The organism is Dyadobacter luteus (assembly GCF_003383615.1).
Taxonomy (GTDB): Bacteria; Bacteroidota; Bacteroidia; order Cytophagales; family Spirosomataceae; genus Dyadobacter; species Dyadobacter luteus.
On sequence record NZ_QNUL01000003.1, the window covers coordinates 173,015 to 403,700 of the forward strand.

The window sequence follows — 230,686 nt, forward strand, 5'->3', positions numbered from 1 at the left end:
TGCCGGAACGACTGCTGACGAGAATATGAGATTCCAAACGAAGAGCGTTTCCATTTTCTCTGAAAACCGGGCTGGCTTGTAAACACTGCAGATGCATGTCCGGCAAGATTGAATTTACCCTTTGAAGTGTTGTTAATATCACCAATGTAGTCGGTCTTACTATTAACAGAAGTATAAACGGGAGTAATTGCAACTTCCGAGCGATTGTAAAAACCTAAACCTGCGGGATTTCCGAAAATTGAACTTGCGTCTCCGCCAATTGCAGCATGGTTACCACCAAGGCTCTGAAACCTTGCAGTACCATTCTGATTGATCTCAGAGTATCTGAATGCGTCACCTGCATACTGCGAAAAAGCGTTAAAACCGCTTAACAAACCTACTATACAACCACTTATGGCTATCGATGTTCTCATGGCGTCTGTAAAAACCCGGTAAAATTTAAAAGTTACTTTTAAAACGAAAACCCTGCAAAATTATGACATTTTGCAGGGTCCGATATGCTGATAAATAAATATCAGTTCAGTTAATTATCTCGGCCCTCTCGATGATGAGCGGGAAGCACCTCCTCCACCACCACCTGATGGTGCGCTATAGCTTCTTGAAGGAGCGCTATAGTTTTGAGATGGTGCGCTGTACGTTCTTGCCGGAGGACTGTAAGACTCTCTCGGAGTATTGTACGTTCTGGCTGGCGCACTGTTGTAATTCGACTGGCTGCGTGTAGGAGCTGAGTAAGATCCGCTGCTACGTGTAGCACGTGGTGCACTGTAACCTTCCGAAGAAGATGTACGTCCAGAAGAATAGTTGCTTTCAGTTGAACGTGGTCTTGAATAATAAACGTTATTACCTTCAGAGCCATTTCTTGAATAGGTACGGGCGTTAGACTCTACGCCTGTTCTACCAGTGCTGCTACCTCTTTCATACGATCTTGAAGATGAGGCCCTTGGAGCGCTGTAATACGTTCCTCCGTCAGAACTTGTTCTTCCTGCAGTCCTTGCATTACTTCCTGCAGATGAACGGCTGCCGGAAGATGTCCTGCCACTGCTCACATATCCGTTGTTGTAACGCTCAGTTCCTCTTGATGCATTTACACGAGGACCGTAAGTTCTGCTTGTTCCTCTGCCCTCACCGTTATTGATCACGATAACCGGACGATTGAATGCCCAGGGGTTGTAACCGTAACCTCCGTAAAAGCTATTGTAAAGACCCATGCCTCCCATGTAGCCAAGCCCGCCCATATAACCAAACGGGCTGTAACCAAATCCACCATAGCCATATGGATCAAACATGAATGGGTCATATCCATATGCCATCATTCTGTTGAATCCAAATGGCGAATATCCCATTCCCATCATGGATCCCATCCCGAATCCCATATATGGACTCATTCCATACATACCGCCCATTCCGAAACCGATATTCATACCGATTCTTCCTGGCCAGAAAGATCCGAATCCGTTGTTGAAATTATTAAAACGGCTTGCCTCATTATAACCATCAGCAAAACCCGCATTGTATCCAACCTGATTACCCGACAAAGATCTTGTCGCCACTTTGGATGACAGATACGATTCATCGTAGTAATCTGCTGTACCCTCCGTTTCCGGTTGAGTACTTGCATAATAGTCAGGATTATCCGATCTTGAAAGATCTTCCTGCGTATTTCTGTATGTCCTGTCGTTTGCAACGATGCCCGTACCTGCCCCGGAGCCATAAAGATCATCATACCCACCACCCGATTTTGAAACATATTGGTTGGTAGTACATCCCCAAGCTCCCAACAGCACCAGCAAAGACAAATATTTTGCTCTATTTATCATAATCATGGCTTAAAAGGGTTAAACTTATACTGATGCTAAAATACATATAAAATCTATTCCACACAATCAATAAACATCTATGCGGTTACATTAATTCCAAAATTAACATAAAAAACTATCTTTGCAATGCTGAAAATGCAAGCGATGTATATTGTCATACTCCTTTAAATTTACCAAATAATACAACGAATGAGTAAAGCCCTACCAACACGTAGTGAAAACTACTCCGAATGGTATAACGAATTAGTTAAAAGAGCAGATTTGGCTGAGAACTCTGCAGTGAGAGGATGTATGGTGATAAAACCATACGGCTATTCCATCTGGGAAAAAATGCAGCGTGCCCTTGACGACATGTTTAAGGAAACCGGTCACACGAATGCCTATTTTCCTTTATTTATACCTAAGTCTTACCTGAGCAAAGAAGCATCACATGTAGAAGGCTTTGCAAAGGAATGTGCTGTAGTGACGCACTATCGCCTGAAAAATGACCCCGACGGGAAAGGTGTAATTGTGGATCCCGATGCAAAACTGGAAGAGGAGCTCATCGTTCGTCCCACATCAGAAACGGTAATATGGAGTACATATAAAAACTGGATACAGTCTTACCGCGACCTGCCATTGCTGATCAATCAGTGGGCAAACGTAGTACGCTGGGAAATGAGAACGAGATTGTTCCTTCGTACTGCTGAATTTTTGTGGCAGGAAGGCCATACGGCTCACTCCACATCTGCCGAAGCTATTGCAGAAACTAAACAAATGCTGGAAGTATATGCTGAATTTGCAGAGCAATGGATGGCACTTCCGGTGGTAAAAGGTATCAAAACTGCCAATGAACGTTTTGCAGGTGCTGAAGATACTTACTGTATAGAGGCATTGATGCAGGATGGTAAGGCGCTTCAGGCCGGTACATCACACTTCCTTGGTCAGAACTTTGCAAAAGCATTTGATGTAAAATTCCAGGATAAAGAAGGTAAACTTGAACACGTATGGGGTACTTCCTGGGGGGTAAGTACGCGTTTGATGGGCGCTCTGATCATGGCACACTCTGATGACAGTGGATTGGTTTTACCACCAAAACTAGCTCCGATTCAGGTAGTAATTGTCCCTATTTACAAAAATGAAGAACAACTGGCTGCTATTACTGAAAAAGTAAATGAAATTCGTAAGGAGCTCAAAACACTGGGAATAAGCGTGAAGTTTGACGACAGCGACGCTTACAAACCTGGTTATAAATTTGCAGAATACGAATTGAAAGGTGTTCCTGTTCGTTTGGCGATCGGTGCGCGGGATCTTGAAAATGGTACGGTAGAAGTAGCGCGCAGAGATACCAAAACCAAAGAGACTGTTGCGCTGGAAGGCATCGCCGGTTTTGTAAGAGATCTGCTCGACAATATTCAGCAGGCTATCTACGACAAAGCTTTTGCATTCCGTGAAGAGAATACAACCAAAGTTGATTCATTCGAAGAGTTCAATAAAGTGCTTGATAGCAAAGGAGGATTCATTCTTGCGCATTGGGATGGAACATCTGAAACCGAAGAAAAAATTAAAGAAGAGACCAAAGCTACAATACGCTGTGTTCCTTTGAACGCAACCGAAGAAAGTGGTGTTTGCATCTATTCAGGTAAGCCGTCCACAAAAAGGGTGGTTTTCGCAAGAGCATACTAGTATTTTGCCGGTGCAGTTTCTGGCTGTCCGGCTAATTTTTAAACCAAACATGAATAATTGCAATGAAGCAGGCACAAGCAGGAGATAACGTACAGGTACATTACAAAGGAACTCTTCCGGATGGTCAGTTATTTGACTCTTCAGAAGGACGCGAGCCTCTCGCATTTCAATTGGGGAGCGGCATGGTCATCAAAGGTTTTGATGACGGTGTAACAGGTATGGAAATCGGAGATAAAAAAACGGTTCATATTCCTAATGCAGAAGCTTACGGTCCGGTAAATGAGGATATGATTGTTAATTTTGACCGTGCTCAAATCCCGGCCGATATTCCTTTGGAAATTGGAAGCACACTGAACATGCACCAGGATGGTGGTCAGGTAATACCTGTAGTGATTCGTGAAGTAACTGAGCAGCACGTTTTATTGGATGCGAACCATCCTCTTGCTGGCCAGGATCTGATTTTCGAACTTGAACTTGTTGGTATTAACTAACAGACTGGCTATAAATGCGTAACTGGCTGGTACGGACTCGTTCTGTACCAGCCGTTTTTATTCTGCCCATTTCAAGCTGAACGTTTCTGGCTTTGCCTTGTGAATTTTAAGTAAAATTTGTTTTCCTGCCAGGTCGTTCAACATTCTCTCCGCACGCTTTTCAGAAATATTGATGATTCGGGAAAAAGCCCTTGCTGTAACCGTATCCGTGGACTTCAGATAACTGATCAGAGATTTAACATGCCGCGTGGCCAGCAGCTTTTCTGTGTCCGCATCACCCTCTCCCTGAATCAGCAGCTTAGGAATAGGTACACTTTTATCTTTTATTCTGATATAAATAATACGCTGATTTTTCTCATTAAGCGCATAGTGAGGTTTTTCCGGACTTTCTTCAATCTCAACGCGAAGCAGCTTCCTGCCATCGAGTAATTCTGCAGAAAATGTCAGATGCAGCGAAGGTTCTATAAGCGAGCTGGCTGCCCGTTCCAGTTTTTGTAATTCGTGCAGCTCAGAAGAAACGCCTAAAATTGAACTGTCATTAGCAACTCCGATCAGCAGAACCCCACCCGAGGTGTTGGCAAAAGATGAAATCGTTTTGGCTATTTTGTACGGACTATCTATGATCCGCTTAAATTCGATACTCAGCCCTTCTCCTTGTTTGATAATTTCAATGGTGCTTCTTCGCTCCTGCATAGACCGCTGAATTGTTACAATATCTAATCTTAAAATATGCCCTTATTCAATTAACACAATTTGCTTTACAAAAGGCTTATCTCAAATCATTTTTTTATGTTTTACATTAAACTATACTTCTTCCCGGGCATAGAGCGGATCATTCCCTGAAATTCGAGATTCAAAAGCAATGCAGCCAGTTTGTTCAGGTTCATTCCGCTCTGCCACGATAGCTCATCTATCTGCATGGTTCCTTTCTGTTTTAAAAGACTCAAAACCTGCCCTTCGTCCTGTGTGAAACCATCAAATGAAATTTGTAGATCGTGCTTAGGAGATGTTCCTATTTTAGCATTTTGATCTGCAGTACCCCAGCCAAGTGCTGCCGTCATGTCTTCAACTGATGTGAATATAGCAGCTTTATTGTCTCTGATGAGTTGGTTACACCCTTCCGACTGCGGACTTTCAATCCTGCCCGGTACAGCGAATACATCTCTGTGATAATTTCCGGCAAACTCTGCCGTGATCAGACTCCCACCCTTCTTTGCCGATTCGACCACAATTGTAACATCGCTTAGTCCGGCTATGATCCGGTTACGGGCGGGAAAGCGCATGAAGTCCGGCTTTGTAGCCAATGCATTTTCGGTCACTAATCCACCATTTTGCTGCATCTCTTTTGCGGTACGAAGATGAGCCGCAGGATAAACTACATCCAGTCCGCTGGCCATTACACCCAATGTAGAAAGCTGGTGTTTAATGCAGGCACGGTGTGCAACAATGTCGACACCATAAGCAAGTCCGCTGACAATCAGAGGTGCAAATGGAGCCAAATCCCTGATGATCATCTCAGTCACCATTTTACCATATTCGCTTATTTGCCTTGTGCCCACTATACCCACTGAGCGGTAGGTATTGAAATCAAAATTTCCACGGGAATAAAGCACGATTGGCGCATCATACAGCGGCTTCAACCTTGCCGGATAGGTCGGATCTGTAAAGAAATGAAGTGCTGTATCTGTAGCATTACAGCGTTGAAATTCCTGCTCTGCAAAGGACAAGCCACTTCCGCTAAGAATAGATCGTGCTACTTTCTCCCCGACTCCGGGAATTTTGATGAGTTTCTTATAATCAGATTTAAAAACCTTCTCAGCACCTCCGCAATAACTAATGAGCTGCCGGACTGTAACAGCCCCTACGGAAGGTGTGTGTACAAGCGCAAGTGTGCTGATTTTTTCAGCTTCGGACAAAGATATCATGTATAGTGTGTTTGTGATGCCATTCTGCCCGACAAGCCTGTTAAGGGTCGGTATACGTTCTGGCATAACATTTGCCTTTCATCGTAGCAGAACAATATCAAAAATAACATTTTTTCACAAACTATAAATATGGACAGCACCGATATTAATGAACCTGAAATTTTACAGCATTTTGAAGGAATGGGAGCAATTTGTTACCCCGAAGGAGTATTTTTTCGTGTATGGGCACCTCACGCCGAAAGCGTATCTGTGGTAGGTAATTTTAATGACTGGCAGGATGACAAAAACCCGCTTCAAAAAGAAGAAAATGGATATTGGGGAGGACTTGCTGAAAGTGCAAAGGAAGGTGACGAGTATAAATTTTCCTTGAAAACTCCATCCGGAGATTTCCTGAGAAATGACCCTTACGCTCTGAAAATGACCAATTCTGCCGGTAACGGGATTATATATCGTCATGAATCTTTTGACTGGGAAGACGATCATTTCCAAATCCCCTCCTGGCACGAACTGGTCATTTATGAACTACATATAGGTACATTCAATTCTCCCGGGCCGGATCAGGTGGGAAATCTGTACACTGCGATCGAAAAACTGGGCTACCTGAAGGACATGGGCTTTAATGCAGTAGAACTTATGCCATGCTCTGAATTTCCCGGATCCCGCTCATGGGGCTATAATCCCGCTTCGCCCTTTGCTGTGGAATCGGATTACGGCGGACCGGAAGGACTAAAAACATTTATTAAAGCAGCGCACCAGGCCGGAATAGCAGTGATCATGGATGTCGTGTATAACCATTTCGGACCTTCAGATATGGATCTTTGGCAATTTGATGGATGGTCGGAGAATGACGGCGGTGGTATCTATTTCTATAACGACTGGCGCTCTGAGACACCGTGGGGAAATACAAGACCCGACTATGGACGCGGCGAAGTGAGACAATACATCTACGATAATGCCATGATGTGGCTGAGCGAATACCACGCCGACGGGCTGAGAATGGACATGGTACCTTACATCCGGAATGTAAAAGCAGACGGAAATCCCGGAAATGATATTCCCGAGGGTATATCACTGATGCAATGGATCAATAAAGATATCCGTGAAAAATTCCCGAATCGCATTACGATTGCAGAAGATATGCACTCTCTGGACTTTATAACCAGCTCTGTTGACAAAGGAGGATTAGGTTACGGGTCTCAGTGGGATGCGGATTTTGTACACTCGGTGCGCGATGCAATCATTACGGCCAACGATCAGGACAGAAGCATCGACAGCGTGGTGAAAGCTGTTACCAATATGTATAATGCCGATTCATTTCAGCGTATCGTTTACACAGAATCCCATGATGAAGTCGCCAACGGACAGGCCAGAGTTGCTGAAGAGATTGCGGATGGTGATGTAAACAACTGGTATTCCAAAAAACGTGCTGCTCTTGGAGTAGCTCTTGTACTCACCTCCCCCGGTATTCCGATGATTTTCCAGGGACAACCTTTGCTGGAAGACAAATGGTTCTCAGACAGCGATCCAATAGATTGGAAAAGACTGGAAGAGTTTCATGGATTTGCCATGTTACACCGCGATATGATTCACCTCAGACGCAACTGGTTTGGAGTGACAGGCGGTTTGCAGGGACAGAATGTAGGTATCATTCGTGCAGACGAAGACAAGAAAGTACTGGTGATGCACCGCTGGTCGGGAGGCGGCCCCAAGGACGATGTAGTGGTAGTACTTAATTTTTCTACCGAAACTTTCGATGATTACAAAGTAGGATTTCCGCGTGCGGGCAAGTGGCATCTGCGGTTCAACAGTGATAAAGAAGAGTACGATCCGGAATTCTCCAATATCGCAGTGCATGATATTGATACCCACGAAGGCGAATTCGATAAATGCTCCGTGTACGCATCATTGCAGATTCCTCCCTATTCCGCCCTGATTTTCTCTCAGGAAGAATAAAAAACGATTCAAATTCTTAAAAAACTGCAGCCCGGAAAATACTCCAGGCTGCAGTTTTTTACTTTATAACCCTGAATAAACGATCCCACCGTATTTTATTCAACATACTAACAGGATCGGGATCAATAGACATCCAGACAAAAACTGCCTTTCCTACAATATGGTCTTTCGGTACAAATCCCCAGTAGCGCGAATCTGCGGAATTGTGCCGGTTATCGCCCATCATGAAATAATAATCCTGCTTAAAAGTATATTTCTCCAGAGGCTTCTGGTGGTCAAGCAGTACTCCATCTTTCAATAAGAAGTTTTCATTATCCTCGTAACTAATTATCGCGTCGGCATACAACGCAGCATTTTCGTGGGTCAGCGTAATGGTCGTTCCTTTGCGTGGAATCACAATGGGCCCATATTGATCCTTATTCCACGAAATAATTTCTGAATCGGGAAACAAAAACGGCTCCTTAAGATGCTCCGGCATAAGCACAGGCTCTACACGTTTGACAAAATCGTACGTTTTAAGTTTCTCAGCCATCGCATTGGTGGCTTTGATAATATAGCCAGGCTCATCATTCAAAGGGATGCTGTCACCGAATGTCTCTGTATACTGCGTGTAATCTACAACCCCATTTTTTTTGAAAATATTCAGTTCATTCACGGGCCCACCAGTAGAAATAAAATATTCATCCTGCAATCTGGCAGGTCTTTCCTGTTGTTTTCCATTCACTAAAACCTGCCCGTTAATGATGCGCATTGTGTCTCCTGGTGTTGCCACACATCGCTTGATATAATTGGTTCTTAAATCAGCAGGATGAGGTTTAAGACCCGGCAATACATTTGAGAATTTCTGGTAGAGATCCGGATGTTCAACCGGCAGGTTAAACACAACCACATCACCTTTTTTAACATCCGAGAATCCTGGCAGACGATAAGAAGGTAACTTAATCCAATCCAGATAGGATGGAATTTCAGTACCCCAAATTGTCTGATGCGTTAATGGAACCTGAAGTGGTGTCACAGGTGTGGTTGTGCCATAATGCAGACGACTCACAAACAGATAATCACCAACCAAAAGGCTATTTTCCATCGACGGGGTGGGAATCACAAAAGCACTAAAAAACAGCCACCTGATTAAAGTGGCTGCAGTAACAGCAAACAGCACAGACTCCAGCCATTCTCTCAGGCCGGATTTTTCCTTCTTCTCAATCTTCTTTTCTTTAGTTTCAACTTCCATGGCTAAAATTGATTTTCGCCAAGTTATAGTTTTCAATATAAAATATCAATTTTTATATAAAATTTTTATTTATATGTAACATGCCACAAAAAAAGAGCTACCGGATTGGCAGCTCTTCTTGTTCAGAATATCAATTATCTTAGTTGATCACGCGGAATAAACGGCTCCAGCGAATCTTACTTAGCAGACTTGTAGGATTAGGATCGATTGACATCCAAACGAATACTGCTTTACCTACGATATGATCCTTCGGCACAAATCCCCAATAACGGGAATCAGCAGAATTGTGGCGGTTATCTCCCATCATGAAATAATAGTCCTGCTTGAAAGTATAACTTGTAACAGCCTTACCAGAAATTTTAAGTGATTTGTCATCAAATTCCACACCTTCATTTCCTTCATAACTTTTGATCACGTTTCCGTACAAAGCTATATTTTCCGGTGTCAGATTAACAGTTACACCTTCTTTCGGAACAGAAACCGGTCCATAGTTATCACGATTCCATTTGAAGAGCTGAGAGTTAGGGAACAGCATTGGTTCACTGATTTCCTTTGGCGACTTCACAACAGTTACCCCTTTGACAAAATCATAACTTTTCAACTTCTCAGCGATTTCACTTGTAGTAAAAACGATGTATCCGTTTTGGTCATTTGCAGGGATCGTATCGTTGAATGTCTCTGTGTAGGAATTATACTCGGATATGCCATTCTCTTTAAATACTTTCTCTTCGTTAACCGCTGTGCTCGTTGCCACGAAATATTCATCTTCCATTCTCGGAGGATTTTCCATTGCTACACCATTGGCATATACCTGCAAATCGCGCACTTCAATCTTATCTCCCGGCAAACCAACGCAGCGTTTGATGTAATTGGTTTTCAAATCGACCGGATGCTGAAGTTCCGGCGGATAGTTAAACACAACCACATCTCCTCTTTTCACTTCACTGAATCCTGGCAGCCTGTACTGGGGCAATTGAATCGCATCTGTGTAAGAAGGAATGTTAGTTCCCCAGATTGTCTGGTGGGTCAGCGGCACCTGCAAAGGCGTTTTAGGCGTACGTGTGCCGTAATGTAACTTGCTTACAAAAAGAAAATCTCCAACCAGTAAGCTGTTTTCCATCGAAGGCGTTGGAATGGTAAAAGCTTCAAAAAACAGCCAGCGGATCAACGTGGCGGCAACAACTGCAAAAAGTACCGAATCAAACCATTCTCTGGCGGCAGATTTTTTATTTTTTTGTGACACAGGATTAGAGGTAAGTTCTTTATTAATAGACATGCAATATTTAATTGAACGTTAACGGTTAATCAAGATTACTCAAAAGATCATCCATACCGAAGACTCCTTTTTTACCCACCAACCATTCGGCAGATACAACAGCGCCGGATGCAAACCCTTGTCTGTTGTGTGCAGTGTGCGAGATTTCGATACTATCTACATGTGAATCGTATCTGATAATATGCGTACCCGGCACTTCACCCTGGCGTTCTGCGGTGATAGAGACAAAGCCTTCACTTTCCTGCGGTGCAAGTTTCCAGCCTTTAATAGCATCCGCTTCAGCACTAATTCCTTCGGCAAGCGTTATCGCAGTACCGCTTGGGGCATCCAGTTTATGGATATGGTGAATCTCTGTCATGGACGCAGTGTAACCTTGTCCATTCATCAATTTGGCCAACTGGCGATTGAGACGGAAGAAAAGATTAACGCCAATGCTATAGTTCGAAGCGTAAAAGAAAGCTCCGCCTTTTTCCTGGCACAATGCTTCAATTTCTGAGCGATGTTCCAGCCATCCGGTTGTGCCGCATACGATCGGCCAACCTTTTTCAAGACAGTACTTTATGTTTGTATATGCCGACTCAGGCGAACTGAATTCTATGGCAACATCCACGTCACCTGCAGTAAGTTTGTCCATATCCGTTCTATTCTGAACGTCAATTCTTCCTACAATTGTATGTCCTTTATCCAATGCAATCTTTTCGATTGTCTTGCCCATTTTGCCGTAGCCAAGCAGTAATATCTTCATTTTCTGATCTGAACCGCAGCCTGTTTGCCTTGGCACTATTTACTTTATTAAAAAATCGTATACTTCCTATTTAATACTGAATACAAGTCTCAACCCGGGAGTTGGCTCCCTCATCAAAGGTTGACTGATTTTGGGCTCTACCCTTAATGAAAGATCGTCGGATAAATCAAACGTTTTTAAGTGAGCAGCCACATTTGCTTCAATAATGGTTAGCGAATAAATAAGCCCGGCTACAATGATAGACAGGTTCTTGTTTCTTCGCCAGTAATTTTTTTGTCTTTCAATCTGATCCTTGGTGGCAGTACGTATTTCACTTTCTGTGTTAAACAGGTTTCGTACTTTCACTTCATTGGTTGTCATTCCCGGTCTTAGCGTTCCATAAGCAGAATCCTGTTTGGAGACATTTAAAACATAGAATCCAAGATAAGCCGAAAGAAAATCATTGTATTTCAACCTGTTTAAATTCCACGCATATACCCCGCCACCAATTGAAAGGTAAATAATAGGCAATTTCCAGTAATCTCTATTGTAGGCTTGCCCTCCTCCGGGAATCAACGCAAGTCGTGTAGCGATTTTAGGATTAGGCATAAACTTCTTTTTGCCATTTTTCCCTAATAGTGAATCTACAACCGCCACAACTGCACTGTCCGAAACAACTGCCGTTCGGGGAACGGTCTTAACAGTGTCTTTTGCTGTTTTTTGACTCATCCCTACCAAAGGTCCTAACAACACTGCCATTAACAAAAACCACTTTTTCAAGCTTTCCCCTCAAATTTTAGTGTTTGCAATATTTTCTCCAGCTCTTCCTTCGATTCAAAAGGGATCTTAATTTCACCCTTATTATCACTATCGCTTTTCACCGAAACTTTGGCGCCGAAAAACGAGGATAACTGAAACTGTAGCGTCTTAAATTCATGCTTAACCGGAACTACTTTCTTAGGCTCTTCCGTGATAGCACTAAGCATGCCCAGTTTCCGTACTTCTTCCTCTACTTTCCTTACAGACCAGCCTTCTTCAATGATTTTGTTAAAGATTTTCAGCTGACTCATATCGCTGTTGATCGTAATAATCGCCCTGGCATGTCCCATGCTGATCTGATTGTCACGCAGCGCCGCCTGAATTACCGGTGGAAGTTTAAGCAGGCGGATATAATTATTAACCGTAGTCCTGTTTTTTCCTACACGTATACCAAGCTCCTCCTGCTTCAGATTACATTCCAGGATCAAACGCTGGTAGCTCAATGCAATCTCTATCGAGTTGAGGTTTTCGCGTTGAATATTCTCGATCAATGCCATTTCAAGCATTTGCTGATCGTCGGCAGTCCGGACATAAGCTGGAATACTTGACAGTCCAATGGAGCGGGATGCCTGAAGACGTCGTTCACCTGATATAAGCTGATACGAATCGTCACCGGTTTTACGCACCGTAATAGGCTGAATGATACCCTGAATACGGATAGAATCAGCAAGCTCCTGTAACGCTTCCTGATCAAAGCGAGTACGTGGCTGATAAGGATTCGCCTCTATTAAAGTGATGTCCAGATCACTCATTGAGCCAACCACATCTGTAACTGCCAGCCTGGTAGGAGTAGCACGCGGCGGATTTACCTTTTCCGAATCCTGTAAAAGCGCACCTAATCCGCGGCCTAGGCCTGTCATTCTTTTATTTTTATTTGTTGCATCCATGTATGCTATCCGCTAACCTGTTCCCTATCAATTAACTCCTAACTGCCTGTCAGAAGATAGCAATCCGTTTTTAGAAAGAATTTCCCTTGCCAAGTTCAGATAACTTACCGCACCCTTACTGTCAGCATCCTGCGCCATAACCGGAATTCCGAAACTCGGAGCTTCGCTAATTCTGACGTTGCGTGGAATAATGGTATTGAAAACCAAAGATTCAAAGTGGCTTGTTACCTCATTAACGACCTGATTAGACAAACGAAGACGTAAATCGTACATGGTCAGCAGGATTCCTTCAATCACCAGCCCTGTATTCAATCGTGATTGTATAATTGTAATCGTATTAAGCAACTTACCGAGTCCCTCCAATGCAAAGTATTCGCATTGTACAGGTATCACTACCGAATCGGCTGCTGTAAGACTGTTTATTGTGATTAGCCCGAGAGATGGTGAGCAATCAATGATTATAAAGTCGTAGTTATCTCTTACCTCAGCTATCGCATCCTTCATGCGAAGTTCACGATTTTTAAGGTTGATCATTTCAATTTCTGCTCCGACAAGATCTATGTGTGAGGGCAAAAGATGCAGATTTGGAAAATCTGTTTCAAGAACGATGTCTGCTGTTTTTGCCTGCTCTACCATACATTCGTAGATACTGTTTTCCATTTCCTGTGGATTAAATCCAAGACCGGATGTAGAATTGGCCTGAGGATCTGCATCAATCAGCAGTGTCCGGAATTCAAGTGCCGCCAAACTGGCAGCCAGATTAATAGCAGTGGTGGTTTTGCCAACTCCACCCTTTTGATTTGCGATTGCAATTACTTTGCCCATGTATTCATGTGAGTTACCCGATTCAAATTTCCACTATTCAGGGCAAACCACCAAAAAATGTTCCACGGACTTTCAATAAAATGATTTAAACAATTAAAAATCAGATCATTGACAAATATTATTATTTAGTTAAAAATTCTTAACAGAAAAAAACAGGGGGTGTTTCACGCCCAAACCTCGGTTCCTTCCGTACAGTTTTTGCACATTTCAATCTCTGAACGGGAACGTATCAGGGATGCACGAAAATCAGTATACTTTTTACCTTTCCATAATTGGGTGAAGGTTTCCCGCTTCATATCGCCGAGCTTGTATTCTGCATCTTTATCAAAGCAGCACGGAACCACAGCTCCATCCCAGGTGATGACACATGAATGCCACATTTTCCAACAATGATCTACAAACTTGTTTTTGATAGAAAAACCTCCTGCATCATTCTTCTTGTAGCGCGAATATTTGTCGACTGTCGGTATCAGGTCCGAGCCTTCTTCATAATCATAAATCTGTGCGGTTTTTAATCCAACCTCATCCACACCCATATCCAGAGCGAGCTTCTTCACATCCTCAATCTGATGTTCGTTGGGCTTCACCACCAGAAACTGAAAAATAACGTGTGGCGTGCTGGATTTAAGCTCTTTCTTCCATTTGATGATATTTCGGGTTCCTTCCAGCACCTTTTCCAGATTCCCTCCGATACGGTATTGCTCATATACATCCTGCGTGGTTCCGTCAATCGAAATAATGATTCTGTCCAGACCCGACTCAACTGTTTTCTTTGCCTTCTCGTCTGTGAGGTAATGCGCGTTGGTAGATGTAGCAGTATAAATACCTTTCTTGTGCGCGTAATTGACCAGTTCGAAGAATTTGGGATGCAGATAGGGTTCACCCTGAAAATAGAAAATAAGGTAAAGCAACCTGTCCGCTAATTCATCAATCGTTTTTTTATACAGTTTCTCCTCCATCATTCCGGTAGGCCGGGTAAAGGACCGAAGCCCGCTGGGACATTCCGGGCAGCGTAAATTGCAGGATGTAGTAGGCTCGAAAGAGATAGCGATGGGCATACCCCAGTGAACGGGCTGCCCTGTTGCCTTTGAATAAAAATAACTACCCAAAATCTGAAGCGCATTCCACGCCCTCTTAGGCGTAACTTTTGACATCAGATTTAACCCATCCTTAAAATTTTTATTCATCAATGATAGCTTTTAGCTGTTGGTCATGGGCCAATAGCTGTGTTTTCAATCAGGATTTAGTTAAGAGCGGTTGTTCGGTCGATTTAGCCCTATCACTTTTCAAACTCTCTCAGGTTTAAATCATTATCCTTCATCACCTACCCAACTGGTATACCAGTTGTGTGTTTGATCTCCGATATAACGAAGTAACTACTGATATGTAACACACTACTCAGGGCAGAAAGTTTAAGTTGATAGAATTGATTATAATCCTCGGAATCAGAAACGACTACTTTTAGCATATAATCAAAGTTACCCGACACCACCGAACATTCCAGCACCTCAGGCATTCCCGCAATAGCCTTATTGAACTCTTCAAAACTCTCTTTCCTTTGTTTGTCCAGCGTAACATGGCAGTAAACCAGAAGAGATTTGCCCAGCTTTCGTCTGTTAAGCAGACATACATATTTTTCAATAAACCCCTCCCGTTCCATTTTGCGGATTCGTTCATGAACCGGCGTAACAGACAGATTAATTCTGCTGGCGATCTCTTTGATCGTCATGTGTGCATTTTCCTGCAACAATTCCAATATTTTTTTATCGGTGGCGTCCGGTTGCATAAAGTATTTTTTATTGTATGACTTCCTCAGCAGTCAGCCTGGGAGATTATTTTTCCACAAAAGTCAGAAAAAATAGTTTTGTTTTCTATTCAACGTTCATTTTGAAGGATCATTTTCCGCAATCAAGTAATTTTGGGATAAATAAAACTCTATTTCAAGCCTAAAACTTCTTACCAATGATAATTGGCGTTCCCAAGGAAATTAAAAATAACGAAAACCGTGTAGCAGTGACTCCTGCTGGTGTAACTGAGTTTGTTAAAAACGGACATACTATTTATGTTCAGAGCGAAGCGGGTAAAGGAAGCGGGTTCTCTGATGCGCAATATGCGGATGCAGGAGCGGTCATTTTGCCAACCATTGAAGAAGTTTATGCAATCGCTGAAATGATTGTGAAGGTAAAAGAGCCTATCGCAAGCGAATACCCCCTTATCAAGGAAAACCAACTCCTTTTCACCTACTTCCACTTTGCATCGTCTGAGCCTCTTACAAAGGCTATGATCGAACGCAAAGCAATTTGTCTTGCCTACGAAACAGTAGAAAAAACAGACAGAAGTTTGCCTTTACTTGTACCTATGAGTGAAGTAGCGGGCCGCATGGCAATTCAGGAAGGCGCCAAATACCTCGAAAAACCAATGGGTGGCTTCGGTATTCTTCTTGGAGGTGTAGCCGGTGTGAAGCCAGCAAACGTATTGGTACTTGGTGGTGGAATCGTAGGAACACAGTCTGCAAAAATGGCTGCAGGTTTGGGAGCTAATGTAACCATTATGGATATCAGCCTTCCAAGATTGAGATACCTGGAAGACATTATGCCTGCAAACGTTGACACGGTGATGTCCAACGAATATAATATCCGCGAATTGATTCAGAGTACAAATCTGATCATCGGTGGCGTGTTGATACCAGGTGCAAAAGCGCCTTCTCTGATTACCCGCGATATGCTGAAATTGATGAAGCCGGGAACTGTTATGGTGGATGTTGCGATCGATCAGGGAGGTTGCTTTGAAACATCACATGCAACTACGCATGAAGATCCGATCTACGAAGTGGATGGCGTTGTACATTACTGCGTAGCCAATATGCCGGGAGCAGTTCCTTATACGTCTACATTGGCTCTTACTAATGCCACCTTGCCCTATGCTATTCAATTGGCTAATAAAGGCTGGAAAGCAGCATGCACGAGCAACGAAGAATTGAAAAAAGGACTTAACGTTGTAGGTGGTAAGATCGTTTTCAAAGGCGTTTCTGATGCATGGAACCTGCCTTATTCTGATGTAAGCGAAGTACTTTAAGCGTGCCTAATAAATATTATCACGAATCAATTTGTAAGCGTATTTTGCCATCAGCTTTCGGCGGCTGGCGATCGGCTAAAAAGTGGTTTCCGGGATAGGTTTGATAGCCGATAGCTGACAGCCGATAGCAAAAATTCTATTCGTGATAATGTCTAATAATACAAAAGCCGCCTTCTGCATATCGTAGAGGCGGCTTTTGTATTTATTATCAAATCCTACAAGCCAAAGTTTTTGGATATACCGAAACCTGCGCCACTGCCAAAATGAAGGCCAAAGTCTGAGCTTCCTGATGACGCACCTTTTACCTTACTTGTACTGAGTGCCAGGCTTCCGAAGTTAAAATTCAACGCAAATCCATTTTTCAGGTTGACGCCGATTGCAGGGAATAATTCCCCCTGAAATCCATTGGATTTAATACCTGCAGTTTTTCCTGAAACCATGCTAGCATTGAATTGCCCGTAGACTGCAAATATATCGGACAGAGGATAAGCGTAACGTATAAAAGGACCTGCTCCGAAGGTACTGCTTTTCACCGACGGACTTCCCTGTTTCCAGCTTTCAGTTCTCAGATTTACCCCGGCCGTCCAGTTATCATTGAACTGATAACCAACCCCTGGTGTGAGTTTAAAACTCGTTGTTTTTACATCGGCAGCGGACTTACCGGAAGTAATACCCAAGTCTCCGTAAACCAATAATGTGTTTTTCTGTGCTTGTGCTACCAATCCCGCTGTGGCCAATAGCGCAGTGAAGATGATTTTTTTCATGATATAGTTGTGTATTAAAAAGTGCTTTCCCGAAATAAGAAAATCGGTCTTAATACGACTGCTGCCATAGAAAGTAACGTATTGTTAACATTAGCCGCAGAAATGGCACTGAAAAACATTTATTGTAACTCTTAGCGACCGCTCGGTTTCTAAAAATATTACAATTTTATTTTCTCTAATATTGCATATCCGAATATTATCCTTACTTTTGCATAAAATTTGAACGAACATCCGTTCGCTTCTCTGCTTCATATATGGTTTTGGTGCGAAAAATGCACTGCCAGCATTAAACCGTCCTGCTGGTCATTACCGTTCGTCATGCAGAGCCCCACGGATTGTTTGTGGTTGGTGGGCTTTTGCGCAATCCCCTTTAATAAAAGATAACTGGTCGTATTTCTGTAGGCTGGCATTGAGTTTGTAATAACTTACTGCTGCTTATCCGAAGACATGCCTTGCATATTGCGTCTTACAAATTCAGACTACTCACTCAAATTTTTAGATTTAACAATCTATAAGTCACTGTATTTACATAAGAATTTAATAACAATTAAGATAGAATGACAACTGAAACAATTGAAACTTTTGAGACCTTCGCTGATCTTGGGCTCTCAGAAAACACCCTTAAGGCCTTAAATGAAATGGGTTTCGAAAAACCCTCTCCTATCCAGGCGCAAGGTATTCCAGCTGTAATGAGTGGTGCTGACATGATTGGTCAGGCTCAAACAGGAACTGGAAAAACTGCCGCGTTTGGTATTCCTGTACTTGAAAGAATTGATACTGCTAACAATGCCGTTCAGGCACTTATACTTTGCCCTACACGTGAACTTGCGGTGCAGGTTTCTGAAGAACTTGGACGTCTTGCAAAACACCACAGAGGTGTAAGAATCGAAGCTATTTACGGTGGAGATTCAATAGACCGCCAGATTCGCTCTCTGAAAAGAGGTGTTCATATCGTGGTAGGAACTCCTGGTCGTGTAATGGATCACATGGAACGTCGTACTTTGAAATTTGACGAAGTTCGTATGATGGTTCTTGACGAAGCGGATGAAATGTTGGACATGGGTTTCCGTGAAGACATCGAAAGCATTCTTGCTGAAATGCCGGAAGACCGTCAGACTATTTTGTTCTCGGCTACAATGTCGAAACCGATCATGTCTATCACGAAACGTTTCCTTCATGACCCTGTTTTGATTAAAGTAGTTCGTAATGAACTTACTAACGTCAACATTGAGCAGGTATGCTTTGAAGTAAAACCGCAGGCGAAAGTGGAGGTAATGACTCGTCTTATCGATATGTACCACCTGAAATCACTTCTTGTGTTCTGTAACACAAAACGCAAGGTGGATGAGATCGTTGAAGATCTTCAGCTTCGTGGTTACGCATCAGAAGGTATCCACGGTGATTTGCGTCAGCAGCAAAGAAGCAACGTAATGAGCAAATTCAAGGCGGGTGTTACTACCATTCTTGTTGCAACAGACGTAGCAGCGCGCGGTATCGATGTGAGCGGATTGGATGGCGTAATTAACTACGATATTCCATTGGATGAAGAGTATTACGTACACCGTATCGGTCGTACAGGCCGCGCCGGAATGTCAGGAAAAGCTTTTTCTCTGGTAGCACGTGATGAAAAATTCCGTCTTAAAACTATCGAAAACTATACAAAGGTAAAAATCGAAAAAGGAGTAATTCCTTCTTTTGAAGATATCGTTGGTGTTCGTAAAGCCCGTTTTGTTGAAAAAATTGCAGCAACTATTCAGGAAAGCAGCGATGCTGACTTGTACGGTGATGTTCTTGAAATGCTTCATCACAGCGGTTTCTCTACTGAGCAAGTCGTAGGTGCAATGGCTAAGCAGATCATGGGTGTTCAGAAAAACGAGTACTCTGACAGCAACCTGGCATGGGAAGAAAGACGTGGCGGTGAACGCCCTGAACGTGGTGGTGATCGCCGTGGCGGTGATCGCGACAGCCGTGGTGGCAGTCGTTTTGAAAGAGGCGGAAGAGATGACCGTCGCGGAGGAAGAGAAGATCGTTTCGCTCCTCGTTCTGACTCACGCAGAGAAGGCGGAAGAGAAGAAAGACGTACAGGATCGGCTACGCCTGAAGCCGGTATGACCCGTTTGTTCCTGAGCCTTGGCCGTAAGGATCACATCATGCCAAAAGACATCGTTGGTGCCATTGCCGGAGAAGCTAACATTCCCGGAAAGACAATCGGAGCGATTGATATTTATGACAAATTTACTTTTGTAGACGTTCCTGAGCGTGATGCCCGTGCTGTGTTACGTGCTATGGATGGCAATACAATCAAAGGAAAACCTGTTCAGATTGACATCGCGAAATAAGCGGTTGTAACAACTGATTGATATAAAAGGAACTCTTCACGGAGTTCCTTTTTTTGTCTTTATACGAACAAAATTCCGTTATTATTGGTACAGTTATAAGCACTGCCTACAAATCAACATTAACTACACTAGAGTCTGTACATATGCAAAATCAACCCAAAGCGGAAGTATGGCTAAGAGGACCACTTCCCGAAATTCCCGCATTATTACAACCAGCCGCCCATGCATTGTTGCAGGCTCTGGAAGAATTACAGGCAATTACTCTACCTCCACATTTATTATGGGAGAAACCTTCGGGAGTTGCCTCTGTTGGCTTTCACCTACAGCACCTTGCGGGTGTACTGGACCGGCTCTTCACCTATGCCAGAGAAGAGCAACTATCAGAGGAACAGCTGCTCTATCTGCGAAGTGAGGAAACTTCACCCATAGAAAATTGCACATACGAATATTTACTGGGGCTATTCGAAAAACAGATTAACTCCGCAATTGAACAGATTAAAAATACCGATGCCAGTTCGCTTACGGATGTGAGATTGGTTGGCAGGGCAAAAATACCCTCCACACATCTGGGACTTTTGTTCCATGCGGCAGAGCACACGCAAAGGCATGTAGGACAACTGCTCGTTACAGCACGAATTCTTAATTCACAATTAGAGTAGATCATAATCGCAAAAGAACTTTTGAAATGAAATCACTAATTGTTCAAAACATGAAACTCTTTAAGTTTACTATTTTGTCTTGCTGTGTGGCATTGCTCAGCCTTTCAGCAATGGCTCAAAAGAACCCTGAAGATAAAGCAGGCTGGAAATTGGGTGCGCAATCTTATACATTCAGGTTGTTTACTTTTGCTGAAGCACTACAAAAAATAGATAGCTGCGGTTTAAAATACGTTGAAGCCTATCCCGGACAAACCATTGGCGGAGGAATTGAGGGCAAAATGGATTTTAAAATGGATGCAGCTAAGCGCAAACAAGTGAAAGACCTGCTTAAAAAACATGGCATTACAATTACTGCTTATGGAGTAGTGAAAGGTAAAGACGAAGCCGAATGGAAACAACTTTTTGAATTTGCCAAAGACATGGGTGTACTCAATATTGATACTGAGCCAGATCCGAATCAATTCGCCTATATTATCCCGATGGCTGAGAAATACAAAGTCAATCTGGCATTACATAATCACCCTAAGCCATCGCGCTACTGGCATCCCGATTCAGTTCTTAAATATGCTGCAGGCAGCAAGTTTGTGGGTTCCTGTTCAGACATAGGCCACTGGGTTCGTTCAGGTCTGGATCCTGTTGAATGCCTCAAACAACTGGAAGGTCACGTTCTTGGAATGCACTTTAAAGATGTGGTAAAAGATACACCCGATGGCAAATACCACGATGTGGTTTGGGGCAATGGTGACAGTAAGGTAAATGAAGTGATGGCGGAAATGAAGCGCCAGAAATTCAAAGGACCGATCTCTGTCGAATACGAATATCACTGGGAAAACAACGGACCTGAGGTAGCCAAAAGCGTGCAATACTTCAGGGAAACTTATGTGAAGCTGAAATAGCGGATTAGTTATCACTCTCCGGCCTTACTTTCAGAAGCCGCTGTAACCAACTTTGTTGCTCAGCGGCTTCTTCATTTTGCACTTGGGGTGATAGGCTTTCCGAGAGAAGACTTTTCAGGTCAGGTTGCCCGGCATTCACCCAGCAGGTATACCACATGTCTCCTACCATCGCCACCGAAGCTTTCATCCTCCGCTCCACCTGTCCGCTTAGCATGGCGTCAAAACGCTCTGAAAATTCTCTGGAATAAGTACGGGTCAAAATGTTGTTGCGTAGCTCATAGGTGTATTTTTTATCAGGGTCAAAGGAAGTTGTCAATTGCTTTTCAAACAGAAATACAGAATCGCTGGCGGCATGTGATTCTTCAACAACCCGCCAAACCTCTTTGCTCACATGATTAATGTACCTTACCTCTCCTATCCAGAGCTGGTAATTTTCTGCAAACAATTCGGGGAGTCGTGATTCCCAAAAACCATGAATTCCTTCCTGGCCGGTGAGCTGACCGTTGTAATTTCGGGTGGTATGCAAAGGAACGTGAGCATCGGCAATGTAATGGCCCAGATCTGCGCTTAATCTCAGAATCCGCCCTGCATTCTTTTGTTTGAATGCTTCGGTTAACTGATACGAAGCAATTTGCAGATGCCAGGGTACAATGCCGTGTTTGCGAAGGCTGTCTTCTCCCATTTTAGCAACGGCATCATTCCAGAACAGGGGTAAAACTGACAAGGCACTGTCACCATATACATCCAGATCAATAAAATGCCGCTCTGCCTCTCCCACGACGGCGTATCTTCGCTTATCGGGATTCACTGCATTTTCTGTCAGGTAGTCAATATTGTTTTTGTAGAAATACTGCATTTCAGCCGGGAGCCGAAAGACAGCAAGACGGTTGATTCTTTTGTGCGCCCAGAAACCCCATTCAGGTTCGCCTTTCCCATACACAGACTTTTGAGCCAGGCAAAAGAACAGCGCCAGACTAAGAATCGCAGTTTTTTGAAGAAAATTTTTTGACGACGCCAAAATCGCTTCCAGTATAATATTTTGAACTGATATTTAAACCGTTAAACGACGTTTATACCCATTTTGCAATAAAAAGTCACCGATGAGTATTTCGAGAAACCCAATTCCTCAAAATACATAAAAAATAGCAGAAACATACCCTGATTTAACCAGCCAAATAAGAGGGTTTGCAAATTAGGACACCAGAACGAAGCCAAATAATATATCGCCATAGTGACAATCAGAGCAATATAATTTTAAAATGACCCCAATTTTCAATATATATTATATTTTTTATAAAAATAGTACAATTAAATTTTTATACCTACTTTTGTCCTGTTAAAAATCAAATTCAATAATACAGATATAAAATACGAATGAAACCTCGTAATAAAACATTAGGATACCTTATACCAGTTTTCGCTCTGTGCGTATTTATGCTGGTCATTTACGGAGCATACGTTCCACATAAACCTGCCGAAATTCAGCGTGTCGTTTGCATTAAATTCAAACCCGGAACAAGCGGTGAGACAATTGAAAAGCACATGCGTGATTTTGCTACATTGAAAAACAATGTGAAAGACGTGGTTGCTTATTCAGCAGGCAAAGTGGAAAAAAGCAAGGCTGACGGCGAGCAGTTTGACGTAGTGCATTACCTCACTTTCCGCACCAAGGAAGGAGCTGATGAATATGTGGCCGACTCAGATCGTCTGGATTTTGTAAAAGCAAATGAAGCCAATTGGGATAAAGTACTGGAACTGAATTCCAATATTCAAAAATAAATAGTAATAGGAGTGAAAATTAGAAAAAGAGCCGGGCTTCCCGACTCTTTTTTTTGTTACCATTCGATGGGCTTAAGGTCATGTTCCTCCAGATATTGGTTAGTTCTGCTGAAATGATGATTACCAAACCAGCCTCCGGCATTGGCCGACATAGGTGAAGGGTGACGCGATTTGAGCACAAAATGTTTGCTCTGATCAATCACAGCGCCTTTATCCTGGGCGTATTTTCCCCACAGCAGAAATACGACATTTTGTTTTTCCTCCGAAATACATTTGATTACTGCATCCGTAAATTTCTCCCAACCCTTATTCTGATGAGACCCCGCAGCAGCACTTTGAACAGTAAGCGTAGCATTTAATAGCAATACACCTTGTGAAGCCCACCTTTCAAGATTTCCTGTAGAGGGAATAGGCTTACCCAAATCCTGTTGAATTTCCTTAAAAATATTGACCAATGACGGTGGAATTCTGATACCGTCATTCACTGAAAAACACAATCCATTAGCTTGCCCAAACCCGTGGTAAGGATCCTGACCCAAAATAACAACACGGCAATTATCGAATGAACAATGATTAAATGCATTGAATATTTGTTTGGCCGGAGGGAAAATTTGCCGGGTAGCATATTCCTCCTTCACGAAAGTGACTAACGATTGAAAATAGGGTTTATCAAATTCCGATGACAATCTTTCTTTCCACGACTCCTCTATTTTTACATCCATCCCATTGAGTTTAAATTAAAAACCAAATTAATATCTTTTTGATTTGCTTTTGTCAGCAAATGATGACTATTTTCGTTTGGTACGAGTATTTATAATTCAAAATTAATACTTTAATCAAAGTACAAACCCAACACCTGAGTCTTATGGTTTCAAAAGTTACAGAAGGTGTAAAAGTCACCGTACTCACAGAATATCAACCTGACTACTCCAACCCGGGTCAGGAACATTATGTGTTTACCTACAAAATCATGATTGAAAACCGTAGTGAACACACAGTCAAGCTACTACGCCGACACTGGCTTATCTACGACGCAAATGCTTCTGTACGCGAGGTGGAAGGAGAAGGTGTGGTAGGTCTTCAGCCTGTATTAGAGCCTGGAGATGTACACGATTATGTTTCAGGCTGTAACCTCAGAACTGATATTGGCAAAATGGCAGGAACCTATCTGATGGAACGCGTCATTGACGGCAAACAATTCAGAGTGATCATCCCTGCTTTTTCCCTTGTTGTACCTTACAGATTGAACTGATCCGCAAGCCGGATTTCACATTGCTATAAATTAAGACGAATTGATTGCTGCTTACATTAAATACCTGATTCGTTCCGGTAACGAACATGCCATACATTCCCCGTTTTTGTTTGAACTTTACAACAACGTCATTGCGCTCAAAAACGACAAAAATCCGGATTATACAAGCCTTCAGGCATTAAGGAAAAAGCTACTCCGTTCGGAGCAGGAGATTGAAATTCTGGATCTTGGAGCTGGTTCCCGCGTCAATAAGTCCAATCGCCGCAAGCTGAAAACCATTGCCAAAAATGCCGAAAAGCCTGAAAAATTCGGCAGACTATTTTACAGACTTATCGAACGCTTAAAACCAGGCAGTATACTTGAATTAGGCACGTCTCTCGGCCTTACCACCCTTTATATGGCAAAAGCCAGTCCTGAAACCAGGATTGTTACATTTGAGGGTTGTCCGCAAACTGCTCAGATCGCCAGTGAAAACTTCGAAAGTGAGGGAATGAGTAATATCGAGATAGTCGTCGGCAATATTGACCAAACACTGCCTGAAACGTTGAAAAGTTTCTCTGATGGTATCGATTATGCCTACTTTGATGCCAATCACCGTTTTGAACCGACAGTGAGATATTTCGAGCAATGCCTCCCATATGCCAACAATAACAGCCTGTTTATATTCGATGATATTTACTGGTCCGAAGAGATGACACAAGCGTGGAACCATATCAAAGCGCACCCGCAAGTTACCCTCACTGTGGATCTGTTCTGGATTGGCCTGGTTTTTTTCAGGAAAGAACAAGTCAAAGAAGATTTCACACTACGGTTTTAACAAGAAGTACTTTATGCACGAAAGGGTAATATCTTTACAGGATGTCCACATACAACAGCGGGAGCATGAGCAGTAACGATATACTTGATCAACTTCGTAGTAAACAGATTATCTCTGACCAGCATTCAGAAACGATATCTGACTTTCTTGACTCACGCCCATTCTCGTTGTACCATGAGCTACGCAGTATACTTTATCTGGGCATATTGCTTTTCACCTCGGGAGTTGGCGTTATTGTGTACGACAACATTGATAGTATCGGACATCAGGTAATCATCAGTATACTTGCTATTTTATGCATTTTACTTTTAGGTCATTCTGTAAAACACCGCTCACCTTTTTCGTGGTTAAAAACTATTCCGCAAAGCAAACTCGCAGACTATAGTTTACTGCTTGGCTGTAGCCTTTTTCTGATTCTGGAAGGCTACCTCCAATATCAGTATGAGTTATTCGGAACCAGATTTGGATTGGCTGTTGCTATTCCAACTTTACTATTTTTCCTCCTGGCCTATCGTTTCGACCACATAGGTGTGCTGTCAATGGCGCTGACAGGGCTGGCTTCCTGGCTAGGACTCACCATAGCTCCCACCTCAGTTGTACGGGGAAATGATTTCACCAGCGAAAGTTTATTGATTACAGCTATTGTGCTTGGCTTAGCGCTCGCAGTTGCCGGAAAGGTATCCGAAATAAAACAACTGAAAAGTCGTTTCAGCTTTACCTACCTACTATTCGGAGCGAATCTTGCTTCGGCAGCAGCTTTAGCAGGCTTGTTCAACCACACTGTCTGGTTTGTATACTTCATTATCTCTATCGCGCTTTCGTATTATCTGATACAAACAGCACGAAAAGAACAGTCTGCTGTTTTTTTGGTAATGGGTGTTATCTATGGCTATGTAGCCATCAGCTATGCACTTTTCTATCTTACTCCGGATATCATGGTCGGCTTGCTGGGTATTTTCTATATGCTCGCTTCCAGTGCCGGAACTCTGATCTTTCTTTTAAACTTCAGGAAAATTTTAGGGACTAAAAGATGAACCGAGCTTATCAGGAAACCTGGGTAAAAAACCTGTATCTGCAAAATAAATGCAGAAAATGGATGTCAAAAAAACTGCTTACAGAAGCGCAGTTTGAGCGTATATGCTCCCAATTCCCTCATCAGTTCTATCTTCCTAACCTATTTGTTCGTATCGGATTGTTTCTGTTTGCCAGTGTTTCCGGTTCATTTTTTGTCAGTTTTATCGCATTGCTTTTTGGAATGGAATCGGGAAATTCCTTTATCATTCCAAGTATTATTTCGGGAATAGGCTTTTTTGTGAGTCTGGAATTTATGATCAGAGAAAAGAAGCTGTATCACTCCGGTGCAGACAATGCGCTGCTTTATGCAGGATTGGTTTCATTTTTTGTTCCTTTGGTAATTCTATTTGAAAACCGGCTGGAAGTATGGCAGTACTGTCTGGCTGCCCTGATTTTACTCATTCCGGCATGCTATCGCTACGCAGATTCATTCCTGGCTCTGTGCTTATTAGCTGTTTGGTACACATTGGTGATGAGCCTGATGATGAAATCAGTAACGGGACGTATGTTACTTCCGTTTGCCATGGTGGGGATGTCGGCCGCTCTCTACCTGCTGGTCAGCAAGATCTGTGACATTTATTACAGGCAAAGTCGGATTCTATTGGAATTTATTTTATTACTGCTGATTTATCTGAGCGGCAATTATTATGTTGTTCGTGAGGCGAATGCACTAATTAATGATATTGGCGGATCTGAGAGTCCTCAGATTGATTTCGCAATTGTGTTTTACGCATTTACATTAATTATTCCCGCTCTTTACATTTTTCTGGGTTTAAAACAGAAAAACAGAATTCTCCTTATAGCCGGGCTGCTTGCTTTGGCATTCAGTGGATTTACATTCTACTATTATACTGATTTCCTTTCTGCCTCGCAGGCCACAGCCTTGTCAGGCGTTCTGATGATCGGTATTTCTGCACTTTGCATACACTATTTGAAACAACCCAGATACGGCATTGCCGATCATCCCGAAGAGGACTCATCTGCCTACTTACATATACAAACAATCCTTGCTTCTGAAGTTTTGAGCGACGTACCAGCTCATGATAACTTCCGGTTCGGCGGAAGCGGTGAATTCAGTGGAGGCGGGTCAGCAGGTGAGTACTAAACCAATTAACCTATTATTTATTTAATTCAAAAAATGAAAAATTGTATTGCCGCAGCTATTGCTCTCCTAAGCCTTCAACCTGCATTGGCACAAAAAGAAAAGAAAGAAACATCCGGCAACCCCATTTTCCCGGGCTGGTACGCTGATCCGGAAGCAATTGTATTCGGCAAAGAATATTGGGTATACCCTACCTTTTCGGCTCCTTACAATAAGCAGGTTCATTTTGACGCATTTTCATCTACGGATCTGGTCAATTGGAAAAAACATTCATCTATTCTCGATACTTCTGCAGTCAAATGGGCAAAACGCGCCATGTGGGCACCGTCTATCATCAAAAAAGACAACAAGTACTTTTTCTTTTTCGGAGCAAATGATATTCAGAATGATCAGGAAAAAGGAGGCATCGGTGTAGCTGTAGCTGACAAACCAGAAGGCCCCTATAAGGATCATTTGGGCAAGCCGCTTATTGATAAGTTTCACAATGGAGCTCAGCCTATTGATCAGTTCGTTTTCAGAGACAAAGATGGACAGCATTATCTCTATTATGGAGGCTGGAAACACTGCAACGTAGCCAAACTAAATGACGACTTCACGGGCTTTGTACCTTTTGAAGACGGTACTATATTCAAAGAAGTGACTCCGGAGGGATACGTAGAGGGGCCATTCATGTTTATCCGTGACGGGAAATATTATTTTATGTGGTCGGAAGGAGGCTGGACAGGGCCTAACTATTCTGTAGCTTACGCCATCGCCGATTCGCCATTCGGACCTTTCAAAAGAATTGACAGAATCCTGCAACAGGATCCCGAAGTGGCGAGAGGTGCAGGTCACCATTCGATTATACAGGGACCGGGAAAAGATCAATATTACATCGTGTATCACCGCCGGCCTCTTACCGAAACGGATGGGAATCACCGTGAAACATGTATTGAAGTGATGACCTTTAATGAAAACGGCCTGATCAATCCTGTGAAAATCACAACGACGGGTGTCAAAAAACAGAAACTTAAGTAGTTCATGCAGTCATTTAAGCTTTCCCTGGAAATTTTCTCGGGTTTCATTATTTTGTTTTCCCTGATGCCTCTAATCAGAAATGATTACTGGACCTTCAGAGTTTTTGATTATCCACGACTTCAGAAGCTGTTTCTGAATTTGGTAACGATTATTCTTTATGCGTTTTATTTTCAGGTTGACGAGCCATTTGAAGTATTTGTTTTCGTCGCTCTGATCCTTAACTGCGCTTACCTGATTTATCAGATTTACCCCTTTTCCTTTTTTGCAAAAAAAGCTTTGCAAAAAAGATCTTTCACAGACAAAAGGAACGAAATAAGTATCGTTTCTTCCAATGTATATCAGGATAACAGAAATACAATTGGCTGTCTGAGTGTAATAGGGAGGCAGGATCCTGATATCGTTCTGTTGCTGGAAACAGACCAGTACTGGTACAAAGGGACAGAAAAGTTGAAGGAAAAATATCCTCACCAGGTATTGGTTCCGTTGGAAAATACCTATGGAATGCTACTCTATTCAAAATTCAAACTGGTGAATCCTGAGGTACGGTATCTGGTCGACGATGAAATTCCTTCAATCACGACAAAAGTGGAACTTCCATCGGGAAAGCTGATTACGTTGCACTGCGTACACCCCACCCCACCGGTGCCCGGAGAAAATCTCTACGCGACTGAAAGGGATAAGGAACTGTTGCTCGTAGCCAAAGAGGTGAAAGAAAATCCTACCCCGACAATTGTTGTCGGGGATCTTAATGATGTGGCCTGGTCGCATACTACAAAGTTGTTTACAAAAATAAGCGGAACACTGGATCCAAGAATAGGACGGGGATTTTTCAATACTTTTCATGCTAAATACCCGTTCCTGCGCTTTCCATTAGACCACGTTTTCTGCACCACAGATTTCAAACTGGTCACCATGCGCAGACTTGAAAATTTTAATTCCGACCATTTTCCGATTTTTATCGCATTGCAATTCGAAGAACAGGCAGATGAGCACCAGGAGGAGCCCGAAGCAGATCATGAAGAGATTGCTGAAGCTGAGGAAAAAATAAATAAGGACGTACCCGAATAACAAACACAAATACATGCACTGATTACATTTCTAACACTTTTATTCAGACCATCATTATCAAATGAAAATTAAGTTTTCAGAAGTATGGAATCAGAGTATTTTTCTGTTTACTGCGCTCTTCTTTATCCATCTTTATAATGATGCAAGTGCCGAAAAAATTCAGTTCATAAATTTTAATAAACTGCCCCAGGATTACCAGTTATATCCTCGTGACGAAAAAAATGAGGCAAATATACCTGTATCAGGTTTTGTTGAAAGATCAGGGTACAGTTATGTGTCTGTGATCGTGTATCGAAATGAAACACTGGTACAATATCTGCGTTCTCCGATTAACTATACTGAGCGTGGAAGCTTTGGCACCAGCGCAAAGATCAAGGCTGAACTTGCTGACTATCGATTCAAGGTTTATGTCTGCAAAACAGGCGACTCAACACTAATCGCCGACCGCCAGAATGTGGTGAGCGGAGATGCTTATTTGCTTACAGGGCAATCCAACTCCACTGGTTTTTTTACCGAGAAGCAAACTAACAAGTATTGCAGATCCTTCGGAAAAATAACAGGTAATTTAAATACGGATACGTATAACCCGGCTGATACCCTCTGGGCATTATCGAATCAGGAAAATTCGGGAGCCCTCGTCGGAACCATGGGACTGGAAATGCAGAGGCAGTTGGTAGAAATTTCCGGAGTTCCTAATTGCCTCATCAATGGTGGATTTCACTGGTCATCCGCAGAATCACATTCCCGGCGAACAGAAGGCAACCCTGCTGATATGAACAATGGTTACGGACGAATGCTGTACAGAGCGCAAAAAGCCGGACTGACCAGAGCTGTACGCGGACTTGTTTTCAGGCAAGGAGAAACGGAAGCTTATCACGAAGGTTCAAATTGGGAAGGTTACTTTGATCTGTTCAGAAAAAATCTTTATATCGATTATCCGAACCTGCAAAAACTATATGTTTTTCAAATTGATATCATTTATTACAATTCCCCGATAGGTGCTATTGTAAGAGACTATCAGCGCAGACTACCGCAAATTTACCCCGATGTAAGCTCAATCGCGAGTGTGGGAACTACCGGATATGACGGGCTTCATTATTCACGGGAAGGCAACATACAGAGTGGACAGGAAGTGGCCCGTCTTATGGCCAGGGATTTCTATCAGCGTAAGGACACGCTCAATATCAACTCCCCGAATGTTCAGAAAGCATTTTACAGCAGTAATGAAAACAACAGACTGATTATCACATTTGATGAAAATCAGGAATTATTGTATCCTGAAGCCTACAAGCCAGAATATGCGGATGGGATACTACAGATGAAAGATTTCTTTTATCTTGGCGGCGGTACGGGAGCCGTACTGTCGGGAACAGCTGAAGGTAACCGCATCATTCTTGAACTGAATGGCAAGCAGTCGGCCCGGGAATTTAACTATCTCCCTAATTATATAGAAGCAGCTGCACCCTATTTCAGATACACCGGCCCCTACCTGAAAAACAAACTGGGTATGAGAGCATTTTCCTTTTTTCAAATGCCCATTGGTGATGCCCTGAGCAGCCCTGCTCTCGAAGCTCGCCCCGGTACCGACCACGACGTGATACTGACCTGGAGTGGCGTCCCCGGCGCCAATAGCTATGTACTGGAACGGAGGACAAATCCTGAATCCACTTATAAAAGCGTTGCAATACTGCCATCCCCTACAAGGACCTATCGGGACAATATCGTTCCAGGCGGTCAAAGGTTACAATACCGTATCAAAGCAGTAAACACCACGGCGGAGTCGGCTGAATTTGGAAATGCAGAAATCATGACTGATATCATACTTGGTACGCAAAAGGAAGTAAACCAGCTGTTTTTCGTATATCCCAATCCTTCTCACAGCCGGGAAGGAGTGATGGTACACTTCGCACGCCCATCCAGCGGAAAAATCAGCATACTAAGCCAATCAGGTAATTTATTGGGTGTTGAAACAATTAATCAACAAACCACTGTAAAGCTAAAAACAACCATTCCCGGCCAGGGCTTTTATCTCATTAGATATGAGTCAGGAACACAAAGCTACGTGTCCGGAATTATTGTAAAATAGTTGATATTCCCCATGTGATTTTAAGCGCTGCAACACTTCCCACAGCCAACACGTAATCATGTTTGTAAGAAGAATGTTACTCCAGACTAAAAATCCAAATGACACCAACAACAAGCATTTTCGTAACCTCCGCACCCGTGTGGCGTAAGGCCTCGCTTTTGAGCACAGCTTTCTTAGCGGGTATTTTGCTGGCCTCCTGCTCCAAAGAAGACGACGTAGTAACCGAACAGGAGGCCAGCAGTACTGCCGTAACGATCGACAGTACCATCATCTCCTCAGCCACACCGGAAGGTAATACAGGCAATGCCGAAAACGCCGATGATCTGCTCGCCAACTCTACTTTTTCATCAGTAGTTTCGATCAATTTTGGTACAACAGTATCCACTACCAATCCACTGGCTGGCGCAGGCGTAACCGTAACGGAGACAAACGGAGATGTGATCATCAACGCTACCGTGGCTGAGGTAGCTTATGAACTATCCGGAACAACCACTAACGGATCAGTTAAGATTTACAGTGATAAAAAATTCAAATTGACACTCAATGGTGTGAATATCACCAATAGCGATGGACCAGCCATTAATATACAATCCGGTAAAAGGGCTTTTGTGGTACTCAACGATAATACCACAAACAGCCTGACCGACGGCACCACGTATACAGCAAGCGGAACAGAAGATATGAAGGGCACCTTTTTCAGTGAAGGTCAGCTCATTTTCTCAGGAAACGGAAGTCTCAGCCTGAAGTCCAACAACAAACACGCCATTTGCAGCGACGATTATGTACGTATCATCAGCGGGAAAATTACTGTAACAGGCGCAGCTTCAGATGGTATCCATACTAACGATGCCTTTATCGTCGATGGAGGAGAAATCAATATCACCGCCACTGATGATGGAATCCAATGTGAGGAAGGCTACATCGTGATCAATAACGGCGTGTTCAAAATCAACGTGGTAGATAAAGGGATCACGGCAAGCTGGGATACTGACGCTACGATTGATCCATACGTAACTATTAATAATGGCACTATTGACATTACCTCCAGCGCTGGCGAAGGTATTGAATCGAAAAGTGTTCTGACTATTAACAATGGAACCATTGTGGTCAAAACCGCAGACGATGCTCTGAATGCCGGGACATTTATTTACATCAATGGTGGTACTACTTATGCGTTTAGTAGCTCTAACGATGGAATCGACTCAAATGGAAAAATCACTGTAACAGGAGGAAAAACAGTAGCAGTAGGTGCAGGATCACCTGAGCAGGGATTTGACTGCGATAACAGTACATTCAAAATTGTGGGTGGATTTATCGTTGGCATCGGAGGCGGAACCAGCACCCCTACCGCAACAGTATCTACGCAACCATCTGTGATTCTGGGTTCAGGAACGGCTAATGATATCATCCACATACAATCCAATGAAGGTGTGGAAGTTCTGACCTTCGAAATACCCAAATCCTATTCGACGATGCTGTTTTCAAATCCAAAAGTAAAAACCGGCCAAACCTACAAAGTATACAACGGCGGAACCGTTACCAATGGAAAGAGTGTAAACGGACTCTATGTAAGTGGCACCTACAACCCTGGGACACTTTCATCTACGACTTTCACCACGAGCACCATGGTTACACGGGCGGGAGGCAGTACCGGCCCCGGAGGGAGATAATCTTTAAATCAAAAAGTGGAGGCTTTAACGACCTCCACTTTTTTAACTTATCTGATATCGTCGAAACGCCCCTGATTTAAATCTCCTGTATCAAAGCCTTTTTTAAACCAGTACATACGTTGCTCGGAGGTACCGTGGGTGAAGGCATCGGGGACTACATAGCCCTGCGATTGCTTTTGAAGTTTATCGTCACCAATTGCATTCGCCGCAGCCAAGGCAGCTTCCAGGTCACCCGGTTCAAGTATATTCTGCATTTTATTGGCACGGTTGGCCCATACACCCGCCAAAAAATCAGCCTGTAACTCCAATTTTACCGACAATTTGTTATACTCTGCTTCGCTCAATCTCCTGCGCTGCTGTTGAACCTGTGAAGAGATTCCCATCAGGTTCTGGACATGATGTCCCACTTCGTGAGCAATTACATAGGCGACAGCAAAGTCTCCGGGTGCCTTGAATTTGGTACGCAGCTCATCGCAAAAGGACAAATCAATGTACACCTGCTGATCCGCAGGACAATAGAAAGGACCCATTGCAGCTGACGCACCACCACAAGCTCCCTGGGTAGCGTTTTCAAAAATCTGTAATGTAGGCTGCTGATACTGTGCGTTATTCTCAGCATATATTTTATCCCATACATCCTCCGTGCTTCCCAAGACTGTTGTGACAAGGTCGGCTGTACGGTCATCGGGCCGCGGGCCGGGTGGTCTCGTACCAGTTTGCTCGGTAGTCTGCGCGCCCTGCAAATTCTCCATAATCTGCCCCGGATCCTGTCCTGTAAGCAAACCTAATACGACTACAATAATTACTCCCACGCCTCCCAGTGCAACCTTTCCGCCACCGGACATTCCACGACGGTCATCTACATTACTGCTTCTGCGTAAATCCTGCCAACGCATAATTTTAGTGTTTTTAGTGCTAAGTGATTTTGCCTGCTATATTACAAAATTGATTTCTCTGCATCGATATATCCGGCTCCACCCTATTTACTTTTTTATAAATACAATGGTTAATCCCTTGGCATTACATCCATTAATCTCTACTTTGCGACGTACCATTTTGAACCGACATTGAAATATTTTATTCTCGGAGCATTGCTCCTTCTTTCCGGCGTTACTTATTCACAAGATGGGAAACTCTTGCTCGACGCCAACAAAAAAGCCACTTATACGGATCAGGCATCAACACAAAAAAGTAAGGATGAATGCTTTAAAATCGCGCAGAAATGGATTTCTGATACCTTCGGGAATTATGAAAACGCAGTCGTTAAGCAGGATGCAGCAACCGGACTTCTTGTAATTAACACCTACACGCCCGTACAAACATCCCTTTATGACTATGTCCGTTTTGATCTGACACTTACATTACGTGATCAGGGATATCAGGTAAAAATCACTAACCTGGATGGTACTTCCCAGCTTCGTTCACCTGCCAGACTTGGAATCAACGAAAACAATCTGGTAACAGAAAAAGAGATGCTGGTTAAAACAGAAACGAACAAGAAAAAACGATCTGACGTACAGCAACAACTGGATCAGGCAAAGGCAGACAACGACCATGTCAATGAGGCCATGTTCAAAGTACTGGCCAGCCTGAAAGAGTATATAGCCTCACATTGATTCATTATTTCAGCTTTTCTGCCAGATTCAGATAAGCTGCAGGTAAATGATGTTGCCAGATATTTGGATTTTCGGGATCGTTGTTGAACAATTTGAAATAGTCCTCATTGGCAAATAGCGCCACTGTAGACCCTGTCCGCACGTAATAATTACTATTGAAATACTTAGGGGCTTCAAATTCGGGAAATTGCTTTTTGACGGTTTGAGACACCATTTTCCCCAGATATTTCTGGTAATTTTTGCGCGCTTTGTAACTTGGCTTACTCATCTGATTATAAGCGTATTTTAAAGCCAGATTCTTCGGAAATTTTTGTTTTTTAATCTGCGCCTTTGCCCCATGAAAAGGATTGACAGCTGTAAAGTCATCTACAGTCTGAACAGTGAAAGGCACATCCGGAACCCAATCGGCTGTGTTGACGACATTGATCGCCCAGCCATCCCTGTTCAGATTTTCATACTCATAGGCATAAAACAGGTTACCCGGCTTGGGACCTGCACTACAGTAAGTTTTAAAGACAACATCAGCTGGAAGCTTTCCCGTCTTCTTTAGGTTTTCCAGATGACTTTTCAACAGAAAAACAATTCCTCCACCCTGGCTGTGCCCGGTTAGAATAAACTCCTTCATACCTGTTTTGTAACAGGAATCCACTTTTGATACAATATCTCCGGATAAATATGCCATAGAAACAAGCCAGCCCACATGTACTGCTGCATTGGGATGATCAGCCAGATGATAGTCAAAAGTAAAATCTTTACTTAATTTCAATGTACCCTTGGCAGGAACCATCGCAGCATAGAAATTGGCAAGAAAACTGACCCCTGTCTGTGTTGTACCCCTCACGGCTATCATTCCCAGACGATCGTTTTTTTTCCACAAATCCCACAAATTATCAAATCCTACACTTTTTGATCTGTAGACCTGTCTGAAATGCTCCGGTTCAGGAACCGTTTTGACATCCTGCCATTTATCAACATCAATGTGTACCTTATGATTTACTTTAAGCGTTTCAATATACTCCGATTTATCAAAGTAAGGCTTCAGGGGTTGAGCATGTAAGATTGCCGAATGTAACAGCAATCCCAATAATACCGCAAACTTCTGTCTGGCTTTCATAATAGTAAGTTGTAAGCATGTGTGTAAATATAACCAATAACTGTTTATCTCAGTCTCTTCCACTTTGCTTCCAGCATGTCTGCAATAATTCTGTAGCCCTCGTCCGAAGGATGTAAACCATCGTAAGTCATATAGATGGATTCCTCCGGATATGGATACGCATCTTTTTCAGGATCAAAAGGGACGTTGGTGTAATCCGGATATTTGAAATCAGTGTATGTGTCTGTACCAGGTTCACGCAACTTTTTGAAGTGAACCATTTTTTCAAGTGTCATACCGCTGTTATGATACAAATCTACGACCGGCATTTTGTCTTCCTTCCCTATCTCTACAATAGCATTGGCAAACTGTTCCAGCGATTGCTCATTTTTCAATTTATACGAGCCAAATGCATTGTTTTTCGAATTGTTGATGTATACAAAATCACCTCTTTGCATAGGAGTGATCAGGATGATCTTTGCCTTTTTGTTCAATGATCTCAGTTTGTTTGTGATCACTCTGAAAGCGCCGTACACTGTTCCTGAACCGGTATCGTCCTTATAGTTTGTATAAGTTCCCAGCGGTTTGCCCTGCCACCAGTCATTAGTACCAAGGAATATCGTATATACATCAGCCGGGGTCAGTTCCAAAGTTTCAATCTTATCAGCGATATTCACCGAAGTCCAGCCATTATATCCTTTATTAATGTAGCTCACTTGCGGATGTCTTTCTGTGATCAAGGTCAGATAACCTTTGGTAACCCTATTGCCTGTCTGTTCCTGATGATCATTCAGATACGTGATGGAATCTCCAATAGCAACCCAGGTAATTTTGCGGGGAGCAGTGCCGAGGCAAACAACAATCAGAACAGACAGTAATAATATTTTTTTCATATATACAGGATTTGAAAGGATTGCGAATTAGAATTAAAGCAATAAAGTAAAATTGCATCTTTGGCTACCTTTGTTATATAATTTTTTATTCAAACAGGCCAGCTCCCCGACAGTATGAATCAATTCAAGGAAATCAATACCCCTGTTGGCAGATTAAAGCTGATCGCTACACAGAATGGCCTGGCTGCTATATTGTGGGAGCACGACAAGCCCGGAAGGGTAAAAGTGGAGCCGGGCGAGTGCAACGAACAGCATCCTGTTCTTCTTGAAACAGAAAAACAGTTAGATGAATATTTTTCAAAAAAACGAACTACTTTCAATTTGCAACTGGATTTTATCGGTACTGATTTCCAAAAAAGTGTTTGGGCAGAATTGCTGAAAATTCCATTCGGCGAAACCCGGACTTATGGTGCCATAGCCAAAGAATTGGGAGATAGCAAAGCAGTACGTGCTGTGGGGGCAGCCAACGGGAAAAACCCTATTTCTATCATCGCCCCCTGCCACCGTGTTATTGGTGCCTCAGGAAAACTTACAGGTTTTGCAGGAGGGTTACATAATAAGGATTTCCTGCTCAGACTGGAACGCGCTGGCAAAACGCCAACACTTTTTGATTAATCACAATGCCATCTTAAAACGGAACTTATGAAAACCATCTGTACCCTCCTGCTCTCAGCAATGGCGCTGGCGTCATGTCAGCAAAAAACCAATTCAACAGACACTTCCGACAACCAACTAATAGGAACATGGAAATTAGTTTCCAGCAAAGTCATTACCAAAGGGGATACTTCCGAAACCTTCCCGGTACCCAATCGAGAGATGATCAAAATGTTCACAGATAAGGAATTCGCTTTTTTCAATCATAATATCCGGGCAACGTCCAAAGACTCAACGGTGTTTTCGGCCGGAAGCGGAACCTATGAGCTTAAAGGTGAAGAATATACCGAGCACCTGACCTATTGCAATTACCGGGAATGGGAAAACCATGATTTTCATTTCAAATTAAAACTCAAAAATGACACACTTATCCAGACAGGAGTCGAGAAAATTGACAGTCTGGGCATTGATCAGGAGATTATTGAAATATATGTAAAGAAATAAACTGCTGCATTTCACACTACTTCCATCGGGCTTCAGCAATATCCGATTTCAGGATTTCATTGATTGATACTTTAGCACTTTCCAGCATATAAATGCTGGTACCCACCTCACGTGCATATTTCGACTCAATCTTACCTGTCCGTCTGATCGTACGAAAGAGCGGTTTCTCCTTGTTTCGATCCGGATCGTCATCATCTGCATTTTGAACAAGAATAACATTAACGATTTCCTCATCCAGCGGAAACCAATTGATATAATCCGCATTAACCGTCACCGCACCAATATCCTTAAATGCTGAATAATAATTAATTGCTCCCGCCTGCCCATAGTTGTCGCATAAAACAACAGTGTGTTTTTTATCTTTCAATTTCGCGTATTCACTGTCAACCTTCGCTGCAAGCTCTTTCCAGCCGAGCATATCTGCAAAATCCTGAGGCAAGGTATGATCCTTTCCGTCTTCCCACCGCAACAAACCCAGCGGTTGGAAGGATTCCGGATGAGACGCAATTTCCTCAGGGCTTTGTAAAGGAAAAGCTATTTTTACAATTGGCAGGAATGCCGCAACAATGAGCATAATCGCAGCAACACGAAGCCACATCCATCTTTCCCGAATCGCATTCTCAAGGTATACAGATCCGAAAGCCAGTAAAATAGGATACAACCCAATGGCATAATAGCCTTTGGCCCGTGCTCCAACAAAAATGCCTAATGAGAAAAGAAAAGACCAAAGGAAAACGCGGTACTTCCTGAATGGCTGATAAGTAGAAAAACTAACCAAAGCTGCGATCATCACAAATGCTGAACTGGAAAAATACAGTAGCTGCTCTTTCAGAAAATCCCCTCTATTTACATTCACAAGCTGGGTTTTTGAAAGCAATTTCATATGATGAACCACGGGCCAGTTGTTTTGATACTGCCATATCAGATTGGGGGTAATCAAAAGCACCGCCAGCAACGCCGCGAGATAAAGATGCCTGTTTGTAAACAGTCGATACTGGCCAGCCACTAAGAGCGCAGGAGCCAATCCAGCCAGCAGAAATACAATATTATACTTATTCAAAAAAGCCAGTGCCGCTACCATTGTAGCCCTGTAAAGCCAATTAGATTGCTCTGTTTTCAGATATTGGAGGATTGTGTAATACATCGCCGTCCATGCCAATACATCCAAAGAGTTGGGCTGATACAGCATATTGATCCGCAGCAAAACAGAAAAGGTGACAGCCGTTGCTGCCAGAATCTGCGCGAAGAGTTTACCCCCCAGTACCTCTGTTGCCTTCCAGACCACAACCATCGTCAGCATACCGTACAGAGCCGGAAAAAATTTTACACAAAATTCAGAACCACCCAAAGCCAGAATCAGCCATGAGCTCCAAGATGTTAATGGAGGCACAGACAAGTATCCCCAGGCCAGATGTTTACCCTGATCAATATGCAGGTATTCGTCACGGTGAAGATCATATTCAGGAGAAATGATTAAACAATGTATTCCGAATTTCAGGATGATAAAAAACCAAAGAACCAGTGTATTGCGGGAAAGGGTCATTATATAGTTTGGCGGTTGATTCGTGAAGGATCGTTCGAACCACTAATATAACCGACAAAATTGCTTTTGCATCACTTGCGAGCAGTTTCACACTACAAAAGAAAGCCGCTTATCCCGAAAGACAAACGGCTCCGTTAATAGATTTCTTTCATTCAACTGGTTTGTTTCACAAAGGAACCCGGAGATAAACCAAACTGCTTTTTAAACGCAAATGAAAAATGGGACAAGTCTTCAAAACCAAGATCCAGATAAATCTCTACCGGCTTCCTGGCTTGGTCGGAGATCAGGAAATAAGCCTCATCCAACCGTTTTTTGGTAAGCCACTGTCCGGGTGTGAGTCGAAATATTGTCTGAAAATCGCGCTTGAAAGAGGAAAGACTACGTCCTGTAAGAAATGCAAAACGTTCAAGACTTATGTTAAACCGGAAGTTGCGGTTCATGAATTCTTCCAGATCAATTTTTTCAGGTGTACCAAAATTGAAGAATACACTCGCCAGGTCAGCATTGATTTTTAGCAAAATCAACAGTAGCTCCTCTCTCTTTACATCCGCAAATATCTCGTCGATCTGCTCTCCACCGTGATAATAAGGTTCGAGCGACTGTATAAAATTCCGGATCAGCTTATCTTCCGGTAGAGACAAAAATGCTCCATCAACTACCTTTCCATTAGGTTCCATTGGATGTCTCTCCAGAAATTTTTTAAGGAATACTGCATCCAGGGTAATAATTATCTTTTCAAACTGCTCACCATTTTTATACTTGGTGTAGCGAACCAGATGATTTTTCCTCAGAATACAATAATCTCCCTCCTGCATTTGATAGTGCCTGTGACCATCGTAACCCACCATCGACCCTTTCAAAAGAAAAAGGAAAAAATGTTCAGGCACAAACTGCTCCGGCGATATTTCAGGACCCAGGTGACAGGAATGAATATTGTTAAATTTCACGATTCAGCTTTCTGGTTTGACTATAAATGTAATTAATTGCCAAGAGAATCAATACTTGCCAGAATCGCTTCTTCTTTGCTCCGCACTGTCCAGCCCAGTATTTCTTTTGCTTTTCTGTTTGAGATCGACACGTAATATTGCGGCGCTGTCGCATTGGTAATCGCAACATGTTGAGCAAGGTGCGGTCTTTCGGTTTTCATGAGTTGCGCTACATCATAAAAGCTCATGGCACTACCATCGGAAGTAGCAATAAAACGCTGATTATTAGCATCGGGGTGCTTCATTGCTATGATATGCAAATCGGCTACATCGCGAACGTCCACTACACCCATGGTAAAGTCAGGACTTTCGCTTACTGTTCCCGACAAAATACCCTGAATGACTACCTCCACCGAAGCAGAAAAATTGCCTGCCGTAAACGGGCCGAATATACCCACGGGATTAATCACCGTCAGTTCCAGAACTCCCCCTTCTTCTGCAATAAAATTCCACGCAGCTTTTTCTGCCACAGTTTTTGATTTGATGTACGCAGCTATCGGTGCTGATGTATCAGTCCAATCCTCTTCCGTAAAAACATGATTTTGAATACTTCTGCTATAACCGACAGCGGCAAATGAAGATGTGAGCACAACTCTTTTTACGCTGGCTTCACGTGCAGCCCGCAGTACACGCAATGCCCCGTCACGTGCAGGAATGATCAGCTCATTCTCATCTTTGGGATTGCCAGCAGGAAACGGAGATGCTACATGCAATACATAGTCGCAGTCTTTCACAGCCTCATCCCAGCCTTCATCAAAAGTCAGATCGGCCTTCACAAACGATACATGACTATAATCTTCAATATTGGAAGCTTCAAGAGCCTGCAATACAGTCTTTTGCTTATCCTCTGTTCTCACAGTAGTTTTAATCCGATACCCTTGACGGAGTAGTTGCGTAATACATTCTATTGCCAGATAACCCGAACCTCCTGTTACCAGCACAGTTTCTTGTGAATCTTTCATTATTTCATTTTAGTTTGTTGATCTGATTTTTAATCCTGTAGCTTGTTCTGCAAATTCCCACAGTCTTTCCGCTTGCAGTGAGTCTGTCATGGCAGTGGTGATGTAAGATGATAGTGCCGGATAGCCTGAGTATTCATTTTCGCCATCAGGTCCGTAGAAATCGCCACCTTGGACATCAGGATGCGTGGCTGCGTAAAGAGTCGGTAATGCTCCCTGCCATGCTTCAGAAACCTGGCTGAATTGTGCGAATGCAGTCTCCAGAATGTCCCCCGGAATAAATCGTTGAAGATCTGTATAAACTACGCCCGGATGAACGGCGACCGAAACGCTGCTGCTTCCGGAATTTCTTAACCTATGGTCGAGTTCAAAGGCAAACTGAAGATTGGCCAGTTTGCTGATCGCATAGGAATATTGGGCATCATAAGGCTTTTCCAATCTCAGATTACTGAAGTCAATATGATCGACTTGCCTGGCCGCACCGCTACTCACCGTGATAATACGGGAATTTTCAGTTGCCAAAATTAGCGGGAGCAAATGAGCGGTAAGTGCAAAATGACCCAGAAAGTTGACACCAAATTGCAGTTCAAAGCCACCCGGCGTGCATGTTGCAGGAGGGAGCATCACTCCTGCATTATTGATCAGCAGATCAAGTTTGCTGTACTTACTCCTGAAGTGAGCTGCGAATTCTGCCACATGATTCAGATCAGCAAGATCTAACCTGGCGATGCTCAGTTGCCCGGTTCCTTCACTCTCGCGCATTTGTGTAACAGCATTTCCAGCCTTTTCTAAATCCCTGCATGCAAGTACCACATGTGCTCCGGCTTCGTACAAGGCAAGTGCAGTCTCATATCCGATACCGGTGTTAGCTCCGGTAATGATCACTATTTTTCCCGACTGATCCGGGATGTCTTTCTTTGTCCACATACTCAATTGATTTATGATAGACAAAGGTCCGGCATCCCGGGGCATCTCACTTTGTTTAAAAGTTCAATATTAGTTTGTTCAGAAGTTCATAACAAGGCGCTTCATTTAGAAATCAACTGCGTTTGCCGGAACATCCACAGGTTTCATCGTCCCAAACTCAGCCAGATTTGTATGCCAGCTAAATGCCTTTTCCAGTACGTGCGGCGTATGCCCTCCTCTTTCGCAGGCTTCTTCAAAATAAATAGTCAGGGCTTGTCTGAAATCCGGATGCGCGCAGTTTTCAATGATGGCTTTGGCACGTTGCCTTGGTGCCAGCCCTCTCAAATCCGCTAATCCCTGCTCTGTAACTATAATATCTACATCGTGTTCGGTATGGTCCACATGGGTAACCATGGGTACAATTCTGGATAAAGTATTGCCTTTGCCGGCAGACTGTGTTACAAAAACACTCAGATAGCTATTGCGGGCAAAGTCGCCCGAGCCTCCGATACCGTTCATCATGTTGCTTCCGCCAATGTGTGAAGAATTGACATTCCCATAGATATCGCATTCAATGGCTGTATTGATCGCAATGATGCCCAGCCGGCGGATCACCTCAGCGGCATTGGTAACGTCCTGCGGTCTGATCCTGATTTTGTCCTTGTATCTATCAAAGTCGGCAAAAATCCGTTCGTAGTATTCTCCTGAAACCGTGATGGAAGAACCGGAAGCGAAAAGCAATTTTCCCGAATCGAAAAGATCAAAGGTACTGTCCTGTAACACCTCCGAATACATAGTCAGTGCTTCAAAATCACTTTCAATAAAACCATGCAACACTGCATTGGCTACTTTCCCGATTCCCGCCTGCAACGGCAAAAGCGATTGTGTAAGCCTGCCCGCTTCAACTTCCTGATTGAAAAATGTCAGCAAATGAGCGGCGATGGCTTTTGTTGATGCGTCAGGTAGCGCTATTTCCGCCGGACTATCTACAATATCTGTAATCACTATACCTGCGATTTTTTCGGGATCTATAGCAATGGACGTTGAGCCTATTCGCATTTCAGGAGAAGTTACCGGAATAATGGCATGAGAACGATAACTGCCTGTCATGAAAATGTCGTGTACACCTGCCAGCGCCAAAGGTACCCTGGTATTGATCTCAATAATCACTTTCCCGGCCAACTGCGCGAATACAGCAGAGTTACCTACGGAAGTGGTGGGAACAATACTTCCATCTTGCTCTATCAGCGTTGCTTCGATTATCGCAATATCTATCTTAGGAAAATGTCCGTTTTTCAGAAGCTCCGCTGTTTCACCAAGGTGTTGATCAATAAAAAAAACATCTCCTTTATTGATGCTTTCCCGCAAAAGACTATCCACTTGAAACGGAAAACGAAGCGAAAGCGCTCCCGATTTGGCAAGAAGCCCATCCGTACCATGCCCGAGGGAAGCACCTGTAACAAGCGTAATTTGCATGGGTTCCTCCTGAACACGATGTGCAAATGCATTCAGTACTGCTTTGCTGTCTCCTGCTTTTGTAAAACCGCTGGAGGCGACCACCATGTTATCCGTGAACATGGCTGCTGCCTGCTCTGCTGATATCACTTTATCATGTAATGAAGTGTTATGAATTCTTGAAACGGCTGTCATAGTGAATAAAGAAAAAGTGAACAAATAAGCCGGTCAACTCATCAATCCTTTGAAGGATACAATTTATTATAAGTTGATTTATGACAAATTTGCCACCTTTCTGATTGGCATAAATATCTGTTTTAGCCAAATAGATATTCATTTCAGCCACAAGTAAGAAAATACCACTATCAGTTGAGAGCAATCCAATGTGGATAGTATCAGCACTTGTCTATCCACCCAACACACCTGTTTTCAGCTTCACATAGTCGGAAGGACGCATCCCTACAATTTTATAGAAAGTGGTACTGAAAGTCGGTACGCTGTTATAACCCACAAGTGCCGCCACTTCCTTTACAGACATGCCATCTTCCAGTAAAAGCCTTAAAGCCAGCATCATACGCAGCAAGGTAAGATACTGGATAAAGGACATACCTAAATCGCTGTGAAACAACCGGGAAAGGCTGCGTTCACTGAATCCAAACTGGTGCGCAAGCTCAGGAAAGATGATCAACTCCTGTAGGTTTGTGCTCATAAACCGGATGATTTCATTTAGGCGCTTATGTTTTGCATAGGGTAAAGCCAAAGGTAGATTGTAAATGCTTACTTCGGGGAGAATATGCTTGAAGGCAAGAGCGAACAAGTGGGCACTTTTATCATCCCTGTTCAAGTCCCCGCTCCATCGGTTACTAAAAATGACCATCTGCAGAAGTAAATCGTTGACAGGATAAATGCCGGTTACTTCATAAAATGGCTTATCATCTTTTTCAACCGGGAAATAGAGATTGCGCATGATTACATCTGCAGACCCCGGATGAATACTATGCAATATGCCCGGAGGTATCCACATGTAGTGCCGCGCAGGAAGAAAGTAGGTTTTCTGAGGCGTTTCCACATGCACAATACCTCCCTCCGTATAAAGAAACTGACCTTTGTGATGCGCATGTATAGAAATATCGTTTTCTCCCATGGCATCGTGCATGCAGTATATACTTTCCGGATATTTATCTACTTCGGTGAGATAATATTTATCATCTGTGGCAGACATGGCGTAAATGGATAAATATTTGACTTTTTAAGATATTCAGAGAATGGGCAAAGATCGCACCTTTGTGCAGTATTTACAAATCACCCATAAGTCCAAAAAGATGACACCATTAAGTACTCTGAGATCAAAAGAGCTCAGTAAAGTACAATTTAATCAGAAAGAGAAAAAGGCTTCTTTTCTCATTTACCACAAGGGTTTACACCAATCATTAACGCATTTTATCATCTCGACGCTAACATTCGTCTGGCTCTTTCCCACAACTGCCGAAGCTCAAAAAATCAACATTACATTGTCGGAGGCCATCCGTATTGCCTCTCAAAACAACAAAAGCATACAGCATGCCAGAATCCACAAACAGATTGCGAATGAAAACATATTGGAAAAACGGGAACTGTTGCTACCTGAAGTTGATGTTCACGCTTCTTATGCACGCATCACCGACCTGACAGAATACCGCCACGGCTTAGGTGACAAATTTATAACCCATACGATCCCAGTTATTGCAGACTTCACCGGTTCAGTAAAAACACCCCTATATACCGGAGGCCGGATCAAATACACGATTGAGAAAGCCATACAAGAGGACGAAATCGCGCAGATTCATTTGGAGAAAGTCAGAAACGATATTCAGATCGAAGTGACTGATTTATTCCTCAGAATATTCAAAATGAAAGAGTTGGAAAAACTTCTGACAGAGAATATCAGAGAAGAACAGGATAGACTCAAAGAGGTCAGGGTATTTAAGGCGCATGGAACTGTGACAAAAAATGAAGTACTCAGGGCTGAACTACAGTTATCAAACAGGCAGCTGTCACTTGCTACCAATCACCGACAAATTGACGTTGCGCTGCATGATTTACAAACGTTGCTGGAACTCCCTGAAAACGAACACCTGGATATAGACACCTCACAGGTTCTCAACATGCCTGTATCTTCTCCCGATCACGAACAATATTTGCGGGCAACTCTTTCCAGAGACGAGCTTCGTATTGCTCAGAAGCAAGAGGAGGCGTTAATCCGTGACATCAAAATTACTAAAGCAAACTACTATCCCTCGGTGCATTTTTTTGCTTCCTACGGTTTCAATTATCCCAACTATATGTTCTTCCCACCTAATCCTTACCTGTATACCCTAGGGAAAATTGGCGTGGAGGCAACGTACAATCTTTCAGGTTTATACAAAAACAGAACCAGAATCCACATAGCGCATAAGCGGCTGCAATCTCAGCAAGTATATACGAATATAGTCCGCGACAAGCTTTCTGACCAGGTTCACAGAGACTATTCCGAACTGCAGGATTTATTGGAAACCATTCCAGTACGACAAAAAGCACTGCTACAGGCTCAGGAAAACTACCGTATCGTAAAAGTGAAATACCTCAATCAGCTTGCTCTGATCACCGAAATGATCGATGCTGACAACGTGTTGTTACAGGCGCGATTCGACCTCACCGCCGCCCGGGTGGACACTGTCTCCAAATACCAGCAACTGCTGTATACATCCGGCCTTCTTCAATAAAATATTATCTCCTGTTCAAAACTGACATACTATGAAAGTTCAGAAAACGCCTGCTCATCAGGCAGCATTTCACAAAATATTTACCCTCATTGCTGGCATCATTGCCACATCCGGCATTGTTATGGGCATTTGGTTTTTGGTTTTTCACAATACACACGAAGAGACAAATGATGCTCAGATTGACCAATATGTCACACCTGTCATGACCAGAATTACGGGATACGTGCAGGAAGTACGGTATGACGAAAATGAGTACGTACATAAGGGAGATACCTTAATTGTGATCGACAACCGGGAATACGATGCGTACCTGGAGATGGCCAAAGCAGAAACGGAAAATGCTGAAAGAGCCGTCACGGTTGCGCTTCATCATGTAAAAACAACAGACAGCAGAACCAACGTAGAGCTTGCTCAGCTCGAAGCTGCCAAAGCGCACGTATGGCAAACAGAACAGGAATACAACCGCTATGTGGCCCTCGTACGGGAGGAAGCCGCCACCGAACAGCAACTCGAAAAGATAAAAACGGAATACGAATCGGCAAAAGCAAATTTTACAGAGGCCAGCCAACTGATCAGATCCACTGCATTGAATACCAATGAAGCAGCAGCCAGAGTTCCTGTGACCCGCACTGCCATCCAGCTCAAAGCAGCCGCACTCGACAAAGCCAAACTATACTTATCCTACACGGTAATTACTGCCCCATATGATGGCTGGGTAGGCAAAAAGACAATACAGCCCGGACAACTCGTCAAAGAAGGACAGACACTCGTGTCGGTGGTAAGCAAAGAAAAATGGATCACTGCCAACTTTAAAGAAACCCAGATCGCACACATTACACCCGGACAAGAAATTACCTTCACTGCAGATGCGAGCGGCAGCAGAACTTTTCAGGGTTTTGTACAATCTTTTTCTCCTGCGAGCGGAGCACGTTTCTCGGTACTTCCACCAGATAACGCCACGGGCAACTTTGTCAAAATTGAGCAACGCATTCCGGTTCGCATCCGGATAGCAGATGATAACAGCACTGCTTTTCTAAGAGCAGGAATGAACGTGACAGTCGTTGCCGACCACCAACCTGCTGAATGATGGAAGCCCACAACATTTTCAAATCCTGGGTTCCCGATTGGCTGATCAAGAGCGTCCTGTTGGTCTGTATGCTGCATTCCATGGTATTACTTGGGCTATATTCAAGCAACGTTTCCTATTCAGTCAGCTTTCTTGATATTGATCCTGAAGACCTCCAGTACAGCATGAGTATCACCTATGGGACATTTTTGGCAACCATCCTGATAGAAGGCCGTATGTTCAGGTATTTCCCCACACGCAACTACTTCATCGCAATCTACCTGCTGGCTGCGCTCACTTTCATTATCTCTGCCTACACGCATCACTTTATGGTATTTCTGATGCTTCGTATTGTCGAGGGATTCCTGATGGCACTTCCATGGATACCGCTCAGAATACTGTTACTGACAAGATTTAAATCCCGAAATGCAACGATTATCGTTTTTTCCTTTACTTACGGAATGCTGCTGATGGCATCCCCTTTTATTACGAACATTGCAGTATGGTTGCTCGAAAACTACGACTGGAACTATATGGCTTACGGATCAGCATTTTTTCAGCTCACCTGTGCGATGCTGGTCCTGATCGTGTTCAACGGAAGTCATTTTCATCGTAAAATACCGCTATTCCAGGTCGACTGGGCCAGCTTTGTGATGATCCTGACTGCAATATTATGTGGTGCATTTGTTTTGGTGTATGGAGAAAAGAAGTATTGGCTGCAATCATCCGAAATTGTATTGGCTATTATGATAACAGCGATCACCTCTTCGCTGTTTATTATCCGGCAATTATCTGTAACTCGCCCATCTTTTGACTTTGAAGTATTCCGATTTTCTAACTTACGAACCGGGCTATTGCTATTTCTGCTGCTGTACATTTCCCGGTCTACATTGAACATTTGTCACAATACAATGGCAAGCGTATGGAATTGGGAAGTAATCAGAATTGCCCATGTTCAATATCTGAATGTTGCAGGCAACTTCGTCGGTATGCTGATTGCAGGCTTTCTGCTGTCACGCTCCGTGGCGCCCCGCTACTTATTTATCACTGCGTTCGCCATCCTGTCGGTACATCATTTGTGGTTCACGTTTTTGTTTGTACCTGATGTTTCGCTGAATGATATAGCAATTCCCTATTTACTTCAGGGTGTTGGCGTGGGTATAATATTTGTCCCTCTTGTGCTTTTTACTGTATCATCCGTACCAGCCAGACTGGCTCCGTTTGCAGGCACAGTTGGTGTTATAGGACGTTTCTGGGGAAATACACTTGGATTTTGTGTTTTACAAAATGCCCAATTCTTTCTTTACCAGAAACATGAAAACAAGCTTAAACAATTCATAACACAGGAAAGCACTGAAACTCAATTGCGAATTACCAATGCCACTGTAAAGTGGATAGATAAGGGGTTTACCGGAGAGGAATCCCGGCTACTTTCAATCAGGCACCTTGCTGAAAGTACTCATAAACAAGCCATTCTGCTTTCGAATATGGAAATCTATACCTTTATGGGCTACGGATTGGTATTCATTGTTATCATGCTGATACTTAATCAACACTTAAAACAGACATTTGATATTTTCAAAAACCGGATTTGGGGTACCTGAGTTGAGGGCTTTTTCTTAGCGTATTTTCAACACGCTAAGAAAAAATCCTTATCAAATATTTTCTATTTACTCACAACCTCTATGTGCCAAATAGAATTTATTTGACTATCTAATACCACGACGGATACTATCCAAAGCCCCGCGACCATCCACATCGTCATGTTCCTGAATTCGCTTGGTACGATCCAGATCTGCATACCGATTGAGCGCACGAAAGTCTTCTCTTGACATCTTATTCCATCCGGAATAGGTTTTATTGGCAGTATTTACTCTTTTAACTCTTGATTTCTGGTACCCAAATCCATAAGTAAGACAGAACATTAAAAATACAAGGGTTGCAACAACTGATAGTTTTGACCTCCCGGAAGAGATCTTTTTGAGGTTTTTCATTAACAGGGAGAGTAGGTTATGTGCCCACTAAAATACAAAAACGTAGAACTATATTCCCATTATTCTATAAAAATCATGGAAAACCATGATAAATAATTTTGATATAAACTTCGCCCCCATAAAGAAAACTCTATTTCTTACAGCTATCTGATAATCCTATCATTGCAATATTTAAGTCTATATGATACACACAACACTGAACAAAGAAGTTATAAGCTGTATTTTTATACAAAATTGCCCACATACGAATCAGGGCTAAATATTAAAAAAATATCCAGCCCTGATTCGTTGTTATGCAATACTTAAAAGAGGTACTATTTACGATAATCCAACGGCGGTTTGCGGTCGCCTGCCAATGATTTATAAGTAAATTCTTTTCCTCCACGTGCCTTGTACAACTCAGCTTTCGCCTGCTGAATAATTTCCGGTTGTTTAAAAAGATCAATTGCCGACAAAGAGATTGTTTTGGCGGCCATCATCATCCCTTTGTACCCTATCGACATTCCATTGCATGCTACCGCCTGCCAGCTATGCGCGGGTACCCCAGGCACCCATGTAGCGGTAGATAATCCCGTAGTCGGAATCACCCAGCTCACATCGCCTACATCCGTAGATGCAGCCCATACACCATTCAACGCATAAGGCTCTACAGCAGTAGCCCTGTTCAGTGGAGGAAGATTATCGGAAGCGATAGTTTTACGAATCTGGTTTGCAAATTCACTCTCGGACGAAGTATACTGCATCCCTCCTACCTGCTCCAGATTTTTCTGCATCACTTTAGCGAGGGTTTCATTAGGTAACAAATTATACAATCCCGCCAGTACCTCGTAAGTCATCGTTGTTTCCGTACCCAATGCTGCCGCCTGAGCCGTTTTCATCAACCTTGCCCAAACCTCCTCCAGACCTTTTGCCGTCGGGTGACGAATCGTATATTCAACCTCCGCATAGTCCGGAACAATGTTAGAAGTAAGTCCGCCTTTTTTAATTACATAATGAATACGCGTAGAAGATGTAACATGCTCACGCATCATGTTCACCATGTAATTCATGGCCTCTACGGCATCCAGTGCCGAACGTCCTTTTTCAGGTGCTGCCGCTGCATGCGCCGCCACGCCGGTAAACTGAAAGTTGGCAACGCGATAAGCCAATGAAGAAGAAGGACTGGCGCTGTTGTTGTCTCCCGGGTGCCAGTGTAAGGTCGCATCTACGTTGTTGAACAGTCCGGCTTTTACAAGATAGGTTTTGCCACCACCCGCTCCCTCCTCAGCCGGAGTCCCGATCAACTGTATAGTGCCCGACTTACCGGATTGTTGCAGATAGTTCTTGGCAGCGATAGCAGCAGCTACCGACCCTACCCCAAACAAATTATGTCCGCACCCATGTCCATAGGCATTAGGCACCAGCGGTTTTCTGAGCGGAACCGAATCCTGAGACAGGCCCGGGAGTGCATCCATTTCAGCCAAAATACTGACAACCGGAGCTCCCTTACCAAAGCTCGCGACAAAAGCAGTGGGCATCTCAGCCACACCGGTTGAGATACTGAATCCATTATCTCTGAGCTCCTTTTGCAGAAGACTGCTCGTTTCGGTTTCCAGATAACCGGGTTCAGCCAATTTCCAGATACGCTCAGCCAGCGCTGCATAATGCGGATAATCTTTATCCAGCTGCGAAACTACTTTTGTTTTCTCCGGCTGGCTATGAACCTGAACAACAAAACAAAACGTTATAATTAAAGAAAGTAAAGATTTAAAATAAACCATAAAAGATAATTTATTGATACAATATTTTGCAAAAATTAAAATATACAAAATATTATCTACACAAGAAAATATTTACAGTTTACCCGAAACAATACCTTCCTCCTTTTCGGCATCATATCAGCGCTGTTACTCCCCCTGCATCATAGCAAGCATTTGGTCAATCGCATCAACCGAATGTAACATCTCAGTACTTTGAAGTGTGATTCTGGTAACTTCAGCTGTTCTTTCCAGCATGTTCTTTTCATAACAGGCTATTGCAGCAGAAAAATTATCAAAACGATCACTAGTGAGGCATTCTGCCAATTCCAACGCATCCAGCATTGCCATGTTCACGCCTTCTCCCGCATACGGCGGCATACGATGTGCTGCATCACCAAGCATCGTCAGGTTAGGGAGAGCTGTCCAGCTTTGATCAAGCGGATAATGGTATTGAGGACGCGCCATACACCACACTTCTTCACCCGAAAACAACTCCTGCCAGCTGCTATCCCAGGATCGAAACGCAGCCTCAAACCATTGATGCACTTGTTTCTGATCTGTAAACTCAATACCACTTTTCAGAGACCAATCCTCCGGAACCTTGCAGCCTGTGTAAAAGGACAAACTTCCATCCCCTTTGGCACTGAGTATCAGCGATTGCTCATCACCAAAAGCGAAAACTTTTCCACCTTTCACCATTTCATAAAGCCCGGGTGCATTTTGGCTGGCATTATATACATTGCCTTCAACAATTGTCACTCCTGAATAAACCGGAGTAATGTCTGTTATTTGTTTGCGGATTCTGGAATTGGCACCGTCTGCTGCAACCACGATATCTGCATAAGCCCAAGTCTCATTTTTGAAAAACAGCCTCCAGCCCTCTCCCTCCGCTTCTATAGATAAGAAATTACAATCCCAAACTACGGTTTCCGGCTGAAGCGATTCCAACAGAATTTTACGCAACGGCCCCCGATCAATCTCAGGACGCTGATCGGCATAACCATTCTTCAAAGCATGATCATCCAGATAGATGGTTTTATCCATGCCAGCAACCCGCATTTTACCGGCATCGGGGCGATAGTTTGCATAAAAAGCATCTGTTAAACCAGCCTCACGCAATGCAGCCAGGCCGGATTCCTCGTGCAAGTCTAACGTTGCTCCCTGTACCCGCACATCCTTATTCGCATCCCGCTCATAAACGTGTACCTGTACTCCTCTCTGCTGAAGAAGTTTTGCCAATGTAAGCCCTCCCGGACCACCTCCAACGATGGCTATTTTTTTATTTTCAAGTATCATTTCCGTCTTCGTTTTTAATTCAACGGAACAAAGCTACCTGACGGGAATCGTGGAAAATTGTATAAATCGGTCGTTTTGATTTATCCTGAGCTCTTTGGGCAGAACACCTGAAAGCTTTTTGATTTCACGTATAAAATGAGACTGGTCAGTAAAATTCTCTTCCGGAGACAATTTACCATTTTTAATATGCGGAAAGGAGGCTCGGAAACGAAGTATACCGCAGTAGGATTTTAATGGTAAGCCGAAATGCTGATCGAAATAGCGGTTGATCTGCCGGCTCGTCCAGCAGACCTCTTCTGATAGCTTTTGAACTGAAAATGAACCATTTGATCCATAAATCAAATCAAAAAGTTTAAGTTTTCTATCATCTGTGCTCAGAGGAAACGATGACAACATTCTTGCTGTCATCGTTTGACAAAACTGTTCAAAATCGTTCAGGACATGCTGTTCAACATCCCAAAAATTTTCCGGCAACAGGAGTGCCGTATCAATTATACCAGCTATGCTATGTTTTAGGATATACTCCACGCCGGGCAGGCGAAAGCTGATTGCAAAGGTTATTGTATCAGGAGCAATTTCGGCTTGTTCAGGCTGTGTTCCTATACCTGACAAAGAAATATGAAACGTTTCTTCCGTTGAGCGGGAAAAGAACAGGTCCACGCGGCCGTCAGGCAGAATCACAACCTTCTTTGCTTCCTTGGAATGATTACGAAGCATCCAGAAGCTTTCAACGAAGATCTGTAATCTCTGTTCCGGAACGACGTATTTGTATTCAAAGTCCTTGTCCATAGCTTAGCAGCCTACTCGGTGGCAGATAGATATGAACGGTTGACAAAAGATTTGAAAGATGTAGTCATTGCCTGCTGTTAATTTTGCATTCAAGATACATCAGGATTTTTTTTAATGCTACAACTGCCATTTAAACAGCCGCCAGACCTCTATTTCGGCGAACCTCTTTTTATTTCCTTCGGCACCTTTCCATAGGTCTTCCTGAATTCTCTGCTAAAATATTTACTATCCTCATACCCGACGGCATTAGCTACCTCGTTCACATGATATGTACCTACTTCCAGTAGTTGCAGTGCCCTTTTCATACGAATGTCTTTCACAAAGTCATTGACCGTGCCTCCCGTCAGCAACCGGAGTTTCCTGTACAAAACTGACACGCTGATTCCGATGTGAAATGCCATCTGGTGAACGCCAAAATCAGGATCGGACAAATTCTCCTGAACGATCCCTGTCAATTTTTCAAGGAACCCACCAGTCACTTCACTAAGTTTCGGTTGACTGCTGATCACCATTTCCTGATCCGACAATGTGCTTTTAATGCGCATCAGTTTTTTTATTCTTAATTCGAAAAGCTGATTGTCACAAGGCAATACCAGATAGTCGTCAGCTCCTGCCCGCAACCCTTCAATCTCGCTTGCAACAGAAGCTTCATTGGATAGCAGAATAATCGGTAGCCTGCTCGTGTTAAAATCAGATTTCAATATACGGCATAAATCATAACCGTTTATTAAAGGAGAAGTAACATCACAGAGAATCAAATCCGGGTTTATTTTGCGCGCTAATAGCTGCCCCTGATTGCCATCACTTGCTTTCACGATATTAAAATTTTCCCAGAGTATCTCGCTGACAAAAGCGCCGAGCCCTATATTATTTTCAACGATTAAAATAACTCCCTTATCGTCAGAAATCATCATATTTAAACGAGTAAATATTCTCAATATATCAGAAACAAAAAAACTTTTCATTTTCCTAAAAAAAATGAATATTATACCTGTAAAGTAATAATTGCAAGGAGAGCTAAAATAGGCAGTTACTTACTTAACCATTGCACCAATCAGATAAATAAAAATGTATCCTTAACAGATTATTTCTTCAAAACACAATACGGCGCTGATCATAAAAATACTATCCACGAGCATAGATAATATCCTGACCATCCAGACAAAATAAATATCCTCTTGTAAACATAGCGTACCGAAATATTTCTATCAACTGGTTCCTATGACAATTGTCATAGAAATACGAAATTCCTACCAAATAGATAAGATTTTCTACTCTATTACCTGGCTTATCTACCATAAAACGACAAAATTTTCTCACATTCTGTCATTTCCGACTCACAGCGCAGAGCAATCAGGTTAATTTTATACCGATGTCGGAAACCCTCACAAACGACTTAAAACAAGCATATTGGGCAAAAGGCAGTTTTTCCAGACCTACTCCAGGCGCCTGTACCGACTGTTTGTTCGTCCTGAGCTAACTGCAAGGAACCGGAGAAGCACACAAAATCGAAATATTTTACAAGTAGACCAGATAACACACCATTGAGACAATAATATCACCTGTCCAATCTAAAAAAATTGGAGATATTGCACAAAAAATTAATCAACAAACATTGAACATTTACATTGTAAAAAAATAAAATCTATATGTTATGGAAGAGTTATATCGAAGGAGCAAAATTGTACTTATTGACAATCGCCCCATGTTCACACAAGGAATAAAAAGTTCCATTAAAACGATCGACAGCAGCCTGGATGTATTTGAATACAAATCCATTGAAGAGATTATAAACGACAAACTTGAATGGGAATTTTTTACATTTTTTCTACGTGTAGGAAATACTTATGATCATGTAATTTTGAGCAACATAAGAAAATTGCGAAATACGTACGGATCCTGTAAAATAATACTATACGATTATCAGGAATCAATTGACTATATCATTACGCTTTTTAAAGAAAATATTGATGCATATCTTCCTGATAATTTTGACGAAGGAGATCTGAAGGAATGTTTCCTTTCCGTGGAATCCAATAAGCTTTATCTGAATACGCAAATCGCGCTTCAGCTGCTGACTTTCAAACCGAACAAGCGTACGGAGAGAAAAATCCAGTTTACTCCTACGGAGGTAAAAGTGGCACGGTTACTCGTCAGAGGGATGCGAACTTCGCTGATTGCCAAAGAGATGGGCAAGAAAATATCTACAATCAGCACCATTAAGTCTAACATTTTTAAGAAGGCAAAAGTCTCTAATATCATCGACCTTGCGAGTAGTATGGACAATATGCAAATTGCATAATACGCGTACTCTGTCGATATTCATTCTATAGAATCAACACATTCCCGGGTTTACACAAACACACCGTTCCTCGTCACGCTGATTAATCTTACAATCAGAAACTTTTTCAAACACTTCCCCATATTTCAGTCGATACGCAATGCCTTGCTTTATGTTTAAAGTGAGGCATTTTACTTATCAGAAACATCAGAATATGCCAACCCGGCAAAGAAAAAGCCGGAAGATTGATTAACAATCTATCCGGCCTTTCGACTTACCTTACTCTTACTCTTTGTTACTTCACTACGAAGGACTTGTTATGCGTCTCTCCGTTTGGATACGTAACTTTCATGACATACATACCAGTGGCAAGCTTGCTTACATCCACAGTGGTTTCTGACTGTTTCAGTTTTTGCACTTCTACACCGGATATATTATAGATGCTCAGCGTAAACTCACCCGACTGCGGCAGACTTAACGTCAATCTTCCGTTAACAACCGGATTAGGGTATACGAACAGCGATCCTTTACCATCTTCGAAACGAAGTGAAACAATCGAGCTCAGCATATAAGATCCATCCGCATCGATCTGTTTCAGACGATAGTAGTTGATACCTTTCAGCGGCGTTGCATCTGTAAACCTGTAAGTAAGTGTTCCTTTGCTGTTTCCTCCCTCTGTCTGATTTTCAACAAATCCGATCGCATTCCAGTCACGCGCATTTGCACTTCTCTGGATTTCGAAACCTGTGTTGTTCGACTCCTCTGTAGTTCTCCAGTTCAGGTTCGCTACATCTGCTTCTTTGGTTGCGTTGAAATACGTCAGTTTAACAGGAAGTGCTGAAGATTCTGTAGTCGACAGATAGATGAAAGACGAGAATGAAGTGATATTGTGGAACTCCACGTAGTTTACACCGTCTTCTACACCAGTCGCATTTGGAGTAAGCTGAGTCGCTTTAGTAGCATCCAATACACCACTTGCATATACATTTGCTATTACATCATCTGCATTTCCTTCGTACTTATACCATCCATGAGCCTGCTGACCTGCTACGGTCGTCGCAGTCTGCTCAGGCACGCTGTAATAAATCCGCACTTTACCACCTGATGGGAATGTTGAGGCTGCAGCGTCTGTAATCGTAGTGATGCGTGCCATTAAGTTGGTCTTACGTGTGCCGTCATCGTAGCTCGCTCCTACCGGTGTAATTGTTACCGACAGGTTAGACAGATCTGCGTATCCTGTAATTCCCAGTAGTTTCTGTGAATTGTCTGTTGTCTGGCGGAAGTATTTCCAGGCACCTACATCACAGGTATTAGAAGAAACGTTGGTAGTCTCTGTAACAGGCGTCAGGTATACTGTACCTTGGTTGAACGGAATTACTTTTCCATAGGTAAAATAGCTTGCTCCGTTCGGGAAAGTATGCGCGATGTCGTAATCCGTTCCGTTTACTGTGAGTCCCTGTACCGATACATTGGTAGTGAATGCTGCATCGTCTGCAAAGATGATCACATAATCAGCACATGCATCCGTTGCCCCGAATGATGTGGTACCTACAGAAGCCATAGGGAAACGTACCAACACTTCATTTGACACATTGTTTGTATTCTGAACTTTCCAGATACGGTTCATGCGGCGTCCGTTGCTAGGACTTCCCTCCCATGTAAATGGCGAATAGGCTGCTGCCAGACTCTGAACGTTACCGTTATCACCCCAAACAAGAAACTGGCCGTCATTTAATGTATTGACGTTGGCAGCATTGGTTTCAGCAATTTCACCTAAACCAATAGTCACCTGGTTGTTGGTATTTGCATGCTGGCTTCGGCTTTGTTTCTGATGCAAAGCTGATACAAAGTCATTACCAACACCAGCTACGTTATTGTAATAACCAGTGTTTGCTGCTGCATTCCATACCACCACATTTTGAGAAGTAGTATAGTTGTTGGTATTCGCCAATGTCAGCCCGTACTTGACCGCCAGATACGATTCTACTTTGTTACGCTCAGCAGCCGAGTTGTTTCCGTTTCCATAAACAATCACCTCTCCAATGTTTCCTATAAATCCTGCATTATCACTACTGTTACCTGAGAAAACTGTCGATCCAATCGCATGTCCTCCGGTCATCTGTCCATTAGCGGCATAAGTGGCGGTAGTTCCATTCGCGGCACCATTCAATCCTTTAGCAACACTCACATCTGTAAAGGTGTTATACATGATGCTAGGAGAACCTGTCGCATACGCGATGTTACCAGGATTAGCGAAATAGGTTTGTCCCCGTGCTGTGTTAACACGTTCGATTGTTGCGTTCTGGTTCAGACCAATTCCATCCCAGTGTCTGATTCCTCCGGTTGTCGTTATGTTGTCAACGAGCGAACTAAAGACACGTGCATTACCACCACCTGAAGCCAATCCTTCTTTCGTCAGTGTATAAATGTCAAAGTTCAGCGCAGAAACTGTTTGAACACTTGTATTACCCAGTGTCTGTGCGCCAGCCGTGTAGTTAAGTCCCGGGTTGAAGTTGAAGTACGTGGAATTACCGTTCTTAAATTTAGGAAGAGCGTTTTCACCCAACTGCGAAATCGTAGTACCAGAAGTAAAGTCTGTCCAGTCGGCAACATCCGAGTCTTCTACATTTGAGCTCACCAATTTGTCAGCTCTATACCAGTAGCTCAGGTTGTTAGTAACCCCACCAGGCCCCTGTATGAAGGCTGCAAAAGTAAAGTAGCTTCCGTTTGCTAAAGTAACATCGGCATAAGCATATTCTACACCATTGATAGTCTGCGTTGCGATCATATCCGTAATCACATCCGATGCATTGATGTCCTCATCTGCACTCTGAATCAGTTTCAGATTAGTAAAACCTGCCGGCCAGGCTACACGGACTGTTCCAACAGAACCGGTATTTTGCGCTTTCCAAATCGAAGCAAAACGATAGTTGACATTGGCAATACCGCTAATAGCTACTGATGGCGACTTGGCCAAGCCGTTGTCACCCCAAATCAGGAACTGACCGTTTTCTAATACCCCTGTATTCGCAGCATTTGTATTCTGCAGGCCGGTAGTACTAATCAGGACTTCTTTCGTGGTATTGGTGCTCCAAGACTGACGTTGATACAACGATCCCTGATCATCCCGTGCTATACCTGCGATGTTGAAATGATAGCCATTATTGGTACCATTTGCCCACACAGTAGCAGAAGATGAGTTTACATAATCTTTTGTACCTGCTGCGTAAGTTGTACCATATTTGATCGCCATATAGGTCTCAACCCGGTTCATTTCATCCTCACTTAGCCGCTGTTCAAACACAACCACTTCATTCAACTGCCCATTCAATGCGCCATGGTTGTCATCCTGACCAATCTGAAAATCCCTGGATGCATTATTGATCACCGCATTTTGAATCTGGTTAGTACCAGAGAAAACGGTGCGGTTACCATTTAGTGACACGGTTGCGCCCGCATAGGCAGATGTACTACCCTCTCCATTCTGCCATCCGGATCCTATAGTAAAGTAATTTTTATTCACAAAACTATTGGTCGTCAAACCCTGATAACCAGGACCTCCCGTAAAGAACAAGAGATTATAGTTACCACCAGAAGGATAAGTGTGTAAACCGGGATAGTCCATGGAAGAATGAAAACCGGCAAAGCCAACATTCTTTAAACTGTTAAGATATCCTGCCGCGAAAATCGATCCGTTTGCCCGGTCTATTACATTCACTCCTGTTGGTGCAGTATAGCGCATCCACTGGCTGCCTGGGAACGTAACTGTTGGGTTAAAATTGGCCAACTTTGTGGTGTTAGAAAAAGTAGGTCTGTTTCCTGAACTCGCCTGCACCAGATTGTAACCAGTGCCTTTGTACTCATTCCACTGTTGCAGCGTCTGTCCATCTGTTGCCTCCGTTGTGCCTGCATCAGAAAACTGCTGACCTGCAGCATCTGCCCTATACCATGCCGCCGAAGCTACATTACCCGGTCCGGATACAAATCCTGCGAAAGTGAAGAATTGACCATTACTCAGGGCAACATCTGCATAGTTGTAAGAAACACCGTTTACAGTTACCGAATTGGCAGTCATATCTGTTCTTGTATCCGAAGCATCAATAGTAGCATCGGCACTTTGAATAAGCGTAAGACTTGGAATTCCCGAAGGCCATGCCACACGTACCGTTCCAACAGATCCTGTATTTTGCACTTTCCAGATCGCTGCAAAACGCAGGTTCAAAGTGGGTACACTTGGAAAATTGAATGATGCGGAAAGCGATTTCGATAGTCCGTTGTCACCCCAGATCAAATATTGTCCATCAGATGAAAGTGAAGTTCCGTTACCAGCATTGGTATGGGTCAAGCCTGTAGTTGAAACAATAACCTGCTGCCCTTTATTTACGCTGATACTCTGTTTTTGATTTAAATAGGAATCCTCATCATTGGCTATACCGGCTACGTTGTTATGGTAAGCACTGTTAGCAGTCGCATCCCAGGCAACGGTTCCATTGGAGTTTACATAATTTACACCCGCCGGCAATGTGATACCATATTTAATTGCAAGATAAGTGTCTACTCTGTTTCTTTCAGCCGCAGTCAAATTGCCGCCTCCATAAATAATAACTTCTCCAATATGACCTGTGAAGCCCCAGTCATCACCACCGGGAGGATTTGTGCCTCCGTTAGAACCAAAAATATGTCCGCCAGTCATCTGCCCTCTTGCCGAAACATTATATTGTGTACCCACGCCTGCACCGTTCACACCCTTCCTGATAGATGTATTGGTGAAAGTATGGTACATGATACTTGGTGTAGCAGTAGAAAAAGCAATGTTACCTGGATTTGTAATGCCCAATCCGCCACCACTGCTATTTCTGGTAGCCACGTTTCCACTGGCATATAATCCGGGTTGATCCCAGTTGGCACCGCCAAATGAGGTATTATTCATCCCTATGTTAAAATACCGCGTTCCGCTCATACCCTCTTTGGTTAGGGTGAAAATATCGAAGGAAGTATTTTCTAAGGTCTGGGTTGTGATGTTACCCAACATTTGCTGGATTGCTGTAAAATTAACCCCTGGGTTAAAGTTAAAGTAATTAGTAGCTCCTTGTTTGAATACTGGTACGGGTGCTGTCGCAATTTTACCGGAAACAGTACCTCTTGTAAAATCTGTCCAGGTCGTAACATTGGTGCCATCCCCTCCAACTGCAACCAAGCCTTCATCAGCACGATACCACTGCGTTAAACCTGATGCCACACCGCCGGGAGCACGCACCTTGGCGGCAAATGTAAAGAACTGACCATCAGCCAGCGTTACATCAACATAGTTATACACAATGCCGTTAATCGGAGCTGTTTCAGCAGACATAGCCGTAACCACATCGCTTCCGTCTATTACCGCATCGCTACTCTGAACCAATTTAAGGTTATCCAACCCCTTAGGCCATGCAACGCGTACAGTTCCCGTACCGACATTTTGCACCTTCCAAATCGATGCAAAACGGGCATTCACATCTGCACTCAGATTAGTGGCTGTAACGGAAGGGGTTTTGGACAAACCATTATCACCCCACACCAGAAACTGACCATCAGTAAGTCCCGTCGTATTTAGTGCGTTGGTATTGGCCAAACCAGCAGTACCAATCAGCACCTGCTTGCCGTCGTTAATACTACTTGATTGTTTTTGATGCAATGCACCGTTATTATCCCGTGCAATCCCAGCAATGTTATTGTTGTAGCCGGTATTGGTTGCCTGATTCCAAATGATGGTACTTCCATTGCTGGCAATATAGTTATGTGGCAAAGTAATGCCATACTTGATTGCAGTATAGGTTCTTACACGCTGCTTCTCCGCCTCGGAAAGATCTCTTTCATAGGCAATTACCTCACCTATTAAACCATTTCTAACTTCCGGTTGCGATCCCAATACACTTCCGTCGGCATGTTTCGAATAAACCGCAGCAAAAGTTTGCGTATTTGATCCCGTTGTCCCGTTCTGACCATACTTAATCCCGGCAGTGCCTACGGTAAATGATACATCATTGATATATAGCTTATTTACCTGGACAGCTGGTAAAGCAGGATTGGAATCCGTGTAAGGATAATTGACTACGTTCGCTCCCAATCTGGTAAATACAGGAGTGTTGGCATTGATCAGGCTGGCTGAAGTAGTAGTTGCCCCAAACCCAATAATATCTCCGTATCCTCCGACAGCTCTATCCAGATTTACTGTAAAAACAGAACTACTGGTTCCATTAGCGGAATAAGGCTTACCCGCAGGAACAACCATAAAGCGGGCATTACTACCCGAAGTTCCGAAATCAACTACCGGATTGAAATTATAATATGTCGCAGCAACAAAAGGTTGACGGCTTGCATTAGTCTGCGTATAATGGTTGGCATTTCCCGATCCGTCCGTCCAGGAGGAGGGAGTGAAACCATTGTCAGAACGTAACCATACCCGCAAATTAGCCGAAACCCCACCCGGGGATTGGGCCTGCGAAAAGGTACTGCCCAGCGTTGCTGCGGCCAGTAAAAGTTTAGTTAACGGACTCCTCACCCGTCTGCGAATAAGCTCACGTCCCATTTGGGCGGATGTGTAAAGTTGGTTCATATTCATGAAATCCAGGTTTGAATTTTACTAAAAATTAACTAACGATTTGGGTATCAAAAATTCAATACGAATTGATAAAGTGTTGCATTGTTTACAGCTGGTGTCGTTTCCGCGTCGTAGTATAATGGACTGTTAGGTCGGTACCATACTACTAGCGAACCCCTCTCAAACTCTGCGTTTTTGCCCCCAGGCTTACGAGTATTGCCGAAGCAAGCATGTCAGCGGCGACTCGTAAATTTCGTTTCATAGAAAGTTTTCAATTTTTTGGATAAAGATTTTCACTTCGTTCTTTCGTTTTTTCAAATAGTCATGTGCGGTGTTTTAAGTTGAACAAAATTTACAATCACGAAAAAGTGGGAGGGTTTTACATATCTGTTCTGCTAATGTTGATACCAAGGGTACATCTTAAAAAGGGTATCAATCGGGTAAGGCATTTTCCTGAAGAATGGGCATGACCACAAATGTGCTGTAGACAAGATTTTGCAACTTGTGTAGTTATCACTTCCATATGTAATAATCTCATAGTGTGGCATAGTGTATATATGTATAAAACAAAATCGAATGAATTCGAATTATATCTTATGCTGTGATGAAGTTGCAGTTACAAATGTCTCAACTTACGTTGATGAGGATAGGTGAAAATCCTATCTATTTGGTGTGAAATTCTTACTACATCCATCCAAAACACTAATTTCTTTGTTATCATACATAGAAATTATCCCCAAATACGTCGTAAATACTTTGATAGACAGAAGCTAAAACCATATTCTATACTTATAAAAATTTCTATATATTATTACACAAAACTCGCATATTGAGGTATTTACGTTTATATAGAAGTTGTTATGAGAATATGAAAGGCAGAGTGACACCAGAGGAACCCTTAAGTACATATTACTTTTTCAAGCACTACTGGTTAATAAATTACATGCTCAACAAAACTATTTTTCAGTAAGACTGAAAAATCTCATCACTTATCAAATTCAAATGCATGAAAAAAGCCTCGGCGAACCGGGGCTTTTCGAAAATTCTTCTTCAGCAGAGAGCTGCTCGACTACAACCAATGTTCTATCTTTTTAACAAATGCCGCGATATTGATTTCCCGTTGGAGGATTGAAGAACAATAAGATATTTACCTTTGCCCTGAATATTATACACCCAAATCCGCTCGGTTCCTGTTAACCCCTTCACACGCGCAGATTGAGTAGCCGGGTTGGGATATACAACGATTTCAGCGCCGAAGTCTGCGTCGGGGATATAACTGATTCTGCTATAAGTACCCTTTGCATCCCAGTCGGTCTGTCTTAGCCTGTAGTAGCTGTTGCCTTGCAACGGCACCTCGTCAGTAAACTGATACTCCAATTTACCTGCACTGTTACCATCTGCATTTTTCCCCTGAACAAAACCTATTGCGGACCAAACCTTACTATCCTCACTCCTTTCAACATCAAATCCCTTATTGTTGACCTCTGCCGCCGTAGCCCATTCCAGTTTCAGCACACTTCCCGCTCGTTTACCGCCAAAGGACATGATTGTCATAACGTATCCGTAAACTCAGTACTTCACACAACAGATACCGGCGGAACCTTATAGGAGAAATTCGATTGCAAGATTCCATATTTTATCGAAATGAGGGAGTAAAAAACAATCAAACTTGTGCGATTATTTTGTCCGCACAAAAAAATATATCCTGAAAATCAACTATTCCCAGGTGTATTTTTGAAAACCAATTCCCACAGTCAAAATCCTTGCTTACAACTCTAAGTATACAAAGGGATGGTTTGTACTAAAAGGATCCGGTCAAAGGCGTCCTGTTACTTGTCTTATTCAAACTGAGCCGCCCCTTTCTCTTTTCGATAGGGCTTTTTGAAAAAATCCTCCACTACACTGTTGAATACATCTTTATATACAACCAGCGTTGAATGTCCTGCATCAGGCAAAATCCACAGATAGGATTTGGGCAGAGCCTCGGCGATCAGCATGGTATGTCGCGGAAGGATAACGTCGTTGTCTCCACCGATTACCAGCGTCGGACATATGACACTCTTCAAATCAGCAATGGAGATATTGGGATTAAACGCCATCAGATTCAGCAGCTTTTTCTGAGCTTTTACCTCCTGGCTTTGATTAACACTATTTAAACTATCAATGCCTGAGCCAATCCACTTCACCAGAAACGGCTCTAAAGCAGTGGTATCCGGCCAAAGGTTGGCTCCCGTTATAGCAAGTTTTTTAACCTTCTTCGGATTTCGCTTTGCCAAAAGTAGTCCATTAATTCCGCCGTCACTCCATCCTATTACATGGCAGGAATCGACATGAAGCTCAGTTAATAAAGCATTGTAATCATCAGCCATCATTTCATAGGAAAGGGAATCGCTAACGTCCACCGATTTCCCCTGCGCTCTGCTGTCAGCAACGATGACCTTATAATTCTTCGAAAAGTACCCGATCTGATTTCTAAAATCGCTGATAGAACCGCCGTTCCCATGAATCATCAGCACCGGACTACCCTTACCATATACTTCATAGTACATTTTGAATCCTCTGATATTGGCATACTTTCCCACTTTTCCATTGCTTCCATATGCCGGCATCAGGGATTTCCCTGTCTTAGCTTGTCCAAAAACTGGATTCATCACAGAAAAGAGTAACAACGTAATCAGCAATTGATTGAACATAAGGATAATATCGGTTGACAACAAGATTGTAAATGTAACTTATTGCAGATAATTGCTGGAACATACACCACCAACAAAGTTTACTTCTTGCAAAAGAAAGATATTGAAGCAAGTTTTTCACCAATAATTGACAAGAAAATGCCAGTTCTGTTCTCCCGAAAGTGACGAATTTGCCCCCGCATTATTTCTGCCGGCAGGGATTACCTGCACGTCCGGAATAGCGGGTCACCTCGCTGCCAATGCAATTATATACGTTATGAAACTCTCTCATTATTGGTTTTGAAATCAGGCTGTACGCTATAGTCAGGCTATATTGCTATCTCCCGATTTTTTAACTCAATCCTCGTTTTTCTTTCAGCGATAGCCCGACTATCCTGAAGCTATACACACCCCGAATGGGTCACTGAGCAATCACTTAACACTGATGTGCTCCAGCTGGCCTGTTCAGTGCTTTTACGTAAAACAATTTTCCATTTTTTAATCTCAATAAACTAAACAGTAATCATGAGCTCAAAAAGTAGTGTAGCAGGTAAAGTAATTCTTATCGCAGGTGGTGGTAAAAATCTTGGTGGTTTGTTAAGTCGTGACTTTGCGGCACAGGGAGCGAAGCTGGCGATTCACTATAACAGCGACAGTTCAGAAACCGAGGCATTGGAAACACTTTCTGATGTGCTGGCAGCGGGAGCTGAAGGTTTCTTATTTAAAGGTGACCTTACGCAAATCAGCAACATCACAAAATTCTTCGATCAGACTATCAGAAAATTCGGAGGGATTGATATCGCCATCAACACGGTAGGTAAAGTTTTGAAAAAGCCATTTTCAGAAACCACAGAAGCCGAATACGACAGCATGAGTGATATCAATTCAAAAATCGCTTATTTCTTTATGCAGGAAGCCGGTAAAAAACTGAACGACGGTGGAAAAATCTGTACGATCGTCACTTCTCTGCTGGCGGCATACACCGGACTTTACTCCACCTATGCGGGCATGAAGGCGCCTGTTGAGCACTTCACACGTTCGGCATCCAAAGAATTCGGAGCGCGAGGTATTTCGGTAACCGCAGTAGCTCCCGGACCAATGGATACACCATTCTTCTACGGACAGGAAAGTGATGATGCTGTAGCTTATCACAAATCCGCGTCGGCTTTGAGCGGACTGACAGACATCAAAGACATCGCTCCTTTGGTGGAGTTTTTGGTAACGGATGGCTGGTGGATTACCGGACAAACCATTTTCGCAAACGGAGGATATACAACCCGCTAATCAGGAACCTGATACTACGCACCCCGAAAGTCCGGAAGAGCAACAAATTCTCTACTTCCGGACTTTCTTATTTATTCTACAATCTATTTATGCGTACTCATCATTCCGGAACATAATCCTCCAGCTCCTCGCACTCAAAACCTTCCCTTAACAATAGACCAACAATAGACTCCACTTTTTCAACTGACGTTTCTACCCTGAGAATATGATCACAATCTTCCAGATCGAAACTCCATTGCCCGACGGCAATCAATTGGTTGAAACAGGGCGCGAGAGCTGCAACTTCAGATTTGTTTTCAACATTCGTTTTAAAAACGTAAATCATTTGCTTGTTTTTAGAGCGTCTATCTCTTTTTGCAAATCCGTCATTGCTCCTCCGTTCAGAACATGTAAGAATCCTCTTTCTTTCAGGATACTTTCCGCTTTCGCACTTCTGAGCCCGTGTGAACAATAGGTTATGTAAGTTTTCGCTGAATCAAGCTCTTTAAATTTTTCGCGAAGTGATCCCAAAGATACATTTACAGAGCCCGCGATGTGCCCTACTTCGTATTCCTTTGGTGTTCTTACGTCGAGCAATATAGCCCCATTTTGCAATGCATTCTCCAATCCGGCGGATAAGGCGACATCGCGATACAGCCTGTAGGAGGCATAAACTACTAATACAGCTCCCAAAAGTAATCCTATCGTTTTCATACGTTTATGTCTGATTACACCTGAATATCATTACAGATTTTTAATATAATCCCTGATTAATTTCACTCCTTCATCATCCAATACAGTAACACCCGACTTGGGCATGTGGTACTCACCCATTTCACTCATCCTTATCAGTATATTTTCTTTGTTGAACTGAATACCTGTTTTCTCAAATGAAGTAGTATAGTTCAGATTCAGTGATGTACCGGAAGCTGTTCCCTGCTCCTGATGACAATGGGCACAATTCATCTCCAGATATGCCCGTGCGCGTGTTGCCAAAGAGAGTGTTGAATCCCTGTAATCCGGTAAAGAGGTTACTTTTGAAATATTGGCTTGATCCAGAATACCTTTCTTAATCAGATATTTAAACTGATTCTGCTGTGTGCCATTCACAGATATATTGATGTTCAGATTACGTATTTTAGGTCCGAGCGGAACCAATTCATTTCCCGATCTGTGGCAGCTACTGCAATCTTTCTGCGGTGGAATTTTGTATTCTACCCTACGGTGTCTGCCCTGTAAGTCCTGAAACGAAACCGGTACAAGTGCACCATCAGCAAGCAAGTCGGCATCATTTTGCGCGGTATTCCATTGATACGTAGCGGCATTCCACCCCCCTTCTGCCAGGATCAGCAATCTGGTTTCAATGATCCTTTTACCCTTTTCAGTACTCGAATAATAGAATGTTTTGGCAATGATTGTTCCATCAGGAAACACCGGCAGGCTATCTCCTTTGATAGTCATCTTTGTACCGACAGGCAATTTAATCAGTCTCTGTTTTTCAGCATAATCCGTAAACAAAGGTGAAGCAATTTCAATGGGCATCACCCCATTTGCAGGAATCAGTTCCGACATATTTGATCCGAACAACTCATATTCCGACAATTTATTTTTGAAAGTGATTTGGTTACTGATAGTTCCGGAATTATTGTTGCAGGAAAACGCAAGCACCATCGTCGTCAACAATAGACAGACGATGAGTTTAGAGTCACAGCGCATACCTCTTCTTTTAGGCAATGTTATCTGAATTCTCCAAACGGCTTAGTATATACTTATCTATATAAAATGTTCCGAATGGAATGATACAGCCTAGAAGAACTTTCCATGAAATTTCGGAAAACTTCCATCGATAAGTGATACTGACACTGATGGTCGTAAACACAAACCAGGTAAAAATCAATCCGTGAACAGGACCCATCATTTTGACCAGCCCCGGTTGATTCCATCCATACTTAAGCGGAACAGCTACAAATACCAGCACGAGCAATGAAATCCCTTCCAGAAAACCGATTAAACGCAGGCGACCTACGGGAGTTTTAAATAATTGTAACATAAATAACGGATTTAAAATGAACGTAAATAAGGGCGATTGGCCAATGGTGAAAACGGCCAGGGAATGGCAATCAGAATAAGCAGAAGTCCTGCCAAAAACCAGATGAACATGGTCCTGAACTTGGTTTTATCTGCATCCGCACGTTTCGCTTTGGCTGATCCTATGGTAATTACAACCACAGCAACCGCCATCAATGCTATATGTATAAGTTTAAAGAACACATGTTCACTCACCAGATTTGAACCTTGTAGCTCCGCAACTTTGAATTTCACTACCGGACTGATCATATAGAGATACAAGCCAAGCAACAACTGTATATGCGCGATGGTCGCAGTGACATGCCGGAGTGTATTGTTTGCATTGGTAAAAGTGATGCCATTTCGAAAGCCTTTCCAGCTTGTATAAATGGCGTACAAAAGACTGGCTAATACCAGCCATCTGTTGAGAGAATGTAATGTGAGAAGTGTCTGATGCATTGCTGTATTCGTTACAATGCAAAGGTATTTCAAAAAACATACTAATTAGTATGTTTTTTGAAAAAAGTTAAAAATTAAAATCATCTATTTGATTTTCAAATAAATACAAAATCATCTTAATACTGACCAACAAAAGGAACGGGCAGGGAAATATGAAATTCCTGCCCGTTCTTATTTGCGAGATGAATGACTACTTCGTTAAGTCAATCGGTAATGTATAAATGCGTTTACCAATAGCAGCGTAGATTGCATTACACAACGCTGGTGTGAAGGGCGGCACGGGCGGCTCTCCTACTCCGGTTGGTTTTGCGTCGCTATCGATAATATGAACATGGATATTTTGTGGAGATTCAGACATTCTGATAATCTGGTAACCATCAAAATTATTCTGTTCTACCTGACCATTTTTTACGGTAATGGCACTTTTCAATGCTAAACTAGTCGAGAACTGCGCACCACCTTCAAACTGGGATTTCACCCTGTCGGTATTCACAGCTACCCCACAATCCACGGCATAATGCACTTCCGGAATGGTTACATTGTTGTTCTCATCAATACTTACCTGTATGATACAGGCAACATACGTAAGGAAACTCTTATGTGCAGCAAAACCGAAGCCTGAACGAGCAGGTAGTTTTTTACCCCAGCCCGCCTCTTTTGCTACACGGTTGATCACCGCTTTCATTCTCGCCGTTTCCCATGGGTAAACGGCAATATCTTCCCCGTAATTTGGATAGGCTTCCTTCCCGGTTTCCTGACTGAATGTAATATTACGATCCGCACCCAGCAATTCAAGCGCGTTGGCCACCGGATCCATGCCTCTTGCCTCTGCAATTTCGTCAAGCATCGTTCCGATCGCAAAAACCTGAGGTATATTCCGTACCGACCTCAGCCATCCTACACGAATCTGCGCACGCGCATCATGGGTTTCGATTTGAATGGCAGGCACATCATAAGGAAAATCTGTTGCGCCAAGTCCCAGTTCGCCATCCGCCGGCTGCAATACGGACGGGTCTTCTGTGGCAGAGATAGACGGATAGGCAATATGGTGATTCCAGCCGCTTAACTTGTTATCTTTATCAATAGTTGCAACCACGCGTTGCACACTCAGTGAATGAAAATAGTCGTGATGGATATCGTCTTCCCTTGTCCATTGTACCTTCACCGGCATACCTGACTCTTTGGCAAGAACAGCCGCTTCAACTACAAAATCGGGTTTAGATTTCCTGCCAAATCCACCCCCAATGAGCGTCACATTCATTTTTACTTTGTCTTCAGCAAATCCCAGTGCATCGGCAACAGCCTTGATCGCCCCCTGCGGATTCTGCGTACATGCCCACACTTCGCATTTTCCGTCTTTCACCTGTGCCAGAGCCGCAGGAGGTTCCAGTGTTGCGTGAGCAAGGTGCGGGGCAATGTAGGTATGTTCAATTACCTTTTTAGCGCCTGCTTTGGCTGCTGCAAAATTTCCTCTTTTTCTTCTTACCCGACCATTTTTAGCTACTTCTTTTGTCAATTGCTGAATCTGCTTCTCAGAATCATAATCGGCGTTCGGTCCCAACTCCCACTCCACTTCCAGTAAATCTCTTGCCTTGATGGCAGCCCATGTATTATCAGCAATTACAGCAACACCTGCCAGAGGTTTGCTCAATGTAGCCGGAATACCAGCACCTTTGATTGTAATCACTTTATGAACACCGGGTACTGCCAAAGCTTTCTTATCGTTCACAGATTTTACCGCTCCGCCCACCACGGGACTCCGCTTGATCACAGCGATTTTCATTCCGTCCAGCACAACATCCGCTCCGAAAACAGCCTTTCCTGTTGTGATATCTTTCAAATCTACAATAGGCGTAGGTTTGCCAATCATATTAAAGCCGGAACGTTCCTTCAGCATCACCGCAGATACAGTTGGCACAGGCAAAGCACTTGCTTCTTCCACCAACTCACCAAACTCCAGCTTTTTGTCCGTACCAGTCAGAATTACGTGGTTGTTTGCAGTGTCGCACTTATCAACCGTAACGTCCCATTTTTTTGCAGCTACCTGCATCAGCAATAACTTGGCTGTGGCTCCCGCCTCACGCATCGGTTTATAGAACATGCGTACCGAAAAGGAACCGTCGGTATTCTGGTTGCCATACTTCGCTTCATTACCCTCAGCCTGAACAATTTTCACTTTGCTCCAGTCTGCCCCTAACTCATCGGCCACGATCAAAGGCAAAGAAGTTCTGATCCCCTGTCCCATTTCCGAGCGGTGCGCAACAAGGGTAACCTCTCCGAGATTGTCAATCGACAGATATACATTCGGAGCAAATGATACCGTTTTATTTCCTTTTTTATCACATCCCCAAAAGCTAACGCCAAGCATGAAACTGCCGGAGATCAGTCCGCCCATTTTCAGAAAGTCGCGCCGGGATGCTCTGAACACTTCGGATGTAACCTGATCGGCCCCATCCTGATGATTTGATAGATTCTTCATGTCATCAAAATTTAAAAGCTTTTTCATGTTACATTACGCAGATGCTGCGCTGAGAATAGCCGCCTTGATACGATTGTAAGTTCCGCAGCGGCAAAGATTTCCTTCCATAGCCTGTTCAATGGCTTCTTCGGAAGGCTTCGGATTACTTTTCAGCAGAGCAGCTGCATTCATGATCTGCCCGGTCTGGCAATAGCCGCATTGCGGAACAATGTGCTCCTCCCAGGCTTTTTGCAGCGGATGATCGCCATGCTCGGAAAGCCCCTCAATCGTCGTAATTTTTGATGACCCGACAGATGCTATCGGAAAGCTGCAGGAGCGGATCGCTTCATTGTCAAGATGGACAGTGCAGGCACCGCACAAAGCTTTGCCACAACCAAACTTCGTCCCTTTCAGACCAACAATGTCACGTAAAACCCACAACAACGGCATATCCTCCAAAGCATCCACTTCGTGGTTTTGCCCATTAATTGTAATTGAAAATTTCGCCATGGTGAATGTTGTTTATTGAATGAACTCATTCCGGAAAGGAAAAAGTTTACTAACAGGGTATAATTTACCCTTATCCGGCGAAATCTCAAAACGGAAAGGGTCATTCACATTCTGGCTAAGGTGCTCAGAATGAAGAATGACCCTTATCCATAAACGGCAGCTGTTATATCCGGTTTTTGTTAAAAGCCTAAATCAGCATACTATTCAGCCTTAAACAAATGGCTGCAATCTGAATCAACGGAGATATCAGAAAAGGTTGTGACCTGAAGAACTTTATTTTTCCGGTTTTCCATTTGCATTTTAGAAGGTAGGAATGTATTTGCATCGATGGTAACTTCATATGTCACTGTTCCGTCTCTTTCAAGTTGTCGAATCCCACCAAGCCTGTCCAAAACTGACCTTTTCATACTAAAGGAGATCAAATAGAAATCCCCCATTTTACTTACAGAAATGGTCTTTGCTATTTCCTTATCATTGAGTATCATCGGCAGATTACTTTTAATGGCAGGTATTGAATTATAAATAAAAGTGAGGCCAGAAAAATTAGATTTTACAGGTTTCTCAGTAACCGCATTTTTACCCGTTTTAGTGTCTAAGCTGTAAATTTTCTGACCATCATAAATGGTTGTGTAATCCCTGGTTGCAGTGTAGAATTTAAAACCAACAGGCTCTACGGCTGGAAGAAATTCAATGTATATATCATTTTCGACATGATCCGATCTATTTTCTTTTTCTGATTTTTGATCAAAAACCTGATGGTACCTGATGGTTTTAATTTTATTGAGCTGTCCTATTGTCCTTTCGATTATTACATGATTTCCCAAAACATAATCGTTCGTACTATGACTCGATTGGATACTACCGAAAACTTCTGGAGTAAGAAACAAAATGGTTTGGAGTACGAATAAGTTAAACATAGAAGAGTTGGAGATAAGTGGTTACAAAACAAGTACGAAGCACATACAGATATATTGTATTCCAAATACCTGAGAACTGTTCCTACCCATCCTGATCACGAGTTATTCAGAAACCGTCAGCAGTTAATCTGCCAACGGTTTCCTTCTTTCATCAATGCGCGTGCTCCCCTCCTGCATTATTCATTTTGGCAAGAACAAAAAATGCTCCCTTCACAACTACTCTGGCGTTCTGAGGAATGGGTTTCAAGAGAGTGATTTCGGTATAACCTATATCGGTGGTACCTTTCGCTACAGGAATTTTTTCAAAAATAACATCGGCACCATTTGCCGGTTTTTCAGACTCCCCGTGTTCGTGCCCATCTTCGTGATCATGAGCGCCTTCCTCGTGTGAATGTCCTTCTTTGAGATGTTCTTTCTCTCCATGGGCATCAGAAACTATAAAAATATAATCGAGTCCCTGGTGATTTACAATCGCCTCGGTAGGTACAGCAGGAACCGTTGCTTTTTCCAAACTTACCGCTGCCGTAATATTCATTCCATCTATCAGCCCCGATTTATTGCCCATCACCTTGGCATGCACCGACACCGCCTTGCTCTCTCCTTCGAAGGACGAACCCAGGGAGAAAATTCGGGCATCGTACTCTTTTCCAGGTGCATTTGTGAGCGTGAAATGGATGATCTGGTTGTTGCGCAGCTTGGGAAGATCCTTTTCATATACATACAGATCCAGGTGTAACTGACTGTTGTCCACAATTTCAGCAATCGGAGTAGTCAGATCTGCGAAGCTACCAATCTGCGCCACAACATTACTCACCACACCAGCAATCGGACTTTTTACAGACAAGGTGGAAACAAGCTTACCACTGCTGATCCGTGTCGGGTCAATACCCATCAGCTGGATTTGCTGGCTCAATGTATTCCGGCGTGTCCTGAGTGTTTTTAGCTCCGTTTCGGCTGTCTGAAAGTTCCGAAGTGCTCCTGCGTTACCCGCCGAAAGTTCCTTCTGCCTGTTATATTCAATTTCGGCCAGTGTAATACGGTCATTTACGGACACAAATTCTTCCTGCGACCGCATAAAATCAGGATTCGCCAACGTGGCAATGACCTGGCCTTTCTTCACGGCATCTCCGGGCTGAACAAGTATGGTCTGTATAACACCGCTATACAATGTGTTTACGGTTGCCCGGTTCTGGTTGGGGACTTTGAGTGTACCATTCGCCTTCAAAGCAGCTGTGAGCTCCTTCTCCTCAATGACGCCCATCTCCACGCCTATACTTTTAATTTGTGCAGCAGTCAGACTGGCCGTATTCGGACTTTCATGTTCTTCATGTCCCTCCTCCTCGCCATGCTGCTCAGTTTTCTCACTTTCTTTCTGCTGAGTACCGTTCTCTCCCTTACACGAGGAAAACAGATATACTGACATAAGCAAACTGGTTATTACTAATATCTTTTTCATTTTTTATCTATTCAGAAAATAATTGAACCGGATCACGGACTGGTTATAAGCATTCAGACTATCAAGGTAGTTGCGCCGGATATCGATCGCCTGGGTTAAAAACTGCGACAGTTCTGCAAAACTGATTTCCCCCTGACGGTAAGCCAACGTGGACGACCTGATGATTACAGCTGCCTGAGAGAGCCCGGTAGTTTCGTAGTATTGGAGCAATGTTTTGTTTTTCTCCACTTCCCGGTATGTCTGCTCGCTTTGTGATAGATACAGTTGCTCATTGTAAACCAACTGTTTCTCTTGCAGGTCTACTTCGGCCTTTGCCGCATTGACCCGATTTTTATAAGCGTTTATTCCCAATAATGGAAAGGCCGCACTTACGGAAAAACCTGTAAACGGATCGCTCAAACCATACAACCGCTGAGAAAAAAAACGGCCGGAAAAATCAGGTTTGTTTTCATTTTTTGCCACTGAAACTCCTGCACCGGCAATGGCAATGTTTTGCTTCTGCAAGTCCAGTAACGGGTGAGCAACCGCATTGTTCTGCTCAGGCTCAGGCAACTTTGCAAGCGCGCTATCGGCAGCAAGATACGCAACCGTCGTATTCAGTAATTGCATCAACAACCGCTGCTGTATCTGTATTTCATTGATATTCTGTGCGATAAAGGCTTTCAGCTCACGTGCTCTGGCACTGGAGGCTACACTATCCAATCCCGGAGCATCTCCTGTATGCACCCTAAGAATGGTAGCCTGGTTTAAGGCAGCATAAATACTATCCAGACTCTGGAACAATTTCCCTTTGTCCTGCAGGTACCAAAGCTCATAATATACCGATCGCACCTCTCTTTTCAGATTTGCACCAATCACCGTGCCGTTAATCTTCGTAGCTTCAAGTTGCTTTTGATATACATTTTTCTGGGCTTTATACAAACCAGGCCATGGCAGGGTCTGCGATACACCGATTTTCAGAATACCTTTGCTATCAGTCGGCCTTAAATCCTCATTCTCAGCGAATATTCCTGTTTTAGGAATCAATCCTGCAGATTTCACCTGGTATTCACCCTGTCTGACAGCCTGCCGGTTTACCTCCAGTTCTAGGTTACCGCTACTTGCATTAATCAGCTGATCTATATGAACTCTTTCGCCGATACTATTCCTATCCTGAGCACTGGCATTTCCGGCGGTCAATAATAGCATGATCACGGCAATCACTGCCGCGGAAGATCCTGATATTTTACCTTTGGACTTGTTAAAAAGTATATAGAGCAAAGGTAGCACGACCAGTGTCAGAAAAGTGGCCGAAACCAATCCGCCGATAACTACCGTGGCAAGTGGCTTCTGCACTTCCCCACCCGCTCCGGCAGAAAATGCCATAGGTAAAAATCCGAATGATGCTACCGTGGCCGTCATCAAAACCGGTCTGAGCCTCATCTTCGTGCCTTCTATCACACGCGGAATAAGCTGATCAAAACCTGATTTTTCCAACTGATTGAAAGTACTGATCAGCACAATGCCGTTCAACACCGCTACACCAAACAATGCGATGAAGCCAACGCCAGCCGAAATACTGAACGGCATATCCCTAAGCAAAAGCGCAAACACTCCTCCGATCGCACTCATAGGGATTGCAGTGTAGATCAGCAATGATTCTTTAAAAGAACCAAAAGTAAAGTACAGCAACAGGAAAATCAGTGCGAGAGCGATCGGAACGGCGATCATCAAACGTGCAGATGCCTTTTGAAGATTTTCAAAAGTTCCGCCATAGGTAATAAAATAACCTGTCGGCAGTAGATTCGTGTCGGAAAGTTTAGTCTGAATATCTTCCACCACGCTTTGAACATCACGGCCACGGACGTTGAACCCAATTACGATCCTGCGCTTTCCGTCCTCCCGGCTGATCTGCGCCGGACCTTCCTTAAAGGACACAGAAGCCACTTGTGACAACGGGATTTGTGTGCCATCGGCCATGGCAACGAACAAGTCACTTACGTCCTCAATTGAAGAGCGGTTGGCGCTATCGAGCCGGACAACAAGATCAAATTTTCGTTCATTTTCAAACACCACACCCGCAGCTTCACCGGCAAATGCAGTACGAACAGTACGATTGATATCTTCAATATTCATCCCGTAACCAGCAATTTTGGCGCGGTCATATTGAATGGTAATCTGCGGCAAACCGGTTGTACGTTCCACCTGCGGGCTTGTTGCTCCCTCTACCGACTGTATAACACGCGCAATTTCAGGCGCAATAGCAGCCAGTGTATCTATATTTTCACCGAATACCTTAATCGCAACATCCTGCCGTACACCGGTCATCAACTCATTAAAACGCATTTGAATCGGCTGATTCGCTTCAAAAAACACACCGGGAATTTCTTGCAGTTTCTCTTCCATCCTACCGGCCAGTTCAGTGTAACTTTTGGTAGTGGTCCATTCACCTTTGGGCTTTAACAAGATAATCAGATCGGTCGCTTCCGGAGGCATCGGATCTGTCGGTACTTCGGCACTGCCTGTTTTCCCGACAACCATTTTCACCTCAGGAAATGACCTGATAATCCGGCTGGCCTGCATGGAGGTTTCTACACTTTGTGAAAGCGAAGTGCCTTGTGGCAGGATACAGTGAAATGCAAAATCACCCTCTTCCAACTGCGGAATAAACTCTCCGCCCATTCTTGAAAAAAGGAAAATAGCCAACGCAAACACGGCCACAGTCGTAGAAACAACTGCGATGCGAAAACGGATTGCCCAGGTAAGCAGGGGTTGATAAGAAGCCTGTATGCGATCCATCATCTTGTCGGAAAGTGTCTTTTTATCTGACAGAGTTTTAGGCAGAACAAGGGCAGACATCATCGGGATATAAGTAAGTGAAAGAATCAAAGCGCCGAGAATTGCGAACGAAACGGTCTGCGCCATGGGTCCAAACATCTTACCTTCAATACCCACCAAAGCAAGGATCGGAATATAGACAATCATGATAATGATCTCCCCGAAGGCTGCGCTACTGCGGATTTTAGATGCCGAATCGTACACTTCCTGATCCATTTCATCCTGAGTCAACCGCCGGGTGGTTTTCCTCAGCGCCAAATGATGAAGCACAGCTTCTACGATAATCACCGCCCCGTCCACAATCAAGCCAAAGTCAATTGCCCCGAGACTCATCAGGTTGGCAGAAACACCAAATGTATTCATCATACCAAGGGCAAAAAGCATCGAAAGCGGAATAGCGGAAGCTACAATCAGACCAGCACGCAGGTTCCCCAAAAACAAGACAAGCACGAGCACTACAATGAGCGCCCCCTCTATCAGGTTGGTTTTTACGGTATTGACGGCCCTGTCCACAAGATCGGTTCTGTCCAGATATGCCTCAATTACTACATCAGCAGGCAACGACTTTTGAATGGTCAGCATTTTCTCTTTCACGCGTTCCACCACGGCTGCACTGTTAGCACCTTTGAGCATCATGACAATCCCACCTACAACCTCTTTTTCTCCGTTATAAGTCACTGACCCATACCGAACGGCATGCCCTAAACGTACCTCTGCCACATCGCGCACAAGCACAGGAATCCCATTCACATTTTTAACTACAATGGACCTGATATCATCCAGCGAAGAAACCAACCCAATGCCGCGGATAAAATAAGCATTGGGCTTTTTATCAATATAGGCACCGCCGGTATTCTCATTATTCTTAGCCAATGCTGTGAACACATCCGTAATCGCCACGTTCATACCTTTCAGCTTCTGAGGATTGACCGCTACTTCATATTGTTTCAGAAGTCCACCGAAACTGTTCACTTCCGCTACTCCCTTGGTACCATACAGCTGGCGTGCTACGATCCAGTCCTGCATGGTGCGCAGGTCCATGGCGGAATATTTGTTTTCAGAACCCTTTTTGGGGTGAATGACGTATTGATACACTTCCCCCAACCCGGTACTTACAGGTGCCAGTTCGGGTGTACCGATCCCCTTCGGGATTTTTTCTTCTGCCTCTTTGAGTTTTTCATTGATGAGCTGACGGGCAAAATAAATGTCGATATCATCCTCAAAAACAACTGTAATGACAGAAAGCCCGAAACGTGAAATGGATCGCATTTCAACAAGGTCGGGCAGATTGGCCAGGCTTTGCTCAATGGGGTAAGTAACCAGCTGCTCGGTTTCCTGAGCTGCCAGCGTAGGTGTCAGCGTAATGATCTGCACCTGGTTATTGGTAATATCGGGCACTGCATCCACCGGCAGGTTGGACGCACTCCAAAGCCCCCACACAACAAGCCCCAGGGTAAAAATACCCACGACGAGCTTATTGCGGATCGAAAAATATATGATTCTATCCAGCATTTTAATTTAACATGAAAAGTGTACAGATGTAGCATGCCAGTGGCTCACATGTAGCCATCAGGACAAACCAAACTGAAAACGAAACAGGTTAAACCAGACGCGGAGGTTGCCAGATTAGCCCGGCATTGGGCTGATCAAATGAAGCTTTGTATTGAAAAGATTTCTCCGGAGTAACAGGTAAAGACGCAGGCAGCGAAAACCCGAAAAGCATCGGAGGCATCGTTACCGTAGCACAGCAGGAGCAAATGCATAAGGGAGAACAGTAATCACCACCATGTTCCGGGTGCTCCGGCTCGTTGTGGGTTGCCTCTAAAGAAACACCCTTTTCATAAGGCAAATGAACGGCACCGTCCTGGCAGGGAAAGCAAGACAGGATTCCGATGTACAAAGCCAATATGATCAGCGATAATTTCATGGGGCAAAGATATAGCGAACCCACATGCAACAGGTAGGCAAAAAGAAAAATTAAAAATCTTATGCGTACACGCATTGTTTGGGAAAAGAAACCGTAGCTATCTTTGCAGCCAATACGATGCGAGGTACTCTGCTTTATATATGGCTTATTTCAACGCTCCTGCCGACGCTCAGTCAGTGGGGCACCATCGCTTACTACCAGATCAATAAAGAATATATCACCAGAGTGCTCTGCGAAAACCGCGACAAACCTGAGCTGCATTGTAACGGACATTGTGACCTGGCTAAAAGACTCAAAGCGCAGCAGGAAAAACAGGACCAGCAAACCAGCGACAAGGTTCAAAATTTACCTATCGTTCAGCTTTTTGCATCTCCTGTTATTTCTTTTCAATTTTCACAAAGCGCTTTTTGCCGGAATCCTGAGCTTAGCTTTGCCTATAAACTGACGGCCTATCAGGCGCACTTGTCAGTCACTGTTCCTCCTCCCTGTCTGGCTTAAGCCACTATCATTTTCGGAATTTACAGAACTATTCTCTTCAGATTTTTTGGGTTTTCAATAGGACCGATCTGTTTGCCTGTGGCTGTACGTAAGCTTTTTCCCTGTAGCAATTGTATTTCAGATTTTGCATGGATAAAGCAGTGATGTGTTCAATAAGCCACGTCCTGAAGAGAACCGTCCTCACCTGACCAATATTGTCAGCAAGCAGGATCGTTCTGTATTGTCCAACTTTACTTTTTATTCATCCGGCTGCAAATCAGGTTGTTTGTGGCTGGCTTTTACCCGCGTTATTTCCAATGAAACTAAGATATATTTTCCTTTTTCTGTTCGTAATATTGAACAAACAACTCGCAAACGCCCAGTCGGAACAGGGCACAGTAAGCGGACGAATTGTCAATATAGACCAACTCCCTGTATCGGGTGCGTCGGTCACTTTTCGAAACACCACTTTGGGTACATCCACAAACGAAGATGGTGAATTTACCCTTTCCGGAATCACGCCTGGCTCCTACGTTTTGACAGTATCCAATATTGGCTACACGGCTCATACGCAAAGCCTCCGTATTACAAAAGGCAAAAATGCATATCTCAGCCTGCAGCTCTCCGAGAGCAAACAGGAACTCAAAGAAGTGGTAATCACAACCAGCAAGAACCGCTACCAGGTATTGGCATCGGGTACATCAACACGCCTTAATACACCTCTGCTATCGACACCGCAATCGGTGCAGGTACTTGGCTCCCAAGTTCTGAAAGACCGGCAGGCATTTACACTGAATGAAATTGCAGGCACATTCACCGGCATGAAAGCCAATAATGGTAACGGGTCGTTTCAAATGCGTGGCTTTACAGCTTACTCTCCTAATGACGCCAGTTTTTTGCTTTACAATGGAATCCGTGGCAACCTCTTCTTATGGAGTCAGCAGCCTTTGCTTTACAATGTGGAGTCGGTAGAATTGCTTCGCGGACCGTCTGGTGCATTGTTCAGTGAAGGTTCCCCGGGTGGTGTTGTCAATTTTATTACCAAACAGCCTTTGCCAGAGAAGAGAGCAAGCATTGATTTGTCTCTGGGAAGCTGGGCTTTCAGACGCGCGTCGGTCGATTTCACCGGCCCCCTTACTCAAAATAAAAAACTGCTATACCGTGCCATCGTAGGCTACGACCGTTCCAAAAGTTTCCGGGACGATCAGGATAAACAGAATTTGTTCATTGCTCCGTCTCTGACCTATCTGGTCAACGGCAATACTTCCCTGAATCTGGAGGTAAACTACGCTTATCAGAAAGCAGTACATCAATATGACAATGGAAGTTACATCTATTCCAGACCTGATGGCACTTTTGATTTCAATTATTATCCTAATCACCTGACGATCCAAAGCCCGACAGATTATGGTAAAACGCATAATGCGTCTGCCACGCTGAGTTTCAATCATCAGGTGAGTCAGAACCTGAAACTTGCCGTTGTGCAACGTGCCGTAAGAAATACACTTGACTATACCGACCATATTCCGGTTGGCAGAATCCGCAACGATTCGATCAGTCGCGGATATCAGGACTGGGAAACAGACAGATTCAGTTTGCAAACAACAGCTTATGCTACTTATACAGCAAAAACAGGTCTTCTGGGTCATCAGATTGTTGCAGGGATTGATTACAATCGGTATGGCTGGACTAAAAATGACTATCAATACAAAGGCTCTACAAGGATTTCGATTCTCAATCCGGATTATACAGGAAGCATACCGGATGCATCTATACCTGCTGATGAATCGGATGACAACAAGCGGATTACCAATCTAATCGGAGGCTATATTCAGGATCAGGTGAGTGTGGGTGAGAAATTGAAAGTGCTTTTGTCACTTCGTTATGACTCATACAGCGGAAAGGAAACACCATTGTCGGATAGAGACGGAAAACAAGGCGATGAACTGGAAGCGTCCGGCTGGATTCCCAGAGTCGGTGTGGTGTACCTTCCTGTAAAAAATGTATCTGTTTACGGTTCTTATCTGAAATCATTTAACCCTCAGACTTCGAATAATATACTTTCGGGAGGCCCGTTCCCTACAAGACAGTCGACCCAATATGAAATCGGCTCCAAAGCGGATTTAATAGACAACCGGCTATCCGCAAGTTTATCTTTGTATCAGATCAACTACGCCAATATTCTAACCGCGGCACCAACCGAAGAAAACTCACACCGCCAGGCCGCCATTGACGGCACCCGCAGCAGAGGAACAGAGTTTTCTCTGACAGGAAATCTGAAGGGACTAAACCTCATTGCCGGTTACGCCTTCAATGAGCACGTCTTGGTAAGTACAAGCTCCTATGGAAAAAAAGGTGACCGGTTCGCCAACGCGCCAAAACATCAGGTCAATTTCTGGGGAAAATATACATTGACTTCAGGAATACTGAAAGGCTTGGGAGCAGCAGCAGGAATGCGCTATGTAAGCAATCAGGTGGGCTTACTGAGCAACCAGAATTTTATTTTTCCTGAGTACACTGTTTTTGATGCGGCCCTCTCCTACCACCGCAACAGGTACGTGATTCAGGTGAACGCCTATAATCTTACCAATAAACATTATTTCACCGGAAGCCGCTCGGGTATGACCACAGCCGGACTTGGTGATCCTTTTAATGTAAGAATTGGTATCAGCTATCAAATCTGGTAAAGTCGAAAATCAGGGCATCAAATGCCCTGATTTTTAATATCGTATTCCAAACCATGAACCTGAAAAATAATATTACCGAACTGAATTATGGGTAAAACATCAATTAAAAGAGCTCTGTTCAAGCTGCATAGCTGGTTTGGATTGGTGACGGGGATATTCCTGATTTTGTTGGGATTGAGCGGCTCCATTCTTGTTTTCAGAACAGAACTGGATGCATTTCTGAACAAGGATTTACTCCGTGTGTCGTCTCTGAATCAGAAACCTGATCAGGCACTCTCACAATGTTATGAAACAATCACCAGCCGCTACCCGAATCTGGACGGCATTGCCTGGCTCAATCCTGATGCAAAATCCGATGAGGCCTATAATTTCAGAATCTATTTTAATGATACCCGGTTATTCACCTACGACCTGGCGCTGATCTCTATAGACCCATATACCGGCAAAATTCTACGCGAAGGACCTTCAAGTGCGTTTACGCCCAGCTTTATAGAATGGCTTTTACAATTTCATTTCAGCTTCCAACTTGGAATTCCGGGAGCTGCGCTCACGGCCATTTTCGGGATTACCATGTTGATTTCTTTGATTACGGGCGCTATCGTTTACAAGAAAATGATCTGGAAGGTGCTTACTTTTCGCATCGGTATAAACAAAAAGAACTGGCGAACCATCAGCTCCGATCTTCACCGTATTGTCGGCGTATGGTCTTCGCTGATCAACATGATTATTTTCTTCACCGGATTCTGGCTGAACATGTTTGCCTTCAAAGCAAAAACATGGCAAAATGAGTTGATCCCCACCAAGCCCAATACGCTGATGTCGGCCTCCGCCGATGATATGTATAAAAAAGCAAAGAACGCTCTACCGAGCCTCGAACCTACCTATGTGTATCTACCGACTCAGCCCCAACGCAAGTTCGAAGTGAGAGGGTATGCAGATGGCCAGCTGAAAATTTGGGGTAGCGGAAACGCGGTGCGTATAAACCAGCAAAGTGGCGAAATACTTGAAATCAATCGTTTGAGCGAAAAGCCCTTATCAGATCAGATAGAAGCCACTTTCTTTCCTTTACATGTGGGCAATTTTGGCGGAATTGCTGTGAAAATTCTTTATGTAATCGTTGGACTTACCCCCGGACTGCTCTCTATTACCGGTTTTATGCTTTGGTGGCGGAGGGTTAGCAAACAAAAACCAACAAGATAAGACCTGCAACTACAGGCTCAATCAGACTATTCCAGGATGTCAGATTGGGCCTGTTTCCACAATCTCCGCAGCTACATCAATCTCTTCTCTGATCCGCCCCAGATTAATTATCTATTTCCTCACGCTACAAATCCGCCAAAAGATCATTAAAAGGTATTTAACCTATATCAATAGATTTTTTATCCTTTAAATATGCTTCAATGTAGAAATAAAATCTTTATATATAGATTTGTAAAGATTTTTAGTCCTGTTAATCGACTAATCATTTGTTCTTTTACATAACACTGGAATTGGTTTCCGATGAAAGTCGGGATTAAAAGGGAATCGTTAGGACCGCCGATGCGGTAAGTAACACGAGCTGTCGCGCAACTGTATGTAACATCCCCACTGTCGTTCAAAGTATGTCCACTGATCTTCCGATTGGGAAGGACGAACGGCAGGTTATGAGCCAGGATACCTGCCTGTTACCAGATGGACAATGTTTTCGCGGAATAAAACACGAGTCTGCTATTACAAAACACGCGACCATTCACATGGCTGCTTGTTGCTTGGCGTACTCATTTCCCGAACCATTGCCCGGTTGTGCAAAACATTTTTAACTATTTTTTTATTAAACAGTCAGAGAAATGTTAACACAAAATTTGGGCTACCCGCGGATTGGTGGACAAAGACAACTCAAAAAAGCTTCTGAACAATTTTGGGCAGGAAAAATTGAAGCAACTGAACTTCAAAGTGTTGCTCAACAAATCAGGGAAGAAAACTGGCAAACACAACTGAATGCCGGAATTGATCTCATCCCCTGTAACGATTTCAGTTTTTATGATCAGACATTAGATATCAGCCTTTTATTAGGAGTGATACCGGAACGTTACGAGGCTGTTCTTGCTCAAACAAACAATGAGCTCGAAGTATATTTTGCTATGGCACGTGGTTATCAGAAGAACGGTCTGGACATTACAGCCATGGAAATGACCAAATGGCTCGATACCAACTACCACTACATTGTACCGGAGTTTAAAGCAAATCAGCAGTTCCGGATTTCAAATGAAAATATCTTCAACGAATACACAAAGGCCAAACAGATTGTAGGGAAAAAAGCGAAGCCAGTATTGTTGGGGCCCATAAGCTACCTGCTACTCGGAAAAGAAAAAGAAGCGGGTTTCGAAAGAGTTGATCTTATTGAAAAACTGGTACCTGTTTATGTTGAGATTATTAGCCGCCTCGCAGGATTAGGTGCAGAATGGATCCAGCTGGATGAGCCAACCCTTGCACTTGATCTTTCTAAAAAAGAAAAAGAAGCCTTTGAATACGCTTACCGTAGCATTGCCGCTCAGGTAACGGGTGTCAAAATATTGGTAGCCACCTACTTCGAAGCGTTATTGGACAATACTTCCCTGGCAGTGAATCTGCCCGTTCAGGCACTACATATCGATCTGGTTCGCGCCGCGGATCAGCTGAACGAAGTGCTTACATTGATTCCCGAACAGCTTATTTTATCCGTAGGAGTAGTTGATGGGCGTAATGTATGGAAAAACGACTACGAAAAATCACTGGAGCAAATCAACAAGGCCATCGATAAACTGGGGGCTGACAGAGTAATCATCGCTCCTTCATGCTCTTTGCTTCACAGCCCGATTGATCTTGATCTGGAAACAGCAATTGATCCGGAAATCAAAAACTGGATGGCCTTTGCAAAGCAGAAACTAAGTGAAGTGAACGAGCTGAAACAAATCACGCAAGGAAATAACGCTTTACTAACAACCAACAAAGCTGCTATCGCCAGCAGACGCTTGTCTCAAAAGGTGCATAAACAGGTAGTGAAAGAGCGGGTAGCAGCGATTACAGCGGCAGACTCTCAGCGTGCAAGCGCCTTTCCGGTACGCCAGCAAATACAGCGTAAGCGTTTTAACCTACCTGCCTTCCCAACGACAACCATAGGATCCTTCCCGCAAACAGACGAGATCCGTCAGCTGCGCGCCAGGTTCAAAAAGGGTGATTTGACTGTTGAAGCATACGAAAAAGCAATCGAACAGGCCACCATTGATGCTATTCGCTGGCAGGAAGAAATTGATCTGGATGTACTGGTGCATGGCGAGTTTGAGCGTAATGACATGGTGGAATACTTTGGAGAGCAGCTCGACGGATTTCTGTTCACCAAAAATGGCTGGGTACAAAGCTATGGCAGCCGCTGTGTGAAACCACCGGTTATTTATGGAGATGTGAGCCGTCCTGCCGACATGACTGTTCGCTGGAGCACTTTTGCGGCAGCACAAACCGACAGACCGATGAAGGGAATGCTGACAGGTCCGGTGACGATTCTGCAATGGTCATTTGTCCGCGACGACCAGCCGCGGGAAGTGACAACCAACCAGATCGCATTTGCTATACACGACGAAGTACTGGCCTTGGAAAAAGCAGGTATCGGTATTATTCAGATTGATGAAGCGGCCATTCGCGAAGGCCTGCCGTTGCGCAAAGCCAAACGTCCGCACTATTTGGATTGGGCTGTAAGCGCTTTCAGAATCACGGCAAGCGGCGTGCAGGACAAGACTCAGATTCACACGCACATGTGTTACAGTGAATTTAATGACATTATAGAACATATCGCTGCCATGGATGCGGATGTAATTACGATTGAAACGTCGCGTTCTCAAATGGAGCTTTTACAGGCATTTGCTCATTTTGAATATCCGAATGAAATCGGACCGGGCGTTTATGACATTCACTCGCCACGGGTACCGACTACCGAAGAAATGACCTCCTTGCTGACCAGAGCCGCAGACTTACTGCCAGCTCAGAACCTGTGGGTGAACCCTGACTGTGGTTTGAAAACACGTAAATGGCCGGAAACAAAAGCAGCACTTGAAAACATGGTCGCCTCTGCGAAGCAGGCCCGTGTACAGATCAATATCGAAGCCTGATTGAATAGCACTGAAAGGGCAGGCAATCCTGTTTGCTCTTTCTGACTTACACCATTATCTATGCTTATACATGTCACACGCCGGGAGACTTTTAACGCCGCGCACAGAATGTACCGTGAAGAGTGGAGTGCAGAAAAGAATGAGGAGGTATTTGGCAGATGCGCCAACCCAAACTGGCACGGGCACAACTTCACGCTTTTCGTAACCGTGAAGGGTGAAATCGACGATAAAAAGGGGTATTTGATTGATTTGAAAGAGCTAAAAAAAATGATTAAGGAATATGTGATTGAAAAAGTGGATCATAGAAACCTGAACCTGGATGTCGATTTTATGAAAGGTAAAATGGCGACTACAGAAATGCTCTGTGCGCAGATTTTCCATCAATTAAAAAAACCTGTTGAAGCCTGTGAAGGCGTGTTTATGCACTCTGTCAGGCTGCATGAGACTGAGAATAATTCGGCAGAATATTTCGGACAGTAAATACTGATAGAAAGCAATCAGCATTTGGGGCAAAATCCCGACCAGGTCATAACTGATAGCCAACTGCTTACTGCTAAAAAATAAACATTAAACCAACTATTCTACATGAAAAGAGACGAACTTATATTTAGCTTAATCAATGAGGAACAGGATCGTCAGGAAACAGGTATTGAACTGATTGCGTCCGAAAACTTTGTCAGTAAGCAGGTCATGGAGGCAGCCGGCTCAGCCCTGACCAACAAATATGCCGAAGGCTTACCCGGCAAACGTTATTATGGTGGATGTCAGGTAGTCGACAAAATCGAAAGCATTGCCATCAACCGTGCCAAAGAGCTTTTCGGTGCTGAGTGGGTAAATGTACAGCCACACTCAGGCGCACAGGCCAATACAGCTGTTTTCCTGGCGACTTTACAGCCAGGTGACAAAATATTGGGTTTTGATCTTTCCCACGGCGGGCACCTCACACACGGATCGCCCGTAAATTTTTCCGGCAAAAATTACCAGCCTTTCTTTTATGGTGTAAGTCGGGAAACAGGTTTGGTCGACTACAAACAACTTGAAGAAGTAGCATTAAGAGAGAAACCCAAAATGATCATTTGTGGAGCCTCGGCCTATTCCCGCGACTGGGACTATCAGTTTATCAGAAATGTGGCTGATGAAATTGGTGCGTTGGTGTTAGCGGATATTTCCCACCCTGCCGGTCTGATTGCCAAAGGTTTGCTTGCCGACCCGTTACCGCATTGCCACATCGTTACCACCACAACTCACAAAACACTGCGTGGTCCACGGGGAGGAATGATTATGCTGGGCAAAGATTTTGAAAATCCTTTCGGACAAACCACGCCAAAGGGTGAGCTCAAAAAAATGTCGTCCATTCTGGACATGGCTGTTTTCCCTGGTACACAAGGCGGCCCACTGGAACATATCATTGCAGCCAAGGCTATTGCTTACGAGGAGGCACTTAGTGAAGAATATTTTGAATATATTTCGCAAGTGAAAAAGAATGCGGCAGTGATGGCGAATACATTGATCAGCCTGGGTTACAACATTATCTCAGGAGGAACAGATAATCACCTGATGCTGATCGACCTAAGAAACAAGAACATAACGGGTAAAGCAGCAGAAAATGCCTTGGGAGCGGCAGAGATTACAGTAAACAAAAATATGGTTCCTTACGACGACAGATCCCCTTTCGTAACATCAGGAATACGCATCGGAACTGCTGCTATCACCACACGAGGTTTGAAAGAAAAAGAGATGGAAAAGATTGTGGAGTTGATTGACGCTGTAATTTCCAATCCCGAAAATGAATCAGAATTAAAGAGAATAAAAACGGAGGTACATACGATGATGGCTGCCAACCCATTATACAAATAGTACCGGATAACGAGAAAAAAGAAGCCGACTACAGAAGCATTATCATGTTTTTACAAAAAATTAAATCAGGAGAATCGGGTGTGATGCTTTACGGCATTACACCTCCAAAAGCCCGTACAATTACTGAACGGGTTGAAGAAATTGCGCAAAAGACCGTTGATCGTTTGTCGTCACTTGATATAGATGCACTTGTAGTGTACGATGTACAGGATGAATCGGCACGAACCAAGGAGGAGAGGCCATTTCCCTTTATCAATGCATTGGATCCGTTTACATTTGCTTCGCAGCATCTGAGTGCATTACAAGTGCCAAAGATTATCTATCGTCCTGCCGGCAAGTTTTCTGCAGATGAGCTTTCGAAATGGCTTCAACAACTTCATACACATCAGTTTCACCCTGTATTTGTGGGTGTACCTGCTCCGGATTTTCCGGTAAAAACAAGTTTGCCAGAGGCTTATAAAATCTGGGAGGCCTATCAGGAAACATCGGTAATCGGTGCTGTTACTATTCCTGAAAGGCATGAAGTACTCAAAGATGAAGATGTCAGAATGCTTGACAAAATGGATAGCGGTGTCTCCTACTTTATCTCTCAGTGTGTTTTTGATATTGCTTATGCAAAGCAGGTTGTGAAGGATTTGGCTATCAGTTGCGAAAACAAACAAATAGCCCCGCCTACTATCATATTCACGATTACTGCGTGCGGCTCTCCCAAAACGCTCAGTTTTATGGAATGGCTGGGGATTCATGTACCTGCGCAAACTAAGGAAGAACTGCTGGCAGAAGAGGATATGCTTGGAAAATCTGTACAAATTTGCCTGGATATAGCTGCAGAACTTACTGCCTACTGTGTGGAACACGCTATTCCTTTCGGGTTTAATATTGAAAGTGTAGCCATTCGTAAAACTGAAATTGAGGCGTCTATCGACATGGCCAATTCGATAGCAAAAATGCTGATAAATAAAGGAATAAGAAAAGCTTCGTCAGATTCCGATTTGCGAACTGTTGAAAGCACTTTAAAATCGGGATTATACGTCTGACTTTAGAACAGGAGTCAGTAAAACCCATAAAAAATTCGCACGACCCGCTTATCCGCTTTGAGAAAATTTTCAAACCGGTGTTAAAATGGTACTTTTGTCTGCCAAGGAGCAATTGTTATTATATTTCCCATGCCAGAAACCAGCCCGCACGAAAAGGCAATCAGTACCACTTATTTCAGCATTTTCAGCAGTGCGGGGTTGGCGATCATAAAAGGCGCTGCAGGGTATTTTGGTAATTCATATGCTCTGGTTGCTGATGCTATTGAATCAACTGCAGATATTTTCGCTTCGATTCTTGTTCTCTTCGGACTAAAATATACCAGCAGACCGGCCGACAGCAATCACCCTTATGGACACGGACGGGCTGAACCGCTTTTCACCTTTCTGGTAGCTGGCTTCCTGATTTTATCGGCAGTAGTTATTGCCTATGAAAGCATTCAAAATATCCGCACACCCCACGACTTACCAGAGCCGTGGACATTGGCGATTATTGCTCTAATCATTGCATGGAAGGAATATTCTTTCCGAAAAGTGATGGCCAGAGCCAAAGAGACCAACAGTTCCTCATTAAAGGCAGATGCCTGGCACCACCGTAGCGACGCTATTACTTCGGTGGCCGCTTTCTTTGGCATTTCGTTTGCCTGTATCATGGGCAAAGGCTACGAGTCGGCCGACGACTGGGCCGCACTTTTTGCTGCTGCATTTATCCTTTATAATTGTTACTCCATTTTCAGGCCTGCGCTGGCTGAGATCATGGATGAAAATCTTTATGACGAACTCGAACAGCAGATACGTGAGGTGTCTGTAACAGAGCCAGGTATTTTGGGCACAGAAAAATGCTGGATCAGAAAGGCCGGATTGACTTATCATATTGAACTCCATGCTATTGTAGACGGCGACATTCCGGTTCGGGATGGACATATACTTTCCCACAAGCTACAGGACCGCCTTAGAAAAAACTTTCCGGAGCTGGGAAATATCCTCATTCATATTGAACCTGACAAGTAAGTACTCAGAGTTTAGCACTCCGAATTATCCTTCCGGTATCAGTCAGGAAAACATACCGATACTCCGGAAATCGTCTGATCAATTTGAGTCCTTCTTCTGCACCTAACACCATGATAGAAGTACTCAGCGCATTGGCAAATTCGGCGCCGGGACCAATAATAGTTACACTCGTAAGTCCGGTAGAGGGATAGCCTGTCCTGGGGTTAATGATGTGTGAGTAGCGTTTACCATCAATTTCCGCATACTTTTCATAGCTTCCGGAGGTCGCTACAGAAGCATTTCTGATTTTTAGAACTTTCACCAGTTTTCTGGTTTTAAAAGGATTCGTAATACCGATATTCCATGGTTTCCTGTTGACCTGCTCTCCCCAGGCTGAAAGATCACCCGATGCATTTACAATTCCTCCTTTTACCCCGTTTGCCCGCAAAATTGCACGTCCTCTATCTGCAGCATAGCCTTTGCCGATGGAGCCAAATCCGATTTTCATACCATGTCGGGACAGATAAATAGTGGAATTGACACTATCCAGAACAATGTGTTCGAATCCCACTTTCTCCACCGATTTTCGCACCGCAAGAGAATCAGGCATCTGCGTCATACTGCCATCGTACAGCCAGATTTTATCCATGGCAACAATACTGATGTCAAACGCTCCGCCAGACATTTCCGAATAGCTAATCGCCCTTTTAGTCAGCTCAAAAACTTCCCTATCTACTTTGACAGGCCGTATCCCTGCATTTCTATTTACTTCGGAAACCTGTGTTTGCGGGCGCCATTCAGAGATCAGATTTTCAATTCTTTCCATTTCGGCAACGGCCTGATCGATCTCCATCCTTGCCTGAACAGAGTCTTTGGCCACCACACTGATGTCAAACAATGAGCCCATTTGCATCATTTGTCGTTTTACGAGCACCTGTGCAAAACAGGAAAAAGAGCATACTAAAAATAGTATGCTCCCTAAAAGTATTCCGAAACATCGTCTCTTACTCATATTAGTAACAGTCGGTCATGAGCTGATTTCGATTCTTATAAAAACTGAGCGTCTGGTTATTTTTTGACAGACAAAGTTCTTCCAGCAAAATTTCTACATCCTTCTGCATTTTCAAAGAACCACAGATCATGATTACCCCTTCATTTGCCAGCAAATCAGCAAAATACTGAGCATCTTTTCTGATCAGATCCATCACATATTGTGGTTCATTTCCACGCGAATAGGCAAAATTAAGACTCTCCAGATGTTTCTGTGCGATTTCATCAGCTGAAAACTGCCGGTATTGTGCTGTCAGCTCATTATCATACCGGAATCCGGCATACATTCTCACCGGAATAGCATCCCTGTTATTCATGATCATTCCCAAAAACGGCGCAATACCTGTACCATTCGCGATCATGGCAACAGCGGGCGCTTTCTTTGGAAAATGGAAAGCGGAATTTTGTACAATACGCGCTTTCAGTTTGCCATTTAATTCCAGGTTATATAGGTAACCTGATCCCAATCCATTTTCGTAAAGCTTCACCATCAACTGTATTCTTCCATCATTTTGACCAATGGAATAAAAGCGCTCGCGGCTGTCAGAAGCCGGGTAAATCGCCAGTAAATCCCCCGACTGAAAATCACTACGAGACTGCGGAGCAAGTATGATTTTAAAAGTGGAATTGTCGTCGCTTACCAATGTTTTTTCAACCACCTTCAGCGTTTTCAGACCTACCTGTTTTTCTGTATACAACGCAGGAGCAGTGGCCAATGCAGTCAACGATCTTTCACTCCAGGCATGTACCCATTTCACAAATTCGTCCGGAGACTTATCGTTCACCGTATACAGGTTCAGGTAGCGCTTGGCCCATTCCTGCTTTTCCAGCAGCTGATCCACGTCTTTGGCAAATTCACAGAAGTCCGGATACGCCTTTGAGCCGAAACCCACTACACTGAATAAAATATCCTGTTGCTGATTTATTTTACTTACCAGATCTGTAAAATGTGTGGCATTTGCAGGCGGACTACCTAACCCGTAAGTCGATGTAAAAATAATCAGATGCTGCGCCTGGGGATAAGCCCGATACTGATTCATTTCAGCTATGAAAGAACGTTTTCCGTCTGAGAGCAATTGCTGGTGGATCTGATTGGCAAAGAATAAAGTGCTGCCATTCTCAGTTCCTACGAGCACTACAATTTCTGCGTTTTCTGCTTTAAACTTATTCTTGACCTTCGTTCTCGTTCGCTTGAAAGTCATTACAAATCCGGTGTAGATAAATGCCAGAATATTCAGCGAAGCAAAGCCCAATACAACCGCCCAAATGATATTGGTTCGACCCGTATGCAAATCCAGACTCAGTTTCTCAAACACCACTGTTTTGGCGATGGATGTCTGTTCTGCAACAGAACCGTCAATCTGATTTACATTGATGATTTTATCCCGAAGTTTAAGGATAAAAAACTCCTCTGGGTCGTCTTCCATCAGAGGGAATTCTATCTTCTCAACATGAGCTAATTTGGTTTGCTGAAATATAGGAAACTTCGTTTTCTCCAAAGGAATTGCTTCGCCAGATTGTTCGGTTACAACAGGTTTCTGCTCTTCCTGATTCATCAGACCTATCCTCACCATAAAAAGGTAAGTACCTGTAAGTGAAATAACCAGAATCGGAACCAGGAAAAGTCTGCCACTGACTACATGGAAATATTGCGAGAAGAAATCACGATTAATTTTTGCAAAAAAATGGCGTACTCCCTGCTGTCGTTTGACGATCAGGATAACTCCGCTGATGGTAATCAGAAACAACAAAAAGGAAACAATTCCTACGGCAATTCGCCCGGTTTCTTTCAGAAACAGAGAACGGTGCAGGGCAATATTCCACTGTATAAAACTGCTCTTTGGCACAATGGGACCCAGCACTTTTCCATCCCGCGGATCGATATAAGCCTTTACATGATCCCCATCTTCATTGGTAGCGTCAATCGTCACAAACTGGTTGTGGTCAACCGACAACTCCATAATCTCGGGATATACCTTGCTTAAAGCCGGTATGCACGCCGCCAGACTGATGCTATCAACATCTTCAATCCGGTAACCAGGTGTTTTTTCATTCACTGCGTCGAACGCAAGAATGACCCCTGTTACTGAAAGAATGATCAAAAACAGTGTAGAAACAAAAGCAAGGGCTAAATGTGCATACCTCCAGATAGAAAGCGTCATCAGAATTACTGCACTTTACTGAGTTTCACAAAGCGGACATATCCGCTTCCTGTCGCTCGTTCGGCCAGACCTTCTGTTGTCAAAGGAATTTCAAGATCTTTTACGTGGTATTTCTGCTCTTCTACTGCCGACTCAAATCTTAGTTTATATCCTTTGTTGAGTTTGGCATCTTCTATCTCAATTACGTTCACGGCTCTGTCGCCACCAGCGATAGATGCACCTGTAACGGCGCTCAACTTTGCCTTGGTTTTAGTTTGGTATTTGTGCCATTCTTTCAAGGTGTTATACCATTGTTTATCAGGTCCCAACACGTACAAAGTTTTCTCGTAAGCGCCCTGCGGATTGATCAGCGAGATGATCACGTAAGCCGCTTCGCCGGTGTAGCTGTTCATTTGCACAAGACACTTGTATTTACTGGTTTGGGCAAATGAATTAGCAGCAAAAAGTAATATAAATAGTAAGGAAAAAAGGAGTTTCAAAGAATGCTTCATTGGATGGTTTTTCAATTTTTTCAATTATTGTTTGGGAAGACCCGGAGAAGTATAAGATATGGCAGATGTAACGAGGGAAAATCATATTACCTGTGCCCCCGCTTGACAGATTTCGGTGCGCTGCACCTTACATTACACACAATATCCAACTCTCTACAAATATTCCGGCACTCTGCGCCTTGAATCTGCTGTAATAACCATTCTTTTACAAAAAATAAGGTGCATCTTCAATTCAGGCGCAGAGCGCCATACTATTTGTAGATAAATAGCTAGCGACGAATAAAGGTGCAGAGCACCGTAATAAAACGTCCGTAATAATTTGGTTGTGCTGAATATCAGATATTCAGCACAACCAAACCAAAACTACTTCAGGAAATCCAGCGTCACTTTGTTGTCTGCAAGGAAATTATTATCCTTGGCAAGGTCATAAGCCGTCTCACCGAATTCTGTTTTAAGATCCGTTTTTGCGCCCAACGCGATAAGCGTTTTCAGGATTTTATCGCTTTTAGCTGTCAAAGCTGCCTTGTGCAAAGGAGTTGCACCTTCTTTATCCTGCGCATTGATGTTCGCACCCAATGTTGAGGCCTTCTGAAGCAACTTTTCATTATCCTTTGCCACCGCTAAGTGATATAATGTACTTCCGTTTTTCTGCGGAGCCGAAACATCCAGACCGGCCGCTTTCAGAATCTCCAGTTTCTTATCAAATTCCTGCTCGGCACGTTCTCTTCCATTTCCACTACCCTGGCCACCAGGACCACCAGCACCCGGACCGCCTGCTCTGTATGAGTCAAACCAGTGATAAGCCAGGTTGTTTCCGTCTTTATCCAATACTTTCACATCCGCTCCGTTTTTCAGCAACAACGCTGCTACTTCAGAGGATCCGCCCGCGATTGCTTTTGTCAAAGCCGATTCGCCTTTTTCATTTACAGCATTAATGTTTTTTGTTTTCGGCAATAAAGTCTTCTCAATCAACTCAATATCTCTGCCCGAAGAGGCCAAAATCAATAATGTATTTCCTTCATTATCAGCCTTGTTAAGATCCACACCTTTGTCAATAAAGTAGGCAAGGATTTCCGGATTGGGACGGCGGATCAGGTTGTGCAAAACAGTACTACCTTCTTTTTTGCTGATCGTTTTCGGATCCAGCTTCAAAGTTTCCACAAGGTATTTGTATGTATCAATACCAGCACTTGACATTCTTGAACCCTGCGAAGCAAAGAACAACGCATTGCCTGTCGGTTTCACGCCCCGCTTAATCAACTTTTCTATCAATTCCTTGTTTGCCGATCTGGCTGCATAGTCGGCAACCGTACGTCCGTATTCGTCTTTATCAGTAATCGAAAGACCTTTCGAGATAAAATAATCTGTGAGTGTAAGATCAGGATCAGCAGCTACGCCCAACATCAATACCGTAGCACCATTTTCATACTTTGTTTTTGGAGAAACACCAGCTTTGAACAATGCTTCATACACCCCTTTATCCTGATTTCCGTTTGCAGCCGCATTGCCGATTACACTCGCACCATGGCTATCCGTCAAATGCACATCCGAACCTTTTTCGATCAGATAAGTTACCAGTTCCGCATTACCCCTTGAAGCTGCCCAGTGCAGATATGAGGCACTGTGGTGCGTTTTTTTCTTTACACCATTTCCTTCCTGCTCCACCATAAACTTAATGGTCTCCAGTGGGGCACCGTTCAAAATGGCTCTTGCCGTGGGATCCCAGGATGCTGCATCAGGTTTTGAAGGACTATTTCCTTTCGCAACTTCTGCTTTTACCTGCTCTACACTAGGTTTCGTTTTCCAGAAGTCAGGGCTCATTAAAGTATTAGCCTGTTGAGCGTTTGCTTGTAGAGCTGCGAAGAGTAAGCCGGTAAGTATGATTTTTTTCATTTTTAAGTTAGATGTTTAGCTTTTATTTATTTAAATTAATTACAATCAATATTCCAAAATAAAGGTTAAACCCGAAATCAACAGGATGCCGAAAACCTAACCTTCCTCCGCCCTTTTACATTCACCAAGGATTGGTTCAATGCTTCATGTGACAACTTCATCATTAGGAGGTTTAAAGACAACTCCACTTTTTTACTTAAATTTCGATAGCAAGCTGACTTTGTGTATGCAACAATCCTTATCTTGACTATTTCTAAATCACTGGCAAAAATAAGGGTAAATATCGGGATAAGTCACAATGAGTAACAGATTTTATACAAGTTCAAATGCAACTGAGGCCTTTTTAACTAAAAAAACACGGCAAACCCGTAGTTGGCTTGACCGTGTTTTGTGTAATACGTTGTGTTTATACTCTTAACCTGAAATGAAGCTGTCAGCAGTAAGGTTACCAAACTAATTAAATCCCTTCCAGAACGTGTCACCAGCAAACTGCTCTCCTATTTCCCAACACTTTTCTGGAGTGCTTCAGGATACCTGACTCCCTGTATCTTTATCCTTGCCAGTATGTCACCGATAGCTACAAGGTCGATTTCAGAAAGTGTAACGCGAGCCGCTCCAAGATTTTCCTCTAATCTATGTAGTTTGGTGGTTCCCGGGATAGGAACAATCCATGGTTTTTGAGCCAACAACCAGGCCAAAGCGATTTGTGCAGAAGTTGCCTCTTTTTCCTGAGCTATTTTGCCAAGCAGCTCTACCAATCCCTGGTTAGCTTTGCGATTTTCTTCTGAAAAACGAGGGACGATATTCCGGAAATCATCCTTATCAAATGTGGTGTCTTCATTGATTTTCCCTGTCAGAAATCCTCTGCCCAGCGGGCTGAATGGTACAAAACCAATACCCAGCTCTTCCAGTGTAGGGAACACATTTTCTTCCGGTTCTCTCCACCAAAGCGAATATTCACTTTGTAAAGCTGAGACCGGCTGTATCGCATGGGCACGTCGTATGGTAGCAGCTCCTGCTTCCGACATTCCAAAATACTTCACTTTACCTTCCAGAATGAGCTCTTTGACAGTACCTGCTACCTCTTCGATAGGTACATTGGGATCAACCCTGTGCTGGTAAAACAAATCAATTACATCCGTTCTGAGTCTTTTTAAAGAAGCTTCAGCAACAGCACGTATATTTTCAGGACGACTGTCTAATCCCAAATTGGGTTGTCCCTGTGCAAATCCGAATTTGGTAGCAATCACCACTTCTTTCCTGAAAGGTTCAAGTGCCTCTCCAAGCATTTCTTCATTTGTATAAGGTCCGTAGGCTTCTGCCGAATCAAAGAAAGTGACACCGCGTTCGTATGCTGACCGAATAAACTGAACAGCTTCATTTTTATCTGTTGCAGGACCATAACCAAAACTTAGCCCCATGCAGCCCAGTCCCAACACTGAAACTTCCGGGCCATTAATTCCTAACTTACGTTTTTCCATGATTTTGTTGGTTAAACTAACACACTGCAAATTTCGTCCGCCGTTACACCATCTTAATTACACATATTCCTGATATATCTACCACGATTCCTGATTTGAAAGCTGTATCTGAAAAACACCTGAAGAATCCACTAACTTTATATTCTACTAACCAGAATTATGAAATGGAAGATATAAAAAGATTTGACTCGGTGAGTCAATACAATGCTTTCAACCAACATACAACACTACACCCTTTGGTAACAGTCGTAGACTTGTCGAAAGCCGACCAGCGCCGTATGATTAATATGTATCTGGGGATGTATTTTGTTTTCCTGAAAGACATTCATTGTGGCGACTTGCGCTACGGGAAACAGCTCTACGATTACCAGGAAGGAACGCTCGTTTTCTTCTCGCCCGGGCAGGTCGTCAGCGTAGAAAATGACGGCGAATTGTATCAGCCTCAGGGTCATGTATTAGTCTTCCATCCGGATCTGCTTCATGGTACCTCTATGCAGCAGCGTATCCACGATTACCATTTCTTTTCGTACCAAAGTAATGAGTCATTGCATATCTCTGAACGCGAGCGGCAGATCGTGCTGGATTGCCTTGAAAAAATCAGCTACGAACTGGAACAGGCCATTGACAAGCATAGCCGAAAGCTGATCGTTTCTAATATTGAATTGTTTCTGGACTATTGCTCCCGTTTCTATGACCGTCAGTTTATTACCCGGGAAACGGTACACTCCGGCGTTTTGCAGCGCTTCGAACAACTGTTGACCGATTATTTCCTCGCAGATAAACCACAGAATTTAGGTCTTCCTTCGGTAGCTTACTTTGCGGGAGAACTGAACTTATCTGCTAATTATTTTGGTGATCTGATCAAAAAGGAAACCGGACAAACTGCTCAGGACTACATTCAGAATAAAGTTATATCAGCCGCCAAAGAAAGGATTTTTGACAGGAACAAAACCGTGAACGAAATTGCCTTTGAGCTGGGTTTCAAATATCCACAACACTTTACGAGACTCTTCAAACAACGCGTTGGGCAAACGCCGAATCAGTATCGGACAACTGCAAATTTGAATTGAGGAGCCCGCAGGGTTCAACATGCATAGCCCCGGGTGAAACCCGGGGTATGCGGAGCAAACAATCAAATTGCACATCTCCGTCAGGAGTTGAATCGCCGGGCATACGATCAACAGATACGTACTGTTCAACCCTCTTCAAGGGTTGCTACCAAAAAGATTTAATCACATTTTGTCCCGTCGGGTTAAACCCATGGCTATTCAAATTCAACCCAAAGGGTTGGACGCTGACGATGTTTGCCAGGTATCTTATTGAAGGCATAACATAAATATTTGTTGATCTGTAAGAAGGGGATACCGACGTGCAATGAATTCCATAACAAAACCGGTTCAAAAGAAACCCGCAGGTTCAACATGAATAGCTCCGGGTGAAATCCGGAGTATGCGGAGCAAACAATCAAATTGCGCAACTTCGTCAGGAGTTGAATTGCCGAGCATACGATCTACAGGTACGTAATGTTCAACCCTCTTCAAGGGTTGCTGCCAAAATGATCCAATCACATTTTGTACCACGGGTTTCACCCATGGCTATTCAAATTCAACCCAAAGGGTTGGGCGATGACGACGTTTACCAAAATAACACATCCAAAAAATACAGGCATACATTATTCAAAATCCACATTTATCTCCCTGATAATCCTTTTCTCTTCCATTCAACCTCAAAAACCAGGCTTCACCGCCGAACCAACCAATGACACATCAACAAGCTCTAACGATTTGACCATATCTTTTACTGTATCCTTGTATTTTTTGAAGTGCGGAGTCAGTATATGTGAATTATAAGCCGCAGTATCAGCATATATTTCAAGGATAGTAATATTCGTAGGATCACTTTTATCAGCCACAGCATAATAGGTCAATACGCCAGGTTCCAGGTGGATGGCCGCCGTCATTTGCTGCTTCAACGCTTCATTATACTTTTCTAATTGAGCGGGATCGACTTTGATCTTAGCAAGTCTCACCATCTGCGATTTTTCCTGCGCCAAAGCTTTTATTGTTGGAAAAAGTATAGCTCCAATAACCAGGATCATCAGGGCTATATAAGACTTAATCAATCTTAACATAAAAATGATTTTTTGAAAGCTTCCTATTCTTGTGATACTGCAACAAAGAAAACCTTTACAGGAAAAACAATTCCAATATGGATTCCGGTTTATGCTACCAATATTACTGATTCCATGCAACTCTACGTCCTTGTCTCACTTTCAACGAGTTCTTTAAACTCTATAACGAATTTCACCAAATCTTCTTCCAACTGTTTGTTGGCAATCTCTCCCTGCTCGTTAATTTTTCCTTTAATTCCCTGAACTAACAATAAAGTCTGAGGTGTGAACCTGGCCATGGCGGTCTGCATGATCAACTGCAACTCAGTGTGCCCCTTTTCTCCATTTGCCGAAGCAGTAATTAGTCCGGTGGGTTTCTCTGAAAAAACAGTTGTAGCAATACACCATTCAATGGCATTTTTCAATCCGCTTGGAATACTGAAAACGTATTCCGGCGTACAGATCAATACGCCATCCGCATTTTCAATCCGGGATCTGAAATCTTTGATGATTTGAGGTGTGTGATGCACGGACAGTTCGGGATCAAAATGGGGCAACTCCTTCAATCTGTTGAAAATGGACAGGTCAAAATATTCCTTAGTCAAAGTTTGCAGATACGCGACTAACTTTTCATTGGAAGAGTTTTTACCCGCACTTCCTATTATTGCGAAAATATTCTTTTTCACCGGTGAACACAGTTGATACACGTAACATACAGTATGACCGTGAAAAATGTTCATTGGACTGATTCCTGCATTTAGAAAACGAACCCATCAGATAGTCCCGGCAAAAATCATTTTGGAACGACAAATCCTGATTCATACCTTCGGGCTGATATTCCGATGCCATGTAGTACAAACGCACCAAAGTATACAAGATTCGATTTCCAGACTCCAATTGGTAAATTTAAAATATAGAAAATCAGAAAGTTACATGCACATATTAATAGTAGAAGATGACGACCGACTGGCTACGCTTATGAAGCGGGTATTGGAGGAAAACGACTATGAATCTACAATCGCCTATGATGGAATGATGGGGCTGAAACTGGCTCGTCAACACGACTACGACCTGATCATCACCGACGTTATCCTGCCAAAAATGGACGGGATTGAAATGTGTAAGGCACTGAGATTGTCTAAGCCTGATGTACCGGTGATCATGCTCACTGCGTTGGGAACTACCGACGACAAAGTGGAAGGTTTTGATGCTGGTGCCGACGATTATCTGGTTAAACCATTTGAATTTCGGGAGCTGCAGGTCAGGATACGTGCTTTGCTGAAACGTGGCGGAAGTGGTTATAAAACACAGGGCACTTTGTTAACTTACGCGGATCTGGTCATTAATAACCAGACTAAAACCGCCACCCGATCCGGTATTGAAATCAATCTTACACCAAAGGAATTCAAACTGCTGCTGTACATGGTTGAAAACAGTGACAGGGTTTTGTCCAGAACAGAAATCGCAGAGAAAGTTTGGGAAACGCATTTTGACACAGGAACCAATTTTATCGATGTTTACGTCAACTATCTACGCAAAAAAGTAGACCGCGATTTCGAAGTAAAACTGATCCATACCAAACCAGGCATGGGCTTCATATTTAAAACACCATGACGATCAGGAGTAAACTGAGCTTGTTGTTCACATTTCTGACTGCTGCCATACTACTGGTATTTGCAGCGACTGTGTATATTTCTGCTTCCCGAAGCAGAGAGGCTGAGTTTTACAAGAGTCTGAAAAAAGAAGCCATCACCAAAGCCAACTTATATTTCACTGCAAAAGTGGATCCTGCGACACTGCAGGCCATTTATAAAAATAACCGAGAGACAATCAGCGAAGTAGAAGTTGCCATCTACGACACTTCCTTTCAGCTACTTTATCATGATGCCCTGGACATCGACATCGTCAAAGAAACAAAAAAAATGATTCTTGACATTGAGAAAAAAAAGCAAATCAGTTTCTACAAGGATCAATGGCAGGTGGTCGGGATACAGTTCGATCACCGGGATAAAAAGTACGCTGTAATCGCAACCGCATTTGACCAATATGGATACAAAAAACTGAGCAATCTGCTCAGTGCAATGATCACGATTTTCATCGGCTCCATTGCTTTGATCTATATAGCTGGTCGTTTCTTCTCAAAAAGAGCATTTCTACCTGTTACTGAAATTGTACAAAAAGTGAAACGTATCACGGCATCCAATCTGGATTTAAGAGTGGATAATGCCAATGGAAAGGATGAATTGGCAGAACTCTCCGCCACCTTCAATGAAATGCTTGACAGACTGGAAAGCTCTTTTGACGCTCAGAAACAATTTGTCTCCAACATCTCTCACGAGCTGAGAACGCCCATTTCTGCCCTGATTACCGAGCTGGAACTCGCGCTGGAAAAGGACAGAGCCGTGGAGGAATACCGGGAAGTACTGACAAATGCACTCGGCGACGCCCAAAAGCTGGTCAAGCTTTCCAACAGTTTACTTGATATGGCAAAAGCTAACTACGATTCTTCCAAAATTGCATTCCGGCAAGTTCGGGTAGACGAAATTTTGCTTGATGCCAGACAAGAGTTACAAAAGCAATTTCCCGAGTATCGTGTTGATATTTACTTCGAAAATGAGTTTGACATTGATGATGACATCTCTGTTCATGGAAATGAGTACCTGTTAAAAGTCGCGTTTGCGAATCTGCTTGAAAACGGTTGCAAATTCTCTCCGGAAAAAACCATTCTGGTCACAATCGGAATTCAGGAAGACAAAATTACCGCACGATTTACGGACAAAGGCATTGGCATATCCAAAGAAAATTTACCTCATATTTTTACTCCATTCTACAGAGGGGATAACAAAAAGTACGCAGATGGAAACGGAATCGGCTTGTCGCTGTGCAGCAAAATCGTTGCGCTTCATCACGGCGAGTTAAGCGTGGATTCCGAACCGGGGAAAGGAACCAGCTTTCTCATATCTCTGCCTCATGTATAAAACCTTTCTAATGGATTTATAATTTTTTTATAAAGGTCCTCTAACGGCCTTTCTGAACCCTTTGAGCGAGTTTTGCTGCCAGTAATACCCATGATGGCAATGCGAAACTTAATCATAATAATCCTACTTACCTGCAGCTTTTACCCTGCTGTAAGTCAACCTGGCCTCACGCTGCAGCAAGCACTGCAAACTGCCAGAGAAAACAACCCGTTCCTGAAGTCTCAGGCTCTGAATGTTGCTATGTCGCAGGCGGATATCGTTACAGCCGGGCTCCGCCCCAACCCTGTCCTGAATAACCAGAGTCTTGCTCAGGTTCGCCCTTCTCATTACGAGCCGGGCACGCATCTGATGAGCGGCAAGAACCAGCAGATATGGTGGCAGCTTACAAAGACATTCCAAACCACTGCTCAACGCAGCAACAAGATCGAATTCGCCAACAAAAATGCGGAGTTGTCGCAAAAGATGCTGCAGGAAACTGAGCGAAATCTGTTGCAGGATGTGGCTCTAAAATGGCTGGACGTATGGACCCTGCGCAAACAACTCGATCTGTTGCAACTCGCTCAAAATAACACGGATAGTTTGATCACCATCAATAAGGTGAGGTTAAAAAACGAAGTGATTGCGCAAACCGATCTGGTACGCACGCAGCTTCTTGCCGGACAATACAAAATGGAAATGAAGTCTGCAGAACAGGATTACAAAAATGAGCTGATCAATCTGCAGATACTTCTGGGCGAAAAAAAAGAAGTGGCCATTGATACATCCGACCGTTTCGATTTGTTCGCGGGAAAATCATTGGGTATAGATTCTCTCTTAATGAAGTCTGACGACCGGGCAGATTTGCAGGCGCTCAAAACGGCAGTTCAGACAGCGGATGCCAATATCAAGCTACAAAAGTCACTGGCTGTGCCGCAACCTGAACTCGGCGTTATTTATAACCCGCAAAACACGATTCCCTATCTCGGCGTATTCGCAACCATAGATCTGCCTGTTTTTTCCAGAAATCAGGGCGAAATTCAAAAATCCAGAATTGTCAAAAGTCAGACAGAACAGGAATTTGCCGCACGACGAAATGTGGCTGATTCTGAAATTGTAACAGCGCAAAGATCCTATCAGATCAACAAAGAGAATCTGGAAAACTTTAACACGCTCCTCAGCCAGGCGCAGCAGATTTTGACGAGCGTCAGCTACTCTTATTTAAGGGGCGGAACCACCATTGTGGACTTACTGGAAGCCCATCGCAGCTGGCTGGAAACCCGTCAGAACTATTACAGAACATTGCAGCAGTACCGCGAAAGCTATGTGAAGCTGCTTTATGTATCAGGTGCCATTAATCAACTTGCAAATTAAAATGATCAAAAACCTTCTTCCGTATAGTCTTCTGCTGATCGGGCTGCTTACCAGCTGTGGCAAAAAAGAAGAAACCGGAAAACCTCAGCAGGAGGAAACGCCGGTTACCAGTCAGAATGGTGCAAAAATCGTTTTCCCGGACCAGAAAATGATTGCATTTTTCACAACAGAAACGGCAGGAAATTCCATGCAATCTGCACGTTTCAGTGCTCCTGCAAAGGTGGCGGCCACTGTCGCGAAATCCGGTGAAGGTGCTCAGCAAAACATCATATTGTTTGAAGATCCGTCTTTATCCTTCAACTATACTGAACTGTTGACCCATCAGCAAAAAATCAAACAATTGCAGGGAATTCTGGCACAAAAAGACGCCGTAATTGCCCGCAAAAAAGTAGAAGTTGCCCGTTTCGACGATCTGTTTAAAAACGGGGCAGGTACAGGCAAGGATGTAGCGAATGCACAAATTGAACTGCTTTCGGCACAGACAGATGCATCTGTAGCTGCTAATGACCTGGCGGCAGAACGTACAGCCATTATCGAACATGAGACCCGCCTGAAAGCAGCCGGATTCAACCCGGCAGCATTAAGACAAGCTCCTGTTGCCAAAGCTTTTGTGATTTGTGAAGTACCTGAAAGTCAGCTCAACAACATCAAAGAAGGCGCGGCTTGCACACTCAGTTTCAATGCATTTCCCAATCAAACCTTTGAAGGCAAAATTGACGATGTGGCAGATCTGATCGACCAGAATTCGCAAATGGTGAAAGTCCGGATTACGGTTGACAACAGCAGCGGGCATTTCAAAGCGGGTATGTTTGCCACTGTTGCCATGGGGATAAGCCAGGGGAACACCCTCAGTATCGACAAAAATGCGCTGGTTACCGTGCAGGGGAAAAGTTATGTTTTTGTCAGAAACGGAGCGGACACCTTCATCAGAAAAACAGTGGAATTGGGCAGAATGACCGACGACAGATTCATCGTATACCAGGGCATACAGGCCGGTGATTCCGTAGCAGTGAAAGGGGTAATGCAGCTGAAAGGCTTATCATTTGGCTACTGATCTGAGGCCTTACTATTTCTCACCATTAAGAAATAAACCATGCTAAAAGCACAAATATATATCGACATGGACGAGTTGATGCAAGACAAACCCTTGTATGAATTCATTCTCGAATTCCTGATTGATCGTAAAATCAAGGGAGCGACATTATTCCGCGGTCGGTTGGGTTACGGTGAAGGCCGTTACCTCAACCGCCCCAACGAACTCTTCAGCTTTGATCAGACACCCACGATGATCACTTTCATAGATGAAGAGAACAAAGTGCGCAACACCCTCACAGAGCTCCGCAAAACTGTTAACAGCGGATTTATTATTACCCAACAAGTTGAAATCTGGTAAGCAATGATCAAGAACTTGCTCCTGTTTAGTTTAAGAAACCGATGGGTTGTGATAGCAGCCAGCGTCGTGATTATGGCAATCGGTTACTGGTGTTTTATTAATTTAAAAATTGAGGCCTACCCGGACATTGCCGATACGAACGTCATCGTGGTAGCCCAATACAAAGGGCGTGCTGCCGAAGAAGTCGAGCAGCAGGTAACAGTCCCTATTGAGCGTGCTTTGCAGAATACACCCAACGTACTGGATCGTCGGAGCCGTACGATCTTTGGTCTGTCTGTGGTGCAACTTACTTTCAAGGATGGTACAAACGATTATTTCGCACGACAACAGGTCACCGAAAGACTCGCATCTGCTGAGCTTCCCGAAGGTGTATTGCCTGAGCTGGCGCCGCTGAGTACGGCGGTAGGTGAGATTTTCCGTTATGTGGTGGAAGCTCCTGCTACTTATAGTCAGACACAACTGCGCGATCTGCAGGACTGGGTGATTAAACCGGCATTATTACAGGTTCCGGGAATTGCCGACGTGGTTACCTTTGGCGGGCCGCTGAAACAATTCCATATCATCACCTCACCCGAGGCATTGCGTAAATACAATCTGACACTACAGAATGTGATGGATGCTGTCAATGCCAATAACCAGAACACAGGTGGGGATATAATTTCGGTAGGCGGACAGGGGTTTGCAGTCCGTAGTTTGGGTGCGCTCAAAACAGAAGACGATATCAAAAATATCCTTCTCAAATCTCAGAATGGCAACAGTGTATTTATTGGCGATCTGGCCAGTGTGGAAATTGCTCCGCCACCACCCAGTGGCGTGCTGGGCTATACGGTTACCAAAGACAGTGTGAATGTCAACAGCGGTGTTGAAGGGATTATTCTGCTAAGACGGTATGAGAACCCCAGCGAGGTTTTGAAATTGCTGAAAGAAAAAATGGCGGATGTGCAAAGCAGCGAGCTACCGGAAGGTGTACATCTGAGACCATTGTACGATCGGAGTTTCTTGATTGATCACTCACTTGAAACAGTGGCGCACACCCTGTTCGAAGGTGTATCCATCGTAGTGATTTTACTGATCTTCTTTTTAGGAAGCGTTCGCAGTGCGATTGTGGTTGCGCTCACTATTCCATTCTCGTTGCTGTTTGCATTTATACTGATGCGCCTGACCGGAATTCCGGCGAACCTGCTCTCACTGGGAGCCATAGATTTCGGGATTATTGTGGACGGGGCTTGTGTGATGGCAGAACATCTGACGAGAAAATACCGCATGGCTTCGCCAGAAGAAAAAAAACAGGGTATTACCAAAATCACGCTTTTGGCAGCGCAGGAAGTGGGTCGGGAAATTTTCTTCTCCGTAACCATCATTATCCTGGCCTATATGCCAATCCTGCTAATGACCAGGGTAGAAGGAAAACTCTTCTCCCCCATGGCATTGACTCTGGCTTTCGCAGTAATCGGCTCCATGCTTGCAGCGCTGACATTTATACCTGTGCTGATTTCATTCGCCTATAATAAACAGCTTTCAGATCCTGAAAAACCATTTAAAGAACATAAAAATCTGATACTGGATTTTCTTTCAAAAGTATATGGCAGGACACTCAGATATCTTTTAATTCAATACAAAAAAGCGGTAATCATTGGCTTTGCTGTAGTTGCGTTACTAGTTTTGATGGGGACAAGATTGGGAACAGAATTCCTACCCTCACTCGACGAAGGTTCTATATTTTTGAGAGGAAACTTTGCAGCTGGTATCACCATTCAGGAAAATGCCTCCTACGCTCCGAAAATCAGGAGTATCATCGCCAAATACCCGCAAATCGCCTACGTGATCACCCAAACGGGACGTAACGACGATGGAACAGACCCATTCCCTGCCAACCGGAATGAAATTCTGGTTGGACTGAAAGATTATGACCAATGGAGCAAAACGATCTCAAAAAAAGAACTGGTAGCATTGATCAAAGCAGATCTTCAGAAACAGCTCCCTTCAGTTACCTTCTCTTCGGGGCAACCCATTATTGATCAGGTGATGGAAATTGTGACAGGAAGTGCGGCAGACCTGGCGGTTTCGATTGTCGGTGATGATCTTACGATGATGCGCCAGAAAGCAGATAGCATCGCCGCGATTGCAAGGCAAATGCCCGGAGCTGAGAATGTCAACATTGAACAGGAAGGACCACAGGATCAGCTTGCGATTAATATTGACCGCAAGGCCGCAGCTCGGTTTGGTATCAATGTAGGAGATATTCAAAGTCTGGTTGAAGCGGCGATTGGAGGAAAAACGATTTCGACCTTATACGATGGAACCAAGCGCTACGATGTGCTTGTACGCTTCATGCCCGAATACAGAAACTCTATCGACGCCATTAAAAATATACAGGTGCAGTCGCTAAGCGGAGCACTGATTCCAATGGATCAGCTGGCAGACATTCATTTTGTGCAGGGTCAGACCAACATTTATCGCTACGGAAGCAAACGTATGGTAACAGTCAGAACCAACATCCACGGCCGCGATCAGGGTGGTTTTGTGAAAGAGCTGAAAGATAAACTGGATGCAAAAATCAAACTACCGAAAGGGTACAATATCGTATTTGGCGGACAGTATGAAAACCTGCAACGGGCAGGAAAGCAACTGGCATTTACCATTCCGCTTACTATCGTGCTGGTATTCCTGTTTCTGTTTATGTTGTTCAAAAACCTGCGTCACACGATGGTAACAATGAGCTGTATCCTGTTCGCTTTGGGTGGAGGTATTGTCGCGCTGTTGTTGAGGGGATACTATTTCAATGTGTCGGCAGGTGTAGGGTTTGTGAGTATTTTCGGGATCTCGGTGATGGCTGGTGTATTACTTGTCTCGGCGATCAACAGAGCTGTTGAAGCCAATCAGGAAGATCCGGAAGGCAGTGTTCTTTTTGCTTCTACTGATCAGCTGCGTGCACTTTTATCGATTCTTGTCGTAGCCATTGTGGGGTTAGTTCCAGCTGCCATTTCTTCAGGAATCGGTTCGGACGTACAGCGTCCGCTGGCTACTGTGATTATCGGTGGGCTAACCAGCACACTTCTGTTTGCACCTGTTCTTATTCCACCGCTCTATTTGTGGATTACCAAAAGTGGCAAAAAGTAAATTTTAAGTTTGCTTAAATCTTAGCCTCAAACAACACAAATTCACCCAAACGGATTTATGTCATTTGAGGCTGATTTTTAAAATGCTCAACGCGAACTATACTGACTGCTAAGTAATAATGCACCTGCGCATCCGACCCAAACGGAATAATCGAAAGTCGACTTAACCCCCAAAGCCACAATCATCGAAAGGCCAAAGAAGAGAAGTAATGCTGCCGTAAACAGAGCAGTCCATTTCAGTTGGAAACCTATGATTAAAAATAGTCCTAAGATTACCTCAGCAGCGGTGGCAACATAGGCACTGGCACGACTCATCCATTCCGGCAAAAAGAATGTGAGCTGACGGGTATAATCCTCGAAGCTTTTCCAATTTCCCCAATTACTAAGTGCTGCAGGCCACATTCCCAGACGATCAGCAACTGCCGATAACAATGCCGTAGCCAAAGCCCATCTTAAAAAGAGCAGTTGGTATTGAATATTTTTTTCGTTCCTGTTCATCGTACCACTTGGTTTTTTGAACAAAGAAACACAACTGAAAGGCACATTTTCTTAAGCTGGTTTAAGAAAACAAACCCTCCTTGCCCTATTTCGGCTTAACCCGAAACCTGTTCTCGTTCCCAATACTTCCCTTCCCAGCCAGGCATTCCACAAAACCATTGATCGTAAGCCATGTAAGAGACTCATAAATTGCCGCGTAGCTTATCTTTACATTGCTGTTGCGTAATGCCAGATACAAATTCCCTGCACATATATACTCCTTTCGTTTTTGAAGGAACTCCGCAACCATCAGCTTCTTCGCAGGACAACGCACGCCACGTACCTTACAAAATGTTCTTATCTCCGTAGCGATTCTGCTCATAGCTCACGTTTTACACGGTTTTCAATATCCTCACTACCCGACTGTCTCTTCCTTGCCGGCGAAATTTTCTTACCAAAACCATAAGTAAATGAAAGGTTTGCTGCACGGCTGTCGAACCGTACCCGACCGCTGAAATCGAGGTTGTCAAAACGGGCGCTGTTGCGGCGCTGCCTTCCGGCCAAAAGATCATTCACGGTTAGTTTCAGATTTCCTTTTCCGGCAAACAGCTTTTTCTGTAAACCCGCCGACATCACAAAAACACTCCTGTTACTGTACACGCCATACACGGTTGGAGATGTGTAATTGAGGCTGTACTCCGCTGATAAGTCCTTCAGAATTTTAAAACTGTTACTCAGGTTCCCATAAAAACTTACCTGCGCATTGTCCACACCTCTGACGGCTATCTTGTCTCCGCCTATAAAATGGCTTCTGAAGATATTCAAAAAGCTATTGATCGTCCACCACGGAGCCGGATTCAGATTTGCTGAAACGCTTGCGCCCAAATAGCTTCGGCTTTTCAGATTTTCACGCGTACTGACCGTCAGGTTCAGGCTATCAACCTGTTGCATGAGCCAGTTGATGGCATCTGCTGTATGGTTGTACTCCAGACTGGTGATGATCACTCCTTTGAAATTGTGGGAGATTTCAAACGAATGGCTCAACTGTGGGAGCAAAAAAGGATTTCCTCCGTGGTACTGATAAGGATCCCTGTAAATGCGGAACGGGTTCAGATCATTATAATCAGGCCGACCGATACGGCGGCTGTAGGAGAGCTGAAAACTGTTATCATCACTGAGCTGATAGGTTGTAAATAAGCTCGGAAAAAGTTTCAGGTAACTCCGCTTCACCAGCGAATCTGTCGTAACCTGATGTCCCTCAGTCTGTGTATATTCCAGTCGTAAACCGGCCATGACGCTCAATTTGCCCCACTCATTGCTGTAATTCAGATAACCGGCCTGGATTTGTTCTTTGTATATAAAATGATTGGTCGTCCCTGCATCTTTTACCCACGCATTGCCGCTCAATGTATCATATTTCAGGTTGTTATCCACCTGCACGAAGCTGCCTTTCCAGCCTGTTTCCAATTTCGACTTTCCATTCAAAGGATGCACATAATCCACTTTGCCTACATACACATCCGTATACGAGGGTATAATGCCATTTCGTCCCGACAAAGGCCGCGAGTTTTCTCCGAAGGCATCAAAATAGCGCGTTTCCATTCTTTGGTTTGCATCGAAACTGTTAGTGGAGTAATTGACATCTGCCGACAGTTCCCTGCCCTGATCATTGAACTTGTGTGTATAGTTCAGATTATAAGACAAACTGTTCCATTTCGAACCATCAACGCTTTTTGTCTGTGCATCAATAATAGTATTTCCGGTAGCAAAGTCAACTAACTTATTGCTGGTCAACAGATCATTATCGCTGCTTCCCACATTTCCATCCACCATAATACCAATAATATCTCTGCTACTTATTTGATAATCAGCACCGATTTTGAAGTTATGCGACAATGGATTGATCGTCGCTTCGGTACGCTGGTCGGAGTAGCGGTTAACAACACCTTCGTTCCTGAACCGGCGCATATCTTCCCGGAATTCAATTTCAGTGCGCTGACTATGGTTGTAGGTCGAAAACAGGTTCCATTTATCCTTTCGAAAATTTAACGAAATACCAGCGCCGTAACGCCCGGCTCTGCCTCGTGCCGCATTCAGACTGATGTTTCCGTTCAATCCCGAATCTTTATTTTCTTTCATCACGATATTGAGCATACCCGAATTCCCCGCTGCATCATACTTGGACGATGGGTTGGTGATCACCTCAATTTTAGAAATCGTACCTGATGGCGTCGCTTTGAGCAAAGTCGCCAGTTCACTCTGACTCAGATAGCTCAATCTGCCATTCAGCATCACTTTCACACCTTCTTTTCCTTTCAGTGCAATGTTTCCGTCCTGGTCCACCGTAACGCCCGGAGCTTTTTCCAACAATTCCAAAGCTGTATTTCCTTCTGAGAAAATGTTGTTTTCTACATTAAAAACAATACGGTCTTGCTTCATTTCCACGAGCGATTTCTGTCCTGTGATTGTCACTTCCTGCAAATCATTCGCAGCAGTTTCCATCACACAAACCCCAATGGATGAAATACCCGCACCGGTCTTGATTGATTTGGATCGAAAATTTTGATAACCTATTGAACTTGCAGTCAGATAATAGCTCCCCACTTTAATGTTTTTGAATTCAAATACACCATCCACGTCACTCAGCCCCGCCTGAACCAAACTGCTGTCTGCTGATAAAAAAACAGCCACGGTCGCAAATTCAACAGGTTTCCCTTCCTTATTGTTGAGTTTACCTCTAATCGTTGACTGCGCGCAAACGAACCCGGTTGCGCAACAAAAAAGACATAACAAAGTGAGTAAAAAGCGTGAAGCCTTCATGTTGATGAGTAGCTAAAATTTGAATCAGGATGAACTGATTTTATGATGAGATAAGCAGTTGACAGGAACGTTAGCCTGCCGCGGAAGTTCTGACTTTTCTACCTGTTTTTTTCTTCCTTTTTCCCCACCAGATATAAAACCCGGTAATGGGTAATGTGCCGCAAATCAGGCTGGCGAAGAAAAAGATCCATTTGGTAAACAGCCCTCCAAAAGTTCCGACGTGTAACGACAGGTTGGAGCGCCGCATCCAGTTGGCAGGAGTATCCTCTGAGATTTTTGCATGTGAATTGGATAGCAACGCAAGTGTATTGACATCAAAATTCAGCTCACGCCAGGTGCCCTCATACATGTCTGTACAGGCATAGATCCATTTGGCGTCCTCCTTAGGAAAATGTATACTGATTTCGTCTTTTTTAAACTCCCCTATTTCGGTCGTCACCAGTTTCCAGACCAAATCTACTTTCCCTTCCATTGTAACAGGAACGGTCGTTGGACCAGCCTCGATAGCAGTCACTTCAGCGCCCCTGTCTGTAGCACCACCCAGCAAATCCAACACCGATTTATTGACGAACCGGAAACTCATCATGAGGCCGGTGAAGCTCATCAACAGCGCAATGATCATGGAATAGAAGCCTAATACGTTATGTAAGTCGTAGTTGACACGCTTGAATTTGGCGCTCCACTTAATCGTGAATGCCTGTTTGAGCTCACGAATCGTCCAATTCTTTGGCCACCAAAGCACAAGACCTGTAATGGTTAGCACCACGAATATGGCAGTACTCCAGCCAACGATCTTGCTACCGACTTCCCTCGAAAACCACAGATGGCGGTGTCCTTCGTCAAAGAATTCGAATATGTCTTCATGGTCTTCCATTCCCAATACTTTACCCGTGTAAGGATTGGCAAAAATCAATGAATCGGAATTGTCCGGTGATAATCTGACCGTTTTGCCTTCTCCGTAATACCACAGCCGGCGGATTTGCATGTCCGGTAACTGCTCCAGCACTTTGGCGCGTACTACAGAGGGTGGAAGCAGGTGAGCTCCTGCGGGTCTTTCCACTTCATATTTGGTACGCAGCATTGCCCCGATTTCACTTTCAAAAACCAGTACACAGCCCGTCAGACTGATGATAATCACCGGAATACCTGCAGCGATACCAATCCACAAATGGAACCAGTCGTTAAACTGCCTGAGCCAGGAAGGCTTCGATTTGGTTTTTATCGTCCGTTTTTCTTTTGGGGTTGCAGGGTTTTCCATGATTAGTCAAATGCAGCAATGGTGTAAACAAACACAGATATGCGTCCCGGCAGGAAAGCATATCTGTTAAAATAGCGAAAGAGTTAATCCAACTTATCCAAACGGGTAAAGCTTGAATAACCACCTTCAATTTCAAGTCCTTTGGTTACCGTATCGGTGGCGGAATCGTAGATCCAGATATTGTCTTTCGTTGTATCTGCATTAATGGCGATGTACGCTTTTCCCTCACTTGCACACACATTTCTTTCACCCGTGCGATCGCCCGGAAGCTCGGTAAGTCTTTTGTGCAGTTTTCCTGTAGCCAGATCGATAATCGCATAGCGTGTCTGGTAGTCACCGGTAATGCTTGTGTCTCTGTATTTGATGATCGCCTTGCCGTTTCCAACATTCATAAACAAACCGGAAGCCTCATAGCCAAGCACTGCTTTGGTATCGATGATATAATTTGGGTCAAGACCCGTCGCTCCGTTTTTAATCCTGTAGGCCATAATTGGTGAGTACACGCCTGGTTTCCAGGCCGGATTCCAGTTCACAAGGAAATACACATCGTTGCTTTCAGTTTTGAAAGAAGTACCGTAATAGCCAGATGTGCTTCCCACCCCAGCCGTACGTGAATCCTTTGAAACTGTACCCACTTCAAAGCTTGGATACTTTACTTCCAGCACTGTCATTTCAGGATAAATCTCGTATCCTCCAGGCATAAAACCGACCGAAATAAAGAATTTTCCATTGACAAACTGAATATCTCCTCCCACCAAAAGTCTGGTGTAACCCGATGGTATAGCAGGTACACCGGCTATTTGTCCGTTCGTGATTTTCATAGTTGTCACATCGATGACCGAATAATTGATCTTGGTGCTTGTCGCATCCAAACCTACCATGATCAACGTATTATCATCCACCCAGGTATGACCTGTCATGCTCACGAGGTGCGTGTAGGGCATCTGCGTAATCGTCTGTAACTGATCATTTTTGAATTGAAACTTACTGAATTTTCCTTCAGTCGTGTTGTAGAAATAATAGTAGCCATTTTTGTTAATCACCGCACTGCTTACAGTTGTTGTCACATCTGCGCCCTGGCCCGTAAGGCTTGCTGTTCCTTCAGTCAGTTTATCAAAACCAAGTACAAAATACGATACATTCGGCCAGCTGCCTACCGTAGGCCATAGTGCAAAATTATATGTTCCTGCTTCTTTTTCAGGCTCTACTTCTTTTTCCTCGCTGCTGCTGCACGCACCCAACACCGCCACCATACCCCAAAGGGCCAAAAGTGTTATTTTCTTCATGTCAAAATTGAAAAATGATTACTACTATTTATTTTAAGAAAAGTCTGAATTTGGCGTAAAAAGCTCTGCCTGGCTTTTGAAGTCTGAAGTTGTCATAAACCAGCTCATTGGTCAGGTTCCTGCATTCAAGCGAAAAGTTGTACTTGCCCTGATGCATCGAATACGAAACTGAGGCCTGATGTACGAGCTGTTTCGGGATAGTTAGCTGATATTTTTTGTTACCAAATGCCTCCCAGGTACGGTAGTACCAGTGCGTGTACTGCGTGCTCCAGTTAAACTGGATACGGCTGCCTTTTTGGAAGACATCATTTTTCCCTATACCAAGATCCGCGTTACTGAAAAACCAGGGCTGATTCGGGATTCTGTTTTTATAAGTAGCAGAATTTGAAGTAGATGTGGATGAATTGAGCGTATACTTCGTGTTATCAATCGCATTCTGGTAACTCACGTTTACCGAGGCATTCAGTAACCTATTGTAGCTATAGCGCACCTCCGCTTCCAAACCTTTGATCAGCACTTTGGAAACGTTTTGATACTGAAAACGGTTGGTCGCGTACTCGATTGCATAGATAAAATCACGGGAATTTCTGTAGAATGCTGAGCCCTCCACAAACAATGATCCGCGCCCCAGTTTCATACCATAAAACCCACCCAGATTCACGTTATCGCCCGATTCCGGTTTTAGAGCCAGGTTATTTGAAATGGAAAATCCGTCCCCGAAAACTTCATTGATGTCCTGCACACGGTAGGTAAATTCATAGGACCCTTTTACCCCGGCATTCTCACCCAACTTATATACCGAAGCCAAACCATAACCAAGATAACTTTTGAAAGCACCTTCATCGTAGTAGGACTGCGTAAGTGAAGTATACTGGCGCTTATTCAGGTCAATTCCGTAGTATTTTGCAAACAGCGTGTTGCTCCATCTTTTGTTAAAAAAGTTCTGCTGGAAGGCCAGTCCGGCAATATGTTTTGTAATCCGTCCCGGCACATCATCTTCCTGCATAATCAGTGCGTCGTAGGTTTGGTTGCGCACGCGATCCAGCGTATAGTTAAAATTGATCGACTGATTTTCGTTGATCACGTAATTAATATTCGCTCTTGAAAACAGCCTTGGACGGTCAACATGCGTTACCCTTCTGCTGCCCGTTTCCGCATTACCTGCATCTATATACGTTCCATCCCAGTAGTACTTTCTGGTGAGTGTATCGGCCAGTATGTAGCTGTCTTTTGAAAAGGTACTATACAGATTTACTCCCAGCCCCTTCAGGAAGAAATTGTCCTTTTTATACCGAAGTGAGAAATTGTAAGCATCTCCGTTTTTCGTCGCCGAGCCATACACTACCTCCTGCCGGATACCCGTCTGCAACTGTTTGTCGGACTGAGAGTAGGAAGCGCCGACAAAAAACACATCTGCCCACTTCTTGTTGACTACACCCAATTCCAGTTGCCCCATAGCGGCCTTGTATTGGTCATGGAAACGTGGCAAGTCTTTGTACACGTATGCATTCTGTGTTTCATCCCAAATCTCAACACCCTTCATAAGGTAATTGTTATCGGCGTAATTGTAGAAAGCGCTGGCCTTGGCAATGAAGCCTGTCGGACGATGCGTGTACTGCCCGGAAATCGCTACCTGATTCGTATTGAAAGATCCGTAGCTATAACTGGCGTCCAGATAATTCTTAACACCCTGATTTGTAACGATATTCACCGAACCACCGAGTGCATCCGCACCCAGGGCTACCGGCACAACCCCTTTGTACACTTCTATTCTCTCTGCCAGATTAACAGGAATATTATTCAGCGACATGGTGCTTCCCATGATGTCCATCGGAATACCATCAATAAAAAACTTGACCGCTTTACCGGAAAGACCGTTAATGGAAAAGTTAAAATCCGAACCTACACCACCTTGTTCCCGTACCTTAATCCCTGCACTTCGATTCAGAATCTGATTCATATCGGCGGTGCTGTTGGCAAATTGTCTGGTTTCTATCGCATTGACATTGAACGCCTGTTCCTTGATTTGCTGTGATTCATTTTTGCCATGTACCACCACTTCGCCCATTTCCTTTACGTTCGACTTCAAGGTAAAGTTGAGACTGGTCTCCTGCCCTGCTTTTACCTGAACGGTTTTGGACTGGCTCAGAAAACCGATGGCAGACACTTGGATGGTGTATGACCCACCTTTTTTTAATTCCAGTCGAAACACTCCCTTGTCGTCGGCTGCTGTACCTGTAGCGGTTCCTTTGACGAGCACGCTTGCTCCGGGCAACTCTGTTCCGTCGTCTTCGCTGATCTTTCCCGTCAACACGGTCTGTCCATAGGCACAAACCGCCCACACAGATAAAAATAAAACAGGCAGACTTCTTCGGAAAATACTGGTAATACGCATTGTGTTATTTGCTCATAAACTGAAAAAAGATGAGGCATGCCAGAACTGGAATACCGCATCTTTTACAAGTTGCACAACACAATATTTTCGGAAGCTTTGGTCTGAAAAAAAGTTGTTATTTTTATAAAAAATAAATCAATACACTCAAAATCAATATGTTAATTATACAATTTTTCCAGCCGAAAAATGTAATCAACATCTCCTTCCAGTTTCAACCCCTTCTTCAGTGACTTGGTTTTAGGGTTGTAAACCCAGATGTAGTTGCCCTCCGTATCAGAATTAACGGAGATGTAAACCAGTCCGTTTTCACTCAGCACACAGGTACGCGAGGTGCCTTTGTCCAGTGGAAGGGCCAGTTTGTGAACGGCTTTCGTGGTAAGATCTACTTCATAAAATTCCATGTGCGGTTTCATGTAATGATCCTCAAAAGTTTTGAAGAGCTCCTTACGTTCACTTCTGACAATGGCTTTGTTGTTACCGATATACCACATTCCATACGCATGGTTGGCAATCGATGAAGCAGAAATATTAAAGAAATAGCTGCTATCAGGTTCGTTTTCACCGGCTTTGATACGGTATATTGCTGTAGACTGCTGTGGATTTCCTCCTCTGGCAAAACCCGGGCACGACAGGTAATAGAAGTCATTCTTTTCATCCCGAAACGCGGTCTCCTCTGACGTATTTACACTTCCCGGATACGTGGATCTGCTATCCTTAAAAACCTTATTCAGAGACATGGATGGATAATTGAGATTGGCGACATATACCGTATCGCTCGATCCGTATCCTTCTGGGCTACTTTTATGGTAGGTATATCCCACCCACAGTTTGTCTTTACTGAATTCCGAAAATCCTACAGTCATGTTGTTAAAGGGCGCATACGGAATCGGTAACTGCAAAACGCCCGTGGTTGCTGTCATTGTAGTCGTATTGATCCGGGCATATAATGGCGATTTCATTTTACCCGGATAAGAAATGATCAGAAGCGAATCAGGATGATACCAGTTATAGTTTTCCAGGTCACGCATGTCGGGCAAATGAAGCGAATCAATCGGCGTAAACTGGTTGTCGATGATACGGTTACGAACAAAATAATCAGTCTTGCGATTGATATAAAAGTAATTCCCGTTTTTGACCATCATATAAAACCAAATCCTCTTCGGAGAAAGCACAGAAGCGCCCGTCTTAATCGGATCAATCGTACCCCCATCAAGTGTATCGGTCTGGATCACGTACTGAACGTGCTCTTTGGACATTACAAGTATGCTGTATTTTTTTTGATGCTCAGATGTTTTTTCGGAACAACCCGACACCAGAGCAACCGTACCAATGAGTACACAAACGGGAAGAAACAGCCTGCGCTTAAAGAGTTGAGTAAGATTTTTATATATCAAACTGTTCCGAGAGTTCGTATTTAAGTAATGGTGGTAATTCGAAAATAAGATTTTCATTCATGATCACAACCTGGTCGGCATCCTGATTTTTGTAATTCATGGCAAAATAAGTCTCACCTTTCTTGAAATCAATTCCTTTTGAAGACGATCCATCTTTGGAACATACATCACTGAACGACAATGAAATATCTTTCTTGGGACTTATTTTAATAGCTCCGCAAAAATCAACCAATCCTCTGTCAGAATCAAAACTTGCTCTGCTTTTATCCCCCAGTACAATGTCGAAATCCTCTGTAAATATTTCCTGCTGCTGAGCACGGATGCCCTTCGTTCCGGCTTCTGCCAAGGCGGGTTGATTTGCGATTTCCTTGTTTATTGAGTTGAACAAAGTCGCTGAAACCGCAATCAGAACAGAAACAGATGCTGCGACCGCCATCCACTTATAACGTTGCATAAATGGAACTACAACTGGTGCGACTTTTGCAGAAGGCAGAATCGGAGCAATGTCCTCCCAGATCTCCGCTTTGAGTTGTGTCTCCGAAGCACCGGAAATCTCTATCTCATCCGTATCGTCATCATTCAGGAGCCATTCTTCCACGGCACTAATCTCCGAAGGAGTACATAGTCCCTGGTTATACTTTTCGATCAGTTCCGTTGTAACTTTCATGTCTTGTACCCTTGTGTATAATAAAGGTCCCGAAAGCAAATGTAGTAGAAAATAGAATTAAGTAAGGTAAATCAAAACGAAAATCCCTCCAGCCGCAACCTCAGGAATGATACCGCCTTGGAGATATGCTGCCCTACTGCCCTTTCAGAAATGAGAAGCATGGATGCAATCTCTTTATTTGACAATTCATTCTCCCGACTCATTTTGAAAACTTCCTTACACTTTGGTGGCAGCGATTCGATCAGCGGAGAAATGTTATCCAGCAAATTGCTGCTGATGATTTCCCCTTCCGTATCCTCGTAAGCAGCAGTTTGTTTCAGTGCGATCATCTCGTGATGCCTGGCTCTGGTACTTTTGTTACGAAGATATTCCAGTGTTTTCAGCTTTGCCGACCGGACAAGATAATGCTCAATCTGTTGAATCACGTCAATGCTGTCTCTCCTTTCCCAGAGCGACTTAAATACCTCCTGTACAATCCCTTTCGCCAAATCAGAATCGTTCAGTTTAGCCATAGAAATGCTATAAACCTTTTTCCAGTAGATGTTATAAATCTCTGTGAAACTGGCTTCGTCTAATACCACCAATGACTTGTGAAGGCCTGCCTGGGACATAGCATCTCTTAAATGAAATGCAAAAGTAGCACTTGCTAGAAACAGTCCAAATAAGATTTAAACTTATTTGAATATCTTAAACTGCATCCATTTCGGCAGTAGCCGTTGTCAATACCGGAAGACTGATAACCGCAACAGTTCCCCTCTCACCTTCCCGCTCTTCAATTGTGAAGTTGGCCGAAGTGTGGTACCGATCATTAATCAGCTTGATTCTCTCCCTGATAGATTTCAAACCAATTGATTTTTCTTTGGTGCTATTGACGGCCATTTTTCGTGTATTACCATGCAGGCCGACGCCGTTGTCGATAACTGTGATGATCAGAACCTTATCAAGCAACTGCATCGTTACTGAAATATGCCCGTCCTGTATGCCCGAGCCGACTATGCCGTGCAGAATAGCATTTTCTATCAAAGGTTGGATCAGCATGGGAGGTAAAAGAATGGTATTTAAAGACAAATTTTCGTCCTGTTTAAAACTATAGGTAAAGGAGTTGTTGTAGCGCATGGCTTCCAATTCCGTATACAGCTGCAATGCTTTCCACTCCTTGTCCGCTGAAACAAGACTTTTTATAGAATTTTCAAGAATTAACCTGCTCAGAGAAGCAAATTTCTGAATCAGTCTGGATGCCACTCTTTTATCATTATCCATGATATAGGACTCAATGGAATTGAGCACATTGAAAATAAAATGGGGATTCATCTGCGAACGAATCGCTCTCAATTCACTCTCCGAAAGCTGATATTGGTATTCCATTTTAAGTGTGTTTTGCTCAGCTTCCTGAAGTTGCAAGATGTTGGCAAACTTTAATCTCCTGATTCTAGCATGATTCAACAAATAAATGAGGACCGATGCAAGACAGACAATGGCCAGAATACCATATAACCAGAGTTGCTGAATTTCAAGCTGACTTAGTTTTTGCTCCTGAGATAATGCATTCAATTTGCTTAATTGAAGCTTCTCATTATTTTTAGAAATTTGTAATTGTTTTTGCTTTTCTTCGCTGACCAGCTTTTCATTTTCCAATAGTGCATTTTGTAAATCTCTTTGCTGTATTCCCTTTTGTAATTCAGCATTATTAAGTGCAATTTGTAATTGCTGTTGCTTCAATTGTCCCTCCGCAAGAGTTTGTTTTTGCTTGTAAACAGCTTCTGTTTTGTCAAATTCGTGCTGTATGCTCATGCGGGTAATTTCATTTTTCTTCTCGTCACTACTGATACTGTCTCCCGTTTCTTTGTACAGTTTATAATGAAAAAATGCACTATCTGGTTTGTTGAGGGCAGTGTACACTTCACTCAATCCGAGGTTAGCATCTCTTTTCAAATCCACAAGGTCCAGTTCTTTCGCAATTTTTAAAGCTTTAAAGGCATATGATTTGGCCTTTACATAATCATTCTTTTGAAAATAAGCATCTGAGTAATTTTGATAATTAAGTCCCAGACCTTTGGGGTTTTTAAGTATTTCATTTAGTTCGATAGCCTTAGAGCCATATTCCAGAGCCAGATCGGGCTGCTTCAGTTGCGCGTAGTAGGCAGATAAGTTTCCATTTTCGCGCGATCTGATTCGCATATTATTGATTGAATCACCTATCTGAAGTGCTGATTTACTGTATCTCACAGCTTCCGAAAGGTTCTTTTTTTTCATTTGGAGCACTGCCATATTGGTTAACGTATGCGCCTGGCCAATCATGTGCTTGTATTTTTGAAAAATAGGCAGCGATTTCTGATAATTGTTCATGGCCAGGTCATAGTCACGTAATTCAGTATGAACAATACCAATGTTCATTAACGTAATTGCAACATTCAACTCATTTTGTAAAGATTCATGCTTTTTGAGCGCTTGCAGAAAGTATTTCAGCGCCTCCGACATTTTACCCTGACTCATGTAGGCGGTACCAATATTTCCCAGCGATGCGGCGATTCCTACATTATAATGGATAGTTTCATCCCATAAAATTCCGGCGCTGTACGCATCTATGGCCTCCTGAAATCTTGCAAGAAAAGAATATATATTTCCCTTTGCCCGGTAAGCATCAGATACCAATACTTTGTTTTTCAGTTTATTTTGAAAGGAAAGAACCTCATCCGGATAAGCAAGCGCCATTTCCGGATCCTGCTGCAGGTAATTCAGCGAAAGGTTAAGCAGTAATTGCGCTCTCTTGTCATCCTGAGCAGGATGATTTTTCAGAATCCGGGAAAGGGAATCTACCTTACTGTTTTGCGCATAGCAAACCACACCTTCAAACTGAAAAAGAAATCCAAATAAAAAAAGCAGACTTTTCAGAAAAATACTTAACCAATACTTCATTGATCCGGATCGTTACATACATGATTTTACGAGCATTAAAGTTACATATTCGTTAACACAAACTTTGACCCTTAACTAAGTTATACTGCCATCTCACTGGTTCAAAGTGCCCATTCGCTCAACCCCATTTTGAATGCATAAAATCTGGTTTGATCAGGGCCGGATATGGTGCTTTCTGTATCTGCTGAGTCTGCCCCGTTTCATTTTCAAGCTCGCTCATTCTAATGTGTCATTCACTAGTTAATGCCCGGGCTCCAATCAATATGACCGAATGTTCCTCTGAAAGCTTCATAAGTTTGATTCACCGGATCGCAAGCAGTGACACGGTGAATATTTCAATCACTCTTTCCACTCAACTATAGTTTCACACAAAAAAGCACTATCATGAAAAATCTGATTCACATCTGCACAATCTTTCCTTTGCTGTTTATTTTACTTGGCAGCTGTAAGGAAAAGTCTGCAACTCCTGTAGACACCACCGTATCCATCGCCGAAATGGTTGACTATTATATTGTGGCAGAAGTTAGAAACATTGACCGAAAATTATACGTTTTATCCTTCGCAAAAGATGGTAACATTGTCAAGGCAAGTGCACACGTACGTGGAGGATTAAGGATCCAGGAAGCTAATTTGGACAATGGTACTTTTAAGTTCGACCACAATTCCGATGGTGCGCTTGTTTTCACATTTTCCCTGGAAAAAGATGCCAATGGAAAAATGAGACTAAAATCGTATGATTTAATAAAGAACGGCATCGGGAATAATATGAGCCATGCTCTCGTCGTAAAAAAATCAGAGGTCACACCGATTCTGAACAAATCATTTTGGGTTAAAACACTCGGTTTTAAGTTGGTTACGGAAGAGAATCGTGACGTGTTACAATGGATTGATGGTAAACGGTATGCCGCATACAAACTGGACAACTACGGTTTCAAAACCAATCAGGACGAATTCATGGGAATTATGGTCCCTTCATGGACAAGTCATACTTCACCTGTGATGCTGATCGAATCAGGAGATCAGGTTACGATAGGAACAACAGAATGAGACACGCAAACAGGTCGGAGGCAATCCACTCCGGATACCTCCGACAATAAGCACTACTTTGCCTTGCATGCATGAGGTGACTGGCCGATCCTGAAAATCTTCATTTGATCATGCAGCGATTAACTTGCCTGCGAAGAATAAAAAAACGAAATTGAACAAAAAAGCGAACGATGTTACGAGCTGCAATTTTAGATGACGAAATAAGAGGAAGTAAGATTCTGGCGCATAAACTTGCGATATTTGAAGATGAATTGCAGGTTGCAGGCATTTTCAACGAGCCCGTGCCTGCTGCAGATCTGATTGCCGGTCTGAATATCGACGTACTTTTTCTGGATGTTGAGATGCCGTTACTCAATGGATTTCAATTTCTGGAACGCTTGGGCAGTTTTGATTTTGAGGTAATATTTACCACCGCCTACGATAGTTACACTTTGGAAGCTTTGCGATTGAGCGCTGTTGATTATTTGCTTAAACCCATTGACGAGGACGACTTGCAAACTGCAATTATCCGCTTGAAAAAACGGGTAACTGAAAAAGCAAAGTATAAAGTGATCAAGGCAGAGAAAAAACCAAATAACCGTTTGGCTCTACCCACCGCTGAGGGCGTATATATTGTCGATAAAGCCAATATCATCAGAGTAGAAGCTATGAGTAATTATAGCGTGTTCATGCTTACGGATACCAGAAAGATCATCGTTTCTAAAACCCTGAAAGAATTTGAGCCTGTTCTGGATGACGTCAGCTTTATGAGAATCAACAGATCAGTGATTGTCAATCTGGATTTTGTTGTGAAATACCGCAAAGGGGACGGAGGTACACTTGAATTATCTGATGGTTCTGAAATTGAGGTTTCTCCCCAGAAAAAAGAAGCGCTTTTATTCAGGCTGTTCTAGCTTAACCCCACCTGCCAAACATACATCGTTCACAAATACAACATTCAGAGATTTAGTCTGAAAGGCTATCTACATTCCCTTTTTTCTGTTTGTACTTAGATCCTGTTCCTTTTTTCAAGAGAAGTCTGTATTGCTCGATTTTGATATTCTGCTCTCCCATTCACCCGGGATTCGGATGTAAGCTATTGCTCAGTTCAGAGATGTAATTGTTTCCGGAACTCAATGATTAATCCTTCCCGATACATACACACAAAAGTCTTTTCAAACCTTAAAAAACCAGACGAGCTATGAAAAAGTTATCTGTTTCAGCATACTTACTCCTGCTATTCTGTATTACACATCCGGCGGTTTTCGCACAGCCCTATATGTCTCCCGCCGGTGTCTCTTCCGGCCTTTTTGCCTGGTATGACGGCAAGTCTTTTGACAATACCACTCAAAAGTGGAATCCGCGTTTCGGAAGCACATCACTGGAACGTTTTGCTCTGGCTACAAGTCCAGGTCTGTTTGCGAAGGAAGATCACACTGCCGGATACAATAAAACTGTCAGCATGGACAGAGCCGGAGTAAGGGCAAAACTACTCCCTGACGATGTAAATGCTTCCTACACAGTCTTTGCTGTCAGCAGGCGATATGGATATTCTTATTCTGGTCTTCCCTATAAACCGGTAACATGGGGATTTGGAGGACAATCTGCTTATCCGGGTTTCCTGGAGGGCAACGGGGATGAAAAAAACCAGTTTTTAAACTCTGTGAACCGAAGAGAGGATTTTAATTCCGTACAGGCACTGGAATACGGATGGACCATTTCTTCTCTCAATTTTGCCTATGGGTACGACCAAAGAAACGAGCCTAAAGTAGCTGCTCTGAATGGTGAATTTACACAAATTGATGCCGGAGGCATATTGCCATTCAGCAATGGCTGGGTGTATTTGGGCTGTAATGCTGCATTTCCTCCCGGCTCCGGAGGCGGCGAACATCACGATTTTGCTGAGTTTATTGTTTATAACCGTAAACTGTCAGTGGAAGAACGGCATCGTGTGCACACTTACCTTTCCTTAAAATATTCCATACCTCTGCTTATTGATCCCATCATTGGAAGCCGGGTAACGCTGGATGGGATGACCGATCTTTGGGACACGACGAAAGGGTATAACCATCACGTGATTGGGATAGGCAGGTCGTCAACAGCATCCCTTGATGCCCGTCTAAGCTATAATGGAAGTTACGGCCCTGATCCCGTTCTTAGTACAATTGCCGAAGAGAAAAGTCCGGTTTCTTCAAACGAATCGTTTTTACTGATCGGAGATAAAGGAACGTATCATGACTATGCAAATAACGACAACACTATGGCCATCCCCGGAGGAACGCGCCTGAAACGGGTCTGGCGTGTTCAGAATCACGGCGTGTCCGACTCAATCCGATTGGCTATTGCTTCAGGAGCAGTGCCCGGCGGTGCCCAATCATTTGATCCATGCGCACCGGCACGTCTGCTGATCAGTACCGATTCCACTTTTTCAACTTATACAGCCGTTAAGCTCATTCCCGCCATTCTTTATGGGACTACAACACCTCCGCTTTTTTCCAGTTTTCAGGTAAAAACAAAGCTGCCACAAGGCGAATCTTATTTTACTTACGCAGCAATAAACAGCCCGGGAACACCTGCTGCAACGGAAGAAACCACTGCGACGACCCGCTACGATGCCTGTGCGGATAACGAAGGATTCCATTATTTTGTTGACCAGCAAGACCGCCCCGTTTTCGCAATAAAGGGACTTTCTGCCGCTGACTTGAAATTGTTTAAGCTTAAAATCGCAATACGTATGCTTGATCACACGCCAGCGGTTTCCAATGGATCGACAAGGTCTGCAATGATGAAACGGCTTTTGTCCGTCAATACCTCAGGATTTGCGCTGAATACACAGCCCACCATTCGGTATTATTACAAACCGGAAGAACTCACGGAAACAGAAACCGCGGGAGGGACAGGATTTTGGTTTAAAAAAGAAGCTACAGCTGATCAAACAATTACAGATTTCTCGTCGGATGGCATCCTGGAACCGGGAACATTTACTATCCTGACAGAAACAAAAGGTACCCAAAACGGAACTGCGTATATAGAGTTCAGTAACCTGCAATCCTTCTCCACTTTCGGCTATATTTCTTCCTCATCCGCACTACCTGTGAAGCTCATTGGTTTTAACGCGGTACCTAAAAAACAATCTACCCATTTGACCTGGCAAACATCCTCAGAACTCAATGCGAGTCATTTTGACATACAGAGAAGAACAAATTCACAAAACTGGCAATCTATTGCGGAGATAAAAGCAGCGGGGACAACAACAGAAACAATAAAATACAGCTACACAGACAGCAATACATCAGGCTCTCTAACCTATTACAGACTTAAGATGGTTGATCTGGACGGTTCTCTGAATTACAGCCGGATCATGTCTGTATCGACAGAAGCCCTCAATGAGATCTCGCTTTTCCCTAATCCAGCTTCAGGTAATACGATTCGTTTAAAATTTGATTCTGCCCCGTACACTGATCCGGATCATATTAATTTCCTTGATGCCCAAGGTACCAGTGTTTTAAAAATTAGTAAAAATTTGTCGACCGACCTGGACATAAGTCAACTACAACCAGGACATTACACCGTTGTAATTACTATGAAAAACGGGGAAGCTATGACCAGGAAACTGGTTTTAGTCCGATAAAAGCAAGTACAATATGCTGAGGCAACATCAGTCATTTTCCCGGAAGGATATTCCCTTTCACTCACAGCGATACTCAGTTCGCTAAGTAAAATGTGCTCTTCAATCATTGTGTCAAAATAGCATCTGTCAGAAGTATAAGTTTAAGTCAGGAATCGCTCGCAGGTGGTCAGTCATGAATCATAGTCAGACCCTGCCAGTTGGAAAGAAATATCAATGAATAAGGCTAAACCGGTTATTATGAAACTTTATTTACCTATTCTGCTTTTGATGACCTGGCTGTCGGCGATTCCCGTGGCAGCGCAGGATATATCAACCATTGCAACTCAGAAACCATTCGCTGTCAGCGGTGCCCTGGATATGCGGTTAATTGGCTATCAGTCCAAAGGAATTCCAGCTCGCAGAAGTCCGCTGTCATGGGTGATCTCAGGAAGCCCCACCATTTCACTCTACGGAATCCGTATTCCTGTTTCCTTTACTTTCTCTGAACAGGAACGCTCTTTCAGTCAACCATTCAATCAGTTCGGACTCAGTCCAACTTATAAATGGGCGACATTACACGCAGGCTACCGCAACATCAGCTTCTCACCCTACACGCTCGCAGGCCATACGATGCTGGGAGCAGGCATAGAATTGAATCCGGGAAAACTCCGTTTCGGACTAATGACAGGCAGATTAAACCGCGCTATCACCGTTGATACCACAACCGGAGCTATACGTCCATACAGTTTTTCAAGATTTGGGACGGCTGTCAAACTGGGTTACGGAACCGAGAGAAATTACTTCGACCTGAGTTTTTTACAGGCAAAAGACCGCGAAAAAGATTTTAATATCAACCCCGATTCGGCACGAATAAGACCAGCAGCCAACGCGGTACTGGGGACCAGTTTTAAAATCAGTGTGCTCAAAAACTTTCAGGTGTTCGGTGATGGAGGAATAAGTGTTTTCACACGGGATAGCAGGTCGGATCTGGAGGTCGAAATCGATTCGTCGAGGAAATTTCTGAGAAGCGTATCTGATGTTTTGAAAGTAAACGGGACGACTGAATATTATACAGCCTACAACGCCGGAGCTGGCTACACAGGTAAGTATTTTACTTTAAAACTGATTTACAAATACGTTGACCCTAACTTCCAGTCGATGGGAGCGTACTTTTTCCAGGACGATGTAAAAAACCTTACACTCAACCCTTCATTCAATGCATTAAAAGGGAAGCTGCGTTTTGCGGGCAGTATCGGGATTCAGATGGACAACGTAAAAAAACAGAAAAATGCTACCACAAGTCGAGTCATCGGACTGGCTAATCTCTCCTGGGATATCAGTGACAGGCTGGGGCTGGATGCCAACTATGCCAATTATACTTCCAATGCGGAGCCCACAGTCGCCCTGGTAGAGAACCGGTATTTGCTGGCGCAAACCAACAGCAACATATCCGTCACGCCAAGACTTATATTACCAGGTAAAAAAATGACTCAGGTACTCATTTTGTCCTACAATATGAGTAGTCTGAAAGATCTGAACAAGGATACGCTTCAGGCAGCTAACATACTTTCACAGGTTATTTTTCTCAACCACAACCTGACAATCAACAGCTTGGGACTCAACATCAGTTCAGGACTGAATTATACCTCCAACGAACTTGCCGCCGGAAACATCCGCAACTACAGCGCAAACCTTGGTTTTTCCAAGGCTTTTTTCAAGAACAAACTGGCCATCAGTACCAGCAATAGTTACATCATGACCAAACCGATACAAGGCGATGGAAGAATCCTCAACCTGGGAGGTAACCTTGCTTATATCCCGATGAAAGGACATCGCGTTGCGCTGCGGATTAATGCGATGAATAATAGTTTGACATACGCTGACAGAGAACCATTGCAATACTCGGAACTGACAGGAGAACTGGGCTATACTTTTAATTTTTGATATTATGAAAAGGATACTACTGTCTCTTTTAATGGTTTGTGCCTGTCTGAATACAATGGCACAAAATACTGCTATACGACTTACGCTCAATATTCTGCCTCCTTACTCTACAAGCCTGACTGACTACCGCCCGTCTCCTTCGTCACCGGGAAAGATGATTGTCACAGTGCAGAATCAGAGTAACCAGGAACAGCGCATTTACATACGCGCTGAGATTCATGGTGAGGATAATGGCGTGAGGATTTACACGAGTCCTGACTATGTTCCTGCCACACCTATTGTGCTGAATCCATTTGAAACCAGACAACTTTTCCCCAATGAGATCATGGAAATTTATGATCCGAACCGTTTGGTTTACATTGGCACAGACCAACGTCAGATCAAAAATTCGGACCGCGTTCCTGAAGGTATGTACTCTATCTGTGCTCGTGCTTACGACCACACACCCGGACGGACACAGACCCCTATTTCAATGGCAAGCCCTGCAGGTTGCACCTCAATTTTCATGCGTAATCCCGAGCCCCCCATTCTGATACAACCATTTCAGGATGCAGAAGTGAAAGCTTTTCAGCCCCAAAATGTTATTTTTTCATGGACACAACCCGCCGGTTCCGATCCCAATACGCGCTACCGGTTGAGAATTGTAGAAATGTTTGAAGCGGACGGACGCCGCACCGATCCTAACGTGATATATGAAGCCTCAGGGTCACCGATTTTCGATCAGGAAATCATGGGCAATACGTATGTGTACGGCCCGTCAGATCATGCCCTGGTGCCTGGCCGCCGTTATGCCTGGGCGGTGGCAGCTGTAGATCCCAATGCAAAAACTGCGTTCAGAAACTATGGAAGAAGTGAAGTGAGGGCTTTTACTTACAAATCCTATTTGCCTGAACAGATCGCTGCAATTTCGGATGTTCAAAAAGAAAAGCAAAAGAAAGGTGGTCGCGCGGTTTTGCCAAATGTCAGATTCACCAGAGATATTCAGATCAGAGACCTTATCAAAAACACCTTTAAAGGAAAACTGATATGGGCATACAGAAAATCAGAAACAGGCTTCGTGCCGGAACCGCCACCTGCACAAGTCAAAGACCCACATTTTCCAAGCGACAATTCGAACGGTTTATCCCGTTTTGAGTCATTGGAAATGTCCGGCAGCTTTCGGGGAAATGTGGCCACCGCTGTGACCGGAACGAAGAAAGCAAACAGTTTGCCTACAGGAGTTTCAACTGCAAATACAGGTAGAATTCATTCCTTCGGAGGAGGAAACACCACTATCAGCCTCGTTTCCACAGCGCTTACAGACCGTGCGAGCACAAACGTGCAAAGTATGCTAACCGTCCGCCAGCGTCATCAGGAAAGAATTCTGACACTTGCAGATGAAAACCGTTATCCTTTGTCGGAAACCAAAATCAGTCTTTATCTTAGAAAAAAAAGTAAAACAGGCAAACCTGCGCAAGCTGCCCCGATGATTTTCCGGGTAGACGGGAAGAGCGAAAAGGATGAAATTTTGCTCGGTCAAACTACTACAAATACTGCGGGAGAGTTTGTTTTAAACTACATGGATGACATTCCTGACGGTTATGATGTGTACCTGAAAACTGATAATCCCTATTTCGAATTTGCTGATTATGACATCCCGTTGGTAGCAGGACAGCAGGGCAGCTATGATTTCGGCGATCTTGTGGGATTGGCTAAAACATTCCGCGTCCGTGTAAAAGTAGTAAATCAGGAGGGTTCAGAGCTCGATCTGGCCACGGTAAGGCTTGAACGGACAAGCGGGTTTTACATAAGCAATCCCACCAATCAGAATCTGCTGCACGAAGTAATGAGAGACAGCCTTTCAGACCAACCAACAGAGGTGGTTGCCATCGGGAAGAACGGTTCTTTCTGGCCGCGCCTTTTTTACAGTCAAGGTTTTACCGACTGCTATTCTGTCGTGATCGAAGGCGAAGGAATGCGGAAGACAGTACACAATCTTAATTTGATTGACCTCTCGAATCTCGGAGCAAATCTGTCTGAATCAGATCAGGTGGTTTTACTTGAAAAAAGCTTTGTCGCAGATATCGCGCTTCCTGTAGTGGAAGGACGTGTATTGACAAAAAATGGAGAGGTTCCTGTAGCAGGAGCTATCGTAACAGTTCGAAAAAAAGGGAGCCAGTCAGCCCAACCAACCAAACTGTCCAATGGCATGACCGCCATATCTGTCAATCTAAACGACAGAAGCGCCACTACAGATAGTCTTGGCAAATTCACGATAGAGAATATACCTGTCAGTGCTGAAGCGGTTGAGGTGATGGTTAATTTTAAGGGCAAACAAACCATTCATGATAAAGACCTTTACCTATCTCAACGTGGTCTGCGCGAAACAATTGACCCTCTATTTATTAATGCTGAACTCATCACGGTATCAGGTAAAGTCGTTGATACAAACGGAGAGCCCCTCCCCGATGCCACACTGACATGGAAGACGGGTGGCAAAGCATTCTATAGCGATGAAGAAGGTAACTTCACCGGAAGCCAGACAGAGGGAAAACATATTCTGATTGCCCGGAAGCCAGGATTCAGGGACACAGAGTATGCGGTTGAACTGAAAGCTCAATCCAAACCTCAGGGCTCCTACCAACCCGGAAGGTCCGTCAATACTTCCATTAGCAGCTGGACACAATCTGTCAATACAGCACGTCTGAATTTCAAAGGTGCAGGTATCTATGATGGCAAAACGGTTACGCCCAAACCTTCATCAAAAACAGCTTCATCATCTTCCCCAACCAGCCAAAAGCTGGTGCAGGCGGGTACCTTGAACAATACCTCAAAAACACTCACCACAGCTGCTCAAAATTACTTTGATGTATTCGGAGACGGAATGCCTTCGTCATCAGTTTCATCCGGGCATGTCATTGTGATGAGTCGGTTCTTTGTGAAGGTTTTGGTAAAAGATGCTGGCAACAACCAGCCCATTCCCAACGCAAAAGTATCAGCAGAGGGCAGTATGAGTGAAGCTGTTACAAATTCAGCCGGAAGCACTATTGTCTCAGACGTGCAGGGAGGTAATGGCGCAATCATTGTAAATGGTCCTGAAGGTTCTTTTTATGCCACCAAAAAATCGGAAGTAATTCTCGATGCTTCACAGGATACCCTCTCGGTAGAAGTAAGTCTGAAAGCAGGAGCCAAAGCCAGCGGGCAGGTCAGACTGGCCGGTGCGCCGGTTGCTGATGCCGTTGTTGCTGTTGAAGGAATGGAACATATTTTCGCCAAAACTAACCAGCAAGGCCAATATATCCTGTCCGGAATTCCTGCCGGGGAGTATACACTGGTCGCCAGTAAGGAAGGGATGCTTGCAGGAGAAAACACAAAGCAATTTAATCCAAATGAAACTTACAGCATTGATTTCACCTTAACCGATCCGGGATTTAATGCTGCCAGTCTGCTCGGTTTCAAGCTGGTATTATTCCGTTCGAAGCCTGGTATGAGCGCCAACGAATTCATCATATCCGGAGAACTGAAAAGCTTGCCGGACAATCCTATATTTAAAAAGACGGGTAATACAGAGCTGTCACTACGTTTCACTGACAAAACGATCATTAAAGAAGGAAATACAATTTATCCCAAAGGCGGAGAACTGATCACGGATGTATCAGAAATCAAGCTGAAGGCATTTGAATACCTGATCGTTAGACTAAGGAATGCCGGTGGACTACGGGTACGCCCTGCCTCTGCCGGTAGCCGCACACACGGAGAAATTGCCGGCGAAGCGGACATTGACTGGGGAGCGACTTTTTCGGCGATTTCGGGAATAACGCTGCCCTCTGTACCTGTTAAGATCAGGATGGGGGCTACAGAAAATATCATCGCACCAATCAACAGCGCCGGGACTGCATCATTTACCTCGCTGGGACTTTCCGGTCCGGCGGAAGGCTGGAGCTTGTATGGAATAAAAGTAATACCCGATCTGCCTGGCTGCACAGTTGACAAAGAAGGTTTGAATCTGAAAGGGATGGTGAAGATTGAAGGCATTCCCCTCCTCAACAATCAGGAATTGAAACTCGACCGGTTTGTCATTAGTAAGCGGGGTGAAATCAAAGATGTAAGCATTAACCTCAATCCCGCACCTACCCTAACGCTGATTACCTGGAAACTGAAGCTCAGCGGAGTGAATATCAACCAGTATGGCTTAAAACTTAATGGTGAACTGGAGGTACCCGTCCCATCATCTGATTTGGCAAAAATATCGGTCAAAGAATTGGGTATCAACGCGCAGCAATTAACAGGTGGCACATTTTTACTTCCATCAACAGGAGTTGATATTTTTGGTCAGGTTAAATTCAAAACTACACCTGGCAAAGACTTCACAATACAAAAAATAGCCGGCAGTACCCACTATCGTTTCATTGGTGCAGGTAGTATTGATCTGCCTAAATGGATTAACCAACGCATCACGCTCGACCATTTCAGTGTAGCTACCAATGGTGATTTCTCGGTAGTAGCTGATACAGATATTGAGGTGGACTTTGCAGGTATGGCTAAGTTGGGCATCACCAAATTCGGCTTTGCTTCCAATGTTTCTCAAATCACTGTTGGCGGTAAGTTCCGGTTAAATATCCCCATGTTTGGCGCTGGCGCAGACGGCACGCTCTACTTCAGAAAAGGTGCCGCACCACGGATAGATGAGCTGGGTATTAACTTCAATCTGGCTTCCGCCATTGCAGTAGAAGCAAAGCTGAAATTCAATGAAACCGAGTTCAGAGGGGAAGGAGCGCTCAAACTGGCTGGTATATCCGGAGTAGGACTGAAATTCTGGTATGAAAAAATAAACAGTGCGCCACGTTTGAGCAATAGCCCACCCGTAAGTAGTGGCATACGTGTAGGTGCACAGTTTCTTGCGAATGTAATCATTCCGATTGGTCTGGTAAAACTGGACAGACTGACTGGAGGCTTTGACTTCAACTTCGCCGAAAACATTTACAGCATCAATGCAGGAGGACGGATCACCGTTGCACCGGATCCGTATGGGGTTGTTGCGCTGGATCCGGTCGCTCTGAAAATCACCTCTGCTCCCGGCGGACCTGTCTTCGAAGGAAATGCCGGGGTAAAAGTACTTGACGCATGGACATTGGGCTCCGCCACGATGAAACTGGATTTCAATCGCAAACAATTTTTTATTGACGGCGAATTTGGCGCAGGATTCAGTCTGATGAAAGGAATAGATGTAGAAAGTAAATCAGGTGTTCACCTTGAACTTTACACAGGAACAGGAAGCAACTACTGGTTTGTAGCCGGTTATTCCAGAACACGCATTTTAGGCATATTTGATACTGGTGTAAATATCGCTGCCGGATGGAACGTACCGAAAAGCACCCACACATCGCTGAGCGGTATCCCTGATTACGTGCTGACCAACGGGCGACTCTACGGAGGATATTTCGGGACTCATTCCTCTATTGATATAGGACCATACACCGCTACATTAGGACCGATCAGCGCAACGGCCTGGTATAAAAACTCCGGCATGTGCGAAGTGTACGCCAACTTCAAGTCTAACTCTTTCGGGTTCAAAATTGCTTCAGACTGGCATGCAGGCGGTAGCGCTTCCATCTCACCGTTGGGCAAAGTCGCTTCGGCTGATGTGCGCATTAAAGGAGAAATTGAAGGATATTACGGCAGCAGTGCATGGGGTGTTCGCGGACATTTGTCTGGCCACGTAAGGGCGCATATAGGATGTGAAGGAGGCTGTAATTCGCTTGCTTTCAAATTTCCGGTTCCCTTCCCCTGCGGTCTCAAAGTTTGCGCTGGTGCGGCTGCAGATGTCTCCTATGATTCTAATCGCGGTATAGGTATATCACTTAGACTTTTTGAATAATGAAACTTACAACAATCATATCGCTGGGACTTTTGATCCTATGCCAGATCCCCAGCCTTGCACAAATCGGGGCAAGCGAAGGTAAGGAAGCTGTTTACGTTTACCTCTCCGACCGCAGGTTGTCGGCACAGACACCCATGGAAAATCTGACTGGTGTCAATCTCTATCGATCCATTGGTAATGAAGCATTTAAACCGCTTGGGAGAGTTCAGGCGGCAGGTACACAGGAAGATTTCAAAAGAGTGGCCGGACAGACTATTTTGCATGATATTCAAATCCAGAAAAACCTGAAAAGCGAACAGGATGCCTGGGAATATGTCCGAAAAAATCCACTGCTGAATGATTACGGAATAATCGTACTGAATCCTGATTTTTCTGTAGCCATGGGCGCCGTATACAAAGATGAAGAGGTAAAAAAGGCGGGTGCTAAAAGCATCCGTTACAAAGCTGAGTTCATTACGGTGGATGGCAAGGTAAACAAAACATCTGAAGCTAATCTGACGTTAGGCATCCCACCAGTTATTGCCAAACCCCTGCTTGAAAATATCATTGAAGCCGATTCGTCAGTGATTGTAACATGGAAGCTACAGGTAGCCAGCTCTCCCGATGCAACATTGGGAGAAATATGGATGAGAGAAAAAGCCAATATGCCTTTTAAAAAAGCAGGATACGCCTTTGCTAATCGTGATGAAAAGAATGAGAATATCTCCTTCATCTGGCAGCAACGGGTAAAACCGGGACTCTCTTACGGATTTTACATCGTGCCACAGACGCTGGTGAATCTCGCTGGCCCCACATCAGACACTGTATCGCTGGTTTCGAAGAATTTCAGAAATCTGCCTCAGATTCCCATTGCTTCTGTCAGGGATACGGTCAGCGGGATATTCATTTCCTGGAAAACAATCGGAGACCTTTCATTTTTAGGGGGAATTGTGATTGAACGAAGCAAACTTCCCAGTGAAGGTTACACCGTATTGGATACCATTTCAGCCACTGCCACTTCATACCTTGACATTCAGGTTTTGCCCAGTACGTTGTATCATTACAGATTCAGAATGCTAAGCATACGCGGAAGTTTGTCGGAACCATCAGCACATGTATCGCACCGCATGTTTGCAAAAAGGAGAGCTATTGAAGCCCCGGAAGGGGTCAGAATTGCTAAAAACAGCAGCGGAAATACTGTTATTTCATGGAAACAAGTGGTCTCTCCGGAAGTCAGCAGCTATCAGGTTTTCCGGACTTTGCAGGGCAGCGAACAATTCAACCCTATTTCCAACATTACACAGGATACAACATTTACTGACACGACTGTACACAACAGCAGGATAGTTTATAAGTATGCCGTCAAGACATTGAATTACGAAAACAGGACCAGTGAACTCTCACACGCTGTATTCGGCAGCCCCGGCGATATCATCCTGCCCAAAACTCCCTACGATGTAGAAGGCTACACAGAGCCAGGAAAAATCACTTTGCGCTGGAAAGATATGGTTGCTTATGATGCCTGCATCCGTGGCTATGCTGTATATCGAAAGGCCATCGGCGCCGGCAGCAAACCTAATGAAACAGAGTTATCTCCTCAGACATTGCTAACAAACGGATTCAAGAAGATCAGTGAGGAGCTAGTCCGGGAAGTCATTTTTGCAGATAAAACAACAACACCCGGAATGAGCTACGCTTATGCCGTAACTGCAACTGATCAATTCGGTGTGGAAGGAAATGCATTGGGTACAAAAAAACTTACCTCCTCCCGCACAGCTTTAAGAGCTCCTGAGATTTATGTGCGCAAAACCAGCAAAGGAATTGAGGTTACATGGGATGACGTACTCGTTTCGGGTATAGACAAATACCTAATTTTCTCACGGGGCAATGGCCAGAAGGACGCCGTTCTCATAGCTGAAATACAACCGGGAAAAGAGGTATATGTGATTCCCAATGTCAGAGCAGGCCAGTTGCACTTCTACTCCATGCAGATCAGCGCAAAAGGAATCAAGAGTCCTGTCGGCGTTGAAAAAAGCGCAAGGGTGGACTGAAATCCGGAAATCAATTTAGCAACCTCTTAAATAATACCTCCATGAAACTTTCGGTCCGTACCATTTTTGCAGCAATATTTACTCTGCTATTCAGTATTTCTTGTGAAGAAAAATTAGAACTATCAGCTCCGGCTCTCTCAAACGTAAGCATCACGGCTGTCGGTGTTAATAGTGCCAGCTTTTCAGCTTCAATCACTAAATCCGGAAATCAGGCGATTCTGGATCATGGATTTACGATATCTACTTCTGATGGTGTGCCCGTAATTGATGACAACAGTGTAAAAAAAGGCGCGATCGATATGGCTACTCCCACGCCTATCCTACTCACCGGAGCGCACACCAACTTGCAAATTGCAACTGACTATTATGTTCACGCATTTGTAGTGCTCCAATCCGGTCCGATTTTCAGTGAAGTCACTAAATTCAAAACCTCAGAAGTCTTGCAGCCAGGGATCAAAACGGATGGTGCTGATTCTGTGACTTACAATTCTATACGCCTTCGCGGCGCTATTATCTCGAAAGGAACTTATCCAATTTCAGAATATGGAATCGTATGGAGCGGCACCAATAATCCAACTACAGAATCGGGTGCAAGGTATACTGTTAAAAATGATGTTTCCGGATTCCCTCACTCTTTTGCAACACACGCACGCGGCCTGTCTCCGAACACTACTTATCACTACAGAGCTTATGTAATCTCAAACGGTGTAACCAGCTATGGAGAAAATCTAAATTTCAAAACTGAGAATGAGATCCAGCCAAAAGTGCAAACAGGCGACGCCAAGCCCTATGCACGCGGATCATATCTATGGGGAGAGATTACAGCCAGAGGTACATCGGCTATTTCGCAGTATGGTATTTGCTGGTCTACAGGTGAGAACCCTACCGTGTCAGGAGAGAAGCTGATTTTTAGTGGAGATGTCAATCAGGTTCCAAAATCTTTTGGTGGTGACGCAATCAATCTGACACCCGGCACGACCTATCACTACCGGGCATTTGTGACCATGAATGGTGTAACAACCTATGGAGCTGATCGCGTTTTTCAAACAAATACAGAACGTCAACCGACTGTCATCACCGATCCTCCCAAAGCTGGTGGACTAACATCCTATCTGTTGGGACGGATAACAGCGAGAGGAGATGGAGACATTTCTCAGTATGGAATGTGCTGGTCTACCAATGCCAACCCCACTACAGCAGACGCTAAGTTTGTTTATAACGGAAACATCACCTCATTCCCCAAGGCTATTACCGTATTTATTGAAAATCTCTTGCCCGTTACAACTTATCACTATCGTGCATTTGTAACCATGAATGGCGTAACAACCTATGGAGCCAATCAAAGTTTTAAAACTTCGACCAGATAAATAAATCAATCAGGTAAAACTGATATACACGATAATAAATCGAGGTGAAGTTTAGAGAAGAGGTTATAAAAAAAGCCCGTCTCACGACGGGCTTAAATGTATATTACATATCAAGTAATAATCTCATCGGATCTTCCAGCAATTGCTTCACGCGAACCAGGAAGCTTACAGAATCCTTACCATCAATAATGCGGTGATCATAAGAAAGCGCCACATACATGATAGGACGAATTACGATTTGTCCGTCTGCTACTACTGCTCTCTCCACGATATTGTGCATACCCAGGATGGCAGACTGAGGAGCGTTGATGATCGGTGTCGAAAGCATTGATCCGAAAGTACCACCATTAGTGATTGTGAAAGTACCTCCCGACATTTCGTCAAGACCAAGTTTACCATCACGGGCACGGATTGCCAAACGAACGATCTCTTTTTCAATTGCAGCGAAAGAAAGTGCTTCTGCATTTCTGATAACTGGCACCACCAAACCTCTCGGAGTTGATACTGCTACAGATACGTCAGCGAAATCGTTGAAGATAATTTCTTCTCCATCGATTGAAGCATTCACTCCAGGGAAATCTTTCAAAGCAACAGTAACTGCTTTCACAAAGAAGGACATGAAACCTAATCCAACTTCATGTTTTTCTTTGAATTTATCCTTGAATTTCGAACGCAAATCCATTACCGGCTTCATATCAACCTCGTTGAAGGTTGTAAGCATAGCCGTCTCATTTTTCACTGCTACCAAACGGCGGGCAATCGTTTTACGAAGTGATGACATTTTTTCACGACGCTGTACACGGTTACCACTTGCAGCTGGTGCAGGTGCCGCCGCTGCAGGAGCAGAAGCCGCTTTCGCAGGTGCAGCAGGTTTACTGCCTGCTTTCAAGGCATCATCTTTCATGACACGTCCGCCAGCTCCTGAGCCGTTCACATCTTTCACATCAATTCCTTTTTCTGCAAGTATTTTCGCAGCAACAGGAGAAGCATGTTTTTCTACTGATTTTTCAACAGAACCAGACTGAGGAGCAGCGGCTGGCGCAGCAGGTGCACTTGAACCAGATGAAGCACCTTGTTCAATTTTGCAAATCAATGCACCGATTGCCAATGTGTCACCTTCCTGTCCTACAATTCTCAAAGTACCGGCAGCTTCTGCTGGCAGTTCAAAAGTTGCTTTATCCGACTCCAGTTCGCAAAGGATTTCATCCACCTCTACATGGTCTCCATCCTTTTTGCTCCATGAAGCAATAGTTACTTCTGTGATAGACTCACCTACCGCAGGAACTTTCATTTCGTAAATTTTGGCCTCAGCAGCAGCTTCTGGTTGTGCTTCGGTCGGCGCTGGTGCAGCAGCAGCAGCTGTTGCCGGAGCTTCACTTTTAGCTTCTTCAGCTGGCGCAGAACCACCAGACGCAGCTGTATCAATCGTTGCAATACGATCTCCGATGCTCAGCGTGTCGCCTTCCTGCGCTTTAATATGTAAAACACCTTCTGCTTCCGCAGTCAATTCAAAAGTTGCTTTATCCGAATCCAGCCCGCAAATGACTTCGTCCATCTTCACAAAATCCCCATCATTTTTGAACCAGTTTCCTATTGTCACCTCGGTAATAGACTCGCCAACGGGCGGTACTTTTATTTCAATTTCAGCCATTTTATCTGCAATCTTGTGATCGAATTAAGTGTCTTGTTTTTAGTTTATTATTCAAAAGCCCTTACCAGAATCTCTGCCTGTTCTTTTGCATGGATCTTGCTAAATCCTGTTGAAGGAGAAGCACTTGACTCCCTTGCAATTACCTGAAGCGGGCTGGCTCCTTTGTACATGCGTAGCATGAATGTCCATCCACCCATGTTGAATGGTTCTTCCTGTACCCAGTATACCTTGGCATTCTTGTATTTAGCCAAATGTGCATCAATCTGAGCCTGTGGGAATGGGTGCATCTGCTCTAAACGGATTATCGCAACATCATCACGCTTATCAGCCTGCTGTTTTTCGTAAAGCTCATAAAACAGCTTTCCTGTACACAGCAATACTTTTTTCACTTTCTTAGGATCAGCATACGTGTCGCCAATCGTCTCCTGGAAATTACCGCTCACCAGACTGTCAATCGGAGAAACACAAAGTGGATGTCTCAGCATCGACTTCGGTGACATAATGATCAAAGGCTTTCTGAACTGAGATTTCAGCTGACGACGCAGAATGTGGAAGAAGTTAGCCGGAGTCGTAACGTTTGCCACAATCATATTATAGTTAGCTGACAATTGCAGATAGCGCTCAGGACGAGCATTGGAATGCTCTGGTCCCTGGCCTTCATATCCGTGTGGAAGAAGCATTACCAATCCGTTCCAGCGATCCCACTTGGTTTCGCTTGAAGAGATAAACTGATCAATTATTACCTGTGCACCGTTAGCAAAGTCACCAAACTGTGCTTCCCAGATCACCAGCGCTTTAGGATTGGCCATTGAATATCCAAACTCAAAACCAAGTACTGCGTACTCGGAAAGCAGTGAGTTGTAGATCATAAAAGGTCCCTGATCCTCGCTGATATGTCCAAGACTATTATATGAATAGTTCGTTTCTACATCATGCAAAACTGCATGACGGTGAGAGAATGTGCCGCGTTGAACATCCTGACCGCTCAAACGAACAATATTTCCTTCTGCAAGCAGTGAACCATAAGCAAGCAATTCGGCAGTTGCCCAGTTCACCTCTTTTTTATCAAAGATCATTTGCTCACGATCCTTAAGCAACTTGTCGATCTGCTTAAGTCGGTTGAAGCCTTCGGGAGTTTTAATCAATGCTTTTCCTACTTTCTCAATTATTTCAAGCGGAACACCTGTTTCTACCGACTGATCAAAATCACCGGCAGTAGCTTTACGCAATGTATGCCACTCTTGTTCCAGCTTAGGCATTACGTAAGGTAATGCCTTTTGTTTTACCATATCAAGACGCTCCTGCAACAGCTGTTTGAACTCTTTGTCCATATTTACAGCCAATTGCGCATCTACATCGCCACGCTCTACCAATACCTTTTGGTAAATCTCGCGTGGATTCAGATGGTTCTCAATCGCTTTGTAAAGAACAGGCTGAGTAAACTTAGGCTCGTCCGCCTCATTATGACCATGACGACGGTAACAAACCATGTCAATGAAAATATCCTTATTGAATTTCTGGCGGTATTCTACTGCCAGACGCATACAGAACACTACCGATTCAGGATCATCACCATTAACGTGTAATACCGGCGCATCAACGATCTTGGCGATATCAGTACTGTAGATACTTGACCTTGCATCTTCGAAGTCCGTTGTAAAACCTACCTGGTTATTAATCACGAAGTGAATAGTTCCACCTGTATAATACCCACGCAGACCAGACATTTGAGTTACCTCGTATACGATACCCTGACCAGCAACGGCAGCATCACCGTGGATCAGTACAGGAAGTACACGATCATAGTCGCTGTCGTACATACCATCGGCACGTGCACGGATGTAACCTTCTACTACAGGATTTACTGCTTCAAGGTGAGAAGGATTCGGAGCAAGTTTCAAATGAACTTTCTCGCCATTCTCTGCAGTGATCTGGCTTGCAAAACCCATATGGTATTTTACGTCGCCATCACCCCATACCTGATCTGGTAAATTACCTTCAAACTCGTTAAAGATCTGACCGTATGTTTTCTGCATCACGTTGGCAAGTACGTTCAAACGTCCGCGGTGAGCCATACCGATCATTACCTCTACAACACCCATCTCAGCCGCCTTGTTGATCATGGCGTCTAAAGCAGGAATAGTCGTCTCTCCACCTTCCAGTGAGAAACGTTTCTGTCCAAGGTATTTGGTGTGAAGGAAGTTTTCAAAAACAACAGCCTCGTTCAGCTTTTTAAGAATATGCTTTTTCTCATCAATAGAGAAAGCCATATCCAATGCTTCCTTCTCTATTTTCTTACGAAGCCAGCTTTTTTGTTCACGATCGCGGATATATAAATATTCGAAACCGATGTTACGTGTATAAATCGTCTTAAGCGAGTCAACAATTTCCCGTAGTGTAGCAGGGCGTCCGAAAACTTCAACACCTGCTTCGAAAACAGAATCAAGATCTTCGATACCCAGATTGAAATCAGAGATTTCCAATTGTGGACGACGATCTTTTCTCTTTTTGATCGGGTTGGTAGTAGCCAGAAGGTGCCCTCTTGACCGATAACCACGGATCAGGTGAACCACCTCCATCTCCTTACGGATACGAGCCGGATCAGCCTTACCTGCAGTAGCAGATTCCTTACCATTGACAGCACCGTTTGTGTGTCCGTTTGCCTTTTCAGGATATTTCTGAGAGAAATCGAAGCCCTCAAAAAACTTTTGCCAGCCTTCGTCTACTGAAGCTGCATCTTGCTTATAGGAATTGTATAAATCCTCTATGTAAGCGCCGTCGGAATTTGCTATATACGTGTATTTATCCATCACAAATGTGATTATTTCATTTACAGGACAAAGTTAAGACACTTATGTAAACAAAACACATAAAATGTCCTATTAACTTTACCCAAAACTATACTCATTTTAACATAAATTTAATACTTCTGAAATCCATTCGGATTCGGGACAAATTTCAGCATCAACTCGTGTACTCCTTTCGGTCCGGTGTAATTCGTAAAAATTTGTTCCACTTGTTTGGAATTATAGAAATACCCAAGCCTGACATTTTTACCCACGTTGACCTCACCAGATAACTGAAAAAAATTAATCCCCGATTGAGAGAAAGCATTTGACCCTCCCCCCATACGATACGAGGCACCGAATCCTACCTTTTCGCTGATCCATAATCTTGCTCCCAAATCCACTCGCAGCTTATGATCCTTTTCCTGCACCAACAACGCATGAGGCAAAAGCATCAGTTCGTCGCCCAGGTCGTAACTGCCACCGGTCATTACATACAAAGGCCTGCGGTAAAAGCCACTAATGGCCTGATCACCGAATCCTTGCGAGAGGACTTCAGGTTTGGAGATACCTACATAGAAGTTTTCAGAATACAGCCAACCTCCTACGCCGAAACTTCCAAGGACCCTGTTATTGGTTCTTGCTGAAAGATCAAACACCGGCAGCACATTGATTCCCCCCTGCGCACCCAGTCCCAATTTGAAGTTATCGGATATCCCCAAATGATACGCAAAGCTGGCAGACAAAGCAGTGGTCGTGAAATAGCTGGTCTGGTCGTTCAATGCCTGAAAACCTACTCCAAATTTACCATTCCCAAAAGTACCATCGGCGGCGAAGGTTTGGCTGGAAGGTGAATTGGGAATGTTAAACCACTTTCTGCGGAACATGGCAGTCATATTGAACGTTTCGCGAACGCCGGTGAAGGCCGGATTGATCGCCATCGGGTTCTGAACATACTGCTCAGTAAGAACCTCTCTTTGTGAAAAACTATACGTTACTGAGCCTAAAATGGTTGCAGCAACCAACATCAACTTAAATGGTAAATTATATTTCATCATATTTAATATGGCGGGCAAATATCAGAAAAAATGGCAGGAGCAACCTCCTGCCATTTTTTTTAATAGACGTTAAAAATCATTTCATTCCCTTAAAAATCATAACCAAGTGTTACGTATGGAATCGCCTTATTGGTATAACCGTTATCAATTCCCCATGCGTAATCAAACTTGACGTAGAAACCGAATATGGTTGTACGGGCACCAAGTCCATATCCCATCAGGTATGGATTTTTGAAGGTGGTCACTGTCGCTCTGTAGGTATCGCCGTCGGCTCCAATGATTGTTGTATTCAAGCTACTTTCCTCGCTAAACGGCCCCTTGCCAGTCCAGGCAGTTCCGATATCTCCGAAACCAACCACCTGGAAGTTCCGCAAAAAGCTGGAAGTAATTGACCCCCGGTACAGATACTTGATTAATGGAATTCTTAATTCAGCGTTTAAAAGCATATAACTTGTACCTGACAACTTATTGAGATTGAAACCTCTCAGGTTTGTAGCAAAGTCGGTGAAGAAAATATCCCTGTTGTCAATATTAGGCCCGAATGCCAGCGGATCGTTCGCTGAGCGGCTGTCTTTTCTGTTTCCTATCCAGTTTTCCATCCCTCCGAGAATACTCTGCTTTGGCGCTCTTCCGCCGGAGTGACTTCCTGCTGCACGAATCGCAAGAATCAGATCCCGGTGTATTTTTTGGTAATGACGAAAATCGAGACTCAGCCGATTGAAGCTCTCATTCGCTGATGACAACCCTGCCTGCATATCAAACCGTAATTTGAAGCGGGTTCCTTCCATCATATTCATACCATTCACTTTCGTATTATCAAAAACGTATTCACTACGCAATCCTCCAAAGTTCGAATTCAGATCCGGATTTGCCAGAGAATAAACGTCTATCAGCCTCGATGAACTGAACATCGGGGAAAGTGTAAAACGGCTTGATGGCGAGAATGGGTAGGAAGCCGAGAAGGTAATCTGGTTGAAACGGTATTTTTGAGGATAGTTCTCGGCACTGGAATACAACGCTTTGCGATCGTAACGTACTCCAAAATCTATACGATAAGTGTTGTTGTTATACTCAGCAAATAAATCACTGTTCCTGAAATTGGACGAGATAAAAAATCCTGCCTTGACCACATGATTTTCCAGCAAGTCATTCATCGATAACGACTGTGCATATCCGAATCCTCTGATCGGATCAATACGCCAGTCAGAACTTGCATCATTCGTAATAAACAGCCCTTTGTAAGGATATGGGCCTTTAATGGAAATATTATCACGTGTAGGTCTTGTACGGTTCAGCACTCCGGGTGTCCCTGAAAGTGCACCACGGCGCTGTCTTGACTCAAAAGTTTTAAGTACATCCTCATCAAACTGATAATTGTCGATATCTACCTCTCCGTCTTTTAGTACCAGTTTCGAAACCGCAGGTTCCTGAAGTTTCGCAGTTGCAGAATCTTTCACTGCCGCTGCTCCTTCCTGTGCGCCTGCCACAGGCTGCCCGCTATTCAGATCAGGAGATGAGATAGATGCATTTGTATCAAATCCGTTTTTGACAGCAGCATTATAATAACCGTCATTCAGATAAGTAAATGCCAGTGCTCCACCAGACTTCGGATGAATGTCCGCACTCTTTATTCCGTGTATATAGTTGGTCAGTTGCTGAGGAGCATCACCGGCGCGTGAAATCTTAAATACATTCGAAATACCCTTACTGTCGGACAAGTAATATACCTCATTGGCGTCTGCATAGATCGGCGTCGATTTTGTCTTGCCTTCTCCTTTCAACAGAACCTTGATTTCAGCTGACTTGGGGGTTCCGTCATGTTCAAAAATAGAAATCGGTCCGTTGATCGTTTTGTAATCAGCCTTAATCGTATCCCCAAACTCAGCAGGACGATTTGACGAAAACACCAGCTTTCTTGAAGATCCCTGTATAAAGCGTGGGGAGAAGTCATCGTACAAATCGCTTGTCAATGGCAAAGCCGAACCTCTGGCAACACTTACCAGATAAATATCATTTCTGCCTGATCTGTCAGCGCTTACCGCCAACATGCTTCCATCATTAGAAACATCCATGTCTTCAATCTGATCAAGACCACGAATATTTCTTTTCAACTTTAGTTTAATTTTCTTAGTCCCCACATTTTCATACACATATACATTTTTGCGTCCGTTTTCTGAAACCAGAATTGTAAGCTGATTATTTCTCGACCATCCTAAAAGAGGAGGTTCACTATTGGTTTTGGCTCCTACATGATCAGCCTTTCCCTGACGTATCAGTTTTTTCGATCCGGTTTCTGTGTCCATCACATACACCTTATAGCGGCTGTTTTTAACTTCGCTAACAGCTGTGAATTTTTTGTCAAGAGAAATTTTAGCAACCGCAGCTGTTCCTGAACCATTGAATTCATGCAATTTCACTTTCCAGGTGGGCTGGGAAGCTACATAGGACTGCTCAGCGGCTTTGTTGAGATTCAAATAATATGCTTTCCAATCACGCAAAAAGCGATTATAAGAAGGTACGCCAAGTGTACTTGTAATGCTGGTTTGCTCTGTACGGATAATACGGGTCAGGTTGAGAATATCAGATATCTTATCTTTTCCGTATCGTTCTGCTATGTAATTCCATATCGAATGACCGACCAATCTTGCGTCATTTCCGGACATCAGCGTCGGCTTTCTCACGTTGCGGTTTTTGAAGAAATCCCGCATGTAATCATTCAGTTCCGGCGACCAGCCTTCTGAGATATAAGCAGCAGCGCCTGTCATAAACCACTCCGGCACGGTAAGTAAAAGAGAGCTTTGCAAAGCCTCTTTCATATTACCGCCATAGAGCATATCATATATAAAGAGAAGACTGATGTCGTTCACCAGCTTTTTTCTGAATCCCAGCTGGTCTCCGATATAGGCAATTTCTACACGTGACTGTGCAAGATCAAGCTTTTGATCATCACGGTTGTCCATTGTAGTAAGCCCCATGTTACTCTGTTCGAGTTCTGCCGGAGAATTATAAAGGAAAATTTTGACCCTGTTATAAGGCGTCCATCCGAGCACATCTGTGATCTTATCGAATTCACTTTCAGCATACTGAGCTGTAAGCTTGGCCAGATCAGCACCACCCTGATAGTGATAAATTTCAAAATTTGTAGTTCTGAAAATCTTCCAGTTAAAGGTTTTATATTGAACCCTGTTTTTACCGAAAGTTTCCTGAGAAGGGTATCTCTGCGCGGATACATCAGTACTCAACCCCAAAAAGGCTGCCATACTGACTGGTACAGCAAATAATAATAAAGATTTTATCCTCATATATGCTTAGGCTTACATCAATGGAAATATAACGAAAAATACCTCTGAATATTCACTAGAGGATTTAATTCTTTCCCGTTTTCTAAATGTTGTACTAATTCATTTGCAAAAAATGGCCCGAGCGTTACACCTTTGGTACCTAATCCGTTAAAAATGCATATATTTTTCCGAACAGGATGTACGCCAATCAGAGGCCTTCTGTCTTTAACCGAAGGACGTATTCCGGCAATTTCTCCTGTTACCTTGTAAGTACTCTTCAAAAGTCCCGCAAGCTTTTCTTCCAACTCTTCTCTACATGCTTTTGTAGGAGTCCAGTCCAACGGATCCCATGAATACGTGGCTCCCACTTTGGCTTTCGTCTCTCCCAAAGGAAGGATAAAAATGCCCTGATTAACAATATGAGATTCTAACTTTTGTTCTGTTTCGATCTCCAGTACCTGCCCTTTGACAGGCGCAAAAGGCAGCCAGTCGAAAACAGGGTCATTGACGGCAGTAAAACCCTGACAAAGCATCAGTTTTCCATACGTATTACCTTTCCACTTCACAAACTCCCCGGAAAGATTAAGGTCATGAAAATCAAAAACTCCTTCGATAAACTGACCTTTCTCCGAAAAGTAAGTTATACTCTTATCCATCAATAAAGGAAGATCGATCCATCCTGCACCGGTTACTTCAAGTGCACCGTGTTCCATATGTGTATACGCAGCAACTGCCTCCTGGTCTCTCCCCTCACCTACATATCTCGCAATTCCGGGTTCAGCCGTCTGGGCAAGATAAGTATTCTGCTCTGCAAGCGACCGAAACGGACGGTACACTGATGTTCTATGAAGAAATTTCGCATTGAGTGTTGTTTCCAGCTCTTCATAGAACCGGTAAGCATATGGAAAAAGGTCGTCTGCCAGCCAGGTCTTGACAAGCTTTTTACCTGTGAGCGGATTGAGTACACCAGCCGCCACCCGCGAAGAATTAGGGGCCGAGGAATCGTGTATAATTTTAAAAGATTTACCGGCGGTTTGTAAATGCCAGGCTATTGACAAACCACCGATTCCATGACCAACGATCAGATAATCGTAATCGGGAGTGCTATTGTTCATTTCAAATTATTTAAATCCCTTCTCCTGAGCGAAGATGCTATTTGCGCATCCGCCAGTCTGACAACCATTTCTACCTGTTCGTCGAGTGTCATGAGTGAGTTGTCAATAAATACTGCATCTTCTGCCTGGCGCAAAGGACTCTCTGCACGGGTTGTATCTATATGATCACGTAGTCTAAGATTTTCCAGAATTTCCTGTATCCCCACCAGATCTCCCTTTTCAATCAATTCCAGCTGACGTCTCTGCGCGCGGATCATTGGATCTGCAGTCATGAAAATCTTAAGTTCAGCATTCGGAAATACGACTGTACCAATATCACGGCCATCCATGACGATGCCTTTGACTCTGCCCATTCGCTGCTGTTGTGCAACCAGAGCATGGCGCACTTCGGCAATTGCGCTCACCTCACTCACTTTTTCCGATACGTACATCTTTCTGATCTCATCTTCTATATTAAGACCATTGAGATAGGTATCATTACGTCCGAGCTCGGGATGTCTCCGAAAAGTGATCTGGATCTGATTCAGCGCAGTTTCGACCTCTTTAGGATTGGTGAGACTGATATGATTCTGAATGAAGTATAAAGTGACTGCCCTGTACATGGCACCGGTATCAATATACGGGTAATTAAGCTGTTTGGCAACCAGCTTGGCAGTTGTGCTCTTTCCACAACTTGAATAGCCATCTATGGCAACGATTATCTTAGGCATGTTTGCTGTATTGATCACATCTCTAAAACAGGGGTGTGACAAATTAGTAAAATAGTGTTCCCGAAATCCTTCTTAAAGCATAGTAACATTAGCTGAAACCAATTGCTGCATACGGATACGCGCTTTGCAAAAATAGAGAAACTACCGTGTAGCGAACAGCTTTTTTTAATCATAAATAAAAAAAGGATTGCCGGTTCCTCTGAACCCAATCCTTTTTTATTTCATAACCAATATAAGACCAGTTCCTTAGATACTGTCTACCAGAAAAACTACCAGGCTTCGTGCTCCGTGTGCTCCTATCACCAACGACTGTTCAATGTCTGCAGTTTTGGATGGACCGGATATGAAACAGCCCCAACCCGTCGTGTCCGTAAGAACCTTATAAGCATCATGCATATTATCCACAATGCTTTTTCTTGGAATTACAAAGGCAAGATTCTGCGTAATAAAAGGTAATACCCGGTGCGGAAGGTATTTATCAGAAATCCAGATTGCACCGTTTTCTGCCACACCAAACTCAGCCTGCAAAATCGCCACTTCAATCGTTTCCAATTCGTGTGGGTCTGAAACATTCAGACTAAAATCGGCCCAATCGGAAAGCTCCGGAATAGTTGTAGCACGGTTTACAACACCGTCATACATTTCTCCGATCTTATATTTAAGCTCATCAGTACCGGACACCACGATCACTTCGGTATAAACTGCCGCGAGAGATTCCGTAAATTTTGCCTGCGGATCCGAAAAATTGCTGTTAAATGTAAAGCGCTCCGGAAGCTGCGTAGCATCAGGCTTGTTTGCTTTTATCTGCTGAAGTATTTTTTCTCTTGCACTCATTTTCTTAATTCGATAGCTGCCCTATTTACGATTCTTCACATACCAATCTCTGAAACTCTCCTTTGGTGGCTCGGGCATTTCGCGTTGTTTATACCAGGGATTGAGTCCGTTATTTACCATAAAAGGAACCGCACGCATTACAGAGCGACCGATCCTTCCCGACCATTGGTAAAATCTGGGTTGAGACAATACCGTCGACATCGCAGTAATGCCTGCTTTCTTTCCGCCAGGGACATGGCCGGCCTTGACCAACACCTGCCTCCATTTGTAGAGCTGATCATGAATATCAATCTTCACAGGACAAACATTAGAGCAACTTCCGCACAACGTACTTGCGAAAGGCAAATCTGCATTTTTGGACATATCCAGATTAGGCGCCAGAATAGAACCAATCGGACCTGCCACAGCATTATGGTAACTATGCCCACCACTCCGGCGGTATACCGGACAAGTATTCATACAAGCGCCGCACCGGATACATTTAAGCGAATTCCGGAAGTCCTCACGGCCCAGCTGCGTACTTCTGCCATTGTCAACAATTACAATGTGCATCTCCTGCCCTTCACGTGGTTTTTTGAAATGGCTGGAATAGGTCGTAATGGGTTGTCCTGTCGCACTTCTGGCCAACAATCTCAAAAACACACCCAGATGTTCCTGACGGGGAATGATCTTCTCGAAACCCATACAGGCAATGTGAATATCCGCAAGGTGCGCCCCCATATCGGCATTTCCTTCATTGGTACTTACTACAAAACCACCCGTTTCTGCAATGGCAAAATTTACACCTGTCAGAGCGGCACGACGTGTTAAAAACTTATCACGCAAATGCTGGCGGGCAGCTTCAGTAAGGTACTGAGGATCTGTAGCGCCGGCTTCTGTGCCCAGATGTTCGTGAAACAAATCACCAATATCCTGTTTTTTCAAATGTATCGCAGGAAGTACAATATGACTGGGAGGCTCGTTTCGCAACTGTACAATACGCTCTCCCAAATCGGTGTCAATAACATCAATACCATTTTTGATCAGAAACTCATTCATGTGACATTCTTCTGTCAACATGGACTTGCTTTTAACCATCTGATCAATCTTATGTTTACGAAGGAGCCCAAGTACGATTTCATTATGTTCAGCCGCATTGGATGCCCAATGTACGTGTACTCCGTTTTCTTTCGCTTTTGCTTCAAAAGATTCCAGCAAAGTATCCAGATGAGACAGCACATAATGTTTGATAGAAGAAGCAGTCGTCCTCAACTCTTCCCATTCAGGCAGCATCTTGGACGATTTGTCTCTTTTGTGACGCACAAACCAAAGTGTTTCATCATGCCAGTTTACATAGGGCTCGTCGGCGTTGAACACATCCGAAGCACCTGCGTGGTCCATTGTTACCTTTGACATACTCTTCTTAACAATTAGATAATAGTATTATTTAAAGAACTTGAATTGCACTATTCACATTCGCTGTACTATTCAAAGTTTAGAATTTGTTTAACGAACAACTTTCAAATTGACACCTAAAAGCTATTTTATTGTATAGCAATATGTTATACTTTTGACATACAAAGATTTTCGATCGGGGCATCGGAGTCTGAAAAAAGTTTATTTTAACTTTTCTTAGACACATAAACATCACAACTCCTATGAAAACAAAAACCATCATCCTCGCAGCAGCCCTGACCGGCTTGCTTTTTTCAGCCTCTACATTCAACAGCAATGCTCAGGCTACCGCTACTTCTGAAAAAACCGTTGCAGCTGACAACAAGCTGAGCGTATTGGAAGTTAAACCTATGCAATTCAGAGTTTTATATAATACACCTCAGTCAAATGCAGTTTTAGTACGTATTCTGGACATCAACAAGAACGTGTTGTTCTCAGAAACTAAACGTACCGAAGCTAACTATCTGAAATACTTCGATCTATCTACGCTTCTTGACGGTAGCTATACTTTCGAGATCACTGACGGAAAAGAGAAGTATACACAGACGTTTGATATCCTGACTAAAACGAGCCGCGTCGTTTCTTCTATCAACTAACGAGTGGTTCTTCTCAGATTCTGAACTTCCGAAACTTTGTAATGCCGGCGTCTTTATTGATGTCGGCATTTGTTTTTAGGCAAGTGCCGGTAGGGCATTGTTCAGAATTTCTGCAATATGCTTCACCTGCACTTCTGAATTTTTCCTTCTCAAAATCCCTTCCAGATGCATCAGACAACTCATATCTGATCCCGTGATGTATTCCGCATCATGCCTGATATGATCTGCCACACGATCCTTCCCCATCTTAACTGACACCGCTTCTTCACTCACACAGAACGTTCCTCCAAAACCACAGCATTCGTCTTTACGATCCAGCTCCACAAGTTCTAAACCTTTTACATTTCGCAAAAGTGTTTCAGGTTTTGAAAATGGTTCAGCATTCAGTTCCGACATCTGCGCCAGGTGAAGACCTCTCTGACCGTGGCACCCCTGATGCAAACCAACCCTGTGAGGAAAATCCGCCTGGATAAAATCTATTTTCAAAACATCAGTAATAAACTCTACCAGCTCATACACCTTCTTTCTAACCTCCTTCGATTCAGTCGGTTTCCCCTCTACTTTCAAATGATCTTTGATATGCAACACACAGCTTCCTGATGGCGAAACTATGTAATCAAACTCACCAAATGAGTTCATAAACAACGTATTACACCCATTGGTCAGATGTTCAAATCCGGAGTTTGCCATAGGTTGCCCGCAGCAAGTCTGGTTAAGAGGAAAACCAACATTACAGCCCAGCTTCTCCAACAGCTCCAACGTTGCAATCCCTACCTGAGGATAAAACTGATCCACGTAACACGGGATGAATAGGCCAATTTTTAGATGAGAATACTTCATTTTACCAAAATTCAACTGTAGCAATTATTGGATAGTGATCTGAGGCTTTGGGATAATTTCTGATTACCTTATAGTCTTTCACACGCACTTTATTATTCAGCAATACAAAAATATAATCGAGCCTGTCGCCGGGTATCCCTTCATTCCAGGTCTCCACTTGTGAGCCTTGTGCAGCATCCTGCCACTTCTGACGAAATGAAAAGTAGGGCTGCTCGTTCGGCCGCGCTCCCATATCCATTCCGAGCACTACGGGTTGAATACTTCCCTGAAGCATTTGATTGATATAAGCCGACTGCAGCGCTCTGTCCATCACAGAGGCATATTCCAGCCGGGAGTTACAAAAACGCAAAGTCAGATTTCTCGAATGACGTATCAATCCGCAATGCAATACCTTCGGATCCGCTCCCGGAGTTGACGGCAAGGTAATCGTTTGTGATTTTTCCAATGGCCATGCCGACAAAATCCCTACTCCCTGGCTCCCACTTTCCGAATGCTCTGCCGCGCCGTAGGTAAAATACATGCCCGTCTGAGTGGCCAGCTGTCTGAGCTGAAACTGCGTCTTACCGTTATTAATCAGACTATCAACGGCCTGGAGCGCAACCAGATCCGGTTTATTTTCATTGATAATCCTCAATATATCCATCATATTCGATTCCTCATTCATGCCCAATCCATGACGAATATTAAAACTCATGATCCTCATCTCTACCGCCTTACGAGGCTGAGAAGCGAGTAAAACAAAAGCACTACAAAAAAGGATGGCTATTAATACTAATTTCTTCAATCCGCTTAATCAAATAGGTTCACAACAAAGAATACACTTCAAATTATAACATCAATATGCATGTTTTTCATTTGCTGAGCAACCTTCTGCACTGAGTTTTATGCGGTGAATCCTGCCTGATCAATCAAAATAAAGCCTATCCCCATTCTTACTTTCCGCCGCAATCTCCTTATTCCAAACGATAAAAACGTACCGCATTTCCTCCCATCACATCTTCCTTTTCAGAAGCATTGAAACCCGAAAAATAGTCCGTCAGTACTGCTTTCATTTTCTCATAATCTCCCGCAACAAGACATACGGGCCAATCGGAACCAAACATAATTCGTTTACTTCCAAAAGCTTCGAACACCACATCCAGATAAGGCACGAAATCCGATTTCTTCCAATTGTACCAATTCGCTTCGGTAATCATTCCTGAAACCTTACAGCTCACATTAGGCAATTGTGCCAGCTCCTTTAATTCCTTATTCCAGGGTTCAATTTCTCCCTTTTTGATAAATGGCTTGGCGATGTGATCTAAAACAAACCTTACATTGGGCAACTTTGAAGCGAAAGAAAAAGCCTCTTTCAACTGATGCGGATATACCAGAATGTCATAAGTAAAATCAAAAGCAGCCAGCTGCTCCACGCCATTTATAAAGGTTTGCTGTTCCAGAAAGCCTTCCGGCTCTGCCTGTACCACATGTCGAAAACCTTTCAGCAATTCAAATTGTGAATACACTTCCAGTTTATCGTATATATCTTCCGACCGGAAATCAATCCAACCTACTACACCTTTGATAAAATCGTTTGCTTCCGCGAGGTGCAGGAGAAATTCAGTTTCAGCATCAGACTGATCGGCCTGTACTGCCACACAGCCGTCTACCTTATTTTTATCTAAAACAGGTTTCAGATCGGCAGGCAAAAAATCCCGGCGTATCGTCTCCATTTCCGGAGTAATCCAGGAATCTCTGATCGGATCAAAAATCCAGAAATGCTGATGAGAATCGATAGTCATATTTCAAATAGTCAGGTATTAATATTTGTTGTCATTTGTAGCCATGTATTGTCATTTTTTGTCAAAGGTTGTCAGGAGTTGTCATTTCTAGTCATAAATTTCAAATTACAATGCTTGACTACTTCATGACAACAAACGACCATTCATGTCCTTTGACCATTTCCAGATTTACGCCACCGGCGTCCATGCAACTGCTTCCTGTTTCTGCTGACCAAGACCTTCAATACCCAGTTCTACCACATCTCCTGCTTTTAGGTATACCTGAGGTTTCATTCCCAGACCTACACCTGCGGGAGTGCCGGTTGTGATCATATCACCAGGAAGCAGCGTCATAAACTGGCTCAGATAACTTACCAGAAAAGGAATATGGAAAATCATATCAGAGGTATTGCTATCCTGAATTTTCTTACCATTGAGTGTCAGCCACAGATCCAGATTGTTAGCATCTGCCACTTGTGAAGCTGGAACAAAATAAGGACCAAGTGGAGCAAATGTGTCGTTACTCTTTCCTTTTACCCACTGTCCGCCACGCTCCAACTGATAAGCTCTTTCGGAATAATCGTTATGAACTGCGTAACCAGCTACATAATTCAGCGCATCTGCTTCTTCAACATAACTTGCCTTTTTGCCAATGATCACAGCCAGCTCCACTTCCCAGTCCGTCTTTTCAGAATTTCTTGGAATAATTACGTTGTCATTCGGACCGCAAAGTGCCGAAGTAGCTTTGAAGAAAATGATCGGTTCTTTTGGCAATTCTGTAGCACCCGATTCGTAAGCGTGTTTGGCATAATTCATACCAATACATACGATTTTCGAAGGACGAGCAACGCAGGATCCGAAACGAAATCCGTCTTCTACTTTCGGAGCAGATGCAGCATTGGTTGTAAGCCATTCTTCCAGACGCTTTACACCGTCCGTTGCGAAAAATTTCTCGTTATAGTCTTCGCCAAAGGCAGAGACATCTATCTTAGTTCCATCTGCAAGTTCAACACCCGCTTTCTCTTGCTCAAAAGCACCAAATCGGAATAATTTCATGGTTTTAGGTTTTGCTGTCGGCCTTAAGCTGCCAGCTGTTTACTTATTTTTTCACTAGTATTTTCTGTACAATTGAGCTAACCGCTAAAAGCTATTCGCTATCAATTATTTAGCTTCTCAAATCCCCCATCAATCAGATAATCGCAGCCCGTAACAAAGCCAGCCTCGTCTGAGCACAGATAAAGCGCCAGCGCCCCGATTTCATCTGGTTTTGCCATTCGCCCAATGGGTTGCGTTTTAGACAACTTCTCAAACATTTCAGCTTCCTGACCAGGATAGTTTTTGGAGATAAATCCATCCACAAATGGCGTATGTACACGCGCCGGAGAAATGCTGTTGCAACGTATGTTATCAGCCAGGTAATCCTTGGCTACCGAAAGTGTCATCGAATATACCGCACCTTTGGTTGTCGAATAAGCGAAGCGATCAGGAATACCAACGGTAGCCGCAATGGACACCATATTCAAAATCACACCTCCACCGCCCTTTTTCAGATGCGGAATAGCAGCAAAAAGACAGTTGTAGACACCCTTCACGTTGACACTTAACAAGCGATCAAAATCAGCTTCCTGGGTAGTATCTGCCTTGCCAACATGAGCGATACCGGCATTATTCACAACGATATCAATCTTTTGTCCGGAAGCGATACCATCAATTAGGCTCACCACATCTGCCTGCTTAGACATGTCGACTGCATGCGCATCGGCAAGTCCTCCTTCCTTTCTGATCTCATCAGCAACCTGCCTGGCAAGTTCAAAATTGAGTTCAAGAATATGGACATGAGCGCCTTGTTTGGCGAATGTCTTCGTGATAGCTAATCCAATGCCGCTTGCTCCTCCTGTTACCAGAGCTACTTTTCCGCTTAAATCAAACATGATCTTAATATTAAAAAATCCTCCGGCTTCAACTCAAGCCGGCTTTATATGGAAAGGTTTTTTAATTTATTCTTTACTCAAAACCTTCCCCACACCCTCTACTCAACACCCTTACCCCCATGCCCAAACCCCTCTGCCTCATTCACTAGAGAGAAACCCCTCTTTTCCACGGAATAAAGTCATCCTGACCCAGTTGCTGCGCTTTCGTTAGCTCACCGCTGGCCACCTTAATTACATATTCTAAAAGGTGTTCCGCATTCTGTTCAATAGACTGCGTTCCGTCAACGACTGGTCCGCAATCGAAGTCAATCACATCAGGCATACGTTTCGCCAGAACTGAGTTGGTAGCCACTTTGGCAACGGGACAAATCGGGTTACCTGTTGGCGTACCCAAGCCAGTGGTGAACAAGATTACATTCGCACCTGCAGCGCTCTGTCCTGTTGTTGCTTCGACGTCATTACCAGGAGTACAAACCAAATGTAGCCCCGATTCTGTAGCACGCTCTGTATAATTCAATACATCCGAAACATATGCATTTCCTCCCTTTTTAGCAGCCCCGGCAGACTTGATCGCATCTGTTATCAGACCATCTTTGATATTACCAGGTGAAGGATTAAATGCAAACGCAGAACCTACAGCTTCAGCTTTACCTGCATAGTCACGCATCAGTTTCTCAAACTTGGCAGCTTTTTCTTCGGTTACACATCTGTTCAGTAATTCCTGCTCTACACCGTTCAGCTCAGGAAATTCAGCCAAAAGAGTCTGTCCGCCCAATCCGACTACGATGTCTGAAAGATGCCCAAGAACAGGGTTGGCCGATATACCCGAGAACCCATCAGATCCTCCGCATTTCAGACCAACAGAAAGCTTAGACAAAGGCGCCGGTTCTCTTTCAAATTTATTGATCTCAGTAAGTCCTATGAAAGTCTCTTTAATTGCTCCCGACATCAATGAGTACTCTGTACCTTTCTGATGTTCGAACGCGAAAAACGGTTTATTGAAATTGGCGTCTCTTTTGCGGATTTCGTCTTCCAGTGTTTTCAACTCCGAATTCTGACATCCCAGACTCAACACCGTAATACCAGCCACATTCGGATGCACCGCGTAGGAAGCAAACAATGAGCATAATGTATTGGCATCAAAGCGTGTTCCCCCGCAACCTCCTTCATGCGTCAGGAATTTCACACCATCCACATTTTGAAAAGGACGATCTGGTTTACGATCTACAATTGCCTGCTGCTCGCCCGAACTTTGCAGACTCCGGATCGCATTGATATCTCCTGCTTTATACAGATTCAGAAAATCCCGGACATGGTCACGGTAGATGTCTGTTTGAGCATATCCCAACTCGCGCTCAAACGCGTCCTTCATGATCATGACATTTCTGTTTTCACAGAATACCAAAGGAACCACCAGCCAGTAGTTGTATGTCCCAACCCTACCATCAGCACGATGGTAACCATTAAAGGTACGCCCCTCCCACTTGCTTACATCCGGTTGTGTATATGTATAAGGTTGTCTTTTCGCCGTACTGTAATCGTGCGCATCATGTTTCAGGTTGAACGTCGTGATAGGCTCACCCTTTTTGATAGGCTGAGTAGCTCTTCCTACCAGAACCCCGTACATGATAACTGCCCCTCCTGTTTCAATATCCTCCGTTACAAATTTGTGTTTTGCAGAAACGCCATAAGCAAGATTAAACTGCTCACCATTCCATTCTGCAATATCTCCCGCAGGCAGATCACGCAACGCAACAATGACGTTGTCAGATGGATGGATTTTTAAAAGATTCGACGCCATAGTGATTTTTTGGTGTAATAATTCCTGTTTAATTCCGAATTGAGCTTTAAAAACAGTTCAGTGCCCAAACTTACTATTCAAATTAAAAATAAGATTGAAATACTTTTCGGGCAGATCAATCGCATTCGGGCATTCGGGATCAGAAGGAAAAAGTTACCAAAATTTAAATACATTGTTCCTGGTGAAATTGAATACAAATGAATAGTTTTCCTGAACTTCATAATTTTACAATAATAGCATTTTTTTCAACTATATTGGCATGTTAATACTTTCACAGCTTAGTAACATGCTTTTTTAACAGTGAAACCTCAACTTTTAAAAGTTCATAAGGCCTTACAGCAGTCTTTCAGCATACGCCGCGATGTGGTTCTGTATTTCTATAACCGCTGGCATTACCACCCGGAACTGGAACTCGTTCATATAGAACAGGGCTCAGGCACTCAGTTTGTGGGTGATAATATCCAGAATTTTCAAAGTGGTGATCTTATCCTGATAGGACCTAACCTACCTCATTACTGGCGATGTGACGAAAAGTACTTCCAGGGAGACACAAATTTGTATGCGCAGGCAACGGTACTGCATTTTTCAGAAAGCATTTTCGGCACGTTTCTGGATCTTCCCGAAAACAAAGCCATCAGGGAATTATTACTACGTACAAGAAAAGGAATGAAATTGACCGGGCCTGAGAATGAGATAGTGAAAGGTATCTTGCAGGATCTTCTTGACGAAAAAGAAAGCAACCCGGTGATTGCATTGCTTAAAATCCTGCAGACACTATCGCAGAATCCCGAAGCTTCTGAACTTTCCAGCTCGGATTATCCACAGGAATTTGACGCCCACGATACTGATCGGATCAATCAGATATACCAATACTCTCTTGCCAATTTTCAACAAAAAATTAGTATCGAAGAAATTGCGGAAGTGGCAAATATCAGCCCGCATTCCTTTTGCCGGTACTTTAAAAGCAGGAGTCGTAAGACTTACTCTCAGTTTTTGCTCGAATTACGTATCGGACATGCCTGTAAACTACTGAGAGAAGGAAAGTTGAGTGTTGCACAAGTTTGCTATGACAGCGGTTTCAACAACTTTGCCAATTTCAATAAATACTTCAAAAACCTGACAGGCAACAGCCCTTTGAGATACCAAAAAGAGTATCGGTCTTAGAAAGCCATACGCTGCTATAAACTGATATTATTTTGTAGCACTGGAGAACAATCGGAGAGGAAAAAGCCAGAATAGTTGAAAAATATGCTCAGATAATTAAAGTTTAAGCCAAATCAAATTTTGTACTTTACAAATAATTAATTACCCTTTTCAGATAGCAGTATATAACCTGCCCTAGTTGAAGTAGCAGATAACGGGAATATACAAATCAGGATTAAACATTCTAAAATCAAAATGTATAGCTTTAACAAGTAGTGATGTCACACCAACTTGTATTAAACCAAACTATTGATGCGCGTTAATCTTGTAAACATATTTGAACAGTCTGTAAGTGAAGCAGAAGTAACAATTGAAAACGGACTGATATCTGCAATATTGATCTTCGGACCTGAAAACGCTACATTGCCCTATGCATTACCTGGCTTTGTAGATGCCCACGTGCACATCGAAAGCTCCATGCTCACGCCCGCACAATTCGCCCGCCTGGCCGTAGTACACGGAACTGTGGCTACTGTTTCCGATCCCCACGAAATCGCTAATGTACTTGGAATAGAAGGCGTACATTATATGATCGCCGACGGAAAGCGTGTACCATTTAAGTTTTGCTTTGGTGCGCCATCCTGCGTGCCCGCAACTGTTTTCGAAACAGCCGGTGCCACGATTAACGCTGAAGATGTACGACAGCTGCTGGCAAGTGATGACATTGGTTATCTGGCCGAGGTTATGAATTTTCCGGGCGTGCTGGGTGGCGATCCTGACATGCTGGCCAAAATCGCATGGGCTAAACATTTCGACAAACCAGCAGACGGACATGCTCCCGGACTTCGTGGACAGCAGGCCGAAGCCTACGCCAATGCAGGACTCAGCACCGATCACGAATGTTTCACTTATGCAGAAGCCAGAGAGAAAATTGATTACGGAGTAAAAATACTGATCCGCGAGGGAAGTGCAGCAAGAAACTTTGAAGCGCTGATTCCTTTACTCAGTGAGTTTCCCGAAAAAATCATGTTCTGTTCTGACGATAAACACCCCGATTCTCTTGTAGTCGGCCATATCAATCTGCTTGTAAAAAGAGCTTTGGAACAAGGACATTCATTATGGGATGTGCTCAAAGCTGCAAGCTTAAATCCAATTACACACTATAATTTACCGGTAGGTCTGCTAAGGCAGGGTGACGCTGCAGACTTCATCGTTGTGAATAATCTCGATGACTTTGATATTATACAAACATGGCTGGATGGTGAACTTATAGCCGAAAACGGCACCTCTCTGATCCCAAATCTTCCGAGCAACCATATCAATCAATTTGATTGTAAAAGAAAAAATGCGGAAGACTTTCAGTGTAAAGCAAACCAAACCGCGTCACAATTAAGAGTCATCGAAGCATTGGAAGGACACCTGATCACAAATCAGCTCACTGAACCGATTCCCATGAAGGACGGGCTGATCGTGGCGGATCCTGATCGTGACATTCTGAAAATTGCCGTGGTAAACCGATATAGGGATAGCACACCTGAAATTGCCTTTATCAGAAACTTCGGACTGAAAACCGGAGCTATTGCATCAACCGTAGCACACGACTCACATAATATCATTGTGGTGGGCTGCGATGATGCCAGTATTGCCGAAGCTGTCAATCTGCTTATAGATGCAAAAGGAGGGATTTCTGCTGTAGGCGAAGGTCAAAAATTGAAACTGGAATTACCGATTGCCGGACTGATGACTGACCGTGATGGCTATGAGGTTGCCGCAGAATATACCAAAATGGACGAGTTCGTAAAAGGCTCGCTCCACTCTACATTACAGTCGCCGTACATGACTTTGTCGTTTATGGCACTCCTCGTAATTCCGTCACTAAAGCTCAGTGACAAGGGGTTATTCAATGGTGACAAGTTTGAATTTGTATCTCTGACAATATAATAAACAAGCCAAATGATTGAAATTGTAAGATTAAGCCATCCGATGTAATTTTATCTGTAAATATTTTTATAATGTGTTTTTTTATAAATATATTTACAAGTGTATAAATGACCCTTATTTAATAATTCCTAACCTCAGTTAATTCCTAACCTTAACAAAAATGGCTCACCTACGCTACAAACAAGAAGAAGAGCTCTGCTTCTGGGATCAGTTCAGAAAGGGCGACGAAAATGCTTATGCATGTCTTTATAAATCTTATGTGCATATTCTTTACCAGTATTGCTCACAATTCACAATTGACAAACCCCTGATTAAAGATTGCATTCACGACTTGTTCGTAGAGTTATGGAAAAACAGAGCCACCTTAGGTGATACTACATCGGTAAGGTTCTATCTGATGGCATCTATCAAAAGAAAGCTGGTTCGCCACCTTAATGCACAGCAGAAACATACCAGCAATGAAGATATTCCTGTAGAATACTGGCACATCAATACGCCTTCTCACGAAAATCATATGATATCTGAAGAAGAATTTGATTCTACCAATCAGCATTTGAACGTGGCCATCAACGGACTTCCACGTCGCCAGCGCGAAGCCATTTTCCTTAAATTTTACATGAACCTTAACAACCACGAGATCGCCGATCTGATGAAAATCAATATCCAGTCGGTTTATAATCTTGTGTTTGGTGCTTTAGGAAATCTGAAAAAACAAATGACTCTGGAAAGGCTAACTTTCTGATATTTAAGTTAACCGACATATAAAAAACGCGTGGCGAACTATGCCACGCGTTTTTTGTTATCAATGGTATATTAAAACCAAATCAGTCTTTTGCCAATGACTATGGTGAGCACACCACTTGCGGAACGCCTCCGGCCAAGAACCCTGGATGATTATATAGGACAGGATAAACTGTTAGGCCCTAAGGGTTCTTTACGCCGGGCAATTATGCAAAATGCGATTCCTTCCATGATTTTATGGGGACCGCCCGGAGTGGGTAAAACGACGCTGGCACTCCTGCTCGCTGATGTTACCAAAAGGCAATTTCATAACCTGAGTGCGATCAGTTCAGGTGTAAAAGACCTTCGGGAAATCCTTTCCAGACCATCCGGCTTGTTCCCGCCTATTTTATTTATTGATGAGATTCATCGGTATAACAAAAGCCAGCAGGACGCATTGCTCGGAGCAGTTGAAAAAGGCCAGGTCACATTGATCGGGGCCACAACTGAAAATCCGTCATTTGAAATCAATTCGGCTTTGCTCTCCCGATGCCAGGTATATATTCTGGAAGCATTCGGGCAGGATGAACTAAAAGAGATTATTGACCGGGCACTTGTTAAAGACAGCTGGCTGGCTGGCAAAAATATTACTTTCAATTCTTACGATGCCCTATTCAGACTATCAGGGGGTGACGGAAGAAAACTACTGAATTTGCTGGAACTGGTTGTGTTAGCTAAAGGTGATGTCAGCGAGATTGAAATCACTGATGAGTGGGTAACCGAAGTCGCTCAACAGAACATAGCCCGTTACGATAAATCCGGCGAACAGCATTATGATATCATTTCAGCATTTATAAAATCTCTCCGTGGAAGCGATCCGAATGGTGCTGTATATTGGATGGCACGCATGATTGTAGCAGGAGAAGATCCCTCCTTTATAGCGAGAAGGATGCTGATTATGGCTTCAGAAGATATAGGCAATGCCAATCCCACCGCTATGATTATGGCTAATGCATGTATGCAGGCGGTGAATGTAATCGGCTATCCGGAGTGCCGTATCATCCTGTCTCAGGTAGCGGTGTATCTGGCCACGTCACCAAAAAGTAATGCTAGCTACATGGCGATCGGCGAAGCCATTGAATTGGCTAAAAATACGGCTCATTTGCCCGTTCCGCTGCATCTTCGCAATGCTCCAACCAAATTAATGAAGCAAATTGGCTACGGAAAGGATTATAAATATGCACATTCTTACGAAGGCAATTTTGCAAGGCAGGAGTTTTTACCCGAAGAGCTAAGCGGTACGAGACTTTTTGAGCCCGGCAGCAATGCGAGAGAGGAAGAGATCCGAAAAAAACTACAATATTGGTGGGGAGACCATTATAAATACTAGGATCGAGGTAATTGGAAACCGACTTTATTATGACTTTTTCCTTGCATCCCGTTCTCTTTTTAGAAATTCTGCTATATCGTCCTTTTTATGGGCAATAGCTTTTTCAAAATCACCATACGACAGTATACGAGAAGAGCCTCCGGATTCAGCTGCCTTCCAGTCAGACCCGATTCTATTTGCAAAAAGCTTCAGATTCTCCTCAGTTTCTTTATCTGATAATACTCTGACAGCCTTTTCATTATCACACTTTGGGGATGAACCAAACATCTCATAACCTTCAAGTATTTTCGGCTTATTTTTCATCGAAAATTTGTAAAAATCGTGAACTTTTAAGACCTAAATTCTGACAATTGTGAAATTTGGTAAGGCAACGAAAAATCTTCTATTCAAGGATATTAGCGGAAGAAATATGATACAAATATAGAACAACTTCGATGAAGCAACAACCTTAACCCGAAATTTTTGATGCTATAGATTTAGATTTCGTATTATCTTGCTGTCCACAAATTAGTATGATCAAATATTTCCAGGTAAAACTATGATACCAACCACCCTCACACTGGAGCAGCGACAAATGCTCATCAATCAATTCAGGTTACTTTTAGTTGTTGAAAATGAGGAGCAACAAGAGCAGTTAGCAAAAAGAATTGAAATACTGGAAAAGGGGTATACAGGTTTATACCCAAAAGTATTCGATCAACTGTACGAAGAAATACCAATATCAGTATACAATGATGTAGAAGCAATTCTCGCAATGTACAAGAGAATCAATGAATCTGTCAGAAATTTGCCTATATCAGAACAAGAACTGCTCAATCTGGCGAGTTTGGAATTTGAAGGATTTGATGACAACAATGAAATGTACTACCACATGATGTCGTATCTTGTCGACAGAATGGACGAACACCACGATTACCGCGGACGCAATCTCCGTTCGCATAATCCGCTTAGCATGGTTAAGTACAATAAGATGCTCGCCGTCTATAACCGTCTTCAGATTGCCAACAGCTCCCACTACAGCAGCAACGAGTTACAAGAGTTCATCGATGCACTAATCGAAGAGGTAAATGACGAAATTAAGGAGAATGAATTAGACGAGACTGAGGCCGGCAAATAAATTAAGGACTCACATTATAATGTTATTAAATTTAAATTACTAAATATTAGATATTTATTCCAATAAAATAATTAAATTTGTATTTGAGGACTGGTAACAGTACTCATAACGTTGAGTAAAATCGGACATCCTGGGGCTCCTTGCCCCCGGATGTTTTTATTTATACCCCACATTATAAGCTCATCTGTATCAAACCTGGCAGATATATTCACCTTATGCAAATTTCCTAAAAACCTGGCCTGAATGGTGTTTGTAATTATTGCTGAATTGCTTCTTTGCTGACAACTGGCGTATCACCCAAATTGCCCACAGACCGGCTCCTACCATCATTACCAAAACAAGATAGGGCCAGAATGAAAGGAAATTCAAAAATGACTGTACCATAGTTATTTGAGTTAGGTTCTACATTTTTTCTAGTCACTTCTAATGAAATAATCATTCCATATACATGCCATCGCGGAACGCAGTCTATCTGTAAAATTTACGCCGCACTTCGATGTTATTCGAAACCTATGATACACAAAAAAGTCGCCGGACAAACTGCCCGGCGACTTTTAAAAATACATCTACTATTTTTATCTTTTAACAAATTTGCTGCTTACGATCTGCCCATCCTTACGAGTTATCTGAACTATATAAAGACCGGACACAAGCTGTTCTGTAGAAACCACAGACTTAACATCTCCCGCAGATTCAAATACGACTTTACCCAGTGTATTGAATACCTTTACGGTTTTAACCAATCCCCAATCTTTCACCTGAATATTTAAAGGCTCAGCATTGGCAACCGGATTAGGATACAGTTTCAGAGATTCGATAGCGAACCTTACGCTCTGAATTCCACTCAATGCAAATGTTGCATCTCTGTCAATCATTTTCAGACGATAAAGGTTTTCTCCATCGAAAGGATTAACATCTGTGAAGTTATAGGTAACAATGGCTGAGCTCTCACCCTTTGCATCTCTGTTACCAATGGCGTTCCATTCTTTACCATCCCTGCTTCGTTGTACTTCAAAGCTTTCGCTATTCGATTCCGAAGTTGTAGACCACGTCAATTGAGCAACCTCTCCTTCTTTCGCTACCTTGAAAGAAGCCAGTTTAACAGGAAGTGAAGATTCGATAATAAGCGTATAATCGTTGCTGGCTATCTGCTGACCATCCGTCACATACACCGTGAAGGTATTTGTGCTGATTCCTGTGGTATTTGGATTACCAGTAAGTGTGCCATCCGAAGCCAGGTTGAATCCTGTTGGGAAAGCCAGTATTCTTGATCCCAAGCTAGGAGGCGTAAGCGAATAAGTAAGCGTCGCTCCGGAAATACCGCCTGTTGCACTACCGTTTGTACTTCCACCTTCTATCACTGCCTGAGCTATTGAAGCAGAGTAAGAATTTTGGCTAACTATTGCAGTTGGGAAGGTACCTCCGGGTAGTGCCAGCTCAGGGCTAATTACAACATTAGTATAAGATTGAGCTACTGTCGAACCTGAAGCAGGATCAGTAATGGTAACTGTAAAGCTATAACTATTAGCCGTTGATGGTGATCCTCCGAAGGTACCATTCGCATTCAAGGTCAGTCCAGCGGGCAAGACACCACCAGTTACTTCATAGTTATAATTGGCTGTTTCACCACTCCCGCCTGTGGGCACCGGAATATTTGCCGGATATGGTGAAGCTCCTACATAACTATTAGGTAATTGAGCTGTATTTGCCACCAATGGGTTATAAATCGTAATACTGTATGCCGCCTCTAAAGATTGTCCGGATGTAGGATCTGAAATCAAGACTGTTATAGGGTAGACTCCCGCATCACCAGTAGGGATCCCGCTTATTGAACCATTCCCATTCAAAGTCAAACCAGCCGGCAATGGACCCGATGTTCCCGTCAGCGCATAAGTGAAAGTACCACTTCCACCTGTGGCAGCAATAGAGGTACTTGTATAAGGCTGTGTCCGGATACCTGACGGCAATGCAACAGGGTTGGCAGCCACTTTTGGGTAAACTAATATTGAGAACAGCCTTTCAACTACAACTGGAGTACCACCAAATGCACCATCAGTAACAGTTGCGGTAAATGTAATAGTTGTTCCTCCCTCTGCAAATGATCCTGTTGGAATACCAGTTATACGCCCATCTGTCCCTAGTGTTAGCCCAGCATTAGTTAGGTTGGTAACTGAGACCCCAGCAAAATTATAAGTACTACCAGTTTGCCCTCCGGTATATGTTATCGACTTTCCAGTTCCTGTATAATTAACTCCCTCAACTACGTAAGTCGGATTTATGAATGTTGGTACTGGTAATACTGTGATATTTACAGGCACTTTTGCGGAAATGTTAGTACATCCTACCTTTTGAGAAGCAGCATAGTAAACATAGTTACCAGCTGTAGCAATTGAGGAAACTGGTAAATTATATGGCGACAAACTTGGAGAACCTGACAAAGCTGTCGTACTGGACCCTTCGTACCATAGAATATTATTACCAGCAGATGTAGCAGTAATTGTAGGCAACGGCATTCCCGCATATACAGTTAAACTATTATTAGCACCCAGCGTCACTGTCGAAGAAATCGCTGGAGCAGGTGCTGCAAGTTCTACATCATAAAGGCGTAATGCATCACCTATTACAGTTGCATTAATTAAACCCCCATTAAATGAAACCTCTACCCGATCAAATTCAACACCAGGCTGAAAAGTAGTATTAATATCAGCATAGCCACTATTTATAGTCAAGATATTTGCCAAATTAAGTCCTATTAAGCTTAGGCTATTTTGAAGTGACTGAGTGGCTACCGGAGTATTGCTTGCTCCTTTGTAAGCCTTGAACGTTACACCTCCGCTAAGCAGATCTAACGAAATCACTGACTGATTAAGTGAGAGATGAATTTTCACTGCATCGGAAGCTGATGCCGTATGATCAAACAGGATTTCCTGGGCAATTGTATTTGCAACTCCAACATTTGCTAAACCGTTACTAAACTTTGAATAGGTTGTGGGACTATCATCAATAGCCAGGTGAGCATCTGCAACTAATTGACCCAGATCGAGCCCTGCTAAAACAGATTCGGTAGTTAGTGTAATTCCTGTACTGCCATACCCCGTAAACAAAGGTCTGACACTACAAGCATTACCTGTAGATACCGTAAACGCATTATGAACATTAGTAGAAACCGAAGATGCTGCAACCAATTTTAAACCAGTAGGAACTGCAACATTCAACCTAACGGCATTAAATGCTTCTGAAGCCGGAGGAGTCACCGCTGCGTGCCAATCATTATTTTTGTCGATTAATAGCTTGGTAGTGGTTTGATTATTATTAGATATAGTAGTTCCCTCATTCGAATCACCAAAAATATCAAGGCCAGCAGGTAGGGTATATGCACCTGCATTTTTATATACAGAACCAGTGATATTGTAAATGGTAGATAATCCAAGAAGAGTACTGACATTAACATTGATACCCTCAGTTATTGGCTTCGCACCTAATTTGAAATAAACTTGCGTCCCTGCTGCAATAGGAGCATTACCGGTGTTTCTAAACAACAAATATACATTGGCTCCAGCCAGCCCTGCTACAACGCTGAGGTCCGTAGCCTTCATAGTAGCACTAGCCGTGGTAGACCCCGTTAATACAGATGCTGTACCATAATAAAAATTATTCCTTGCTATAGGTGAAGTTATTTCTGCACCACCGACTCCCAATACCTTTGTATTATAGAAATCTCCCGTCTTCTGCCCTGTCAGATACGTCTTCGTCTGCGACTCGGCGTTTTGTGTCGAAAATGCGAGAAGGACAGCCAGCAGCCCTCCGCTCCCGAACTTTAAATAGTTAAAAAACCTCGTAAATCTTTTCATAAGTTTAAAGAGTAAAGTAAAACAATTAGATAAGCGTTATTGAACTTGGTAAAACATTAAAAAACACCAGAGTTGCAATTGTGGAGGTATATGAAATTCTGAGTTCCGACATATATCGAAACACTTGATAACGAAAGCTAACACACCTTTTTACAAATACTTAACAAACAAGACTTAGCACAGCTTCATTTGAAACTGCAGCTCATTTGCAGACCTATAATAAGTGTTTGGAAACTTTGCAGCTGGGTTTACCGGAAGGTAAATAGCGCGTGTAGTGCAAGAAAACAGGGCTGGATGGGATGAGAGTACCCACCGGGAGAAGTATTAAGTTTTTCATAGCGCGTTTGTGAGTAAAGTTTAACTTATATTGTTGATTATCAGGTTTACAATTTTTTGCATTGTAGTTACAGACAATAGCTTTTCGTAAAATAGTCGCCGGCAATTGCAAGACGCTACCCTACCCTATATACGTACTCATACTACTATATAGCGCTTACTACCCCGCTAGCTTTCACACCCACCATACGAATTAATTTACTATCAACTCAATACTACCTCCATACTACCAAAACTGGTACGTAGTAAAACAATGATCTTTATTCGCACCAAAACTAATCATTATCATTATAAATAAAAATATTAATCACTTATAGATAACAATTAATTCTATTCTTTACACAACAATTATCTACCGGCCATTTTCACACACTTGTATTTTTCACAAAACAAAATCGTTCACTTTAGCTATAATATAAACATTCGTTAAAGTTCTAATCAACTAAGATGTACTATAAAATCAAGATATACACCATATTAAGCCACTTCATAACTTAACTTCCATATATAAATACAAATTAGTGCCACAAACTAATCCTACTCATATAATTTGATAACCAATAGAATTATTTTGAATAAAAATTCAATCATATCACATCACAAACCAGCGGTGACATAATTCATGTCACAAATTGTTTTTAGACATCGGGAGGACATCTGTCAGCACAATACAGATAATGGATTGTTATTGTAGAGAACAGACTACAAAGCCACAGATAAATCAACAAAAAAGCATCGACCTGAGGACAAAAATCCCCAAATCGATGCTCACCGACAAATATTACTACCATATACTGGTACTATCGCTCTCTGTAAAAATCCGGAAGGGGATTCAGTGGTTTAAAATTTCGTTGGTGCCAATATGGGTAAATGGGTGATCTTTCACTCGCAGCGTCTAATTTCTTCACTTGATCCGTATTAAGATTCCAACCAACAGCACCTAAATTCTGTATCAGCTGTTCTTCATTTCTGGCTCCGATCACAACATTACTTACAGAAGGTCGCTGAAGTACCCAATTCAGGGCAACCTGAGCAACTGTCTTTCCGGTTTCTTCTGCAACTTCATCCAGCGCGTCAATAATTCCATAGAAAATATCGTCAGGGACTGCGGGTCCCTCTCCTCCCCCCTGAGCGATTCTCCCATCTGCAGGAACTGGCGCATCTCTCCGGTAACGTCCACTCAGTCGCCCGGCCGAAAGGGGGCTCCACACAATCGTTCCAACCTTTTGATCCAAAGCAAGCGGCATCAGTTCCCATTCAAATTCACGGCTCAAAAGGGAATAATGAGCCTGATGAGCAACATATTTAGCCCAACCATATCTTTCAGAAACCGACAATGATTTCATCAGATGCCATCCTGAAAAATTAGAACATGCAATATATCTCACCTTACCACTCTTCACAAGATCATCCAGCGCACTTAGTGTTTCCTCAACAGGCGTATTGCCATCGAAGCCATGCATGTGATAAATATCAATGTAATCTGTATTGAGCCTCCGCAGACTATCCTCACAACTGCGGATCAGATTAAAACGCGACGAACCATAATCATTGGGGCCATCCCCCATTTTGAATGTAGACTTCGTCGACAAAATAATCTTGTCCCGTAAACCTATTATAGCTTTACCTAATATTTCCTCAGACGCTCCCTGCGAATAAACATTGGCTGTATCAAAGAATGTAACTCCGGCATCCAGACAAAGCTTCACCATACGGGAAGCTTCGTCTACTTGCGTATTTCCCCAGGCTTTAAAGAAATCTCCGCCACCACCAAACGTGCCTGTACCAAAACTCAAAACCGGCACCTTCAAACCGGATCCTCCTAACTGTCTGTATTCCATAGTTTGTTTCAGTTTATATATGTCTGTTTATCAAATTTCAGCAAACTCCCATGCACTTTTGTATCCGTCTAGCTCTTCGGCATAAGATACAAACGAACTATAAAAGGGCAGTACCGATAACGTTGCACTATCTCCTATTACAACCAGCTTTTTACGTGCACGGGTCATAGCCACATTCATTCTTCGTATATCAGAAAGAAATCCTATGGTACCTTCCGGATTACTTCGGGTCATACTTATATATACGATATCCCGTTCCTGCCCCTGAAAACTGTCAATGGTGTTCACAGAAATATTGGAAACATAGGGTTGCAGATCAGGAGCGTGCTTCAGCTGATCCGCAAGAACAGCAATTTGTTGCTTGTATGGTGAAATAATGGCTACCGTAGGAAAATTCTTATCCGTATAGCCCTGTTTCTCAAGATCACTAGCCAATTGCGAAAAATGCCTAAAAAGAAAGGCTGCTTCTTCCGGATTAGTCGAACTTGTACCGTCCAACTGCTCATCAAACCCGCAGCCCGCAGTATCTATAAATGTAACCGGTAAATCTGCGGGGAACAAAAGTCTGCTTTTAACGGACTCATGTGCCCGCAAACGATCCTCGTAAAATATCTGAGATGAAAAACGCATGATAGATTCATGCATCCGGTATTGCTCTTCCAAAAGCACAACTCCTTCGGGATATAATACGGCATTTTTTTCAAGAAGCGTATTTGCCAATCCATTCCGCGCAGCCTCGTCAGATTTAATCGTTGGAGAAAGTTGAAAATGATCACCCGCCAAAACCACCTTCTGCCCTTTTAATATAGGAATCCAGCACGCTGGTTCCAGTGCCTGCCCTGCTTCATCTATCACAACAGTACGATATTTCACATTTCTTACCGTGTAGTGATTGGCCCCTACAGGAGTCGCAGTAATAACCTGCGCTCTGCTCACGACATCATCGATAATATATTGTTCCGAATTCGTCACCTCTTTCATAATCCTGTGCGCCTCATCGAAAAGTGCCTTCCTTTGCTCACGCTCCGATTTCCCAAACTGTCTCTTATACTTATGCGCCATGTTCTTATACTCGTTCGCCTGCTTTTTGAGATTTTTGATCTCCTTCATTCGCGCGTGACCAGCCATTTTACTATCCAGTGTAAGATCATTCAACCGTTCGGATACTCTGGCCGGATTCCCCACACGAAGTACGTTCAATCCAGCCTCCGAAAGCTTCTCACTCAGCAGATCAACAGCGGTATTACTAGGGGCGACAACCAATATTTTTTGATGATCCTGCACAATCAGTGCCTTCACAGCCTGTACCAGCGTAGTAGTTTTGCCTGTTCCGGGAGGACCGTGTACCACGGCAATCTCATTGGCTGCCAGAATTTTTTTTACCGCCAGTTGCTGTGATTCATTTAAAGAAGGAATAGGTTGAGTTACAAGTTTATCATTAAAAGTAGGCTCATCCAGCCCAGTCAGTACTCTTATCAATCGCCCGAGTTCTCCCGATTCCGCAGACTGAGAAGCTGTTTTAAGAGCAGATTGCATCTCGTCGTAACTATTGTCATCAAAAAGCAGATCAATCCCAAGCTTGCCATCCCGGGACCAGTCGGGCAACTCATCGGTTTTTAAAGTTATCTTTAACCGGTTACCACTCTGGTGCGTCACTGTGCCTTCCACCCTATCCTTTTTAGGATCATGGTTAGAAAACAAAACAGCCGGAACACCAAACCGCAACTGATGCGAAAGGTCAGTGTGTGTAGTGCGCTCCACCTCCACGGTAAGATAGTCACCTCTGCTCATTTCAGATCCGCGAATAGCAATAGGGTACCAGGATAAACCAGCAGCACGTCGTTGCGAAACCGAAGTGGTTTCTATAAGCTTTATATAGGATTGCTTGTCTTCTTCCCGCTCTATCTTCAGCAGGTCAAGCAATTTTTTGAAATATTCCATGCTGCAAAAGTAACTGATGACGCATGAAGTTCGGCGACACACCTGGGAAGTAAATTTTCAGGAGTGAACGCCTTCCGTATACACCCGAATCTGTATTTTTACCAATCTGTTACTCTGAAATATAGAAATGCATTTATGAGCACACTTCTCAAAGACCTTTACTCTCCTTCTTTTTATAATAAATTAGCCGGAAGCCTAGAAGTTAGTCTGGATCAATTTGATAAAGCTGCTTTCATTGATGGAATCTTTACGAATCAATTTGCTGATATGGAGTTAAAAGACCGTATGAGACACACCGCACGTGTTTTGAATAGCTATTTGCCTGCGAGGTTTTCTGATTCTGTTGCTGCTTTAAAGCAAATCATTGCTCAGTTGTTAAAAGATAATTTCCGTGCAGGAAGTCTGGAGTTCGCCTTTCTTCCTGATTATATTGAAAATTACGGAATAGATGATTATCCGAATGCGGTTATCGCTCTGGAATTCATGACACAATTTATCACTTGCGAATTTGCAGTAAGACCGTTTCTGATCAGGTATCCGGATGAGATGCTGAAACAAATGCTAGTCTGGTCTCAGCATCCGGAGCCGACTGTAAGACGACTGGCGAGTGAAGGAACACGTCCCCGGTTACCATGGGCGATGGCCGTTCCTTATCTAAAGCAAACCCCGGAGCTGGTATTGCCTATTCTTGAAAATTTGAAATATGATTCGTCAGAATCCGTGAGAAGAAGTGTTGCTAACAGCCTGAATGATATTGCGAAATCACATCCGCATATCGTACTCGAAACTGCAAAAAAATGGTCGGGTCAGAGCAAAGAAACAGATGCCATTATCCGACATGGGGCCCGGACACTTTTAAAACAGGGCAATGCAGCTATTCTCGACTACTATGGATTGACTGCCAATAACATCAGCATGAGCGCCATAGAATTGGAGTCGTCTGAAATAAGAGTAGGAGAAAATCTGTCCTTTTCTTTTACTGTACAAAACGAGTCTGCCATAGCTCGTACTATCAGATTGGAATATGCAATCTATTATATGAAAGCAAATGGGCTGTTATCCAAAAAAGTATTTAAAATCAGTGAGAGATCTTACGCGGCTTTAGAGCGCTCGACAATTGGAAGAAAACAAAGCTTCAGACCTATAACCACAAGAACATTTTATTCGGGTTTGCATAAGTTATCGCTCATTGTGAATGGAGAGGAGAAGACAATAATCGAATTCCGATTAGATGTATAAACAAAAATCCGGCTGACAATTCTGAAAAGAAAAGTCAGCCGAAAATATTTACTCTATACGATTCAGGCAGTTGCCATTGTTCTGTTTTCCAAAGCCAACCCCTTGATTCCCTTCAGATTCCTGACCTTTTTTTCGACTACAAGCGTGTCCTCAAACACATAATCGTCTCCTGCTTTCTCCTTAAATTCCTTCAAGGCAGCATTCAATTGTTTCTTTGACAGACCACTGTATACCAATTGCAACAGGATTGCCTTCTCATTCGACAATCTTTTTAGCTTCCAGTACTTAGGATGATCAGCACCTATAGGAGCACGGAAGGCATGATCGTTCTTTTCCTTTACCAGAAAATCATAATCAATCACAACCTGTCCTGAACTAATGAGGCTTCCTTTCACAACGATTTTTGCCTCTCTGTCTACTGTAAGTTTAAATATTTTTTCGTGTACCATTTCTGCATAAATTTTATCCTGTGTGCTATAATTCCGTGCTGGAGTAAAACCCACTCTTCTTCACGGGTATTAATACAAAAATTTATACCCAAGGTAACAATCAAAAGCATAAAAGTTCGAATATTTATAAATATTCGAACTTTTATTATACAATATTTAGTAAACGGCAAATGATCTGGATGCTCACCCCATCTGATCAGTCATTTTTCCTGACTTCTTCAGATAACGCACATAGAAATAAACTATACCCAGAATCACCAGCGCAGTCGCAAAAATATAGAGCCTCTGCTCTTCATCCGGTACTATTTGAGGATATTTAAAAAGCAAAATTGCCACGATCCCGACAAGCCAGACCATTAGCGTATTGTATTCTTTCAACAACCAGCGTTTGTAATTGAATCGCATCTGGTTCATGGTGGCACCTATCCCACCAAACCGGATCAGCCAGCGGTTAACCCGACTACAGTACTGATCAAAATCCGACCCGAATTTGTTACGCAAAAAATTCTCCTCAGCTAACACAATCGCCTGATAAATAAAGAGAAACAACGGAATGATAATTCCTACATAGATCAGAGAATTCGAAAGTACACCCACGCCCAGCAGCATCAGAATATTACCCACATACAGCGGATTACGGCAATGATTAAATATTCCTTCTGTAACGAGCTTCTCAGCGTATACCTTTTTATCACGCCCGCCCCGAATGATATACGCCAACCCAATGGTTATTCCGCGTATAATTTCTCCTGAGAAGGTAATTACCAGACCCAATATGATAGGAATTAGATAATAGTTTGGGCCAAATGCTTCTTGCGTGAACAGTGGAGCAGAAGGTAAGAAAAGCAATAAGTAAAGAAAAATGAAGAGTGTGTTCCTGTATTTGAAAAAGAAATTACCGATTGAAATCATGATTTTTTATGAGCTATCATTCCCGAAAAATTATACCATTTGAAGAAAGTTTCGCAATCTCCGAAACCTGCCTCTTTAAGCAGTAACAGGTTCTCTGACAACTTATAGGGTATCAGTACATTTTCAAGCGCCTCCCGTTTCTGCGAAATCTCCATTTCGCTGTAATGATTTCGTCTCTTGTAATTATAGTAGTACTTTATAAAGTCACGGTTGAAAACAGTACTCTCGGCGAGCACCTTTTCTACAAGTAGCAATACACCACCCGGATTCAATCCTTCATAAATATTCCGAAGCAGGCGCTCCCTGTAGAGCGGTCGTACAAATTGCATGGTGAGACAAAGGATTACCACAGAGGCATTTTTAATGGGAAGTTGCTCATGCAAATCACCCACAACAAGATCATACGGACGCACAAAACCAGCCTCTTTGAGCTTTTTATCACACTTATCCAGCATTTCTGTAGACTCATCAATACCGATGAATCGTACGTCGGAAGGAATAAGCTTATCAACCTCTATCATGGTCGTTCCTGTAGAACACCCCAAATCATAAACGAAGCTCCCTTCTTTAACATGGTCAGCAGCAATCTCCGCCAACATTCTCTGCGTTTCATTGTAAAACGGTACCGACCGGCTCACCATGTCGTCAAAAACGGTGACAACCTTTGTACTGAATTTGAAATCTGAAACTTTTGTAATCTCTTCATTAAAAACCAAATCCCTTCCTCCCTGTTCCACATCCTCTGTAATCATAATTGAGTAATTTAAAGTTAGGTACGTCAATACTTTTCGCTTGTCTGATCCGGGCTGTTCCTAAGCCAGATATACCGGATTATTATACAGTACGCAGAATAAGCGGGAAAGGTATTAAAAAAACCTTAGAATTTCTGAAAGATCAGAAAAATTGGAACTATTGAAAAAGAGTTCAAATACCAAATAAATTAAATATTACAATACGATTTACATCCATTTAAGACAGTTTTTGGCTATCGTACCTAAATTTCAAAATTCTTAACATTAAGGAAATATAGTAACGATGTTGTGTAAGCGCTGGAATCTGCAAGTAGGATGGTTGGATTTCTCACAAAATTATATATTTCCCTCCATATCAGATACTGGTAACGTTGAAGCACAATATTCTTCAATAAACCAAAAGCAGAACTCGATACAATTAACTAAGACTGACCATTACACACAATTAAAGTTTTGAAACATCAGTAGAGATAAAAAAGAAAAGGCCGACTGCATTTGTGTGCAACCGGCCTTAGCCCGCTATTTTATCTTTGATCAGTAATCCGATCCGAATATCTTGTCCCAAAAATTTGAACTGACTCCAAATCCCTTTTCACTATCCGAATAATGGTGTACCATATGATGTTTTTTGAGCTTCTTCCAAAATTCATTTTTGAAACTGGCATGATGCAGCGCATAATGTGTCATGTCATAGAAAAGGTAACCCGTTATAAATCCCGAAAAAAAAGCAGCTAATGGGAATTCAGTGAAAAACAAACTAAACAAAAAGTAGAATCCCGTAGCAAGCGGAATGCTTACAGAAGGAGGCATTACCAGTCTCATAGCATCGTTGGGATAATCGTGATGTACACCATGAAAGATAAAATGTATGCGTTCCATAAGTTTACCTTTAGGAGTAAAATGGAACACAAAGCGGTGCATCACGTATTCTGTCAGCGACCAGATGAAAAGTCCTCCCGAATAATAGGCTGCGAATGAAAGCAGCGACATCTTACCGGGAAACAGAGCGCTCCATGAGAAATAGCCGATTACCGGTATAAAAATAAAAAGTGGAACGCTGTAATGGACTTTGGAAAGGGGTTCAAGAAAGTTGCTCTTGAACATTCTTGTGGACTCACGCGAGTTCGAGACATAATTTTTAGCCATGTCAGGATGGTTTTATGCGTTGTACAATAGTTTTGCCGGTTGCGATTTCAGTTCCTTTTAATTCAATATAAAGTACATTCGGAGACCAGAAAGTCCCGCCATCAATGCGTATAAACACACGGCTCAGAATACATTTTCTGGTACCTATGTCAGCGTAAACATGGTATTTATTCTTACTGTCCTTTCTGAGATACAAAGGCAACTTCGAATAAGCGACAGATCTTAATTCAAAATCTCCGTTACCAATTGACTTTGAGTTGATTCCGTAGGCAAATTTACGTTGAAGATAATTCAGATCTTTACGACCTCCCCCTTCGGGATAACGTATCCAAAAGGTACTAACGGGATCTTTTTCTTTCACCTGACCCTGTGCATCCCTGTTCAGCTCATACACAATTGTGTTCGTATTAGGATCCCGCTGTATGTAGAATAACAGACCCGGAACCTCGCGACCCGGAACCGGAAAAGTGTCAGGATCTGCCAGACTCCCCTTCTCAACCGATTTGTCTAAGTTTGTTCCTTTAAAAGAAAAAAGGAACGGTATCAAACTGATTATTAATATGCTGATGACGTATTTCATAAAAAACAGCCTTACTTTTCTTCGGCACTCACACTCGTAATGTACGGGGTATAAGAACCCTGATTAATAATTGCTTCCACTTCTTCAATTCCATGGGTAAACGGCCCGGAGACCGCAATGTTTAACGTAGCCATAGCTGCCCCATATTCTCCGGACTGCTGGATAGACGCCCCCTGTATACGTTTCATAAGATAACCCGCCATGTAGGTATCTCCACAGCCGGTTGCATCCACGATTGCAGCTGGTTCATAAGCAGGAATGGTATGGAAAATTCCATCTCTGTATACAACCGAGCCTTTACTTCCCAAAGTGATAATCACCTCTTTCACACCCATCTCAGCCAGAATTTTGGCTCCATCCTCAACATCAGCGGTACCGGTTACAGCCTGCATCTCAAACTCATTGGCTTTCAGGTAAGTGATGTATGGCATGGCTTCGTTCTTGTCTGCCCAATCCGTATAGTACACTTTTTTGTCTTTGACATAGCGCAGGAAACCCTGGATGTCCAGTGATACTTCTCCTTTTGACGCCAAATGTTTTATAAGCGCAACGGAGATATCGTCCGACAGCAATGGTCCAAGATGGAACACTTTCGCATTGATGTCCGGCATCTGCGGAACATCAAAAGATGCTGCAGTATGCAGTACATTTTGCTCACGGTGATCCTGATTCTGACTATAGATGTTCTCAAAGTGAACTGTAAACTCACTGAAAAGCGCATGCACTTCTATATCAGACTCACGTAAAGCATCTACTATATGGGCCTCTTCGCTGCTCAGTGCAGTCACGAGGGTATAATTCAGATCGAAGTTCTGTATCGCTTTTGAGAAGTAAAATGAGGTACCCCCCGGCATAAATTTAACAGATTGGGTTGTCACTACTTTATCCAGCGTGATGTGCCCTATGGTACAGATATCGTACATTTTATTACTGGTTTAGTCCGGCCGGTTTCGATAAACCAGCATCACAGATTACTTATTCAACTGATTTATTATACCCGGAACCTGACTGAAATCCTTAATTTCAGCATCTGCCTGGTACGGTCCTTCATGATTGACGGTGGTATCTTCCCATCCCGCCACATTGATCCAAATCGCCTTGCAACCTATTGTTTTGGCCGGCACAATGTCTTTGGTGAAAGAATCACCGATAACCACACATTCCTCAGGTTTCAATCCCAGTGCTTCAACACCGAGCTGATAGATTTTAGGATCAGGCTTACGCACTTTCACCACAGCCGACTCTACAATTTCCTGAAAGAAAGATTCGATTTCAAACACTTCCAGCACACGATTGATATTCCCGTAAAAATTGGAAACCAGAATAACAGGATACTGGCTGGCCAGCTCTTGCAGAACAGGTTTTGCCTTTCTTACTGTCTCCAATGCAAAGTCGTTACACTCCTTCGCAATTGCTTTAATAAGCTCTGCAGGTAACTCCGAACCATTATCCTTCAGGAATTGAAACTGTTGTTCAACCTTCAATTCAAGCGTGTCATAAAAGGAATGCGAGGGTTTGATAATAGGGTTAATCGCCAGCGAACGTTCTCCAAATGAATAGGCTTTGGAAAACTCTTCCTTTGTAATCCCTGATTCAAACTTCTGATAGGCGCTCCACAAAACCGAACCCCAATGCAGACCGTTTGTATCTATCGTCCCACCGTAATCTATCAATACTCCTTTTATCATAACCTATTTATTTGCCGCAATTGAATGCGCATAACTTAATTCATTTTCTTCGGTCGCCTCTTTTGAAGAACCTTTTCTGTTGATCAGCGCCAGACCAATCAGGATCCAGACAATCTCTCTGATACGCATCACCACACCTATGAAGATACCTGCAGAAGCCGCCATACCTACACTGCTGAGCGCCATCGCCAAACCTCCTTCGCGGGTCCCGAGTTGCATCGGGAAGAAGAATACAAGATTGGCAAACAAAGATGATCCGGAACTGATTACCAACGATTCCATCACAGACATATCCAGGCCGATTGCTACCGCAGTAAAATAGATTTCTGCACATCCTACCACTCTCGCAGCAAACTCCAGAAACAACGACCAGTAAAATCTTGGTTTTCTGTCTGCATACAAAATCCTGATCTGATTGTCGATTTCAAGCAGAGATTCTGCCTTTTCTTCACCAAAAGCACGTGCTTTTTTTCCAACGAACGGAAGTTTTCCCAGCAAGTTAATTGTACTGACAGTAAATCCTTTGCGATAAACCCGGATGAACCAATAACCCAAAAGCAAACTTGTGATCAGCATAAATCCACATCCGGCCAGAATCATGCTATTGACCGGAATAAAAGCCAGGATCAGCAGAATTGAAACTAACCAAAACAAAACATGGGAAAACATATGCATCAGGCTGTACAAAAGTACCGACGATGTTGCTTTATTGATTCCGAGCGTCTGTTTCAGCTCCATGATGCGGTAGGGTTCTCCACCCAGCGCAACAAAAGGGGTAATATAGTTAATGGCGTATCCACTGATCGTCAATCTTAGAACAGACCAGAAAGACATATTGCTCTCCGGCAAACCAGGCTCCTGAATAATCGCTTTAAAAGCATAAGCATTTAAAACGTAGATCAATAGCCAACTTCCGATAACAGGGACAAACCATATTCCGGTTTTCTGAATATTTTCCCATATAGATTCCACCCCGATGCCATAAATCATATAGCCGAGTGTCATAACCCCTATGAGCAGAAATACCGCCTTATATATTTTAGACCCCATATTCTGTACCAGTAGTAATCTTTTTATAAAAATGATTGCTCACTTGTTCCTGTTTCAAACACATGTAGATCAGGATCGGATTCAGGACAAAAATGTCGAAGAAGAAGTAAATCCAAGCTTGGTCCAGAAACAACCACAGGAATAAAAACAGAACCCTTGTGTTAAACTGGATAATATTGGTATACTTCATCAAAGGTTTGTTCATTGCCCGGAAATCGATGATCAGATTCTGAGGTAAACCCATTTTAAATTTCTCTCTGACAACAGCAAGTAACTTCTGCAGCTTTGGAGAGAAGAATTCCTGCTGTTTGGTATAATTCAGATACGTGCGCGCCACCAGCTTCATTCCGAAATCTTTCGACCAGGTCAGCTGATCGTACTCGCGTTGCAGATCACGGCTGTTATCCAGTTCACTTCCGGAAGTCCCTTTGATAAAGAATAAATGAACATTTCTGTAATAATCTGCCATGGCCGACTGCACCACGTGAGAAGCTCCTGCTAACACACCCGGAATCCAGATCAGCGCTGTCCAGCCTTCTTCCATGCTCCGAAGACAGATGGCAATATGGATCGATATAAACCAGAAATCCCCTGCAGCTCCGTCAAGAATCCGGCCAAGTCTGCTTTTGTTATTCGTCAAACGGGCCAACTGCCCATCGGCACTATCCAGCGAATTGGCAAACACTAGGGAAAGCATTCCCATTACATTCACCCAAATGTCCTGACTGTAAAAGAGAATACCGGCGGCAACACCAAAGAAAATACTGATGATTGTTACCGTATTAGGCGTCATTCCGATTTTGGCACAAAACAGTGCTATCTGATACCCAATAGGCCGATAGAACCAAATATCAATTTTCTCTTCCGTATCATTCGACTTCAGTGAACTTTCAAATGCTGAAACGTCCTGCGCTTTCGCCGTCACTACGGTATCGTCTTTAAATGTGTTATCCATCCGGATCAGTTTGAAAACTTTTGAAAAATTCTTTGCGCAATAAAGCCTGCTGCCTCGTCGCGACATGGCGCAAAGCTCGGCCAGTCGTTCAGATCAATGATATGAAATGTTCCGCCGGCGCCTACTATTGCGTCGCCTCCGTAAATATCTATTCCTAAAACCCGGGCCGACTCACCAGCAATTTGCTGTAATTTCTGCTCGTCGAATTCGTAATACAACGACTTTCCATTGATCGTTTCGTATTCAGAATATTTATGATGGTTGTTATCGTAAGGATAAAACCAAAAGAAAAAGTCTGTGCCGTAAACTCCATAAAACTTCACAAGATCTCCTACGAGGTGTTCTGAAATAACTGCATCAGGGATTTCACGAAGCGCATATTCCTTCAGAATTTCCTTTGCCTCCTTACGGGTGTAAGCAAAGGTTACATCTTCCTTATGTATAGCATGAAAGTCTCCCCTTTTGATCCAAAATCCTTTTCCGGGCAAATTGTCAAAAACTTCTTCACCAACGTAATCGGTTGATACCACATAACTCTTAGGATAAGGAATTGCATTGTCCACTAATCCGTTGGTCATATTTGTCCTGAAGCAATTCTCGATACCAAAAGCGGAATTTACCACCTTCACTCCTGCCTGCTCCAAATCCTGCAATTTCTTCACGACCTCCTTTTGGCGAGCCATAGTAAAGATCATATCATAAGGAACATCCTCCATTTCTAAAAACTCATTCTCAAAAACAAGATCTACCTGTCCTCCAAGTTTTTCCAGTTCCAGCTTAGTCAATGAAAATATAGCGTCATCATTCCCAATGTGATTGGGGGAAAATTTCTTATTCCTGGGTACGGCCAGTATTCTTTTATTATTCATAGTAAACTGCCTTTAACCTTTGCTTCTACATTGGTTTCAGGCCTCATTAATCAGTGTCAGAATTCTTTACTTTACCCTGCTCGGGTTATTATCCGGACTTCACCAGCCCTTCTACGCCTCTGCCGTTTCCATTAAAAAATGTTCAGCCGTTTCAATGTCCGCAACGTGATCTACATCCACGATTTTAGAAAACGGATATGCTTTCAGCTTCATGCCGCTGGTCAGCAACTGGCGCTGAAAATTACGCATCCGGTTGGTTCCATTCTCAACAGCTTCTGTAGCTACCTGTAACGCTTTGCCGCGAAGACAATAAATACCGCCAGAAATAAATGGTGTATTTCCTTCATTGCTATCGGTGAATGCGGTGATATTTAATTCCTGATCCGCCTGAACAAACAATGGGCTTTCGTCGTCAATGAAGGTTGTCACAGCCATCAGGCCATCAATTTCCTTGTCAGCCTCAAAGGCCTGTATGAACTCCTTAAATTCCGCTTCTCTGAATACCGTATCAGTGGTTGTAAGGCAGACCGCATTTAACTCGTCGGCATTCCTGAGCAATTCATAAAAGCTGTGGAGCGAACTTGGAGTAGTCTTTTTAGTGATTTGCAGGCTATAGTCAGAACCAAGACTAGCCAGATGCGTCTCCAAAAGCACAGCCTCTTCGTTGATGATAATATAAATCGCATCAGCCTGGTTACGTGAGAAAACCCCCACGAGCCTGTCGATAAGCATTTCTCCGTTAAGACTCACCATTGGCTTTGGCAAAGTGAAACCTTCCTTTGCCAACCGCGAACCTTCTCCTGCTGCTATAACTGCGTAATTCATTGGTTTTTCATATTTGATGTCAGAAATTCCTTGTTCAACTCAGGCATTCCTGCAAAGTTCTTAAAAATCGAGCCTGAATCTCGCTCTTATTCCCCATTCTGAAATATTGGGGTTGTCCAGGTAAGTAAAACGCTTAACAAGATCAACCCGAAGGAGTTTGAATATATTCGCAACACCTACGCTACCTTCAATATAAGGTTCTCTGGAAAGTGTGTAGGAAATTGGTTTGCCATCCTGATCCACCGGAAAGTGAAATACAGATGCTCCGTTTGCAGGATTATTTTCATCTCTGAGTCCGCCTACCAAGCCTTTGAAACTAAATACTTCTCTCAGTTTCAACTTTTTAAGTAAAGGCACTTTGTTAAACAAAAACCCATTCATGTAATACTGTACATCCAAACCTGCGTAGTGATCACTCACAAACTCCAGGAAGTTCATCAGGTTATAAGAATTAAGCTGATAGGCATAGGTTTGGTTCGCACGATGAATGGTCAGCAATGGAAAAGGAATATTCTTTCCTACTATATAGCCCCCTTCTCCCGTCAGATCCACAAATCCAAACTGCGACAAATACACTCTTTTCGTAATGTTAGCATTGAAATTATGGTAGCTTGTCTGCCCATCCAACACTCCTTTTAACCCAGCATTGTAGCGAAGTGTAAAAATCGGGAATTTGTTGATGATCGGCGTTCTGTACAATTTCCCCTGGTAAAACTGTTCTCCCGGCGCATAACGAAGCTCTACATTCACTTCGGTATTTCTCAAACGTTCAATATTCACAACATCGCCAATAGGCTTCACAGCTTCGTAGCGCAGTATACCTGCCGGACTTTGCGCCCATTGCGTAAATCCTAATTTGTAGGAGAAACGGTTCTGGAACTCACGCACATACTCCAGCTTATATACATCATTGTAAAGCCATCTGTTGTTATCTCCACGTTTGAAAGATAGAAGGAAGTTGTCTTCCTGTACAAACTGAAGATCCTGTCCCGGAATTTTAGTATCGCGCTGATAACTTGCTCTTATGTAATGCAGCGGGAAATGATAAACCGATTTGTTATTCAGCGAATAGGTTCCACTTAAAAAGTATTTCCATTTTTCATCTTTGAAACCATAGGCAGCATATGTTTCGAAAAATACTCGTTTACTCAGTTCTGTAGTTGTCCGACCACCAAATCGCAAACGCAAACCTTCCACAGGGTTGAAGCTGTAAAAAGTATTCACAGGCCCTATTTCCACTTTACCAAAAGACTTGTATCCAGCCAAAAACAAAGTTGTAATATCCATCGTTCTGCGGAAGGATGGGATCGTTTGCAGTGTGTCTACATTTCGATAGATGTTCTTTTCCGATCTGTCCAAAGGCATATGCCGCACCTGAGCCCAATAGTTCTCTCCTTTTCTTTCCAGAGGGTTAAATACGATCTGCTGCGCCGGACCCCGGTAAAGGCTGTCAGCCTGCTCCTTGTTGATCTCGTAATTTTTGAAATTAACAGTACGTTGCCCGTACAAGCCAGCGCCTTTATCCCCAAGCGCGAATTCCATCCCCAACGTGGTTTTGCTCAGGTGATAACGACCGTCTGTACTTTTCTCAAACTCAAGACGCGCTTCCAAATCCCTCATAAAATTGAGGTTGATATCTTTATTCACCGTCAGGTATGCGTTTTGGACTGCGTAATTCCCATCAAGCGTGATGAATAGCCTTCCTTCGAAAAGCATATCCGTTTTGTTACGCGGCACAAATCCAAGTTCAATCAGCCACGGCTCCTGAGTTTTGACAGTATCCCTGATAAAAAACTTATAGAATGTAGGTGCAGTGTTTGCAATAGGGCTCAGTAACAGGTTCGTCGCAATTGAAACATCATTTTTATAAATGTTGATGTCTTCATACAAACGGTTGAAATAAGCACTCAAACCATCGTTATCAACAAATTTGCTATCGAATTCCGCACGGCGATTTGCCTTTACCCATTGTTTCTTGGTATACGGACTTTTACGAAAGTAAACCTGCGACAGTTTTTCTTCCATGTATGCAGGCAGCATATTCTTGCCACCTATTGCTGCCGAATCCTGGTCATTGAACAGAAACTGATAATTCTTAAATACCTTTCTATCCTTAAATTTATCCGACAGGTTGCTCAGGGCAAAAGACATTTTCTCATACTGCTCATACTCTACGAAATCGTAGTTAGCCATTTGATTTTTGTCTTTGTTAGCAATCACCTGGCGAATCAGCTGAACAGCAGGATTATCCCTGTTACGGTATTTCGCTCTACCTTTTACCGTGATCTCTTTGAGCATAGAAGCATCCACACGCATTTTGATATTCTGCACCTGATTGGTGCCCTGCGGTATCGTTCTTTCTACACTTTCGTAACCCACATATGTAAACCTGATCCGGAAATTGGGGGCTGTCAGGGTCATTGCATATTTCCCATCCACATCCGAGGTGGTTCCCATGGTTGTTCCAGGAATAACAATATTTACGTACGGTAATGTCTCTCCGGTTTTTTCATCAGTGATCACCCCTTTTACGGTGGCGGACTGTGCCGTTGCATCTGCAATTCCTAAAAACAGAATTGAGATAGAGAGCACCCATTTTATATATGCTTGCTTAAACATGGCGTAAGCTGAATAATTTCCTTTTTTATTTTTCAAAGCACTTCCTTCCGGACAAGTTTGCTAACTGTCCGCTGACTTAATCTCAGATCCGTTTTTATGCTATAACCACTGGTGTTCCCTGTACCAGCTCAGTGTTTGATATACACCTTTTTCGAGTTCAAATTGAGGTGTATACCCCAATCGCACTTTCGCTTTTTCAATGGAACAGTTCCAGTTTTCAGCTGTAAGTTCTCCAATCTTTTCCCTATTGAGTACCGGGGCATTACGGGAAAAAGTTGAGCATATTTCGAGTATTTCTGCGGTAAGTTTTATAACTCCGACAGGCAAATGAATCCTGGTGAGCTTGTTTTTGCTAAAATTCCTGAACAAATCGGCCAACTGGTATCGGTTGTATTCCCTTCCGTCGGATATATTGTAAACGGTATGGTTCACGTCAGTCTCATTGAGAGCAGCCATCGTAGCCGCCACCAGATCGTGTACATATACAAAACTCAGCCGCTGTGGTTTTTGGCCTATGTACAGATCAAGACCTTTGCTTAATGTCTTGAACAATATATAAATATCCTTTTCTCCGGGACCGTATACGGCTGTTGGTCTGATAGTTGTAAGCGGAAGCTTTGTCAGCTCTGCCAGATAACTTTCCGCAAGCAACTTACTTTTACCGTAAGATGTAACGGGTCTCGGATCGGTATATTCGTCAATCGGTATCGGCGAATTGTATTGAATCGGACCAAGTGCTGCAAGACTGCTCATGAAGACAAAGCGCTTCAAAGGAAATCCCGCTTCCAGTGCTGCCTGAGCAAGACGAAGCGTGTAGGTGGCATTGATCTCGTTATATATCCCGGTTTCTTTGGCGCGGGTCACGCCTGCTGCATGAATTACATGACTGTAAGCACTACTTTTAAATAAATCGAGTAACGCTTCCTTTGAGTTAAAATCCGGATACACAAATAGCAGTTTCCCTGTTTTATTCTCCTCTGCCTTTTCTCCCAACACTTTCAGTTCACTCGTATTGCTCGATCTTCTCACTGCAGCATGCACTTCAAATCCCTCATCCAACGCTGCCTTCACAAGATGCTGACCAATGAATCCACTTGCTCCGGTAATCAAAACTCTTTTAATCATAATGCTTTTTCATACAGCCTGTAACGCTTGTATAGTTTTCCGTTGATCTGCTCTATGGCATGGTTCATCAGATAGTTGTCTTCAAGCATCCAGGAACACTCTCCTCCTGTAATCCGGGTACCGTATGTATTTCTGATAATACTTCCGTACAAACAGGCTTCTATTCCCATCTTCCGATACTCCTCCAGTATGCCCAGCGTCAGTACACGTATACGGGTAATCTTGTTTTTGTTGAGTAGTAATTTAAAAATTCCGGTAGGTAAAAGTCTGCCTCTCTTGATCTTAATCTGTATCTGATTAATATCGGGAACACCCAAAGTCCATCCTATCAGCTCTCCATCCTTTTCTGCCACCAGACAAAACTTCGGATCCACAATCATTTTAAGGTCTTTGGCCAGATACTCAAACTCACTGTCGGTTGCCGGAACAAATCCCAGGTTTTTATCCCAGGCGGCATTATATACCTCGCGAATTTTTCTTGCTTCGTTCTTAAAGTCTTTCATGTTAACCTGCCTGATCGTAATACCGCTACGTTTCAGCCTGGCCTGCAATACTTCCAGTAACTTCACAGAGCGGTCATTCGATTCGCTCACGTTCAGCTCATAGGCAAGTAAATCTGTCTTTTTAACCAGTTTGTTATCTAACAGAAGTGTCTCATAATAAGGTGCGTTGTAAGGCATCATGGCCATCGGCGGACGGTCGAATCCATCAACCAGAAGCCCGCAGGTGTCGTTGGTTGACAAATTAATAGGTCCTACAATCGTATCAGCTCCTTCCTGTTTCACCCACTCCGCCGCAGTACTGATCAATGTATCAGCAACTTCCTGGTCATTAATTGTATCAAAAAAACCGAAAAAACCGTCTTTCCTTCCTGTAAACTCATTATGATTCCTATTCAGTATTGCAACGATACGTCCTACAATACGATCTTCCTTATACGCTAAAAAAGGCTGCGCTTTGGAATGTTCGTAGAACGGGTGCTTGCCCGGCGACAATAAGTCTTTCTGCGCAATGAAAAGCTCGGGAACATAATTCGGATCACCTGCATAAAGATCATGCGGAAAATCTATAAAGCGTCCAAGTTCCTTGCTCGTCGTTACGGGCTGGATGCGAATCATATTCTTGCTGTCGTTACAGGTTCCGGAAACAATTCGCGGTAAATTTTTGCCATTTTGTCAATCGCCTCTTCAATCTGACTGAATGTATGCGTTGCCATCAGTGAAAAACGGATCAGCGTTTCATCAGTCGGAACTGCAGGCGATACTACCGGATTGACAAATACGCCCGCTTCAAGCAAAAGTTTTGTCATCATGAACGTTTTCTCGTTATCACGGATATAGATAGGTAAAATCGGACTTTCCGTATTTCCCAAATCAAACCCATTCACCAAAAGCAATTCTTTCGCATACCGGGTGTTGGCCCAAAGGCGTTCCATATGGAAAGGCTCAGTTTCAATAATTTCCAGGGCTGCAAGTGTACTTCCCACACTGGCGGGTGTCATACTTGCACTGAAAATAAGCGCTCTTGCACGATGCTTGATGTAATCTATTGTAGCCTGATCGCTTGCTATGAACCCACCCAGGGAAGCGAACGATTTACTGAACGTACCCATAATCAGATCAACAGAATCAGACAATCCGAAGTGAGATGCTGTACCTGCTCCATTTTTCCCGATCACACCCAAACCATGTGCATCATCTACAAGCACGGATGCACCGTACTCAACAGCGATCTCATTCAGTTCAGGAAGCTGTACAATATCCCCTTCCATACTGAAAATACCATCGGTAACAATGAGTTTCACTGCGTCTTCAGGTAGCAGATTAATCTTCTTCCGAAGATCTGCCATATCGTTATGCTTGTATTTCACCACCTTGGAGAATGAAAGGCGACTTCCATCTATAATAGATGCATGATCTCTTTCGTCAAGGATCAGATAGTCATTACGGCCTGTCAGGCAGGAAATAGCTCCCAGATTTGCCTGATACCCTGTACTGAACAGCACCGCCGATTCTTTACCTGTAAATTTGGCAAGACGGTTCTCCAGCTGCTCGTGAATGTCCAGAGTACCATTCAGAAAACGTGAACCCGCGCAACCACTGCCGTACTTCTCAACTGCTTTCTGAGCAGATTCAATAACATATGGATGCGTTGTAAGCCCCAGATAAGAATTAGAGCCAAACATCAGAACCGGCTTCCCACCTATCAAAACCTCAGTATCCTGTGCCGACTGAATAGGGCGAAAGTAAGGATAAACACCTTTCTCTCTGGCATAAGCCGCCTCCTTAAATTCAGCGACTCTTTTATGTAATTTACTTCTCATATTAGTAACTGGTGTCTAAAATCGGGAAACACTTGTTGAGACTCCCCCCGGAGGTAAAATATTCGTTCCTAACTTAATATTTTACAAAAAAAACAAATTGGCTTAACAATCCCTTCATCTTCTGTCAGGAACTTCGAAAAAGATAATTCGTAACCATACCGATTACGTGGTTTTTATGTGTCTCTGTAAACTGATCAAAATCTTCTTCTGATAGCCCATACATCTTACGGTGCATGTTTTTCCCAACAAAAACAAACTGAAGACTACCCATGATGATTGGCATAAGATGCTCAACTTCAATATCTCTTACCAAACCATTTTTCTTGGCATCTTCTATTTGCTTAATTAGGATACCGTTCAGCAACTCCTTGTATTTAGACAGCTCCGGCAGAAGATTCTCGCAATCACGATGAATTTCCGTCATGATAAAAAGAACCAGTGTAGGCTCCTCTTTCATCATTCTGTAATCCTCTTCTATAATCTCAATAATCTTTTCTTCCAGACCAATCGGCTTTTCCAGAATTTTGATCGTATTGGTACAGTACAATTGAAACAAATCTCTGAAAATCTCAATGAACAGCTTCTCCTTACTTCTGAAATAGTAGTTCGTAAGGGCAATGTTCATACCCGCCGCATCCGCAATATCCCTTGCCGTCGTACCTGCAAAACCTTTCTTCAAAAAGACAGATTTGGCAGCCTCCTTTAGTTTTTCCTCACTGGATAAGTTGATACACTTCACAATGCTAATTGTTGTTGTTGATAGCAAAGGTCGTCGATGATTTCGGATTCTCCAACGATTTCAAATATAAATTTTAAACAACCATTTAAAAACTTCATTTAAAATAGTTTGATATCAGAATATTTACATTTTTATCCAGATAAAAATTCCCGCAAACCCTGATTTATTTTAATTAATTGTTAATTCATTGTGAACGTTGTTAATAGCATCCACTCTCTTTGGAATACGGCTCAAAATTGCACGGACAGATACAATATACTTACCATCAAACATTTACAATATATCTACAGAAGAAAAAAACAGTAATTTCAGTAAACACGGGTTTGCACTACAGAAGATTTCACTTCCCATTACACCCTTCTCTCTAACCAAATATTAAGAAATTACATACAATCAGAAAGACCCGAAATACCGGATAAACAAAAAAAAGTGATTGCCGTTGTGGCAATCACTTTCTCCAATAGTAACTAAATTTTACGCTAATTCAGGATATTATCTGGCAATCACAATACGGTGTGTATAGTGTGATCCGTCGTTAACCGTCACACGAACCAGATAAGTACCAGTTAGCAAGCTTTTCACATCTACACCTTTATCAGCCGCAACTTCCTTGTTAAAGGAAACAACATTACCCGCATTGTTGAAAATTGTAACTTCCTTCACAGTCTGCTGACCTTCTTCCTGCACAAACAATTGCTGAGCAACTGGGTTAGGGAAAAGATTCATTTGGATATTGCTGCCTTCAAGCTGCACACCAACTATTTTACTGTAAGCAAAAGAACCATCCAGATCAACCATTTTAAGACGGTAGTAGCTCTTTCCTCCAAGTGGAGACAAGTCTGTGAAGCTGTAATTGTTCAGCACATCACTGTTTTGCGCAGCAGCTTTTGTTCCAGCCAACTGCCAGTTTTTAGCATCTGCACTTTTCTCAACCTCGAACTTCTCGCTGTTAGTCTCAGCAGTTGTACTCCATTTAACATCCACAGTGCTAAGCTTTCCTTCCGAAGTAGCTTTTGCAACGAATGAAGTTAAGGTAACAGGAAGTGGATTAACTTCGTACGTATATGTAAGACATACACCGGCCTTCGCATATGTACTTACTTCAAATGCGGAGTTACCACTGGTGCTTGTAATAGCAGTAGCAGCCTCAGCCATAACATCAAAAGATACTTGACCAGCACCAATAAACTCACTGAATTCGCTAACAGTCAACACTTCAGATTTTGCTGACGAGATATCATAATATGTCAACACCTGATCTGGAGTAAGACTTATTCTTTCTGCTTGTCTGTTACCTGCAAACAACTTGTAGCTTTCCAGCCCCGCATATGTCTTACCTGCAGGCCCCTCAATTGATACTAATGCACCTAAATCCAATTTAGAATATGTCGCACCTGTAGAAGTAGCTGTTATCTTAATTGTTGGGTTCTCTACAGCTGCCGAATGGAAGACAGATACAGACTGCAAAGCTGCATTGTTGGTCGGCCGTGCCTTATCGACTAAAACTGTACCCTGCCAGTCGGTCATATTATTAGTTGAAACACCACAATTGGTAATTGTTTTATCACCCGCCACAAGTACAAGATCTGAAATGCTGTTGTTTCCGGCAGCGGCAACAATACTAGTTGATGGACTCCCACTTAATGCAGAAAAACCAGCAGTAGGATAGACGTACGAAACCTGATAGGTATTCCCAACATGCCCAAATAAACTAAAATTTCCAGTATTATCACTTAATGCGTACGATACAGGAACACTAGTTCCACCATCAACACGTGACAAGATAGCGATAATACCTGCAGGAGTTTGTGACGTTCCATTCACTGTTACTTTACCATTAATTACAGCACTATGGACGCTGCTGTGATTAGGTGCCGGTAGCACTGGCAACGCCTGCCCAAAGGTATAAGTGCTCAGTCCTGCGCACAAAACAACTTGAAAAATTGCTAAAAGTTTTTTCATTAGGAAAACCCGATTAAATTGTTGATTACGAATTATTTGATTTAAACTTCTTGAAAATCAATTTCCGCCAAGTCTTACACAAAGCAGAAAAATGAAAAGAGGGAAAAGAGATATAATTTAATTTTTTCAATATTCACTTGTGCTGGTTTACATTCAACACAAAATATCGATAATAGAAAAAATTTTAGTTTTTGATAAATTCTACGCATCAAAAGTAGAATGTTTCGAGCACCTCGACAACCAATTTTCCCTGTAAATCAAATAATTGCAAACATATCTGCATAAGATTAGTATTAATTCTACTCTACACCAATTAGGAATCCTACTATTCAATTGACACATTTCGAACTGTGACATAAATTGTAAATATTTTATATTGCATTCAGAAGAACTTTTCCCTACACCAATAAAAGTGCAATAAGCCTTGTAGGTAGAAGAAGGAATTCAGGAGGTTAAACCCTCATCTCATATTGACCTTCCCCTGTTATTTCATTTTGTTAATCCGTTCAATTCGAATCTTCGTTTAGTTACATATGAATCAAAAATAATTTACTGCAATTGTCGTCATTATTCTACTAATGAAATGTGGGATTTCTATGGAAAGTCTAAATTAAAAATCAGAACTTTGGCTTTCTTACACGCACTCATCAAAATCCCGACCCACACGCAGTCTGAAACCGCTGTAAATAAGATTTAAACTTCTTATTTACAGCCAAATGACCCATACCTTACCATCCATTTTTAGAGTTTAAAATGAACGTATTAATTGTCGAAGACCATCCTTTGTTCATCATTGGAACTACGCTAACAATAAGAGATATCAGTCCTGAGGCCATTATTTCAACTGCCACCACATTTCCGGATGCCTTGATTCTTCTCGAAAAAGATAAATTCGATATCGTTATTCTGGACATAGATTTACCGGGAGGTGAGAATCTTAAAATGATGGATATGATCCGTAAGATTGCTCCGCAGGTCAGCATTCTGATTCATTCCGCATTTGATGAACACCTGTATGCAATGCCGTATCTACAGGCAGGTGCAGATGGATTTGTCTCTAAAAAAGCAACTCCTGATGAATTTAAGAATGCAGTGAATACTATCATGAATGGTAAGAAATACCTCAGCTACGAAATACAGCAAACACTACTTACTAACATTGGGGAGCCAAAGCCTACAAGTCAGCTGACTCCCAGCGAATTGCAGGTAATGCAACTACTGATAGAAGGGAAATGGACAAAGGAGATAGCTCACTTGCTGAATTTGAAGCAAAACACGATCAGCACGTATAAAAGAAGAATATTTGACAAGCTCAATGTAAGGGATTCTATAGAGCTGGCAAAAAAAATGTCTCTATCCACAAAATCTCACCATTAACTCCTCTGGCTGGCTATCAATCCATTTCACTCAGAAGGTGTAATAGATTGATAGCCACATTTATTTTGCTATCAGGCCAGTGTTTTTCTGTTTTTAATAACGATGAGGTTCCTGTCGAACAACGCTGCCGGCGAGAAATCTTCTGTAATCATCTCATGAGGAATCGTATAGTATTCGGTGACGAGTTCTACACCTTCTGGTTTCCGCGACAAAATTACCTTAAGAAAACCATGTTTGGTATCGCAGAAATTTTTCAGCTCTACCCCTTCAAATAGCGGATTTTTTGAAGTGAAACGTTCGTCGGAAACTTCTGCAACGGCATGCAGCTCGTCGTAACCACCAGCCCCCGCAACAATAAACGGCACCTCTGCCCCATCATCATATCTCTTACTGAATCTTTGGTAGTTATGAACGTGGCCACTAAAAACAATATCAGGCCTCACGCCGGTTTCGGCATAACTTCTCTCAAAAAACTCAATCATAGGAATACTTGCTCCATGATTAATGTCGGCTGAATAGGGAGCATGATGAATACAAACAATCAGCGCTTTATCCGGATGCCGGGATGCTGCCCATCTCAATTGTTCCACAAACCACTGCTCCTGCTCTCCCCGGATGGCTCCGTACTTGGTTACATTCCCGTGCAAACCAATGATATTCGCAAGGGGTGTTTCCAAAACCCAGTACATATTGGGCTGAATCATACTTTGGCGTTCACTACCTCCGCTGAATGCGATTGCTCCAGCTTCCCTGGCACAAAAAACCTGCATGAAAGCAGACAAACTTGTATAGGGAACCGGGTTATCGGGATTTACATCACTATCATGATTTCCAGGTATTGCAAAAATAGGTGCAGGATAGTGTTTATAAGGTTCGAAAAACTGCCTTTCAAATCTTTCAATTTCTCCATGATTGTAAACCACGTCTCCAAGATGATACAGGAACGACGGTTTTTCTTCAACCTGAAACTGATCTTCCAACTGAGCCGCAACAAGCTTTTGAAAATCAGGACTGCGGAGACTGCCCGTGTCACCCACCATGTGAAAAGCAAGCGTATCTCCTGCTTTTCCGGGAATGACTTTGTCCAGACTGAGGCGATATGGATATTTGCCGGTTGGATCCGGAAGATTTTGAAACTTAAAAGAATCATCCGGCTGATCTTTCTTGATCACCGGTACAGTGTACTTTTGATTTGCAACTAAAAACGTCATTCCCAAAAATACAAAACTTGTGTGAAGCCATAATTAATTACACTACGGAATAGATGAGAAAATCCCCGACTGCGGAGCACAACTGTAAGATCATGAGAATTTTTATAATCTTATAAAGTTAAAGTCTTACTTTCGTAAACCAGATCCGCTTTTCATACATCAATACCGCTGCCATGAACAAACCTGCAAACATTGATGCGTATATAAATGACTTTCCTGAAGAAATCCGGCAACGCCTGCAAGACATCAGATCGACCGTAAAAACGATTGTTCCCGATGCAGGGGAAGCCATCAAATATGGAATGCCGACGTTTGTATGGAAAGGCAACCTTGTTCATTTTGCTGCATTCAAAAATCATATCGGCTTCTACCCTGCTCCTGCAGATCCTGCCGGTTTCGAGATTGATCTTTCAGCCTACAAAACAGGTAAAGGTTCAATTCAATTTCCCCACAACCAGGCATTACCTCTTCATATAATTATTGCTATTACAAAATGGAGAGTGAAAAAGATGATTACAGCCTGAGGAAATTACAGGAACTTCGGAACCATCTGAATGACACATTTTCAATACAAACGAAATAATCTGCCGTTTTTCATAACGATATCAATTGTAACCGTTGTATTAAAAATTATACGTATATTGTATAGGTACATTTGAATTTATCCGCTACATTTGGGAATAAACACATTTTTTGAGGTTCAAACAGAAATGTAACCGAAAAGAATGTATCCCTCAACTTTATAAAAATTTCAAAATGTCAGAACTCAACGAAGAATTCTACACACTTCACCTTCATTCTACAAGTAAAAGCAACCGTGTGAAAAAACATATTGTATTTACACAACGACTTTGATCAAATGCAGTAGTATGCCGGGTGACTCTCCTGATAGCATACTGCAATTACTTGATCTTATCCTGAATAAGTCCGATGCCGTGAACAGCTGATCTCCGGTCAGGGCTCATATCATGTATTAACGTTTTGCTGTCCACTACCAGAATTAATCCATTACCTTATCCTCATGTTACGTATTGCCATCATCGATGATCATTTTATCTACCGAAAAGGGCTGACTCATATTCTTGAAAACAATTTTCCTAAAACTGAAATACTGGAAAGAAATGCAGGCGAGGGCACAGAAACTGCTTTGGTTCATTTCAATCCCCATGTGATTATGATGCACCTGGAGAATATCCATGAAAGAGAAGGATTTATGCTTGCAAGTAAGTACAAATCGCTTTTTCCAAATACTCCACTGGTTATTTATGAAGAAAGTGCCAATTATAACAAAGCACTCAAAGGACTACGCGCTAAGATTGACGCTTACCTTGATAAAAATTGTGAAGAAGAAGAGTTCGTCAAATGTGTAAAGACGGTCCTTGAAGGGAAAAACTACCTGTGCAAATCGGTTCAACAGCATATCATTGAGCAGGTGATTCAAAGAAAAATCCCTTTGAAAACACCAGGAATACTTTCGCTGCGCGAGTCTGAAATTGCACGACTCATCAGCGACGGCGAAAGAACATCAGGAATCGCCCTGATTCTCGGTCTCAAATCTTCTACAGTCAGCACGGTGAAGGCTACTATCTTCGCCAAGCTGGGTGTCAACAATGTGGTGGAACTGAGGTCACGAATGGCTCAGCTCAGGGAAGAACAAAACTCGCTGTAAGGCACTGACAGAAAATCTGATTATAAAATTTCACAGGAAAAATAAATCAGTCGGGCAGTGATCATTTACTTCATCGCACCAGCGCTTTTAGCAACACCTTTATTTCATATTGAAATCGGGGTGTTATTTTTTTATTGAGACCTGATGATTCAAATACACTTCAGCACAAGAGAAAAACAAGTACTTTCGCATAATAATGTGAATCCTGTTTAATACATGCAGTCTTACCTCAATCTGTTCCATTTCCGTCAGCAGATCAATTACAAAAACGAAATTCTGGCCGGGCTTACTGTCGCTATGACAATGATCCCCGAATCCCTCTCATTCGCCATTCTGGCCGGGCTACCGCCACTTTGCGGGCTTTACGCTGCATTTATCATGGGCCTTGTTACATCTGTTTTCGGGGGCAGACCAGGACTCATATCAGGAGGAGCCGGTGCCACTGTGGTAGTACTTATTGCTCTGATGAATTCTCACGGTATCGAATATGTATTTGCTGCGGTTGTACTGGCAGGCATTTTTCAAATTCTGGTAGGACTTTTTAAATTAGCCAAATTCATCAGGCTCGTTCCGCAATCGGTGATGTATGGCTTTGTGAATGGCTTGGCTGTCATCATTTTTCTGGCACAACTCGATCAGTTTAAAGTGCGCCAACCGGGCTCGGTCGCCTGGCTTCAAGGCGAAGCCCTGATGACGATGGCGGGGCTGGTTTTACTCACCATTGCCATTACGATTCTTTTTCCCCGTATTACAAAAGCAGTCCCCCCTTCGCTTGTTGCCATTATTGTTGTTTTTTGTGTGGTACTAGGGCTTCAGATTGACACCCGTCTCGTGAAAGACATTGCTTCTGTAAGCGGAGGTTTACCCCCGTTTCATATACCGTCGGTTCCTTTTACGTTCGAAACCTTACAAATTGTATTTCCGTACGGGCTGATCATGGCTGGTGTAGGGCTTACTGAAGGGCTGCTTACATTGAATCTGGTAGATGAAATTACCGCAACAAGAGGAAATGGTAACCGCGAAAGTCTTGCACAAGGCTCGGCTAATATATTAAATGGATTTTTCTTCGGAATGGGCGGCTGCCCTATGATTGCGCAAACGCTTGTCAATTTATCTGCAGGTGCAAGAACCCGCCTTTCCGGCATTATCGCATCGCTTACAATCCTTTGCATTATTCTGTTTGCTTCACCGATTATTGATCTCGTCCCAATGGCTGCGTTAACCGGTGTTATGATCATGGTGGCGATCGGAACTTTCGAATGGTCGAGTTTCCGGATCATTAATAAAATGCCCCGACAAGATGTTTTTGTGGGCATTCTCGTAGCCCTGATCACGATTTTCCTGCATAACCTTGCACTGGCTGTTTTGATCGGCGTCATTATCTCTGCACTTGTATTTGCATGGGAAAGTGCCAAACGGATCAGAGCTAAGAAATATATAAAGGATGGAGCTAAACACTATGAAATCTACGGTCCGTTGTTCTTCGGATCCGTGACCGCATTTCATGAAAAGTTTGACATAACCAACGATCCCGAAACTGTCATTATTGATTTCAAGGATAGTCGTATTGCCGACATGTCGGGTATTGAAGCTTTGAATAAACTAACTGAACGGTATGCAAAGGTGGGCAAAAAACTGCATTTGAAACACCTGAGTGAAGATTGCAGGCGCTTGCTTGAAAATGCCTCTTCAGTAATTGAAGTCAATATTATGGACGATCCGATTACCGCGTTGCACTTGACTAATCAAAAATTTTCATAAAAAATGAGAAAGCCCGATGATCGACATCGGGCTTTCTATGTTACTTGTTATCTTCTGTTTTCTCCTCAATCTTAGCCGCAGCTTTATTGACACCCTTTTTGGTAGCCTTATACCCTTTTTCTGCTGTTTCACCTACAGCTTTAGCGCCTTTCTTTACACCTTTCTTCGTTGCATCATAACCCTTTTCGGCAGTTTCACCCACCTTTTCTGCACCCTTCTTTACTCCGTTCCCTACAACTTTGGCATCTTTTTTAACTTCTTCTCCAACTTTCTGAGAAGTCGCCTTCGCTTTTTCAGCAGTAGTTTCCTGAGCGTAGCTGAAAGTAGATGCAGCAACAAGAGCCGCAATGATCATTAACTTTTTCATGTTTTTTTAGTCTGTGATTTTAGTAATTTAAATACCTGAATTCGCCTCAATGGCTAATTCAATACTGACAACGAAAATCTTTATGTTGTGGTATTATCGTCTCTATGATTTTGTCGGTGCGTGCGCGCATATTGCGAAGGCGACATATGATATACTTTCTGAAAGGACACCCGAAAGTTCTTCGGGTCTTCTATTCCCACCATCATTGCGATCTCCGATACACGGGCATGACCGTTCGCCAGCAAGTGAGCTGCCCGCTTCAGACGGATGTCTTTAATGAACTCAATCACCGACTGCCCTGTAATACTCTTTACCCGCTTGTAAAAAACCGACTGGCTCATGCCCATCATCCCTACCAGACTCTGTACATTAAAATCGGGATTAGCAAGATTCTGCTCTACAATTTTCATCGCGTTTTCTAAGAAAGAACGATCTTCATCCGGTATTGCAATTTCGGCAGGCTGAAGTAAAATACTGCGCTGGTAATATTGATGCAGCTTGTTTCTATTAAGTAATATCGTATTGACTTTCGCCTTCAGAATACGTGGATTAAAAGGTTTGGCGATGTAATCATCTGCCCCGGTTTCCAATCCTTCCAGCTCCTGTATGGCTGCTACCCGGGCGGTGAGTAACAATACGGGAATATGCGCCGTTTTGGGATTTCTTTTGATTTTTTTACAAAGATCAAGCCCATTCATACCCGGCATCATTACATCGCTCAATACAAAATCCGGTTGTAAGTCAGGCACTTTATTCCAACCATCAAGACCATCTTCAGATAAAGTGACCTCGAACGTCGGTGTGAATAGACTTTTCAGATATTCTCTTACATCCGGATTATCCTCTACGATCAACATCTTGTAACGCGGACCGGGAGCGGAGTCAACGGGAATAACCAGCACCGGCTCTGTTTCTTTGTTTTCAGTATACTGAACAGGCTCCTGTCCCAGTATTTGCGCTGCAGATACATGGGATTTACCAAATGGAAGTTTCACTAAGAAAGTACTCCCCTGTCCCGGATTACTTTTGACAGAAACTTCACCCGAGTGGCTGTGTACAAGCTGTTTCACCAAAGCCAACCCGATACCTGTTCCCTTCGCACCAATTGCCCCCTGAGCCGAAGCCTGATAATAGGGATCAAAAATGCGGTCTATATCCTGCTCATTTATTCCAAAACCTGTGTCTTTAACAGATACCTGAAGATAATTTTGAGTCAACTGTCCTGCAGAAAAAACAGCGTCATCATTCTTGTTTCCGCTCACAAGCACTTCAATATCAACTTTTCCTCCTTCCGGGGAATACTTGAATGCATTCGACAGCAGATTGGTTAACACGACTTCCAGTTTCTCTGTATCGAAATAAAGCTGTATCTCTTCTTCTGGTAACGTAATGTTGTAGCTCATGTTTTGCTCTTCAGCCTTGTGCCTGAAAATGAGAAAAATTTCATGGATAAAGCTCAGAATATTGCCACGGGTTACCGACAGCGCCACGTTACCGGTTTCCACCTTTCTGAAACTCAGAAGCTGATTCACCAGGTTGAGCAGTTTCTGAGTTTGCTTATGCATCATTTCCACTTTCTCCTTCATCTCTCCGGATTCACCCAGGTAGGCCATAAATTCCTCCATCGGCCCCAGAATCAACGTGAGCGGTGTACGGAATTCATGAGATACATTTGTGAAGAAATTGATCTTCACATCGGCAATTTCCTTTTCTTTTTCGGCATGAAGCTTTTCCAAAGCGATCCTGTTTTTCAATTCAAGCCTGCCCAATGTTATTTTTCGGTAAAGCAGAAAAGCCCCAAGTACAATTAAAACATAACCCATACATGCCCACCAGGTCTTATACCAGGGTGGCAGAATAATTACCTTCACCTCAGCTGGTTTCACCGACCATACCCCTTCGCCATTGCTGGCTTTTACGCGGAAAATATACTCACCGGCAGGAATATTGGCAAAACTGGCAACCCGTTGCCCTTCTGGTAGTTGTATCCAATCACTGCTGTAGCCTTCCAGAAAATACATGTATCGTTGCTTCTGCGGATTCACGTAATTTAAACCTACAAATTCAAAGGAGAAGTCATTTTCCGATGCCTTAATCGTCACTCCTTCCGGTTCAGAAAATGGTCGGGTAACCATGGAACTCCCCACTTCATCGTCGTCATTACCCGTATTTCGGTTCAATACCCGCAACCTCGTGATATGCACTACGGGTGCATGGGGATTAGCCCTGATGGCGTCAGGCTTAAAATAATTAAGTCCGTTGGTACCTCCGAAGTACATCGTTCCATCGGCAGAATGAAAAGCCGAACCGACCTTAAAAGAATTACTCTGCAAGCCGTCGCTGACATCGTAATGCATTACCTTTTTGGTATCAGGGGTAAATTTGAACAAACCAGCCCCTCCGATCCACAGGTTACCGCTGTCATCTGCCAGTATACTTTCTATATCGTTTTCAGGTAACCATTTGTAATATCTATCAACCCTGTATTTATCTTTTTCTCTGACCAAACGGTGCAGACCGCCCCCTATTGTCCCCGCCCAGATATCACCCGATTCATCCTGCAGCAAAGGCCACGCGAAATTAACCTTCAGGCTATGTTCGTCATCTGCACGATGATTGAAATGATGGAGCACACGCAAAGATTCTTTTCCAGCCCTAAGTTGCAAAATGCCGTTATCAGCAGTACTGGCCCACAGAACGTCTTGCTTATTATCGTAAAGCAGAAAAGTAAACTGGTTGGAGGGGAGAGATGAGTTCCGGGTGTAAAAAGCGCTAACGAAATTACCCTTCTGATCATAAAGAAGTAGACCCTCCGTCGTACCCACCCAAACCCGTTGATGCTTGTCGGTGATGATACTCTCTACACTCATGTAGTTCCAGGGTTTGTACCCCGGGATTGAAGGAAGAGCCCGTAACGTTTTTCCGGATTGACGATCCAGTAGATAAAGTCCGTTGTAACGTGTTCCGATCCAGACCGCTTCACTTCCAACATAAAGCGCGGCTACATCCACACCAGTTGCGTTTCCCTGTAAAGAACGGTGCAGAAAATTATCATAATTTTTGCGTTGAGGATCATAACGCGAAAATCCATTCCTCGTTCCTATAAAAAGCTGATTGTATTGCTCATCTTTATGAATTACGTTCACATAATTATTGGAAAGCGCACTACTTGTAGAAGCATCACGCCTTAAGTGAGCAAAACGTCCCTGATTTAAACGAACCTTGTTGACACCCCCAGAAGACGCCGCCATCCAAAGATTATTGAACGAATCTTCGAGTATCTGATGAATACGGCCAGAATTGATACTATTTTCATCTCCGTCAGATGGCAAGAACGTTCTGAATGCATAATTTCCGGATAGACTGCTTGTATGCTCAGTCATCAGCAAACCAAAGTTGGTTCCGATCCATAACCTGTCCGAGGAGTCCATGAAGATGCATTGCACGCCATGAAACAAAGTTGATAAGGCAATCAATACGGGTTTAGGTTTAGAAACCTCAGCCTTCACGATGCGATACACGCGCTGATCGCCTCCTATCCATAAATCTCCCTTTTTGTCCTGATACAAAGCCCGGACATCCTCTTCTAGCCAGGATGTCACCCGTTGCGGATATATGTTTTGTCTTCCGGCCAGCCTGGCATCCATCTGCCACAAGCCACCTGCCAGTGTTCCTATCCATACCCTACCAAACTGATCGGCCAGTAAACCCGTGACGTCGTAGCTTATATTTTTTGAAGCACTAAATTTCACCTCATCGACCCGGCTGATCTCATGTTTATGATCAACAGTAATCACAAATAGCCCTTGATCCTGCGTCCCTACCCATAATCTCCCGCTGCTGTCTGTAGTGACGGAGCGTACCGATGTTTTGTTTATTCTTGATAAAACTTCCCTGAACTTGCCTGACGTCGTCATCTCCTTTACATTGACAAAGGCATCGCTTAACGGATTGTAGCAAAACAGCCCTGCCCGTTCCGTACCCGCCCAGATCCGACCAGCTCTACCGTTATACAGCACGCGAATCCGATTGCTCGACACCCCGCCCTGTTCGGTATTATAAAGCTCATACTTCTTCAGCTCATACCCATCATAACGGTTAATCCCATTGTTCGTACCTATCCATATGAAGCCATTCGAGTCCTGACTTACCGCCATCGCATCGCTGTGCGCCAATCCTTCGTCGACCGTTATGTGCTCAAATTTGAAAGTACTTACCGGCTGGCTGTACACTTGGAGCACACCAGACAGCAACGCTGTAAAAAGACTTATCAGTAAACAATTCCTCATGCTTTCTCCCCCTTCATTACCTCCAAAAATACGTGATCACCACCCTCACTTGCATCTTAACTTATATCAGAATAGTACTATTAAATTTTTGTTATATTTTTTTACTACCAAAACGAATTTCACCCCTTTAAAAACGAATAATACCCCTGTTTTGTCGTATTGGGTACATAATTTTGAACTATTCAAATGATTATTTGACACATAGCTCAAATCCTTAAAATACAACACTAAGTAAATCAATCTCTATCACAATACCAGATTTTGCCGCTGGAATCTGGTTGAATGAATACGGTTTAATACCGGCTGTATTTAGCAGCAAAAACGAAGGTATTTCTTACGAAAGTACAGTTCACACACAAAATTCTTAACCTCTTTTTCCGGGCATAATCCGGAGAAGGAAACGAGCTGTCCTGAAAGGGCTGAATAATGAATTATCCACCAAACTATAAGTGTACTTATGACACAAGAAAAGTCTACTATTAACTAAAAAGAGAATACCCGTTTCCCGGTTGGCAGCCCGGCTGTCCGCCACAATTGTTTAATATGTTCTGTAAGATCCGGCTCAATAACCCACCCGGATTTAAGGTCTAACCAATTATTCTATAATGAAAAGAAAATTACACGTGTTTCTCAGAGAGCCTGGTTTACTGCTCGGCTTTGTGATGACTTTGTTATCCTTCACAAACAGTTTCGCACAGACTGTTAAGGTAGAAGGTACAGTAAAAGATGCACAGGGAGCATTGCCTGGTGTAAGTGTTATTGCGAAAGGTACTACCATCGGTACGATCACAGATGGAGAAGGAAACTACAAACTGGATGTAGACAAGAATGCAGTTCTGGCATTTACTTTCATCGGTTACACAGCCAACGAAGTAACCCTTGCAGGCCGCCAGCCATCAGCAGGTGGTGTTTATAAAATAGATGTCACCCTTGCCAACAATGATAACAACCTTGATGAGGTAGTTGTTGTAGGTTTTGGTACACAAAAGAAAGTAAACCTCACTGGTGCGGTAGCAACGATAGATTCCAAAGCTATTGAAAACCGCCCGGTACAAAATGCCTCACAAGCACTACAGGGTTTGGTGACAGGTTTGAATATTTCTCAGAGCAACGGTTCCCTTGAAACTAATCCGAGTATCAACATCCGTGGCGTGGGAACTATAGGCAACTCATCTTCGGCACCACTTGTGATGGTTGATGGAATGGAAGGCTCGCTAAATGCGATTAACCCTCAGGATATCGAAAGCATTTCTGTTTTGAAAGATGCAGCAGCAGCAGCTGTATACGGTTCCCGCGCAGCATTTGGTGTAATTCTGATCACTACCAAACGTGGTAAATCTGGAAAATTGCAACTGAACTATAATAATAGCTTCCGCTCTACTTCTCCCGTGCTTATGCCGAAAATGATGGACTCTTATACTTTTGCTTTGTATTTTAATGATGCAGGACAAAATGGGGGAAGTGCTCCTCACTTTAATGCTGCACATTTACAACGCATCAAGGATTATCAAAACGGCGTGATTTCCACAACGACCATTCCTGATCCAAATAACGCAACACGCTGGGCAGATGGATATGCCGCAGGTAATGACAATGTGGACTGGTACAAAGCTATGTTTCGCGCAAGAACACTTTCGCAAGAACACAACTTTAGTCTGAGTGGAGGTAGCGAGAAAACACAGGTTTACATCTCGGGTAATTATATGGGGCAGCAAGGTCTGATGAAGTTTAATCAGGACAACTTCACTCGTTACGGATTTACTGCAAAAATCAATTCTCAGCTGTCTGACCAGGTATCCGTAAATTATAGCACTCGTTTTATTCGTGAAGACTATAACCGTCCATCAAACTTATCGAATGGGTTCTACTCGGACTTAGGGCGTCAGGGATGGCCTACTCTACCACTATATGACCCAAATGGTAATCTTTTCAGCTCCCCTTCTCCTGCACTAGGTATGAGAGATGGTGGAAAAGATCGTAACCAAAAGGATTACCTGTATCAACAACTTCAGCTGGTATTTGAGCCTATTAAAGGTTGGAAAACATTTGGGGAAATCAACTATCGTACGCGCAACGACTTCCGCCATTGGGATGTCCAACAGACTTACAATTATGATGTTGCTAACAAACCAGTGCTATACAACCGTAATTCTGAAGTCTATGAATTTGCTTATAAAGAAAACTATTTCAATGCCAACCTGTATTCTGAGTTCAGCAAAACACTTGGATTGAAGCATTTCTTCAAAGTTATGGGTGGATTTCAGACAGAACAAAATAAGTTCCGGGAATTCAATGCTACACTTAACGGAATTATCGTTCCCAGTTTGCCAACTTTAAATACGGCTTCAGGGACTGACATAAATGGACTCCCTATCGCTCCCACCATACGGGGACAATACAATCGTTGGGCAACTGCTGGTTTCTTTGGTAGACTAAACTACGATTACGATGGCAAGTATTTGTTTGAAGCCAATCTGCGTTATGATGGTTCCAGCCGTTTTCGCGAAGATGTAAGATGGACTTTATTCCCATCAGTATCTGTAGGATGGAATGTTGCCAGAGAAAAATTCTGGGAAGACAATCTATCAATGATCAACACATTCAAATTCCGTGGTTCTTACGGCCAACTAGGAAATCAAAAGCCGTCAGACGTCAACCCACAATACTATCCAACTTACCGTACAATCACTCCTGTTACATCTGACGGGGCATGGTTGATTAACGGAGCTCGCCCAAACACAGCTAGTGCACCTGGTCTTATCAGCTCTACACTTACTTGGGAAACTATTAAAAGCTACGACTTCGGGCTGGACTTTGGTGCGTTTAATAACAGACTGACTGGTTCATTTGACTGGTTTCAGCGAAAAACAATTAATATGATGGGGCCGGCTCCAACATTACCATCAATTCTGGGCACACCTGTTCCTCAAACAAACAATACGGACATGAGAACACGTGGATTTGAATTTGAGGTTGCCTGGAATGATCAGTTAAAGAATGGACTAGGCTACAATGTTAGACTCCTTCTATCTGATTACCAAACAACTATTACCAGATATCCTAATGAAACTTATGCTCTTGATAAATATAGAACAGGGCAAAAACTAGGCGACATCTGGGGATATCAAACTATTGGAATTGCAAAGTCACAAGAGGAGATGGACTCTCACCTGGCTAGCCTGACTAATGGAGGACAAAGTTCATTTGGTTCTCAATGGGCTGCAGGAGACATCATGTATGCAGACTTGAATGGTGATGGACGTATTTCTGAAGGCGCTAACACACTAGCTGACCCAGGTGATAAAAAGTTAATTGGAAACAGTACACCAAGATATACAATCGGTACTGATATCAATTTGGATTATAAAGGATTTGATTTTCGTGCATTTTTCCAGGGTGTGTTGAAAAGAGATATCTGGCAGGGAAGTTATTTCTTCTGGGGAGCTACTAATAATATGTGGTGGTCAACAGGACTTGTTGAACATAGTGATTATTTCCGTAGTGATCCTAATCATCCACTTGGAGCGAATACAGATTCATACTATCCTCGTCCGTTGTTTAACTCTGGTAAAAATCAACAAACGCAAACCCGCTACCTACAGGATGCATCTTATATCCGTTTGAAAAACATTCAGCTCGGTTACACTCTTCCAGGATCAATTACAAAGAAACTGGCTATTCAGAAACTACGTTTTTATCTATCAGGAGAAAATGTATTTACGAGAACCAAAATGGCTAAAATGTTTGACCCGGAAACCGTTGATGGTGGAACCGCTACAGACGGAACTGGTAATGGAAATGCATATCCATTGTCGAAAGTGTATGCTGCTGGTTTAAGTATTACTTTTTAATATTCGAAAAATGAGTTTTCTAAGACATAAAATAAAAAATACGCTGCTAATCGGAGCTGTTGCCTTAGCTGCAGTGTCCTGCAATGATTATCTGAATCAGGCACCACTTTCCGCAATTGCACCTGACGATTATCTTACAGATGAATCCCACCTTGCTGCTTACACAGTAAGAAGATACCCTGATATCTTACCTTCCCACGGAAGATGGGATTTCGGGACATTTGGAACAGATGCCAATACCGATAATATGGCTGTTCCATCTTTGGACAACAAGTTCATTCCGGGGTTATGGAGAGTTCCTGCGGTAGATGGAGACTGGGGTTTTACTAATATTTTCCAGGCAAATTATTTTCTTGAAAATGTGCTACCACGTTACAAAAGCGGGGGAATTACTGGAACAGATGCTAATATAAGACATCATATTGGCGAGATGTATTTTCTTAGAGCATTTGAATACTTCAAGAAATTGCAAGCAATTGGTGATTTCCCAATCATTCGTAATACATTTCCTGATAATCATGAAATGTTAACAGCTGCAAGCATTCGTAGCCCACGAACTGAAGTAGCGAGATTTATCATCTCTGACCTTGACTCTGCTGCTTTAATGATGCAAAACAATGCCCCCAACGGAGGTACTAACCGTATTTCTAAAAAGGTTGCACAATTATTGAAATCTCGTGTTGCTCTTTACGAAGGAACCTGGTTGAAATATTTCAAAGGAACTGCTTTGGTACCTAATGGTCCGGAGTGGCCTGGAAAGAATAAAGCTTACAACGCTAACTACCAGTTCCAAAGCGGAAGTATCGAAGGAGAAATTAATTTCTTCCTGACACAGGCTATGGCAGCTGCTAAAGAAGTGGCCTCCACAACAGCACTGGTAAACAATACAGGTGTTATTGAATCACTCAGTAGCGACAACCCCTATTTCAACATGTTTAGTGCTGAAAACATGAATGGTTACAGCGAAGTTCTTCTTTGGCGACAGTATAACAGAACATTGGTTACCAATAATGTTGCTGTTAATGCAATGGCAGGAAACTACGCTGTAGGGCTAACACGCAGCATGACAGAAAGTTTCCTAATGGCAAACGGGCTTCCGATTTATGCTGCCGGCAGTGGATATAAAGGTGATGATTATATTACGGATGTGAGACAAGGTCGTGACGGTCGTTTGAATTTGTTCCTGAAAGAGCCAGGTCAGAAAAATGTATTAATTAATCTTTCACAGTCTACCCACGCGACTCCGGTAGAGCCAAATCCTCAAATCTGGGAGTCTAGTACTGAGAAAAAATACTCTACCGGATACACCATCCGAAAAGGTTTGACATATGATGCTGCTCATGCTTCAAATGGTTCGGGCTACACCGGATCTATCACTTTCCGTGCTGTAGAAGCTTACCTGAACTATATTGAAGCATCTTATGAGAAAAATGGATCGCTTGATGGTGATGCGAAGAACTACTGGCAGCAAATCCGTACTCGTGCGAAAGTAAGTACAGATATCGACGCAACCATCGCAGCAACGCAAATGACAAAGGAAACTGCTGACTGGGGCGCGTACTCTGCGAATCAGCTGATCTCTCCGACTTTGTACAACATCCGCCGTGAGCGTCGCAATGAGTTAATGGCAGAGGGACTTCGCTACATGGATTTGAAAAGATGGAGAGCGATGGATCAGATGATCAATACGCCTTACCATGTGGAAGGATTCAAATTGTGGGGACCGATGAAAGCATGGTACACTGCACCTCAGCTAACTTTCGGGGCTACAAACAACGCTGCCGTAGTATCTGATCCGGCATTGAGCCAATACCTGAGACCTCACCAGATCCGCAGCAATGCTGACTCTTACAAAGGATCTCGCTGGACACTGGCGCATTACCTGACCCCAATCGCTGCACAGCACTTTATCATCACGGCAACTGGCGGAGATGTTTCCACTTCTCCGATTTACCAGAACCCGGGATGGACAGCAACAGCTGGTTCGGCTCCTATAGGATTCTAAACTGACTGTTTTATAGTAAAAATGGGTATCCGCTTCGGCAGGTACCCATTTTTATTTGAACTTAGCAGCTGTCAGCAATGAGCTATGATCCTTCCTTTAGATCAATATCGATTATGAGACTATTCACTTTTTGCTACTAATCAGTGAGGCTCGGGATGCTGTAAGTAGTTATGAAAATTGACAGGTTGCGACCTTCTGCTGTTCTCGTTTGTATTAATTCCGGAAAAAGCCCAGAGTACATAAGACGTAATATCAGAATAGAAGTCGGAACGAATCGGAAAAAGACCATCTCCATTGCGTAAGGCATTAGTGAAGATCACCACAGTCAAATCATCCGGGCACTTCATCCATAAACTTCGAAAACCTTTCGCTTTACCGGTAACCAATCCGAACTGCCACCAGCCATCATGATAGAAAAATTTGCCCTGCGGAGTAATTGTGCTGTAGCTGGCCATGCCTCCTGTTAACACAGAATCCTTCATCGCTGCAGACAATACCGAAACATCTGTAGTTGAAAACAGCCCTCCATATATCTTCGCTGCTTCCCTTGCCGAAAGGTACAGGCCGTAGCCACCTGCAGTGTTTGTGAAGTCGCCCGCATCATAACCTATTCCACCTTCTGTGTAGGGATGGTCATATCCATAAACCGGCGACTGGGAGGGATTCACAAATATTTCACTGGAGGTGACTCCGAGTTTGGCAAACACATTTTCTTTAATATAATTTTCATACATTACCCTTGTAGCCTCGTCGTCCACCTGATCATTTCCGGTAAATTGATATCCCAGCAGGGCAGGAATGAGTACACGATACATACCGAAATTTGCATTCTGGTAACAAAACTTACCTATATTATCTGTCCTTACCCCTCTTTGGATAAGCGACTTCAAACCACGGTAGATATTTTCAGCAAAAGCACCATTCTGACAAGCTTCATTGAATCCGGTGATACCGCTTCGGTGCTTCAGTAAATCCCCGAAAGTAATCCTATCCGTATTAATTCCTTTGGTCCAGGATGGAGGCAGGTAAGTGATAATCGGTGTATTTATGGGAATTCCTTTCTCCTCTGCCAGTTTTAGGAAAGCAACCGAGGTTATTGTTTTGGTCATGCTTGCCACCTGCATTTTACTATCTAAGCTCACCAGCCTCTCCCCTCCCTGCTCTATACTTCTTGCCTGAAACCCACCAAAACCTTCTCCTACGATTTCAGCTTTTCGGGTTACAATAAAACTGTAGCCAAAGCCTTTGCCTTTTAGAGAATCGTTTAGCGTCTGAACCAGCCTTTTGACATAATCAGGCTGGGTGCTGAATGTCCGCAACGCTCCATAGATGACCGTACCATCAGTCTCAACAAATGCTCTCAGCCTGTATTCTGTATTTTTTTTAAGCCCCTGCATCAGGCTGGTATACCTGACTGGAGACGGCAATGCACCATTGAATTCAATTTTGGAGTCTGAAATGGTCGGAGAAGCAGTATTCTCCCCCCAAACAAAACCATATCGGGTAACACTTCCCGGTACCGACTCCATCAGCGACACAGTTACTTTCGCTGTATTATCCAGAATATCATAGATCCCGGTGGAATCTGCCAATACCAGTGGCAAAGGATCTTTATCATTCCGACAGGCAGGGAAGAAAAAAACAATAGTGAGTAAGCTGACACAGATAATTGTGGGGAGGTAGAATTTACTTCTTTTCATGGCAGATTAAATATGTAACCAACATTACACCTCAAAGATACCTACACACCCCTTCTACCAAAGTAAAAATCAAAATGTGTACAAAAAACCTACATTCAGCCCCTGAGCAAATTGAACGTCGTTACTCTGATCGTCGTCGTAAGCCAGTATAGCACTGAAATTCACGTTGATAAATTTATTCACCTTTGCAGTCACCGAGGCATCCAGACGATTATCTATATTGAACGGATCAAGTATACTTGAATAAAGCTGGTATCTGCATTTCACATTCACCTGTTTGGTAATATCCCTGTTATAATTGGCTACAATCTGCATCAGTGCCAGTTCATATCTGATACGCTTACCAATTGGTACCCCATAGTTATTCTGGTCAGGGGTGTAAGGATATAACGTTCTGTCCCAAACGATGGTTTGCCGGAAAGCGCCTGGCGCGAAGTCGACAAAAAAGAACGGATCAGGCTTGTATTCCAGACCAATCGACTGCGTAAAATAAGCCGGTGCCAGAGATCGGGATGTTTGCCTGGTCACCTTTACGGAATCCACTACAAACTCATAATTGTAACCCGCTGCGAACTGAGACTGAAAGTTGATGTTTCCAAACAGCGTCCATTTCTGATCTATTTCCCTGTTGTACTTCGCATCAAAGAAAATCCGGTCCTGACTCTTTCTATTCTCCTGTCCTTTGTTTTTCAAAAATCCGTATTGCAACTGCAAATCGGTACGCCATGCATTTTTCCCAACTCTGTTTTCAAACAATGCATTGAAAAATGCGCCTATACCCGCCGAACTCACCCCCCCGCCCGTCCAGTTACTACTAAACGATCCCTGGTTAAACGTTGAGCCCAACTGCACCTTATGCCAGCTTGTATCCTTTGTTACCTTCAATCTGGAAGCGTTCAGACTATTGGACATGTCAATCAGTTTACGGAAATCCTGTACAGTTTGAGCCGAAAGAGCTGCGGGCCGCAGGAAAAGAAGAGCAAAACCAAATAATAAAGAGTTTTTATGGAGGTTATCCCAAAACGTTGAAATACTGCGCATTATAAAATATTACTAAAGTCGGGTAAATCTGTTGACACTTACTACCCGTTTCAGATAGAAAGTATACTATGTTTTAACTGAATCACCTCGTATTTTATTCTTAACAAACTGACAAATATTGCGATTTTTTATGTCGGGAAGCAGCTTTCCAGGCTTTCTTTGGGTTGAAATAAAATTCACAACAAAATAAAAGACTTTTTTATCTTTTATATATGATTATCGTTTCTATCTTTGCATCATGTTCTCTAAAACGTGTGAATACGCTATCAGGGCAATGATCTACATTGCTCAACAATCCAAATCGGGTGGAAAGACCGGATTTAAGCAGATTGCGCACGCCATAGATGCACCCGAGCCATTCATTGCCAAAATCCTGCAGCAGCTGGGCCGCGAAAATCTGGTTCAATCCTCCAAAGGACCTCACGGTGGTTTCTATATTAATGAACAAACCATGAACCGAACACTGGCAGATGTGGTGAAAGCGATTGATGGTGACAAAATTTTTAGCGGATGCGGACTGGGTCTCACATTTTGTTCTGAGAAAAACCCCTGCCCTATTCACAACGAATTCAAATCGATCAGAAACCAGATGCAGCAAATGTTACAATCTGCCACAGTGAGCCAGTTCAATGACCTGCTGGATCGCCGCTTGGTGCACCTGGGAAGGAATTAAAAAAATTTATCCAAATAGAAGATAAAAAGATCCTTTAATATTTTATAAATTAAATTGCCATATGGAAACAAAACATAAAGAACTCGTAAAAGCTACCGTACCCGTTTTAAAAGAACATGGTGTTTTATTAACCACACATTTTTATCGCCGTGTTTTCTCTTTTAATCCGGAACTGAAAAACACATTCAATATGGGAAATCAGCAAAATGGAAAACAGCAGACAGCGCTCGCAATGGCGGTTCTGGCATATGCTGAGCATATTGACAACCCGTCGGTATTACTTCCTGTTCTTGAAAAAATCGGACATAAACATACCAGTCTGGATATACGCCCCGAGCACTATGATATCATCGGCAGGCACCTGCTCGCTTCTATAGGTGAAGTACTGGGTGACGCAGCAACGCCCGAACTGATCGAAGCATGGACAATGGCTTACGGACAGTTGGCTGGCATTATGGCAGGAACAGAAGCGCGCTTGTATGCCAACCAGGTCAACAGAGAAAATGGCTGGACGGGCTGGCGACCATTCATTGTGAAGGATAAAATTGAAGAATCGGCTGAGATTACCTCTTTTCACCTGTACCCTGCCGACGGAGGTAAGGTGCCGGACCATGTACCCGGACAGTTTTTGAGTATAAGATTGTTCCTCCCTGAGCTCAATCTCTTGCAACCTCGTCAGTACAGCATTTCCAATGCACCGAATCAACTGTATTTTCGGATTTCGGTGAAACGCGAAAAAGGTACTGAGCTGGATACAGATGGAATGATCAGCAACAGGTTACACGATTTTGTCAATCCTGGCGATCGGGTGGAAGTAAGCGCGCCTGCGGGAGATTTTGTATTGAATCAGGATTCCGAAAATCCGGTTGTTTTCATCAGTGGTGGTGTAGGACAAACACCTCTGGTAAGTATGCTCGAATCACTTTTACAAAAATCCAGCACACGCCCTATTACGTGGGTGCATGGATGCCGCAGTGAGTCGGTGCATGCATTTAAAGATACTGTTGATTACCTGGCCGGAGAATACCCTAACCTGAAACAGCACATTTTTTACAATGAAAAAAATCAGCTTTCCGATCAGTCCGTTATACAGGGAATTGTCGATCTGAGTCATCTTGAAGAAACTGCACTTGTGGCTGATGCTGAGTTCTACCTGTGCGGCCCATCACCGTTTATCAGCAAACAATATCATGACCTCAGAAACATAGGCATAGCCAAAGAGGCGATTCATTTCGAAGAATTCGGACCTGCTGTTTTAACGCTTAACTAAAAAAGAGCCCGGCTTAGACAGAACGTTCTGCAAGCCGGGCTCTTTTTTATTGGTATTCAATTGATGAAAGCTGATAACCCACAGCTATTTATTTCCTGATTCCGCTTAACATAATTTCATGGAAAAAATTGAGTCTGGTGAGCATTTCATCCAAGCGGTCATATATAATCAAGTCCATTTCCAGACCGTTCTGAGCACTCATGAATACAAACACCATCATATCCATCTCACTTTCCGAAAACACCCGAAACTCTCCCGACACGATGCCATATTGCAATATACTCTTTACAATATTCGCCTCTTTCTGATCGTATTGCTGCCGGTAGTTTGGTTTGCAGATTGTGTCAAGATTCAGCGCTGCTTTTACCTCCGTAATCATGATATTGTAGAGGTTGGTAATCTCCTTTAATCTTTTAAAACGGATCGTTACAAAAACCTTTAACTTTTCAACAGCAGTAGGCGCTTTGGAAACCTCCTCCTGCACGTAGTTAAAAAACTCATTCTTTTCGCGCTGAATAATGGCGTCGAAAATCTCTTCCTTACTTTTAAAATAATAGTATAGCGTGCTTTTACCCTTGCCGGCTTCCCTGGCTATTTCTTCCATGGTGGTTTTATCCAAACCATACTTTTGAAACAGTTTATCAGCGCCATCAAGAATTTTTTCTTTTAATATTTCGTCTTTTGTTTTCACAGAAAGTTTGGGAACGATATGCTCAATAAATAGGAATGCATCACATCCATGCGCAAAAATAGAGTATTAACTCATGGAAACATATGATAGCTACTGTATTAACAAAAATTGTTCCTCAATGTTCTTTGCGATGTTACTCAGTCAGTAAAGCTGAAACGCTCTTCCCAGCCATTCCTTCTTCCGGCAAACTGAATTGCAGCACACTTACTTTTCTGTTTTCATCCCATTCATTTTGCCAGTCCCCTCCTGCTCCGTTTAGTCTGGTATTCAATTCAAGTCTGATCTTCTTCAATTTTCCCGTAGGATCCGAAACCGTCACTTTCTGAACTTTGCTGTTCTTACGGGTTACCATCACCAGGCAAGGCTGATCCGCTTTAATATTTAAGTTATCTCCCAGTTTAACGATACCCGGCTGATAAAAAACAATCTGGCTTAAACCCAAACCGGTATGCTCCACAGCCTGCATCTGCTCCGTATTTGAGATAATTTTCACCAGATCAGACCGATAAGTGTTCATGGCTGTTTCACTTACGCCAGGCACTACAATATACTGATAAGAGCCGCTTTGCGGTTTTCTGCCGTGATCCAGCCATAGAGTAAATACTTCTTTGGTTACCGGCTCATCGGTCGCCCAGGACTGATGATTGATGGATCGCCAGGTGCCGGTTTGCGATTGATTTCTCAATTTCACATTCGCCTTGTCCGGAAACACGTAGCCGATATTGGCATGATGCACCCAGTTTACATTTTTCAAATCATACAAATCTGGCTCCAGCTGCCGCTTGTTGTCCGCTTTGACTGTTACTGCTCCATTCAGAAGACTTTGATTCAATGTAGTTGCGACGTTGAGATCCGCATCTGACTGTATTCCGGCTCCCAGACAGACAAATTCGCTGTCAAAGAAAAACCAAGCCTTTTTAGCTTTCAAAGGATCATGAACACTTTCAAAATCAAAAGCTGCAGTGCCGTATTTTTCATCGGTCACTCCACCTGTAAAATCCTTTCTTCCCTGTCGCGCCAGCTCATTCCAGTGTGCAACATCCGGCTTTTGCAACACAGTAGTTCCCGGAATTTTCTGCCAATCCCACACCGGAAAAATCTGCCTGTATTCTTCGCCTGTTACAGATATAAAATTGCTACCATCTCCATAATGATGGCTCTTCAGCCCTTCTTCATTATGTGGCTGTTCCATGTTGCTGGCCCTGTTGCTGTGCATGCGCACAGACGTGTAATAGTCCGGCCGCTGATGGGTATAATAATGAGAATGCCAAAAATAATAATCCCGGGTAAGTGCCGGTTTCACCTCGCCCCTTCTGATTTTGATGATATTCTCCAGTTCAGCTTTTCTATAGGAACCGGCTGCTAGCAAATTCTCCGGCAAATCATTCCCTGCGATCTCCAGTGCATCCTTTCTTGTAATTCCACGGTTCTCGGCGCCCGGATCCGGATACTTCCCATATACCATCGACTGGCAAATTCCATCCAGATAATAATCGATCAGCACGTGCATAGCGGGTTCGGGCAACGTGTACTTGGTACCGGCTATTTTTGCAGCCCAGTAGGCAAAGGAATCAGCATATCCCATGCCATATCCCAAGGTTGAAATCACATTATCGGTACGGTGGTGAAAACTCAGATCCGGTTTTAACCCTCTTCCCGACGACGTCTTGATTTCAGTAGCCATCACAGCAATAACCCGACTCAAAACCTCCGGATTACGTTGAAAAAGTGCCTGCTTTCCACGCATTCCGGCAATCTGAATCAAATCTCCGCCTGGCCGCGCTCCTGACGCTTCCATATTGGCACGTCCTGCAATACGAACGCCTTCCATACGTTGCCGGGGAGTGAGATCAGTATCCAGTACCAATAAAATATTGATTATCAACTCCGGCGTGCCCATTTCATTCCACCACCAATTCTCACTGATAAAGTCATTGTCAATCCAAAAATCCAATGCTTTAGAAGCGGAACTTCTCACCTTTACATCATTAAAAAATGGCGAACCGCTTTTCCTGAATGCCCTGGACAAAGCCAGTATATTCGCCAGATGTTCACGATGCTGAAAACCCGTTTTCGATACATTTTTGTAGTTAATAGTTGCCCATGTACCATCTGCTTTTTGTGTCCTGATTAACTCACCAATCCTATTTTCATCAACTGGCGAATCAAGCAGATCAGCAATAACCCGTTGCCGTATGATCTCCAGATCCGCATCCTGTTCACCCATACCCGCCGGAACAGGTATTGCGTGGTTATCGCCCGGTCTCCGAAGCTTCTGCGCCAGTGAAACCGTGCCACACAAGATCAGCAGCAATACTATAATTCTCATAAATGATGTATTTCAATATTAATTTCGAAAGGTCAAGTTAGCAAAAGCTGACGTTATCGCAGCAGTACCGTAATGGCCAGGGGAATATATACTCGTTAACCTATTTCACATTCCAGGTGGTAAGCGCTCTGGCAGGCTTTACTTTTCCGTCTGTAGTGAAATAAGCATTAAAGCTCTCTGAAGAAGACGCTGGTATTTCAACTTCAAAACCCACAAATTGTGTGTCCGGATTGGCGGCATCATAGTCGTGCGTTGGCGTTGTCGGCCATATTTTGATTTCAATCTTAGCCTTCGTTTCAAACTTCAAAAGCATTTTTTTGCCATTTTTAGTCAGTTCCACCGTTTTACCATCTATGATTTTTACCTCTGCAGCTGTTAGTAAATTCCAACGCATTTTAACCGGTTTATCCAGTGTTTTGATCTCATCTCTTACGACCACATACTTCTGATCCTGAATCGCAATTCCTCTTTTGGCTTCAGCCACCTGATCTTTGTAGATTTGAGAAATATCCATTGTTACAGCCGGCTGAGCTTCGTCGTGAGATCTGGTATCAATTTTGGCATATCCCTTCACATTCTGTAGTTGTCCATCAAAGGTCAGCGTGTTGTGCGCAAAGTTATTGAGACGGAACACTTCCCAACGCTGAGAGTTCTGAGCCCTGTTCCACAAATCCACTCCTTTGGTTTCAAGTGAATTATAATCCTGCATTCCAAAGTCTGATGCCCAACGCTCCCCCTGCACGTCAATCACAAAGGAGCCTATATCCATGTGCGCATGACTTACTGAGGGTGAACCAGCTTTTACGCCCACAAAAATGGCATTGGGATCCGTCCAGGAAGTGCGCATAAGTGCGACGGGCGAAGGCCCCTGCCCAATCCAAACTTTATGAACCGGTGCCTTTACTTTTTCCAGATCAGTTTTCGCTCCCCAAATCAGCATGGCAGGCAGTAATCTGTTACCAACAAACCTTACGTTTTTGGATGACATCATATTCCGTTGAGACCATAATAATGTCGGATCATCGTTCTTGACTGCAAACCAGAACATCGCCGGACTGAGGCCGTTCTTTAACCCGCTATCCCCCCAGTTATGAGCCAAACCTGTAGGCCCCACCAGGTTTTGAAAGAAGTCTGCTGTTTTCAGGAAACCGGAAGATTGGGAAAGCCCGAAATCGCTTCCCAGCGCCTTTTCCAATACACTCACCAATAACACGTTAAAGCTTGTACCATATTCCCAGTAACCAAACCCCTCGGGATAGGCTCCATCAGGATGGTAGGCTGGTTTTACAGCTTTAGGTAGTGATTCCAATGCACGGGCAATAGTTTTTTCAGCAAGGTCGGGCTCGTGCTCGGCAATAGCCAAAACTCCGAACACCATTCCCGCATTACATACCTGATTCCAGTTGTTATCTGATGAAAGAAACCCGTTGTATTTTTTATCATAGGATGGATCAATACCCTTTTCCCTGATGGCCTGGCGAATTTTCAACCGTGATTCTTCGGGCAACTTATCATGAAGCCAATCGTAACCGATAGCCACGCCAAGCGTCATTTCAGCCACATCCAGAAAATGGGATGGATTCCAGTCTGTGAAACCGGAGACGGCTAGCATTTCACTTTCCGCTCGTTTCAGATATTTTTGATCGCCTGTGGTCCGATATGCATAAGACAGTTGAAACACGCGCCGGAGACATTCACGTGATACGCTCAGAAGACGCTTGCCGGTCTGTATTCTTTCCAATGTTTTTTCGTTGACCAGCTTGTCACACTCTGCCAATATAGCCTGATGTACGTTGTTCCATTCTGTATGCTTTTTCACCTGCTGATTAACCAGCGTCTCCTCGCCTTTCAGCAACAATAATCTCGGATGCTGTGCAGACATGGAACGTACCAGTTCTGAGACGGATTGCTGAGCCATGCAAAAGCCCGACAATAACGTCAGAGCAAGGGTTAGGTTTATGAGTTTTTTCATCAGATTATTTATGAGCAGTTTAAGAAATAGTATCCAATTAAGGAAGGTGGAACTGATATCGAAAGTAACCATGTAACTACCTCTCTACCTTTTCAAAAGCAAGTTGATACCTTTTTATACGTAGTATTTTCTAAAACAACCAGGCCCGAAACGTTATGATTCCGGGCCTGGTTTTCTACTTGTTTGCAAAATCAATGCTTTATTAATTATAATTCGCCGGATTTTCATCCTGCCACTCATTTACACCATCCCTGATTCTGTTGCGGAAAGTGAGCGTATCCTGGGCAAATGAAGTGGTTCCATCTGCATTAGCATATTTATAACGAAGCACAATGCGCCTATCCTGTAACAATTTAGAGCGGTTGAAAACACTTTCTCCGTCAGGAAGGATTTCAACTGCTGAGCCGGGTGCCTTGCTCACTGTAACTTTAGTACCCTCTAGTGTCAGCTTCATAGAGCCTGCCTGATCACTAATTTTATTGGTTACCAATGCGTTGGGTGCCACCGTTTTCAGGTTCAGAATTTTCACTTCGGGCGAAGGAATCGTCGTATAATAGCGAATGGTGTTCACCACTTTGCCGGTTGCGTCTTTCACCGTGGTAACTCCGCCATGCCAGTAGTTCCCGAACAGCATGTTCTCGTATTTGAGTGCTACTACAGTAAAAGCTTTTGCCCTGTGAATCGAGTCAGCGTCGGCTGTCGTGATCTGGAATGGTATTGCATATCCAGGTTTGATTGTCGCCAGATCCTGCAGAAAACGGGCAGAATCTGCTTTAATAGTCACCGCACCCATGTGATTACCTTGTTTGATAATCATCTTGCTGTTATCTGAAATCGTGAAATACGATGCCGGCATTAACTTCAGCGTGTCCACAGGAGCAATTGCTTCTTTGATATAGTTGGCACCCGCCTTCATGGCAGCGAGTATGTTGGCATTGATCAGGGAATTGTCCATCGTGAAATTGACCACTCTGTCCTGACGGTTCTCCCGCACACCGCCCAAAGCAGCACCTACCTCAATTTTCATCCCTTCACCTACCACAAATGTGCGGACATTGGTTTGATACATGAAATAGATGGAGCTGTAATCAAAGTCTTTGATATAGTCTTCGTAACAGGAAGTCATGCCTGCGAGCAGAAATAAAGCGGCTGTGATCGTTTTTTTCATATCCTTATTGTCTGTGGGATTGACCTGTAAAGCGTGAATCCCAGTGATTACTTAGTTGTTTCTGCAAATCATTTCCAGGTTGTCCATCCTTCGTTCTGTACCAGATTGCTCATTCTCAGCATTTCGTCAAAAGGAATAGGTAAAGAACCCGAAGCAAAGGACCGCGATTCGGCAAGGTCGTCGAGTTTGTAAGTAAATGATCCGTCTGAATTTCTGGTAATGAGCGGACGGTGAACGGGTTTGTTAATTTCATTGAGTCCTGTTGACCAGCGTCTGATATCGTAGAAGCGCTGTCCTTCAAAACAAAATTCAATCCTGCGTTCATTTTTAACAAACTCTCCAAAAGCCGTTTTGCCCGCTGCAGCGACTTTCGTCAGGTAAGGATCCAGAACGAATCCTTTTCCACCATCGGTATTATTTTTAGCTCTGATCAAAGCCATGGCATCTTTTGCTGAAATACCATATTTACTTCCTAGCGGGCCTTCCACCTGATTGGCTGCTTCGGCAAAAGCAAATACCATGTTTTCCCAGCGAATGAAGATTTTGGTATGCGGTTGGCGGTTGATCGCATTATCTCCCCAGTTCAGCCCCATAAATACCATTTTCTTGATATGATAGTTGGTTCTGCTGTTTGCCGGTGGCCCCGGTGCATCTTTTCCTCCTGTCCAGTTTTCGAACGTATACATGGGCGTGGTGCTGGAACTGTTCAGCCGCATCGCTTTAGCATTGTTGTGAAAAATGGTAGCATAAAGTCTCGGATCTCTGTTATCGTAAGGCCTGGCAGGATTGTATCCGCTCTCCGGATCTGTAATCGGAAAACCGTTCGCCATCGGGAATGCGTCTACAAGCTCCTGTGTTGCGCCTACCTGGCCATTTCCCTGAAAACCACCCGGATAAAACATACGCTCCATCGCATCGTTGCCATTGTTATACCGTGCAGAAAAAACGATTCCCCCGAAATTGGGATTAAACCAATCGACTGCTTTTGTGGGACCGAAACCATTCGTTACTGCATCTGTTTTTTGTTTAAAATCCATTACCACTTTGGCATTTTTTGCAGCAGAATCCCATCTGGCTACATTGTTGGCGGGGTTGAAACGCGGGCTCGCCCAGGTTTGATATACGAGCGCTTTCAATGCTTTGGTAGTGATGCCGTCGAAACGTCCCCAATAGCGCCCACCGGCATATGCTCTGTCATTCACATTCGGAACGAGGTAGTCTCTATGTGCAATCGGCAAATACTTGTAGGCCGAATCGCAATCGGCAATGATCTGCTGCACGCATTCGTCATAGGTATTACGCTTCAGGTTTGTTTCTGCTTTTACATCAATCGGTTCCAGTACAATAGGAAAACCAAGTAACTGACCATCCATTCCTTTTCCTCCGAATTTTTGTAAAAGATCCCACTGGAACCAGGCACGCAAAGCGAAAGCTTCTCCCTGCAAACGGGTTTTCACAAGACTGTCCAGATGCGCATTGACAAGGAAACGGGTATTGAAACCTCTGCGGTCTTTCAGGAAAAGATTCACGAGATAGATAGACCGGTAATCGCGATCCCAATAGGTACGGAAAGGATCCTGGCTTGTAGGCAAAGCCCCAGTTGCCAGTCTGACCATGGCATTGGTAGTAGCAGTAATCACCACGTCGTCACTTGCCCCATCCAGGAAAACACCTTCGTTATCGTTATAGTTACGAGGCATGTTGTCGTAGCATTGGCCCACAAGTCCCTGCACCATGTCCTGGTATTTCCAGATATCTTCCGTGGTTCTGTTTCCATTCGGATAAGGCTCCAGATAGTCAACGCAGGATAACAGTGTGAGCGTTACCATCAGTATCGCGCCCAGACTTTTGATTTTTATATTTTTGAAATCCATAATCATTCGTGATTAAAATGTGAGCTTCACTCCACCTGTGAATGTTCTGAAAAGGGGATTCACGGTTACACCTGAATTGATCGATTCAGGATCCACATCCTTGATTTTAGACACTGTAAGCAAATTCGCTCCGCGTACATACAATCTTAATCCTCTGGCTCCGATCACCTGTGCAGCGCCGGCAGGCACATTGTAAGCCAGCTCTACATTCTGAATTTTGAAATAACCACCGTCTCTCAGCCAGAAATTTGAACCGATAAAATTGTTATTGACCTTCTGATACGTCAGGCGGGGATAATCGCCACCTTCATTTTCTTTTACGAAATTGGAGTAATTGTTGTCATTCCAGCCGTTCCAGAAATACTTGTTGGTCATGCCGATATCGTAAAACGCCCGTCCGTTACCTACCGCAGTCAATTCAAAATTTTTGAAACCCACCCGAAGATTTAGCGCATAAATCAGTCTCGGAGAAGAGTGTCCTATCTGGCTCTGGTCGTTGTCATCTACTACTCCATCACCATTTTTATCCTGGTATTTCAAATCTCCCTGTTTGAGCACCTCATCATAGATCTGAGGAACAATTCTGGTTTCTTCGTCGCTGCTGAACTTCCCAAGATAGGTCTGTCCCCAGTAGCCATCTGTAGGTGTTCCGATGCGGGTCTGATAATCAAAGCGGTAGGCAGGCTCATCGTATTTGAGGATTTTACTATTTTGAACAGATGCATTACCACCTACGGAGAAACGGACTGCTCCAACTTTGTCAGAGTATTGGATACCTGTTTCCACTCCGAAAAAACGCATTTTGTTGTAATTGAACCAGGGACGGGATGTGGATATACCAGCAACAAGAGGGACAGTATTCGCCAGCTGCGACACCATTCCATCACGCAGGTTATTGAAGTAATTCACCTCAACCGAAAGCTTTCTGTTGAATAGTAAGGCATCCATACCTATACTAATTTCCTTTCTTTTCTCCCACGTCAGATCAGGATTACCAATACGGGCAGGCGTTGTTCTGTATACAGCGTTATCAGTATTACTGCCAAACCACTGATTCGTAGAAAAAGGCCCGAAAGCAGCACCGGTAGAGTTTACGCCCCAACGATCCAGATCATAAAACGGAGGCAGGAAGCTTTCATAACCCAGAATCCCGCCTTCAACTCTTAGTTTGAGATAATTAACCGGCGTTACATTTTTCAGGAAACTTTCTTCTGACAATACCCAGCCAATACCCGCAGAAGGAAACATGGCGTATCTTTTGTCTTTGGCAAAGCTGTAGGTACCTGCGTAATTAAGCACTCCCTGAAATACGTACCTGTCTTTGAAGGAATAAATTCCGGTAAGTATTGCATTCTGCTGACGTTGCGGCTCCTCTATTCCGTTTTTGGAAATTCTTGAAAGGAAATAGGTAAGTCCTACCTGCAAGTCATTAGCGCCCCATGTTTTGTCATAGCTCAGGTTTTCATAGATCACAAAACGTTGGGAATAGTAGTCGTGCAGTTTGGCCATACCCGGCATGTCCACACCATCGTGTACTTTCGATAAACGAATAGTGTCCTGGCCTGAGGCGGTGGTTCCAGGCGTAGCGATATAGGCGATATAATCTTCAGCCTTACCAATACGCAAACTATTGAATACATTAAACCCAGCATAAGTTCTCGATTTCAAACCGGGCAATATCTCTTTCATATCATATTCGAAAGTGACATTAGATGCTCCTGTACGTCCCTTTTCAGAATAGTATCCGTTATGAACAAGGTTGCCGATAGGATTGGTTTTGAAGTTGGAACTTACACCGTACCAGGGTGCAACTGCATTGTCCCCAAAGGCAGCATACACCGGAAATGCGATTGGTGGCGTATTGGTAATATCATTGATTACCGTATTGAATTCTACCAGATCCAGAGCAGTATTGGTGTTGCCGTCTTCATTGGTAAAATTGGAATTGTAGCCATAATTGGGTGAACGGCGAATGGTTAATCCTCCGAAAAAGTCGACTTTTACTTTGATCAGTTCATTGATCTTCACATCAATATTGGATCGAACATTGATCCTGTGATAGTCAGAGATATCACCGATCTTGTAAATATCTCCTTCTCCATTGTAGCCCAGATACGCATTGTACTGAATCGTTTCGTTTCCTCCGCCTGATGACAAATTGGCTCTGCGGAAGGACTTCGAATTTTTCAGCATCATATTCCTAAAATCCACGCTCGGCGTGTACATATTATATGGGTCATTTTGTGCATATCCGTTAATAGCCGATTCGCTGTACAAAGGCGTCATTCCGCTATTGATCCGCGCCGTGTTATTTAGTCTTGCATAGTCGGCACCGGAAGCCCAGCCAGGAAAACGGTCAACAATACTTACACCTTCTTCCACATTCACATTCATCACACGCTCGTGTGCTTTACCCCGTTTTGTTTTGATATAGATGATCCCATTGGCTCCACGCGGCCCGAGCATCGCTTTGCCCACAATATCCTTGATAACCGTCACTGTTTCAATTTCCTGAGGATCCAGGTTCATTTCTGTAATATCTGTCGGAATGTCGTCAATGATAAAAATCGGACTGAAACCTCTGGAAGTAATTCCCACTTTCTCTGTTACCCTGAAAAAACCAAGTTCTTCCTCAGCGTTCAGACCGGTTGATCCGTCTCTTTCGGTTACCTCAATACCTGTGGCAATACCGGCAAACGCGTTTCTGAGATCATTGGTTGGATATTTTTCAAGATCCTGTGTCCTGAATACGTTGTAGCTGCCGGTCGTTTTTCGCTTCAACAGATTCATGTAAGGCATAGGCACCTCATCATCCGGAGTCATATAGAGCTTCGCCTTTTTCAAGACAATGTTATCTTCAATCAAATCTCCGATCAGAGAAACCTTTTTGCTGTAACCATAAGAAGTTACAGTGATAAAATCTGCGGGCAATGCTTTGAAATTGAAACTCCCTTTGTCATTTGTCTCGGCATGAATAAGCCCCTCTCCTACTACTACGGTGGCCTTCGGGATTGGATTTCCCTCTTCGTCGGTAACTTTAAGGTTTACATCAACAGGTTGTGCCTTTCTGCTGGTTTTGTCCTGAGCTATAACCGGAGTTACGAACATGAGCATCAAAACAGCCAAACCCAGATAGCCCTGCATTTTTCGATATATATATAATCTCATCATGATCAATGTTTTAGGTTTAGGCTACCACACTTCGTTGGAAACAAAATTTTTCATCTTGTACATGTCTTCCGAATTGAAAGGAAAATAGTACATGGCATCCTTCCAGCGCACCTGCCTGTCGGCCGACATTGGCATACGTGTGTATCTGAAGCCTGTAGGAAAAGCAGCGCTCACAGGTACCTTTTCAATGTCCACACGGTACAAGGTTCCGCTCATTACGCGAGGAGCGTCTTTCCAGCGCCGGATATCGTGGAAGTAATGCCCGCCTTCAAAGCAAAGCTCAATGGTTCTTTCGTTCTTGATCCGGTCGCGCAGCTTGTCCTTGGATCCGATATAGGCGGTTAATACATCAGGCATTCCGGCACGTGTGCGGATCTTGTTGACAGCTTGCAGCGAGGTCATGGTAGCTCCCGGCGCAACACCCGCAGGTCCGTAGGCCTCATTAGCCGACTCTGCATAATTCAGATACAATTCGCCCAGACGGATCAGCGGGTCGGTATACTGAGGCGTAGTTTTGTTTTTTACGCTTTGCTCCCCCCAGGTTTTGCGCTCATAATAACCCGTGCGGGTAATACCGGCATACGTCTGATCAAGCAACTCTGCATAAATAGCGGCTCCATTATTGGTTTCATAGTAAATCTTGGCAGCGCCATAACCTGGAATTTGTGACTGATTGTAGATAATGTCAATCGCAAACCGTGGATCCCGGTTCGCATAAGGATCTTGTTCCTTATAATGCCCCGCTGCTGTGGCTGCGGCACGATCAGCCTCGGTGTTCAAAGGCTCCCCCCATTTGGTTTCAAATTTATCTACTGTATTCTGTGTGGGACATTCGCCTGACCAGCCCGTTTTTCCTCCTCCGAATACACCATTTACCTGCCCTTGCAAATCGCCGGCATTGTAGGCTCTCGTACCGGCAGACCATGCCCAGAGCTGCTCATTGGAATATTGATTTCCGATATAGTTTCGCTTGTAATCAGACAGTGGCAAAAGATCATATCCGTACTGTTCAGCTACTTTAATTGCCTCCCAATTGGCTTTTGCAGCTTCCTCCCAGTCCTTCACACCGAGTTCGTTGTTCAACGGGCTTGCCGCATACAAGAGTGCACGGGCTTTAAATGCCAAAGCAGCTACTCCATTCGGGCGCTTTTGTTCAGGATTGTTAAGGTGGCCGGCAATACCCGGAGGCGGATCACGACGCATCAGATCAGCTGCTTTGAAATAAGAAGCTGCCGTATCCATGTCTGCAGCAATCCGAATCAGCGTTTCGTGTTTGGATAACCTGGCAATATCCCATTCATCGTCAGGACCAATCACTTTGTTAAGATATGGCATAGGTCCCCACAGCCGGAAAAGCTCGAAATGTGCAAATGCCCTGATAAAATGCGCCTGCCCTTTGAAGTCGTTGATATCAACCGCATTGACATCTTTGAGCATATCAATATTTTGCAGGGAAGTATTACAAACTCTGATAATTTTGAACATCGAGCCCAGAATCGGGCGGCGCGCCTGGTCATAGGTCATTTTATTGATAATGGCTGAAACGGAGCCGCTCTTGATGACCTGCGCATCCATAACCCGGCCCATATCGCTCATATCTGTCAGCGACTCCATGGTATATTTCTGATCCCAGAAATCGAAATACAGCGAGTAGGCATTTTTGATGTTGTAGCCTCTCCAGGTTGTCCCGTCCAGTTTATTGCCTTCATAAATGGTGTCAAAAAACTTCTTGAAGTTTTCGTATTTGGAGAATACATCCTCAGGTCCCAGACCCGACTCCGGTGCCTGGTCCAGATAACTCTGTACACAACCCGAGAGCAGTACCAGCAATAAAACCGGTACACATAATAGTGCGAAGTACTTTTTCATATGTTAAAGGTTTAGCTTAGAATGCCGCCCTGATGGCGAATTTCAAAGTGGTCATCTGCGGATAAAATCCCTGATTAAAATCTTTGCGTTCGGGATCACCTTCAATCAGTTTGGTGATGGTGAAAAGATTATTTCCTGTTACAAAAAACATCAGATTGGATGTACCCAATACACGCTGCAAAACTTTGGAATTGAATGTGTAAGCTGCATACACTTCTCTCAGGCGCAGGTAATTTGCATTCCTCCAGAACCTGTTCTCTACCATAATATCAAAGCCTCTATCGGCCTCCCCACCACCCCAGAAAAGGTTGTCGGTACTACCACCACCGGAATAATGCAACGTGGCGTGATTGGCATTTGGGTTTGTCGGCGTCCAATAATCAAGCTGAGAAGCGTGGACTCTCCAGTCCCCTTTGATAAACTCTACTTCGTAAGGCTGATTAAATTCAACATACTTGCCTACGTTGCCCTGGAACATAAAGTTGAAGTCAAACTTTTTCCAGGAAAACCCGGCAGAGAACGAATAGGTGATTGGCGCAAAATCCGATCCGGGAATGGGGTATTTATCCAGATTGGTAATTTTTCCGTCACCATTGTAATCCAGGAACTTATAGTCACCTACATTCAGCTTGTACAGATCAATGGCTGCCGTGTTGTTATGGATGTCATCTACAGAAGAGTAATAGCCACTTCCTGTAAGTTCCACGCCACTTAGTTGCGCGCCAAGAGGTTTATTCGCATCCTTCTGGTAATCAAAAGCGTAAGGCAAATCATCTTTGAAAAGAATCCGATTTTCATTAAACCCGAAAATCCCTTTCACAAAATAATTAAGACCATTGCTGATTGTTTTGCGGTATTCTGCTTCCAGCTCTATCCCATGCTTTTTAAGACGCCCCAGGTTCAGTTCTTTGAATGAATTACCTACCATCATGGTTACGCTTCGTGGTACGAGCAGCATTTTTTCTCTTTTCTCATCAAAGAAATCGACGGTAAAATTGAAGCTGTCGTTCCATAAACCGAGCTCGATACCGAGGTCGCGCTTACGAGCCTCCTCCCATTGCGAAACCCGGTTAGCCCCGAGGTCTTCATGGATATAACCGCTGTTGTCTTTGTAAAAGTCGCTCAGATACAACCATCTGTTAGCAGCGATATCACTACCCACCATTCCATCAGAATAACGGAATTTAAGTTTACTCACCCAAGGTAATGCGTTCTTGAAAAATTTCTCCTCTGAAAGCATGTAACCTACCGCACCTGAAGGGAAAAAACCATATCTGTTTCCCGGAGCAAAGCGTTCGGAACCCGTAAGACCAACATTGACCTCCACCATGTATTTACCTGCAAAGTCATATGTACCGCGGCCTACAAGTCCCTGATTGTAATAGGGAAAATCTGTTCTTCTGTCTTTCTGCTGACGGTTCACCAGCGCAAGACCCGAAACATTGTGTTTACCAAAACTGCGCAGGTAATTCAAAGAACCTTCATAGTACAGATCCATGTAATACGGAGGGTTGTCTTCAAGTGCTCCTACGTTAATATCCAACGGTCCCTGCTGAAACATCTCATTACCCTGCCCGTTTCTGAACCATGGATTTTCTTCCGTACCAATCTTGTCGTAGTTTAACTGATACTCCGGAAATGTATAACTGGCGGTGAGCGACCTGTTTCTGTAAAATGTACTTAGCGAAACTTTTCCGCGCGCTGACAATCCCTGTGTAATCCCATCCAGTTTCTGATCCAGAATTAAATCGGTAAACAACTGAGAATCTATGTACCTGTTGAAGGAACCCTGATTCATAGACGTATACGGATTCCCTGTAAATTCTCCGAAGTTCATGGCAAGGCGATCACCTCTGTCATTGGGATAATCAGGATCAGGAACCTGCTCCAATACCCAGGCAGGAAAATAGGCAGGGTAACGCGACGGCCCCGTTGAATACAGATTTCGCCATGGCGTATCGTTTGGCTGGTTTTTTACGCCCGTTTCTCCTCCCACATTCAAAGAAAGCGTAGTGCTTTTACTGAGATTGAAATCAATATTAGTCCGATAGTTGAACCTGTTGTACCAATAACGGGTGTCATCATAGCCTTCTTTATATGCTTTGAAAAAATCCCCCTGATAGGTGTACCCTACAGAAGCAAAGTATTTGATAAAGTTGGTACCGCCACTCACATTAAAGTTTGCATTAGCATTGGTTGCAAAAGGCTTGGTCATGATATCAAACCAGTTCACATCCGGATACCGAAGTGCGTTCAGCGGTGTTGAGGGACTTTTGTACTCGTTTAAAGCATACTGCGGAATCAGGTCGGTAAACTGCTGTCCGTTCATCAGCGCCTGATTGTACATCGTCATTGTTCTGTACGAGCTGATATGATCAGGAATACGCGTTGCTTTGGCCAAACCATAAGAGGCTGTAAAATCCAACTTGGGTTTACCTATAGCTCCTCTTTTCGTCGTTACAATCACTACGCCGTTAGCTCCTTTTGCCCCGAACACAGCAGTTGCGGAAGCATCTTTCAGTACGGAGATTGTAGCGATTTCATTTGGATCCATATCCTTGAAATCACGTTCCACACCATCCACCATAATCAGCGGTTGCGAACCATTCCAGCTCGAAAGCCCGCGGATGATAATTTCCGAATGGTCATTTCCCGGCTCACCGCTGGCTTGCATGGTAAGTACACCGGAAAGTTTACCAGCAATGGCATTGGTAATGTTAGACGTTCCCGAGCGCATCAAAGCTTTGTTGTCCACCTGAGTGATGGCTCCGACCACACTTTCCTTTCGCTGAACACCATAACCTACCACCACTACTTCCTCAAGGGATTTGTTTTCGGAAACAAGTTTCACTTCCATAGTTCGCTTTACGCCCACCGGATGCTCCTGACTAACGTACCCGATATAGCTGAAAACCAAAACTGAATTGTTGTTGGCAACTATGATCTTGAACCTTCCGTCAGTATCTGTGGAAAGTCCGTTCACTGTACCTTTTTCAACCACATTCACACCTGGCAATACTTCTCCGTTGTCCCCTTTTACAACACCGGATACCGTTACCGCCATCGCTTGCAAGCTATTGTTCATCACCTGCGTAAGCCTGTTGGCATGGAACTCGTCTACTGTCATGTTCATTTTTTCAACGGGAGCAGGCAATACCGAACTGGGTTTAGGTTTGCTGATTACCTCAGTAACAGGCTGTTTTTTTGCACCTGATACATAGATGGTTTCATTTACTCTGGCAAAGCTCACATTGGATTCCTTTGAAATGTGACGAAGGATTTTGCCAATACTGCTGGAAGTAAAATTGAGATCAACCTTTTTATTCTGAACCAGCGTTTGATCATACTGGAAATTAAAGTCCGTTTTGTCATTGATGGCTACAAAAGCATCTTCCAACGGCACATCTTCTAGGTGAATCGAAATGATAATTTTCTCAATACTTTTCTCCTGGGCATTACCCTCTGATGCGGAAAGTAACCCTATAAAAACGCATTGCAACACCATTCCGACTAGGGCATATCTGGACATTACTGCAATTTGTTGTAGTAGTTTATATTCCATATTTTTGATTGTTTGAATTTTCGAATTCATTACAACTGACTCTTACCGTCATCTTATGGAGCGCCAACTCTGGTTTCTGGTAAGGTCAAAATCAGGACCGGTAATTCTTCTGAATTACCGGTTTTTTTAGCTCGTGTTCAGTGTCATAGCGGTTGTTGTTGTTAAAGGTTCAGGTTGACTTTTTTATTTTCAATTGTGTAGGAAAAGCGATTGGGGTAACTCATTACATTCAGGATATAGGCAATATCCTTATCCTGAAATTTCCCGCTGAACCGCCAGTCGGCGTCAGTTAATTTCCTGGAATCGGCCGGCAACTGTATCCTGATGCCGTACCACCTTTCCAGTTTCTTCATCGCTGAGGGGAAATCTGATTTCTCGAAGTACAGAATACCGTCTTTCCAGCCTATCTGATCTTTGGCATCGAAAGGGCTTACCAGCAGTTCCCGCTCCTTTTTTTCAAAAGTGACCATCTCACTAGGATTCAGACACACACTGTTTTTCTCGGCACCCGGCTTCACATTGGCATTCACTTTCACCTTGCCACTGACCACGGCGACTTGCACCGCCCCGCTTTCAGGATAGGCACTTACGTTAAACTCCGTACCCAATACTTTGGTAGTAACATCGCCGGTATGAATGATAAACGGCGCATCCGGATTCTTGGTAACAGAGAAAAAAGCCTCCCCTTTCAGCGTGACCTCTCTTACATCGGAAGCGAATGTTTTGGGATAAGTAAGAGTAGAGCCAGAGTTGAGCTTAACCTTTGTTCCGTCCTTTAAAACGATTGTCTTTTGCTGACCATCGTCGGTCACCTCCTGCATACTGACCGCAGGAGCAGACATAAAAGTATCTTTGAAGAAAAAAACAGCTGCACCCAGGCAGCAGAGTATCATGACGGAAGCGGCAGCCATTTGCCACCCTGATAAAAAGCTTCGGGAAGAAATACGATGTGCCGGATCTTGTTCCTGATCAGCTTGCTTCACCGCATTGTCAAGCTGCAACCATTGTTCATTCGCATCACCGATCAGCGCGGGGTGCTGCTCGGTATGAAGTGCATATACAATCACTCTTGCACGTTCCGCTTCGGTACGTAATGCAGGATTCGAGAGAAGGAGTGCCTCCCAAAGTCCGGCATTTTCGTGTCTCAGTACCCAGGCCCTGAAATCATCGTCCAGAACAAAATCGTTACAAGAATATTCGTCGTAAACCTTTTTCAATAGGATAATATTTAGACTTTAAATTAATAAAGCTGGTTATCCTGCAAAGTGACCCTCCGAAAGTCACATTTTCTTATAAAATTTTAATATTTTATTTCACAAATTGATTAAACTACTGAAATACAGACGTTTGATATCTATTAAATCTTTGGCAAACGTTTGCATATCCTAACTAAATACCAACTGTGCCGTGATATTTGCTCCTATTGTCGCAATTAAAAACTGGAGAGGGGAAAGATGTGGAGTTTTTGATTCGCTGTCTGTGTTGAGTCTGGCGTTGAGAGTATCCAGTCCTTTGTAAACCAGCTTGTACACTGCCCTTGTGGAGATATTCATAATAGCGGCCATATCTGCGAATGAACGGTCTTCGTAGAATCGAAGATACAGTGCCTCCTTTTGCCTTTCAGGAAGAACTTTCATGGCGCTTTTTACAAGCGCTATATTTTCTGCGAGTGTCTGGTCATAAATCAACCTGGTTTCCACAGACGCCTCCATATGAAAAGTCATGTTGTGTTCATCCAGCCCAACGAGCTGATCTGCAACTTTCAATCGTTTCAGCATATGCCGGCGCAGAGAAGCCAACAGGTAATTTCTTATGGAGTCACACGGTCCCAGGAAACATCGTCTTTCCCAGATATTGAGAAAAAGAGTTTGTATACAATCCTTAACCTCTTCTTCATCACGGACAAATCTCAGTCCGTAATTCAAAAGCTGTGCATAAAAAGTCTTAAATACTTTCTCAAAGGCCGTATAATCTCCCTGTCTGATCTGCTCCCATTGCGGTTCGCTGATAATCGCCTGCCCTTCCTGATTTTGTACCGGTGCCATCTGACCGCCAGACAAAATCATATCATTGCTCAAATCCATAGGCTTTCCTTTCACAAGTGTTAATAATGTACCCGAAGGTCACGGCTTTAAATCCTTGACGCGCTTTTTAAAACACACCCTTAATTATTATTTTTTTTCTTAAAATATTTAAAATATACAATAACAACAGGATTATCTGTACAAAACATCAGTTGCAGTGCGGCGGCAACTTTTGGCTTTAAAGTGGTAGGGATGGTATGGCTAAAAGGATTATTTGGTCACGAAATACACCACAAAAAAAAGGAACACAACCAGTCCCAGAATGGTGACCAATCGGCCTGTCCAGGATCTCAGACTGAAAAATTTATCTTCCGGATCATATGTTTCGCGTTCACCTATTATTTCCAGAGAATTTCGGATTCTACCCCATAGTGAATTGACCTCCTGATTACTGAGGGAATCAGGTT

Annotated in this window: 173 protein-coding genes and 1 riboswitch (2 of these 174 cut by a window edge); of the genes, 61 read left to right on the forward strand and 112 right to left on the reverse strand. The window is 43.4% G+C overall.

Going from position 1 to position 230,686, the window contains the following annotated elements:
* Together DSL64_RS05850 and DSL64_RS05855 are read right to left on the reverse strand one after the other, a co-directional pair.
* Positions 1-413, reverse strand: the start of a protein-coding gene (locus DSL64_RS05850) for an OmpP1/FadL family transporter (RefSeq protein WP_115829729.1). The gene continues 1,144 nt to the left of window position 1, outside the view; only the first 413 of its 1,557 coding nucleotides appear in the window; it begins with the start codon at positions 411-413; its stop codon lies off the left edge, out of view.
* 114 nt (positions 414-527) lie between these two features.
* Positions 528-1,823 (reverse strand): ribosomal eL19 family protein, encoded by a 1,296-nt coding sequence (locus tag DSL64_RS05855; RefSeq protein WP_115829730.1) that lies wholly within the window; start codon positions 1,821-1,823, stop codon positions 528-530.
* A gap of 183 nt (positions 1,824-2,006) precedes the next feature.
* Here DSL64_RS05855 and proS point away from each other — a divergent pair, with 183 nt between their 5' ends.
* Both proS and DSL64_RS05865 read left to right on the forward strand, forming a co-directional pair.
* Positions 2,007-3,482, forward strand: coding sequence for a proline--tRNA ligase (gene proS, locus DSL64_RS05860; RefSeq protein ID WP_115829731.1), 1,476 nt, complete (start codon positions 2,007-2,009; stop codon positions 3,480-3,482).
* A 62-nt stretch (positions 3,483-3,544) separates the two neighbouring features.
* A complete protein-coding gene (locus tag DSL64_RS05865) occupies positions 3,545-3,973 on the forward strand; it encodes an FKBP-type peptidyl-prolyl cis-trans isomerase (protein ID WP_115829732.1) in 429 nt (142 codons plus the stop codon).
* Between the two features lie 57 nt (positions 3,974-4,030).
* On the opposite strand, the gene DSL64_RS05870 is transcribed toward DSL64_RS05865, so the two are convergent.
* Positions 4,031-4,666 (reverse strand): AlbA family DNA-binding domain-containing protein, encoded by a 636-nt coding sequence (locus DSL64_RS05870; protein WP_115829733.1) that lies wholly within the window; start codon positions 4,664-4,666, stop codon positions 4,031-4,033.
* A 101-nt stretch (positions 4,667-4,767) separates the two neighbouring features.
* Entirely contained in the window at positions 4,768-5,898 is a 1,131-nt protein-coding gene (dprA, locus tag DSL64_RS05875) for a DNA-processing protein DprA (protein ID WP_115829902.1), read from the reverse strand.
* A 129-nt stretch (positions 5,899-6,027) separates the two neighbouring features.
* On the opposite strand from dprA, the gene DSL64_RS05880 reads away from it, so the two are divergent.
* On the forward strand, positions 6,028-7,851 hold the full coding sequence (locus DSL64_RS05880; protein ID WP_115829734.1) for an alpha-amylase family glycosyl hydrolase: 1,824 nt from the start codon (positions 6,028-6,030) through the stop codon (positions 7,849-7,851).
* A 58-nt stretch (positions 7,852-7,909) separates the two neighbouring features.
* Here DSL64_RS05880 and lepB (DSL64_RS05885) read toward each other — a convergent pair whose 3' ends face one another.
* The 8 genes from lepB (DSL64_RS05885) to DSL64_RS05920 all read right to left on the reverse strand — a co-directional run bounded on the left by lepB (DSL64_RS05885) (position 7,910) and on the right by DSL64_RS05920 (position 15,399).
* A complete protein-coding gene (lepB, locus tag DSL64_RS05885; RefSeq protein WP_115829735.1) occupies positions 7,910-9,082 on the reverse strand; it encodes a signal peptidase I in 1,173 nt (390 codons plus the stop codon).
* A gap of 139 nt (positions 9,083-9,221) precedes the next feature.
* On the reverse strand, positions 9,222-10,358 hold the full coding sequence (gene lepB / locus DSL64_RS05890) for a signal peptidase I (protein ID WP_115829736.1): 1,137 nt from the start codon (positions 10,356-10,358) through the stop codon (positions 9,222-9,224).
* Between the two features lie 25 nt (positions 10,359-10,383).
* Positions 10,384-11,103, reverse strand: a complete 720-nt coding sequence (gene dapB / locus DSL64_RS05895; RefSeq protein ID WP_115829903.1) for a 4-hydroxy-tetrahydrodipicolinate reductase — start codon at positions 11,101-11,103, stop codon at positions 10,384-10,386.
* A 66-nt stretch (positions 11,104-11,169) separates the two neighbouring features.
* Positions 11,170-11,862 (reverse strand): DUF5683 domain-containing protein, encoded by a 693-nt coding sequence (locus DSL64_RS05900; protein ID WP_147300340.1) that lies wholly within the window; start codon positions 11,860-11,862, stop codon positions 11,170-11,172.
* Positions 11,859-12,788 carry a ParB/RepB/Spo0J family partition protein gene (locus DSL64_RS05905; protein ID WP_115829738.1) on the reverse strand — a complete coding sequence of 310 codons (930 nt, stop codon included), beginning with the start codon at positions 12,786-12,788 and terminating at the stop codon, positions 11,859-11,861. Before DSL64_RS05905 ends, DSL64_RS05900 begins: the two co-directional genes overlap by 4 nt.
* 27 nt (positions 12,789-12,815) lie before the next feature.
* Positions 12,816-13,613 (reverse strand): ParA family protein, encoded by a 798-nt coding sequence (locus tag DSL64_RS05910; RefSeq protein WP_115829739.1) that lies wholly within the window; start codon positions 13,611-13,613, stop codon positions 12,816-12,818.
* A gap of 164 nt (positions 13,614-13,777) precedes the next feature.
* Positions 13,778-14,800 (reverse strand): radical SAM protein, encoded by a 1,023-nt coding sequence (locus tag DSL64_RS05915; protein WP_115829740.1) that lies wholly within the window; start codon positions 14,798-14,800, stop codon positions 13,778-13,780.
* A gap of 137 nt (positions 14,801-14,937) precedes the next feature.
* A complete protein-coding gene (locus DSL64_RS05920) occupies positions 14,938-15,399 on the reverse strand; it encodes an Lrp/AsnC family transcriptional regulator (protein ID WP_115829741.1) in 462 nt (153 codons plus the stop codon).
* Positions 15,400-15,575: 176 nt separating this feature from the next.
* Here DSL64_RS05920 and ald point away from each other — a divergent pair, with 176 nt between their 5' ends.
* A complete protein-coding gene (ald, locus tag DSL64_RS05925; RefSeq protein WP_115829742.1) occupies positions 15,576-16,688 on the forward strand; it encodes an alanine dehydrogenase in 1,113 nt (370 codons plus the stop codon).
* 215 nt (positions 16,689-16,903) lie between these two features.
* Here the strand turns inward: ald and DSL64_RS05930 are convergent, their stop codons facing one another.
* On the reverse strand, positions 16,904-17,452 hold the full coding sequence (locus DSL64_RS05930) for an outer membrane beta-barrel protein (protein WP_115829743.1): 549 nt from the start codon (positions 17,450-17,452) through the stop codon (positions 16,904-16,906).
* Positions 17,453-18,009: 557 nt separating this feature from the next.
* Between DSL64_RS05930 and DSL64_RS05935 the strand changes: the two genes are divergently transcribed.
* The 3 genes from DSL64_RS05935 (at position 18,010) to DSL64_RS05945 (ending at position 21,346) form a co-directional block, all read left to right on the forward strand.
* Complete coding sequence (locus tag DSL64_RS05935; protein ID WP_115829744.1) at positions 18,010-19,791, forward strand: DEAD/DEAH box helicase; 1,782 nt, start codon at positions 18,010-18,012, stop codon at positions 19,789-19,791.
* A 143-nt stretch (positions 19,792-19,934) separates the two neighbouring features.
* Complete coding sequence (locus DSL64_RS05940) at positions 19,935-20,450, forward strand: DinB family protein (protein ID WP_115829745.1); 516 nt, start codon at positions 19,935-19,937, stop codon at positions 20,448-20,450.
* Positions 20,451-20,476: 26 nt separating this feature from the next.
* Positions 20,477-21,346, forward strand: a complete 870-nt coding sequence (locus DSL64_RS05945; protein ID WP_229216976.1) for a sugar phosphate isomerase/epimerase family protein — start codon at positions 20,477-20,479, stop codon at positions 21,344-21,346.
* Positions 21,347-21,350: 4 nt separating this feature from the next.
* Here DSL64_RS05945 and DSL64_RS05950 read toward each other — a convergent pair whose 3' ends face one another.
* On the reverse strand, positions 21,351-22,364 hold the full coding sequence (locus tag DSL64_RS05950) for a zinc dependent phospholipase C family protein (RefSeq protein ID WP_374755823.1): 1,014 nt from the start codon (positions 22,362-22,364) through the stop codon (positions 21,351-21,353).
* A 356-nt stretch (positions 22,365-22,720) separates the two neighbouring features.
* On the opposite strand from DSL64_RS05950, the gene DSL64_RS05955 reads away from it, so the two are divergent.
* Positions 22,721-23,125, forward strand: a complete 405-nt coding sequence (locus DSL64_RS05955) for a Dabb family protein (protein ID WP_229216977.1) — start codon at positions 22,721-22,723, stop codon at positions 23,123-23,125.
* A 56-nt stretch (positions 23,126-23,181) separates the two neighbouring features.
* Here DSL64_RS05955 and ung read toward each other — a convergent pair whose 3' ends face one another.
* Positions 23,182-23,847: a uracil-DNA glycosylase gene (gene ung / locus DSL64_RS05960; protein WP_115829748.1), complete on the reverse strand. Its 666-nt coding sequence runs from the start codon at positions 23,845-23,847 to the stop codon at positions 23,182-23,184.
* Positions 23,848-23,990: 143 nt separating this feature from the next.
* Between ung and apaG the strand changes: the two genes are divergently transcribed.
* The 8 genes from apaG (at position 23,991) to DSL64_RS06000 (ending at position 33,211) form a co-directional block, all read left to right on the forward strand.
* A complete protein-coding gene (gene apaG / locus DSL64_RS05965; RefSeq protein WP_115829749.1) occupies positions 23,991-24,377 on the forward strand; it encodes a Co2+/Mg2+ efflux facilitator ApaG/CorD in 387 nt (128 codons plus the stop codon).
* A gap of 40 nt (positions 24,378-24,417) precedes the next feature.
* A complete protein-coding gene (locus DSL64_RS05970) occupies positions 24,418-25,194 on the forward strand; it encodes an O-methyltransferase (protein ID WP_115829750.1) in 777 nt (258 codons plus the stop codon).
* 65 nt (positions 25,195-25,259) lie between these two features.
* Positions 25,260-26,228 carry a DUF2157 domain-containing protein gene (locus tag DSL64_RS05975; RefSeq protein ID WP_115829751.1) on the forward strand — a complete coding sequence of 323 codons (969 nt, stop codon included), beginning with the start codon at positions 25,260-25,262 and terminating at the stop codon, positions 26,226-26,228.
* Between the two features lie 62 nt (positions 26,229-26,290).
* Positions 26,291-27,373 (forward strand): hypothetical protein, encoded by a 1,083-nt coding sequence (locus DSL64_RS05980; protein WP_147300341.1) that lies wholly within the window; start codon positions 26,291-26,293, stop codon positions 27,371-27,373.
* Between the two features lie 33 nt (positions 27,374-27,406).
* Positions 27,407-28,387, forward strand: a complete 981-nt coding sequence (locus tag DSL64_RS05985) for a glycoside hydrolase family 43 protein (protein WP_115829753.1) — start codon at positions 27,407-27,409, stop codon at positions 28,385-28,387.
* Between the two features lie 3 nt (positions 28,388-28,390).
* Entirely contained in the window at positions 28,391-29,455 is a 1,065-nt protein-coding gene (locus DSL64_RS05990; protein ID WP_115829754.1) for an endonuclease/exonuclease/phosphatase family protein, read from the forward strand.
* A 61-nt stretch (positions 29,456-29,516) separates the two neighbouring features.
* Positions 29,517-31,541, forward strand: a complete 2,025-nt coding sequence (locus DSL64_RS05995) for a sialate O-acetylesterase (protein WP_115829755.1) — start codon at positions 29,517-29,519, stop codon at positions 31,539-31,541.
* A 98-nt stretch (positions 31,542-31,639) separates the two neighbouring features.
* Positions 31,640-33,211, forward strand: a complete 1,572-nt coding sequence (locus DSL64_RS06000; protein WP_115829756.1) for a carbohydrate-binding domain-containing protein — start codon at positions 31,640-31,642, stop codon at positions 33,209-33,211.
* Positions 33,212-33,258: 47 nt separating this feature from the next.
* On the opposite strand, the gene ypfJ is transcribed toward DSL64_RS06000, so the two are convergent.
* The gene (gene ypfJ / locus DSL64_RS06005) at positions 33,259-34,107 is read right to left on the reverse strand and encodes a KPN_02809 family neutral zinc metallopeptidase (protein ID WP_115829757.1); all 849 of its coding nucleotides are present in this window, start codon (positions 34,105-34,107) and stop codon (positions 33,259-33,261) included.
* A gap of 171 nt (positions 34,108-34,278) precedes the next feature.
* On the opposite strand from ypfJ, the gene DSL64_RS06010 reads away from it, so the two are divergent.
* Positions 34,279-34,827, forward strand: coding sequence for a DUF4468 domain-containing protein (locus tag DSL64_RS06010; protein WP_158547887.1), 549 nt, complete (start codon positions 34,279-34,281; stop codon positions 34,825-34,827).
* A 4-nt stretch (positions 34,828-34,831) separates the two neighbouring features.
* On the opposite strand, the gene DSL64_RS06015 is transcribed toward DSL64_RS06010, so the two are convergent.
* Both DSL64_RS06015 and DSL64_RS06020 read right to left on the reverse strand, forming a co-directional pair.
* Positions 34,832-35,941 carry a lipase family protein gene (locus DSL64_RS06015; protein ID WP_115829759.1) on the reverse strand — a complete coding sequence of 370 codons (1,110 nt, stop codon included), beginning with the start codon at positions 35,939-35,941 and terminating at the stop codon, positions 34,832-34,834.
* A gap of 44 nt (positions 35,942-35,985) precedes the next feature.
* Positions 35,986-36,813 carry an SGNH/GDSL hydrolase family protein gene (locus DSL64_RS06020; protein WP_115829760.1) on the reverse strand — a complete coding sequence of 276 codons (828 nt, stop codon included), beginning with the start codon at positions 36,811-36,813 and terminating at the stop codon, positions 35,986-35,988.
* Between the two features lie 114 nt (positions 36,814-36,927).
* Between DSL64_RS06020 and DSL64_RS06025 the strand changes: the two genes are divergently transcribed.
* Both DSL64_RS06025 and DSL64_RS06030 read left to right on the forward strand, forming a co-directional pair.
* Positions 36,928-37,428, forward strand: a complete 501-nt coding sequence (locus DSL64_RS06025; RefSeq protein ID WP_115829761.1) for a methylated-DNA--[protein]-cysteine S-methyltransferase — start codon at positions 36,928-36,930, stop codon at positions 37,426-37,428.
* Between the two features lie 27 nt (positions 37,429-37,455).
* Positions 37,456-37,911, forward strand: a complete 456-nt coding sequence (locus tag DSL64_RS06030) for a lipocalin family protein (RefSeq protein ID WP_115829762.1) — start codon at positions 37,456-37,458, stop codon at positions 37,909-37,911.
* Between the two features lie 16 nt (positions 37,912-37,927).
* Here DSL64_RS06030 and DSL64_RS06035 read toward each other — a convergent pair whose 3' ends face one another.
* The 6 genes from DSL64_RS06035 to DSL64_RS06060 all read right to left on the reverse strand — a co-directional run bounded on the left by DSL64_RS06035 (position 37,928) and on the right by DSL64_RS06060 (position 44,982).
* Entirely contained in the window at positions 37,928-39,454 is a 1,527-nt protein-coding gene (locus tag DSL64_RS06035; RefSeq protein WP_115829763.1) for a glycosyltransferase family 39 protein, read from the reverse strand.
* Positions 39,455-39,606: 152 nt separating this feature from the next.
* Positions 39,607-40,401: a helix-turn-helix domain-containing protein gene (locus DSL64_RS06040; protein ID WP_115829764.1), complete on the reverse strand. Its 795-nt coding sequence runs from the start codon at positions 40,399-40,401 to the stop codon at positions 39,607-39,609.
* Between the two features lie 32 nt (positions 40,402-40,433).
* Positions 40,434-41,402 carry an SDR family oxidoreductase gene (locus DSL64_RS06045; protein WP_115829765.1) on the reverse strand — a complete coding sequence of 323 codons (969 nt, stop codon included), beginning with the start codon at positions 41,400-41,402 and terminating at the stop codon, positions 40,434-40,436.
* Between the two features lie 9 nt (positions 41,403-41,411).
* Positions 41,412-42,326, reverse strand: a complete 915-nt coding sequence (locus DSL64_RS06050; protein ID WP_115829904.1) for an oxidoreductase — start codon at positions 42,324-42,326, stop codon at positions 41,412-41,414.
* 105 nt (positions 42,327-42,431) lie between these two features.
* Positions 42,432-43,955, reverse strand: a complete 1,524-nt coding sequence (gene scpC, locus DSL64_RS06055) for a succinyl-CoA:acetate CoA-transferase ScpC (protein ID WP_115829766.1) — start codon at positions 43,953-43,955, stop codon at positions 42,432-42,434.
* A 211-nt stretch (positions 43,956-44,166) separates the two neighbouring features.
* Positions 44,167-44,982, reverse strand: coding sequence for a helix-turn-helix domain-containing protein (locus DSL64_RS06060; RefSeq protein WP_115829767.1), 816 nt, complete (start codon positions 44,980-44,982; stop codon positions 44,167-44,169).
* A 100-nt stretch (positions 44,983-45,082) separates the two neighbouring features.
* Between DSL64_RS06060 and DSL64_RS06065 the strand changes: the two genes are divergently transcribed.
* From DSL64_RS06065 to DSL64_RS06075, 3 genes are read left to right on the forward strand one after another with little or no spacing between them, the layout of a single operon-like run.
* Entirely contained in the window at positions 45,083-46,501 is a 1,419-nt protein-coding gene (locus DSL64_RS06065; protein WP_158547888.1) for a TolC family protein, read from the forward strand.
* Between the two features lie 31 nt (positions 46,502-46,532).
* Positions 46,533-47,588, forward strand: coding sequence for an HlyD family secretion protein (locus tag DSL64_RS06070; protein ID WP_115829769.1), 1,056 nt, complete (start codon positions 46,533-46,535; stop codon positions 47,586-47,588).
* The gene (locus DSL64_RS06075) at positions 47,585-49,171 is read left to right on the forward strand and encodes an MFS transporter (protein WP_229216978.1); all 1,587 of its coding nucleotides are present in this window, start codon (positions 47,585-47,587) and stop codon (positions 49,169-49,171) included. Before DSL64_RS06070 ends, DSL64_RS06075 begins: the two co-directional genes overlap by 4 nt.
* Positions 49,172-49,276: 105 nt before the next feature.
* On the opposite strand, the gene DSL64_RS06080 is transcribed toward DSL64_RS06075, so the two are convergent.
* The 5 genes from DSL64_RS06080 to DSL64_RS06100 form a co-directional block, all read right to left on the reverse strand.
* Positions 49,277-49,561: a hypothetical protein gene (locus DSL64_RS06080; RefSeq protein ID WP_115829770.1), complete on the reverse strand. Its 285-nt coding sequence runs from the start codon at positions 49,559-49,561 to the stop codon at positions 49,277-49,279.
* 314 nt (positions 49,562-49,875) lie between these two features.
* Positions 49,876-51,321 carry an amidohydrolase gene (locus DSL64_RS06085; protein ID WP_115829771.1) on the reverse strand — a complete coding sequence of 482 codons (1,446 nt, stop codon included), beginning with the start codon at positions 51,319-51,321 and terminating at the stop codon, positions 49,876-49,878.
* 126 nt (positions 51,322-51,447) lie between these two features.
* Positions 51,448-52,596: an FAD-dependent oxidoreductase gene (locus DSL64_RS06090; RefSeq protein WP_115829772.1), complete on the reverse strand. Its 1,149-nt coding sequence runs from the start codon at positions 52,594-52,596 to the stop codon at positions 51,448-51,450.
* Between the two features lie 33 nt (positions 52,597-52,629).
* Positions 52,630-53,385: a helix-turn-helix domain-containing protein gene (locus tag DSL64_RS06095; RefSeq protein WP_115829773.1), complete on the reverse strand. Its 756-nt coding sequence runs from the start codon at positions 53,383-53,385 to the stop codon at positions 52,630-52,632.
* 149 nt (positions 53,386-53,534) lie between these two features.
* Positions 53,535-54,299 carry a response regulator transcription factor gene (locus DSL64_RS06100; protein ID WP_229216979.1) on the reverse strand — a complete coding sequence of 255 codons (765 nt, stop codon included), beginning with the start codon at positions 54,297-54,299 and terminating at the stop codon, positions 53,535-53,537.
* Positions 54,300-55,039: 740 nt separating this feature from the next.
* Between DSL64_RS06100 and DSL64_RS06105 the strand changes: the two genes are divergently transcribed.
* Positions 55,040-55,687: a transcriptional regulator gene (locus DSL64_RS06105; protein WP_115829774.1), complete on the forward strand. Its 648-nt coding sequence runs from the start codon at positions 55,040-55,042 to the stop codon at positions 55,685-55,687.
* Positions 55,688-55,961: 274 nt separating this feature from the next.
* Here DSL64_RS06105 and DSL64_RS06110 read toward each other — a convergent pair whose 3' ends face one another.
* From DSL64_RS06110 to DSL64_RS06120, 3 genes are all read right to left on the reverse strand, one after another.
* Complete coding sequence (locus DSL64_RS06110; RefSeq protein WP_115829775.1) at positions 55,962-62,267, reverse strand: T9SS type A sorting domain-containing protein; 6,306 nt, start codon at positions 62,265-62,267, stop codon at positions 55,962-55,964.
* A gap of 1,062 nt (positions 62,268-63,329) precedes the next feature.
* Positions 63,330-63,800: a T9SS type A sorting domain-containing protein gene (locus tag DSL64_RS06115; RefSeq protein WP_115829776.1), complete on the reverse strand. Its 471-nt coding sequence runs from the start codon at positions 63,798-63,800 to the stop codon at positions 63,330-63,332.
* Positions 63,801-64,084: 284 nt separating this feature from the next.
* Positions 64,085-64,897 (reverse strand): alpha/beta fold hydrolase, encoded by an 813-nt coding sequence (locus DSL64_RS06120; RefSeq protein WP_229216980.1) that lies wholly within the window; start codon positions 64,895-64,897, stop codon positions 64,085-64,087.
* Between the two features lie 546 nt (positions 64,898-65,443).
* Between DSL64_RS06120 and DSL64_RS06125 the strand changes: the two genes are divergently transcribed.
* The gene (locus DSL64_RS06125) at positions 65,444-66,202 is read left to right on the forward strand and encodes an SDR family oxidoreductase (protein ID WP_115829778.1); all 759 of its coding nucleotides are present in this window, start codon (positions 65,444-65,446) and stop codon (positions 66,200-66,202) included.
* A gap of 100 nt (positions 66,203-66,302) precedes the next feature.
* Here the strand turns inward: DSL64_RS06125 and DSL64_RS06130 are convergent, their stop codons facing one another.
* The 11 genes from DSL64_RS06130 to DSL64_RS06180 all read right to left on the reverse strand — a co-directional run bounded on the left by DSL64_RS06130 (position 66,303) and on the right by DSL64_RS06180 (position 78,792).
* On the reverse strand, positions 66,303-66,527 hold the full coding sequence (locus DSL64_RS06130) for a hypothetical protein (RefSeq protein WP_115829779.1): 225 nt from the start codon (positions 66,525-66,527) through the stop codon (positions 66,303-66,305).
* Complete coding sequence (locus tag DSL64_RS06135) at positions 66,524-66,895, reverse strand: rhodanese-like domain-containing protein (protein ID WP_115829780.1); 372 nt, start codon at positions 66,893-66,895, stop codon at positions 66,524-66,526. Before DSL64_RS06135 ends, DSL64_RS06130 begins: the two co-directional genes overlap by 4 nt.
* Positions 66,896-66,925: 30 nt before the next feature.
* Positions 66,926-67,897 (reverse strand): c-type cytochrome, encoded by a 972-nt coding sequence (locus DSL64_RS06140; RefSeq protein ID WP_115829781.1) that lies wholly within the window; start codon positions 67,895-67,897, stop codon positions 66,926-66,928.
* Between the two features lie 10 nt (positions 67,898-67,907).
* Positions 67,908-68,231: a DUF3817 domain-containing protein gene (locus DSL64_RS06145; RefSeq protein ID WP_115829782.1), complete on the reverse strand. Its 324-nt coding sequence runs from the start codon at positions 68,229-68,231 to the stop codon at positions 67,908-67,910.
* Between the two features lie 11 nt (positions 68,232-68,242).
* Positions 68,243-68,707, reverse strand: a complete 465-nt coding sequence (locus DSL64_RS06150) for a hypothetical protein (protein WP_115829783.1) — start codon at positions 68,705-68,707, stop codon at positions 68,243-68,245.
* Between the two features lie 190 nt (positions 68,708-68,897).
* A complete protein-coding gene (locus DSL64_RS06155; RefSeq protein WP_199539334.1) occupies positions 68,898-71,186 on the reverse strand; it encodes a xanthine dehydrogenase family protein molybdopterin-binding subunit in 2,289 nt (762 codons plus the stop codon).
* Positions 71,187-71,219: 33 nt separating this feature from the next.
* Positions 71,220-71,675 (reverse strand): (2Fe-2S)-binding protein, encoded by a 456-nt coding sequence (locus DSL64_RS06160; protein ID WP_115829785.1) that lies wholly within the window; start codon positions 71,673-71,675, stop codon positions 71,220-71,222.
* A gap of 200 nt (positions 71,676-71,875) precedes the next feature.
* Positions 71,876-72,592: a hypothetical protein gene (locus DSL64_RS06165; RefSeq protein ID WP_115829786.1), complete on the reverse strand. Its 717-nt coding sequence runs from the start codon at positions 72,590-72,592 to the stop codon at positions 71,876-71,878.
* Positions 72,593-72,743: 151 nt separating this feature from the next.
* Positions 72,744-74,048, reverse strand: a complete 1,305-nt coding sequence (locus tag DSL64_RS06170; RefSeq protein ID WP_115829787.1) for an efflux RND transporter periplasmic adaptor subunit — start codon at positions 74,046-74,048, stop codon at positions 72,744-72,746.
* A gap of 3 nt (positions 74,049-74,051) precedes the next feature.
* Complete coding sequence (locus DSL64_RS06175; RefSeq protein ID WP_115829788.1) at positions 74,052-78,377, reverse strand: CusA/CzcA family heavy metal efflux RND transporter; 4,326 nt, start codon at positions 78,375-78,377, stop codon at positions 74,052-74,054.
* A gap of 88 nt (positions 78,378-78,465) precedes the next feature.
* Complete coding sequence (locus tag DSL64_RS06180; RefSeq protein WP_115829789.1) at positions 78,466-78,792, reverse strand: DUF6660 family protein; 327 nt, start codon at positions 78,790-78,792, stop codon at positions 78,466-78,468.
* A 78-nt stretch (positions 78,793-78,870) separates the two neighbouring features.
* On the opposite strand from DSL64_RS06180, the gene DSL64_RS06185 reads away from it, so the two are divergent.
* The 8 genes from DSL64_RS06185 to DSL64_RS06220 all read left to right on the forward strand — a co-directional run bounded on the left by DSL64_RS06185 (position 78,871) and on the right by DSL64_RS06220 (position 89,979).
* Positions 78,871-79,290: a hypothetical protein gene (locus DSL64_RS06185; protein WP_374755824.1), complete on the forward strand. Its 420-nt coding sequence runs from the start codon at positions 78,871-78,873 to the stop codon at positions 79,288-79,290.
* Between the two features lie 296 nt (positions 79,291-79,586).
* On the forward strand, positions 79,587-81,956 hold the full coding sequence (locus tag DSL64_RS06190; RefSeq protein ID WP_115829790.1) for a TonB-dependent receptor: 2,370 nt from the start codon (positions 79,587-79,589) through the stop codon (positions 81,954-81,956).
* An 87-nt stretch (positions 81,957-82,043) separates the two neighbouring features.
* The gene (locus DSL64_RS06195; RefSeq protein WP_115829791.1) at positions 82,044-83,156 is read left to right on the forward strand and encodes a PepSY-associated TM helix domain-containing protein; all 1,113 of its coding nucleotides are present in this window, start codon (positions 82,044-82,046) and stop codon (positions 83,154-83,156) included.
* Positions 83,157-83,431: 275 nt separating this feature from the next.
* Positions 83,432-83,635: riboswitch (cobalamin riboswitch) on the forward strand.
* A 147-nt stretch (positions 83,636-83,782) separates the two neighbouring features.
* Positions 83,783-86,077 (forward strand): 5-methyltetrahydropteroyltriglutamate--homocysteine S-methyltransferase, encoded by a 2,295-nt coding sequence (gene metE / locus DSL64_RS06200; RefSeq protein ID WP_115829792.1) that lies wholly within the window; start codon positions 83,783-83,785, stop codon positions 86,075-86,077.
* Between the two features lie 60 nt (positions 86,078-86,137).
* Positions 86,138-86,557, forward strand: a complete 420-nt coding sequence (locus DSL64_RS06205; protein ID WP_115829793.1) for a 6-pyruvoyl trahydropterin synthase family protein — start codon at positions 86,138-86,140, stop codon at positions 86,555-86,557.
* 105 nt (positions 86,558-86,662) lie between these two features.
* Entirely contained in the window at positions 86,663-87,934 is a 1,272-nt protein-coding gene (gene glyA, locus DSL64_RS06210) for a serine hydroxymethyltransferase (RefSeq protein WP_115829794.1), read from the forward strand.
* A gap of 44 nt (positions 87,935-87,978) precedes the next feature.
* A complete protein-coding gene (locus DSL64_RS06215; RefSeq protein WP_115829795.1) occupies positions 87,979-88,971 on the forward strand; it encodes a methylenetetrahydrofolate reductase in 993 nt (330 codons plus the stop codon).
* 129 nt (positions 88,972-89,100) lie between these two features.
* Positions 89,101-89,979 (forward strand): cation diffusion facilitator family transporter, encoded by an 879-nt coding sequence (locus tag DSL64_RS06220; protein ID WP_115829796.1) that lies wholly within the window; start codon positions 89,101-89,103, stop codon positions 89,977-89,979.
* 4 nt (positions 89,980-89,983) lie between these two features.
* On the opposite strand, the gene DSL64_RS06225 is transcribed toward DSL64_RS06220, so the two are convergent.
* The 5 genes from DSL64_RS06225 to DSL64_RS06245 form a co-directional block, all read right to left on the reverse strand.
* Positions 89,984-90,865: an FAD:protein FMN transferase gene (locus DSL64_RS06225; RefSeq protein WP_199539335.1), complete on the reverse strand. Its 882-nt coding sequence runs from the start codon at positions 90,863-90,865 to the stop codon at positions 89,984-89,986.
* A 106-nt stretch (positions 90,866-90,971) separates the two neighbouring features.
* Positions 90,972-93,170, reverse strand: a complete 2,199-nt coding sequence (locus DSL64_RS06230) for a PepSY domain-containing protein (RefSeq protein WP_115829798.1) — start codon at positions 93,168-93,170, stop codon at positions 90,972-90,974.
* Between the two features lie 5 nt (positions 93,171-93,175).
* The gene (locus DSL64_RS06235) at positions 93,176-93,661 is read right to left on the reverse strand and encodes a DUF2271 domain-containing protein (protein ID WP_115829799.1); all 486 of its coding nucleotides are present in this window, start codon (positions 93,659-93,661) and stop codon (positions 93,176-93,178) included.
* Between the two features lie 363 nt (positions 93,662-94,024).
* The gene (locus DSL64_RS06240; RefSeq protein WP_115829800.1) at positions 94,025-95,554 is read right to left on the reverse strand and encodes an ankyrin repeat domain-containing protein; all 1,530 of its coding nucleotides are present in this window, start codon (positions 95,552-95,554) and stop codon (positions 94,025-94,027) included.
* A gap of 497 nt (positions 95,555-96,051) precedes the next feature.
* Positions 96,052-97,035: an aldo/keto reductase gene (locus tag DSL64_RS06245; protein ID WP_115829801.1), complete on the reverse strand. Its 984-nt coding sequence runs from the start codon at positions 97,033-97,035 to the stop codon at positions 96,052-96,054.
* A gap of 164 nt (positions 97,036-97,199) precedes the next feature.
* Here DSL64_RS06245 and DSL64_RS06250 point away from each other — a divergent pair, with 164 nt between their 5' ends.
* Positions 97,200-98,105, forward strand: a complete 906-nt coding sequence (locus DSL64_RS06250; RefSeq protein WP_115829802.1) for a helix-turn-helix domain-containing protein — start codon at positions 97,200-97,202, stop codon at positions 98,103-98,105.
* Between the two features lie 656 nt (positions 98,106-98,761).
* On the opposite strand, the gene DSL64_RS06255 is transcribed toward DSL64_RS06250, so the two are convergent.
* Positions 98,762-99,166 carry a putative quinol monooxygenase gene (locus DSL64_RS06255; protein WP_115829803.1) on the reverse strand — a complete coding sequence of 135 codons (405 nt, stop codon included), beginning with the start codon at positions 99,164-99,166 and terminating at the stop codon, positions 98,762-98,764.
* 122 nt (positions 99,167-99,288) lie between these two features.
* Positions 99,289-99,831, reverse strand: coding sequence for an NADPH-dependent FMN reductase (locus tag DSL64_RS06260; protein ID WP_229216982.1), 543 nt, complete (start codon positions 99,829-99,831; stop codon positions 99,289-99,291).
* A 247-nt stretch (positions 99,832-100,078) separates the two neighbouring features.
* On the opposite strand from DSL64_RS06260, the gene DSL64_RS06265 reads away from it, so the two are divergent.
* From DSL64_RS06265 to DSL64_RS06290, 6 genes are all read left to right on the forward strand, one after another.
* Positions 100,079-100,759, forward strand: coding sequence for a response regulator transcription factor (locus DSL64_RS06265; protein WP_115829805.1), 681 nt, complete (start codon positions 100,079-100,081; stop codon positions 100,757-100,759).
* Positions 100,756-102,123, forward strand: a complete 1,368-nt coding sequence (locus DSL64_RS06270; protein WP_115829806.1) for a HAMP domain-containing sensor histidine kinase — start codon at positions 100,756-100,758, stop codon at positions 102,121-102,123. Before DSL64_RS06265 ends, DSL64_RS06270 begins: the two co-directional genes overlap by 4 nt.
* A 99-nt stretch (positions 102,124-102,222) precedes the next feature.
* A complete protein-coding gene (locus DSL64_RS06275; protein ID WP_199539336.1) occupies positions 102,223-103,473 on the forward strand; it encodes a TolC family protein in 1,251 nt (416 codons plus the stop codon).
* Position 103,474: 1 nt separating this feature from the next.
* Positions 103,475-104,527, forward strand: coding sequence for an efflux RND transporter periplasmic adaptor subunit (locus DSL64_RS06280; protein WP_199539337.1), 1,053 nt, complete (start codon positions 103,475-103,477; stop codon positions 104,525-104,527).
* 39 nt (positions 104,528-104,566) lie between these two features.
* Complete coding sequence (locus tag DSL64_RS06285; RefSeq protein WP_115829808.1) at positions 104,567-104,866, forward strand: DUF190 domain-containing protein; 300 nt, start codon at positions 104,567-104,569, stop codon at positions 104,864-104,866.
* 3 nt (positions 104,867-104,869) lie between these two features.
* Positions 104,870-107,986, forward strand: a complete 3,117-nt coding sequence (locus DSL64_RS06290; RefSeq protein ID WP_115829809.1) for an efflux RND transporter permease subunit — start codon at positions 104,870-104,872, stop codon at positions 107,984-107,986.
* Between the two features lie 86 nt (positions 107,987-108,072).
* Here DSL64_RS06290 and DSL64_RS06295 read toward each other — a convergent pair whose 3' ends face one another.
* The 10 genes from DSL64_RS06295 to DSL64_RS06340 form a co-directional block, all read right to left on the reverse strand.
* Positions 108,073-108,483: a MauE/DoxX family redox-associated membrane protein gene (locus DSL64_RS06295; RefSeq protein WP_115829810.1), complete on the reverse strand. Its 411-nt coding sequence runs from the start codon at positions 108,481-108,483 to the stop codon at positions 108,073-108,075.
* 85 nt (positions 108,484-108,568) lie between these two features.
* On the reverse strand, positions 108,569-108,844 hold the full coding sequence (locus DSL64_RS06300; protein ID WP_115829811.1) for a transcriptional repressor: 276 nt from the start codon (positions 108,842-108,844) through the stop codon (positions 108,569-108,571).
* On the reverse strand, positions 108,841-111,282 hold the full coding sequence (locus DSL64_RS06305; RefSeq protein ID WP_115829812.1) for a TonB-dependent receptor domain-containing protein: 2,442 nt from the start codon (positions 111,280-111,282) through the stop codon (positions 108,841-108,843). Before DSL64_RS06305 ends, DSL64_RS06300 begins: the two co-directional genes overlap by 4 nt.
* Positions 111,283-111,352: 70 nt before the next feature.
* The gene (locus tag DSL64_RS06310) at positions 111,353-112,540 is read right to left on the reverse strand and encodes a PepSY-associated TM helix domain-containing protein (RefSeq protein ID WP_115829813.1); all 1,188 of its coding nucleotides are present in this window, start codon (positions 112,538-112,540) and stop codon (positions 111,353-111,355) included.
* Positions 112,541-112,623: 83 nt separating this feature from the next.
* Positions 112,624-113,826, reverse strand: coding sequence for a DUF4374 domain-containing protein (locus DSL64_RS06315; RefSeq protein ID WP_115829814.1), 1,203 nt, complete (start codon positions 113,824-113,826; stop codon positions 112,624-112,626).
* 28 nt (positions 113,827-113,854) lie between these two features.
* The gene (locus DSL64_RS06320) at positions 113,855-116,221 is read right to left on the reverse strand and encodes a TonB-dependent receptor (protein WP_115829815.1); all 2,367 of its coding nucleotides are present in this window, start codon (positions 116,219-116,221) and stop codon (positions 113,855-113,857) included.
* A gap of 158 nt (positions 116,222-116,379) precedes the next feature.
* A complete protein-coding gene (locus DSL64_RS06325; RefSeq protein ID WP_158547889.1) occupies positions 116,380-117,477 on the reverse strand; it encodes a DUF4374 domain-containing protein in 1,098 nt (365 codons plus the stop codon).
* Positions 117,478-117,604: 127 nt separating this feature from the next.
* Positions 117,605-118,282 carry a hypothetical protein gene (locus tag DSL64_RS06330; protein WP_115829817.1) on the reverse strand — a complete coding sequence of 226 codons (678 nt, stop codon included), beginning with the start codon at positions 118,280-118,282 and terminating at the stop codon, positions 117,605-117,607.
* A 71-nt stretch (positions 118,283-118,353) separates the two neighbouring features.
* Positions 118,354-118,893, reverse strand: a complete 540-nt coding sequence (locus tag DSL64_RS06335) for an RNA polymerase sigma-70 factor (protein ID WP_115829818.1) — start codon at positions 118,891-118,893, stop codon at positions 118,354-118,356.
* Between the two features lie 76 nt (positions 118,894-118,969).
* Positions 118,970-121,198: a tetratricopeptide repeat-containing sensor histidine kinase gene (locus DSL64_RS06340; RefSeq protein ID WP_115829819.1), complete on the reverse strand. Its 2,229-nt coding sequence runs from the start codon at positions 121,196-121,198 to the stop codon at positions 118,970-118,972.
* Positions 121,199-121,582: 384 nt separating this feature from the next.
* Between DSL64_RS06340 and DSL64_RS06345 the strand changes: the two genes are divergently transcribed.
* The 7 genes from DSL64_RS06345 (at position 121,583) to DSL64_RS06375 (ending at position 137,035) form a co-directional block, all read left to right on the forward strand.
* Positions 121,583-122,245 (forward strand): hypothetical protein, encoded by a 663-nt coding sequence (locus DSL64_RS06345; protein WP_115829820.1) that lies wholly within the window; start codon positions 121,583-121,585, stop codon positions 122,243-122,245.
* 170 nt (positions 122,246-122,415) lie between these two features.
* Positions 122,416-123,138: a LytR/AlgR family response regulator transcription factor gene (locus DSL64_RS06350; protein WP_115829821.1), complete on the forward strand. Its 723-nt coding sequence runs from the start codon at positions 122,416-122,418 to the stop codon at positions 123,136-123,138.
* 287 nt (positions 123,139-123,425) lie between these two features.
* The gene (locus DSL64_RS06355; RefSeq protein WP_115829822.1) at positions 123,426-125,855 is read left to right on the forward strand and encodes a T9SS type A sorting domain-containing protein; all 2,430 of its coding nucleotides are present in this window, start codon (positions 123,426-123,428) and stop codon (positions 125,853-125,855) included.
* A 237-nt stretch (positions 125,856-126,092) separates the two neighbouring features.
* Entirely contained in the window at positions 126,093-127,778 is a 1,686-nt protein-coding gene (locus DSL64_RS06360; protein WP_115829909.1) for a hypothetical protein, read from the forward strand.
* 4 nt (positions 127,779-127,782) lie between these two features.
* The gene (locus tag DSL64_RS06365) at positions 127,783-133,635 is read left to right on the forward strand and encodes a carboxypeptidase regulatory-like domain-containing protein (RefSeq protein WP_115829823.1); all 5,853 of its coding nucleotides are present in this window, start codon (positions 127,783-127,785) and stop codon (positions 133,633-133,635) included.
* Positions 133,635-135,668 (forward strand): fibronectin type III domain-containing protein, encoded by a 2,034-nt coding sequence (locus DSL64_RS06370; protein WP_115829824.1) that lies wholly within the window; start codon positions 133,635-133,637, stop codon positions 135,666-135,668. Before DSL64_RS06365 ends, DSL64_RS06370 begins: the two co-directional genes overlap by 1 nt.
* A 41-nt stretch (positions 135,669-135,709) precedes the next feature.
* Positions 135,710-137,035 carry a fibronectin type III domain-containing protein gene (locus DSL64_RS06375; RefSeq protein WP_115829825.1) on the forward strand — a complete coding sequence of 442 codons (1,326 nt, stop codon included), beginning with the start codon at positions 135,710-135,712 and terminating at the stop codon, positions 137,033-137,035.
* A 103-nt stretch (positions 137,036-137,138) separates the two neighbouring features.
* On the opposite strand, the gene odhB is transcribed toward DSL64_RS06375, so the two are convergent.
* The 8 genes from odhB to DSL64_RS06415 all read right to left on the reverse strand — a co-directional run bounded on the left by odhB (position 137,139) and on the right by DSL64_RS06415 (position 149,865).
* Entirely contained in the window at positions 137,139-138,686 is a 1,548-nt protein-coding gene (gene odhB, locus DSL64_RS06380) for a 2-oxoglutarate dehydrogenase complex dihydrolipoyllysine-residue succinyltransferase (RefSeq protein ID WP_115829826.1), read from the reverse strand.
* 47 nt (positions 138,687-138,733) lie between these two features.
* Positions 138,734-141,496: a 2-oxoglutarate dehydrogenase E1 component gene (locus DSL64_RS06385; protein WP_115829827.1), complete on the reverse strand. Its 2,763-nt coding sequence runs from the start codon at positions 141,494-141,496 to the stop codon at positions 138,734-138,736.
* A gap of 110 nt (positions 141,497-141,606) precedes the next feature.
* Positions 141,607-142,530 carry a PorP/SprF family type IX secretion system membrane protein gene (locus DSL64_RS06390; protein WP_115829828.1) on the reverse strand — a complete coding sequence of 308 codons (924 nt, stop codon included), beginning with the start codon at positions 142,528-142,530 and terminating at the stop codon, positions 141,607-141,609.
* 89 nt (positions 142,531-142,619) lie between these two features.
* On the reverse strand, positions 142,620-145,790 hold the full coding sequence (locus tag DSL64_RS06395; protein WP_229216983.1) for a BamA/TamA family outer membrane protein: 3,171 nt from the start codon (positions 145,788-145,790) through the stop codon (positions 142,620-142,622).
* Positions 145,791-145,849: 59 nt separating this feature from the next.
* A complete protein-coding gene (locus tag DSL64_RS06400) occupies positions 145,850-146,926 on the reverse strand; it encodes an NAD(P)/FAD-dependent oxidoreductase (protein WP_115829830.1) in 1,077 nt (358 codons plus the stop codon).
* Positions 146,923-147,636, reverse strand: a complete 714-nt coding sequence (cmk, locus tag DSL64_RS06405) for a (d)CMP kinase (protein ID WP_115829831.1) — start codon at positions 147,634-147,636, stop codon at positions 146,923-146,925. The genes DSL64_RS06400 and cmk overlap by 4 nt, the downstream gene beginning before the upstream one ends.
* Positions 147,637-147,882: 246 nt before the next feature.
* Entirely contained in the window at positions 147,883-148,470 is a 588-nt protein-coding gene (locus tag DSL64_RS06410) for a LutC/YkgG family protein (RefSeq protein ID WP_115829832.1), read from the reverse strand.
* A 21-nt stretch (positions 148,471-148,491) separates the two neighbouring features.
* Positions 148,492-149,865: a lactate utilization protein B gene (locus DSL64_RS06415; RefSeq protein ID WP_115829833.1), complete on the reverse strand. Its 1,374-nt coding sequence runs from the start codon at positions 149,863-149,865 to the stop codon at positions 148,492-148,494.
* Between the two features lie 242 nt (positions 149,866-150,107).
* Here DSL64_RS06415 and DSL64_RS06420 point away from each other — a divergent pair, with 242 nt between their 5' ends.
* Positions 150,108-150,500 carry a hypothetical protein gene (locus tag DSL64_RS06420; protein ID WP_115829834.1) on the forward strand — a complete coding sequence of 131 codons (393 nt, stop codon included), beginning with the start codon at positions 150,108-150,110 and terminating at the stop codon, positions 150,498-150,500.
* Between the two features lie 75 nt (positions 150,501-150,575).
* Here the strand turns inward: DSL64_RS06420 and DSL64_RS06425 are convergent, their stop codons facing one another.
* The 6 genes from DSL64_RS06425 to DSL64_RS06450 all read right to left on the reverse strand — a co-directional run bounded on the left by DSL64_RS06425 (position 150,576) and on the right by DSL64_RS06450 (position 156,832).
* Positions 150,576-151,340: a (Fe-S)-binding protein gene (locus tag DSL64_RS06425; RefSeq protein ID WP_115829835.1), complete on the reverse strand. Its 765-nt coding sequence runs from the start codon at positions 151,338-151,340 to the stop codon at positions 150,576-150,578.
* 1 nt (position 151,341) lies between these two features.
* Positions 151,342-152,124, reverse strand: a complete 783-nt coding sequence (locus DSL64_RS06430) for an endonuclease/exonuclease/phosphatase family protein (RefSeq protein WP_229216984.1) — start codon at positions 152,122-152,124, stop codon at positions 151,342-151,344.
* Between the two features lie 169 nt (positions 152,125-152,293).
* Positions 152,294-153,121: an amidohydrolase family protein gene (locus DSL64_RS06435; protein WP_115829837.1), complete on the reverse strand. Its 828-nt coding sequence runs from the start codon at positions 153,119-153,121 to the stop codon at positions 152,294-152,296.
* Between the two features lie 168 nt (positions 153,122-153,289).
* On the reverse strand, positions 153,290-154,156 hold the full coding sequence (locus DSL64_RS06440; protein ID WP_115829838.1) for a fumarylacetoacetate hydrolase family protein: 867 nt from the start codon (positions 154,154-154,156) through the stop codon (positions 153,290-153,292).
* Between the two features lie 101 nt (positions 154,157-154,257).
* Positions 154,258-155,031, reverse strand: coding sequence for an SDR family NAD(P)-dependent oxidoreductase (locus DSL64_RS06445; RefSeq protein ID WP_115829839.1), 774 nt, complete (start codon positions 155,029-155,031; stop codon positions 154,258-154,260).
* Positions 155,032-155,176: 145 nt separating this feature from the next.
* The gene (locus tag DSL64_RS06450; RefSeq protein WP_115829840.1) at positions 155,177-156,832 is read right to left on the reverse strand and encodes a UxaA family hydrolase; all 1,656 of its coding nucleotides are present in this window, start codon (positions 156,830-156,832) and stop codon (positions 155,177-155,179) included.
* A 300-nt stretch (positions 156,833-157,132) separates the two neighbouring features.
* On the opposite strand from DSL64_RS06450, the gene DSL64_RS06455 reads away from it, so the two are divergent.
* The 4 genes from DSL64_RS06455 (at position 157,133) to DSL64_RS06470 (ending at position 162,026) form a co-directional block, all read left to right on the forward strand.
* Entirely contained in the window at positions 157,133-157,996 is an 864-nt protein-coding gene (locus tag DSL64_RS06455) for an AraC family transcriptional regulator (protein ID WP_115829841.1), read from the forward strand.
* Positions 157,997-158,287: 291 nt separating this feature from the next.
* Positions 158,288-159,916 (forward strand): adenine deaminase, encoded by a 1,629-nt coding sequence (gene ade, locus DSL64_RS06460; protein WP_199539338.1) that lies wholly within the window; start codon positions 158,288-158,290, stop codon positions 159,914-159,916.
* 160 nt (positions 159,917-160,076) lie between these two features.
* A complete protein-coding gene (locus DSL64_RS06465; RefSeq protein WP_115829843.1) occupies positions 160,077-160,658 on the forward strand; it encodes an RNA polymerase sigma factor in 582 nt (193 codons plus the stop codon).
* Positions 160,659-160,754: 96 nt separating this feature from the next.
* Positions 160,755-162,026 (forward strand): replication-associated recombination protein A, encoded by a 1,272-nt coding sequence (locus tag DSL64_RS06470; protein ID WP_115829844.1) that lies wholly within the window; start codon positions 160,755-160,757, stop codon positions 162,024-162,026.
* Between the two features lie 27 nt (positions 162,027-162,053).
* Here DSL64_RS06470 and DSL64_RS06475 read toward each other — a convergent pair whose 3' ends face one another.
* Positions 162,054-162,329, reverse strand: a complete 276-nt coding sequence (locus tag DSL64_RS06475; RefSeq protein WP_115829845.1) for a hypothetical protein — start codon at positions 162,327-162,329, stop codon at positions 162,054-162,056.
* 235 nt (positions 162,330-162,564) lie between these two features.
* On the opposite strand from DSL64_RS06475, the gene DSL64_RS06480 reads away from it, so the two are divergent.
* A complete protein-coding gene (locus DSL64_RS06480; RefSeq protein WP_115829846.1) occupies positions 162,565-163,143 on the forward strand; it encodes a YfbU family protein in 579 nt (192 codons plus the stop codon).
* Positions 163,144-163,356: 213 nt separating this feature from the next.
* Here the strand turns inward: DSL64_RS06480 and DSL64_RS28930 are convergent, their stop codons facing one another.
* The 4 genes from DSL64_RS28930 to DSL64_RS06500 form a co-directional block, all read right to left on the reverse strand.
* Complete coding sequence (locus DSL64_RS28930; RefSeq protein WP_158547890.1) at positions 163,357-163,527, reverse strand: hypothetical protein; 171 nt, start codon at positions 163,525-163,527, stop codon at positions 163,357-163,359.
* Between the two features lie 191 nt (positions 163,528-163,718).
* A complete protein-coding gene (locus tag DSL64_RS06490; protein WP_115829848.1) occupies positions 163,719-166,994 on the reverse strand; it encodes a putative Ig domain-containing protein in 3,276 nt (1,091 codons plus the stop codon).
* 1,136 nt (positions 166,995-168,130) lie between these two features.
* A complete protein-coding gene (locus DSL64_RS06495) occupies positions 168,131-169,171 on the reverse strand; it encodes an aldo/keto reductase (protein ID WP_115829849.1) in 1,041 nt (346 codons plus the stop codon).
* A 30-nt stretch (positions 169,172-169,201) separates the two neighbouring features.
* Entirely contained in the window at positions 169,202-171,112 is a 1,911-nt protein-coding gene (locus DSL64_RS06500; RefSeq protein ID WP_115829850.1) for an AAA domain-containing protein, read from the reverse strand.
* Positions 171,113-171,247: 135 nt separating this feature from the next.
* On the opposite strand from DSL64_RS06500, the gene DSL64_RS06505 reads away from it, so the two are divergent.
* Complete coding sequence (locus tag DSL64_RS06505) at positions 171,248-172,351, forward strand: DNA alkylation repair protein (protein ID WP_115829851.1); 1,104 nt, start codon at positions 171,248-171,250, stop codon at positions 172,349-172,351.
* A gap of 62 nt (positions 172,352-172,413) precedes the next feature.
* Here DSL64_RS06505 and DSL64_RS06510 read toward each other — a convergent pair whose 3' ends face one another.
* The 17 genes from DSL64_RS06510 to DSL64_RS06590 form a co-directional block, all read right to left on the reverse strand.
* The gene (locus DSL64_RS06510) at positions 172,414-172,800 is read right to left on the reverse strand and encodes a hypothetical protein (protein ID WP_115829910.1); all 387 of its coding nucleotides are present in this window, start codon (positions 172,798-172,800) and stop codon (positions 172,414-172,416) included.
* A gap of 183 nt (positions 172,801-172,983) precedes the next feature.
* Positions 172,984-173,712 carry a methyltransferase family protein gene (locus tag DSL64_RS06515; RefSeq protein WP_115829852.1) on the reverse strand — a complete coding sequence of 243 codons (729 nt, stop codon included), beginning with the start codon at positions 173,710-173,712 and terminating at the stop codon, positions 172,984-172,986.
* The gene (cmoA, locus tag DSL64_RS06520) at positions 173,709-174,464 is read right to left on the reverse strand and encodes a carboxy-S-adenosyl-L-methionine synthase CmoA (protein ID WP_115829853.1); all 756 of its coding nucleotides are present in this window, start codon (positions 174,462-174,464) and stop codon (positions 173,709-173,711) included. The genes DSL64_RS06515 and cmoA overlap by 4 nt, the downstream gene beginning before the upstream one ends.
* Before the next feature lie 534 nt (positions 174,465-174,998).
* Positions 174,999-175,610 carry a sterol desaturase family protein gene (locus DSL64_RS06525; protein ID WP_115829854.1) on the reverse strand — a complete coding sequence of 204 codons (612 nt, stop codon included), beginning with the start codon at positions 175,608-175,610 and terminating at the stop codon, positions 174,999-175,001.
* A gap of 1 nt (position 175,611) precedes the next feature.
* On the reverse strand, positions 175,612-176,190 hold the full coding sequence (locus DSL64_RS06530; protein WP_115829855.1) for a DUF4833 domain-containing protein: 579 nt from the start codon (positions 176,188-176,190) through the stop codon (positions 175,612-175,614).
* A gap of 11 nt (positions 176,191-176,201) precedes the next feature.
* Positions 176,202-177,113, reverse strand: a complete 912-nt coding sequence (locus tag DSL64_RS06535) for a PfkB family carbohydrate kinase (protein ID WP_115829856.1) — start codon at positions 177,111-177,113, stop codon at positions 176,202-176,204.
* Positions 177,114-177,161: 48 nt separating this feature from the next.
* Positions 177,162-177,878: an HAD family hydrolase gene (locus DSL64_RS06540; RefSeq protein WP_115829857.1), complete on the reverse strand. Its 717-nt coding sequence runs from the start codon at positions 177,876-177,878 to the stop codon at positions 177,162-177,164.
* A 3-nt stretch (positions 177,879-177,881) separates the two neighbouring features.
* The gene (locus DSL64_RS06545; protein WP_115829858.1) at positions 177,882-178,928 is read right to left on the reverse strand and encodes a lysylphosphatidylglycerol synthase transmembrane domain-containing protein; all 1,047 of its coding nucleotides are present in this window, start codon (positions 178,926-178,928) and stop codon (positions 177,882-177,884) included.
* Complete coding sequence (locus DSL64_RS06550) at positions 178,918-179,883, reverse strand: CDP-alcohol phosphatidyltransferase family protein (RefSeq protein ID WP_115829859.1); 966 nt, start codon at positions 179,881-179,883, stop codon at positions 178,918-178,920. Before DSL64_RS06550 ends, DSL64_RS06545 begins: the two co-directional genes overlap by 11 nt.
* Before the next feature lie 5 nt (positions 179,884-179,888).
* A complete protein-coding gene (locus DSL64_RS06555; RefSeq protein ID WP_115829860.1) occupies positions 179,889-180,752 on the reverse strand; it encodes a hypothetical protein in 864 nt (287 codons plus the stop codon).
* Positions 180,753-180,863: 111 nt separating this feature from the next.
* On the reverse strand, positions 180,864-181,577 hold the full coding sequence (locus DSL64_RS06560; protein ID WP_115829861.1) for a nucleotidyltransferase family protein: 714 nt from the start codon (positions 181,575-181,577) through the stop codon (positions 180,864-180,866).
* Between the two features lie 60 nt (positions 181,578-181,637).
* Positions 181,638-184,196 carry a DUF5686 and carboxypeptidase-like regulatory domain-containing protein gene (locus tag DSL64_RS06565; RefSeq protein WP_115829862.1) on the reverse strand — a complete coding sequence of 853 codons (2,559 nt, stop codon included), beginning with the start codon at positions 184,194-184,196 and terminating at the stop codon, positions 181,638-181,640.
* Between the two features lie 99 nt (positions 184,197-184,295).
* On the reverse strand, positions 184,296-185,321 hold the full coding sequence (locus tag DSL64_RS06570) for an NAD-dependent epimerase/dehydratase family protein (RefSeq protein WP_115829863.1): 1,026 nt from the start codon (positions 185,319-185,321) through the stop codon (positions 184,296-184,298).
* A complete protein-coding gene (locus DSL64_RS06575; protein ID WP_115829864.1) occupies positions 185,318-186,439 on the reverse strand; it encodes a GNAT family N-acetyltransferase in 1,122 nt (373 codons plus the stop codon). The genes DSL64_RS06570 and DSL64_RS06575 overlap by 4 nt, the downstream gene beginning before the upstream one ends.
* On the reverse strand, positions 186,436-187,644 hold the full coding sequence (gene spt, locus DSL64_RS06580; RefSeq protein WP_115829865.1) for a serine palmitoyltransferase: 1,209 nt from the start codon (positions 187,642-187,644) through the stop codon (positions 186,436-186,438). The genes DSL64_RS06575 and spt overlap by 4 nt, the downstream gene beginning before the upstream one ends.
* A gap of 124 nt (positions 187,645-187,768) precedes the next feature.
* On the reverse strand, positions 187,769-188,383 hold the full coding sequence (locus DSL64_RS06585; RefSeq protein ID WP_229216985.1) for a TetR/AcrR family transcriptional regulator: 615 nt from the start codon (positions 188,381-188,383) through the stop codon (positions 187,769-187,771).
* Between the two features lie 492 nt (positions 188,384-188,875).
* The gene (locus tag DSL64_RS06590; RefSeq protein WP_115829867.1) at positions 188,876-190,345 is read right to left on the reverse strand and encodes a T9SS type A sorting domain-containing protein; all 1,470 of its coding nucleotides are present in this window, start codon (positions 190,343-190,345) and stop codon (positions 188,876-188,878) included.
* A 753-nt stretch (positions 190,346-191,098) separates the two neighbouring features.
* Here DSL64_RS06590 and DSL64_RS06595 point away from each other — a divergent pair.
* Positions 191,099-191,722, forward strand: a complete 624-nt coding sequence (locus DSL64_RS06595) for a response regulator (protein ID WP_115829868.1) — start codon at positions 191,099-191,101, stop codon at positions 191,720-191,722.
* Between the two features lie 71 nt (positions 191,723-191,793).
* On the opposite strand, the gene DSL64_RS06600 is transcribed toward DSL64_RS06595, so the two are convergent.
* Complete coding sequence (locus tag DSL64_RS06600; protein WP_115829869.1) at positions 191,794-192,933, reverse strand: metallophosphoesterase family protein; 1,140 nt, start codon at positions 192,931-192,933, stop codon at positions 191,794-191,796.
* Between the two features lie 173 nt (positions 192,934-193,106).
* Between DSL64_RS06600 and DSL64_RS06605 the strand changes: the two genes are divergently transcribed.
* From DSL64_RS06605 to DSL64_RS06615, 3 genes are all read left to right on the forward strand, one after another.
* Entirely contained in the window at positions 193,107-193,457 is a 351-nt protein-coding gene (locus DSL64_RS06605) for an iron chaperone (protein ID WP_115829870.1), read from the forward strand.
* Between the two features lie 497 nt (positions 193,458-193,954).
* Complete coding sequence (locus DSL64_RS06610; protein WP_115829871.1) at positions 193,955-194,602, forward strand: response regulator transcription factor; 648 nt, start codon at positions 193,955-193,957, stop codon at positions 194,600-194,602.
* 216 nt (positions 194,603-194,818) lie between these two features.
* On the forward strand, positions 194,819-196,363 hold the full coding sequence (locus tag DSL64_RS06615; RefSeq protein ID WP_115829872.1) for a SulP family inorganic anion transporter: 1,545 nt from the start codon (positions 194,819-194,821) through the stop codon (positions 196,361-196,363).
* A gap of 40 nt (positions 196,364-196,403) precedes the next feature.
* Here the strand turns inward: DSL64_RS06615 and DSL64_RS06620 are convergent, their stop codons facing one another.
* Together DSL64_RS06620 and DSL64_RS06625 are read right to left on the reverse strand one after the other, a co-directional pair.
* Positions 196,404-196,730, reverse strand: a complete 327-nt coding sequence (locus DSL64_RS06620; RefSeq protein ID WP_115829873.1) for a hypothetical protein — start codon at positions 196,728-196,730, stop codon at positions 196,404-196,406.
* A gap of 80 nt (positions 196,731-196,810) precedes the next feature.
* The gene (locus DSL64_RS06625) at positions 196,811-201,019 is read right to left on the reverse strand and encodes a hybrid sensor histidine kinase/response regulator (RefSeq protein WP_115829874.1); all 4,209 of its coding nucleotides are present in this window, start codon (positions 201,017-201,019) and stop codon (positions 196,811-196,813) included.
* A gap of 605 nt (positions 201,020-201,624) precedes the next feature.
* Between DSL64_RS06625 and DSL64_RS06630 the strand changes: the two genes are divergently transcribed.
* Entirely contained in the window at positions 201,625-204,870 is a 3,246-nt protein-coding gene (locus DSL64_RS06630; RefSeq protein WP_115829875.1) for a SusC/RagA family TonB-linked outer membrane protein, read from the forward strand.
* A 10-nt stretch (positions 204,871-204,880) separates the two neighbouring features.
* Positions 204,881-206,875, forward strand: coding sequence for a RagB/SusD family nutrient uptake outer membrane protein (locus tag DSL64_RS06635; RefSeq protein ID WP_115829876.1), 1,995 nt, complete (start codon positions 204,881-204,883; stop codon positions 206,873-206,875).
* A gap of 140 nt (positions 206,876-207,015) precedes the next feature.
* Here the strand turns inward: DSL64_RS06635 and DSL64_RS06640 are convergent, their stop codons facing one another.
* On the reverse strand, positions 207,016-208,575 hold the full coding sequence (locus DSL64_RS06640; RefSeq protein ID WP_115829877.1) for a serine hydrolase domain-containing protein: 1,560 nt from the start codon (positions 208,573-208,575) through the stop codon (positions 207,016-207,018).
* A gap of 69 nt (positions 208,576-208,644) precedes the next feature.
* Positions 208,645-209,616 carry a DUF3078 domain-containing protein gene (locus tag DSL64_RS06645; protein WP_115829878.1) on the reverse strand — a complete coding sequence of 324 codons (972 nt, stop codon included), beginning with the start codon at positions 209,614-209,616 and terminating at the stop codon, positions 208,645-208,647.
* Between the two features lie 238 nt (positions 209,617-209,854).
* On the opposite strand from DSL64_RS06645, the gene DSL64_RS06650 reads away from it, so the two are divergent.
* The gene (locus tag DSL64_RS06650; protein WP_115829879.1) at positions 209,855-210,289 is read left to right on the forward strand and encodes an RrF2 family transcriptional regulator; all 435 of its coding nucleotides are present in this window, start codon (positions 209,855-209,857) and stop codon (positions 210,287-210,289) included.
* 61 nt (positions 210,290-210,350) lie between these two features.
* Positions 210,351-211,559: an NO-inducible flavohemoprotein gene (gene hmpA, locus DSL64_RS06655; RefSeq protein ID WP_115829880.1), complete on the forward strand. Its 1,209-nt coding sequence runs from the start codon at positions 210,351-210,353 to the stop codon at positions 211,557-211,559.
* Between the two features lie 88 nt (positions 211,560-211,647).
* On the opposite strand, the gene DSL64_RS06660 is transcribed toward hmpA, so the two are convergent.
* The 11 genes from DSL64_RS06660 to DSL64_RS06710 form a co-directional block, all read right to left on the reverse strand.
* Complete coding sequence (locus DSL64_RS06660; RefSeq protein ID WP_158547891.1) at positions 211,648-212,250, reverse strand: TetR/AcrR family transcriptional regulator; 603 nt, start codon at positions 212,248-212,250, stop codon at positions 211,648-211,650.
* Positions 212,251-212,383: 133 nt separating this feature from the next.
* On the reverse strand, positions 212,384-214,579 hold the full coding sequence (locus DSL64_RS06665; protein WP_115829882.1) for a polysaccharide lyase family 8 super-sandwich domain-containing protein: 2,196 nt from the start codon (positions 214,577-214,579) through the stop codon (positions 212,384-212,386).
* A 100-nt stretch (positions 214,580-214,679) separates the two neighbouring features.
* Positions 214,680-216,551, reverse strand: coding sequence for a heparinase II/III domain-containing protein (locus tag DSL64_RS06670; RefSeq protein ID WP_115829911.1), 1,872 nt, complete (start codon positions 216,549-216,551; stop codon positions 214,680-214,682).
* Positions 216,552-216,753: 202 nt separating this feature from the next.
* Complete coding sequence (locus DSL64_RS06675; RefSeq protein WP_115829883.1) at positions 216,754-217,719, reverse strand: DUF1735 domain-containing protein; 966 nt, start codon at positions 217,717-217,719, stop codon at positions 216,754-216,756.
* 68 nt (positions 217,720-217,787) lie between these two features.
* A complete protein-coding gene (locus DSL64_RS06680; protein ID WP_115829912.1) occupies positions 217,788-219,593 on the reverse strand; it encodes a RagB/SusD family nutrient uptake outer membrane protein in 1,806 nt (601 codons plus the stop codon).
* Positions 219,594-219,605: 12 nt separating this feature from the next.
* On the reverse strand, positions 219,606-222,764 hold the full coding sequence (locus DSL64_RS06685) for a SusC/RagA family TonB-linked outer membrane protein (RefSeq protein ID WP_229216986.1): 3,159 nt from the start codon (positions 222,762-222,764) through the stop codon (positions 219,606-219,608).
* 21 nt (positions 222,765-222,785) lie between these two features.
* The gene (locus DSL64_RS06690; protein ID WP_115829884.1) at positions 222,786-224,633 is read right to left on the reverse strand and encodes a RagB/SusD family nutrient uptake outer membrane protein; all 1,848 of its coding nucleotides are present in this window, start codon (positions 224,631-224,633) and stop codon (positions 222,786-222,788) included.
* 16 nt (positions 224,634-224,649) lie between these two features.
* Positions 224,650-228,195, reverse strand: coding sequence for a SusC/RagA family TonB-linked outer membrane protein (locus DSL64_RS06695; RefSeq protein WP_229216987.1), 3,546 nt, complete (start codon positions 228,193-228,195; stop codon positions 224,650-224,652).
* A 161-nt stretch (positions 228,196-228,356) separates the two neighbouring features.
* Entirely contained in the window at positions 228,357-229,412 is a 1,056-nt protein-coding gene (locus DSL64_RS06700; RefSeq protein ID WP_115829885.1) for a FecR family protein, read from the reverse strand.
* Positions 229,413-229,580: 168 nt separating this feature from the next.
* On the reverse strand, positions 229,581-230,294 hold the full coding sequence (locus tag DSL64_RS06705) for an RNA polymerase sigma factor (protein ID WP_147300342.1): 714 nt from the start codon (positions 230,292-230,294) through the stop codon (positions 229,581-229,583).
* A 195-nt stretch (positions 230,295-230,489) separates the two neighbouring features.
* Positions 230,490-230,686, reverse strand: the 3' portion of a protein-coding gene (locus tag DSL64_RS06710) for a hypothetical protein (RefSeq protein WP_115829887.1). The gene runs 184 nt beyond the window's last position; the window shows 197 of its 381 coding nt (coding positions 185-381); the start codon falls outside the window, past its right edge — the gene reads right to left on this strand; it ends in the stop codon at positions 230,490-230,492.

Excerpts from the sequence above, each read along its gene's own strand:
- DSL64_RS05855 (WP_115829730.1), bottom strand. The coding sequence starts at position 1,823 with ATGATTATGATAAATAGAGCAAAATATTTGTCTTTGCTGGTGCTGTTG.
- proS (WP_115829731.1), top strand. The coding sequence starts at position 2,007 with ATGAGTAAAGCCCTACCAACACGTAGTGAAAACTACTCCGAATGGTAT.
- DSL64_RS05865 (WP_115829732.1), top strand. The coding sequence starts at position 3,545 with ATGAAGCAGGCACAAGCAGGAGATAACGTACAGGTACATTACAAAGGA.
- DSL64_RS05870 (WP_115829733.1), bottom strand. The coding sequence starts at position 4,666 with ATGCAGGAGCGAAGAAGCACCATTGAAATTATCAAACAAGGAGAAGGG.
- dprA (WP_115829902.1), bottom strand. The coding sequence starts at position 5,898 with ATGATATCTTTGTCCGAAGCTGAAAAAATCAGCACACTTGCGCTTGTA.
- DSL64_RS05880 (WP_115829734.1), top strand. The coding sequence starts at position 6,028 with ATGGACAGCACCGATATTAATGAACCTGAAATTTTACAGCATTTTGAA.
- lepB (WP_115829735.1), bottom strand. The coding sequence starts at position 9,082 with ATGGAAGTTGAAACTAAAGAAAAGAAGATTGAGAAGAAGGAAAAATCC.
- lepB (WP_115829736.1), bottom strand. The coding sequence starts at position 10,358 with ATGTCTATTAATAAAGAACTTACCTCTAATCCTGTGTCACAAAAAAAT.
- dapB (WP_115829903.1), bottom strand. The coding sequence starts at position 11,103 with ATGAAGATATTACTGCTTGGCTACGGCAAAATGGGCAAGACAATCGAA.
- DSL64_RS05905 (WP_115829738.1), bottom strand. The coding sequence starts at position 12,788 with ATGGATGCAACAAATAAAAATAAAAGAATGACAGGCCTAGGCCGCGGA.
- DSL64_RS05910 (WP_115829739.1), bottom strand. The coding sequence starts at position 13,613 with ATGGGCAAAGTAATTGCAATCGCAAATCAAAAGGGTGGAGTTGGCAAA.
- DSL64_RS05915 (WP_115829740.1), bottom strand. The coding sequence starts at position 14,800 with ATGAATAAAAATTTTAAGGATGGGTTAAATCTGATGTCAAAAGTTACG.
- DSL64_RS05920 (WP_115829741.1), bottom strand. The coding sequence starts at position 15,399 with ATGCAACCGGACGCCACCGATAAAAAAATATTGGAATTGTTGCAGGAA.
- ald (WP_115829742.1), top strand. The coding sequence starts at position 15,576 with ATGATAATTGGCGTTCCCAAGGAAATTAAAAATAACGAAAACCGTGTA.
- DSL64_RS05930 (WP_115829743.1), bottom strand. The coding sequence starts at position 17,452 with ATGAAAAAAATCATCTTCACTGCGCTATTGGCCACAGCGGGATTGGTA.
- DSL64_RS05935 (WP_115829744.1), top strand. The coding sequence starts at position 18,010 with ATGACAACTGAAACAATTGAAACTTTTGAGACCTTCGCTGATCTTGGG.
- DSL64_RS05940 (WP_115829745.1), top strand. The coding sequence starts at position 19,935 with ATGCAAAATCAACCCAAAGCGGAAGTATGGCTAAGAGGACCACTTCCC.
- DSL64_RS05945 (WP_229216976.1), top strand. The coding sequence starts at position 20,477 with ATGAAATCACTAATTGTTCAAAACATGAAACTCTTTAAGTTTACTATT.
- DSL64_RS05955 (WP_229216977.1), top strand. The coding sequence starts at position 22,721 with ATGAAACCTCGTAATAAAACATTAGGATACCTTATACCAGTTTTCGCT.
- ung (WP_115829748.1), bottom strand. The coding sequence starts at position 23,847 with ATGGATGTAAAAATAGAGGAGTCGTGGAAAGAAAGATTGTCATCGGAA.
- apaG (WP_115829749.1), top strand. The coding sequence starts at position 23,991 with ATGGTTTCAAAAGTTACAGAAGGTGTAAAAGTCACCGTACTCACAGAA.
- DSL64_RS05975 (WP_115829751.1), top strand. The coding sequence starts at position 25,260 with ATGAGCAGTAACGATATACTTGATCAACTTCGTAGTAAACAGATTATC.
- DSL64_RS05980 (WP_147300341.1), top strand. The coding sequence starts at position 26,291 with ATGTCAAAAAAACTGCTTACAGAAGCGCAGTTTGAGCGTATATGCTCC.
- DSL64_RS05985 (WP_115829753.1), top strand. The coding sequence starts at position 27,407 with ATGAAAAATTGTATTGCCGCAGCTATTGCTCTCCTAAGCCTTCAACCT.
- DSL64_RS05990 (WP_115829754.1), top strand. The coding sequence starts at position 28,391 with ATGCAGTCATTTAAGCTTTCCCTGGAAATTTTCTCGGGTTTCATTATT.
- DSL64_RS05995 (WP_115829755.1), top strand. The coding sequence starts at position 29,517 with ATGAAAATTAAGTTTTCAGAAGTATGGAATCAGAGTATTTTTCTGTTT.
- DSL64_RS06000 (WP_115829756.1), top strand. The coding sequence starts at position 31,640 with ATGACACCAACAACAAGCATTTTCGTAACCTCCGCACCCGTGTGGCGT.
- ypfJ (WP_115829757.1), bottom strand. The coding sequence starts at position 34,107 with ATGCGTTGGCAGGATTTACGCAGAAGCAGTAATGTAGATGACCGTCGT.
- DSL64_RS06015 (WP_115829759.1), bottom strand. The coding sequence starts at position 35,941 with ATGAAAGCCAGACAGAAGTTTGCGGTATTATTGGGATTGCTGTTACAT.
- DSL64_RS06020 (WP_115829760.1), bottom strand. The coding sequence starts at position 36,813 with ATGAAAAAAATATTATTACTGTCTGTTCTGATTGTTGTTTGCCTCGGC.
- DSL64_RS06025 (WP_115829761.1), top strand. The coding sequence starts at position 36,928 with ATGAATCAATTCAAGGAAATCAATACCCCTGTTGGCAGATTAAAGCTG.
- DSL64_RS06030 (WP_115829762.1), top strand. The coding sequence starts at position 37,456 with ATGAAAACCATCTGTACCCTCCTGCTCTCAGCAATGGCGCTGGCGTCA.
- DSL64_RS06035 (WP_115829763.1), bottom strand. The coding sequence starts at position 39,454 with ATGACCCTTTCCCGCAATACACTGGTTCTTTGGTTTTTTATCATCCTG.
- DSL64_RS06045 (WP_115829765.1), bottom strand. The coding sequence starts at position 41,402 with ATGAAAGATTCACAAGAAACTGTGCTGGTAACAGGAGGTTCGGGTTAT.
- DSL64_RS06050 (WP_115829904.1), bottom strand. The coding sequence starts at position 42,326 with ATGTGGACAAAGAAAGACATCCCGGATCAGTCGGGAAAAATAGTGATC.
- scpC (WP_115829766.1), bottom strand. The coding sequence starts at position 43,955 with ATGACAGCCGTTTCAAGAATTCATAACACTTCATTACATGATAAAGTG.
- DSL64_RS06060 (WP_115829767.1), bottom strand. The coding sequence starts at position 44,982 with ATGTCTGCCACAGATGATAAATATTATCTCACCGAAGTAGATAAATAT.
- DSL64_RS06065 (WP_158547888.1), top strand. The coding sequence starts at position 45,083 with ATGACACCATTAAGTACTCTGAGATCAAAAGAGCTCAGTAAAGTACAA.
- DSL64_RS06070 (WP_115829769.1), top strand. The coding sequence starts at position 46,533 with ATGAAAGTTCAGAAAACGCCTGCTCATCAGGCAGCATTTCACAAAATA.
- DSL64_RS06075 (WP_229216978.1), top strand. The coding sequence starts at position 47,585 with ATGATGGAAGCCCACAACATTTTCAAATCCTGGGTTCCCGATTGGCTG.
- DSL64_RS06080 (WP_115829770.1), bottom strand. The coding sequence starts at position 49,561 with ATGAAAAACCTCAAAAAGATCTCTTCCGGGAGGTCAAAACTATCAGTT.
- DSL64_RS06085 (WP_115829771.1), bottom strand. The coding sequence starts at position 51,321 with ATGGTTTATTTTAAATCTTTACTTTCTTTAATTATAACGTTTTGTTTT.
- DSL64_RS06090 (WP_115829772.1), bottom strand. The coding sequence starts at position 52,596 with ATGATACTTGAAAATAAAAAAATAGCCATCGTTGGAGGTGGTCCGGGA.
- DSL64_RS06095 (WP_115829773.1), bottom strand. The coding sequence starts at position 53,385 with ATGGACAAGGACTTTGAATACAAATACGTCGTTCCGGAACAGAGATTA.
- DSL64_RS06100 (WP_229216979.1), bottom strand. The coding sequence starts at position 54,299 with ATGATGATTTCTGACGATAAGGGAGTTATTTTAATCGTTGAAAATAAT.
- DSL64_RS06105 (WP_115829774.1), top strand. The coding sequence starts at position 55,040 with ATGGAAGAGTTATATCGAAGGAGCAAAATTGTACTTATTGACAATCGC.
- DSL64_RS06110 (WP_115829775.1), bottom strand. The coding sequence starts at position 62,267 with ATGAATATGAACCAACTTTACACATCCGCCCAAATGGGACGTGAGCTT.
- DSL64_RS06115 (WP_115829776.1), bottom strand. The coding sequence starts at position 63,800 with ATGACAATCATGTCCTTTGGCGGTAAACGAGCGGGAAGTGTGCTGAAA.
- DSL64_RS06120 (WP_229216980.1), bottom strand. The coding sequence starts at position 64,897 with ATGAATCCAGTTTTTGGACAAGCTAAGACAGGGAAATCCCTGATGCCG.
- DSL64_RS06125 (WP_115829778.1), top strand. The coding sequence starts at position 65,444 with ATGAGCTCAAAAAGTAGTGTAGCAGGTAAAGTAATTCTTATCGCAGGT.
- DSL64_RS06130 (WP_115829779.1), bottom strand. The coding sequence starts at position 66,527 with ATGATTTACGTTTTTAAAACGAATGTTGAAAACAAATCTGAAGTTGCA.
- DSL64_RS06135 (WP_115829780.1), bottom strand. The coding sequence starts at position 66,895 with ATGAAAACGATAGGATTACTTTTGGGAGCTGTATTAGTAGTTTATGCC.
- DSL64_RS06140 (WP_115829781.1), bottom strand. The coding sequence starts at position 67,897 with ATGCGCTGTGACTCTAAACTCATCGTCTGTCTATTGTTGACGACGATG.
- DSL64_RS06145 (WP_115829782.1), bottom strand. The coding sequence starts at position 68,231 with ATGTTACAATTATTTAAAACTCCCGTAGGTCGCCTGCGTTTAATCGGT.
- DSL64_RS06150 (WP_115829783.1), bottom strand. The coding sequence starts at position 68,707 with ATGCATCAGACACTTCTCACATTACATTCTCTCAACAGATGGCTGGTA.
- DSL64_RS06155 (WP_199539334.1), bottom strand. The coding sequence starts at position 71,186 with ATGAAGAATCTATCAAATCATCAGGATGGGGCCGATCAGGTTACATCC.
- DSL64_RS06160 (WP_115829785.1), bottom strand. The coding sequence starts at position 71,675 with ATGGCGAAATTTTCAATTACAATTAATGGGCAAAACCACGAAGTGGAT.
- DSL64_RS06165 (WP_115829786.1), bottom strand. The coding sequence starts at position 72,592 with ATGTTTAACTTATTCGTACTCCAAACCATTTTGTTTCTTACTCCAGAA.
- DSL64_RS06170 (WP_115829787.1), bottom strand. The coding sequence starts at position 74,048 with ATGAAAAAGATATTAGTAATAACCAGTTTGCTTATGTCAGTATATCTG.
- DSL64_RS06175 (WP_115829788.1), bottom strand. The coding sequence starts at position 78,377 with ATGCTGGATAGAATCATATATTTTTCGATCCGCAATAAGCTCGTCGTG.
- DSL64_RS06180 (WP_115829789.1), bottom strand. The coding sequence starts at position 78,792 with ATGAAATTATCGCTGATCATATTGGCTTTGTACATCGGAATCCTGTCT.
- DSL64_RS06190 (WP_115829790.1), top strand. The coding sequence starts at position 79,587 with ATGAAACTAAGATATATTTTCCTTTTTCTGTTCGTAATATTGAACAAA.
- DSL64_RS06195 (WP_115829791.1), top strand. The coding sequence starts at position 82,044 with ATGGGTAAAACATCAATTAAAAGAGCTCTGTTCAAGCTGCATAGCTGG.
- metE (WP_115829792.1), top strand. The coding sequence starts at position 83,783 with ATGTTAACACAAAATTTGGGCTACCCGCGGATTGGTGGACAAAGACAA.
- DSL64_RS06205 (WP_115829793.1), top strand. The coding sequence starts at position 86,138 with ATGCTTATACATGTCACACGCCGGGAGACTTTTAACGCCGCGCACAGA.
- glyA (WP_115829794.1), top strand. The coding sequence starts at position 86,663 with ATGAAAAGAGACGAACTTATATTTAGCTTAATCAATGAGGAACAGGAT.
- DSL64_RS06215 (WP_115829795.1), top strand. The coding sequence starts at position 87,979 with ATGTTTTTACAAAAAATTAAATCAGGAGAATCGGGTGTGATGCTTTAC.
- DSL64_RS06220 (WP_115829796.1), top strand. The coding sequence starts at position 89,101 with ATGCCAGAAACCAGCCCGCACGAAAAGGCAATCAGTACCACTTATTTC.
- DSL64_RS06225 (WP_199539335.1), bottom strand. The coding sequence starts at position 90,865 with ATGGGCTCATTGTTTGACATCAGTGTGGTGGCCAAAGACTCTGTTCAG.
- DSL64_RS06230 (WP_115829798.1), bottom strand. The coding sequence starts at position 93,170 with ATGACGCTTTCTATCTGGAGGTATGCACATTTAGCCCTTGCTTTTGTT.
- DSL64_RS06235 (WP_115829799.1), bottom strand. The coding sequence starts at position 93,661 with ATGAAGCATTCTTTGAAACTCCTTTTTTCCTTACTATTTATATTACTT.
- DSL64_RS06240 (WP_115829800.1), bottom strand. The coding sequence starts at position 95,554 with ATGAAAAAAATCATACTTACCGGCTTACTCTTCGCAGCTCTACAAGCA.
- DSL64_RS06245 (WP_115829801.1), bottom strand. The coding sequence starts at position 97,035 with ATGGAAAAACGTAAGTTAGGAATTAATGGCCCGGAAGTTTCAGTGTTG.
- DSL64_RS06250 (WP_115829802.1), top strand. The coding sequence starts at position 97,200 with ATGGAAGATATAAAAAGATTTGACTCGGTGAGTCAATACAATGCTTTC.
- DSL64_RS06255 (WP_115829803.1), bottom strand. The coding sequence starts at position 99,166 with ATGTTAAGATTGATTAAGTCTTATATAGCCCTGATGATCCTGGTTATT.
- DSL64_RS06265 (WP_115829805.1), top strand. The coding sequence starts at position 100,079 with ATGCACATATTAATAGTAGAAGATGACGACCGACTGGCTACGCTTATG.
- DSL64_RS06270 (WP_115829806.1), top strand. The coding sequence starts at position 100,756 with ATGACGATCAGGAGTAAACTGAGCTTGTTGTTCACATTTCTGACTGCT.
- DSL64_RS06275 (WP_199539336.1), top strand. The coding sequence starts at position 102,223 with ATGCGAAACTTAATCATAATAATCCTACTTACCTGCAGCTTTTACCCT.
- DSL64_RS06280 (WP_199539337.1), top strand. The coding sequence starts at position 103,475 with ATGATCAAAAACCTTCTTCCGTATAGTCTTCTGCTGATCGGGCTGCTT.
- DSL64_RS06285 (WP_115829808.1), top strand. The coding sequence starts at position 104,567 with ATGCTAAAAGCACAAATATATATCGACATGGACGAGTTGATGCAAGAC.
- DSL64_RS06290 (WP_115829809.1), top strand. The coding sequence starts at position 104,870 with ATGATCAAGAACTTGCTCCTGTTTAGTTTAAGAAACCGATGGGTTGTG.
- DSL64_RS06295 (WP_115829810.1), bottom strand. The coding sequence starts at position 108,483 with ATGAACAGGAACGAAAAAAATATTCAATACCAACTGCTCTTTTTAAGA.
- DSL64_RS06300 (WP_115829811.1), bottom strand. The coding sequence starts at position 108,844 with ATGAGCAGAATCGCTACGGAGATAAGAACATTTTGTAAGGTACGTGGC.
- DSL64_RS06305 (WP_115829812.1), bottom strand. The coding sequence starts at position 111,282 with ATGAAGGCTTCACGCTTTTTACTCACTTTGTTATGTCTTTTTTGTTGC.
- DSL64_RS06310 (WP_115829813.1), bottom strand. The coding sequence starts at position 112,540 with ATGGAAAACCCTGCAACCCCAAAAGAAAAACGGACGATAAAAACCAAA.
- DSL64_RS06315 (WP_115829814.1), bottom strand. The coding sequence starts at position 113,826 with ATGAAGAAAATAACACTTTTGGCCCTTTGGGGTATGGTGGCGGTGTTG.
- DSL64_RS06320 (WP_115829815.1), bottom strand. The coding sequence starts at position 116,221 with ATGCGTATTACCAGTATTTTCCGAAGAAGTCTGCCTGTTTTATTTTTA.
- DSL64_RS06325 (WP_158547889.1), bottom strand. The coding sequence starts at position 117,477 with ATGTCCAAAGAGCACGTTCAGTACGTGATCCAGACCGATACACTTGAT.
- DSL64_RS06330 (WP_115829817.1), bottom strand. The coding sequence starts at position 118,282 with ATGAAAGTTACAACGGAACTGATCGAAAAGTATAACCAGGGACTATGT.
- DSL64_RS06335 (WP_115829818.1), bottom strand. The coding sequence starts at position 118,893 with ATGTCCCAGGCAGGCCTTCACAAGTCATTGGTGGTATTAGACGAAGCC.
- DSL64_RS06340 (WP_115829819.1), bottom strand. The coding sequence starts at position 121,198 with ATGAAGTATTGGTTAAGTATTTTTCTGAAAAGTCTGCTTTTTTTATTT.
- DSL64_RS06345 (WP_115829820.1), top strand. The coding sequence starts at position 121,583 with ATGAAAAATCTGATTCACATCTGCACAATCTTTCCTTTGCTGTTTATT.
- DSL64_RS06350 (WP_115829821.1), top strand. The coding sequence starts at position 122,416 with ATGTTACGAGCTGCAATTTTAGATGACGAAATAAGAGGAAGTAAGATT.
- DSL64_RS06355 (WP_115829822.1), top strand. The coding sequence starts at position 123,426 with ATGAAAAAGTTATCTGTTTCAGCATACTTACTCCTGCTATTCTGTATT.
- DSL64_RS06360 (WP_115829909.1), top strand. The coding sequence starts at position 126,093 with ATGAAACTTTATTTACCTATTCTGCTTTTGATGACCTGGCTGTCGGCG.
- DSL64_RS06365 (WP_115829823.1), top strand. The coding sequence starts at position 127,783 with ATGAAAAGGATACTACTGTCTCTTTTAATGGTTTGTGCCTGTCTGAAT.
- DSL64_RS06370 (WP_115829824.1), top strand. The coding sequence starts at position 133,635 with ATGAAACTTACAACAATCATATCGCTGGGACTTTTGATCCTATGCCAG.
- DSL64_RS06375 (WP_115829825.1), top strand. The coding sequence starts at position 135,710 with ATGAAACTTTCGGTCCGTACCATTTTTGCAGCAATATTTACTCTGCTA.
- odhB (WP_115829826.1), bottom strand. The coding sequence starts at position 138,686 with ATGGCTGAAATTGAAATAAAAGTACCGCCCGTTGGCGAGTCTATTACC.
- DSL64_RS06385 (WP_115829827.1), bottom strand. The coding sequence starts at position 141,496 with ATGGATAAATACACGTATATAGCAAATTCCGACGGCGCTTACATAGAG.
- DSL64_RS06390 (WP_115829828.1), bottom strand. The coding sequence starts at position 142,530 with ATGATGAAATATAATTTACCATTTAAGTTGATGTTGGTTGCTGCAACC.
- DSL64_RS06395 (WP_229216983.1), bottom strand. The coding sequence starts at position 145,790 with ATGGCAGCCTTTTTGGGGTTGAGTACTGATGTATCCGCGCAGAGATAC.
- DSL64_RS06400 (WP_115829830.1), bottom strand. The coding sequence starts at position 146,926 with ATGAACAATAGCACTCCCGATTACGATTATCTGATCGTTGGTCATGGA.
- cmk (WP_115829831.1), bottom strand. The coding sequence starts at position 147,636 with ATGCCTAAGATAATCGTTGCCATAGATGGCTATTCAAGTTGTGGAAAG.
- DSL64_RS06410 (WP_115829832.1), bottom strand. The coding sequence starts at position 148,470 with ATGAGTGCAAGAGAAAAAATACTTCAGCAGATAAAAGCAAACAAGCCT.
- DSL64_RS06415 (WP_115829833.1), bottom strand. The coding sequence starts at position 149,865 with ATGTCAAAGGTAACAATGGACCACGCAGGTGCTTCGGATGTGTTCAAC.
- DSL64_RS06420 (WP_115829834.1), top strand. The coding sequence starts at position 150,108 with ATGAAAACAAAAACCATCATCCTCGCAGCAGCCCTGACCGGCTTGCTT.
- DSL64_RS06425 (WP_115829835.1), bottom strand. The coding sequence starts at position 151,340 with ATGAAGTATTCTCATCTAAAAATTGGCCTATTCATCCCGTGTTACGTG.
- DSL64_RS06435 (WP_115829837.1), bottom strand. The coding sequence starts at position 153,121 with ATGACTATCGATTCTCATCAGCATTTCTGGATTTTTGATCCGATCAGA.
- DSL64_RS06440 (WP_115829838.1), bottom strand. The coding sequence starts at position 154,156 with ATGAAATTATTCCGATTTGGTGCTTTTGAGCAAGAGAAAGCGGGTGTT.
- DSL64_RS06445 (WP_115829839.1), bottom strand. The coding sequence starts at position 155,031 with ATGTTTGATTTAAGCGGAAAAGTAGCTCTGGTAACAGGAGGAGCAAGC.
- DSL64_RS06450 (WP_115829840.1), bottom strand. The coding sequence starts at position 156,832 with ATGGCGTCGAATCTTTTAAAAATCCATCCATCTGACAACGTCATTGTT.
- ade (WP_199539338.1), top strand. The coding sequence starts at position 158,288 with ATGCGCGTTAATCTTGTAAACATATTTGAACAGTCTGTAAGTGAAGCA.
- DSL64_RS06465 (WP_115829843.1), top strand. The coding sequence starts at position 160,077 with ATGGCTCACCTACGCTACAAACAAGAAGAAGAGCTCTGCTTCTGGGAT.
- DSL64_RS06470 (WP_115829844.1), top strand. The coding sequence starts at position 160,755 with ATGACTATGGTGAGCACACCACTTGCGGAACGCCTCCGGCCAAGAACC.
- DSL64_RS06475 (WP_115829845.1), bottom strand. The coding sequence starts at position 162,329 with ATGAAAAATAAGCCGAAAATACTTGAAGGTTATGAGATGTTTGGTTCA.
- DSL64_RS06480 (WP_115829846.1), top strand. The coding sequence starts at position 162,565 with ATGATACCAACCACCCTCACACTGGAGCAGCGACAAATGCTCATCAAT.
- DSL64_RS28930 (WP_158547890.1), bottom strand. The coding sequence starts at position 163,527 with ATGGTACAGTCATTTTTGAATTTCCTTTCATTCTGGCCCTATCTTGTT.
- DSL64_RS06490 (WP_115829848.1), bottom strand. The coding sequence starts at position 166,994 with ATGAAAAGATTTACGAGGTTTTTTAACTATTTAAAGTTCGGGAGCGGA.
- DSL64_RS06495 (WP_115829849.1), bottom strand. The coding sequence starts at position 169,171 with ATGGAATACAGACAGTTAGGAGGATCCGGTTTGAAGGTGCCGGTTTTG.
- DSL64_RS06500 (WP_115829850.1), bottom strand. The coding sequence starts at position 171,112 with ATGGAATATTTCAAAAAATTGCTTGACCTGCTGAAGATAGAGCGGGAA.
- DSL64_RS06505 (WP_115829851.1), top strand. The coding sequence starts at position 171,248 with ATGAGCACACTTCTCAAAGACCTTTACTCTCCTTCTTTTTATAATAAA.
- DSL64_RS06510 (WP_115829910.1), bottom strand. The coding sequence starts at position 172,800 with ATGGTACACGAAAAAATATTTAAACTTACAGTAGACAGAGAGGCAAAA.
- DSL64_RS06515 (WP_115829852.1), bottom strand. The coding sequence starts at position 173,712 with ATGATTTCAATCGGTAATTTCTTTTTCAAATACAGGAACACACTCTTC.
- cmoA (WP_115829853.1), bottom strand. The coding sequence starts at position 174,464 with ATGATTACAGAGGATGTGGAACAGGGAGGAAGGGATTTGGTTTTTAAT.
- DSL64_RS06525 (WP_115829854.1), bottom strand. The coding sequence starts at position 175,610 with ATGGCTAAAAATTATGTCTCGAACTCGCGTGAGTCCACAAGAATGTTC.
- DSL64_RS06530 (WP_115829855.1), bottom strand. The coding sequence starts at position 176,190 with ATGAAATACGTCATCAGCATATTAATAATCAGTTTGATACCGTTCCTT.
- DSL64_RS06535 (WP_115829856.1), bottom strand. The coding sequence starts at position 177,113 with ATGTACGATATCTGTACCATAGGGCACATCACGCTGGATAAAGTAGTG.
- DSL64_RS06540 (WP_115829857.1), bottom strand. The coding sequence starts at position 177,878 with ATGATAAAAGGAGTATTGATAGATTACGGTGGGACGATAGATACAAAC.
- DSL64_RS06545 (WP_115829858.1), bottom strand. The coding sequence starts at position 178,928 with ATGGGGTCTAAAATATATAAGGCGGTATTTCTGCTCATAGGGGTTATG.
- DSL64_RS06550 (WP_115829859.1), bottom strand. The coding sequence starts at position 179,883 with ATGGATAACACATTTAAAGACGATACCGTAGTGACGGCGAAAGCGCAG.
- DSL64_RS06555 (WP_115829860.1), bottom strand. The coding sequence starts at position 180,752 with ATGAATAATAAAAGAATACTGGCCGTACCCAGGAATAAGAAATTTTCC.
- DSL64_RS06560 (WP_115829861.1), bottom strand. The coding sequence starts at position 181,577 with ATGAATTACGCAGTTATAGCAGCAGGAGAAGGTTCGCGGTTGGCAAAG.
- DSL64_RS06565 (WP_115829862.1), bottom strand. The coding sequence starts at position 184,196 with ATGTTTAAGCAAGCATATATAAAATGGGTGCTCTCTATCTCAATTCTG.
- DSL64_RS06570 (WP_115829863.1), bottom strand. The coding sequence starts at position 185,321 with ATGATTAAAAGAGTTTTGATTACCGGAGCAAGTGGATTCATTGGTCAG.
- DSL64_RS06575 (WP_115829864.1), bottom strand. The coding sequence starts at position 186,439 with ATGATTCGCATCCAGCCCGTAACGACGAGCAAGGAACTTGGACGCTTT.
- spt (WP_115829865.1), bottom strand. The coding sequence starts at position 187,644 with ATGAGAAGTAAATTACATAAAAGAGTCGCTGAATTTAAGGAGGCGGCT.
- DSL64_RS06590 (WP_115829867.1), bottom strand. The coding sequence starts at position 190,345 with ATGAAAAAACTTTTAGCAATTTTTCAAGTTGTTTTGTGCGCAGGACTG.
- DSL64_RS06595 (WP_115829868.1), top strand. The coding sequence starts at position 191,099 with ATGAACGTATTAATTGTCGAAGACCATCCTTTGTTCATCATTGGAACT.
- DSL64_RS06600 (WP_115829869.1), bottom strand. The coding sequence starts at position 192,933 with ATGACGTTTTTAGTTGCAAATCAAAAGTACACTGTACCGGTGATCAAG.
- DSL64_RS06605 (WP_115829870.1), top strand. The coding sequence starts at position 193,107 with ATGAACAAACCTGCAAACATTGATGCGTATATAAATGACTTTCCTGAA.
- DSL64_RS06610 (WP_115829871.1), top strand. The coding sequence starts at position 193,955 with ATGTTACGTATTGCCATCATCGATGATCATTTTATCTACCGAAAAGGG.
- DSL64_RS06615 (WP_115829872.1), top strand. The coding sequence starts at position 194,819 with ATGCAGTCTTACCTCAATCTGTTCCATTTCCGTCAGCAGATCAATTAC.
- DSL64_RS06620 (WP_115829873.1), bottom strand. The coding sequence starts at position 196,730 with ATGAAAAAGTTAATGATCATTGCGGCTCTTGTTGCTGCATCTACTTTC.
- DSL64_RS06625 (WP_115829874.1), bottom strand. The coding sequence starts at position 201,019 with ATGAGGAATTGTTTACTGATAAGTCTTTTTACAGCGTTGCTGTCTGGT.
- DSL64_RS06630 (WP_115829875.1), top strand. The coding sequence starts at position 201,625 with ATGAAAAGAAAATTACACGTGTTTCTCAGAGAGCCTGGTTTACTGCTC.
- DSL64_RS06635 (WP_115829876.1), top strand. The coding sequence starts at position 204,881 with ATGAGTTTTCTAAGACATAAAATAAAAAATACGCTGCTAATCGGAGCT.
- DSL64_RS06640 (WP_115829877.1), bottom strand. The coding sequence starts at position 208,575 with ATGAAAAGAAGTAAATTCTACCTCCCCACAATTATCTGTGTCAGCTTA.
- DSL64_RS06645 (WP_115829878.1), bottom strand. The coding sequence starts at position 209,616 with ATGCGCAGTATTTCAACGTTTTGGGATAACCTCCATAAAAACTCTTTA.
- DSL64_RS06650 (WP_115829879.1), top strand. The coding sequence starts at position 209,855 with ATGTTCTCTAAAACGTGTGAATACGCTATCAGGGCAATGATCTACATT.
- hmpA (WP_115829880.1), top strand. The coding sequence starts at position 210,351 with ATGGAAACAAAACATAAAGAACTCGTAAAAGCTACCGTACCCGTTTTA.
- DSL64_RS06665 (WP_115829882.1), bottom strand. The coding sequence starts at position 214,579 with ATGAGAATTATAGTATTGCTGCTGATCTTGTGTGGCACGGTTTCACTG.
- DSL64_RS06670 (WP_115829911.1), bottom strand. The coding sequence starts at position 216,551 with ATGAAAAAACTCATAAACCTAACCCTTGCTCTGACGTTATTGTCGGGC.
- DSL64_RS06675 (WP_115829883.1), bottom strand. The coding sequence starts at position 217,719 with ATGAAAAAAACGATCACAGCCGCTTTATTTCTGCTCGCAGGCATGACT.
- DSL64_RS06680 (WP_115829912.1), bottom strand. The coding sequence starts at position 219,593 with ATGGATTTCAAAAATATAAAAATCAAAAGTCTGGGCGCGATACTGATG.
- DSL64_RS06685 (WP_229216986.1), bottom strand. The coding sequence starts at position 222,764 with ATGATGAGATTATATATATATCGAAAAATGCAGGGCTATCTGGGTTTG.
- DSL64_RS06690 (WP_115829884.1), bottom strand. The coding sequence starts at position 224,633 with ATGAAAAAGTACTTCGCACTATTATGTGTACCGGTTTTATTGCTGGTA.
- DSL64_RS06695 (WP_229216987.1), bottom strand. The coding sequence starts at position 228,195 with ATGGAATATAAACTACTACAACAAATTGCAGTAATGTCCAGATATGCC.